We start from the raw sequence: 173,676 nt of genomic DNA, 5'->3' as shown, positions 1-173,676 counted from the left end.
TGAGACGTGGATAGTACTTAGTGTGAGGGTCGGACTATGGGGAGGGGGGGTAGCGCACAAGACCCCCCCTATATTCCGTGGAACTTTGGAACTTTTCTATTTTTCATTAAAATAAATCTTATTTTTTATTGATATATCAAGGAAAAGCCCTATAAAATCAGAGTTCAGGAACAATGGAACTTTACGGAACTTTACGGAACTTTCGGTTAAAACACCCTCGTTTCGTTGGCGGGCAGCAGTGGACACACCCCCGTAAGGGGGTGTGTCCACTGCTGGGTTCGCGTTTTGGGGCGTGTGGGCCTGCCGGGGCGCTGGTGGCGCCCTGGGGCGTGTCGCGGGGGTGTTTTCGGGGCCCGTGGTATGCTTGAACCGTCCGCCGGAGCATCGGCAGCCAGGCTTGCGACCTGGGGCTGTGGGAACGGGGCGGTGGGCTTGAAAATTCCATTCGCTTTCAGGTTCGCGTTTCAAAAGCCTGACGTGTGTCCACATCTATGTGCGTTCTATGCCATGGGTGTGCTTTTTTATGCCCTTTTTCGAGTTGTGAATATTCATGCAATATGCACGGCGTATGACGCACGGATTACTATTCTCGTCGGGTAAATAAAATTAAATTCTGGCAGATAAATATTTATTGCGTTTCTTTTTTCTCGGTGCACATGCCCTCCTGCGTGTGCTATACTCAAAGCAATCGTTCAGCCCGCCCCGAGGTTTCTTGGGAGTGGGCTGGATCTTTACGGGAGCCCGTTCGTCTGGCACATGCTCGTCCCACAAGTAGGGGCATGAGTATTTGGAATCGTATTTTCGGGTCACGTACAGATGCGGCCCCTCGCCAGTCAACCCCCATGAGCGCCGAACTTGCCGAACAGTGGCATCAGCGGCTCAACAGCCCTGTCCGCCCCGATGATGTGGACGCCGACAGTTCTTTCAACGCGTGGTGGGCATGCCCGACATGCCTGAACGTGTGGCAGGCTGTCGTATCCTCCAGGACGGAGGGGGCAGGGTGCCCGGCGTGCGAAGCCGCAGCCGACGGCAGGAGCGACCTGCGCGTTGAGTCAGATCGCAAGCAGATTGCTTTCCGTCACCATTTCCGGCTCGCCCAGCCTGGGAGATCTCTTGCCGACCTGAAGCCGGATGTCGCAGCGTTGTGGCACCCGACGAAAAACGACGAGGTGACGCCTGACATGGTAGGGCCGGGTTCCGGCCTTGTCGCCTGGTGGGCGTGCCCGAACGGCCATGAATGGCGAAGCATAGTCAATAATGAGGTGGCCCGTCAACGAGGGTGTCCGACATGTCACCCACCGTCGCGCCGTCGTACATCCGGGCTGCGCACGGCCGCGCCAGGCCAGTCACTGGCCGACCTGCACCCCGAGGTGGCAGCCCTATGGCACCCGAGAAAAAACGGTGACGCCACGCCCGACGAGGCGATGCCGGGGTCGAACTTTGCCGCATGGTGGATATGCCCGAACGGTCACGAGTGGAGGCGCCGTGTCAGAGCCCAGGTGATGAACGACTCATGCCCACTGTGTCGATACGGGAATGCTCATGGCGACGTGGATTCCGACCAGTCACTGGCCGACCTGCACCCCGAGGTTGCGGGCATATGGGATCTGAAGCATAACCGTCAGGTCACGCCGTCCACTGTTCGCTCGACATCCACCCTCAAGGTTCACTGGCGGTGCCCTGCGTGCCACCATGCCTGGGTGCGCACGGTGGCCGACCAGGTTAGGGTGGGCAGGTGCGAGCAGTGTCGCTACGGTACCGCTCGTGTCTTTCACCGCCCGAAGCAGGGTAATTCTCTGGCTGACCGGGATCACAGTGTTGCCGCCTTGTGGGATACGGTCGGTAACGGTGGCGTGGGCGCGGATAGTGTGAGCATCATGTCCGGCCTTTCCGCGTGGTGGAAGTGTCCGGATGGCCACATGTGGGAACGCAGCGTCAAAGACCAGTGCGTGTTGGGCGTGTGCCCCGAGTGTGATCCAGGGCGACTGGCACTCGTCGAGGAAGCGAAACGTGCGGGTGTGACGGCCCCGCCTGTCGGCAAATCCCTCGCAGAAACTGACCCTGATGTTGCCGCATGGTGGTGTGATGATCTGAACGGCGCGTTGAAAGCGACCATGGTGAATGCGCGGCTGTCTCGCAGCGTGTGGTGGGAGTGCCCGCGCGGCCACAGGTGGTCCGCAAGCGTGCTGAAACAGGCGAGGAACGGGTGCGCGTGTCAGGAGTGTTACTCGGAGCTGGCCCGTGAGGCGAGTGTGGCTGTTCAAGCTCCTTCAGTAGCTCAGTGGTGGGATGCGGGACTGAACGCGGTTCGCGGCATGGACGTGGAGAGTGTTCCGGCGTCATCGAAGCGCACAGCATGGTGGCGGTGTGAGCGTGGGCACCTCTTCGACGCTCCGGTCAGTGACATGGTTGCGCGGCGTGCGTGCCCAGTGTGTACGGGCGGCGGATCCCTGGACGTGGCTCGCCCCGATATAGCCGAATTGTGGGATTATCGGCGCAACAGTGGTGTGAGCGTGTCGAGCGTGAATGAGAATTCCGGTCGAGAAGTGTGGTGGAAATGCCCTGAAGGCCACGAGGTGTACCAGAGCGTGAGAAGCATGTGCCGGGCAGGGTGCTCGGAGTGTGCGCGCGTGAAGCGAGTGGAGACCGTGCTTGACGGGCGCGTGTGTGCGTTCGAGAACAGTGTGGAACATTTGCGCGGGGACGTGTCCGCCTTGTGGCATCCGAACCGCAATGGCGAAGTCCTGGCGCGTGACGTGGAACCTGACTCGCCCCTGATGGTGTGGTGGAAATGCCCCGAGGGTCATGAGTGGCGTGAAAGCGTGGCACAGTGCGTCAACCGTGGTGGGTGTGCCCGGTGTGCGCATAGCGCGGGCGGCCGCCTGTCGGAAGAATATCCGGATCTTGCCGCCGAGTGGGTGGACGACCTGAATGCGAAGAAGGCGTGGCAGGTGAAGTCGAACTCGAAGTTACAGGCTGTGTGGCGGTGCCATACATGCGGTGAAACGTTCCGTGAGAGCGTGAAGCGTCGCGTGCACGGCGTGGGGTGCCCGAACTGTGGGTAAGCGCTCGGAGCCCTGACGGTTTTTGAAAAATTGCGGTGCAGCCTTTTGTGCTGCCCGCGTTTTTTGTGCCTGCGTGGGGTGTGTTCTTGTCCCACAAGAAGGGGCATGGGTGAGTTGAATGCTGAAAAACAGGTGGCACTGGATCGTATGTTGGCGGGCGGGAATTTTTTCGTCACCGGTAAGGCGGGCACAGGCAAGACGAGGCTGATTTGCGAGTTTTTGTCCAGGCGCCCTGACGCGATGGTGGTGGCTCCGACGGGTTTGGCCGCGTTGAATGCGGGCGGTCTGACGATCCACCGGTTTTTTGGGTTGCGGGCGGATGTGACGAGCCTGGATGAGTATGATCCTGGGCGTCGCCGCTTCGTTTTTGCCCGGTTGACGACGCTGGTGGTGGACGAGGCGTCCATGATGCGTGCTGACACGTTCGACCTGGTGGAGCAGATTTTACGGCGCTACGGCCCGTTGCCGGGGTTTCCGTTTGGCGGGGTGCAGATGATCCTTGTGGGAGACGTGTTCCAGTTGCCTCCGGTCGTGGTGCGCGCCGAGGAGGAGTTTTTCACCTCCCACTACGCCTCACCGTTCTTTTTCAGTGGCCGCGCATGGGATGTGGGAGCGTTTTCGACGATCCAGCTGAGCGAGGTGTTTCGCCAGTCGGATGAGGGGTTCGTGGACGTGTTGAATCGTATGCGCGCGGGGGATGAGGCTGTGGTGGGTGAGCTGGATCCGCTGGTTGATCCTGGGTTTGTCCCGCAGGACGGTCAGGTGTGGGTGACGTTGGCGGGGCGGAACCGCAGGGTGGATTCGATTAATGAGGCGCATTTGGACATGCTCGATGGTGAGGAGCGGGCGTTTGAGGCTGTGGCGCGAGGCTGCGTGCTGCCTACTGAGATTCCGGTGGCGCGCGTGGTGAGGGTCGCGGTGGGTGCTCAGGTGATGTGCGTGGCGAATGATCCGGACGGTGAGTTTGTCAATGGGAGTGTGGGCGTGGTGCGCGCGTTTGAGGGCCGGTGGCCGGTGGTAGAGCTGGAGGATGGCAGCGTAGTGGTTGTGGGTGTGCACAGGTGGCCGGTGACGCGTCCGAAGGTGATCGATGGGCGTTTGGTGCATGAGGAGGTGGGCGCGTATTTTCAGGTGCCGTTGCGTGCGGCGTGGGCGATGACGGTGCATAAGGCGCAGGGGAAGTCGTTGTCGCGGATGGTGTTTGATCCTGGTGACCGCTTGTTTGCGCCTGGCCAGTTGTATGTGGCGTTGTCGCGGGCGAGGTCGCGGGAGGGGCTGGTGCTGCGTCGGCGTGTGGAGGCGTGCGAGGTGTTGACGGATCCGCACGTGTTGGCGTTCAGTCGGGGCTAGTCGTGATCCCTGTCGGGTTGTGTACAGCTTGAGTGCTGGTGGGGTTTCTTTTCCACGGTGTGCGGCTTGAACAGTTGCAGTGTTTTTCCACTGCTGGGCGTGGGTGTGCGCGCGCGGCCTAGTCCGTGTCCTGCCGCGTTTGGTCTGTCGGGTCGCGTGTGCATGGTGCGTGTCCCACAAGGTGGATCGTGTTAGGGCATAATCATGCGTTGTTTTCTGTTGCCGCCTGGTGTGCGGTGTCGGCCAGCCCGCTGGTGGGCGATCTGGATGTGAGCGGTGTGGCGGTGGGCGCGTTGGTGTCTGCCGGTGCGGCGTTGCTGCCGGATGTGGATCATCCGAGTGCGTCTGTTGCCCGGTCGTTGCCGCCGCTCACCGTGTGGGTGGCGCGGCTGGTGAGCGCTGTGGGTGGTGGGCATCGTGGTATCACGCATTCACTGGTGGGTGCCGTGTTGTTTGTGGCGCTGGTGGCTGTGACTCCGTGGGGTGCGTGGAGCGCCGTGGTGTGTGGTGTGAGTGTGAGCGTGGTGCCGACTGTGGTGGGCGGGGTGTGTGTGGCGCTTGCTGTGCGCGCGGTGTGGAAGAAGTCGCCTGGCCTCGTGCAGTGGGCGGTGTGCCTGGTGGGCGCCGTGGTGTGTGGAGTGTGGAGTGGCGCGTGGATGGGCGTGGCGTTGATATGCGGCTGGGTGTCGCATATTGTGGCGGATTTTGTGACGGTGGCGGGGGTTCCTCTTGTGTGGCCGCTTCGCCCCAGGCCGCTGGTTGATACGCCCCTGTGGCGCAGGTCGGGGTGTTTCGCGTTGCCGGTGTTGGGGAAGGCTGGCTCTGGTGTGGAGTATGGGGTGGTGAGTGTTCTGGTGGTCGCTGCGGTGGCGTGGCGCGCGTGGATGATGGTGGCTTAGTGTGGGGTGTCGGTTGACGCTTGGAGCGTGTTGGCGATAGATTCGGCGATGAATTTTCCTAGTTTGACTGGTACGGCGTTCCCGATCATTTGCTCAATGTTGGTGCGTGAGCCGACCCATTGGAATCCTCGTGGGAATGTTTGGATTTCTGCCCGCTCTGAAGTGGTCAGTGCGCGTGCCTGTGTGATGGGTGCTGAGTCGCCGGGGTGTCCTGGGTAGCCTTTTGAGATCGGCCTGTTGACTCCTCGAATGGTTGGTGAGGGTTCGTCGATGGAGAAGATTGCGCGACGCTGATAGCTCCGGGGTGGGTTGTAGTAGTGTTCTGTTCCCAGTCTTTGGCCGAACCAGTCTCGCACCGTTGTTGGCTTCTCGTCGGCTTGACTTGTCCAGTATTCCAGTACGCGTGTGCTTGTTTGCGGGTTGAGGGAGCCGAAGGTGATGAGTCGTTTGCGTGTTTGCGGTACTCCGTACAGGGCGGCGTTGAGCACCATTTTGGTGATGGTGTAGCCTGCTTTTTCCATGTTGGTGAGAGCCCGTTTGTAGGCGGCTGCGTGTGTTGCGCGTGCGACATTTTCCATCACGAAGAAGGATGGCATGAAGTGGGTGATGGTTGTCGCGAATTTTTCGGTCAGGTTTGCCCGGTCGCCTTCGACTCGTTTTCCTGCCGATGAGAAGTCCTGGCAGGGTGGTCCTCCGACGATTGCGGGGAATGAGCCGTCGGGGAGGCGGTGTTGTTTGAGCCGTTGGGTCGTGGCGTCCGTGTTTCCTAGGTCCAGTATTTCTGCGTGGTGATCTAGGTTGGCTGTGTAGGTGTCGACTGCGCACGGCCAGTTGTCGTAGCCTTTCAGGACGTTGAATCCGGCTAATTGGAATCCGAGTGACATTCCTCCGCAGCCTGAAAACAGGTCGATGACTGTGGGGAGTTGAGTGTTTGGTTGTGCTGTGAGGGAGCGGACGATTTCGTGTGCCCATGCGGTGCTGCCGTCAATGGTGGCCGTGTCGGCCTTGTTGTCGGCTTGTAGTGTGTGGATGGTTTCGGGGCTGACTGCGGTGAGTTGGGCGAGGTGGTGTATGTCGTATGGGTTGGTGTTGGTGGCGGGCATTGGTCGCGTCCTCCTTTGCGTCGTGTCCTTTGGCTGTGGTCACGGTTACGGCTGGAGTGTTTGTCGCATTAGTGGTGGGTGAGGGGCGGATGGTCTGCCCCAGCGTCAAGGAGTGTGTACTGTGGCCGATTTTGAGTGGGGCCAGCCCCCTGTAAACGTGGAGCCGAAGCCTGAGCCGAAGCCTGAGTCGAAGCCGGAGCCGAAGCCTGAGCCGAAGCGTGCGAAGAGGCCGTCACGTCGCAAGGGCGTGAAGGGTGATGTGGCTGGCGCTGTTGCGAAGACGATTGAGGTCATGGAGGCTGACGCGCAGGACCGCGACCTGCTGGTGGACGCGTGCGGTAAGGACGTGGCCGGTTCGATTGTGGATGTCGTGTCGGGCGAGGGTCCTGGTGATGTGTTGCGCCTGATTGTGGATGTGCATGAGATGGATCCGTTGGAGGCTGGTGTGGCTGTTGCTGCGCTGGGCGAGGTAAAGGTGCGTGAGGTGTGGCGACTGTTGCGCCGCATGGGTGTGGACCTGGTGGAGCGTCCTCCGTCGTCGTTGACGGTGGCTGCGACTCGTCTTGCCCGCCAGATTGTGGATTTGGACGAGGATCGTGCTGGCCGTGTGGAGCGTGTTGCCAGGCTGGCTGGTGCGTGATGGCTCGCTGCGTGTCGTGGGTGCCGCTGGAGGGCAGTGGGCACGGTTCGGATGATGGTCCTGGTGGCGTGTTGCGCCGGTGGGTGCCATGTCGGAATAAGGTGTCTGCTCGTGGCCAGCGGTGTTCGCGGTGCGTGCGTGAGCTTCTCGCCCATCCGGATGCGCAGGTGCGCATGTGGCTGGCTGCGGAGCCTGGCCAGGATGTGGGCGTGTTGGAGGTGTTGGCGGGTGATTTGAACCCGCAGGTTGCTGGTGCGGCGCGTAGGGCGCTGTCGGCGAGGGGGACTGGTGGCGCGTAAACGTCGGGGGCAGGCTGCGAGCCCGTGGGATGCTGACGCTCAGGTGTCGCGTGAGCGCGATTTTGTGACGGATCGTGAGGCGCGTCTGGATCGGCGTGCACGCAAGTGGCGGTGGGTGATTATCGCGTGCCTGGTGTTGATGCCGGTGTGCGTGGTGGGGTCGTTGAGCGTGTTGCAGCGTGTGGATACGGACCCGAATGCGGATGCGGTGTCGTTTGCTCAGATGAGTGCTCCTGGCCGTGATGTGGCGCAGCGCGCGGTGGACGTGTGGCTGTCGGACGTGTCGAACCCGATTCCTGGTGGCGTGGTGGCGAGCTGGGATGGTGCCCGCAAGTTGGACGTGTATGTGCCGCGTTCTGAGGAGGCGAAGCTGGAGAAGGGCGAGGTTCAGGACCGGTGGGTGCATGATTTTACGGTGCGTCGTGATGGTGGTCAGGCTCAGTCTGGCGCGCAGTCGGGTGACAGTGTGGTGCCTGTGGGCACGGATGGTCAGGTTGTGGGCGAGTTGTATCGCGTGTCGCAGCTGGTGAAGTGTAGTGGTGCGGGCGGGTGTGTGACGGTGGGGATGCCGTCGGTGGTGCCGTTGCCGGGTCAGGATGCGAGTGTGAGTGACGGGTTGGCGTCGTGGCCGTGGTCGAAGAATACGCAGGCTCCTGCCCCCGTGGTGGATGCTGTGGGCGCATGGGTGGATGCGTTTACGAGTGGGGATCCGACGAAGCTGCGCGTGCAGGTGGCGGATCCGGATTCGTCGCATGAGTTTGTGCCGTTGTCAGGCGTGGTGGCGGTGCAGTGGCAGATTGTGGAGTCGGCGTACCGGTTTGGTGCGGATGGGTTTGATCAGGCGCCGGATTCGAGTGACGAGATGATTGTGCGCGTGCGGTTGAGTGTGGATCGTGGTGTGCGTGATGAGCATGGTGACCCGGTGTTGGCTCCGATGGATATGGATGTGTTGGTGGTGGGCGCGAAGTCTGCGCCGCGCGTGGTGGCGTGGGGCGGTGTGGGCACGGGGTATGAGTTGAAGGCTTTTGAGAATGCGACGGTGAAGGGGCGTGTGCACTGATGGCTGGGGTGCGTGATTCGTCGTGGACGACGCCGGTGCGTCAGGTGTTGTCTGGTGGGCGTTTTGTGGGCGTGGATAATTCGATGTGGGTGTATCGGAAGGTTCCGCTTGCCCCGATGGTGGATGCGAAGACGAAGGGGCGTATTGATGCTGCTGCCGTGCCGTTGATGAGGTTTTTTGAGCAGTTGTCGGGGTTGGCTCAGACGTCGGGTGGTCGTCGCGCGTTGGCGAAGGGGTCGTACCGGGAGTTTCACGTGGTGGCGGTGAATGTGCCGATGCCGTTTCAGGCTCCTCGCGAGTTGGCGAACCGTGAGATGTTGGAGGCGGATTATGGGGATCGTTTCACGTTCCGTCGCGTGGTGCTGGCTGGTGTGCGCCTAGTGCCGAAGATGCGGCGGAAGGGGCAGGGCGCGTTGGCGAGCGCGGTGGAGTCACTGTCTCAGACGATTGTGCGTGGCGGGGTGCCGTTGGAGGATTACGAGTCGGATTACGAGACGGTGGATAAGGTGATGCGCCAGTGTGGGTTGGCGGATTTGGGTGTGGACGAGTTTGGGCATGATGAGGTGCAGCTTGTCCAGTCGTGGTGGAATTTTGGGCGTAGTGCGGATACTCCGATCATGGTGGAGGCGGATCATGTGCACGTGTTCCGGTCGATTGGTGCGGCGAAGGCGGCGCAGAATTTGGATCGGGATGAGTGTGAGTCGTGGGATGTGCCGGGCGCGTACCCGCTCACGTTTGTGTCGGTGTCGGAGTTTGATTTGCCGTGGGTGGAGGCGACGAGTCGGCGCGCGTTGTGGTGTACGGATTTGATGGATTCGGGTGCTCGCATGGTGTCGATGCGTGGGCTTGTGGAGCCGGTGAAGGTGACGCGTGGGGAGTTGGCTCGTGGGCGTGACCGGTTTATGCGTGACCGTGAGGAGCGTATTGCGCAGGGTCGGGCTGCGAAGGCGGATCAGGATCAGCAGATTCAGGTGCTCTCTGAGGTGGAGGCTGGGTATGCGACGGGTGGCGGGTCTCCTAGCGTGGTGGGTTTGAGTGTGGTGGCTGCTGTCGAGGGTGTGGTGCGTGATGTGGGGCGGTTTTTGTCGGATTCGGCGGTGATTTTGGGGGCGTTGCAGTTCCGTCAGCATCAGGCGTTTTTGGAGTCGATGCCGTGTAGTCCGATGCGTGCGGCTCCGCAGTTGCATGATGTTCCGGCGCAGACGGTGGCGTATAGCGGTGTGACGAATTTGTCGACGGTGGGGGATCGTGATGGCGCACTGTTGGGGTTTAGTGAGTATGACCGTCAGCCGGTGTATGTGAGCCCGTTTGCCGCGATGGTGGGGGATGCGGGTCCGGCTTTGCTGGTGGCGGGCGCGACTGGTTCCGGTAAGGAGTTGTCGTTGGACACGGTGGTGTGTACTCCTGTGGGGCCTGTGGAGTTGCGTGACGTGTGCGTGGGGACGCGCGTGCTGGGCAGGGATGGGCGCGAGTGCACGGTGACTGGCGTGTTTGACCAGGTGGGTACTGAGATGTTTGAGGTGGCGTTGGATGATGGCCAGGTTGTTCGCGCGGGCCGGTGCCATTTGTGGGTGGTGTGTGGTCTGAGTGTGAATGCGGGCGATGTGTGTGTGCGGCTGATGGAGCGTGCTGGCCGGTGCGGTGACGACCTGGTGGATGCTGAGGGCGTGTGGCGCCTGGTGCGTGGTGTGGGCCCGTGGAGGAGCGCGTGGGGCGTGGAGTCGTCGCTGCTGGCGGTGGGCGTGTCGGGTCGTGTGCGGGCGTGTGATGGTGTGCGCGCGTTGGCTGTGCGGTGTGGGCAGTGGCTGGGTGAGGGCGTGGTGGGCAGCGGTGAGCTGGTGTTGTCGACGGGTGAGATTCGTGATTTTGCTGTCGGTGGTGGGATTCGTTTGTGTGAGCCGTGCGAGTTGGATGTGAGTGTGGCTCCTGGGCCGTCGCAGCGTGTGGCCGGGTTGGGTGAGCGCGTGGAGTGTTCGAGTGTGGGTGAGGCTGAGCGTGTGGCGCGTGTGGCGCGTAGTGCGGGGTGGAAGGTGCGTGTGCGGGGCTGCGTGGTGGAGCGTCTTGCTGGGTCGCGTTTGTTGATTGTGAGCGTGGAGCCGTCGAGCAGTGAGCGGACTCGGTGTTTGAGTGTGGATAGTGTGGATCGGACGTATTTGTGTGCGGGGTTTGTGCCGACGCATAACACGATGACACTGTTGTCGCTTGCCCGCCAGTGGGCGCGGATTCCGAACAAGTCGGGCAGGGTGACGCCGGTGGTGATGGTGGATCCGAAGCAGTCGTCGGATGGTGGGTTTGAGCGGCCTGTTCGGAACCTGGGTGGTCAGGTGATGAGTTTGGATTCGCTGGTGAGTGCGGATGGCGTGTTTGATCCGGTGCGCGTGCTGGTGGACCGGTCGAGCAGGGAGCGGTTTGAGGCGACGTACAGTGAGGCTGTCGAGTTGGCGTCGGACATGATTAGCGGTATTGACCCGTGGCCGAAGGATTATCGTCAGGGTTTTGAGGTGGCGTTGTTGAAGGCGCTGCGTTTTGGTGTGGTGAATGGCGCGTCGTGTGTGGGTGAGGCGTTGCGGATGGCGGATCGTGAGAGCCCGTTGCCTGCGGGGATGGTGGGCCCGATTATGGACACGTTGGAGGCGTCTCCGCTTGCCCGCGCGGTGTTGGGGGTGGAGCCTGGGTCGGCGTCGTTGCGTACGGCGGATGGGTTGAGCCTGATTATGGTGGGGTCGACTCGTATTCCGTTGCCGGATGAGGGTGCGTGGGAGCAGTCGAGTTTGGTTCAGCGTATTGGGTCGTGGCTTCTCAAGATGATGGTGTTCGGGTCTGCGTCTGCTGTGTCGTATCGCGGTGGTGGCGTGGTGATTTTGGATGAGGCGTGGCAGTTTTTGGCGGGGCCGACGGGCGCTCAGGAGGTGCAGCGTTTGATGCGTTTGGCGCGTTCTCAACAGGTGCTTGTGGTGTTGGCGTCGCAGCGTGTGAGTGATTTTGTGGATGCGAACCTGGTGGGTGGTATTTCGCGTGGCTTGTTGTTGCCGTTGGATCGTGGGACGGGTGCGGTGGATCAGTTTGGGCGTCGTGATGATGGTCAGGCTGGGTTTGCGTTGGATTTGTTTCAGGTGGAGCGCACGGATGAGCGTTTGCGACGTATGAGTGGTGCGAGGACGGTTGAGGGGTCGGATTTGCCGAATTGGGATTCGATGCGCTCCTTGCGTGATCCTCAGTCGGGTGAGGTGGTGCGCGGCACGGTGGGGTTATATTCGGATTTGTCGGGCAGGGTGGTTCCGGCTGAGATTGTGATTCCTCCGGCGTTTTTGGCGGAGATTTCGACGAATATTTCGGATGTGCGTGCTCGTGGTGGAGCGGTGTCGATGCGCGGCGCGTAGTGGGGTGGTGTCCCACAAGGTGGGGCATGAGTGTTGAGTGCGGCGTGTGGTCGTTGGGCGAGTTGGACGAGTTTGCTGCCCGGTGTGGTGATGTGGTGGCGTTGGCGGACGGTGCGTTTCGGGCGGATGTGGTGGGCAAGGTTGCTCGCCAGTTGGGTGTGGATGCGCGGATTCGTGAGGATGTGTGTTCGCGCGCGTGGCTGGTGGTGGTGGATCGTGTGCTTGCGGGCGTGTGGGATGGGTCGCGTGGCCGTTTTTCGTCGTTTGTGTGGGGTCTTGCCCGCGCGGTGATTTCGCGTAGTGCGGTGCGTGACGAGGTGCGGTCTTCTCGTGCTGTGCCGGTGGCTGATGTGTGGGTGGATGGTGAGTATGTGCCGGTTGATATGGCGTTGGAGGTGGTGGCGTCGAATATGGATCGGTTGAATGTGTCGCGGATGCGTGGGTCGAAGCGCGTGTTGGCGAGGGCGTGCGCGTTGCGTGTGGCGTTCGGGTTGCCGGATGTGTTGAGGCCGCGTGATGAGGGTGCGCGTCGGGCGGCGTTGGGCGTGTTGGTGGGGGATGAGTGTGCGGGCCTTCGCGCGGTGCGTGCGGTGCGTGAGGGTCGCGTGTGGTGTGCGGGTGTGGAGAGCGTGTTTGCTCGGTGGGATGGTGACGCGTTGGAGGTGGTGGACGCGTTGGGTGTTCAGTGTGCGCAGGTGTTGGCTCTCAGTGGTGTGGTGGATTTGCCGGTGCCGAATGTGCGGCGGATGGGAGCGTTGGTGCGGTTGATTGTGTCGGCTGGTGATGAGTCGGCTGAGTGGGGCGTGTTGGCGGAGCGTTTGGCCGATTGGGTGGTGGCGTCTCAGTGTGGTGAGTTTTCGGGTGAGGATCGTGGCGTGTTGGTGGAGGCTGCTGGGTTTAGGGGTGCTCCGCTGGGTGGGTGCGTGCGGGATGTGGAGGATGCGTTGGTGGAGTTGTTGTGGGTGGTGGTTCCGGTGGTGCGTGAGGGTGAGTTGGTGGTGTAGGTGGGGGGCGGGTCGCGTGGTGTGCGGGCGAAGAGCGGCGCACAGGTGAGTGAGTATTCGGGGGTGGTGTTTCGGTCGCGTTTGGAGGCTCGGTGGGCGCTGTTTTTTGATTTGATGGGGTGGGATTGGGATTATGAGCCTGGGATGTATCCGGTGGGTGGGCGCATGTATATTCCTGATTTTTGGGTGGATGCGTTGGGGTGGGTGGAGGTGAAGGGTGCGCGTTTTTTGACGAAGGTGTCGGGTGCGAAGATTGCGCGTGCTGTTGGCGTGTTGCCGCGTCGGTGTGAGCCGTTTGGTCGGGCTGGCCGGTTGTTGATTGCGGGACGGTTGGAGTGTGAGCGGGAGCATTTTCGTCCGGTTCATAATGTGGTGGTGGCGGATGGTGGCGTAGCGAATGTGTTTCGTGGGGTGGTGACGGGTGGGGGTGTGGAGCTGGTGGGGGGTGCGTGGATGCGGCTTCCGTCTAGTGGCGTGTTAACTGATGAGGTGCGTCGCGCGCTGTGTGAGCCTGGTGTTGTGGAGGGCAGGAGCGAGGATCGGGTGGCGAATTGTTATATTGTGGCGTCGCGTGTGGAGGGTGTGGGTCGGAAGTTGGTGTTGCCGGATCAGGTGCGCGAGCTGGTGTCGGGCAGGTGGGCTGGCCGCCGAACACGGTAGAAAGTGTATAAACATGGAGTAGCATGTGGGTATCCCTATTAGTTTCTTTTCACAGGAGACCCACACATGCGCACCCTACGCACACTCGCCATCCCACTCGCCACCGTAATGGCAGCCACCGCCCTGACCGCCTGCTCTACCCAAAGCGCAGCCGAGTACGTGAGCGAAGAAAACGAGAAAGCTGCCGCCCAGATGAGCGGGCAACTATCCACCGCCCTCAGTGACTTTGAGGCAACCGTCGAGCACGCCCAGGCGGCCTGCGAAAAAACCCGCCCCACCCTGGAAAAAGCACTCCAAGAAGGCGACCTAGACACCCTGAAAACACTCATCGGTAAAGAAATGACACGCGAGATCGATGACTTCCCGTTCGCCGACCAGTGGGTGGGCGACCCCACCTTCACCGTCACGTGCAAAAAGCGTGGCATCGAAATGGACACCACCCTGCCCGACTTCGACCCCGTGGACGTGGGCGACCGGTCCCGCAAGGACATTTTTGGCGACACCCAGTACATCCCCACCATTGACGGTGAGCCGTACACGAGCTGGCAGCCCGACACAAAGTTGGCGACCTCGCCCCTGCTCACCGTGGTCAGTGAGGCGGAGGAGGCCCAACTGGACACCAGCGTCGAAGGCGACTCGGTAATCGTCACCAGCGGCCTCATGCAAGAATCCCTGGTTTCCCAGTCTGCCCGAGCCTTGCTTGACTATGTGCTGCGCGACTCGCGCATCCCCGCCCTGATCGGCAAGTACGAGATCGGCGGTGCCCAGAGCGTAGACGGCGACCTGGCACCATTCTTCAGCGGGTCAGCCCCCGTGTACCTGGAGGAGGACGCGTCCGCACAGCCCACCCAGGAAGTCATTGATTTTGCGCGCAGCCATGTCGAGCAGGCCGTGAAAGCTCAGGAGGCGATGGGTAACGATGACCCGAACTGCGATTACGCGTTCGCCATGGGCACGATCCCTGTGAACGGCGCGTCGACCCCCGTCTTGTGGGCGTGCGAAACCTGGCAGGACATGACGATGGATCACGTGGACATTCTCGACCTGGAACAGGTAGACCTGGACTCGTATGCCCCGGCTGAGGCGAGCAACATTCCCGCCACGATCAGCCTGGTCATTTACAAGCGCAGCGGTGAGCCCGTCCTTCAGGTTGCCAAGTACACCGACAAGGGGGCTCCTGCTGATCCATTTAAGGTGACAAAACTGGGTGTCACGCTCGAAGTCGTGGACGGCAAGCTCGTTCCGGCGGCGAAAAACTCGATCACCATCAAAGGCTGGTAAAACAAAGTTCAGCCCCCCGACCATGCGCGGCCAGGGGGCTGAACTGTCAGTGACTGTCAGTCTTCGGGGGTCAGGACGGGGGCGCCACGATTGACGTTGCCCTCATAGTTGGATTCGATGCGGTCTCCCGCGCCTTCACCTTCCAGAGCGTCAACGGCTTCTTTCGCCTTGTCCACGCCTACCTGTGCCGTGTCGAGCGCGGCCTGCGCGTCTGTTTCGGCGCTGACGGCCTGCTCGGCTGCGGCTTCGGCATTGTCGTAAGATTCCTGGGCTTCAGCTTCGAGGCGTTCGACTCGTGTGAGGAGTCCAGCCTGTTTTCCGGCTGTTTTTTCGTATGCCGCTTTGGCGTCCTGGTCGGCCTGCTGGGCAGCGTCCAGTTCGGTCTTGGCGGTTTCGGCTGCCTTTGTGGCCTGGGCTGTGTTTTCTGTTGCCGCCTCAAGAGCCTTCTTGGCGTCTTGCGCAGCCTTGACATCTTCAGGAGCGGCTTCGGGCGTGTGTTCTGTGAGCGGGTTGGTCAGTTTTGTTGTGGTGACACCCTTGATCGGATGGTAGTCTTCCGACGGTTTCAGACTCTTGTAGTCACCGTTCTTGACGTACTGGTTGTCTTTAAAGGACACTCCGTGGGTCGCGTCCGTTCCGGCCCACGAGGTGGTGTCCTGAACGTTGTAGGCGTCGGCGGGCGTGCTGGTGAAGCCTAGTCCGCGCCACACGTAAACCCATTGGCCCGTCTTGGCGTTATACCCGAGCCCTGCTGCTGCGGCGTTAATGTCCGCGTTCAGGAAGTTCCTGTTGTGACCCTTCGAGTTGGCGAGCCCATTAAAAATGTTGGCTGCAATCACGTCGGGGTCGGCGGAATCCAGGTTCTCTGTCACCTTGCCATTACTGTCTCTGCTCCAGCGTGCAGCAAGGTTTTCAACCTTCGTGTTCATCGTGTCACCGGGAAGGTCCCGTGCGACCGTGTGCTGGTTGTATTCGGCTTCAGTGACACCAATTTCGGGGTGTTTTTTGTTGAACGCGTCGTACCCGCCACCGTCGTACAGGTGTTCGAAGCGGAGGGGCCAGCCATTGCCGTCTTTCTTCTCACCTTCAACGATCCATTGGCCGAAGTCGTTGCACAGTTGGTTGTAGCGGGTCACCATTGGCAGGGGTGCGAGTCCGCCTTGGACGCGGTATTCGTTGATCTTTTCCTGGACGCGGTGAGCCAGGTACGCTTTCTTCTGGTCGAGCGTCATTTTCTGCCAGTTGAATGGCGTGGCCTTTTCGGCGGCGTCAATCACGCTCTGGGCTGCCTCATAGTTGTCACGTGCCTGTTTTTCAGTCTGGACGGCTGACCTGAGGGCTGCGCTGGCGTTGTCATAACTGGCTTGCGCCTCCTCGTACCGTGCGTGGGCTGCCTCATACGTGTCGAGTGCCTGTTTTTCGATGTCCGTGAATGTTGATCGGACGTGTTCAGTGCGCCGCTGGGCTGCCTGGAGACGAATATGGGCTTCTTTTTGTGCTGCGAGAGCCTGATTCTTAGTGGCGGTCGCAAACATGTACGCGGAGCGTGCCTCGTCTCGAACTTTGACCACTGAGATGAGGGCGGCTTCAGCCTTGGCGATCTGCTGGTCGTCCGGCTTCTCAGGGGTTGGAGTATCCGGCTTCTCAGGTGTCGGAGTATCCGGCTTCTCAGGGGTTGGAGTATCCGGCTTCTCAGGGGCTGGAGTATCCGGCTTCTCAGGGGTTGGAGTGTCCGGCTTCTCAGGGGCTGGAGTATCCGGCTTGCTGGGAGCTGGAGGGGTCACGGGGTGGGCTGGTTCAACAGGCCGAGTCGGGGTGACCTTGTGGCCGGGGGCAGACGGGCGGGCGACCGGCTTCGTGGCTTTCGCCTTCTGGCTGGGCCTGGCTTTTTGCGCGGCTACCTGACCGTTAGTGCCGTGCACAATATAGCCACCCTGCTTGCCGGGGGTTTTCGGCGCGGTAACAGTGGTGCTCTTCTTCTGTTGAGCGTTCGTGCCGGAAGGTGTCGTGGTTCCTGACTGCTGGTCATCACCGGACTGTTGGTCGGCTGACTGACTGACCGTGGTGTCAGGCGATGGAGTGTCCGTCTCGGTAGACGGGGAGGGGCCTGAACATGCTGTCATGGCAAGCAATGTGAGAAGTGAAAGGCTGGCGACTGTTTTCGCCACTGGGAGACGTTTCATTACGTGGTCATCCTGTTCTTGATGAGTTGTTGTGTCCGTTGAGGACCTGTCGCACCCCACTTGTGGGACACACAGAGCCTTCACGTGTGTTAATGCGACACACGGGCGGTTGCAGTCCCGCGTGTCTGGGAGTCTTGTCCCACAAGGAGGGGCATGAAGATGGCTGTTTTAGGCGGGACGCGCCGAACCCCTCACGTTGACCTCCAGTTCCCTCCTTTCGAGAAGGCTCGCGTGGGTGGTCGGTGGCAAACCCTGTTGGATTGGGTGAAGACCATGCCGGATCGTCACTGGGATGCGGGGTCGAAAACATGGCGTGTGTTCGCGGTGACACGCACGTTCATGGCCGACCTGGAGGCGGCAGACTTCCACGTGGACGTGACAGCTGCCGGTGGGAAAATCCGCGACCTGAGTGACGTGGCGAGTCGCGTGATGGTGCGGTCGCGTGATGGGTGGATCCGCATCTACCCGCGACTGGAGCCATACGATGACGTGAAAGAGTCGCTGCCCACGTTTTGCGCGTGGGATACTCGCCGTCACTGCTTCATGGCCAGCGAGCCGGACTGCGCACGATCCGGCCTGGTCGGTTCCAGCACCCAGACGAATTCACGCACCTACAGTACGGTCAGTGAGAGTAACGTGGCCAGGCTGGCAGCAGCACCCGACCTTATCCACGTGGAAGGTGAAGCTCGCCTGTTTGCCCCACACCGGCCCCTGTTTGGCTTCCAGGCCAGCGGCGTGCAGGCTGTCCTGGCTGGGCGCAGGCTCATAGCGGACGAACCCGGCCTGGGGAAAACAATCCAGGCGATCTGTGCGCACGCCACCGCCCGAACCCGCAGGCTCGTCGTTGTGTGCCCACCCGTTGTCGTCCCCAACTGGAAACGCGAAATTGAAGCATCCGGCTGGACCATCCCCATCACTCAGCCGTCCGACGATATGCCGACTCGCGGCGTGGTCGTCATATCCGACTCGCTTCTTGCTGCCCGCCCCCACCTGCCCGTCCAGCTTGGAGCGTGGGCAGACGGGCTGATCGTGGACGAGGCGCACCGCATGAAAAACGTTGCCGCTCAACGTACCGGCGCGGTTTTGAGTCTCGCCAGGCGTATTGACGGACTGAAAGTCGCGCTCAGCGGCACGCCCATGGTGTCCGAACCGTCCGACCTTGCCCCCATACTGGACTGCGTGGGACTGTTGGAGCCTGTGTTTGGCGGCTGGTCCGAGTTCTACTCCACCTATATGCGTCCCGATAAGTACCGTGGGTGGGTGGCGCGTAAACGACAGCTGCCTCACCTGGGTGACGTGCTCGCTTCCTCGTGTTGGGTGCGGCGCGCAAAAAAAGATGTGCTCGGCCTTCCCGACGTTGTGTTCACCACGACCACGGTGGACGTGGAGGACAAGGTGTTCCGCACCGCCCACCAGGACGTGATCCGGCAGGTGTGCGACATGCTGGAAGATGGGGACGACCCGTATTCACGCTCGTTTGAGCTGATTTCCAGGCTCCGCGTGGCGGCGGGGCGAGCGAAAGTGAAAGCGGCGTGCCACGTGATCGGTGAGCATGTGAAAGCTAACCCGCCTGTAGACGGAGTGTATGAGGATCCGCTTCTCGTGTGGGTGCATCACCGTGAGGTGGGCGATGATCTGGTTGACGAGCTGGACAAGCTGGGAGTGTCGTGGCGCATGATTCGCGGCGGGTCGACCGACTCAACGCGCATAGTGGACGAGTTCCAGTCCGGCAAGGTGGGTGTCCTGGTGGCCTCCATGGGGGCGGTCGGTGTGGGCGTGACGCTCACGAGGGGTCGCAGGTGCGTGTTCGTGGAGGCGGATTGGACTCCGGCGACCATTGACCAGGCGGTGGACAGGGTGCGTCGGATTGGGCAGAACCGCACCATGTGGGTGACCACCCTGGTGGGCAGTGGCACGTTGGATGAGCGGATCATGGAAGTGTTGGAGCATAAGCGTGAGCGGGTGGACGCTGTGGATGGTGAGAGGTCTGGTGGATCTGCGCGTGATGCGGGGGTGCTTCGCCTGCTGATTGACGGCGTGCTGGGTGAAGCGCAGCGCTGCCTGAGTAGCGGGAGCGTCCCACAAGGATGATCGTGATGAGCACCGACAGGCTTGAAGACGCGACGAGGGCTGGCAGTATTTTTGCGCGTATCCGCAAGGGCCGCTCGTTCCGCCAGGTGTATGCTCACGCCGTTTCTCGCCCGCGCGTTTTAGGTGAGTGGGAGATCAGCGAGGACGAGTGGGCGTGCGTATTGCGGTGGGCGTCCCTGCTGGATGTGGCTGCAACGTCGGTGACGATCTGTCCTGAGTGCGGGCGTTTCGCCTCCCTGAAAGGGGCTGCCCCCACGTCGTGCTCGCTCACGTTCGGCTGTTCCGGTAAGCCGGTGCGCATCAGAACGAGTTAACCCAGCTCGTCCCACAAGGAGGGGCATGAAGAGCGTAGGGCTACGGCAGGTTCCACTGAGAATCACTCCCACTGGGTCGCGCCTGGTGGTGGCAAGCGTGGGTGGAGTGCCGTTCGATTCACTGAACATTGACCACGTGCGTGCCTACAAGTGTGCGTTGAGCATGATTGGCGTGTTGGACAGGTGCAACGTGTGTGGCGTGGCGGACATCAAGGTGGCGCGCGCGTTCGAAGGCTCCACCACGTGCCGCGTCAGTGTCAGCCCTTCATCTACTGTCGTGTCCACGTCCGGCCAGATTCCCGTTCGTTTCGACGTGACGGGCGTGTCGTACGCGCTGACAGGTGAGGTGACGCGTTCGGGTGAACTGTTGGCTGGTGATGACATGGTGAGTGTGAAAGTGGATCGCGCGGGGTGCGTGGAAGGTCGTGTGCGGTCCCCGTTGGAGTTGAGGCCGCAGGCGCTCGTGGACGCGGTGGCGAACAGTGTATCGCCCGTGGTGTGGAAGATGGCGGTGGCGCGAACCCCGTTCAGTAGGGTGCGGCTGCTGCGCGCGGATTGGGGCGGGTCGCTGGAGCCGCCGGACGTCATGTCGGCCACGATGTATGACCCGGATGGGCTGGTGACGCTGCACGTGTATCACCCGGATACGGGAACGGTGTGCATAGTGGGGGCTCGTGACGGGTCGACGTGTGAGTGGTGGGCTGTGGAGCACCCGTCGACTGGCACCGCGTCGCGCGGCTTGGAGGATATTGGTGACGTGCCTGGGCTGTTTGACCGTGTGTGTTGGGAGATGTGGCCGAGGGCATGGGCTATTTCGGGCGCGTTAGACGAGGACGCGTCTGCATGAAAAAGGCGACCCGCCTCCCAGCTGAGTGACGGGCCGCCTTTGTAGTGGTCTAGTAGTTGCGCATGAAGGAGCCGATTGCTCCGCCGGTTGCGATCAGAACGATGAGGACGAGGACGATGATGATGATGCGCCATGCGAGCATTGCGCGCGCCCAGTTTTTACGTGCCAGTGAGGTTGACGCTCCGAACGCGACAACGAGAATGTAGATGAGTCCGACGACTGGGATACCGGTGAGGAGGAGTGCGAGCATCCATGCGCCGATGGAGTCAGTGGAGCTGGCTGCTGGCATGGATTGTGTCGCGTAGGGTGGGGTCTGCTGGTAGGTGGGTGTGGCGGGAGTGTTCCACTGGTCGAGCATGTTCGTGTCGCTGGATGTGGTGGCTGGGGGAGTGTTGTCAGGTGTGCGGCTCGTGTTGCCGGGTTGTACTGGTGTTGACATAGTTCTCTCCTTTGGGTCGATGAGACTTTAAGGACATTGTAACCTGTATCACTTTGTTCACCACCGACCTTCGCCCCACTATTTACTCGGGTTCTGGCTCGCTCAACTGTCGCACCACCCAGTTCACGCGTGTTTTGTCCCAGCCGCAAGGGGCTTGCCCCGGTCGTTTGATGCGTTCGTGTTCACCCCACACCCGCCCGTGGCTGACTTCCAGCGACCAGAGCTTTGGATACCAGATCAGGGGTGAAGCCCGCTCCACTTTCGTGCCGGTCAACCCAACCGTTTTCGTCTTAGCCGCACGACTTTTCGCCCTGGCCTGCTGGAACACTCCACTCTCAAGCGCGGCGGTCATGGACTGACTGCGAGTGCCGCCAGCCAGCGACCTTCGCCTTATCGCCTACTCGGGTTCTGGTTCACTCAACTTTCGTGACGGTCAACCCAACCGTGTTCGTCTTAGCCGCACGACTTTTCGCCCTGGCCTGCTGGAACACTCCACTCTCAAGCGCGGCGGTCGTGGATTGGCTTCCGGTGCCGGTCTGCTGGTGACCTGCACCAGGGTGGTGGCACGGGTTGAAGCTCGCTCCACTTTCGTGCCGGTCAACCCAACCGTGTTCGTCTTAGCCGCAACTAGGTCACCCATGAGCACTTTTCAACCACGTAAGCCCGCCGGTTCACCCCAGGGCGGTCAGTTCGACACTAAGCCACACGACCAGATGCCTCTCGACATGCACGACCGGTCGCGCTACTCGTGGCGCGCAGGCGAATACCCGTTCACGTACGGCAGCTTGATGACGACGGACTCCGATGGTGCCGTGATTGAAATTGCCCCCACAATTCAGGACGGTGCTGTCGTGGCGGATATTATTGTCCATCAAGGTAAGCACACATTCACGACGGGCAACACGGAGGATTGGCCGGACGTGGAGCGCTACATTCCACGCGACGAGTGGCCCGAAGAGGTGACCGGCAAGCCGGGGGGTCTGGAAGATCCGAGCGTTCGAGCGTTTTTGGACGAGCAGTGGGCTCAGGCCGCCATTGACGAGGCTTTCGACTATCACTACAGCGAGTATGGCGCGTGCTCGGTGGGGGATGGGCGCACCCGCACTGTAAACAGTGGGAGTCGTGTCCTGTTGGAGTTTCAGGACGGGCGGAAAGTTCCGGCTGTGGGCGTGGACGTTTCGGATCGGTTCCAGGCTCGCCGCGACGTGGAGTCGGTGGTGGACGCGTATCGGGATGTGGCGGCTCGAATGCATGGCATGAGTCGCGGGTTCATGACTGCTGACACTGAAGTAGGGAGCGTGAGCGTGTCGTGGGATCGCGGGGGCGCTGACCTGACGATGCGTAGTGACGTGACGGGCGAGTGCGTGCATGTGCGTGGCAATGGGGATCCCGAGGGGTGGATGCGTGGAATTTCCAACGCGCTCATTAAGGTTGCGAAAGAGTGGCAATAGCATACCGTGACTATCGCTTGACCAACGTTGGGTTCTCTCTACACTTCCCACTGACATACTGGTCCATCGTGTCGTAACGCTTGTGAAACAGTTGGGTTCTCTCTACACTTCCCACTGATATACTGGAACCTGCTTGCCGTCTTCTAACTTTGGAGTTGGGTTCTCTCTACACTTCCCACTGATATACTGGTGAACACCGGTTTTTCGGCGGGATACAAGCGAAAAGTGGCGGTTTAACACTCGTAAAAATGAGTGGTGAGCCGCCCTTTTTCATGCCCGTGCGGGGCTCTGATTCAAAAACTGGCGCACGATCACGCAACCCGCTTAACTCTCGTACCTCCGACTCACGCGTTTTATCCCAGCCGCACAACTTTTCGCCCTGTCCTGCTGGGGCGCTCCACTCTCAAGCGCGGCGGTCGTGGACTGGCTTCCGGTGCCGGTCTGCTGGTGACCTGCACCAGGGTGGTGGCACGGGTTGAAGCTCGCTCCACTTTCATGCTGGTCAACCCAACCGTGTCCGTTCTAGCCGCAACTAGGTCACCCATGACCACTTCTTTCCAACCCCGTAAGCCCGCCGGGAGTCCTCAAGGCGGGCAGTTTGACACGAAACCCCACGCCGCAGTCGACCTTGACCTGGATGAGGACGTCTTCCATAAGCGTTACGACACGATGGAGGAAAAACTCGAAGCCATTCGCGCCGAACTCGACACTGCCGTCAAAAACCTCGACACCGACGCCAACTGGCTCTCCTACCTCAACCAGATGCATAAGTTTCACAACTACTCGTTCAACAATCAGATGCTCATCTACATGCAACGCCCCGATGCCGAGCGGGTCGCTTCTTTTCGCACGTGGAAGGGGCTGGGGCGCTCCGTCACGAAAGGTGAGCACGGTATTCAAATCCTCTGTCCTGTTGTCGTGCGCCTGAAAGAGGATGACGGCACGCAAATGCTTGACGAGAATGGTCGCCCCGTCCTCCAGCTTGTCGGCTTTAAGACTGGCAGCGTGTTCGACGTGTCTCAGACGCATGGCAAACCCCTTTTGGAACGTGATCACGCCCAGGTGGAGGCTCCCGCCCAGCTTCGACAGAACCTCACTCGCATGATCGAGAAACGCGGATTCAAAATCGTCGTAAGAAAAGTCCTCTCCGGTGCTGACGGGTACACGTCACCACTGACACGGGAGGTTGTGATTGACGAAAGGCTCAGTGAGGCTGAGCAGGCGCGCGTCATGGCGCATGAGCTGGGACACATTGTGGCGGGCCATCTGGAACGTTTCGACGAGTACCATACGGGGCATGACGGTAACCGTGGGCAGATGGAAGTGGAGGCCGACTCCATTGCGCACGTCATTTTCCGTGCGAGCGGCGTGAATGATGAGGAGGCGACCAGGGGTCACGCTCAATACTTGTGGGGCTGGTCGAAAGTCCAGGACAGGACACCTGAAATGGTGCAGGAGTCAGCCGAACGTGTTTGTAAGAGTGTCCATGAACTGCTCGGTGATGATGAGTGGGTGGACGCCCCCGTCAAACCCTACGTGTGAGGCTGAGAGTGCCGCGCATTGACATAAGGAACCCCCAGCCTTCAGGCAGGGGCCAAGAAGACAGTTGGATGGAGAGTTTTTACCATGACGATGACAGATGAGATGCCAGTGGAACTAACCGAAGATGAGGCGATTGACGTGTGCCTGGACGATAGTGCGATTCGTCGCGAGTTCGACCAGATGGTGCGCGACTATTTGGCTGGCGGCCCGCTTCCACAAACCGCCGCTTAAACCAGCAGGTTAACCATCTGGCTTGATCCCCCCCCTTTTCACCGTCAGGCGTGGGCAGAAATCAACGGTCGGGCTGGTGGTGGAAGACCCGAACTCGGGGGCAAGACTGGCTGCTGTGTGTGCCGTGTGGCGGACGCGTTGAGGTTCGAGATCATACATGCGTCAAACTGCTGCGGCTGGTGGCGCGAGGCGCGGACTCGTCCCACAAGTAGGCGTATGACAGACACGGTACGCATGATGGTGCGCGACAGTATTACCCAGGGCGAACTGGGAGTGTTCCTCATCCGGTGCGCTCACACTCACATGAGCCTTCACCCTGACAGTGAACCGTCAGACGCCATGTCGACGGCCCTGGAAACGGTGATAGATGAATGCGCCTACGTGCGCAGCACGATCGTGGACGCTGAAGGTGATGACAATGATTGAGGACACGATCCGCGACTCGGTGCACCGGCTTGTCAGTGACGGCGAGTTCGGTACTCTCCTGATGAACGCGGCAGCCACGTTCGAGCGCACAGAAAACATCACGTTTGAAATGGGGGTGGTGCGCGCCCTGGGAGTCGTGATCGATGAGCTGAATGACCTGTTGGACACGGCCAGGCGCCTGGATGAGCAGAACGTGGGTGAGCTCGTATGATTGGCCGCAAAATTGACGCAATGCTGGATCATGGGGAGTTGGGCGCACGTGGTGAGTGTCCTGGAGGGTCGAGTGCGCATGATGCGTCGCGTGGCGGCAAGCCTGTGCGCGGCGTGGGCAAGACGAGCGTGCGAAACAGTGTCCGCAAGCACTGTCCGGGCGCGGTGTGCGAACTGGTCAACGTGCGTGATGAGCGGGGGACACTGGTGGGATGCGAAGGCGTCGTTCGTGACAAGGCAACCGGGAGAACTCTAGGGGTTCGCGTAGATCAGGGTCGTGCAACCGTGTGGGATGACGAGTCTGTGATGTTGTGCTGGGCGAGTGATGTTGGCCAGTCGGTCGCGTGGCTGATGAGCGATCCTATCGGAGAATTCGAGGCGTTGAACGACTGACGCGTTGGGTTGTTGGCTTGGTTGGTTAGGTTCTCTCTACATTTCCCACCTCATACTGGTCATGAGGCCATATAACACAGCTTTGCTGTTGGGTTCTCTCTACACTTCCCACTGATATACTGGCGCTCTCGCCTTAGAAATCGATGATCTCGTTGGGTTCTCTCTACACTTCCCACTGATATACTGGGTCAACTGGTTGACTGACCGAGTGAAACGTTGGGTTCTCTCTACACTTCCCACTGATATACTGGTGAACACCGGTTTTTCGGCGGAATGCAAGCGAAAAGTGGCGGTTTCATACTCGTAAAAGTGAGTGGTGAGCCGCCCTTTTTCATGCCCGTGCGGGGCTCCGATTCAAAAACTGGCGCACAACCACACGACCCGCTCAACTTTCGCGCCTCCGACTCACGCGTTTTATCCCAGCCGCACGACTTTCCACACTGTCCTGCTGGGGCGCTCCACTCTCAAGCGCGGCGGTCGTGGACTGGCTTCCGGTGCCGGTCAACCCAACCGTGTTCGTCTTAGCCGCACGACTTTTCGCCCTGGCCTGCTGGGACGCTCCACTCTCAAGCGCGGCGGTCATGGACTGACTGCGAGTGCCGCCAGCCAGCGACCTTCGCCTTATCGCCTACTCGGGTTCTGGCTCACTCAACTTTCGTGCTGGTCAACCCGAGCGTTTTGTTCCAGCCGCAACTGGTAGTTCCATGAGTTCTTTTCAGCCCCGCAAACCAGCCGGATCCACCCAGGGTGGCCAGTTCGACACCAAGCCCCACGCTGCGATCGACATGGGGGATGTCATCAGTGATGCCCGCCCCATCATAGCCGGACAGTGCTTTGACAATAACGAAGTCGGGAACTGGAGCTACGAGCCGTCCATCGTCCACATCTGCTCCATGCGCGACTCAAAACCCACGGGCGGGTGGGGAGGAAGCACCTTCATCGAATGCGACATGAACGGCGCGCAATGCACGCAAACCGACTTCAGTGACAGTGAAATCATCAACACGTCTCTCATGAACACCTCTTTCACGCGCGGCCAGTCGAAAAAACTGGCACTCACCAACACGCACGCTGACGGGATGAGGTTCACCAGGATGACCAGCCCCGACATGCAGTGGACCAGTGTGAAGGGCGGCTACATCACGATCCGCGGTTGCGAAATGTACGGCCTGAAAGCGCTCTCGTGCGACCTGGCTAACATGGACATCGCTGACACCATGATGGATCACGCCGGTTTTGATGACACGATTATTGCCTGCGCAACTATTCATAACGTTTCGATGCAGGACGCTGAAGTCCGTGGCGGAAGCGCGAACGCCATGAAAGTGTCCGACTCGGACATCAGCCAGTTCGCCCTCATGGACACGACGGCGTGTGACTGTACGTTCACCAACACGAACGTGCAGAACATGTACGTGAAAAACACTGACATGCGTCGTACCTCTTTTGAGGGCGAATGCCCAGCAGCGGGAGCACAGTTCATTGGCAGTGACCTGCGCGGGTCGAACATGCACGGAATGCTGTTCGAAGAAGACGATCATGCACACATTCGTGACTGCAACGTGGATGGTTTAAGGCTGCGCCGCGACCAGGAGGAGCGCTTCACATTCACGAACTGCACGGGGTACATCATTTGGAGTTAGCCGCACGGTGCGCGACCAGGCGACCAGTCCCACAAGGAGGGTCATGAGGTTTGCAAACGGGTTGAAATGGATCGTGTCGGCACTGATCGTGCTCGGCATGGCTATTTATCTCACGCATACGGGAGTGTGGCGCGACGTGTCCACGGCTCTCGGTTTCGGTAACCCTGATGCCATTGTTGACCCGCCTGTCGTGACTGCACCCAAGACGGGTGGGGCGCCCGACGTGGACTGGGATGAGGCGAAAAAGAAGGCCGAGGAGGCTGGCACCAGTATTATCACGCAGGTTCAGCAAGCCCTGGATGACGTGGACGTGAAGGGGAAAGCTCCGAAAACCGGGTATGAGCGGGACGCGTTTGGCCCCGCATGGTCGGACGTTGACCATAACGGGTGCGATACGCGTAACGATATTTTGGCGCGCGACCTGACCGGAGTGACGTTCAAGCCTGGGACGCATGACTGTGTGGTGACCAGTGGAGTGCTGGATGACCCGTACACGGGTAAGACGATCCGATTCACGCGCGGGAATAAGACGTCGAGCGCGGTGCAGATTGACCACGTGGTGGCGTTGTCGAACGCGTGGGTGTCGGGGGCGAACGCGTGGGATGATGCGAAACGGCTCCAATTTGCGAATGACCCGGTGAACCTTTTGGCTGTGGATGGTCCGGCGAACATGGCGAAAAAGGATGGGGATGCTGCCACGTGGCTCCCGTCGAACAAGTCTTTCCGCTGCGAGTATGTTTCTCGTCAAGTGGAGGTCAAAACTAAGTATGGTTTGTCGATGACGCGCGCCGAAAAACGTGCCATCGACCGCGAACTGGACAAGTGCGCAGGCTGATCGGATGCACACCGCACTGTTTGTCGCATTACGTCAAGTAGGGAAATGAGTTGGAGGCTTTATCGTGAGAAAAACTGGTTTTGGTAAAATCCTTGCGGCCTTGTTTGCCACGTCCATGGTCGGAACCATGCTCGCCAGCGTGACACCGACCGCCCAAGCAGCTCAGCAGTCGTACGCGTTCAGTACGATCCAGAAGATTTACGACGGGACAGGCCACGGTACCCCCGCTCAAACGTTCATTCAGACAAAAAACGGGTTCAGCCCGGCTGATGACACTCCCACTGATGGGGTAGTGGCAACGAATGACTTTGTGCAATACGAGGTGACCACGCAGTTTGCCGCAGGACCCGAGAGGGAAGTGGTCGTCGACTTTCAAGCCCCCGAATTTCTAACATTTTCCCGGAAGGATAATTCGAGCCTGTGCGCGTCCAACCAGTTCGTGTCCTCCCGATATACGGGAAGCAGTACGCACGGGCAGTGCACGTATTCGCTCAAGCGCGGTGTGCCGATCACTGTGAAAGTGCCGCTGACCATGAGAGGTGGAGACACTGCCGGTGTGGCGGTATCTGGTCAGTCTATGGGCGTGAAGACAGGCGACGAGCTTGCTGAAGCCCCGTCAGTGACCGTGGTGAGCGCCCCCAGCGCCGACATGGTGGTATCCACAGATACATGCAACCGCGCCATGTGCACGTCCAAAAAAGCAAGCCAAACCAAAGGCTCGGTCACCCTCACCCCCGAGGAACTAATACGAGCTGGCTCTACAAAAGGCGCCACAGCTTCCACACCGTGGTCAGGAACACTCGACACGGGCGGAATGCCGGAAGCCACATGGACACTCGACGGTAAAACACTTGAAGTTCGTGACGGGAAAGTTATTGTCCCCACCCACAAGGGGAAAGCCCGACTTGAATACTCGGTGAAATCATGGGGCGACCTCGCTGACGGAGAATCGAAAGTTTTTACCCCCCACTTCCAGTTGGATAAAAACGCGTTCGCGACTGACATATACCGCAACAACGGGGACGGGTGGCAGCCTGGAGATGGGCTTGGAGTGAAGGATTCCACCGCGAATCTGCGGGGGACAAATTCCATACAAGGCTTCGGTGTTGGAAACAACGACTATGTGAGACTGGCGGTCTACAAGCCGCTGCCACCACCACCGGGGAGAATTTTCGGCAAGGAGCTCTACCGGCCATTCGACATGTGGGAAACACTATGGGATCCCGGTAACAAAATAATGAACGACTCCCCGATACCTGTCCGAGACCGTGGCACCAGACTGGTTGCCGAGGGAACGGAATTCAACACTGTTCTTAAAGTTTACCCAACCCAGGGGACACATACCTATACGGTGACCGACCAGTGGGACCCGCGACACGTGTCAAGCCGTGGGGAATCCACCATCGACTGGGGTGGCCGGACCCCATCCGGCGTGAAGGTCGAATGGTCGCTGTCAGCCACCGGAAGGCAAGTGACATCCGGCTCAGGCGAATGGATCGAGTCCATGGAAGCCCCCAAGGGTGCCAGAGCTGTCCGCGTCACATTCACGAACGTTACCGACGAGTCTGCGAACCCACTGTCGTTCACAATGCCGCAGGTCGTCAACACGTTCACCGAACCAATACCCGCATCAATACCAGACACTGCCACAGGACTGGTAGACGGGAAGACTGATAACAGGGTAAACCAGCGGGAATTGGTCCCAGCATTGCCATCCCCCATGGGTATTGACCTTCGTGTCGAATCTAACAGGGTGAGCAAAGTGGATCCTGTCGACAGGACTGTCACGTACACTGTTGAGTCTGTCATCAAGAACCAGGCGACCGTCAAACAGCTTTTCGGTCCTTCAGTCATGAGACTGACAACAGACCCATGCCTTCTCAACATTCGCGACATTCAAGAACCGTGGACTGTTGTCGAAAAGACCGACGGAACAGGATGCGGAACGCCTAACGCGAAGCCCGGAAGTCTCGTCCTCTCGATTGATGACTCCATCCAGGTGAACTCGTTCTACCAAAACGATGGTGAAAGCGTAGGAAGACTTCCGAAAGTCCGACTGACAGGTGACGTGTCCCTGATAGCGGAAGACTCAGTGTCACTGTCAGCTACGGTCACGACGAACGGGCACCTTCTTAATGGAAAAACACACCCCCTGACAGCCAGCGGAGAACACTCCCTGGTAGTTGACCGGCTTGCCACCGTCAGCGAGTACTTACAGCCAAAGGTTAAGGAAGTCGAAGTCGGTGACTTGTTGTCGTGGGATGTCACCATTTCCGGCGCGCACGAAACAGGCGCGTACAAGACAGACACCGTGGTCGTCCTGCCAGGCAAAGGTAATGACAGTCAGTTCATGGAAACGCTTCGCCAGTCGGGCAGTACAGGCTACGACGGTCCGGTCAAGTCCAACTTTCATGGAACCTATACCCTGAAGAAAGCCAGTATAGACCGTGGCAATTCGGACGCATCGTCAACACTCATGTGCACTAACACGCCTAACCCTTCGCTTGATCCAACTGATTCGCGCACACGGTGGTCACGAACATGTGGTGGAGACACCACTGCTGTGAAAGTCCATCAAGATGGTGGAAATGGCAAAATTGGCGTGACCCGCGTCAATATCGACTTGGAGCCGGAGGGGAATAAGACTGGCGACGAGTATCTCATGTGGGTGGGTCCGGTCCATGCCACCGGCATTGACAATAACAAGGTCATGGCGTGGCCAGCCGACATCAAAGTTGTCTCCTCGTCAGTGTCCGGACACGTTTTCTGGAACGACAAAGAGGACGGATCTGGCGTTTACAGTGCGGGCGAACCTATCAGTGGTGTGACGGTTGAGCTTCTCGACAAGGATGGGGCGGTTATCGAAAAAACCACGACAGACAGCGATGGTTCTTACGAGTTCATTGAACTCCGCTCCGGCACATACGCAACGAGAATCAGCGGGTATCCGACGGACCGTGAATCTAGCAGCCGGAAGGGGATGAAAAACCCGTCTTCAATCGTGTCGTCGCCTCCACGGGCTCGCGGTGTCTTTGCATCAGACAGGTCGACAAACATTGACGTTGCCAAGAACGCGCGCATCGGTTCTATGGATTTCTCACTGTTTGCTGCCGACCCTTACGTTGACGTGAAGAAAGATCCTGCGGCGGCAGTATGTTCCGGCGGACGGCAGGAATGCAAGGTGTCGTGGAACGTCACTGTTAAAAATGATGGGAACGTTCCGTTAACTAACGGCGTGTTCTCGGACGTAACGTCCAACAACGTCTCAGGGGTCACCGTTTCAACGGGAACGAAAATTGTCGAATCCCTCGACTCCAGCGGCTTTTACTTCCGTAGAAGTGACGGAGCTATAGTCTGGCAGTCCTATGAAAGTGGAAAGACCACAGTCAAGGTCGTGACAACTGATGACGGTGTGCCGATCCACTCGATAGGAGACGTAGTGGATCCGAATAGTACGTGGATTGTCGATCACCCCAGCATTTATGTGATTTCGGGCGGGATCCCGTATCTCGTGAAGGACGGTGTAGCTGAGGTTGCTCCAGTACACCAGCTGTATGCGAAGACCGGTGCGAAGGCCGTCAAGCTTGTCAAATCCAAAATTGATAAAAGCGTGCCTGTTGTCATTTATGACAATGGGGATATTCGCCCTGTGAACGCTGTCTCGAACTCCTGGAAGATGCGGGGGCAGGAATACTGGGATGCCGATCGGAATAAGATCAGGATGAGTCTTGACAAGGGCATTGTGTACTTATCAAGCAGCGCCAACCCTAACCCTGAACCCATTAAAGACGGTAGTGGAGCGACTATTGGCGCGAACTCCTGGACCCAGGTCACGAGTATTCGCGATGGCTTCCTCACGGCAAAGAACGGGCTTGCCTACGCTCCGAATGGGGTGCTTCCTAGCGAGAAGGCTCCCCAAAAGGCTCGTGCTCGAACCATGTATTGCGGCGCGAGAAACGTGTCGAAAGCCGTGGACGAGATGATGTACATCGGCATTGACGGGAAACTCTATGTCGACATGACGGGAAATCATTTCACTCAATGTAACTTCGAGAAAGTCGGATTGTATGTCAGGGGGGAATACACCGGCCCACTGGAAGATGTGGTGGAAGTTTACCCAAGCCAGAACGTGCTGATAGCGGGCGACGGACAACTATACGGACTGTCTATGGAAGAAGCCTACAAAACCTCCCCGCAGGGTCCGAACGGCGGGCCCGCCACTTTCGTGGGATCCGAAGAGATAGATGGAGAATTCTACCTACGTGAATCGAGCGGTGTTCTATATTGGAATCTGCTACGCGGTTGGATAACAGGTCCCCCCAGGTGGTCATCAAGTTATCCTGGTATGCCCGACGATGGAAATATCGTTTCGGTATCCAAGGGAGCGAACCCCTATGACTTACACCCTTACTACTTCTACGTCACCAACAAGGGGAACGTGTACAAACTCGCACAGTCGGATGGGTATATGCGTCAGGTTGACGGTTTCGTCAATGGTATTCAGCCTATTTCCCCTTCTTCAACGGCGAGCAACGGAAAAAATACGACCCGCACATATAACGTGTCACTGTTGAAGCCTGGCGAGTCCATAACATACACGGTGAGCGGGATTGTGAACCAGACACAGTTGAACCAGGTGATCACGAACCAGGCGTTTTACACACAGACCCGCACTCCGCGTAACACACCCACTACGGCAAACACCCCCGCCTTCGACGCGAAAAACCCCACTGGGTTCGGCAAGCTCACTGGTAATAGTTCGTGTACTGCGACAGACGATTGGGTGACCCCCGGTGACCAGTGCGACCAGGTGTATGCGCAAGTGCCCAAGACAACCAGTCCTGTGGGTTCAATCACCGGAACGGTGTTCTGGGACGGCAATAAGGACGGCAGACTTTCCAGCGGTGAGAAACATATTGCGAGTTCAACGGTCACACTCATGCGGGGTAATGTTCCTGTCACCACGCAGGTGACGGACCAGAACGGGCGGTACACGTTCGACGGACTGCCTATGGGGACATACCGTGTCGTGTTTAACGCGGGTGATAATCCTGATCCTGAAAAGTCGTGGGCGTTCACCACGAGAGCACAGTCATGTTCGGCTAACGTGTCATGTGCCGACACCGCGAACGGCGCCAGCTATGACATTACGCTGACATCTTCTGCTCGTACGAAGACAGACGTGAATGCGGGCCTGGTGACGTATGATGCGGCGATCAGTGTTCATAAGGGTGTGGCGCTCAACGACACGGAGACCGACCTGGCGAAACTTTCTCAGGACGCGGTGGTCGACGACACGGACAAACCGTTCCAGACGATCGTGGTGACGAACACGGGTGAAGAACCGGTCAGCTCACTGTCGTTCAGTGACGTGCTGGAGAAGGGTCCTGCCGCTGATTATGCGGGCGCGACCACTGCTCAGTGCGCGATCGGCAACCTGAAGACGGCAGACCAGACGGCAACGTTCACGGATGCGAGTAAGACCGTGTTGAAGCCGGGTGGCACACTCACGTGCCGTATCCCCCTGGCCTTGTCCCACAAGGAAGGTCAGGACGAGCACCGCGACACGGTAACCGTGACGGGAACGTCAACTATTACGAAGACTCCGGTCAGTGATTCGTCATCGATGCGGGTGCGCCTGCGCGAATTGCCCGCCCCGATGCTCACGGTTCAGAAGGGCCGCCTGGTTGATGGCGTGTTCGAGACGAACATTCCGGCTAATGATGGGCAGGACGTGGCTGTGACCGTGCGTATCACGAACAGTGGTGGCGAAGACCTGAAGAGCGTGGACTGGTCGGATCACACGATCGTGGGTCATGACCAGGTGCGGGACTTCACGTGCCAGTGGCCTGGCGTGGAGGGCGAGTTGAAGAAGGGTGAGCACGTGGATTGCGTGGGCACGCTGACGGTGACGGCACCTTCGAAGCATGTGGATCAGGTGTTTGCCGTTGGTGTGGGCGTGACGAGCGGGAAGCTGGCGCAAGATGATGCGGAGTTCAGCGCGTATGCGAATGTGGTGTTCCCTGCTTCGGGTGCGCCCGGCTACGTGGCACTCATCATGATGGGCGTCCTGATCGGCGCAGCGTCCCTGCTGGTGGTGCGCAGAAGGTCGTGAGTTGGTTGTCGAGTAGTGGAGAGGTTGGTGGTGCGTGGCGCGGATAGTGTTTCCCGCCAGGTGTTCTGGCGGCTGCCCGTGGCGTGGCGCTGTGGGCAGACTTCAACAAGGTAAGGAGTTTTCTCGTGAAACACTTCTGGAGGAGTAAGCCTCTGGCGGTAGGTGCCGCGTGCGTGATCGCGATGACCGGCCTGGCGGGTGGTGCCGGTGGCGCAATGGCCGCTGACCACCCGAGCATTGACAAGGATACGGGTTCGCTGACGGTTCATAAACTGGCTCAGCCGAACACTCAGCCGGAGCATGGTACGGGTCTTGAGGATAAGTCCATTCAGGGTGATCCGATTGACGGGATCGAGTTTGATGTGATTCCGCTCAACGGTATCGACTTGAAGACGAACGCGGGGTGGACTGATCTGAAGGGCGCGGTGAAGGCCGTGGAGGACGGTTCCGCACTGCCCGGTACGATTACTGAGGGTACACCGGTCAAGCAGACGACAGAGTCGGACGGTATTGCCAAGTTCGCTGATCTGCCGGTTGGTGCCTACAAGGTGGAAGAAAAGCTGACCACCGAGCAGATGCAGAAGTACACGGGTGTCGCCCCGTTCGTCGTGACGATCCCGATGACGCACCCGACCGACCTGAACAAGTGGGTTTACGACGTTCACGTCTACCCGAAGAACGATGTGCGTTCGGCTAAAAAGGCCGTGAAGGATGCGGCTGCGAACTTCATGGGTTCGTCTGATGTTGTGTGGAACGTGACCACATCTATTCCTGGCGGTGAGGCGACCGACCTGTACCGCGTGACTGACCAGTTGGATCCGAAGCTGACCTACAAGAGCGCCACCGTGACTATCGGTGGAAAATCGGCAGAGCAGGCTGACTACACGGTGAAGGCTGAGGGTCAGGCTTTCACCATGGAGCTGACCGAGGCTGGTCGTGCCAAGGCTCTGGCAGCCATCAAGGCTGACAAGGCTGCGAAGGTTGTCACCACGATCGTCACCCGCGTGAATGCTGCGGGCGAGATCAACAACCAGGCAATGTTCTACCCGAATGCTGCGTCCGTGGAGAACGGTGGAACCCCGACTGATATTCCGCAGACCAAGTTCGGTGGCGTGAAGCTGCACAAGACGGGCCAGGAGAACAAGCCTCTTGAGGGTGCTGAGTTCGCGGTGTACGCGTCGTCCACCAACGATTTCAAGACCGCAACCGAGATCATTAAAGCCAAGGCTACCGACCAGGACGGTTCTGTGACGTTCGACGGCCTGCGCTACTCGAACTTCGCTGATGGCGCGGCAGTCGAGAAGGGTGCTACTGGCTACATGTACTACTGGCTGGTTGAGACCAAGGCTCCGACCGGCTACGAACTGCTCGCCGAGCCGATCCAGTTCGATGTGGCCGGACAGCTTGCTTCCGCCACTGCGATCGAAGTGAAGAACGTTCCGGCCCACGGTGGCGGGTTCCTGCCCCGTACCGGTTCGACCGGCTTCTACGTTCTGATCGTTGCCGGAATCCTGGTTGCTGCTGGTGGCGCACTTGTCGCCGCCCGCTCAGCCAGGAAAGCCGACTGACCTATATTCCCTAGCGTGGTGGGGGTGGTTCGCTTGCGCGGGCTGCCCCCACCATTGTGTTGCCGACCCGCGCGGGAGTCGCCTTGGCGTTCCAGGTGCGTGGTGTGTGTCCCACAAGGATGGGTGTGAGCGTGAAAGCAGGGCCGAGACATGTGCGGCGCGCCGCGTCCCACCGGCCCGTCATCGTGGGAATCGTGGGGATGCTGATAGGTGTGTGCCTCGCGTTCTACCCGTTTGTGGGCGGCTGGGTGGCGAGCATCGTCCAGTCTGACCAGATCGCGTCCTACTCGCAGGAGTCGACCACTGTGGGGTGGGAGAAAGTTGTGGAGGCTGCGCGCGCCTACAACGCGTCGAAAACAGTGATGCCGTCGGCTGGTGGCGGGGATGAGGAGTATCGCAGCCAACTGGTGTTTGGTGTTTCGGACGTGATGAGCCGCGTGGTGGTGCCCACCGTGGGTATTGACTTGCCGGTCTATCACGGGACGGAGGCTGGCACGTTGGAGCGGGGTGCGGGGCACTTGTTCGGCTCCGACCTTCCGGTGGGTGGGGTGGATCGCAACAGTGTGGTCACGGCTCACACGGGGTTGCGCGCGTCCCGCATGTTCGACCGGCTCAAAGACGTGAAGATTGGCGACGTTTTCTATGTGCGGACCGGCGGGTGGACGGGTGCGTACAGGGTCACGATGAAAGAGGTGAAGACTCCTGAGGAGGCGTCGCTCATGTCGCAGCGCGTGGCTGGCCGTGACCTGGTGACGCTGGTGACGTGCACGCCGTACAGTGTGAATACTCATCGCCTGGTGGTTGTGGGGGAGCGCACGTGGTTTGACGAGTCGCATGATCCGATTCCGATTGAGGGGCGTCGGGAGAGTGTGTGGCCGGTGTGGGCTGCTGGCGCGACTGTCCTGGTGGTGCTGGGTGTGGGCGTGTGGTCATGGAGACGCGTGTCCCACAAGGAGGAGCATGAGTGAACATGTGAGGTTTGTGACCGACGAGCAGGTGGAGTCTCGGATGCGTGAGATTCTGGAGCGCTTGAACATGAGCGAAGCTGAAATGTTCAGGCGGGCTGACGCGTATCTGCTGGACCGCGAGGAGCGGCACCTGTTTGACCAGTACGTAGCGTTGCAGTGGTTGGCGGGCGTGGAAGAGTGAGGACAGCTCGTCGGCCATGTTGCCGGAGGGGGTATCTGGTGCCGTCAGGGCAGCGTACCTGCCCGGCCCCGCGTACATGACGATGGTTTGTTCGCATGGTGGTGCGAGAATCAAGCACTGCGTTAAGGGGGCGGGTTCCTACCGTGGCGGTTCATGCGTGACCAGCCCATGACCAGTGCTTGACCTGTGTTTGACGCTGCGATATGGCGGCACGTTGACCTTTTCTTGACGCACGTTTACCCAGGCGTGGCTGAAGTGTTACCGGGCTTTGGCGCGCGTTTGACTGTACGGAACCCGGTTTGACTCGCGCGTGACCATCTCGTGGTGCCTACAGAATACCCAGGCCGCGCAGCACCCACCAGATCAGGCCGATACCCACGACAGTTCCCACAATGGACAGTGTGGTTCTGACTCCAGCGCCGAGCAGCTTGCCTAGCATGGACCCGATGGACGCGACGAGCGCGATCACGAACACCCACATGAGGATTTCGTTCGACCAGATCAGATCCCACACGCTCCAGAACGCGTTTGTGAGCGCCTGCCAGGATCCTTCAGCTCCGTCACGACCGTTCATCGTGCCATACTCCATTCACATTCATCCACTACCAGCGTGCCCGTGCGGGCTAGATTCTCTAGTTGCGGCTGGAGGCTGCGGTCAAGGCGGCAGGACACAAACCTGACACCATTTAGATCCTCCGCCTCACACTCGCTGTTAAGGCTGTACAAGGGGCTCGGCGTTGAACGTGCAGCCTTCCATCTGGATACGTCCGGCGGCTTCAAGGTCGGTCAGATAGTCCTCGTCGGCAATGTTGAACCTGGTGCCGGAGAACGTGGAACCATCCAGCGTGACATGTTCAAGCGTGCTGCGGGAGAAATTGCAGTAGGTGAATGAGCAGTTGGTCATGCTGGTTGTGTTCAAGTTGGCGTGGTTGAACGGCGTGTTGGTGAATGTGCAGCCGGTCATGGTGGTGTTATTCATGTTGGTGTAGTTGAAGTTTGACGCGATGAATGTGCAGTCGGTCATGGTGGTGTTGGTCAGGTCGGCGGAGTGGAGCCAGGAGTCCTCGAATACACTGCCGTTGAGGTGAGAGTCCGTGACCGTGGAGCTGATGAATTGTGTGTTCTCGAAATTACCGCCGGTGACGGTCAGGTTGTCGGCCTGGAGAGCGTGGGCGTCAACGCTAGTGAAAATACTCTTGTTCAGGGCGACGTTGGTGAGCTGGTTTTTCGTCAGGCTCGTGTGCGCGACGTAGGCGTTATTGGCGGTCAGGTTGGCGGCGGTGGAGTTGCAGATGAAACTGTCGTGGATATCGACCTTGTTGAACGTTGACCCCTCGACGTGGGTGTTGTTGGTGCTGAATTCACGGAGCTCAACTTCGGTGAGGGTGGCGTCGTGGAGATTAATGTCGCCGGTGACGTTCATGACCGACTGGTGGTTGATGTCGAGGTCGTGGTAGTGGCCGCTGATGTCCTTGTTACGGATGTCAGTGCTGGTGTTGTTTACTGGGTCGGGGAGCGTGGCGTGGGTCTTGGAATCGAACTGGCCGCCCTGGGGTGAACCGGCGGGCTTACGGGGCTGAAATGAACTCATGGGGGACTTAGTTGCGGCTGAAAGTCGCCCAGCACATTCAAGGCACAGCCCCAAAGATTTTTGTTCGCTTTCCACCCGTATGTTGCTGGTCGGGCGTGGGGTCAGCTTGAGCGCGAACACTCACCTCATCACCGCGCTTGAGTGGAGCGGCGCGAAAGTTGCGTAGGATAACGCCCGAACGGTCGCAGGTGTGTGACAGGTTACGGTTCGGGCTGTGCTGTGCGGGTTGGCGACACACCGGGGAACCATATATAGCCGTGTATCAATATGGTTGAAAGGCGTTTTTCGCAGGTGGGGGGCAAAACGGCTTAAATGGGCGGAAAACCCCTCGATTACGTTTAGTAAAAAGTCAGGTATTGCACGTAGATTGCACGAAAACGGCCTGCTTTCGGCTCGACACCAACTTTTCGTTGATATTCCGCCACAGTAATTTGTACCCCGGGTGGGATTCGAACCCACAACAAGCCGGGTTTGAGCCGACCGCCTCTGCCAATTGGGCTACCAGGGCACACGCGAACGTGCTCATCAAGGATAAGATATTTATTGATCAGACACCAATTGAAGGAATTTCAGATGAGCACAGACGAAAACAAGCCGCGAAAAGTGTTAGTAGCTGAAGACGAATCCCTGATCCGCCTTGATATTGTCGAGACGCTGACCGCAGCAGGTTTCGACGTCGTCGCAGAGGCAAGTGACGGAGAAGAGGCTGTTCGGCTGGCACTGGAGCCCGACAACGAGGATGACACTCCTGATCTGTGTGTGATGGATGTCAAGATGCCCAAAATGGATGGCATCACAGCTGCAGAAAAGATTCTGCGAGAGCTCTCCTGCGCTGTTGTCATGCTGACTGCCTTTTCACAAAAAGAACTGGTCGAACGTGCGCGCGACGCAGGAGCTATGGCGTACGTCGTGAAGCCTTTCAGCCCTGCCGACCTGATTCCCGCAGTTGAAATCGCCCTGTCCCGTCACCGTGAAATCGAGTCACTGGAAGAAGAAATCTCCGACATGTCGGAGCGTTTCGAGACGCGCAAGCGCGTAGACCGCGCCAAGGGACTCCTGATGGAAAAGATGGACATGACTGAGCCTGAGGCGTTCCGATGGATCCAGAAGACGTCCATGGATCGTCGCCTGTCCATGCGTGAGGTCGCAGACGCAGTGATCGATCAGGTGGATGACTGAGACTGCTTGAGATATGTGTATGCGGGTCTTGCACGAAGTTGCAAGACCCGCATTGTTGAGTGAGAGTCGCGCTCAATCAGTCGAGACGCTCTTCGCCGTCGACGTTGCTTTCAATGCGCTCCTTCTTGAGGTCTTCTGACACGGTCTGCGTGTCCTGAACGGTTTGCGTCTCGAGTGACACGCGCTCAACAGGCACGCTCTCCTTGGAGACAACGACACGGTCCTCATGCAGGGTCACGGAAGCAGCACCCTCGGAGATGTCCTGGCCATCCAGGCTCTTTGCCTCTTCCTCACTGATGGGGGTGCGAACCACACGTACTTCCTCGCGCTCGACGGGAACCTCGACAGTCTCGGTTTCGGTGACGACCGTCTTGCGGAGCTGAGCTTCACCAGTCGCGACGCGTTCCTTGGCAACGTTGAGCTGTTCTTCGGAACGAATGATTTCGCCTTGGTCTGCTTCGTCGTGGATCGGCTCCTGGTCAGCCAGGTGACGCGCCTCAGCGGCGCGATCCTCCTCGTGAACTTCCTCGTCGGCCACAGGCGCAACGGGGGCGGCGGCAGGAACGTCTGATTCCGGTGCAGTGCGCGGAGCCTGGTCCTCGATCGGTGCTGCACCATCGGCCAGAGAACCGACACCGTAGTGGCGGTACAGTGTGTCCTGATCCTCAGGAGTCAGGTGACCTTCATCAGCGAGGTCAGGCGCATCCTTGATGCGATCCTTTTCAAACGCGAGGTGCAGGCCTTCCTCGTCGAGGCGGTATCCACGCAGTGGGACAAGGCTGGAGCCCATGCCAAAGAGGCCGTGAGCAACTTCGATGAAATCGGGCTCACCCGTCGCATCGTTGGTAAATACCTGCTTCACGTCGCCCAGCTTGTCGCCGTTGGAGTCGAAAGCTATTGCGTTGGCAAGTTCTTCGATTGAGTGTGTGGTCATGACAATGTCCTCTCAATTGGAGTTTAGGTAGGTGTGACGTAAGTCCCTATCCCAAAAATGAGATTAACAGTGTCTGTGGCATTCGTCTCAGTGAACTCAAGAGGTGTAGACCGCGTATTTTCGTCGCCCTTGTCAGTCTCGCTCAAGACCGAGATCAGCGTCGCTTCAGCACACGATTGGAAATACGTGCGGTTCCAATGAGGCGTTCATCTCCATCGGTGATCGAGACCAGATGAACCGTTGATGAGCCACCCAGATGGGCCGCACGGGTCGTCGCCGTAATCGGCCCCTTGGTGCCTGCTCGAAGATGCGAGATGGACAGCTCCACGCCCACCACGTAGGCATCCGGGCCGCCCACACTGTAGGCGTGTGCTCCCGCCGCAAGCGATCCCGCTGTCTCAGCCAGAGCCGCCGATGCGCCGCCATGCAGAATTCCAATTCGCTGCGTATTGCCCTCAAGCGGCATTGTGATCGACGTGCAGTCAGGGCCATACTGTGTCACTTCCATGCCCATCGCGTCCATCAGCGTCCCTGGCCAATGCTGACCCACCATCGTCGGCCCATAGTCACTGTGAGATTCCTGATGGTCATCAGATTGATGTGAATGTGTGTCATTGGCATGATTCGTCTCGCTCATACCTCTAGGGTGTCATGTGTGGACGGAAAACTGCTGATTATTGATGGACATTCGATGGCCTACCGCGCGTTTTACGCGATGCGTTCGGGTAATTTCCAGACCTCGACCGGTCAGGACACCAGTGCTGTGTTCGGATTTATCCGCATGCTCACGAAGATCCTCAAGGATGAGAATCCGACACGTGTCGCTGTTGCCTTCGACGTCTCGCGTCATTCGTTCCGCACGGATAAGTACCCGGAGTACAAAGGCACTCGCGATGAGACCCCTCCTGAATTCCACGGACAGGTTGATCTGATCGACGCTTTCCTGGAAGCCATGGGTATCTGCCGTCTGCGCAAAGACAATATAGAGGCTGACGACATTCTGGCCACCCTTGCACATACTGCGTCTCAACAGGGGCTGGATGTTGTCGTGGCATCAGGTGACCGCGACGCCTTCCAGATGGCGAACGAACACGTCACGATTCTGTACCCCGGTCAGTCGATGTCGGACCTGCGTCGCATGACACCGGAAGCCATTGAGGAGAAGTACGGCGTGCCGCCTCAGCGTTACCCGGAGCTTGCCGCGCTGGTGGGGGAGACCGCCGACAATCTGCCAGGAGTGCCTGGCGTCGGCCCCAAGACCGCTGCCACGTGGATTAACAGATTCGACGGACTGGAAAATGTCCTGGCTCGCGCAGATGAGATCGGTGGCAAACGCGGAACAGATCTGCGCGCCCATATCGATGACGTGCGCCGCAACCGCTCGCTGAACCGCCTGCTCACTGACGTTGATCTGGGAATCACTCTCGATGACCTTTACCGTCGTCCCACCGAGCATTCAGAGGCGATGAGTCTGTGCGACAGCCTTGAATTCGGACCCGGCACGCGCCGCGAGATCGTCTCGGTCGCATCGATCGCACTCAACCCCTCTGCTCCGGACGCCCTCGTCAATTCCGGGGGCAGCACGGCCGACGAGGGTGGCGCGGAAGAATCACTCATCCTTGATGACGTGGAAATTATCCGAGCCGATGCGAACACGAATGTCCAGCAGGTCCTTGCAACCTTTGAGGCAGAGACGTCAGTGGGAATCTGGTGCGAAGGCGTCGCGAACCCGCCCCTGCCTGACCTGGAACATCTTGCGATCGCGAGCGGCATGAAGGTACTCCTCATTGATGCTCGAGAGGTCACCACCGAGCAGACGGCTCAGTGCACGCAATGGCTGGCGCACCTGAGACGACCCCTGATTGCCCATGACCTCAAAACACTGGTGCATATGATGCGCGCTTGGGACGTGGAGACCCTGCCGGTGACCTTCGACGTTGCATTGGGCGCCTACCTGCTGCGGCCCGAGCAGCGCTCCTACGCGATCGACGATCTGGCTGAGCAGTATCTGGGCGTGCACATCACGGCCCTGGAAGAGGAAGAATCCGGTCAGCAGACGCTGGATCTGGACGGTGAATCGGAGGAGAAACAGGCTGCGGCGCGTAGACAGATGGCGCAGCGCGCAGCCGTCCTGCCGCATGTGGCTGATGCTCTCAGGCGGGCGATGAATGATGATGAACGAACATTGCTTGACGATGTGGAACAGCCTGTCGCGCGCATGCTGGAACGCATGGAACACGTGGGGATCGCGATTGACAATGAGGAACTCGACCTGCAACGTCAGGAGCTGTCGAAAGCTGTTGAAGGTGCTGCGCAACGCGCCTATGACGCAATCGGCCACACGGTGAACCTGTCGAGCCCCAAGCAGCTCCAGCAGGTCCTGTTTGATGAACTCGATATGCCCAGGACCAAGAAGACGAAGACGGGGTACACGACGAATGCGGAAGCGCTGGAGACACTGTTCGAGAAGACGCGCCACCCGTTCCTGGAGCATTTGCTCACGCACCGCGACCGCATCAAGCTGTCCCAGATGACGCAGTCCCTGCACAGCGCGATTGCTGATGACGGCAGGATTCACACGACGTTTTCTCAGATTGCGACTGCCACGGGGCGGCTCGCCTCGTCGGAACCGAACCTGCAGAATATCCCCGCGCGCACACCCGACGGCATGCGCATCCGGCACGCGTTCGTTGCAGGGGAGGGGTGGCAGTCCCTGATGAGCGTGGACTATTCGCAGATCGAGATGCGCATCATGGCGCACCTGTCCAACGATGAAGGACTGATTGACGCCTTCAACTCGGGTGAGGATCTGCACCGCACGATGGCGTCGATGGTGTTCGACGCGCCTGTCGATCAGGTGACATCCGAGCAGCGTTCGCGCATCAAGGCGACGTCCTACGGTCTGGCCTACGGGTTGTCATCGTACGGTCTGTCTGCGCAGCTCGGAATCGGTGTGCCGGAGGCGGCGGAGCTGCGCGAACGCTACTTTGAGCGTTTCGGCGGCGTGCGTGACTACCTGGACGGCATCGTGGAGCAGGCCCAGAAGGATGGCTTTACCCAGACAATGTTCGGTCGTCGCCGCTACCTGCCCGATCTCATCTCCGACAACCGTCAGCGCCGTGAAATAGCCAAGCGTGCCGCACTGAACGCGCCGATCCAGGGATCGGCAGCCGACATCATCAAGATCGCGATGGTTGGAGTCGACAGTGCCTTGCGCGACGAGAAACTACGCTCGCGCATACTGCTGCAGATTCACGATGAATTGATTCTTGAAATAGCCGAGGGAGAAGCTGTGCACGTGGAAGAGCTGGTACGTGAGAACATGGCCTATCCTCCATTGCCGCATGGCCTGCAGACTGCTCGCGCCCCGCAATCCGATGACGATGGCGATGTGGAACCCACCGGCCAGGATGAAGCCACCGACCATACGCGCGCCGAACACCCGGTGCTGGCGCTGCGCGTGCCGCTGGATGTAGCGGTGGGGATCGGCCATTCATGGAAAGAAGCTGCTCACTAAGTGCACCAGTTGTGAGATTGGTCAAATATGTCACTGCTCACACATCTTTTCAGGAGCTGAGGGTAGATCTTTGATCCTGAACTGGTAAACTTTATCGGGTGTGTGTCAGTTGCCTTCGCGGTGACTGACGGACACACTCAATTTTGTCCATCTACTAGATCGTCCGTTTCGGAGTACATAACTACATGACCACCAGCACCGAGCAGCCGAGCATCTCTACGCCTCAGGTTGCAGTGAACGACATTGGGTCTGAAGAAGACCTGCTCGCCGCCATCGACAAGACCATCAAATACTTCAACGATGGGGACATTGTCGAGGGAACAGTCGTCAAGATTGACCACGATGAGGTCCTCCTCGACATCGGCTACAAGACCGAAGGAGTCATCCTTTCACGCGAATTATCCATCAAGCATGACGTCGATCCTGATGACGTCGTCGCGGTGGGTGATCAGATCGAAGCTTTGGTACTCCAGAAGGAAGACAAGGATGGCCGCCTGCTTCTGTCGAAGAAGCGCGCACAGTACGAACGCGCATGGGGCCAGATCGAAAAGGTCAAGGAAGAAGAAGGTGTTGTCACCGGCACTGTCATCGAGGTCGTCAAGGGCGGCCTGATCCTCGACATCGGCCTGCGCGGCTTCCTGCCCGCGTCCCTGGTTGAGATGCGTCGCGTGCGTGACCTGCAGCCCTACATCGGCCGCGAGCTTGAAGCCAAGATCATCGAGCTCGACAAGAACCGCAACAACGTGGTCCTGTCGCGCCGCGCATGGCTCGAGCAGACGCAGTCCGAGGTTCGCACCAACTTCCTCAACACCCTGCAGAAGGGACAGGTCCGCAACGGCACCGTCTCCTCGATCGTCAACTTCGGCGCATTCGTCGACCTGGGTGGCGTGGACGGCCTGGTGCACGTCTCCGAACTGTCCTGGAAGCACATCGATCACCCGTCAGAGGTTGTCGAGGTCGGCCAGGAAGTCACCGTCGAGGTCCTCGACGTCGACATGGATCGCGAACGCGTCTCCCTGTCCCTGAAGGCCACCCAGGAAGATCCGTGGCAGGCATTCGCCCGTACCCACGCAATCGGCCAGGTTGTGCCCGGCAAGGTCACCAAGCTCGTTCCGTTCGGTGCGTTTGTGCGCGTCGAGGACGGAATCGAAGGCCTTGTCCATATCTCCGAGCTCGCCCAGCGCCACGTTGAGATGCCGGAGCAGGTCGTCAAGGTCGGTGAAGAGGTCTTCGTCAAGGTCATCGATATTGACCTGGAACGTCGCCGCATCTCGCTGTCGCTTAAGCAGGCCAACGAGGGCGTCGACCCGAAATCGGAAGACTTCGATCCGTCACTGTACGGAATGGCTGCCGAATACGACGAAAACGGCAACTACAAGTACCCTGAAGGCTTCGATCCGGAAACCCAGGAATGGATGGAAGGATACGACGAGCAGCGCGAGGCCTGGGAAGCCCAGTACGCCGAAGCGCACGCCCGTTGGGAAGCCCACCGTGCCCAGGTTGCCAAGGCGCTGGAAGAAGACGCAGAGGCTGCTCCGTCAGTCGAGGAACAGGCGTCCTACTCCTCGCCGGTTGACAACTCCGGCACGTTGGCATCGGATGAGGCACTCGCCGCTCTGCGCGAGAAGCTGACGAACAACTGATGCTGATGCGGTAAGAAGCTGCACGAAAGATCCCGACTCGCCAAGCGAGTCGGGATCTTTCTATATGACAGCGACGGTGGTGCCTACTTCATGCGCACTGCGCACACCGCGAGGGAACCTGAACGTAGGCTGTCCGGAATCTGTACCGCGAGGCCGTTGCGCTCAGCCGGTGACGAATTACCGAGCCAGCGAACAGACGCATCGCTCGGGCACCCTGACGGAATCTCAACGTCGCTGCGCTGAGAAGGATCCACGAAGATGAAGAGTTCACCATCATTGCGCGTGTAGCGTTGCGAGGCTTTCCTACTGTCAGCATCGATAAAGACGCGCGTGCCGTAGATCGCCTCGCCGTTCGTCTTCAACCACTGTCCCAGGCCGCGCAGCGAGTTTTGCTGGAGCTCCGGGATCGTGCCATCGGCGCGTGGTCCGACATTGATGAGCAGATTGCCGTTCTTGGAGACAGTGTCGACGAGAAGATCAATCAGGGCTGGTGCCGACAGGGTGTTGTTCTCGTCTTCATTGGTGTTGTAGCCGAATGAATGCCCCAGACCACGTGTTGCTTCCCACGGCTCGGGGATCACTGAGTCGATGATGCTGTACTCGCGCGTCAGGTAGCCATGGTAGGGAATACCCCAACGATCGTTCACGACACCATCGGGAACAGTCGAGAAGTATTTGCGGAAAAGCGAGGCCAGAGCGTAATCCTCATTCGATTTTCCGCTGTCGGGCCATTCGATGTCGTTCCAGAGAATGTCGGGATGGAAGCGGTCAATCAGCTCGCGCAGCTGATCGGCCGCGTAGCGCGCAAATTCAGGGTCATTGCGACGGTAGACGAACAGATCTCTGTCCGATTCGATCGGCGGGAAATGCGCAACGTGCCAGTCATGGGCGCCCGAGAAGTAAACGCCGAACTTGAGTTTCGCCTCACGCGCACTGTCATGAAACTCCTGAATGATGTCGCGCTGGGGGCCTCGCTGCGCGGCTGAGAAGTTCGTGGTGTCCGTGTTCCACAGGCAGAAACCGTCGTGGTGCTTGGTTGTGGGAACGAGGTAGCGCGCACCTGCCTCAACGAAAAGGTCCACCATCGCGCGCGGATCGAACTTCTCCGCGTGCCACATGTGCGCAAAATCCTCGTAGGAGGTTCCGATTCCGTACTTCTTGTTGTGGCGAATATGCGCCGGGCTGTGCGGAATCCGCACTGTATTGGCATACCACTCGGCGTAGGAATGCATTGCGTATTCGTCATCGGGCTGTACGCCTTCTTCAGGCAGCGATGCCCAGGCGGGAACAGAGTAGAGACCCCAGTGAACGAAAATGCCGAGTTTGGCATCCTGGAACCAGTCGGGCACATCGCGTTGTGGGTAGGTTGGCTCAGGAGAGAAAACCGGGCCGGTGCGATGTTCGAAATTAATCACTATATTTCCTCTTCTAGATAGAGTCTGATTTGGTTTCTGAGAAATGGCGCACTAGGGCGTAATCGGATGCCGCTCGCGCAAGATTTAGACTACAGAGGTCAACGTGTCTCACGGTCGGCACTTGTTGAAGGGTAGAAGTATTTGAAGTGAGCTGGGAAGTAAAACCGGATTCTAGGTAGGGCCAAACTTGAGTTAATTTCCCTCCGATCAAAACTTCCGATAGGCCGAGCAATGTACAGGTCGCTCCGACAGACCGGCCGATTAGGGAGCCAACTTTCTCAACCTTTTCAAGAGCGACACGGGGTTGAGAATCGAGAAAGTCTCGAGCATCCTGCATTGAGTCGAGAGGATGTGAAGTTGTATGCGAAAGCAGCTGGATAAAGGATTCGACTCCGGCGAAAACTTGAAGACATCCGGAATTTCCGCAAGAACATGGGGGCCCTGACGGGTCGACTGAGACATGTCCGAATTCTGTGGAAGTACTTTTTTCCCCGTGAAGGAGGCGATTGTCGTGGACAATGGCGGCACCAACGCCGATGTCCAGAGAGACTAAGAGGAAGCTCTGTGGTCGTGTTGGTTCAAAGGATAAATTCCATAGTGCAAAGTTTTGTACGTCGTTAACTAGGACAAAAGAGTGACCAGTCGCTAGGGAGAGTAAACGTGCGAGAGGCCAGTTTGCTCGATGATGGACCACCGACAGGCTGACATCTTTTGCGTTCGGAGTTATCGTACCGGAAACGGAGGCTGCACCTCCGAGGCAATTGATGCCTGGAGGCAGATCTGATTCAAGAGAACTGACGGCTACTGCAATAGTGCTAGGCATCTCGTCTAGAGATGAATAGTGACAGCGAGACTCCTTCAGAATCTTTCCTGATAGTGAAGATAAGACGAGTGTTGATTCATCAACTCCGATGTCGATTCCAATCGTATATGCAGCGGCATCGTCTATCTTCAATGGCTTCTTTGGTCGGCCTCCGTTGCTCGGTGTTGGATGCATTTCCGTCAAGAACCCTGCATCTAGGAGTCTCCGTACCTGCGTCGTCGCGGTAGGTGCTGATATGCCTAACATAGGCGCAATCTCGCTCCTGCTCAGGGGGCCAACTCTCGAAAGGAGGTGGAGAATCGCGCTCTGGTTCTCAGCATCTAACTGATTCACTTGGTTATGCACCTCCACCCAGAGAGCTAGATTTCTTACTGGTAACTAGCTTAGTGTCTGACACACCGAATGCGCCAAGTTGACAGACAGGTTAATAAGGGGTCTAATTAAGTTTATCGTGCCATAAGGACGATATTGACTCGATGTGGAGGCCCTCGTGAAATCAATTCGAAAAATAGCCGCAGTAGTTGCCTCGGTCAGCCTGCTTGGATGCATGGCTGCCTGCTCCGACAACTCTGGAGCCGAAAGCGCTTCGGCGGGCGGAGATACCACTATTAACTGGACTTTTTGGAACCAAGGGGACGAGCTAAATAAAATCTGGGAAGGGTTAGCGGCCAAGGCGTCGGAAGCGGATCCGGCGGTCAAGGTGAACCTCACGCAGGCACCGTTTGCTGATTATTTCACGAAGCTACAGTCGCAGCTGGCAGGCGGAACTGCACCCTGTCTGATCTCGATGCAAAGCTTAAGACTTCCTGCCTTCAAGGATGCATTGACGCCACTTGACGACGTCATGCCTGAAGGCTACTTTTCAGACGAGCAATGGGATGCCGGCTCTCTCAAAGCATTGCAGTATGACGGTAAGCAGTACGCTATTCCTTTTGGAATGTCGACCCTGGTTATGTATTACAACGAGGATATTTTCGCCGATGCTGGCCTCCCTGTGCCCGATCCTTCATGGACCATTGAAGATTTCGAAAAGGCAGCAAAGACGATCACCGAGAAGACCGACAAACTCGCATTCGGCCAGTCGTTCTCAGATCTTCATATGTTCTCTATGCTTCACTCTTTTAACGGCGCAACGCCTGTTTCCAAAGATGGTGAGCTACAGCTGAGTACGCCAGAGATGCAAGAGGCATTTGAATGGTATTCGGGTCTATCAACAGAACAAAATGTTGCTAGCACTCCGGCAAGCAGTTCTGATGTCCCTTGGGGCGAGCAACAATTCCTAGCCGGTAACGTTGCGATGGCGGTTGATGGGACGTGGAACATTGCAGATAACGCGTCGAATGTTGAATTCAAGATTGGTACGGTGCCACTACCTGCGGGTAAGAACGGCAGTGGAACATTCTCCGCTAACTCTGGCTTCGGTATCTCGTCGTCGTGTGAAAACAAGGAAGCTGCAGCAAAGGTTCTTGAAGTCATCACTTCGGAGGAAGCTGCAATGGAGCAGGCTCAGAGGGGCTCTGCACCTGCACGTTTGAGCGCCATGGATGCGTTCTTCGAGTCGATGGCTGCATCAGTGGATACCAAGAATCCGGGCTACTCTGAACAGGCTCGAGAGACGATGGAAGCTGCATCCCAAAATGCAATTCCCTTCATCTCGACGAGTAATTGGGACGAAACGACTAAGCAGATTGCGCGCTATTTCGTGCTCTCATACTCGGGATCGACCACACCAGCAGAAGCACTTAAGACGGTCGAGGAGGCCTCTAAGTGACTCGCGCTCGCCGGTCGGAGTTGCCTGCCGCGCTCGGTTTCATGACACCGAGCGTGGTGGGACTAACTCTTTTTATCGTGTTTCCTACAGTTCTTGCTTTTGTTACGAGCCTCTTTCATTGGCCGACCTTTGGCGAGATAAGCTTTGCGGGTCTCGCAAATTACAAGGAACTCACAAACGAGCTGAGTGGATTCCTCGCTTCACTGCGTAACACGATTGTCTTCACTCTCCTGATTGTGCCTATCAACTTGATTTTGACTCTTTCAATGGCTTTTTGGATAGCCACTAGCCGTTTTGCAAAGTTCTATCGAGTAGTCTTTTTTCTACCAGTTGTGACACCTTCTGTCGCCACTGCAGTTATATGGAAGATGCTGTATCAACCAGATGGGTTCTTTTCATGGATTGCGAGCATCTTCGGCATTAAGCTTCCAAACTTGCTTGCGACGGAGTCAACTGCCCTTTTCGCTGTTCTCGCTGTCATCATATGGCAAGGATTCGGTTATAACACCTTGATTTTTTCAGCTGCTATCGACCAGTTGCCGAATGAGGTAATTGAGGCCGCCAAGGTTGATGGGGCGTCATCTATAAGACTGCTCTTCCAAATTAAGATTCCGCTCCTGACACCATCAATCTTCTTCGCTACTACCGTCACCATGATCCAAGCCTTCCAAGTTTTCAACGAGCCGTTTGTAATGACGGCGGGAGGTCCAGGTCACGCAACCTCTACAGTCGTCATGAATATCTACCAAACGGCATTCCAGAGTGGGCAGCTCGGTGAAGCCGCTGCGCCAGCCATCGTACTGTTTGGCCTTATCTTGATTGTGACTTTATTCCAGTGGTTTGGACAGAAGAAGTGGGTTCATTATGAGTGAGAAGATTTTAGTGGGCGACAGTTCAATCGCCCTGGAAAAAGGAACTATGCGTAACAATAAGCCTCTTAAGATTGGCAAGTTTCTTGCTGAATTTTGCCTTGCTTTCTTGGCGGTCTGCTATATCTTTCCGATTTTCTTCGCAATCACTTCGTCGCTAAAGCCGAAGAACGAGATCTTCTCGAAGCCACCAAGACTCTTTGGCTCTGAGGTTCGGTGGAGCAACTATATAGAAGTGTTCTCTCAGGCACCATTCGGTCGATACATTCTTAACGGCGTGATTGTTTCCGCTCTCGCGACTTTGATTGTACTGACTGTTTCGTCGCTGTCTGCCTATGCTTTCGGAATTCTCCGCTGGCGTGGCCGAGATGGCACGATGCTTCTTTATCTCTCAACGATGATGATTCCGCAGGAAGTTTTGGTTATTCCTATGTTTTTGCTTATGCAGAAATTGGGATGGATTAACACTTGGCAGGCTCTCATTTTGCCATTCGCTTTTGGTGCTTTTGGTACGTTCCTTTTGAGGCAGTTTTTCCTTAATCTGCCTTACGCCATCGTTGAGGCTTCTCGTATTGATGGATGTTCGCATTGGAAAACCTTTACAAGAATTGTTCTCCCGATGGCGAAGTCGTCTCTTGCTGTTCTGGGTGTCTGGACTTTCATCACGAACTGGAATAGTTTCCTGTGGCCATTGATTGCTATTGATGACGTCCGGAAGCTAGGTACAGTGCCGTTAGGTTTGCAGTCATTTGTCGGCGAACATGGTGCGCAATGGCACTTGATTCTGGCTGCCTCGGTAATCTCTATTCTTCCGACGCTGCTAGTCGTGATCGTGCTTCAAAGACATCTGGTCAAAGGCATCGCGACGGTTGGACTTGCGGGGCGGTAAGCGGTGGTAAAGAACATTGTCCTTTTCGTTGCAGATGATTTAGGGTACGGCGATATCACCCCTTTAGGGGCAGAGAGAATCTCTACGCCTAATCTTGAGCGCCTAGCACAGAACGGGTGGATTGCTCGAGACTGTCACGCAGCTTCCGCTGTTTGCACACCAAGTAGGTATGGAATCCTTACGGGTTCCTTCCCTTGGAGAAGCCCCTTGAAAAAGGGCGTTCTCGGTGGATCCGACCCTGCCATTATTGAGAGAACGGTTCCTACAATCGCGACCTATGCGAAGCGAGCCGGCTTCGTGACAGGAGCATTCGGTAAGTGGCACCTTGGGCTTGGGTGGCAGTCGAAGGCGGGAACCGTTAACAGCGCGTTCGAAGAAGGTTGGACTCCCGATATGCAGGGAGATGGTAGGGAGATTGATTACTCTAAGCCTTTCTTGGACGGTCCACTAGACCACGGATTTGATCGCTTTTTCGGCATCGCGGGTTCTCTGGACATGCCTCCCTACTGTTTCCTGAGTCAAGATCGAACGGTTGGGATTCCAGATCGTGAGAAAGAACCTCGGGTCACTTCTCAAAGGCCTGGACTGCAGGTCGAAGGCTGGAAGGACGATGAAGTTGACACTACGGTTACGCGTGAGGCTCTCGAATGGATTTCCGATCAGGTGTCTGCTAAGCAGGGATTCTTGGCATATGTAGCATCTGCTGCTCCCCATCGCCCCTGCGTGCCCCCCGAGTTTATTCGTGGAAAGTCGCAGGCTGGTCTGCGTGGGGATTCGGTAATGCTCGTCGACTGGATGGTGGGAAGGATTCTGGAGCTTCTGGATGAGCTGGGTGTGTTGGACGATACTCTGTTCATCTTCACGAGTGACAATGGAGCGCCGATGATTTTCCCTGAAGACGGCGATGTCGTTCACCACCGGCCGAACTCGTCATGGAGAGGCCAGAAGGCTGATGTTTTCGAGGGGGGACATAGAGTGCCGCTGATCGCATGCGGACCCGGTTCAGAAGCCTTCGAATCTGACACACCTATGAGCCTCCTTGACCTCTTACCCACACTGTGCACCTTAATGGGCCTATCAGACATATCTGAGACCGACGGAATAGATCTAGTTTCTTCGAATTCCGATGCTGAGCGTGTCATCGGAGTTTCGTCTTACGACGGCAGTTTGGTTTTGCGGAAGGGGAATTGTAAGGCAATTTGGAGTTCAGGTTCTGGAGGTTTCTCGGAGCCTGTTGGTCGTCCTGCTCAACGCGATGAAACCGGTCAGATGTATAACCTCGAGCAGGACCCGTCTGAGAGGGAAGACCTCGCTGGTTCGGAGTGGAATGAGGCTATGTTGCTGAGGAAGGAATTTGAGTCAGTGACTGGCTATGAGGACCCTGACATCATTTTCGAAGGGTAGAACGAGTGGTACGGATCTCAGACTTCAGATGATTTTAGATGGAAAGTGATGGTGAAATGACTCTTCCGCGAATAGCAATTTGTGGGCTCCACATCGAGTCCTCGACTTTTACCCCATACGTTTCAACTGAAAAGGATTTCCAGGTCAGCCGCGGTGACGAGCTGCTCGCACGTTACACGTGGATGGACGAGGACTGGGCGCGCCAGGTCGAATGGATCCCGATCCTTCACGCCCGCGCACTGCCGGGCGGCCAGGTGCTGCGCTCAGACTACGAAGCCTGGCGGCAGGAAATAGTCGACGGCTTAGCCGCCGTTGCACCTGTTGACGCAGTCTTCTTCGACATCCACGGCGCCATGACCGCCCAGGGATACGACGATACCGAGGGCGACCTGATCACAGCCGTCCGTGCAGTTGTCGGAGATAAACCCCTGATCTCGACCTCCATGGATCTGCACGGAAACGTGTCCCGAGCCCTGTTCGCAGGCTGCGATCTGCTCACCTGCTACAGGATGGCGCCGCATGAGGATGCGTTCGAATCGCGCAAGCGAGCAGCGGTGAACCTAGTGGAACGACTGGTCAGTGGCAAAGGCAGGCCGGCTAAGGCACTGGTTCACGTGCCGGTACTGCTGCCTGGTGAAAAGACATCGACACGTATTGAACCGGCCAAGTCGCTGTATGCCATGGTTCCGGAGGTTGAAAAACGTCCCGGTATTCTTGACGCGGCAATCTGGGTTGGATTCGCATGGGCGGATCAGCCACGTTGCCAGGGAGCCGTTGTGGTCACAGGTGATGACGCTGAGGACGTGAAAGCTCAGGCTCTGCGACTGGCTCAGCATTTCTGGGATGTACGCGATCAGTTCGAATTCGTTGCACCCGTGGGGACCATGAGCGAGTGCCTTGAGCACGCCCTCGACGCTCCGCGTCCGTTCTTCATTTCGGATTCCGGAGACAACCCCGGTGCTGGCGGTGCTGACGACTGCACGGCCGCGCTGTCGGAGCTCCTGGAGTGGGCACCGGTAAAGGATGAGGCGCTCAACGTTCTGTACGCATCGCTGGTTGATCCGAATGCCGTGAAGGTGGCGGATCAGGCTGATGAAGGGGCACAGGTCGATGTTGAGCTGGGCGCGCATATCGATACGCGTGAACCCGGACCGCAAAAGGTCCACGCGACAGTGCTCCGAGTAATCGATGATCCTGAGGGTGGTCGCACCTGTGCGTTGAAGATCAATAGCCTGACTGTCATTGTGACCTCTCAGCGCATGCAATACCATTCCCGCGTGCAATATGAGCGACTGGGGCTGTCGATCGATGATCCCGATGTCGTGGTAGTCAAGATCGGCTACCTGGAACCGGATCTGTACAAGGCACAGGCCGACTGGATGATGGCACTGACTCCAGGCGGAGTTGATCAGGATCTGATTCGTCTGGGACATCGCCGCATTGACCGACCGATGTTCCCATTCGATGAGGATGTGACCGACGCCAGACTGGACGTAGAGGTGTTTATCTCGTGAACACCGTGGTTGCGGGGGTTGATGTTGGCGGTACGTCCATCAAGTCATTCCTGGTGGACTCAGCTGGACACGTCACCGATGCTGTACACCTGGACACGCGTCCGGGCAACGTGGTCGAACAAGCGTGCCACGTCGCCCGGACCATCGTGGACAAGTGGCCAGAGGTCGCCGGAATCGGTGTCATCACACCTGGTGTGGTGGACGAAGAGGCCGGCGTTATCAAGTATGCGTCTAACCTCGAACTGAAGAACGTGAACCTTGCCCAGCGCATGCAGGAAGCATGCTTACGGCCGGTGCGCCTCGGACATGACGGGCGGGCAGCAGGATTGGCTGAAGGTCTCCTGGGCGCTGGCCAGGGCGCACCCACCTTCATCATGGTTCCCATCGGCACCGGCATTTCGGCAGCCATCTGCCACGGTAACCGACCGTGGGCAGGTGATGCCTTCAGCGCCGGAGAAGTTGGCCACACGCCGGTCATTCCGAATGGTGAAACATGCACGTGCGGACAGCGAGGCTGCACGGAGGTGTACGCATCAGCAAAAGCCATCGCGCGACGCTTCACGCAGAAGACCGGCAAAGAGGCAACAGCTCGCACGGTAGAGGATCTGCTGGGAATCGACCCCATTGCAGATGAGGTATGGGATACCGCCACTTACGCGCTGGCCCTGTGTTTCGCGCACCTCACCTTCGCCCTCGACCCCACCCGCTTCGTTGTCGGCGGGGGCCTGTCCAACGCCGGTGAGACGTTGCTGGAACCGGTGCGCCGTCACCTGCGTGACCTGATGGCGTGGCGAACACCTCCCGAAATTGTGACCGCCCGCCTGGGCGCAGAGGCAGGGAAGTGGGGAGCCGCGATCCTGGGTGCCCAGGCTGCGAACCGGCAGATGTGGAACGACTGGAAGATCAATGACGGTTATCGAGCTATGTGTTGAAGACACTGAGGGAGTGCAGATTGCCTCACAGATGGGCATCGACAGAGTCGAGCTGTGCGATGACCTGAGCTGCGGAGGCCTGACTCCTTCTGATCGAGTGGTGGACAGCGCGCTCAGCGTCGCACCGTCAGGCGGGATGCAGGTGCTGATCCGCCCCCGTCCCGGCACATTCGTGATGCCCTCCGGTGAGGAACGCGACATTGCCGAGGCGATGCGACGCCTGCGTGAACGCACCGACCACACCGACATACCGGTGGGTTTTGTCGTCGGTGGGCTGACCAGTGACCACGAGATCGATCAGGATGTGCTGTCACTGTGGCGCGACGCGGCCGGGGAGAGACCACTGACTTTCCACCGTGCCTTCGACACCGTGCAGGATATGGACCGAAGCCTCGACCAGCTTATTTGTGCGGGATTCGATCGAGTGCTCACCACCGGCGGTGATGCGTCTGTGGTCAACATGGAGAATATTCGCCACCTGACAGACCGCGCAGCTGGAGAGATGATCATCCTCGTGTCAGGCGGTTTACGCTCGCACAATGTCGCCTCTGTGATCCACCGCACCGGAGCGACCGAAGTGCATATGCGTGCTCCGGCACAGCAGCCAGGACGCACCGATCCTGACGAGGCGCAGCGAATCGTCGCTGTGGTTCGCGGGCAGAATTTGTAAAATCACCTCATGTTGTGGTTTTTCGTCGTCCTTTTTGGCGCCCTTGGCCTCCTGATGGTCATCCGCCCGCAGATCATCTGGAAGCTTCTGGTACGCGGCACGCAAGCATCGGAACAGCCCGCCCCCTCGCGAGCACTGATCTCTCAGCGCATCGCCGGGGTCGGGCTGATTCTCGTGGCCGTTTACCTGGGCAGCACCCTGGTCGGGTGAGCACTTAAGCTGGGTGGATCACCCACCGGACTTCCCACGGGGCCAGAGCCGCGTACTCCCAGTCATCCCCGTTGTCGTGACGACGGTTCGACAAGGTCACGTCGCCGTCGGGGACAGCGCAGGCAATGGAATGCGAGGACATATTCGCCACCGCATCGAGCACTTGGTCGCCCAGGGTGCGCCGCACCCACCACATTGATGGATCATCTGGCTCGACCAGCTCGAAGTCACCCTCGACCAGAATCGGATACTCCTTGCGCAGCGCGATCATCGCGCGGTAGAACTCGAACGTGGAGCCTGCCTGGTCAACCTGTGCCTGCGCGTTGACCGTCTCATAATTCGGGTTCACCGGCAGCCACGGTTCACCGGTCGTGAATCCGGCGTTCTCGGTCGCATCCCACTGCATCGGGGTGCGGGCATTGTCGCGGCTCATCTTCACGATCGCCGGCCACACTGCCTGAGGATCCTGGCCGTCGAGGGTGACTGACTGGCGCCACTGACCAATCGTTTCCACATCCTTGAACTGGTCGATACCGGACCACGGGTAGTTCGACATGCCGATCTCTTCGCCTTCGAACACGAACGGTGTGCCCGGGTGAGCGTGCAGCATCGCGCCCCATGCGGTGGCTGAATGGTAGCGGTGATTCTCCTCATCGCCATAGCGCGACAGGGGACGCGGCTGATCGTGGTTCGACAGGTACAGGGAGTTCCAGCCCTTTCCAGCCAGTTCCTGCGACCAGCGCGCAAGGTTGCGCTTCATGTCAGGCAAATGCAGATCGCGAATGTGGTACTTGTCCCCGTCAGCACTGTCCAGCCCCATGTGCTCGAACTGGAAGATCATATCCAACTCGCGGCGCGCCGGATCAGAGGTCAAAATCGCATCATGGGGTGTGGCACCCGGTGTCTCACCGACGGTGAAGAACACGCGGTCGGGATAGCGGTCGAACACCTCGCGGTGCATTTGCTGGATGTACTCGTGGAAGTGCGGGCCGAAAGCGGCCGATGTGATAGAGCCTTCGCCAGGCTGGTCGAATCCTTCAGGCTTGGAAATCAGGTTGATGACGTCCATGCGGAAGCCGTCAACGCCTCGGTCAAGCCACCAGCGCATCATCTCGAAGATCGCCTGGCGCAGCTGAGGGTTGTCCCAGTTCAAATCCGGCTGCTCAGGCGCAAACAGGTGCAGATAGTATTGCTGGGAGGCTTCGTGCCACGTCCATGACGGGCCGTTAAATGCCGCAGTCCAGTCGTTAGGCTCATCACCGCGGCGCTGCCCTGCCGGCACCTCGTGGGCGGTTGCTCCCGGGCGCGGGTCGCGCCAGATGTACCAGTCGCGCTTGTCTGATGCGGGGTCGAGCGCCTCCTGGAACCAGGGGTGCCGGTTGGAGGTGTGATTAACGACAAGATCCATGATCAGGCGCATGCCGTGAGAATGCAGCTGCGCGATCAGCTCATCAAGATCATCGAGGGTACCGAACATCGGATCAACATCCTGATAATCCGCAATATCGTATCCCATGTCGGCCATAGGGGAGCGGTACAGGGGAGACAGCCACACGATGTCAACACCGAGTTTCTTCAGATACGGCACCCGCGATGTAATGCCGGGAATGTCACCGATGCCGTCACCGTTGGAGTCTTGAAAAGACCGAGGATAGATCTGGTAAACAGTCGAGGACTTCCACCATTGGGGTTGATCAGCAGTATGTGTCACAGTAATCCACCTTCATCGAAGACAACTCTGGTCTTATGGCGCATGCAGGCACTCATATAGATATGAGTCTAGGACACTTGCTCCATGGGCGGGAAGCGGTAGCAGTCCGCAGCGACTACGGTGGGACGTATGAGCGGGCAACGAATCTTGCGCCAGGAACATCCTTTCGAAGTGATCGCGGAGTATTCCCCTTCAGGCGACCAGCCACACGCGATTCGTGAGCTTGCCGAGCGCATCAACGGTGGGGAACAACATGTCGTGCTGCTGGGCGCGACCGGCACCGGCAAGACGGCAACAGCCGCCTGGCTCATCGAACAGATTCAGCGTCCCGCCCTGATCATGGAGCCGAACAAGACGCTGGCCGCTCAGCTCACCGCCGAGTTCCGCGAATTCCTGCCCAGGAACGCGGTCGAATACTTCGTGTCGTACTACGACTACTACCAGCCTGAAGCATACGTGCCCCAGACAGACACCTATATTGAAAAAGACTCCTCCATTAATGACGAGGTTGAACGCCTGCGACATTCGGCAACCAACTCATTGCTGACGCGTCGGGACACGGTTGTGGTCTCATCGGTGTCCTGCATTTACGGCCTGGGCACGCCTGAAGAATACGTGGCACGTATGGTGGATTTGCAGCGAGGAATGGTCATTGACCGCGACGATTTGCTGCGCGCCTTCGTGGATATGCAGTACGTGCGCAACGACATGTCATTCACCCGCGGCACGTTCCGTGTGCGCGGGGACACCATCGAGATCATCCCGGTGTACGAGGAACTCGCCATCCGCATCGAAATGTTCGGTGATGAAATCGACCAGCTCGCCGTATTGCACCCGCTGACAGGTGACGTAATACGTGACGTTGACCAGATCTACCTGTTTCCGGCCTCTCACTATGTCGCTGGCGAAGAGCGTATGAAGCGTGCGATCAAGTCGATTGAGGATGAACTGGCCGAACGCCTCGAATGGTTCGAATCTCAGGGCAAACTTCTCGAAGCGCAGCGACTGCGCATGCGCACAACCTATGATCTGGAAATGCTCAAGGAAGTCGGCACCTGCTCGGGTGTGGAGAACTATTCACGCCATATTGACGGTCGCGGCCCCGGCACGCCGCCGCACACTCTCCTGGATTATTTCCCGGATGATTTCCTGCTCATTATCGATGAATCTCACGTCACGGTTCCGCAGATCGGTGCCATGTTCGAGGGTGACATGTCGCGTAAACGCACCCTCGTCGATCATGGTTTCCGTCTTCCCTCGGCAATGGACAACCGGCCACTGAAGTGGGATGAATTTGTTGAGCGCATCGGGCAGACCATGTATCTGTCGGCCACACCCGGCCCCTACGAGCTCGAGCGTTGCGACGGAGTTGTTGAACAGATCATTCGCCCAACTGGCCTGGTCGATCCGAAGGTGATTGTGAAGCCTACCTCGGGACAGATTGATGACCTGCTCGAAGAAGTCCGGGTGCGTGTGGAACGCAATGAACGCGTCCTCGTCACCACATTGACCAAAAAAATGGCAGAAGACCTCACCACGTATCTGGCCGAACGCTCCGTTCGCGTCGAATATCTGCACTCGGATGTCGACACGTTGCGCCGCGTGGAACTGTTGCGGGAACTGCGTCAGGGCAAGTTCGACGTCCTTGTCGGGATCAACCTGCTTCGAGAAGGCCTCGACCTGCCCGAAGTATCGCTCGTGTCCATTCTGGATGCGGACAAGGAAGGGTTCCTGCGCTCAACGCGTTCCCTCATTCAGACGATTGGCCGCGCAGCCCGTAACGTGTCGGGCGAGGTTCACATGTACGCCGACAACATCACCGATTCGATGCGTGCGGCGATTGAGGAAACCGAAAGGCGCAGAGCCAAGCAGATTGCCTATAACGAAAAACATCACATTGATCCGACACCTCTGCGCAAGAAGATCGCTGACGTGACAGACATGCTCGTACGCGAGGACATTGACACGGAATCACTGCTGGAAGGTGGGTACCGTCAGGAACGCTCCGGCAAGCCCATCGGACATGCCCGAGCCAGCGACGACGTGTTGCGCCACGCCAGGGATACCCGTGAACGACTGGGACTTCAGGCTGAAGCTGAACTGGCGCAGCTCATTGACGACCTGTCAGCGCAGATGCATGCGGCGGCAGGCGATCTTCAGTTCGAGCTGGCCGCCCGGCTGCGTGACGAGGTGGCGGATCTCAAACGTGAGCTTCGACAGATGAAGGAAGCAAACTGATTCCGGGGCGTCTGAACGCGGTAGTATGAGATCCACGAGGGGAGTAATCCTTTAACCCGGTATCGTCATCTCGGGACGCTACGTGCGCGCAGCGAACCCGGTACCGAGGCCTGTCGCAGACAGGCGGACCAGACCTCGGCTGTATCACCCCGAACACGGAAGGTTTTACGTGGACGTTCACGCGCTCGGCTGGGTCGGCCTAGGCCTCGTCGTCATTGTGCTTATTTCTATCGACATCATCGGTCATGTCCGTACACCGCACGCCCCCACCATGAAAGAGGCGGCATTGTGGACTGTGGGCTATGTTTCTCTCGCGATGCTATTCGGAATCGGGATCTGGGCGATTTATGGCGGCCAGTATGCCGGAGAGTTCTACGGCGGCTGGATCACCGAATGGTCCCTGTCGCTCGACAACTTGTTCGTCTTTGTCATCATTATGAATTCGTTTAGAGTGCCGCGAGAATATCAGCAAAAAGCGCTGCTCAGCGGCATCATCATTGCGCTCGTCATGCGCCTGATCTTCATCCTGATCGGTGCCGCACTGATTGAACGCTTCTCCTGGGTCTTCTTTATCTTCGGTGCATGGCTGCTATGGACGGCATACTCTCAGGCACGCCAGGGGACCGGCGGAGACGAGGAAGAATCCGAACAGGGTGAAAACGGGTTCATCCGCCTCGTGCGCCGCATCGTTCCCGTCACCGACGGGTATTACTCGGACCGGTTCCTCTATCGCCATGGCGGAAGGACTGCTGTGACACCGCTGCTGCTGGTGGTCCTCGCTCTGGGGTCAGCCGACCTCATGTTTGCGTTTGACTCCATTCCGGCAATCTTCGGCCTCACGAAAGAGCCGTACCTGGTCTTCGCGTGCAACGCCTTCGCCCTGCTGGGCCTGCGTCAGCTCTACTTCCTGATCGACGGACTGCTTGATCGTCTCGTGTACCTTCACTACGGCCTGGCCGTCATTCTTGGCTTCATCGGCGTGAAGCTCATTTTGCACGCCCTGCATGAGAACACGTTGCCGTTCATTAACGGTGGACAGGGCTTCGAAAGCGTCCCCGAGGTGGGCACACCGCTCTCACTTGCCGTCATCGCCGGAACGCTGATCATCACGGTGATCGCCTCGATCCTCAAGTCACGCCACTCAAACGTCCTGCGGGCACCTCAGCCGATTAATCGCAGTGCCAAGGCCGAGCAAGATGCGGCACGCTCCTCGGTGCGTGAGATCGCTGACTCCGACGAGCAGCATACTGAGCCGCGTCCGTCAGTGGACTGATGCCAGTACCCGGGCCATCCGGCCTCACGGCCGCACAAGTGGAAGAACGCACCCGTCAGGGTGAGGTCAACCATCACCATACGAAGACGTCCCGCTCGCTCGGATCAATAGCGCGAGCAAATGTTTTCACCCTGTTCAACACGATCCTTACCACCGCAATTGTTGTGGTACTGATTGTGGGGGACTGGCGGGACGCAGTGTTCGGCGGCGTGATGGTACTCAACGCCATCATCGGTATCGCGGCGGAATACCGCGCGAAGAAAACGCTCGATTCCCTGGCGATTGTCGACGCGCCGCATTCGCTGGTGTGGCGGGATGGTGAAGAGCGCGAGGTCCTGTCGGAAGACGTGGTACGCGGCGACATCATCGAGCTGCGCCTGGGGGACCAGGTTCCCGTCGATGGAATCGTGCAGACTTCCCACAGCCTCGACATTGACGAATCTTTGTTGACGGGCGAATCCGTACCGATCAGAAAAAAGCAGGGTGACCGCGTCCTGGCCGGCACCGCTGTCGTCTCAGGTGACGGCCTTATCGAAGCCACTGTTGTCGGAAACGCCGTCTATGCCCATACGCTCACAGAGCAGGTCCGCCGGTTCACGCGCACCACCTCCGAGATTCAGCAGGGCATTAACCGTGTCCTGCGGGTCATTTCGTGGCTGATTGTGCCCGTCACCGCGCTGATCGTATGGTCGCAGATCCGCCTCGATCCACTCAGTGGTGGATGGCGGCACGCACTCGTCCTGGCGGTCGCGGCAGTTGTCGGCATGATCCCGCAGGGCCTGGTTCTGCTGACCTCCATGAACTTCGCCCTCGGCGCGGCAACACTGGCACGGCGCAAAGTCCTCGTCAATGAGCTCCCCGCGGTGGAAGTCCTCGCGCGTGTGGATGCCCTTTGCGTTGACAAAACGGGAACGCTGACCACTGGCGGAGTGAGCGTCGATTCTATGATTCCCCTAGGCGCGGGTGACAGCGGTGACCGAATTGACGAGGGTGCCGCCCGCGCACTGTTGACACTCAATGCTTCCACACACAACGCAACTGCGGAAGCGATCGTTGCTCATCTGAAGGCGCAGGCACTCGAGGTGGAGCCAGCTGACCTGTCTGATAACTGGAGCGTCCCATTCAATTCGACACGCAAATGGTCGGGATTCAGTGATGGAGAGCAGGCCTGGGTGCTGGGCGCTCCGGAAATGACGGTGACTGACGCGAATGTGCTGGATCACGTCACGCGCGTTGCCGACCAGGGACTTCGCGTTGTGGTGCTCAGCTGTGCGCCGGCAGCGCCCTCGTTAATGGGGGAGGAACTGCCGCAGGGACTTCAGCCGAACACGCTGATCGTCCTGCGTGAACAGATCCGCCCCGACGCTGCTGACACAATGAAGTATTTCCGCCGGCAGGGCGTGCGGGTACGCGTGATATCAGGTGACAATCCTGCGACTGTGCAGGCTATCGCGAGCGTGGCCTCATTGCGTGAGGACCAGGCGACGATTCGCGGGATGGATGCGCGCACCCTGCCTGAGGACATGGACAGCGACGCGTTCGTGCAGGCCGTGATGGATCATGATGTGTTCGGACGTGTCACTCCGGAGCAAAAACGCGCAATGGTGCGGGCTTTGCAGTCGCGTGGGCATACTGTCGCGATGACGGGTGACGGCGTCAATGACGCACTTGCCCTGAAAGATGCCGACCTGGGAATCGCGATGGGCAGCGGTGCCCGCGCCACGAAAGCGGTGGCGCAGATCGTGCTGGTCGATGGAGCGTTTGCAGCTCTGCCAGGGGTCGTCGCTGAAGGGCGGCGCATCATGGCGAATATGGAACGTGTCTCCGCGCTCTTCCTGGCCAAGACGGTCTACGCCAGCCTCATTGCCGTCATCTGTGCCCTTGCCGCCTGGCACTACCCGTTCCTGCCCCGTCACTTCACTTACATTGATGCGCTGACCATCGGAATCCCGGCATTCTTCATCGCGCTGGGACCGAACAGGCGACGATACGTCAGCGGATATTTGAAGCGCGTGCTCGGCCTGGCCGTTCCATCAGGGTGCGTGTTGGCTGCAGCTGCGTTGACTGCGTACTGGATGGTGGGCGTAGGACAAGTGGAGGGCCAAACCGCTGCCGCGTTGTCGTTGATGTGTGGTGCACTGTGGCTCCTGTCCATTACCGCACGCCCGGTCAATTCGTGGCGCGCCGGACTGATTGCACTCATGCTGACCTGCGCTGTCGCGGGAGTATTCATCCCATTCGTCCGCAATTTCTTTGCGCTGGAGTGGCCGGCAGCGCACGACGGATGGGTGATCCTCGCGTGCGGCCTCACCGCCTGTATCCTCATCGAAGCGGCGCATCGCGCATACTCATTGCGCCACCAGCGAAAGGCTGAAACGGACGGTGCGCCACTAGACTGACAGTGCGGAGATACCACGTGAAGGAGTTGAAGATGACTGCATGGAAGCTGCCGCTGACGATCCTGGGAAACGAGGATGCTCCGGCGTTGGTGCTGGGACATTCACTGGGATCAAGCCACGACATGTGGGAGAGCGTCATCCCTTTGATTCGCGACGATTTTGATATTGTCCTCTACGACCTGCCCGGACACGGGGGAACACCGATTGCTCCGGTCGGCCGCGAACTGAAGATGACCGACGTTGTGGAAGCACTGCTTGGCGCCTTGGATGATCACGGCGTCGATACGTTTCATTGCGCCGGACTGTCACTGGGTGGCATGGTCGCCATGGCTACTGCAATCACACATCCTCAGCGGGTGCGCAGCCTCACCGTCATGAGTGCCGGGCCGATCAATGGTCAGCCTGATCAGTGGTACGACAAAGCTGGGGCTGTGCGTCGCGACGGCACAGCGAGCCTGGTGGACGCAACGTTCGAGCGCTGGTTCATGCCTGAATTTGCTTCGGGGGAGGGTGCTGACCGCGTTGAGGCGATTCGCAGGATCTTCGAAAACTGTGATGACGAGGGATACGCGCAGTGCTGCGAGGTCCTCGCCAGTACGGACATGCGCGGCGACGTTGCGAGCATCCACACTCCAACCCTCCTGATCAGCGCTGAAGAGGACGGTTCACTGAACTGGGCGGGCGCTGACGAATTGGCCCGCACCATTCGTAGTGGAGGGGCGACTGTGCAGGTGGCACGCATCCCTCAGGCGCGGCATATGAGCGCCGTTGAGAAGCCGGAGCTGGTGGCTCGGGCTCTCAAAGGGCTGGTCGACTAGAGGCAGCCGAAATCTACGAGTACGGGAACTTCGTGTCGAATTCTTCGGCCAGGCTGCCGATGGTCGGTTCCCACTGCATGATGCGCCGATCAATGATGAACCCCTGAACGTAGAACGGATCATCCTCGAGGATCTTCAGCGCCACATTGGCGGACTCTGCCTTCAAGATGATGAGGGCACCCTCATGCATCGCATCGCGGAGCCAACCTGAGGACAGCAGAACATCTTTCGCATACAGATCCCGCAGGAAACGGCGGTGCGCCGGGCGGAAATCCTGCGTCAGAGAATTCAACTTGGTGTCATACGTGTACTCAACGACATAGATACGCATAGGTCAATTATCCCAGCATTGCGATCGCGGCGCGCCTGAATGCATGAACAGATCCTGCGCACCCACCCACATGGAACAGATGTGCGAGAATCGCGCCGGAGCCGTAGGATCGAGGGGTGTCAGACCAGTTGATCGTGCGCGGAGCGCGCCAGCACAACCTCAAAAGCGTCAACCTCGAGTTACCTCGCGACGCGATGATCGTCTTTTCCGGCCTGTCCGGCTCCGGAAAGTCATCCCTCGCATTCGATACCATTTTTGCCGAGGGGCAGCGCCGCTACGTTGAATCCCTGTCGTCATATGCGCGCCAGTTCCTCGGTCAGATGGACAAACCTGACGTTGACTTCATCGAAGGCCTCTCTCCGGCAGTGTCCATCGATCAGAAATCCACCTCACGTAACCCGCGATCAACGGTGGGCACGATCACTGAAATCCACGACTACCTGCGTCTTTTGTTCGCACGGGCGGGCACTGCGCACTGTCCGACGTGTGGCGCTGAAATCACCGCCCAGACCCCGCAGCAGATCGTGGACAGTGTGCGCTCGATGGAGGAGGGCACCCGCTTCCAGGTCCTCGCACCCGTCGTGCGTGGCCGCAAGGGTGAGTACCGCGAATTACTTGACGATCTGCGCGCTGCCGGCTATTCACGCGCATTGATTGACGGTGAAGTGGTGCGTTTGGAGAACGCGCCGACCCTTGAGAAGAAGCTGAAACACACCATCGAAGTCGTCATCGACCGACTGGTGGTGCGCGACGGTATGAAGCAGCGTCTGACTGACTCGGTAGAAACAGCGCTGGGGCTGTCGGAAGGCCTGGTCGTCATTGACGTCGTGGATCTGGACGCGGACGATCCGAACAGGCGGCGCCGCTACTCTGAAAAGCGCGCCTGCCCGAACGACCATCCACTTGCACTTGAAGAAATCGAGCCTCGCACATTCTCATTCAACGCTCCTTACGGTGCATGTCCTGAATGTATGGGAATCGGCTCGCGGCTGGAAGTCGACCCTGACCTCGTCGTTCCCGACGAAGAACTGTCCCTTGAGGATGGGGCTGTCGCACCGTGGAGCCGGAACGTTAAGTACCATGTACGCTTGCTGAAATCCCTCGGTAAGGAGCTCGGCTTTTCGACCAGGACTGCGTGGAAGGAGCTGCCCAGTGAGGCGCGCCAGGCGATCCTGTACGGCAAAGACTACGAAGTGAAAGTCAAGTTCCGTAACAGGTGGGGGCGCGAGCGTTCCTACACGACTGGCTTCGAAGGCGCTGTCAACTACATCGAACGCAAGCGTGAGGAAACTGAGTCGGATCGAACGTTGGAACGCCTGGAAGCGTACATGCGTGAGGTGCCATGTCCCGTGTGTCAGGGTGCCCGCCTGAAGCCGGAAGTGCTGGCTGTGCGCATCGGTGGCCTGAACATTGCCGAGGTGTCGAACCTGTCGATTGCTGATCTCGAGCGTTTCATGAGTGAGCTCGAGCTCGACCAGCGACAGCAGTTCATTGCGCGCCCCATTTTGCAGGAAATCATCGCCCGCTTGAAGTTTCTCAACGATGTGGGGTTGACGTACCTGACATTGTCAAGGGCGGCCGGAACCCTTTCCGGTGGTGAAGCTCAGCGTATCCGGCTGGCCACCCAGATCGGGTCGGGACTGGTCGGGGTTCTCTACGTCTTGGATGAGCCATCTATTGGCCTGCATCAACGTGATAACCAGCGCCTGATCGCCACCCTGAAGCGCCTTCGCGACCTCGGCAACACGCTGATCGTTGTCGAACATGACGAAGAAACGATTGAATCGGCCGACTGGGTCGTGGACATTGGACCGGGTGCCGGAGAAAACGGCGGATGGGTCGTGTACTCCGGAAGCGTGGAGGAGTTGAAGAAGAATCGGAACTCGTTGACAGGGGAGTACCTGTCGGGGCGCCGGTCCATTGCCATTCCAACCGAACGCAGGCCGGTGGACCGCTCCCGCGTCATCACGGTGAAAGGCGCGCGTGAAAACAACCTCGATAACCTCACCGTGTCATTCCCTCTCGGAGTGTTCATCGCCGTGACGGGCGTGTCAGGATCGGGCAAATCCACGCTGGTTAACCAGATTCTGTATCGGTCCCTCGCATCCCGCCTCAATGGGGCGCGCATGGTTCCGGGACGCCACCGCGCGATCACCGGTCTGGATCACCTCGACAAAGTGATTCATGTGGACCAGTCACCCATTGGACGCACCCCGCGTTCGAACCCAGCTACCTACACCGGGGTGTGGGACCTGATTCGCCAGCTTTTCGCACAAACGCATGAAGCCAAGGTTCGCGGCTACATGCCGGGACGTTTCTCCTTCAATGTCAAGGGCGGCAGGTGCGAAGCCTGCAAGGGCGACGGCACGATTCGCATTGAAATGAACTTCCTGCCCGACGTGTATGTGCCGTGCGAGGTGTGTCACGGCAAGCGATACAACAGGGAGACACTGGAAGTCCACTACAAGGGCAAGACAGTGGCAGATGTTCTGGATATGTCCATCTCTGAAGCGGCGGAGTTCTTCCAGTCGCTGCCGCGTATCGCTCGTCATCTCAACACGCTCGTCGAGGTTGGCCTGGGGTACGTGCGGCTGGGACAGGCCGCCACGACACTGTCCGGTGGCGAAGCTCAGCGTGTAAAACTGGCGTCCGAACTGCAGCGACGCTCCTCAGGACGATCAGTGTATGTTCTGGACGAGCCGACGACGGGTCTGCATAGCGAAGACATTCGCAAGCTCTTGATGGTGTTGCAGACACTGGTTGATAAAGGCAATACGGTCATCGTGATTGAGCACAACCTGGATGTCATCAAGTGCGCGGATTGGATCATTGACATGGGCCCTGAAGGGGGATCCGGTGGTGGTCAGGTCGTGGCTGAGGGCACACCTGAAGATGTTGCCGCCGTCGACGAATCATTCACTGGTCAGTATTTAAGAAAAATTCTCGACTTCAGCGTAGAGTAGATCTATGAGTGGTGACCGGCGTATAACAGTAGGTTTGGTCGGAGCTGGCGGCATTGCGCGATCCCACATGTCAGCGTGGCGGTCACTCGGCGTTGACATCCTCGTCTATTCGAAGGAAGACGCCAACGAGCTGTGCGCGGAGTTCTCCACCGGACGCGTCGTTGCCACGCTCGAGAACCTGGTCGCACAATCCCAGGTGATCGATGTCCTGACACCAACATACGAACACGAGGAAGCTGTGCGCGCCGGTCTGGACGCCGGGCGACAGGTCATCTGTGAAAAACCGCTGGCACTGGACGCGCCGACAGCACAGCAGCTGCTTGAATTGTCACGCGCACGCGACAACGCACTGTACGTCGCGCATGTCGTGCGGTATTTCCCGGAATATGCCACCCTCCACGATGCCGTCTCCAGCGGATATATCGGCCGCCCGGCGGTAGCACGTCTGAACCGGACCGGCACGTTCCCGCAATGGGCCTCGTGGTTCGCTGACGAGGAAAAATCCGGTGGAATTGTCGATGATCTCATGATCCATGACCTTGATATTGCCCGATGGGTGCTGGGAGAGGTACGCAGCGTGTATGCAACACTGCGCCATGCCACTGCCCCCGATGGACGGCGCGTGAGCGTTGCTCAGGCGACATTGCGTCATGAGGACGAAGCGATCTCGAATGTGCGCGCGACGTGGGGGCCGGTGGGCACACCATTTCGCACTTCATTCTATGTTGCGGGAACCGACGGGTGTCTGGAGCACGATTCAACAGCTCACCCACCTCTGCAGGTCCGCAGCGACGCACCAACTGACGCATCAATGCTGCCGACCACATCAGGATCCCCGGCCGACCCCTACTACGCAGAACTGAGCGACTTCATGGAGTCCATGTCCACCGGCTCAACGCCGAGGGTGAGTGCAGAAGACGCGGTCGAAGCGCTGAAGCTGGCAGACGCGGTTCGCCTGTCAGCCCATCGCGATGCGGTAGTGGAGTTGTGAGATGAAAACCATTCGTATCGGACTGTTGTCGTTCGCACACATGCATGCCGAGGGATACGCCACAGCCCTCATGGGCATGGACGGCGTCGAATTGATGTGCACCGACCCGGATTCACACAGGGCAGGACGCCCCAGCCCTGCATGGCGCGGCAGAAAAGGAGCCCGCGCGCTCGGTGTGCCCTACGTCGACACTTGTGAGGAGTTAGAGCAATGGGGGCCGGACGCAGTGATCGTCTGCTCCGAAAATACCGAACACAGGCGCATGGTCGAATGGGCGGCTGAGCGTGGATATCGCGTCCTGTGTGAGAAACCGATCGCCACCAGTCATGACGATGCTGTCGCCATGTGGGATGCATGCCGTCAGGCAGGAGTCTTCCTGATGACCGCCTATCCGGTGCGTTTTTCAACAGCGTGCCGAGAACTCAAGACGCGAGTTGATCACGGCCAGCTGGGCGATCTGGTGGGCTTCGCTGGCTCGAATAACGGGAAAATCCCCAGTGGTGGCCGCACCTGGTTCACTGATCCGGATCAGGCCGGTGGCGGTGCCCTCGTCGACCATGTCGTCCACATCGCTGACATTCTGGACATGCTGCTCGACGGTGAACAGGCATCATCCGTGTGGGCTGCCGATAACCGGATTCTGGGCGCAGATAATCCCGACGTTCATGTGGAGACCAGCGGACTCGTCACGGTGCGCTATCCGTCAGGTCTGGTCGGCACAATTGACTGTTCATGGAGCATGCCGGAAGCGGCGCCAACATGGGGTGGCCTTACCCTCGACATTATCGGCACAAGAGGTACCGCGCGTTTCGCCCCCTTTGATGCGCGGGTGTCTGGTGCCGTCTGTGGGCAAGCCGCATGGCTGGGATACGGTGAAGATATGGATGGCGTCATGCTGCGCACGTTCACTGACGCTGTGCGCACCGGTCACACACCTCAGCCGGACGCAGCATCGGCTATCCGGTCACTGGACATCATGCTGGCAGCACAGCAATCGGCACGCAGTGGCGCGGTAGTCCACCTGAATTAGCGCCGCAGCCAGGACCGCAGTTTCCTGCTCATCGTGGACGCAGGCCTCGCGTGCGGCTGACGTGCACGCACGGTCGCATTGCGCTCGGCCAGGCCTTCCTCGTACAGGGCATCAACTTCCTGCGCGTAATCCTTCAGCACCTTCGAGCGACGAAGTTTCAACGAGGGGGTCAGGTACCCGTTCTCAACAGTAAAGACGGTGTCGACGAGGCGGAAACGACGAATCGACTCAGCTCGCGAAACAGCGCGGTTGGCGCGGTCGATGGCCCGCTGCAAAGAACGCTGGACTTCCGGCATGCGCATCGCAACCGAGGGGTCGACAACCTGCAGATTATGTGCGACCAACCAGTTGGCGAGCATATCTGAATCGAGGGTGATGAGTGCACCAATGTAGGGCCGATTATCGCCCACCACGATCACATGTCCGATCAGCGGATGTGTCTGAAGCTGTTCTTCGAGTACCTCGGGCGACACGTTCTTGCCACCGGCCGTTACCAGGAGTTCCTTGCGGCGCCCTGTAATCGACAGGTGACCATTGCGCGGGTCGATCGTTCCTAGATCGCCCGTATGGAACCAGCCGTCCTCGAACGAGTCAGCGGTCTCGTCAGGCAAGCTGTGATAGCCAGTTGAAACAGATACGCCGCGCACCAGAATTTCACCGTGCTCGGAGATTTTCATTTCATTTCCGGGAACAACACTGCCGACCGTGTTGAACGGCGTGTAATCGGCATGCTGCACGGCGATCGGGCCGGTTGTCTCGGTCAGCCCGTAGCCTTGAATCAAGGTGAGATCGAGGCCGGAGAAGAACTCAGCAAGTTCCGGCGCCAGCGGCGCGCCACCGGAAATAATCAGCTCGATATTGGGACCGAGTGCCGCCTGGATCTTGCGTAACGCCAGAGCCGTCGCGATCCCATGATTGACTTTCAGCGTCAGGGGAGTGCTGGTTTCGGAGCGCTCTGCGCGTGCATACAGGCGGGACTGTCTGGCTGACCACTGGAAGATACGCAGCTTTGTGCCCTTCCCCGCCTTTGCTGACGCCGCGCTGTAAACTTTTTCAAGGACGCGAGGCACCGCCAGCAGAATCGATGGTTTAAAGGCCTGAATATCGGGAAGCAGGTTCTTAATGTCCGGTGAGAAAGCAAGTCGCCCTCGGCCGCTCACGAAGGCATGCATGACCAGGCGCGCCAGGACGTGCGCGACCGGGAGGAACAGCAAGAGGCGTGAGTTCTCGTTGTACAGGTACTGCGGCAGGACTTGCCCCAGACCCAGCGTCGTGCCCACAAAGTTGTGATGCGTCAGCTCGACACCTTTCGGGGTGCCGGTCGTGCCCGACGTGTAGACCAGAGTGGCCAGAGAATCGCCACGTACATCGCGGAAACGCTCCTCGACCTTCTCAGGCACAATACGGCCCGCCGCGCGCGCCAGGTTACGCATTGCTCCGCGATCGAGGGAATGGATCGACTCGACGCATTCGGGGCGAACAGTTTCCACCAGATCTGCCTGCTGCACGGTTGCCGTGATGACGTGTCGGATGTGCGCGTCGGTCAAAATATGATCGATCTGTGCGGTTGAATCCGACTCGTAGATGGGCACAACTACGCCGCCAACGGTCATTACTGCCAGGTCAAGGACCAGCCAGTCAAAACTGGTGGGCGACAAGATTGCCACCCGCTCACCGGCCTCCAGACCCCACGCAAGAAAACCTCGTGCGATCACCTCGACGCGATCCAGCAGGTCAGACGCGGTGATGGGAAGCGTTGCGCCCACCGAGGAGCGATCTTCAACCACGACATCAAAGGGGAACTCGTCGGCACGCTTGCGCAGCATTGACGGAATCGTCATCAATGGATCCACCGGCTGGGTGAGGTCAGCACGATATACGGTCTGATCTCGGTCAGACATTGTGATTCCCTTTCATGTGGACAGTCATGATGGATGATGGGCGGTCATCGTCCATGTTTCGGACAAGCTTACCGCAGATGGGCAAGCACCTTACACATTGAAGTACATGTCGAACTCGGCCGGGTGCGGGTAGGCACGCATCGGCGCGATCTCGTTGGTGGTCTTGTACTCAATCCACGTGTCAATTAAATCCTGCGTAAAGACGTCGTTTTCTGTCAGGAAGTCCGAATCGGCACGCAGATGATCCAACGCCGCTTCAAGTGAGTGAGGAAGCTTGGCGATATCGGTGTACTCCTGCGGAGGCAGGTCATACAGATCTTTATCGATGGGGGCAGCAGGCTCCACACGGTTGCGAATACCATCCAGACCGGCCATCAGGCACGCCGAGAAGGACAGGTACGGGTTCGCTGCCGGGTCAGGTACGCGGTACTCGACGCGCTTGGCTTTCGGTGAGGTTCCTGAGACCGGAATGCGGATACACGCTGACCTGTTACGCGCCGAATAGACGAGGTTGACCGGCGCTTCGAAGCCCGGCATGAGTCGACGGTAGGAGTTAATCGACGGGTTCGTAAAGGCAAGCAGGGCGGGCGCGTGCTCCAACAGGCCTCCAATGAACCAGCGCGCCAGGTCGGACAGAGAACCATATCCTCGTTCGTCATAGAACAGCGGGTCGCCATCTTTCCACAGGGACAGGTGGGTGTGCATGCCAGAGCCGTTGTCACCGAAGAGCGGCTTGGGCATGAACGTGGCAGTCTTGCCGCACTCCCACGCGGAGTTGCGCACAATGTACTTGAACTTCATCATGTCGTCGGCGGCCTGACACAAAGGTGCAAAACGGTAGTTGATCTCATGCTGGCCGCCTGCACCGACCTCGTGGTGCGCCCGCTCAATGACGAGGCCCGCTTCAGCAAGATTGTGTGTCATGTGGTCACGAACATCAGCAAACATATCTATCGGGGAAACCGGCGCGTACCCGCCTTTCAGTGGCGTCTTGTAGCCCAGGTTCATGCCATCCTCGTCGCGAGCGGTGTTCCAGTAGGCGTCATCGCTGTCTAGACGGAACATGCTGTGGTGAGGCTCGACCTTGTACTGCACACTGTCGAACATGTAGAACTCGGCTTCAGCGCCGATGAAGCACGTATCGGCAATGCCGGTCGACTTCAGGTAGGCCTCAGCTTTTTGTGCCACCTGCCGCGGATCACGGGAAAACGGTTCAGAGGTGAACGGATCAACGACCGAAAAGACGACGACCAGTGTCTTGGCAGCGCGGAAGGGGTCGACATAGGCGGTGGTGATGTCGGGGACGAGCTTCATATCGGACTCGTGAATCGCGGAGAATCCGCGCACAGATGATCCGTCGAACATCAGACCGTCTGACAACGCGCCGTCGATGAACTCATTGGGAGGAACAATCATGTGCTGCTGAATGCCGAAAAGATCGCAGTAGCGTACATCGATGAATTCAATCTCTTCACGTGTGATGAAGTCGACTATTTCTTTCTCGCTGGTGAACATTCGTGTGTCCCTTCCGGGTCGATTCATGAGATCACGGCAGTCGCCATGTCTGAGTGTACTCATTTGAACGCCCGCACTCACATCGCGTCCGTCCTGCGTGGTGCCGTTCAATTGGCGCCGTCGCTGCCGGAAGCTAGGCTAAAGGAATGGCGAAGTTGGATCAGTGGCGCCCTCGGACGAGCGACATTCCCACGCAGCCGGGAGTGTACCGATTTCGTGACGACCAGGGCCGCGTCATCTATGTCGGTAAAGCGAAAAACCTTCGCAACCGGCTGACCAACTATTTTCAGGATCCTCAGGTTCTGCATCCGCGCACCCGCCACATGGTTGCAACAGCTGCCAGCGTGCAGTGGACAGTTGTGTCTAACGAGATCGAAGCGCTCTCCCTGGAATTCACGTGGATCAAGGAATTCGACCCGCGATTCAACGTGATGTATCGCGATGACAAGTCCTATCCGTACCTTGCGGTGACGATGTCAGAAAAGTTTCCGCGTGTCCACATCACGCGGCAGTCGCGCAGAAAAGGCACACGCTATTTTGGCCCCTACACGCAAGTGTGGGCGATCCGCGAAACCATCGACATGCTGCTGCGAGTTTTCCCTGTCAGAACATGTTCACCTGGTGTCTTCAAACGCTACCAGGCGCAGTGCAGGCCGTGTCTGCTGGGCGATATTGGCAAATGCTCTGCGCCGTGTGCCGGGCGCATCAGTGCCGACGCTCATCGTGAACTTGCGCAGAACCTGTGTGAGTTCATGCAGGGCAAGGCTGCGCCGGTTATTCGCTCCCTTGAGGAACAGATGAAGCAGGCTGCCGCCGAACTCGACTTTGAGAAAGCCGCCAGGCTGCGTGACGATCTGAAAGCCATGACGACGGTGCTGGAGCGTAACACGATGGTCCTGGAGGACGGAACTGACGCTGACGTATTCGCCCTGGCGTGTGATGAACTGGACGCTGCCGTGTATGTCTTCCACGTGCGGGGAGGTCGCGTACGAGGCACACGCGGCTGGGTAGTAGACCGCGTTGACGATGCGAGTGAGGCAGATCTGATGAGCGCTCTGCTCGAGCAAGTTTACGGAGACGTTCCTGCCGCCGAACAACCTTTACGAGGGCGGCCGCGCGGCCAGGCTGAAGCCCGGTCGGTCGACGATGTGGCACATACGCCCACATCAGCGCTTCCCCGGGAAGTTCTGGTGTCAGTGGAGCCTGCGGATCGCGACGCCCTGGAGAAGTGGCTCACCACGTTGCGCGGTGCGCGTGTGCGTGTGCGTGTGCCTCAGCGCGGAACCGCGGCTTCCTTGATGAAAACGGTGCAGGAAAACGCGCAGCAGTCGCTGGTTCTTCACCGCACGAAACGTGCCAGTGACCTCACCCAGCGGTCCCGGGCGCTCGAAGAACTGGCTGAGAACCTCGGCCTGGAAGCAGCACCGCTGCGTATCGAGTGCTACGACATTTCCCACACAGCCGGCCAGCAGCAGGTTGCTTCGATGGTGGTATTTGAAGATGGTGCCCCGCGTAAGTCGGACTACCGCACGTTCAATATCCGACCGCGCTCCGACGGCACACCGCCTGACGATACGGCGGCAATGACGCAGGTATTGCAGCGGCGCTTCACCCGCCTGCTGGCGGAAGAGGCCGGCATTGAAGGTGAAGACGATGATGGTGTGGAGTTCGCTACTGGACCGATCGATCCGCACACGGGACGCCCTCGTCGATTTTCCTACCGGCCGGATCTTGTGGTGGTTGACGGCGCACTGGCGCAGGTGAATGCGGCCGAAAAGGCTTTAACGGGGGTGGGGGTTGACCTGCCGGTTGTAGGACTGGCCAAACGTCTGGAGGAAGTGTGGGTGCCTGGTGATGAGTTTCCACTGATTTTGCCTCGCACCTCGGCTGCTCTGTATTTGCTGCAGTATTTGCGCGATGAATCTCACCGTTTTGCGATTACGCACCATCGGCGTCGACGCACGAAAGCACAGACGCGGTCTGTCCTGGACGGAATTGAGGGACTGGGGCCCGTACGTCAAAAAGCGTTGCTGGCTCATTTCGGCTCGGTGAAGCGCCTGCGGGCTGCCAGCGCTGAGCAGATTGAACACGTCCAGGGTATCGGACCAGCATTGGCCGCTATTATTGTGGAATCGCTTGGCACTGACCGTGAGGAGACTCGCAATGACTGAATCGACGTGGCCCGTTCCAACACCACTTCCGGCGCGGGTCTTGTTGCTGGGATCGGGGGAACTGGGGCGTGAACTGACGATTTCGCTCAAGCGCCTGGGCGCCCATGTCACTGCGGTCGATGCCTATGCGCATGCTCCCGCGATGCAGGTTGCGGATGACTATCGTGTGATCGACATGAGCGATCCGGACTCTTTGCGTGACGTGCTCAGCAGCGTGCACATTGACCTGATTGTGCCCGAACTGGAAGCAATTGCCACGCACGTGCTGGCCGAATTTGAACAGGCTGGGAGCGCACGCGTCGTTCCGAACGCGTTCGCGGTGCAGGCAACGATGGATCGCGAACGCATACGTAGCGTGGCGAGTGCTGTTCCAGGGGTGCGCACATCGAAGTTTCGCTTCGCATCCAGTGTCGACGAGGTGCGCAGCGCGCTGGAATATACGGGCGTACCGGCCTTCATTAAACCCACGATGTCCTCGTCGGGACATGGACAGTCGCGAGTTGAATCCGTTGACGAGGCTGAATCGGCGTGGACATGTGCCCAGGACGATGCGCGGGCCACCACGGGGCGCGTCATCGTTGAGGAGGGCGTGACATTCGACTGTGAAATCACTCTGCTCACCGTGCGGTGGTGGGACGACGAGGCAGGCGAGGTTCGAACCAGCGTGTGTGAACCGATCGGTCACCGGCAGGTCAGCGGTGACTACGTTGAATCGTGGCAAAGCGCCGACATTTCACCGCGTGCACGTGAGCGAGCCGAGGAGATGGCTGTTGCCGTCACCGGCGCTCTGGCAGAGCGCGGGGCGGAGCCATGTCTGGGACTGTTTGGAGTGGAGTTCTTCATTCAGGGCGACGACGTGTGGTTCTCCGAGTTGTCACCGCGCCCACATGACACCGGCATGGTGACCATGATGACGCAGGACCAATCTGAATTCGACATTCATGCTCGCGCGATCCTTGGCCTGCCCGTCGACACGACGATGCGCCGCACTGGAGCATCTGCAGTTGTGAAGGCGCCACGAGCGTTCTCCCTTGCCGGTTACGAGGGTGTCGCCCGCGCGCTACGTGACGGAGGAGATTTGAGAATCTTCTCGAAATCCGCCACGCGTGCCGGCCGCAGGCTGGCGGTGGCGCTGGCATGGGGCGACTCGGTGTCGGAAGCACGTGAACGTGCTCAGGCGATTGCGAGCGAAGTGACGGTAGTCGAACGTGATGACTCAGCACAAAATACCGATGAAGATGGCATCCTAGTTTCATGACGACAACGCACAACAGTGACGACGTGGATCCGCTGACAGTTCCTCAGGGCATTCCACTGCTAGATCGTGACACGCCTCCGCCGGAAGAAGCGGAGGAGGACACGAACGAAGTCCTCATTATCACCGGCCGTTCAGGTGCTGGCCGCTCTCAGGCTGCGCGTGCGTTAGAGGACCTCGACTGGTACGTGGTCGATAATCTGCCTCCCTCGATGCTGCCGGCACTGGTCGGCATGATGTCTCCACGCGGAGGTGCGGGCGTACACCGCCTGGCCGCCGTGGTAGATGTACGCTCAGGCGCCTTTTTCGCTGACTTGACATCCACACTGGAAAAGATGCGCGACAGCGGAATCATGTACCGCCTCATTTTCCTGGAAGCCAACGAACCGACACTGGTGCGCCGATATGAGTCGAACAGGCGGCCGCACCCTCTTCAGGGGGACGGGACACTACTGGACGGCATCACACGTGAAATGGAGTTGTTGGCACCGCTGCGCGAACACGCGGATGAAGTGATCGATACGTCCGCTATGTCAGTGCATGACCTGTCGCGACACATCCGCGACGTCATTGCAGGGGAAGGAGAGCGTCCCCTGCAGCTCACAGTTGAATCTTTCGGATTCAAGTACGGACTGCCGCTGGATGCCGACCATGTCGTGGACGTCCGCTTCCTGAAGAACCCGTACTGGGTGGGGGAGCTGCGCCACTTGACGGGGCGCGACGAACCGGTCGCACAGTATGTGCTCGATCAGCCCGGAGCTCGCGAATTTGCCGAGAATTATGTTGACCTGCTGCTGCCCATCATGGAGGGCTATGTCAGTGAGCTGAAGCCTTTCGTGACGATTGCCGTCGGGTGCACAGGTGGTCGGCACCGGTCGGTCGCGATCGCAGAACTGATCGCTCAGCGTTTCCGTAGCCACCAATTGACGGTGCGAGTCCTTCACCGCGACATAGGCAGGGACTGATTATGGCGGGATATCTGGATGCAGAAGGATGGGCACAGCGCGGTGAATCCGGCTCACGTGTCGTTGCTTTGGGGGGTGGACACGGGCTGTCCGCAACCCTGCGGGCTCTGCGACACATCACGCATCAGCTCACAGCGATCGTCACAGTAGCCGACGACGGGGGATCCTCAGGACGTCTGCGTTCTGAAACAGATCTTCTACCTCCAGGAGATCTGCGAATGGCTCTGGCCAGTTTGTGCGAGGAAACCGAATGGGGACTGACCTGGCGCGATGTGATGCAGCTGCGTCTGCGTACCAACGGGCCATTGAATGGCCATGCCCTTGGGAACCTGCTGATCTCCGGCCTGTGGCAGCTTCTGGGCGACCCCGTTGAGGGTTTGGAATGGGTCGGCCGGCTCCTGGGCGCTCAGGGCCGGGTCCTGCCGATGGCATCAGTTCCACTGGACATTGAAGCCGATATGGAAAACGAAGGCGAGCTGTACACGGTACGGGGCCAGTCACGCGTCGCCGTCGCGCCCGGACGTGTGCGCCACGTGCGCCTTATCCCTGAGGATCCGCCCGTCCCAGAGGCTGCAATGCACGCCATCCAGGAAGCTGAATGGGTCGTGCTCGGTCCAGGGTCGTGGTACACCTCGTTAATTCCGCACCTGCTGGTTTCACAGTTGCACCGGGCACTGGTCACAACAGATGCCCATAGGGCACTGGTCCTGAATCTGGCCCGCCAGCGTGGTGAAACAGACACGATGAGCGCTGCCGATCACGTGCGCGTCCTACGCGACCATGCACCTGATCTCAAGCTGGACGTTGTCATTGCCGACCCGACTGCCACGGATGATATTGATACGCTCATTCAGGCAGCGCAGGACGTGGGCGCTCGAGTCATGTTGCGCCAGGTGCGAACGGGCGACGGGAAGCCCCATCATGATCCGTTGCGTCTGGCTGCGGCTCTGCGAGATGCATTCGATGGATTCATGGGAGAGGTGGGACGATCGGAACCGTGGTTAGCATGAGCAGTTGTCATCAAGGCGCTCTACACGACACGAGGAGGCGATCATGTCTTTAACGATGGACATGAAAGAGGAGCTTGCTCACCTGGTTCCTGCACGTCAATCGACAATGGCGGCCGAGGCTGCTGTGATGCTCCGATTTGCCGGAGGTCTGCACCTCGTGTCTGGTCGAATTATCATCGAGGCTGAACTGGATTCCCCACTTGTCGCTCGACGCTTGCGAGCCTTCCTCACGTCGCTGTACGGTACGGAATCATCTGTCGTTGTCGTGTCAGGTGGTGCGCTGCGTCGCGGTGACCGATACGTGGTGCGCGTCGTCAAGGAAGCAGACGCCCTGGCACGCGTGACAGGACTGGTCGATCAACTGGGACGCCCGGTCAGAGGCTTGGCGCCGCACCTGGTCAGCGCCGGAAAAGACGAAGCAGCAGCAGGATGGCGAGGAGCCTTTCTGGCACGAGGATCCCTGCTGGAACCGGGTCGATCAACGTCGATGGAAGTGACCTGTCCCGGCCCTGAAGCGGCAATGGCCCTTGTCGGGTGTGCACGACGACTGGGAGCGACGGGGAAGTCGCGCGAAATCCGCGGAGCTGATCGGGTTGTCATCCGGGAGGCGGACTCGATTTCCACGCTCATCAATGCGATGGGTGCCGTCAAGACGTTTGAGGTGTGGAAAGAACGCCGCGAACGTCGCGAAGCGCGAGGCAGCGCCAACCGCCTGGCCAACTTTGATGATGCTAACCTTCGGCGCTCGGCTCGTGCGGCAGTAGCCGCAGGTGCCAGGGTTCGACGTGCCTTTGAGATTCTGGGCGACTCCGTGCCGCCGCATCTGCGTGAGGCGGGCGAACTGCGCATCCAATACCGCCAGGCTTCATTGGAAGAACTGGGTAAACACATTGATCCACCCTTGACTAAGGACGCCGTGGCGGGGCGCATCCGTAGACTGCTGGCAATGGCCGATAAGGCTGCACACGAGCAGGGGATACCCGACACTGAGTCTGCACTCACGCTCGAAATGTTCGATGATTAGAAGTGTCACGAACAGCCTGTTCGCTTGACGCAAACTTCTTGTAGGCCATTCGACCCTGACTAAATGGCCTATGGGGTGTACATTGAAGAGTGCTTGAACCGCAGAAGTCTGCGGGCTGGATTGTGGTACCGAGCCCTATCCGGTTGCACGAAATACGTGCCCCTTTATGGGGTACAAGCAGGAGGACTATAGTGACCATCCGCGTTGGAATCAACGGCTTCGGCCGCATCGGCCGCAACTTCTTCCGTGCCGCTCGTCAGCAGGGTGCGGATTTTGAAATCGTGGCAGTAAACGATCTGACCGATAACAAGACCCTCGCTCACTTGCTCAAGTTTGACTCCATCACGGGTCGTCTTGACGCAGAGGTGACCTACGACGAGGAGTCAATCTCCGTCGATGGAAAGAAGATTGTTGCTCTCGAAGAGCGCGATCCGGCCAACCTGCCGTGGAAGGACCTCGGCGTAGATGTCGTCGTCGAGTCCACCGGATTCTTTACAGACGGTGAGAAGGCAAAGGCCCACATCGAAGCCGGTGCCAAGAAGGTAATCATCTCCGCGCCTGGCAAGAACGTTGACGCCACATTCGTCATGGGCGTGAACAGCGACGACTACGACAACGAGAAGCACAACATCGTGTCGAACGCCTCGTGCACCACCAACTGCCTTGCCCCTCTGGCCAAGGTTCTCGATGAGGCTTTCGGAATCGATAGCGGCCTCATGGTGACCGTGCACGCCTACACCGGCGATCAGCGCATCCACGACGCACCGCACAAGGATCTGCGTCGCGCCCGCGCAGCAGCTCTGAACATCGTCCCGACCTCGACCGGTGCAGCCCGCGCCGTGTCCCTGGTTCTTCCTCAGCTGAAGGGCCGTCTGGACGGCTACGCAATGCGCGTCCCGGTTCCGACCGGCTCCGTCGTCGACCTCACCTTCATCCCGAAGAAGGAAGGCGTCACCGCCGAAGACGTGAACGCAGCATGCAAGGCAGCCTCGACCGGCGAATTTGCCGAAGCGTTCAAGTACTCCGAGGATGAACTGGTTTCGACCGACATCACCGGCGATCCCCACACCTCCATCTTCGACTCGAAGCTGACCAAGGTCATTGACAACCAGATCAAGGTTGTCTCCTGGTACGACAACGAATGGGGCTACTCCAACAGCCTCGTTCGCCTGACCTCGAAGGTCGCGGCCGCGCTCTGAGCACGACGTTAGAATGAGGAGAGGCGCCCGCATGCATATCTCTGCGTGCGGGCGCCTTTTCCATGGTGGCTTAACGAGCCGCCCCCATCGACGAATTTGACATACCCTGCACTGCACAATCAAGGGAGGTTCAATGAGGACCATAGAAACATTGGGTGACCTGCGCGGCAAGCGCGTCCTCGTCCGCTCGGACTTCAATGTCCCGATCAAGGACGGCGAAATCACCGACGACGGACGTATCCGGGCAGCTCTACCGACACTGAACAAGCTTGTTGACGAAGGAGCACGCATCCTCGTCATGGCACACATGGGTCGACCGAAAGGCGAAGTGAAGCCTGAATTCTCACTCAAGCCCGTTGCCGCACGTCTGGCAGAGCTGATCGATGCCCCCGTCAGCCTCGCAGAGGACACAACGGGCCCCTCGGCACACGAGGCGGCGGACAAGATCAAGGACGGCGAGATCGTCCTGCTGGAGAATGTTCGATTCGACCCCCGCGAAACCTCGAAGGATGACGCGGAGCGTGAAGCCTTCGCCAAGGAAATGGCTGAACTGGCCGACGCATTCGTCTCCGACGGATTCGGCGTAGTCCACCGCAAGCAGGCATCCGTATACGACATCGCCAAGCTCCTGCCCTCCGCAGCCGGCCTCCTGGTCGTCAAGGAAATTGAATCCCTGTCACGCGTGACAGGCGATCCTGAGCGTCCCTACGCCGTTGTGCTGGGAGGCTCGAAAGTCTCCGACAAGCTCGGCGTCATCGAGAACCTGCTGACCAAGGCCGATATGCTGCTCATCGGCGGTGGCATGTCGTTCACCTTCCTGGCCGCGAAAGGCTACGAGGTGGGCAAGTCCCTGCTCGAGGAAGATCAGATCGATACAGTCAAGGAATACATCGACGAGGCCGACAAGCGCGGCGTCAAGCTGGTTCTCCCAGTCGACGTCGTTGCGGCGCCCGAATTCAAGGCGGACGCGCCGGCAACGGTTGTTGACGCCGACAAGATGCCCGCCGACCAGATGGGTCTGGACATCGGACCGAAGTCCGGCGAATTGTTCGCACAGACACTGGCCGAGGCCAAGACTGTGGCGTGGAACGGCCCGATGGGCGTATTCGAGTTCGAGGCATTCGCAGAGGGCACCCGCGCCGTGGCGCAGGCACTGTCATCAGGCTCAATGTTCTCGGTGGTCGGTGGCGGCGACTCGGCAGCAGCCATTCGTCAACTCGGATTCGACGAATCCACTTTCTCTCACATTTCCACAGGCGGTGGAGCGTCCCTCGAACTCCTCGAAGGCAAGACTCTGCCCGGTATCGCAGTTCTGGAGGACTGAAACATGGCACGTACACCTTTGATGGCCGGAAACTGGAAGATGAACCTCAACCACCTTGAGGCTGTTCATTTGGTCCAGGGCCTCGCAATGGCGTTGGATGACGCGAATTTCACCTATGACGACGTTGAAGTTGTGGTCATCCCACCGTTTACCGATATCCGCTCCGTTCAGACTGTCGTTGAGGGTGACAACCTCAAGATCAAGTACGGCGCGCAGGACATCTCAACGCACGAATCCGGCGCATACACCGGTGAAGTGTCAGCTGAAATGCTCGCCAAGCTGGGTGTCAGCTATGTTGTCGTCGGCCACTCCGAACGTCGCGAATACCACGGCGAAAGCGATGCATTGGTGGGCGAGAAGGCCCGCGTTGCACTGGCAGCCGGGATGACCCCGATCATCTGCTGCGGTGAGGGCCTCGAGGTCCGCAAGGAAGGCCGTCACGTCGAGCACGTCCTGGCTCAGATCGACGGTGCACTCGATGGGATGGACGCCGAGCAGGCTGCCAAGATCGTCATTGCCTACGAGCCCATCTGGGCGATCGGCACCGGCGAGGTTGCGACACCTGAAGATGCCCAGGAGGTGTGCGGTGCGATCCGCGCACGTCTGGCAGAGCTGTACACACCGGAACTGGCTGACAGCGTCCGCGTTCTGTACGGCGGCTCCGTGAAGTCGACGAACGTTGCTGACATTATGGCTCAGCCTGATGTTGACGGCGGACTGGTCGGCGGCGCCTCTCTGAAGGCGGAGGAGTTCTCGAAGATCGCTCTGTACAAGAACGCCTGATCGGCTCGCGCCGGTCTTCTGACAGTTCGCCTGGCGCGCCCTACTCAGGACGGCCAGGCGAACTGCGGCAGAGATGTGAGGTAACGCGCCGCGCGCCCAACTGGTGTTGGACGGCCTTATACCACTACACTGCCTACTGTTATCCCCAGCATGTGAATGGAAAACCAGTGACTGCTCTGAAAATAATCCTTGTCGTACTGACCGTTTTGGCCAGCATCCTGCTTGTATTGACAGTGCTGATGCACAAAGGGCGCGGCGGCGGCCTGTCAGATATGTTCGGCGGCGGCATTTCCACCACTGCGGGATCATCAGGCGTGGCAGAACGTAACCTGAATCGCATTACCTTGGCAATTCTGATCGTGTGGGTGGTGTGCATCGTAGCCTACGCGCTCCTGACCAAGATCACGGTCGCCAGCTAAGATACGGCCTTACGCTCAAGCTTTCGGTAATCGCACGTGAGACGTGAACGTCCCACGTGCGATTTCTCTATTGACTGTGCGCGCAGTGGGCTGAGACCACGACCCGGTGATTCAGCGAACTTCCAGGCCGCGCGCCGAATCCGTATCAAGCCAGAACGTGGTTCGATCGCGTGGAAGACCGGCAATCGGTCGATCCTGCTCATGCGCGCCCAACACCAGTGCCTCCGCCAGTGCGTCAGCCTTCGAATCACCGGGCGCGACAACCCAGATATCACGGGCACTGGCAATAGTCGACATCGGCAGCGACAGCCTCAACGGCGGCATTTTCGGTGAATCGCGCACTACCAGAACAGGCGCGCCATCAGCTTCGTGCGCGCGGCCTGGGAAGAGGGAGGCAATGTGCCCATCCGGTCCCATCCCGATCAGCGCAAAGTCAAGCACCCCGTCACCGATATCTGAGCGCCACAGATCTGCATAGTCCTCAGCCGCCTGATCGAGTCCCTGACCGCGGTCGGAGGGCATGGGGCGCAGCTGAATGCCGGGCAGTTGCGCGAACAGCGCGGATACGGCCTGCTGGTCATTACGCTCGGAGTGGGTGGCCTGAACGAAGCGTTCATCGACCCACCACACTCGAATATGCGACCAGTCGGCATCGAGGTCGTCCTCGTCAGCGATGATCGAAGCGAGATCGGCGAGAACGTCGTGCACGACGCCGCCTGCGATAGCCCACTGGAAGGGACGGTCAGCGCTGTGTTCACGCGCGTCCTGCACGAGGATTGGCAACAATTCGCGCGCAACAGCGCTGGCCAGATTCTTACGGTCAGAAGCGGTGACGATACGGGGCAGGGGAGAAGAAGTCATGACTGGTCCTTGCAATCGCGACGAACGTCGTGCAGGAAATTGCCGATCACGTGCTGATACATGAGGTCAGGATCTAAGCGTCTGAGTTCTTCCATCACGCAGTCCTGAATACTGCGCCGCGGAAGATTAACCGCGACAGGATCAAGACCCGAACGCTTGACATGCGCGACAGACGAGCCGGCAGGGCGCGTTAACGAGGCTTCCTCGGCATCATCAAACGTGAAGTGCACACCCGTAATGGTTTGAGCTGTCGGATCAGTGTCGACGCGTGCAGGAATACCCATCACATCGGCAAGCCACGCTGCCACTAGATACGACGACGGATGAGTGTGGTGGCCGCGAACGGTCACAGCGGTGGGTACCGACTTGAACCCCTCGACCATTGTGGCGATCAGTGCGCGCCACAACGTGACGCCGGACCACGCCAAGTCAGTGTCCCCCGGGGTGTACACCTCGGACAGGCGCAACAGTGTATCGATGGGCGTATCGGTCTCCCGTGAATCCGAAATGCGACGCACGGCCAGTCGCCCCAGCGGATGCTCGGCAGGATTGTCTGGCGGTGTGCTGGGCCAGAACGTCACCACCGGCGTATCGGCCAGTAACAGCGGCATAACCAGGGTATCCAGATCCTGACCAGCGTCGCCGCGAGGCTCCAGGACGATGACTTCAGACGGCCCCTCGTTCTTGCCCATGCGAATCTGTGCATTGACCCGCGGGGAGCTGGAGCGTTCTGCCTGCACCGGCTCCACCACCACGATGACGCGGCAGGGATGCTCGTGAGAAGCAGCCTGCGAAATTTCAATCGCATGGTCAACGTCGATCCGGTCGTCAACCACGACGATCAGCGTCAACACGCGGCCCAGCGCCGAAGCCCCCTGTTCCTGACGAATCTGCAGAAGCTGCGAGGCGACATCGAGGGCTGATGTGTCGTTGAGGGTGATAATCACGGCAACCTCCAAGCGCGGCTGGAGCGGGCCAGCATCTGGTGAGCTGATTCAGGTCCCCATGTTCCGGGACGATACTGGTCGGGAGGGCCCTGCTGTGCCCAGAAATCCAGCACCGGATCGAGGATTTTCCACGAGGCCTCAACCTCATCCTGATCGGGGAACAGTGGCGCGGAGCCGACCAGCGCATCAAGGATGAGGCGCTCGTAGGCTTCCGGGGAATCCTCAGTGAACGCATGGCCGTAGCCAAAATCCATCGTCACGTCGCGCACTTGCATCTCTGTTGCGGGAACCTTCGCACCGAAACGAATCGTCATTCCCTCATCGGGCTGGATACGGATGACGAGGACGTTGTGCCCGGTTTCTCCCATCTCAAAGTGCTGGAACGGGACGTGCGAGGCACGTTTGAAGACAACTGCAATCTCCGTGACACGTTTGCCCAGGCGCTTGCCCGTACGCAGATAGAACGGAACACCAGCCCACCGGCGTGTATCGACGTGCAATGTCAATGCGGCATATGTTTCGGTGTGCGAATCGGCGGGAATATTGTCCTCGTCGAGATACCCCTTGACAAATTGACCGGCTTGCCAACCTGACTGGTATTGACCGCGTGCTGTTGAGGTCGCCAGATCCTCGGGCAGACGAATAGCGGACAGGACCTTCAGCTTTTCGGCCCTGAGCGCCTCAGGCGACAAGTTGATGGGCTCCTCCATCGCGGTGAGCGCCACGAGCTGAAGCAGATGGTTCTGGATGACGTCCCTGGCCGCGCCAATACCGTCGTAATAGCCGGCGCGAGTACCGATGCCGATATCCTCCGCCATCGTGATCTGCACGTGATCCACATAATGCGCATTCCACAGTGGTTCGAACATCGTGTTGGCGAAACGCATCGCCAGAATGTTCTGAACGGTTTCCTTGCCCAAATAGTGGTCGATACGGAACACGTCCTGCTCATCGAAGACGCGCGAGACGGCGTCCGACAGTTCGCGGGCAGATTCAAGGTCGTGACCGAACGGCTTCTCGATGATCACCCGGCGCCACTCACTATCCTGACGCTCGTTCAGACCGGTATTCGCCAGGTGCTGACAGACAACCGGGAACCACTTTGGGGGAATGGACAAGTAGAAAGCGTGATTGCCGCCGGTGCCGCGCGATTCATCGAGTTCACGCACCGTCTGCGCCAACTCCTCGTATGCGTCAGTGTCGTCGAATGAGCCGGACACGAAGCGCAAGCCGGATGCAAAATGCTTCCACGTTCCCTCGTCGAACCCTGTTCGAGAGTGCTGCTCAATGGAGGTGCGCACGAAATCTTCAAAATCTTCACGATCCCACTCACGTCTGCCGAATCCGGTCAGCGCGAACGCAGGGTTGAGGAGGCCGCGGTGTGCCAGGTCGTAGATAGCGGGCAGCAACTTCGTGCGCGCCAGATCGCCGGTAATGCCGAAAACGACCAGGCCGCAAGGAGGCGCAATTCGGGGCAGCCTCCGATCCCTGGAGCTTCGTATCTGCATCGTCGCGTCATCCGATGAAGGGTCCATGCACACTCCTCAATCGATCATGTGTCAGGTCACCATCGTATCGAGATCGCCGTGATTCAGCTTGTCATGCTCACGACATGATCGACGCGGGGCTTCGGCCATGTGCCGTCACCCCGCGCCGATACCTCATGTCAGCAAAAAGCAGTCTTACTTCGCTGCAGCATCCAGTGATTCGTGAGCAGCGCTCACCACTGCCTCAGCAGTGAAGCCGAACTCCTCGAACAGGCGGGCGCCATCAGCTGACTCACCGAAGTGCTCGATGCACACGGCTCGGCCTGCGTCGCCGATCCAGCGGTGCCACGGCATCGCAATGCCAGCCTCGACGGAGACGCGGGCACGCACACTGCTGGGCAGGACCGATTCCTTGTAATCCTCGTCCTGCTCGTCGAACCATTCCATGCAGGGAACCGACACGACGCGCACGCTGCGACCTTCTTCGCGCAACGTGGCAGCAGCGTCAAGGGCGATCGACACTTCAGAACCCGATGCCAGGAGGATGACATCCGGATCGCCGTCACAGCTCAGCACATAGGCGCCGCGATCCAGGCCCTCCGCAGCGGCCAGGCCGGCCTCGTCGCCGCGGGCAGGGTTTGGCAGACCCTGACGCGACAAGATGAGCGCGGCGGGGTGCTGACGTTCCAGGATCGATTTCCATGCCTGAGCCGTTTCTGCAGCATCCGCCGGGCGCACAACCGCGAGGTTCGGGATCGCGCGGCAGGCTGCCAGATGCTCGATGGGCTGGTGCGTCGGGCCGTCTTCGCCCACACCGATCGAATCGTGGGTCCACACGTAGGTCACGGGCAGATCCATGATGGACGCCAGGCGCAGCGCACCGCGCATGAAATCCGAAAAGACGAAGAATGTCGCACCGTACACGCGGGTGAGGTGATCGGCGGCAATACCGTTCATCACGGCACCCATGCCGAACTCGCGTACACCGAAGTGCAGGTTACGGCCAAACGGGTTGCCCGGGAACTTCTCAGAGGAGCGATCCTCGGGAAGGAATGACGGGTAGCCGTCCATGTAGGTGTTGTTCGATCCTGCCAGATCAGCGGAACCGCCCCACAGTTCAGGCAAAACGTCCTTGATGGCATTGAGTACCTGACCGGAGGCTGCGCGAGTGGCCAGTGCTTTGCCTTCTTCGAACACGGGCAGGGCTGATTCCCACCCATCCGGAAGACCGCCCGCCAGGACACGGTTCAGCATCGCTGCGCGTTCAGGCTGGGCCTCACGCCACGCGTTGAAACGCTCATCCCACTGCTCACGTGCCTCACGTGCGCGCTTCGCGGTGGCTTCCCGCACTGCCTTGACAGCTTCTTCATCGGCGGCAAACATCGCCTCTGGATCAAAGCCGAGCGCTTCCTTCAGGCCGCGCAGCGCTTCATCCCCCAGCTTGGATCCGTGGATCCCGCCGGTGTTCTGCTTCTTCGGAGTCGGCCAGCCGATGATGGTCCGCAGCGCAATGATGGAGGGACGGTCGGTGACCTTCTCAGCTTCATTCAGTGCATGATCCAGGGCCTGGATGTCCTCGACGTAGGAGCCGTCATCCTTGAGCCAATCAACGCGCTGGACATGCCAGCCGTAGGATTCGTAGCGCGCCAGAACGTCCTCGTTAAACGCGATATTCGTGTCGTCTTCAATTGAGATGTGGTTGTCATCGTAAATAACCGTCAGGTTGCCCAGACGCTGCGTTCCGGCCAATGAGGCGGCCTCAGACTGGACGCCTTCCTGCATGCAACCGTCACCGGCAATGACGTACACGTTGTGATCGAAGACGGATTCACCCATCGGTGTTTCCGGATCATACAGGCCGTGGCTGCGACGAGCCGACATGGCGAAACCGACGGCCGCACCGATGCCGGTACCCAGCGGTCCAGTGGTCACTTCCACGCCCCTGGTGTGCTTGAATTCGGGGTGACCGGGCGTCTTTGACTTAAACGTGCGCAGTGACTTCAGATCCTCCAGTTCCAAGTCCATACCAGCCAGATACAGCTGCACATACTGTGTCAGCGATGAATGGCCTGCTGACAGGACGAAACGGTCGCGGCCCAGCCAATGCTGGTCAGTTGGGTCAAACTTCATATGGCGCTGGTAGAGCAGATACGCGGCAGGTGCCAGCGAAATAGCGGTGCCTGGGTGGCCATTGCCCACTTTCTCCACGGCATCGGCTGCTAGCACGCGGGCAGTCGCAACTGCTCGATCATCGATTGAGTCCCACTTCAATGTCACAACATCCTCCAGAATTTCTGCGCCCCAACGTTGAGCGACGCAGGTCAGAACAACACTGATATTGGCTGCAAGATTAGTCTACGTGAATACTGCGACCCCTGACGAGGACTTTCAGCCGCGCACCTGGGCCTGATCGTCTAGCATTCACACGTGGACGCTTTGGACAGTATTGCCGAGGAGTGGCTGAGCTACCTGCAGGTGGAAAAAGGCGCATCGGTGCACACGGTGACGAATTATCGCCGGGACATCGAGGGCTATATTCAGGCCTTGCATCAGCGTGGGGTCACGGATCTGAAGGCGGTCACCCCCGACAACGTCGCAGATTATCTGTCCGCCCTGTCCCATCCTCACGGTAAAACGGCACCGAAGGCTCCCTCGTCAATTGCGCGCGCACTGGCAGCGATTCGAGGGTTTCATCGTTTCGCGATCCGTGAAAAATACGGTGCGGTCGACCCGACGCAGGATGTGCACTCACCGCAAATGGGGGAGCGCCTGCCCAAGGCTCTCAGTATTGACGAGGTGACACGCCTGCTGGATATGGCGGCGCGCGACGACTCGGCGCGCGGCATTCGAGACCATGCGCTGCTCGAAGTTCTCTACGCCACCGGGGCACGCGTGTCAGAGGCTTTGGCAATGGCTGTCGATGACATCGACCTGGATGAGGAGCTACCGGTCGTGCGCCTGTTCGGCAAGGGACGCAAGGAACGCCTGGTACCGGTGGGACACGCTGCACGTCAGGCAGTGGGCAATTATCTGGTGCGTGCTCGCCCGGAGCTTGCCTCCCGAGGACGAGGCGATTCGCATTTGTTCCTGAATTTACGAGGGCGACCCATGTCGCGCCAATCGGCGTGGGAATCGATTCAACGGGTCGCTCGTGAGGCCGGCCTGGAAGCGAAGGTATCGCCCCACACTCTGCGTCATTCCTTTGCCACGCATCTGCTGGAGGGTGGAGCGAGCGTGCGTGACGTGCAGGAACTACTCGGACATGCCAGCGTTCAGACCACGCAGATCTATACCCGGTTGACGGCGACGACGCTGCGTGAAGTGTACCGATCCGCTCATCCACGTGCCCAGCTGCGCAACTGACGCGGCACAATGAACTAGGCTAAGAGCGTGACTCATGATGATCAACCTGCATTGGTAACGGATTTGGGTGGCACCACCAACGAGGAAGAAGATTTCCCTGTTCCTGAGCCGCTCAAAGGGCACGGCCCTGCACGCATTATTGCCATGTGCAACCAGAAGGGCGGCGTCGGCAAGACCACGACGACCATCAACCTGGGTGCCGCGCTTGCTGAATACGGCAGGCGTGTGCTGATCGTCGACTTTGATCCGCAAGGTGCCGCATCGGTGGGTCTGGGCATCAATGCCCTGGAACTGGACCAGACGATTTACACGCTGCTGATGGCGTCCAAACCGGATGCACATACGGCGATCGTACCCACGGCGGTGGACAATCTTGACGTCTTGCCGGCGAATATCGACCTGTCTGCTGCGGAAGTCCAACTGGTCAACGAAGTGGCGCGCGAATCCGCTCTTGCACGTGTGCTGCGTTCGGTGGCTGATGAATACGACGTCATCCTCATTGACTGCCAGCCGTCACTGGGCCTGCTGACCGTGAACGCGTTGAGCGCTTCCCACGGCGTGATCGTGCCGGTAGAGGCTGAGTTTTTTGCCCTGCGAGGTGTGGCGCTACTGGTCGAGACCATTGAGACGGTGCGTGACCGGATCAACCCGCGGCTGAACATTGACGGAATCGTGGCCACGATGGTCGATACCCGCACGCTGCACACGCGTGAGGTTCTGGAGCGGCTCAGTGAAGCATTCGGTGACCTGGTGTTTTCGACCAGGATCCGTCGCACGGTGAAATTCCCTGACGCGTCGGTGGCGACTGAACCGATCACCACGTATGCACCAACGCATCCTGGAGCGCAAGCGTACCGCCGCCTGGCTCGAGAAGTGGTTGCTCGTGGTGGCGTCGCCTGAGATCATTGACGAAGGGACCATCGATCAATTTCGAGTCACACTGGACGTATTCGAAGGTCCCTTTGATCTGCTGCTGCAGCTGATTTCACGCAAGCGCCTCGACATTACCGAGGTCGCCTTGGCAGAAGTGACCGACGAGTTCATCGCTCACATGAGCGCATTCCCGGACCTGTCACGCACCACGGAATTCCTCGTCGTGGCGGCCACGCTGCTTAACATGAAGGCGGCACACCTTCTCCCGCGTGACGTCGATGAAACAGATGTCGACCTGGAAGATCTGGAAGCACGCGACCTGCTGTTTTCGCGCCTGCTGCAATACCGGGCATTCAAAATGGCCGCCGGTAGCATCGCTTCACGACTGGGAAATTTCGACGGGTCATACGCCCGGGACGTCGCACTGGAACCGCATTTCGCTGCACTGCTGCCTGAACTGGTGTGGACCATTAGTGCCGAAGATCTTGCGCGCCTAGCGGCCGATGCGCTCAGCAACCGCCCACCTGCTGTGCAGATCGCCCACCTGCACGACCCGGTGATCCCGGTCGCCACGCAGGTTCCGATCCTCATGAATAAACTGCGCGCCCAGCCGGTGATGACGTTCCACGCGCTCATCGCAGATGCTGAGAGCACAGCTGTCGTGGTGTCGCGGTTTCTGGCGGTCCTGGAACTTTTCCGCCGCACTATTATTGAGTTTGATCAGGCCGAAGCACTGGGCGAACTGACGGTGAAATGGAACGGAACCACATTGGACGAGGTGCCGATCGATGACTACGAGGGGGAGACGCCCTCGTCAATGGAGGAACAATGAGTGAGCCGTCCGACGCGCTGTACTGCGCACTGGAAGCGATCTTGATGGTCGCCGACGCACCCGTCAGTGCCGCTCAACTCGCTGATGCGTTAGACACTGATGAAGATGATGTGACCACCGCGCTGGAACACCTCGCCCACGAGTATGCGGGCCGAATCCCCGGCACGAGGGCGCGTGGATTCGAACTGCGCCACGCCGCTGGAGGGTGGCGCATCTATTCCTCATCTCAGTGGGCATCCATGGTGGGCCGCTTCATCGTCGGCTCCGAATCATCCAAACTCAGTCAGGCCGCATTGGAAACACTGGCGGTGGTGGCATACCGCCAGCCGGTGACGCGGGCGCGAATCTCACACATTCGAGGCGTGAATGTTGACTCGGTTGTGCGTACGCTGGTGGCACGCGGGTTGATTGAAGAAGTGGGGCTGGCGCCGTCAGGTGCCCGAATGTACGGGACAACTGACATGTTCCTGGAGCGCATGGGGATGAACTCTCTGGACGAGCTGGTGCCCTTGGCACCCTACCTGCCCGAAAGCGACGAGCTTGACGAATTGGCTCATGACATGGAGGAGACACTGTGAGAAACGATCCACACGTACAAGGTGGAATTCGGCTGCAAAAGGTCTTGTCTCAAGCAGGAATCGCCTCGCGGCGCGCTGCCGAAGAGCTGATCCGCGAGGGACGCGTGAGCGTGGACGGCCATGTAGTAACTGCGATGGGCACTCGTGTCGACCCCGGCCATCAGGTCATCCACGTAGACGGCGATCTGGTGATCACAGACGAGTCGAAACACATCGTCATGGCGCTGAACAAGCCGGTCGGCATGGTCTCAACGATGGATGACCCTGAGGGGCGTCCCTGTCTGACCGACATCATTGGAGACTACCCGGAGCGCCTCTATCACGTCGGACGCCTGGACATTGATACGTCAGGACTGTTGCTGTTGACCAATGACGGTGAGTTGGCCAACCGTTTGACACATCCGAGCTATGAGGTGCCCAAGACATACGTGGCGCGCGTCCACGGTGAGGTCAAGCCTCAGGTGCGCAAGCAGCTGCTCAAAGGAATTGAACTCGAAGACGGTCCGATTGCCGTTGACGGTTTCAGGGTTGTTGAAACCTTCGGCGACATCACGGCTGTTGAGATCCGCGTGCACGAGGGGCGCAACCGTCTGGTGCGTCGACTCATGGATGCGGTCGGCTTCCCAGTGCGCGAACTGGTACGCACCGAGTTCGGCCCTATTCGCCTCGAGCGCCTGCAACCAGGCACGACGCGCCGCGTGAAGGGGAACATGCTCGTCGGCCTGTACTCCTGCGTAGGCCTGTAATGGCAGGCGCAGTCGGGACGCATGGCCCAGTTCTGATTATTGGATCTGGTCTGTTGGGCGCCTCCCTCGGCCTGGCGTTGAGCAGGGGAGGGATCGACGTATTTCTCAGCGATGCATCTCCCACCTCTGAGCAGCTTGCCGTTGACATGGGAGCGGGCCGAGCCCTGCAGACGGTGAGGACCGTCGAGCCGCTCCTTGTCGTCGTGGCGACCCCACCTGACGTGGCAGGGGAGTGCGTGGTGCGCGCTTTGCAGGACTACCCTGAAGCCGTTGTCACGGACGTGGCGTCCGTTAAGAGCGCTGTGCAGCAGGAGGTCCTGGAGCTGGCCACATCCACAGGTGATGCCACGTTGGCAGCGCGATACGTTGGTTCGCACCCGATGGCAGGTCGTGAACGCTCCGGCGCGGGGGCGGCAGATCCCGACCTGTTTATCGGCAGGCCCTGGGTGGTGGTCGCGCACGAGGCCTCATCGAACAAGGCGATCGTCGCGGTCCGCACGTTGGCGACGGATGTTGGGGCGGTTGTTGTGCAGCTGGATGCTTCCACCCATGATCATGCAGTTGCTCTGGTGTCTCATGTGCCGCAATTGGTGTCCTCGCTGCTTGCCGCGCGCTTGGCGGACGCGCCCAGTGAAGCATTGTCCCTAGCTGGCCAGGGATTGCGTGATACGACCAGGATTGCAGCGTCGGACTCTCGGTTGTGGACCGTCATCCTGGCTGGCAACGCTGGTCCAATCACGCAGGTTTTGGATGCACTCAGTGACGATTTAAACGCCCTTCGCGAGCATCTGCATCGCGCCGCCCAAGGCGGTCCGCTGACGGGTGGATCGGTCGGTGCGGTAAACCGCGTCATGGAAGCAGGCAACCGTGGAGTCGAACGTATTCCGGGCAAGCACGGTGGCGTTCCTGTCCATTTCGCCGAGGTTGAGGTTCTGGTGCCAGATGAGCCTGGCGAGCTTGGGCACCTGTTTACGGAACTGGGGTCGATCGGCGTGAACATTGAAGACTTCACGGTTGACCATGCTGCCCGCCAGCGGGTTGGTGTGGCTCGCATCATGGTGGATCCGACGCGTGCGCGTGAGGCGGAGGTCGAGTTGGTTAAACGCGGATGGCGCATTATTGCGCATGCGAGTACAGAGTAGGAGCAGTGTGATGGGCGACCAGGACGCACCAGTTGTTACAGATTTCGATGCAGCGTTGCGTGAGGGAATTGAACGTGTCGGCGTCACGGTTGCCATCGACGGCAGCGCAGGGTCTGGAAAATCAACTGTCTCCAGACGCGTGGCGTCGCGCGTGGGCATCGGATACCTCGACACGGGTGCGATGTATCGTGCGCTCACGTGGTTCGCCCTGGAATCTGGGGTGGACCTGGCTGACCATCACGCAGTCACGGCTGCAGCAGACCAAATGCCGCTTCGTATGGACTCTGATCCACAGGATCCCCACTTCTTCATGGGGGAACGGGAGATTACCCTCGATATCCGCACGCCCCGGATCTCTGGCGTGGTGTCCCAGGTGGCAACCAATATGGAAGTGCGTCACTGGATGGCGCGTGAGCAGCGCCGCCGCATGATGGAAGCACGCGCAAACGGTCACGGTATGGTCGCTGAAGGCCGTGACATCACAACGGTGGTGTGCCCGGATGCCGATGTCAGGGTGCTGCTGAGTGCCGACCCCGAAGCACGGCTGCGCAGGCGGACACTGGAACTGTATGGTCGTGTGGATGCCGAGGCTTTGGAAGCAACGCGTGCACAGGTCCAGGGGCGCGACGCCGCGGATTCAACAGTGTCGGAGTTCATGACACCGGCGGCCGGTGTGACGCCGATCGACACCTCTGATCTGACAATTGATCAAGTGGTCGATCAGTTGGTGGAGTTGATCGACCGGGATGTGCGATCGCGCCTGAAGTGACGGGAACGCGGCGACTTTCTGCGGCGACGTTTGATCCATGGACGAGCTGGGAAGGCACGCCAGCGTTCACGGTGCACAATTGCCAACAGGCCGTCCACACCCAACAGGCCAACAGCGGTGTAGATTCCGATATACAAGATGATTTCGCCAGGACTGATGCGCTCTCCAGCTGCCATAGCGAGCAGGGAGACCAGGACGGGTTCGACGTAGGTCATCAACCCGAACACACTGTACGGCAGCATCCGCGCAGACAATGCGTACACGATCATGGCGACCACTGAGACAGCGCCGATCAGCAGAATGATCCAGATCAGTCGGGGATTTTCTCGTGGGACATTGACGCCACCGCGTGCCAGTGCGAACCATAGTGCCAGTGGAGAGGCGAGGATCATTTCCCACGTGAGCGCGGAGACACCCTCGGTATGGAAATACTTATGAACCATGAAGTACAGGGGGTATCCCAGAGCGACGATGAGAGCGACCCACCCGAGCTGCCCTGTCGAGGCGACCTGATAGATGACGGCGCATCCGGCCAGTACAGCCGCAAGAGCCGAGAGGGGACTCATGCGTTCCTTGTACACGAAACGCCCCGCCAACACCATAACGACCGGCATGAGGAAGTATCCCAGTGCCAGTTCAAGCGTCCTGCCCATTTGTGGTGCCCACCCAAAAAGCAGCATTTGCACTGCCAGCATGGGCGCGCAAAAGGCGTAGCTGAGCAGTCGGGATGGATTTTCCCGTACGGTCTGTATTTCACGAACGAGGGAGCGTCCGCGACCGGTCACGATGAAAGTGAGGATGATTCCGGGTACTGTCAGCATGATGCGCCAGCCCCACAACTGTGTGCCGCTCAATGGCGGCGTAAATTTGGCAATATACGTGAAAGCGGCGAACGTGACGGATGCCAATAAGGACACACCGATGCCAACCTTGTTCATGCCAGTGGACTCCTCAAGCCAAGACGCGCGACCATTCCCGCTATGGAGTCTAGGGACAACAGCGGCGAATTGGCAGGGCGCGCGTCGACATGTGATGTACAGATCGTTTGCGCTGGAAATATGGGGTCTATTCCAGGCGGGTATCCTCCGGATCGAGGTCTTTCACTACGCGTGCAGGTGTCCCCACTGCGACGACATTCGCCGGCAGATCTCGCGTCACAACCGAACCGGCACCAACAACTGTGTTATCGCCAATTGTCACTCCTGGACACACGATGACACCGCCTCCGAGCCAGACATTGTCGCCCAGTCGGATGGAGCGCGCGGCCTCTAGTTTGTCGCGCCGAGGAATGGGTGCCAGTGGGTGAATGGGCGTCAGGAGTTGAACGTTCGGGCCAATCTGACAGTCATCACCGATGTAGATGGCGGCAACGTCAAGGGCAACCAGATTCATATTGATGAATGTGCGGTCACCGACATGCAGGTTCTCACCATAGTCGACGCTCAGAGGCGGCCTAATGTAGGAACCTGCGCCAAACGAGCCGAGTAATTCGCACAAAATCTCACGTGCCTGCGCGTTGCCCGCAATGATCGCGAGGCGATACTGCTCAGATAGCTCAATGGCTTTCTGGGCGATTCGAGCGTTCTCCGGATCGTCGCCGATATAGAAGTCTTCATCAAGCATACGCTGGCGGTTCGTACGCGAATCGTTGGCAAAGTAATCTGGCGATGACATGAGTGGAGCCTATCGAACGGTGCGGGGCTGAACAAGACACCGCGCGATGTGATCGGCATCAAGTCGGTCAACTTGGAAAGGACTGCTTTCGTGAGCTAAAGTAGTCAGGTCGCCGTGACGGCGAACTTCGGGCTGTGGCGCAGCTTGGTAGCGCACTTGACTGGGGGTCAAGGGGTCGTGGGTTCAAATCCCGCCAGCCCGACGATTTTTCCCGGAAATTGCAGGTTTCCGGGTTTTTTTCTTGTCGTGGATTGTGCTCATACGTGCGTCAATGGGCTCCGAGCCACTAACGTGGAATAAGAGCCGCTTGGTGCGAGAATGCTTTTGATCAGTAAGGATCGGTGAACTGACCGACTGGCCTAGATCGACGAATGAGTCAGTAGCGGTTGTGGACGTCCTCGGCAAAACACACGATATCGCGCAGTTCGAGGTCTGTGCCGTCGTCGAGTACGACGTGTCCGCTCATGCGTCCGAAAACCTGGTGCTGCTCGGTGGCGACAGGGCCAACCGACATGCTCGCGCTGCGATCGATGATCGGCTCAAAGACTGTTTCGAAGCGGTGGTCGCTAGACGTGAATTGCCACGGATCGGTGTAGGAATGAGGTATCTGGAATAACACGTCATCAAGTTTGTGCGCGACGCCATCATAAAATATGACGTTTTCGCTGGCGGCCGAGGTATCGCCGAAACCATAACCGATGTTGAATCCGAAGGGAACGCCGTCGATGCGTGCATTCCCTGAACCCCAGTACCAGCGATTGTCGTAGGTCCACACCCCGCGCCCCCAGTCAAGGGTGCAAAAATCCGTCGCCGCATCGAAGTCGACGCGGCGCGAACCCCATGTTGCGCTTCCACGAACCGGCATACAGTTGACCTTCTGGTTGTAGTAGAAGGCACGGGGATCTTCAGCCCAGGGCGTGGCAATCACCAGTGAATCCATGCCCAGTTGCTCCATGGTCAGCACGCACTTGAAGTCCTCACTCTCGCTGAAGTTCTTCATGTGGCAGCGAATCTTTCGACCTGTAGAAGTCGTCTCGAAGCGTATCCGGACGCGAGAATTGACAAACTGGCTTACCCCTGCAGTGGAGGAGCGGGGAAGTTTGAGCCGTCCCATGGGCAGAGGTATCAGAACGGTTTCAGTGTGTTCACTTGGAGCAGTCAGATCCACCCACGACACCGACACCATACCGAAGTAGCCGCCGTCGCACACAGTGAAGGCAAGGGCGGTGGTATCTGTGAGCGCAATGTAGTAGTCCCATTCCTTGATGCGCCACCGGGGAGCAGTGATTGCCTGCCGGTCGTAGTCCAGCAGAGGGGAGCGTGCCCAGCCAGGTTCCCTCAACGTTCCGCCAGGCACAAGCAGCGGTCCTGGAGCGGTGATTTCATGATTGCGTGTATCGACAGGGGGAGTCATTCGTTCAGTCTATGCAGTGCGCGTCGCGCGTGCGGATAAACGAGCCTGCAAGGAGAGGCTGCCCACATCCGGAACGCTCACAATGCGTGAAGCGCGCGGCACTCATAACATGAACCTAGATTCACGTTCACCGAAATGATCACGACATGGGAGAGAAATGACACCATGCACACGGCAGCGTTAACTATTGACGAGGGCGGCCCGACCCGTTCGGATGCGCGCCTGAATCTGCAGCGCATCTTGTCAACGGCCGGTGAACAGATCAAGAAACACGGTCCAGGTGTTTCCATGAAACAGATCGCGAGGGAAGCCGGAGTGGCAGTTGGAACGCTTTACCGGCATTTCCCGACAAAAGAGGCGCTTGTCCGCGCCGTTGCAGTGCAGGCTCTGACCCATCTATGTGATCTCTTCACTGAGACTGCCAAGCGTGTCGCAGATGGTCAGGTCCGTGGGGGAGACGCCCTGTCCCATCTGCTCTCTGTGATTGTGACTGAGGCGGCCGGCAACGGCGCCAACCGGCAGGCAGTTGCCGAATATCTCCAATCTTTTTCAGATCTACGCGATCGGGAAATCGCCCACACACGTGAAAGAATTGTTCACAACCTCACTGAAATCATTGACGCCGGGCGCCGCGACCACTCGCTGCGTACCGACTTCATGGTCAAGGATTTCGGCATCCTGCTGTGCAGCGCCCCCATCGCTTTCGACCACTCCATCCGCTCGCGCTGGCTCGAATTGGTCAGCACCGGCCTGATGCCCCAGGAGGCAGACAATGCTTCAGCTCAATAACGTCACCAAGTCCTACACGACAGGCGACTTGACGCAACAGGCGCTCGACGATGTCTCAATTGAGTTCCGCGACAACGAATTTGTCGCGATCCTGGGTCCGTCGGGTTCAGGCAAGACGACGCTACTCAACATTGTCGGCGGCCTGGATCATTACGACAGTGGCTCCATCATCGTCGACGACGTTGACACTTCCACCTATTCCGACCACGACTGGGACACGTACCGCAATAACCGGATCGGCTTCGTTTTTCAAAGCTACAACCTCATCACACACCAGAGCGTGCTCGCTAACGTGGAGTTGGCGTTGACCCTGTCCGGTGTCTCCCGTTCCGATCGGCGTCAACGCGCTTTGGCAGCGCTTCGCGATGTCGGCCTCGAGGAGCACGCCCACAAACGCCCCAACCAGCTGTCAGGCGGCCAGATGCAGCGCGTGGCCATCGCCCGTGCATTGGTCAACGACCCGGAGATTGTTCTGGCTGACGAGCCGACAGGCGCCCTGGACTCGGTGACGAGCGAACAGATCATGCATCTGCTCACCGGCATTGCACAAGACCGCCTGGTGATTATGGTGACGCACAATCCCGACCTTGCTGACCGATACGCAACCCGCATCGTGACACTCAAGGACGGCACAGTATCGGACGACTCCAACCCGATTGAGGAGCATACTCGCAGTCAGATCACTCAAAGTAGCGAGAATGCGAAGACCTCGATGGGGTTCCTCACAGCTCTGGGACTGTCCTTCAACAACTTGATGACCAAGAAGGGCCGTACCCTGATGACATCCTTCGCCGGCAGTATCGGCATCATTGGGATTGCATTGATTTTGGCTCTTGCCAACGGCGTGAACAGTTATATCAAGAACGTCGAGGAAGACACGCTCTCCGTCTATCCTCTCCAGATCTTCAACCAGGGACTGAACATGTCGTCCATGCTCGAGGCGTCCGCGGAAATGTCAGAAAAATCAGACAGCGCGGACAGTGTGCAGAGTGGACACGTGGGCGAAATGCCGATGGTGACCAACATGTTCAAAACGGTTGACTCAAATGATCTGACCACGCTCAAGAGATACCTGGATTCCGATCCAGACAACCTCGATCAGTACGCCCGCTCCATCGAGTATCGCTACAACGTCAGGCCTCAGATTTTTGCGGACGATATGGAATCGGGGCCACGCCAGGTCAACCCGGACACAACTTTCGCTTCCCTCGGCATCGGCGCAGGCACCACCTCGAATGCCTTCATGAACCAGGCGATGAACACTGACGTATTCAACGAACTGGGCGACGACCTCTCCCTCATCGAGCAACAGTACGACATGGTTGCCGGTCACTGGCCAACGGAATCGAACGAGGCGCTGGCCGTCCTCACTCCCTCAGGAGAGATGAGCGACTTCGCGCTGTACGCGCTCGGACTGCGCGATCCGGAAGAACTCAAGACAATGGTGGCACAATTCGTCAACCAGGAAGACATTGATGCCCCTGATGACTCAATCGACGTCAGCTACGACGACATCATGGGTGTCGCGTTCAAGGTTGTGAATGCTGCCGACTACTACGTCTATGACGAGACGCACAAGGTGTGGACCGATAAGCGCAAGGATCAGGATTTTGTGTCCGGTCTGGTCGACAAGGGGAAGGATCTGCGAGTTGTCGGCATCGTGCAGCCCGCTGAATCAGTCACGGCCACAGCCCTGCAACCCGGCATCTACTACACGTCGAGCCTGGTCAGGGACCTGATGGACGAGGCGGCCGGCTCCGACGTGGTCGCCGCACAACTGGACCAGCAGTCAGTCAATATTCTCACGGGGCGTACCTTTGCCGATGAACAGAACAATCCGCGCAACAGCGGGGTGGATTTCAAGTCATTGATCAGCGTGGACCAGGACGCCCTGGCCGAGGCGTTCACATTTGACGAATCGCAGCTGGCAATCGATCCGTCGGCACTGAACCTGAACCTGAATATGCCGGGACTGACTATTGACCCGTCGATGCTGCCGACTCTCAGTATCGAGGACATGCTCGGATCAGTGGACATGAGCTCACTGATGGACGGTATTGACATTGAGCGCGCGATGGCCAGCGTGGACTGGCAGAACCTGGGCATGGATGCGGCTAGTGCGATCGAGCCTGAACGCTTGAACTCACTGGTCGAGCAGGTGATGACAGGCTACTTCCAGTACTGCATGGTGCATGGGCTCGACGCCAGCGACGTGGCAACGAACTTCGCCGTCTTCCTCGACTCGGAGGAGGGAAAGGCATTGCTCGCCCAGAACGAGGACAACCTGAACGGAACACAGGCCGATCTGAGCGGCGTGGCGGACTTGGCCATTGGGCAGATCAGCGAGTCGATCGGGCAACAGATGGACGAACAGATGGCAGCTCAAGGCCCGGCCCTCGCTGAGCAGATGAATGCCGCCATGAGTGCCTACATGAACGACGCCATGACGGCTGTGTCGGACCAGATTTCAGCGCAGGTGGGCTCCATCCTCGAAAATTCAATTGGCACTGCCATCTCCAACCAGATGAGCCAGCTCAGTCAGAACATGTCGGCAGCGATGGGAATTGACGAGGACGCTCTAGCTCGCGCCTTTAACTTCACCATGGATGAGAAGGAACTGAGCGAGCTGATCGCTCAAATGATGATGACCGAGCCAACCTCATACGACGCGAATCTGTCGAAGATGGGGTATGCCGATCCGGCCAGTCCCTCACGTATCGACATTTTCCCGGCGGATTTTGAATCCAAGGGTGAAATCATCACCATTCTGGATAGCTACAACGAGCAGCAACGAGCCGACGGGCATGAGGAAAAGGTCATCCACTACAGTGACCTGGTTGGCACGCTTATGTCATCGGTGACCACCATCATCAACGTGGTGAGTTACGTGCTGATCGCATTTGTGGCGATTTCACTGATTGTCTCGTCCATCATGATCGGCGTGATCACCTATATTTCGGTGCTCGAACGCAAGAAAGAGATCGGCATTCTGCGCGCCATCGGCGCATCCAAGCGGGATATTCGTCGCGTATTCAATGCGGAAACCCTGATCGTGGGTCTGGTTGCGGGCCTGCTGGGTATCGGCATCTCCGCGCTGCTGACCATACCGGCCAACCTCATTGTGGGAGCGAACTTCGGGATCTATAATGTGGCGATCCTGCCGGTGGGTGCGGCAGCGATACTGGTGGCGATCTCCATGTTCCTGACCTTCATTGCAGGCTTGATCCCGTCCTCAGCAGCCTCACGTAAGGACCCGGTCGAAGCACTCAGGAGTGAATAGCGGTCAGGACTTCGATGCACTGATCGCACTGGTCAGGCGTCATCACCAGCGGTAGGCACAGCAGGTCGCTCGGCCACTCCAGCCGGCTGCTGGCGGGGCGATCCCAATGAATTGGTCCGACAATGCCGCGCGAATACAGTGCGTTGGCCGCCTTGTCGGCGTGATTGGTGCGCACAACGAGGGGAGCGCACACGCCCTCGTTGACTACTGTGCACCCCGGTGGCAGACCCACTTCCACTCGTGTGCGCGTGCGGCGCACATCTGCACGGAGCCCGGCCATATCGACCGCTTCCAGCGCCGTCATAGCGTCCTGAGACGGCGACACCGGCGTCCACAGCTCATCTGCCAGATCCTCAACGGCTTCAAACGTTGCAACCGACGGAGTGGAAAGAAACTGTTGGCGAGCTCGCGTCAGCGCATTGTCAGCCTCGCTTCGTCGAGAGGGCTGGTCGACCTTGCCATCGACCCACGCGATCTCCGGAATCGACAGGAGCTTGCGGGCAGAAACAACCTCCATGTCAGCGGCGCACACCGAATCGCACAGCACACTGTGGGTTCTGTCTGCAACAACTCGGACACCGCGCCCGCGTGTTTCACCGAGTACATCGCTGAGCGCGCGCGAGGGCTGACAGCCGAAAGTCTCGCAGTAGAACACCACTGTTTCGTCAGCTGAGCACCTGGCAAGGGCTCGTTCAAGGTCTGCGGGATCCATCATCACCGGATCGCACGCCACCTGTTCGATGCGCATGCCTTCCAATTGCCACGGCACGATCATCGTCAGGCAGGCATAGGTCGGAACAATGACAGTACGGCGCCCCTCGCGCACCATCTGGCGTGCTATCAAAGCGATGGCCTGACGGCCCAGAGCCGTGAAAGTCCGGGGCCTACGTGGTGGAGCGGCGTGCATGGGTCGAGGTGCTAGTAAAACTCGATGGTGTTGACAACGTTGCGGAGCGGACGACCATCCAGGAAGCGCACCGCATTGTCCATGAAGAGTTCAACGATACGCTCTCCTTCATGCGCTGAGAGCGCAGCCGTGTGAGGACTGATCAGGACACGGGGATGATCCCACAGGGCAGAGTCATCCTGAAGAGGTTCGGTCTCCGTTACGTCAAGTGCAGCAAAAGCTACGCGCTGCCCATCCAGGGCATCGACGAGGGCGCCCTCGTCAATCACCGTTCCTCGACCCACATTGACCAGGATCATCCCCGGTTTCATTGACGCGAACGCGGCGGCATCAATCATATGGCGGGTGGCTGATGTGCCAGGCAGAGTGATCACCAGGCCATCGCACTGACCCAGAGCATCGTGCAGGTCATCCATCGCGATGAGCCGATCCACACCCTCGACCGGTGTGCCCGAACGCGAGGTTGCCCATACGGTTGCACCGAAAGCGTGAAGGCGGTTCGCGACGACGCGCCCGATGCCACCAGTGCCCATGATCAGAACGGTCATTTCAGATAAGTGGCGCATCGGGTAGCGGTCAGGCCAGTGGTGCGCGCGTTGATCAGAGTGCAGTCGGGGCAGATCTTTCGCGCCGGCGAGCAGGCCAAACAGTGCGAACTCAGCGAGCGTCGTGCCGTGCACACCTGCGCTGGTGGTGAAGGTGACGCGCTGGAGGTCATCTTCAGACAGGCCGGCAGCCTTGACTTGTGCGCCGCCTCCGGCTGCCATTGTGTGCACCCATCGAAGTTTCGGGTTGTGCTCGACAACCTCGCGCAGCAGGCGAGCGGAGGAATCAGGAATACCCAGAAGAATGTCAGCGTGGGTGAGCATCTGGACGTAATCGGCGTGCTCCTGGTCGGTGCGGGTGACGCTCGTGTCGCCACCCCAGTCACCGACCCAGCGCTGAGGCAGCAGCAAATGGGGGCGGTAATCCACCAGCAAGCGTGGATCGCACTGCATGAGTGGTTCAACCAGGTCAGAGGGCAGCGGCGTGGCGACCGCAATGGTCAGGGCAGAGATGCTCATATTGGACTCCATTTCTTAAGCAGGTGCGACCGTGGCCGTGTCGCCATCCATGAACTCCCATCGGCCTGAGCCATGCACACCGCCGCGTGGCACACGCATCATGCCCTGCTGGTTGGCATCGGCAACGAGCCTGCCGTTGGAGGAGAAAATCTGCATATGGGTCAGGACTCTACCGTTGCTGACATTGGTGCACGTGCCGTCAAAAAGCAGCCAGTCGTTGATATCAACATCGTGATGGAACCACATGGCGTGGTCCAGGGAAGCGGCCGACAAACCTGGAGTCATCCAGCACAATGAGGTGGCGCGCATGGCTGGTTCTAACATGACTTGGTCGACGACGTATGCCAGAAGCGCGCGGTGAATGAGCTGACTGACCTGGGAGGGGATCGGAGAGCGCGGACGCATCCAAAGCTGCTGGCGATTCGTGGGGTGAGGGTCGGGTTTGACATACAAACTGTCCTGGACATGACGAACATCGAAAGCAGCAGTCTTGCCGAGGAATCGGCCCACTGGGTGATTCATCATGCGGAAGAGCTCCAATGCTGAGTCGCAGGAATCGGGGCCGGGCACATCCGGCGCTTCAATCTCGTATGTCAGACTGGATTCAGGGCTTTGGAAGGATGCGGCGAGTGTGAGAATTTCGCGTTCAGACTGCCTGCATGTCACGGAACGCGACGAAAAGGAACGGCCATTGCGCAGACGGTTGACGTGCAGTGTAAATGGAGCTTCCGGGTCACCGCCGCGCAGAAAGTAGGCATGGAAGGAGTGGGGAAGCCGATCGTCCTGGTCAATGGTGGCCATTGACGCCAGCAACGACTGTGCGATGACTTGCCCTCCGTATACGCGCCTCACCTGCGGCAGGGAGTGAGCAGTGAAGGTGTCCTCGTGCTCGGCATCTTCGGTCAATCGCAGAATACGCAGGACAGATGCCACGGGCTCATCGGTGGTTAACGGTACGTCGATCGGTGTCGTCATAATTCTATTGTCCGTTCATGCGGCATTTTGTGCACAGCAGGTGCGCATCGTGGGCAATCTTCTACGATGGACACATGGTGCACAAAAATCGTCAGGCAGGCGTGGATCGCGAATGGACAGCTGAGACATCCTTGCCGCAACGATGCCGGGAAATACTTCTGGGGCTGGGCGGATGCGACAACGTTGTCGATCTTGAACCGTGCGCATTGAGAATCCGCGTGCAGGTCCGCGACCAAGATAGCATCGATGAACACCTACTGAGACAACCGCCGGTTATCGCGGTGGTGCGCTCAGGCGATGTCGTGCAGCTGGTCACTGGAATAGATGCGGAACGTGTGATCGGCGAACTGCGTCAACTGTGTTCATGACGTGTACGATCGGTAGCAGTACCGCTGTGGATGAGATGAGTCGGAGACCTTCATGGATCTAGCTGCACCAGCACACACCGAGATTGACCTGTTGCGCTCGGTGGCCGAAGCCAATGGAGTGGCGACGCACTTTTGGGATTGGTATGGCAACCTTGTTGACGTCGAAGCTACATCTTTGCTGAAGGTTCTCCACGCACTGGGATTGCCTCTCGATGAGGATTCCACTGTCCATGACCTTCAACGCGCCATTGAATTCACCGAGGATCAACAATGGTCCACGACCCTGCCTGACTGCACCGTTGTGCGCGAGCATTGCGCCCGCGACGTACCCGTCCACGTGCCGCACGGCTACGGGGTGACAGTCAGCTACGAACTCGAAAGTGGCGAGGGAGGACAGTGCCTCCAGCTCGACCGATGGGTGCCGCCACGTCAGATTGGCGATCAGCTGGTGGGACGTGCAACGTTCGAAATCCCAGCCTCACTGCCACTGGGATGGCACCGCCTTGTCGCAACCGTTGAGGGCGGAACAGTATATTCCGCGCCGCTGATCGTCGTTCCCGACCGAATCGATCCACCTGCGCTGAAGCAGTCCGATCAGCAGTGGGGCACCTCCGCGCAGTTCTATTCGGTGCGTTCGACCTCCTCGTGGGGTATCGGCGACACCGCAGACCTGCAGGACATCGTATCTGTCAGTGCCGCGCACGGTGCGCAGTTCGTGCTGATCAACCCTGTTCACGCGTGTGCGCCCATCTCACCATTGGAGAACTCGCCTTACCTGCCGGTGACACGCAGATGGGTGAACCCTCTGTACATTCATCCTGAATCGCTGCCGGAATATGCGCAATTGTCTGGCCGGGACCGCAACCGAGTTGATACTCTGCGCGAGGAATCCTGGGGCGCATCACACGCGGATCTGATCGACCGTGACACCTCCTGGCGGGCGAAGGTTCAGGCACTCGCAATCCTTCATGCGCAACCCATGCGCCCAGCGCGCCGCGCACAGTTCCTCCGTTTCACGAACCAAGGAGGCGATGCGCTGGCGGACTTTTCCTTGTGGTGCGCGCTCATCGAAGCGTCCGGGTCGTCTGTGGCAGGCAATCTGGAACGCGACGATCAGCCCTTGATTCCTGAAATGCTCACTGATACTGATCAGATTGAACGCGCACGAGTTGAACTGGCCGATCGCATCGACTTTTATTCATGGTGTCAGTGGGTCGCCCTCGAACAGTTGCGAGATACGCAGGCCCTGGCCACAGAACTGGGCATGAGCATCGGCATTATGGCTGACCTGGCCGTTGGCGTTCACCCGAAAGGCTCCGACGTGTGGGCCACGCCCACGTTGTTTGCACCGGGAATGACGGTGGGAGCACCCCCGGATATGTATTCTCAGCAAGGCCAGAACTGGTCGCAGCCTCCGTGGTCACCACGTGAACTGGCGCGGTGCGGGTACCGGCCTCTGCGCGACATGATTCGAACCGTGCTGTCCCACGCCGGAGCAGTGCGCATTGACCACATCATGGGATTGTTCAGACTGTGGTGGATTCCCGAGGGAGAACCAGCGTCGCATGGAACATACGTGTCCTGCGACCATGAAGCGATGGTTGGTGTGCTGTTGCTTGAAGCCCAGCGCGCCGGAGCAGTGCTGATCGGTGAGGACCTTGGCACGGTTGAACCGTGGGTGCGCGGCTACCTCAATGATCGAGGAATCCTGGGAACATCGGTGCTGTGGTTCGAAAAGGAGGACTCTGGCTGGCCGCTGCATGCGGATCAATACCGGCGCGACGTTCTTGCGACAGTGAACACTCATGATCTGCCACCCACTTCGGGATACCTTGACGGCGTGCAGACCACGCTGCGTGACCAGTTGGGCTTACTGGTCGATCCTGTTGATGTGGTGCGCGCGGGGGAGGAAATCGAGCGCGAACGCATGCTGGTGCGTCTGCGCGAATACGGATTGCTGGACTCGCCAGAGCCCAGCAAGGAAGAAATCGTGACAGCTTTGCATCGCTTCATTACGATGACACCTTCGCGTCTGGTGGGTGTGGCATTGGTGGACGCTGTGGGAGATATCCGCCCTCAGAATCTACCGGGCACCAATACGGAATACCCGAACTGGTGTGTCCCGCTGTGCGATGGTTCGGGCAGGGAAGTCAGTACTGAGCGCCTGGCATCCGACCATCACATGACTGAACTGTTCGATGTGGTCAACGAGGCGTTGCCCAAGTAGGAGCGTTCGCGTTCGTACCGTCTTTGTCTGGCAGCGAACGTGGCAGCGGAAGTCTTTCAAATGAGGGTGCGCCCTTGTATGTTAGAAGAATCACTGAGTAGAAAGGACTCCAAAATGGCAGAACAACTCGTGATCGATGCGCTCCAGCGCGCACTGGTGGACCTGACCGACCTGTCATTGCAGGCAAAGCAGTACCACTGGAATATTCAAGGCGATCGTTTCCGCGCTCTTCACCTGGCGCTCGATGAGATCGTCGATCAGGTACGTGAAGACCTCGACGAGGTTGCCGAACGTATTTCGACCCTGGGTGGTACTCCCGATGGCCGCGCCGCCACGGTTGCCAGGGACTCCGGAATCGGTGACGTGGCTGAAGGCACCATTTCGGTTGCCGACGCCTACAAGCAGATGGAAAGCAAGCTGATGGCTGCATCCGAGCGCATCAAGTCGGATCTTGAAAAGGTCGATGATGCCGATTCACTCAGTGGCGACATCCTGGTCGGTGCTGCACGCGGACTCGAAAAGCAGGCGTGGTTCCTGCGCGCCGCGATCGAGAAGTAACGTAACAGGCGCTCATCACCGCACGTTCAGGCGGGGAGAATTTCAAACAGGAAATCTCCCGCTTGGACGTGCGTTCCATATTCAGCGTGTGACCCGATCATCGCGTCCGAACTGTCCATGACAATGACGGGGGTGGTCAGGTCGAAACCACCGTCGACAAGATGCGCGGGCCTCCATGAAACAACTGGCTGAGCGGTCTCTACAGTGCTGTGGTCACCCTCGACGACCATGAATGACGAGGTGTCGGCCTTGACGGTATCGAGCCCCACGTGAACCAGAACAGCGGGGCCGTCGGCTGACCGGACGACAAATGCGTGGGGGAGAGCCTTAATGATTGTTCCCGCGATCGGACTGACCACGTCTGAGTGCCCATGCGCGGTCAAGGTATCGGGAATAATTGCCAGACCTGAGCCGACGATTTTCTCTGCGAAGACGGGGTCATTCACGTCAGATAAGGGAATCACTTGCCCAGCAAGTGGAGCAAGTACACGGGTCACTTGAGTTTCTCAATCTCCTCAACGATGCTGTCAGCCTGCGGCCCCATGACAACCTGGATGGACGTTCCCACCGACACGACACCAAAGGCGCCCGCATTCTTCAGGGCATCCTCATCCACGAGTTCTTCGTCACCAACCGAAACACGGATGCGGGTGATGCAGGCTTCGAGATCCTTGATATTGTCCCAACCGCCTAATGCTCCCAGTATTTGTTCTGCCTGGCCCATGGGGAACTCCTCTGAACGTCCTGTGTACTGATGCCCTTACTCGAAGATTAACACGCACCAGCTGTTTACGGCCGGGCAACTGGCCGCTATGCAGACAAAATGTCGGTAGGGCTCATCATGATGGAGCCCTACCGACACTCGGTCGTTCAATCCGGAAGAGGAAGGGTTAAATGTCCGCTTTCTGTGCCGCCGTCATGCGCTCAACAACCGCGACGCGTTCACGAATAATACGCGTGAGTGCGGCAGAGACATCAGGATGATCGTTCATCCACTGGCGACCGCGTTCAGCCAAGTCGAGCCCATCAACGTAGCCTGCCAAGGCGGTCGGGAACATCAATGTGACGATGTCTTCGGCCATGTGGAAGGTGAACTCTGACCAGACCTTTTCGATCGAGGCGAAATAATCGTCGACAAAGGCGGTGTAAGTATCCGGTGCAGTGTGTGCCTGAGCCCAGAAACCGGAGACCATTGCCCAGCGCGTATCGTTCGCGATTGACACGTTGTGCATGACTTCGTCCCATACGCGAGCCTTCACTTGCGGATCTGCAACCGCCGCGCGAGCCTGAGCTGCGCGCTGCCGGCCTGTCATCGTGTCATCCGCCTGCTCACGTTCGGCAATATCTGCCTCTGATGCGTGGCCAGCTCGGACCTGAGCGATAAGCAAATCCCACATCACATCGACATCGAGATCAAGGCCAGACAAGGTCTGCTCGCCTGTGTACAGAGCCTTGACAGCACCCACCTGATCGTCGGTCACTGCGTGGCGGGCCGCCGCCTGGATCAGGATCTGCTGCTGGTCACTGCCGGACGCTGCCGAACGGGCCTGCAGGAGCAGGCGGCTGCCGACCATCGCCTGCGCGTCGGCACGATCAGCAGGAGCAACATAGCTCGACACTGCGGTGGCAATGTGTGCCAACGTCAGACGGAGCATCGACATATTGTCCTCAACGGGCAGTGCAGCAAGCGCCAGGTCGATGAAAGCGCGCGCAGGCATCTTGGCATCGCGCGTCATATCCCATGCAGTAGCCAGGATCACATTGCGCAGCAGAGAATCAGCGCAGCGCGTGATATTTTCAGTGGCGAACGCAAGGGAACGATCATCGAGGCGGATCTTCGCATAAGCCAGATCGCCATCATTAATAACAATGAGGTCGGGGCGAGGCTGGCCGACGACACTGCTGACCTCGGTCAGCTCACCGTCGACATCGAGCTCCTCGTGGAAAACCTGCTCAACAGGTGTCGTTCGGTTCGAGCCGGAATCATCCTGTGCGGCAGAACGCGAATAGCCTGCCACTGCCAGGCGGTGAGGACGCAGCGAGGAACCCGGCGTGAACGGCTCTTGGCGGATTGCCAGTCGGGTCATGCGGTCCTCGTCATCTGTTTCGACGACCGTGCTCAACGTGGTGATGCCCGCTTCTTCGAGCCATACGCGGGACCAATGGTCAAGGTCGCGTCCGGATGCTGCTTCGAGTTCGCCCAAAAGGTCATCCAGCGTTGCATTGTCGTAGGAGTGCTTGGTCAAATACTCGTGCAGCCCGGCGAAGAACTCGTCACGGCCGACGTAGGAGACTAGCTGACGAAGAACGGATGCACCCTTGGCGTAAGTGATGCCATCGAAGTTCACTTCCACGTCAGCAAGGTCACGAATCTCAGCCTTGATCGGGTGGGTCGTGGGCATCTGGTCTTGACGCATACCCCAGTCTTTACGGGACATAAAGCCGGTCCAGGCGTCGGTGTATTCGGTTCCTTCTGCCAAGCAGTAGTGAGACATGAACTCAGCGAAAGACTCGTTGAGCCACAGGTCATTCCACCACTTCATGGTGACCAGATCACCGAACCACATATGAGCCAGTTCGTGCAGGATCGTATTGGCACGCTTCTCCAGGTCATCGTGGGTGGGGCGTGCACGGAAGATGTACTGATCGCGGAAGGTAATGCATCCGGCATTTTCCATCGCGCCTGCATTGTATTCGGGAACGAAAATCTGGTCGTACTTGGTGAAGGGGTAGGGGATACCGTAGTTGGCTTCATAGAATGCAAAGCCCTTGCGGGTGACGTCGATGACGCGGTCGGCGTCCAGGAATTCGCGCAACGAGGCGCGGCACCACACACCGAGCGGAATCTCGCGCCCATCACTGCTGGTCAGTGAATCAGTGACACCCTCGTACGGTCCGGCAATGATCGCCGTGATGTAGGTGGAAATACGCTGAGTTTCCTCAAAGTGATAGGTCCATTTTCCATCGCGTTCTTCCGGTGAGGGTGTGACGGAGTTGGAGAACACCTTCCACCCTTGCGGAACTGTCACGGTGAAGGTAAATGTTGCCTTGAGATCGGGCTGCTCGAAGGTTGCGAAAACTCGTCGGGCATCGGGAACTTCAAACTGCGAGTAGCAGTACGCCTTGTTATCAGCGGGGTCAACAAAGCGGTGCAGTCCCTCGCCGGTGTGCATGTACTGGCAGTCCGCGTCGACGATGAGCGTATTGGACTGACTCAGTTCCTGCAGTTCAATGCGATTGTCCTGATGTGCTCCGACTGACACGTCGCGTCCATTCAGCGTGATGGAATGGACATTGCTGGAGACCAGATCAACGAACGTTGAGGCGCCTTCAGCGGCATCAAAGGTCAAGGTGGTGCGGGAGCGGAAGTCAGTGTCACCGCACGTCAAATCCAGTTCAACGTCATAGTGGTGAACTGAGATTATGCGTGCCCGCTCAGCCGCTTCATCACGCGTGAGGTTAAGACCCGGCATTGAGTAGCCTTTCTCATGTAACTCAGGGATAGCGCAACAAGCGCATATGACACTTCTTAGTCTTTCACTAATTGGACCCAAACGCCTAAGTGAGAGGCCACAAATGGCGTCGAATGCGTAAGAGGTTACATTTCAGGGGGCTGCTACGACCAGATTTCCACCCTCTGACTCGGATCTAACCACATGCCGTCCGACTCCGTGACATCGAATGTTGTCGCAAATTCCGGAAAATTGCGAAGCACCTGGTTGCATCGAAATTCTGCCGGCGAATGAGGGTCAATAACGAGCATCTGCTGGGCGAACTCGTCGCGCGACTTGGATCGCCAGATTCGAGCCCATGAGTAGAAGAATCGCTGCGGCCCGGTCAAGCCGTCGATAACGGGCGCATCGTGAGGGCGATCGATGCCCTGGTCGCGAAGCGAAGCACACCACGCCCTCCACGCGATTGCCAGACCACCCAGATCTCCGATATTTTCACCGATGGTTAAGGCGCCGTTGACGTGTACCTCGGCGGGAGCTGCTTCTAGCTGGCGGGGGACAAGAGCCTCGTATTGTTCGATGAGGTGGTGCGTGCGCGATTCAAATTCGTTGCGATCTTCATCAGTCCACCAGTTACGCAGTGCGCCGTCTGCGTCGTAGCGCGATCCCTGGTCATCGAAACCATGTCCGATTTCGTGGCCAATGACGGCACCGATTGCACCGAAGTTCACTGCGGCATCAGCATCTGGATCAAAGAAGGGAGGCTGCAGGATAGCGGCGGGGAATACGATCTCGTTGAGTGACGGGTTGTAGTAGGCGTTCACCGTTTGAGGCGTCATAAACCATTCGTCGCGGTCCACCGGCCGTGACAGCTTGGCCCATTCATAGTCCAGTTCATATGCGTCTGCCTTGCGCACGTTGTCCACCAGTGACGCATTCTCATCAAGATCGAGACCTGAATAGTCACGCCATGTGTCGGGGTAGGCAATCTTGGGATTGAAGGTATCGAGCTTTGCCAGCGCCTTGGTGCGCGTCTCCTCGCTCATCCAGCTCAGTGTGGAAATAGACGTACGATAGGCCTCCAACAGGCGTTGGACGAGTGCTTCCATCTGTTCCTTATAGTCAGCGGGGAAGTGTCGCTGAATATACAGGCGTCCCAGGGCGTCACCCAGTGTGCCCTCCACCAGGCCCAAACCGCGCTTCCATCGCTGTCGGAGTTCTTCGGTGCCGGCAAGCGTGCGTGAGTAGAAATCGAAATTGGCCTCAACGAACTCGTGTGACAGCAGTGAAGCGTGGGCGCTGATGATCTTGCGGCTCTGCCACAGTTTGAGCGTGCGCAGGTCCTCCGATGCCCACATCGACGCCGCGGTTGCCAGATAATCGGGCTGATTGACGTTCACATTCGCAATTGATTCGAGTTGAAGGCCAACCTGTTGTGCCCAGCTTCGCCAATCGAAACCGGGATTGTCGTCAATGAGCTCCGAGGTGGTGCGATGGTTGGTTGTCTTGTGAGGATCTCGGTTTGTGACGGAATCCCAGTGGTGTGCGGCTAAGCGTGTCTCCCAGTCCATGACGTGCTGAGCGCATGAAGCAGCGTCGCCCTCGTCGTCGCCAATGTGGGCGAGGGTAAACAGGCGCTCAATGTGAGAGCAGTAGGCCTGGCGGATTGGCTCGTACTGGTCTTCGCGATAGAAGGATTCGTCCGGAAGACCCAAACCGGCCTGCTGGAAGTACAGCATGTAGCGTGAGGTGTCATCGGTGTCGGTGTTGACGTAAGGCACAAAAAACGTGGAGATGCCTCCGCGCATGAGCTGGCCGCTGAGTGTGGCGAGCTCGTCGTGGGATGTCGTGGCGGCTACCGCCTCGAGCAGTGGAATGATGGGGGAAGCGCCTTGTTTCTCAATGCTGTCCTCATCCATGAATTGGCGGTACATGATGGCGATCTTGTGAGCTTCCGGATCGTCGATGCGTCCGGCCAGCGCATCCTCAACAATTGCGCGTCCACGTTTTTCCGACAGATCGCGCAGCGTGTAGAAGGCACCATCGATGGGGCGGTCAGCTGGAATGTTGTGGTCCGCGAGCCAGGCTCCATTCACATGGCCGTAGAAGTCATCCTGCGGGCGAACGCTGGGATCGGTCAGGGACTGGTCGAGGACGTGTGCAAGAAGTTCAGTCATGTCTGACACTGTACGTGCCGACAGTGTGATGATCCAGTGGCAGAAGCTGCGGCGCCCATTAAATAAGTATATGCAATACATAACTTGTGTTCATAATGGTATTAGCTCTATACTGATTGATGTCATCACACAAGTGAGGGAGAGCATAGTGGCTCGAGCAGATTCGACGTGGATGGAACACATCATTGCCACCGTGAAGGAGCGCGTTGATGCGCGCGTTGGCGAGGTTTTTGAGGACTGTTTCGTCAACACCATCAGTTCGACAATTGAGCGTTACGACGACGGCAGCGCATTCGTTCTGACCGGTGACATTCCGGCGATGTGGTTGCGCGATTCCACATGGCAGATGATTCCGTACGTGCATTTCTCCGGTGATTACCCCGAGATTGCCGAGCTGATCGGTGGGGTGCTTCAACGTCAGTTGATGTATATCGATATGGATCCGTACGCAAACGCCTTCAATGCCGAGCCCAACGGCGCCGGCCACCATGACGATCTCACCGAGATGAGCCCGTGGATCTGGGAACGCAAGTACGAGGTTGACTCTTTGAGCGCTCCCTTGTTCCTGGCTGGTCATCTGTGGGACCGAACCCATGAGGACGCGCATCTGGGTGGCCTGGAGAAGGCTCTGGAAACAGTCGTCGATGTCTTTGCACGCGAACAACGTCACGAAACATCTGACTACCGTTTTGAACGCCCCGGCGCTCAGGTAGCGACCGAAACTCTGTCTCACGGTGGAAAAGGCGCTCCGGTGGGATACACCGGAATGACGTGGAGCGGATTCCGTCCCAGTGACGATGCGAACAGCTACGGATATAACGTTCCGGGCAATGCATTTGCTGTGGTTGTTCTGCGAACGGCGGCCAGGGTTCTTGAACAGATGAATGCTGCAACTGGCGCCACTTCAAGCCCGGTTATTTCTCGGGCTCGTGACCTTGCAGACCAGATCAGCGCCGGTATCTACGAGCACGGCGTCATTGATCATCCGCAGTGGGGGAAGGTATTTGCCTATGAAGTAGATGGTCTGGGACAGACTTTGATCATGGATGACGCCAACATGCCCAGCTTGTTGTCGCTTCCGTATATTGGCTTCCTCGAAGCGGATGATCCAATTTACCTCAACACTCGAGCCATGGTGCTCTCCGATACCAACCCGTTCTACTTCAACGGGTCGCGTGCGCAGGGAATTGGCAGCCCTCACACGCCGCACGAGTACATCTGGCCAATCGCATTGGCGGTGCAGGCACTGACAAGTACGTCAGCTCACGAAGTTGACCAGATAATCGACACTCTGATTCACACGACGGGCGGAACTGGCCTGATGCATGAATCTTTCCATAAGGATGACGATGCCCTGTTTACCCGTGAGTGGTTCTCGTGGGCAAACGCCATGTTCTGCGAGTTGGTTCTGGCCTACTGCTCGCTTACCCAGTCGAACGATATTTCGAGAAAGGAGGCAAGCAATGGATGAGGCTCAGACAACGCAGGCAACCGTTTCTGCCAAAGAAGACGCGCCGACGCGCAAGAAGAAGGACAGAGGAGCCAATCGCGATCTCAAAGCTGCTTTGGCGTTCATGGCTCCCGCAATCTGCGGTTTCAGCATTTTTGTTGTCTACCCGCTCATCAGCGCAGCCTATTTATCACTGACACGGTACAACGGAATCACCCCGCCGAAATTTGTGGGTCTGAAGAACTTTATCCGAATGTTCACCGCTGATCCGTCGTTCCTGAAGACGCTGTCGGCAACTGGATATCTGGTTCTTCTCTACGTACCCGCATCGATGGCACTCGGACTTGCGCTGGCTGTCTTTGTCAACGTCAGGCTCCCAGCCGTATCGGTGATCCGAACCATCTTGTACTTGCCGGCAGTTCTTCCCATCGTCGCCACGGTCACGCTGTGGAAATTCATCTTTGACCCGCAGGTCGGTCTGGCTAACCAGGTGCTGGGATTCTTTGGAATTCCACCAATTGCATGGCTGAGTAATGAGCACACAGCGATGCCGTCGATTGTGATCGTCATGCTGTGGGGCGTAGGGTCAACAATGATCATCCTGCTCGCAGCATTGCAGGCAGTGCCCAACGAAATCTACGAGGCAGCCAAAGTTGATGGTGCGGGACCATTCCGCATCTTCTTTTCGATCACTCTGCCGTCGATTGTCCCGATCCTGATTCTCCAGTTCGTCATGCAGATGAACGGTGCTATGCAGACCTTTGTTCAGCCGCAGATCCTCACTGGCGGTGGCCCCAGCTGGGCGACAAATACGCTCATGCTGTCGATCTACAACCATGGTTTCCCGCCGCTGGGACGAGTTCCGGAACTGGGATACGCGACCGCTCAGGTGTGGATTCTGTTCTTCCTGATCATTATCTGCCTGGCTTTCGCAGCTCGATTCACCAAAGCCTGGAGGTACGACGATGTCCAAGTCTGAGCTGGTTGAAGCACCTGAACTCGTGACAAGTGCGGCGAAGAAGCCTCGGCGCACACATTTGAAGAAGCGTCCTGGGCGTGCGGTGATGTGGTACGCATGCGCAATTGTCGCATGCTCCACGATGCTGCTTCCGCTGTTGTGGATGATCACGATCTCGCTGAAGTCGAATTCCACTGTTTTCGAAGTTCCACCTTCATTCCTCCCGGATGAATGGGTCTGGTCCAACTTCATCGAAGGCCCACGAATCATCAAGTTCCCACGCCTGTTCGTCAATACGCTGATCATTTCCCTGCTCAGCACCTTCGGCGGCGTTCTGACCTCGATGATGGCTGGCTACGCGCTGGCACGCCTGCGCTTCAAGGGCCGCAGAGTGTTCTTCTACATCTTTGTTGGTTCCATGCTGCTGCCCGGAATAGTTGGCATCATCCCCTTGTTCCAGCTGTTCAGGGACATCGGATGGTATGACACGTGGTTCCCGCTGATCGTGCCTGCATTCCTGGGTGGTAACCCACTCTTCATCTTCCTGGCTCGCCAGTACTTCCTGGCGATTCCCATGCAGATTGATGAATCTGCAAAGGTCGATGGAGCAGGACACATTCGAATCTTCTTCTCGATCATGTTGCCCATGACGAAGCCGGCGTGGATCGCAATGGTCATCATGGCCTTCCAGGGAGCATGGAACGATTACCTCAATCCACTCATCTACCTGAACTCCACTGACAAGTGGACACTGGCGCTGGGCATGTCATCATTTGTGTCCGGTTTCGCCAGTGAAGCTCCGGACTGGTCGAAGTACATGGCAACCAACCTGTTGTACATGCTTCCACCTCTTCTGATCTTCCTCTTCGCTCAGCGTTACTTCATTGAAGGCTTGAGCGCCCTCGGAAACACATCTCAAAAGTAGAAGTCCAATCACAGGAAATATGAAAGGAGTCGACGATGACAATCCGACGCACAGGACGGAGGATGGCCGCTGTCGGCACAGCCATCGCTCTTCCACTCACCATGGTTGCCTGCAGCTCAGGAGGCAGTGAATCCGGCGAAAGCGGTGAACCGCCTGCATCAGCTGAAGGCATCGTCAACTACATGACGTGGGAATCCATCGAAACCAACAACTTGTTCGACAAGATTGTGGCAGAAAAGTGGGACAACCCGGACATCACTATCAACCGTGTTGACGCGCCTTCCGGCGACTACTCGCAGAAACTCGGTTCACTGGCTCAGGCCCAGAAACTGCCCGATATCTTCTGGTGCGGTAACGATACTGAGCAGCAGTACACTCAGATGGGAATTCTGACGGACTGGACCGACAAGATTGCGTCCGACTTCAAGGAAGGCGAGCTGGGCTTCCTCGATACGTGGAAGACTCCCGAGAACGGTATTGGCGGCCTGCCCTCACTGATTAACGTCACAGGTATCTGGTACAACCAGACGCTGTTTGAAGAAAACAACGTTCCTCTGCCCACGCAGGACTGGACGTGGGATGACCTCTACTCAGCTGCGGCCACTTTGAAGGGTGCCGGCGGGTCAACCTACCCACTGCTCCTTGATGGCCTGACCAGCACGAGTGGCCCGGTCGCAATGGGACAGTATGCGATGTCAGCAGGTGGTCAACCGTTTGTTGACGATGTCAACAATCCGACGAAAGCTGTGGCCGATGACAAATTCATGGAGGGCCTCGACAAGCTGGTGAAGGCCATTGGAGACGGTCTGGTGAATCCTCCGGACTTCAACCTGGACAACTCCACCTCACTGTTTGCTGCAGGCTCGCAGCCGATGATGTCGAGCGGCCAGTGGTTGGCTCAGTCATTCGGTAACGATGCGAAGGGCTTTGAGTGGGGATGGGCGCCGCTACCCAGCCAGTCCACTCCTGCCACGTTCTACGATGCAATCGGCATGTGCACACCTCAGAGCACGGCCAACGCTGATGATACCTGGGAAGTTGCCAAGTTCCTCGAAACTGAAGTGATTCCGGAAGTTATGGCACAAACACCCGTTGCACCTCCGGCATACGAGCCCGGACGTCAGGGCTATCTGGATTCGATCAAGGATCTTGCCGGCTCGACGATCTCAGACACCCTGGAATACTCACTGGGCGTTGAGAACACCACAGGCGTTCGCCTGACAACCACGTGGGCATCGCAGGCTGGTGACCTGGCAGTACAGGTGTGGACACCGATCCTCAAGGGTGAAAAGCCAATCGAGGAAGTGTCCGAATACGTTGACGGCGTCAACCAGTTCATCGAAACTGGCGGTCAGTAAACGTCACAAGATAAGAGCCTCCGGAGTTCGCTCCGGAGGCTCTTTCTTTTTCTTTGTTTTGTGCGTGGCGCCGGTTCAATTAGATCGGACGAACAGAGTCACCCGGTACGAGAGTGGTAGGGAGCACAATCTTGTCAGCAGTTGCCCCGCTATCGATTTGCTGCAACGTCACGTCCAGGGCGCGCGCCCCGATCTCTTCTTGCTGCTGAGCAATGTGTGTCAGCTGTAGCGTGGAGCCCAGAGTTTCGAAAGGCTGCTCGTCAAAGCACACGAGCGACAGGTCGCGGGGAATGGACTTGCCGAGGTTGGCTAACGCTTCTTCAAGGAGCACCGCGATAGCGAATTCACATGCAACCGCAGATGTGACTTCAGGGTGGTTGCGAAGGAACGACCCGATACGCTTGATATCGTCCTTCCGTGTTCCTGCGTTGCCTGGCGTCGTGGACGTGATCTGATCGCATGCGAGCGATTCATCCAAAGCGACATCGTTGACGGCATGGGCAGCCACCCACCCGCGGTGACGGTCGGCATTCGAGGTCAGTGACCTGCTGGCACCAAAGAGAGCTATGTGGCGGTGCCCGGCTTCAATCAGACATGTGGTGGCCTGGATGCCGGCATTCATGTGATCCGATGTGACTGCGGCTACAGGGATCGAGTCGTAGCGTCGGTCGATGATGGTCAGCGGATATTCGGCGCTGACAAGTTTGAGTACCGATGAATCAATCATCTGCGAGCTGGATGGCAGCAGGATCAGGCCACGGGCTCCTGCGCCCAGCGCACGTTTAATCGCCTCGCGCTCTTTCTTGGTGTCGCCGCCGGTCCGCATCAACATGATGTGCGCACTGTCCTGAGCGCGGTCGAGGACACCCTCGACAATGCGGGTGCCGAATGCATCGTTGAAGCTGGTCATAATGAGAGCCACGACGGGATCTTTGGAGGCGGGGGAGACCTGCTGAGGTGATTGTGCGATGACCGTCGTGCCGACGCGCGGGCGTCGACGAACAAAGCCATCATCTCGAAGCATGCTGAGAGCGCGCCGAATCGTAATGGAGGAAACTTCGTACTTGTCGCGCAGCGCCGATTCTCGTGGAAGCGTGGAACCTATGGGAATCTCTCCGCTTTCAATTGCGGCCCGTAGATCGTCATAGACGCGTTGATACAGCACTGCTGCGCGCTCCCTTCACGAAAGGTGACAGGCCAGTGACGCGCGAAGAGCGCCGTCACCAGCCTGCCGTAATTTTGCGTTGACTAGCCCTTCTCGATCGTGATCGAGTCGATGTTGGCATAGTTCGTTGCAACGAGCCGATCAAACTTCAGCTCGACAGTATTTGTCCCGGGTACCAGCAGTACGGGGATTGACACGGTCTGCCAGTCCTGCCATCCGTCGGTGGCAGGCATCTGTGCACTGACAGCGGGGAAACCGTTGACCAGAACGGCTCGCGCAGCGTCGCCATTTCCTGCTGCATAGCGAATATTCAGGCGGTGCAGTCCGCCCCACTTCGACTGGAAGGCAACTGTGGCTGATGTGTCGACCGAGTTCCACCCGGCCAGGTAGCCGCGGCCTGTGTATTCACCATTGGCCTCAGTGTCGATGCCATCGTGGGCGCCGTTTTCGATTTCAACTGTGCCGACTTCAGGAAACGGAACGTGAGTGAAACCAGGTTGCGCTTGATGGACGATGGACACTGCAGATGCGGCGCTCACTGACGCGCGTGCTTCCGTGGTGAGCAGGGGAGCCTTGAAGGCCCAGTCTGTCCATCCGATCGAGTTCAGGCCAGTGTTTTGAGCCGCGGCCCTGGCGTTGACACTGAGGAAGTTCTCATAGGAGTCATCGCCGGTGACGTTGATGTAGTCCCGCAGGTGGCGGGTGAAAATCGCCTTGAACGCCTGGCCGTCGCCGCCCCGCTCGCCGGTGAAGATGCCGCCAATGGTCAGATTCTCGATTGCCCAGTCAAATGCTGCGCGAGCCTCGTTGAGGTATTTTTCATCATTGGTGATCTGGTACAGGCGGGTAGCCGCTCCAGCAAAAGCGCCGTTGTTGTAGGTGAAGTCCCAGGAGTTGACGACGCCGTCCTCTTTGATGTTGTCTTTCAGGTGTCCGCCGTTAAAGAAGATTTCTTCAAGGAAAGCGATCAGACGCTGTGCAGTGTCCTTGTACGCGCTGTCACCAGTGGCCATGTACAGTTCAGCTGCAATCCAGGCAGCCGTTCCATTGGTTGCAACGTTCTTCTCATTGCGGTAGGGGTTGCCGACATTGGTGTTCTTCCACCAGATGCCGCCTCCGAAATGGTCATCTTCGAACTGTGAGATGAAGTCGAAGATCGATACGGCTTCTGTCAGATATTTGTCATCACCGGTGAGTTTCCATGCGCGGAGGGCGCCCTGTGCCCACCAGCCCATGTCGTCGTTGAAATCGTTGCGTGAAAAGTCAGGGTAGAAGGCTCGCCAGCCGTCAAAGACCTGATCAATCATCTGTCGCGACTGGTCATCGCCCACCCGCTCGTAACGATCCATCACGGTGTTCCACAGCTGAGCTTCCCACCAGTAATCGGTGTACAGACCGTTCCTGGGGCCGGCATGGTGTCCGGCGTGAACGTGGTGGTCTGAATAGGTATAGAAGTACTGGGCTTCTGGATCCCAGTATTTGTCGACAAAGGCGTTCCACATTTTCGTGGCCTTGTCGGGGATTGACGGCGCAGCCTGCGTAGGCGCACTCACGCAGAAAACGGCGAGAAGCGCTGCGATAATCGGTGCCGTCAGGAAGCGGGCGATCTTGCGTATTCTCATTGTTCATCCTCGAATCAATGCGTATTTGGAGATCATGATGATTGATCGAAATATGTACAATATACAGTGACACTGATCCTGCGGCATGTCAAGGGCGTCGGCAAAATTGCCGCGTTGAGAATTAGTCGTTCAAGTGAGCGACTGTCTCGCCTTCCACCAGCGTCAACGGTAAAGATATCTTCTCTGTGGATGCACCTTCGCGAATCTGCTGGATCGTCGTTTCAACAGCCAGTCGGCCCAGTTCCTCCTGCTCCTGCTTCATATGCGTGAAGTGTGACAGCGTGTGGTCGAAACCCGCTGGACGGTGATCAAAGCAGATAATGGACTTATCCTCGGGAATACGCAGACTCATGTCGTCGAGGGTGTCACGCAGGATAAGCGCAATATTGTATTCGCACGCGACGAACGCAGTGACTTCCGGGTGCTGCTCAATAAAGGCGCGCAGCTGGACCTGATCGTCTTCCACCGACACGTTCGTGCCCGGTGTGGTCGAACGAATCTCGTGATAGGACAGTGACTGATCCAAGCTGATATGGCGCAGTGCGTGTGCCTTAACCCAGCCGGAGTGGCGATCGGCATTGGATGTAACTGTTCGCGGCGCACCGATAATGGCAACATGGCGGTGACCTGCATCAAAGAGATACTCCGTTGCAGTAATAGCGCCTGCCTCGTGGTCCGAACTCACCGCAGCCACCGGAATCGTCTGGTAATGGCGGTCAAGGATCGTTAACGGGAAATGCTCTCCGATAAGCTTGAGGACAACCGGATTGATCATCTCGGAAATGAGCGGCATCAGGATAATGCCCTGCACGCCGGCCCGGATCACTGATTGAATCGCTTCGGTTTCGCGGCCAGCCTCGCCTCGCGTCAATTTGACGATCAGATTCGCGGTCCCAAAAGACGCCTCAAATGCTCCGGTCAGAATATGCGCACCGAACGCTTCGTCGAAATTCGTGACAATCAGGCCGATCAGCGGTTCTTTCTGCCCTTCGCGAGGACGGGTTGGAGTATTCGACACGACCGTGGTCCCGATGCGAGGCTGACGCGTGATGAAGCCGTCCTCGCGCAGCATGTCCAGTGCGCGGCGAATGGTGATGGAACTGACGGAATAGTGTTCGCGCAGCTGAGCCTCGCGGGGAAGGCGTGAGCCGATCTTCAGATCACCACGGACGATGCGGTTCCGAATGTCATCGTAGACCCGTTGATATAAAGCACTCACGGAGCGTCCTATCCCGTTGATTCTAAAAAGTATTCTTATTCAGTATAGCGAGCTACAGGAAGACCCTTTGAAGGTTGGCTCTATTCTAGCTCACTGCCGCTGCGAACAGGCCATTCGCGAGGCGCAACCAACGGGACACATAGAGCGAATACCAGGGGTACGACTGCACTGATCAAAAGGGCAGCACGCAGTCCTGACCCGCCATCGTCAGGTAAAATCCGCGCGACCGGCTCGAAGAAACCGGACGAGGCTAATGTCCCTTTGGGCACACCGACGCCTTGCTCGGCAAAGAAGGAAGACCACTGCACCATCGTCAGTTCAGCAGCTCCGCCGGTCATCATCAACACCAGCGCAATGAGGAAAGCGGGCATCCCGAGTAGTGATTTCACGGGTGTGCGATCCTCATCGGCCACAGTGGGCGGCAAGGGGACACGCAGGAAGAGCAGAAGATTCACGGCAGGAATGACCGCCCACAGCAGTGGCAGCAGTGACTACTACTGCGTGCCGATAAGCGAGATGAGAGCTGTCGTACGGATCGGACGCAACCTGGGGGAGTACCGCCAGTAGCACAAGGCCGACCGTCGCTGCCGTGTGGGCGCATACCATAGGCGGCCTGTAGCCGACCTTGTCCACGATGAACATCGCGATGAAATCAATGAGCAATTGGATGCAGAAGTTAAACGATGACAGGATTCCCAGTTGTGCGACGGAAGTATCGAGCTACTCGTTAAAGATGACAAAGAGCAGGGGAGCCAGGGTGTTGATGACCGCCTAAACAACGTACCCCGTGTAACAGGCACGCACAGTGGCCCGCTCACTGACTTGACGCGATGCCATCGGACCTCGTTTCGCGTCCAGAGAGACCATAATGGAGTTATGACAACTTCACCATCTGCAGGCCGGCCCGCGCGCCGCGCAATCGTGACGGGCGCATCCAGTGGCATCGGACAGGAAACAGTTCGCCAGCTTCGTGACCGTAACTGGGAGATCATTGCTGTTGCCAGACGCGGTGACCGTCTGAAAGATCTTGCACACGAATGCGGATGCATTCCCTTCGCTGCAGACCTGGTGGATGAAGGCCAGGTTGACGCTCTGGCCAGGTTCGCTGACGAGAAAGGTGCGGTGGATGCCCTCGTCAATTGTGCTGGAGGGGCCAGAGGGGTTGAAACGATCGCTGACGCCGTTGTGGACAAGTGGCAGCACATGTTCGACATCAATGTGAAGACCACGCTGCAACTGACCCGGGCACTGCTGCCACAGATGCGTCAGCGCGGCGGCGACATCGTCTTCCTGACATCGACAGCCGCCCATGACACCTATCCCGGCGGGGGAGGATATGTGGCCGCCAAACACGCCGAACGTATCATTGCCAATACTCTGCGCATTGAATTAGTAGGCGAGCCGGTACGGATCATTGAGATCGCACCTGGCATGGTCAAAACGGAGGAATTCTCCCTGCGTCGCCTGGAGTCACAGGAAGCCGCCGATTCGGTGTACGAGGGCGTCGCGGAGCCACTGACAGCTGCTGACATTGCAGATGCGATTGTATGGACCCTGACCAGGCCCTCGCATGTCAACATCGATTCGATGATTATCCGCCCACGCGCCCAAGCCAGCAATACGCTTGTCGCCCGCGAAACAGACGGGTCGAATTAGGGCAAACGCCACATGGACGCGCATGAGCCTTGCGCCTCAAGTCGGCTACTATTGGCAGTGGCGATGATCCGACCCGGAAATTCCGGGATATCAGCGGGGAGTCTTCTGGAAGAACGAGGCTTCGGCCTTCAGTAGAACCGGACGGGTGGGCCCGACACAGCCCCAAACGAGTGGTCGCTCGGGGATCCTGATAACGGAGCGCGAGCGTCAAACGGGGTGGTACCGCGGAAGCTGGCGACGCCAGGATCCGTCCCTGTATTGCTACGCAGGAGACGAAACGAGGACCATCATGGCGCAGGGACATTACCCTCTGAACGGGAACACCCATCCAACCGGTAACCCCTCTTTCCCAGATATGGAAGAGGCGACTCTCAAGTACTGGGATGAGCACGATATTTTCGCCAAGTCCGTCAATGAGCGTGCTGCGGGCAATCGCGGCGACAATGAATTCGTCTTCTATGATGGTCCGCCCTTTGCCAACGGCCTGCCACACTACGGCCACCTGTTGACCGGCTATATCAAGGACATCGTCGGCCGCTACCAGACGATGCTGGGGCATCGCGTGGAGCGACGCTTCGGATGGGATACACACGGCCTGCCCGCCGAACTGGAAGCACAGCGCCTGCTCGGTATCGACGACGTCTCCGAAATCACCAAACCAGGCGGACTGGGCATCGAAAAGTTCAACGCTGAATGCCGATCCTCCGTCCTGCGCTACACGGATGAATGGCAGGACTACGTGACGCGCCAGGCACGCTGGGTCGACTTCGACGACGACTACAAGACTCTTGACATCACCTACATGGAATCGGTGCTGTGGGCGTTCAAGACGCTGTATGACAAGGGTTTGGCATATGAGGGATACCGCGTGCTGCCGTACTGCTGGCACGATCGCACCCCGCTGTCGAACCACGAACTGAAGATGGATGACGACGTCTATCAGGACCGCACCGACCAGTCAGTCACCGTCGGCTTACGCATGGAAAGCGGCGAGCTGGCCCTGATCTGGACAACAACCCCGTGGACACTGCCTTCCAATCTCGCCATCACTGTTGGGCCGGACATCGAATACGTTACGGTTGTTCCTCAGGAAGGCGAACTGGCGGGTGAACGCGTCATCATCGCGCATGACTTGCTGGCGTCCTACAGCAAGGAACTGGGCGAAGGTCCGACGATCGAAGCCACCTATCCTGGCTCTGAGCTGGTCGGACGGCGCTATGCACCGATTTTTGACTACTTCGATACCGATGAACGCCGCGCTGAAGGCCAGACGCCCGGACCGAACGCATGGACCATCATCGCTGGCGACTTCGTCACCACTGAGGACGGCACCGGCCTGGTGCACACAGCACCGGCATTTGGTGAAGACGACATGATCGCCTGTCAGGAAGTCGGCATCAGGCCTGTCGTCCCTGTCGATGAGGCAGGATGCTTCACCTTTGAGGTGCCCGACTACGAAGGCGTGCAGGTGTTCGACGCGAACAAACTCGTGCTGGCTCACCTGCGCGAACAATCAGGGCCCATCGCACGTCGCCCTGAAGAGGTGCGTGCGAAGATGGTGCGTCAATCCTCATTCACCCATTCCTACCCACACTGCTGGCGCTGCCGTAAACCGTTGATCTACAAGGCGGTCAGTTCATGGTTCGTCAAGGTCAGTGCTTTCCGTGACCGAATGGTGGAGCTCAACCAGCAGATCACATGGGTACCTGAGCACACCAAGGACGGGATCTTCGGAAACTGGCTGGCCGGCGCCCGCGACTGGTCCATTTCGCGTAACCGCTTCTGGGGTGCGCCGATCCCCGTGTGGGTCTCAGATAATCCGGAATACCCCCGCGTTGACGTCTACGGCTCGATTGCGGACCTCGAAGCTGATTTTGGGGTCGAGGTCACCGATCTGCACCGCCCATTCATCGACACGCTGACACGACCAAACCCCGACGACCCGACCGGCACATCCACAATGCACCGCATCAGCGATGTGTTCGACTGCTGGTTCGAGTCGGGCTCCATGCCGTACGCCCAGGTGCACTACCCGTTTGAAAACCGCGACTGGTTCGAAAGCCACTACCCGGGCGACTTTATTGTCGAGTACATCGGGCAGACCCGCGGCTGGTTCTACACACTTCATGTTCTGGCCACCGCACTGTTTGACCGGCCCGCATTCACGCACTGCGTCTCCCACGGAATCGTGCTGGGCGACGATGGCCGTAAGATGAGCAAGTCCTTGCGCAACTTCCCGGACGTCAACCGCGTCTTCGATGAGTACGGGTCCGACGCGATGCGGTGGTTCCTCATGAGCTCACCGGTTGTGCGCGGCGGCAACCTCATTGTTCACGAGGGTGGCATCCGCGACACGGTGCGCCAGATCCTGCTTCCCCTGTGGAATGCCTACCACTTCCTCGCCCTGTACGCAGGTGCGTCCGATCATGGCAATGGATATGTGGCTGAGCCGCTGGCCTTGGACGATCCGAAAGTGCTTGACGGCCTCGACGTCATGGATCGCTACCTGCTGGCACGCACCCAGTCACTGGCTGACGCTGTTCACACCGCTTTGGATGCGTACGATATCGGCACGGCGTGTTCACTGGTTCAGGATCATATGGATGTTCTGACGAACTGGTATGTGCGCACTCAGCGTCAGCGCTTCTGGGATGAAGATGCGCGCGCATGTGACACATTGTCATCAGCCCTGGTGACCCTGTGCGAGGTTACCGCCCCGTTGTTGCCCCTGCTGACCGAGGAAATCTGGCGGGCACTCACAGGTGGAGAATCGGTCCACTTGCAGGACTGGCCGACAATGCCCGAGGCAGTGCGCAACGACGAACTGGTCGCCGTGATGGATGCAGTGCGTCAGGCCGTATCAGGTGCTCACGCATTGCGCAAGACGCATAATCTGCGCGTGCGCCAGCCTCTGCGTCAGCTTTCCGTCGTCTCGGAGGCGGCGCCCTCCCTTGAACCCTTCGCTTCTCTCATTGCCAGTGAAGTGAACGTCAAGAACGTCACTTTAGTGGATCCGGATCACTCGGGTCTGAAAGTGACGACGCAACTGGCATTGAATCCTCGCGAATTCGCCCCCGAGGTCCGTAAGGTCACCTCTCAGCTTTTCGCAGCCCACAAGCAGGGGCAGTGGGAGCTGGACGAATCAGGTCAGACTGTGACGTTCCCCAACGTCGAGGTGGGCGGGCAGCCCGTTCAACTGGGCGAGGGACAGTTCTCTGTGTCGACTACCGTCGAAGCATCAGAAGGTGAGGTTGCATCCGTTCTGGCTGACGGCACAGTGGTCGTCCTCGACACGGACATCACCGCCGAACTTGCTGCCGAGGGATACGCGCGCGACGTCATCCGCATCGTACAGGACGAGCGCAAGCGAGAGGATCTGAATATTTCAGACCGCATCGACCTGGAGCTGACCGTGCCAGAGGAACACGTGGCGGATGCGGAAACGCATCGAGACATGATCGCGCACGAAACACTGTCGCTGTCCGTTTCCATCGTTCCAGGCGATACGCTGGCAGCGCACGTCAGCGTGCACGCAGATAACTGAAGGAGAACCCTGTTCCATGAGTGACCATCCCGCCTTCTTTGGCTCCGACGAGGAACCCAGCGGCATTCCTGCGGATTTGCTGCCCTACCTTGAGGCTGCAGATGAGCCATCTGAGGCAGACCGTCAGGCCGAACAGGCTCGTCAGGAAGCCGAAGAAGCGGCGGATCGGGCAGACCGGGAACGAACCGAGGCATTGCGTGCACTGGTAGAGAATTCGCTCCTGCTCGGACCCGATCCGTCGATCCTGGCTGAAATCGAATCAGATGAGGACGAGGACGGGACACCCTCGGACGAAGAAGATCACGAACGCATGCTCGACGACGCGCAGCAGGCTGCCCAGGAACGCGCGGAAGTGGCACGCATCTACGAATCAATTGTGGCGCGCGCCCCGGAACACAAAGTCCAACCCAGCCTGGAGCGCGTGCGGAGCGTGATGGATATTCTGGGCGATCCCCACACGTCTTACCCGAGCGTGCATATCACGGGCACGAACGGCAAAACGACAACTGCACGCATGATGGATGCTCTGCTGGGAGCGCTGGGCCTGCGCACGGGCCGTTTCACGTCGCCGCACCTGCTGGACGTTCGCGAACGCATCTGCCTGGACGGTGAGCCCATCTCGCACCGGGCCTTCATTGATGCCTACCACGATGTGCAGCCCTATATCGACATGGTTGACCACAGCTCGATCGAGCAGGGTGGCCCGACACTGTCGTTCTTCGAAGTTTTCACTGTCATGGCGTTGGCTGCATTCGCAGACTATCCGGTCGACGCGGCTGTGGTGGAAGTCGGTATGGGAGGCACGTGGGATTCCACCAACGTGGTGGACGGTCAGGTCGGTGTCATTATGCCGATCGACGTTGATCACCAAAAGTGGCTGGGCAAGACGGTCACGGACATTGCCCATGAAAAGGCCGGCATCATCAAACCCGGCCAGATCACTGTTGTTGCCCACCAGCGTGACGAGGTGCTCGAGATTCTGCGCGAGCGCGCCGACCAGGTGGGTGCGCGCCTCCTGGTGGAGGGCACAGACTTTGAGGTCGTGACTCGTGAAAGGGCAGTAGGCGGGCAGCTCATGTCACTGCGCACTCCGCATGCGATGTACACCGATATTTTCCTTCCCCTTCATGGCGAGCACCAGGCGCACAATGCCGCGGCCGCTTTGGCAGGTGTGGAAGCGTTCATCGGTGAGCGCGCATTGGACGCGCAGGTGGTCGAGCAGGCATTCGGTGCAGTGACATCACCGGGCAGGCTGCAGGTCGTGCGACGCTCACCCATGATCATCGTGGATGGAGCCCACAACCCGGCAGGTGCGCGTACCGTTCGCGCCGCCATCGACGATCTCGGTCTGGCTCACGTGGTCGGCGTGTTCGCGGCGATGGCGGATAAGGACGTGGACACGATGCTCGGCGAAGTTGAACCCGTGATGGACGAGCTGATCGTCACCCAGATGGATTCTGAGCGGGCGATGGAACTCGACGACGTGCAGGCCATTGCTGAGGATGTCTTCGATGATACGAGGGTGAGTCGGATTCCTGACATCGCCGAAGCAATAGCGGAAGCTGCCACCCGTGTGGAAACACGCGCTGAGCCGGGTGAAAATGTGGCCGTCATCGTGTTCGGCTCGATTGTACTGGCAGGGCAGGCCACGCAGATCGTCTCCCAGGCTAACGGCCGCTGACTTCCACGAGTGTCGCCGTTTCCGTGGTTAAAATCCATGAAGGATGGCACCATGGATGTGAGATTGATTGGTTCAAGGAGGCACTGGTGAAAAAACTGGTCAACGACGTTCATCAAGTAGTTGAGCAGGCTCTGCAAGGCTTCGGTGGTGTGTACGCCGACCTCGTCACCGTCCATACGAATCCAGCCTATGTCACTCGTGCACAGGCGAAGGATCAGGGGAAGGTTGCCATCGTCTCTGGTGGTGGGTCGGGCCACGAACCATTACATGCGGGATACGTTGGGAAAGGCATGCTGGATGCCGCTGTGCCCGGTGCCGTGTTCACGTCACCGACACCTGACCCGATCGCGCAGGCCGCATTGGCTGTCGAACGCGGAGCGGGCGTGCTGTTCATCGTCAAGAACTACACGGGCGATGTCCTCAACTTTGAAACCGCTGCCGAACTGGTGCAGATGGACGACATCGACGTTGCCACCGTTACCGTCAATGATGATGTCGCAGTGGAGGACTCGCTTTATACAGCCGGACGACGGGGCGTGGCAGGCACGGTTCTAGTGGAGAAGATCGCTGGCGCAGCAGCCGAACGCGGAGACGATCTGGACACTGTCACCCGCATCGCTCAGCACGTGATCGACAATGTCCGATCGATGGGATTGGCACTGGGGCCCTGCACCGTGCCACATGCAGGACGCCCGTCCTTTGAACTGGGTGACAACGAGATTGAACTGGGGATCGGAATCCACGGCGAACCGGGATACCGGCGCGGTCAGATGGAAACTGCGGACACGCTGACTGAGGAACTTTACGACAAGGTTCGCTCCGATCTGGCCCTCGAAGCAGGCGAATCCGTGATTGCGCTGGTCAACGGCATGGGCGGAACCCCGCTCAGCGAGCTGTACATTGTGTACCGTCACGTGGCCGAATTGCTGCAGCGTGACGGAATCAATCTGGCACGCAGCCTTGTCGGTGACTACGTGACGTCACTGGAAATGCCGGGTGTTTCGGTTACCCTATTACGGGCGGACAACGACATCGTGGAGCTTTTCGATGCTCCCGTATGCACGCCGGCCTGGAAATGACATCAGGAGCATAGATGAGTGAGACGCTAAACGAGCAGTGGATCCGCGAATGGATGATGACTGCTGTGCACACGATCGCAGACAACAGAGAATATCTGATTGACCTGGATCGACACATCGGGGATGGCGACCACGGTGAGAATATGGATCGCGGTTTCAGTGCCGTTCGCGACGCGATGGAGTCCGATGACCATGCGCACGAAGCTGCAGCGGCCCTGCTCAAAACAGTTGCGAAGACCCTGATGTCCACGGTTGGCGGAGCTGCCGGCCCACTGTATGGCACAGCGTTCCTGCGCGCATCACAGGCACTGACAGGACAGGAAATCTCCGCCCGGGACGTGGTGGCCATGTTCGACGCAGCATTGGAAGGCATCCAGGCCCGAGGCAAGGCAGAAGAAGGCGAAAAGACGATGGTCGATGCGTGGGCACCGGCCGCTCGCGCCGCTCATGATGCTGCCAAAGTGGAGCGCCCGATCTGCGAGATTCTCGAGGCCGCCGCGCGCGCTGCCGAAGAAGGCGTTGAAGCCACGATCGACATGCAGGCCACGAAGGGGCGCGCATCATATCTGGGGCCGCGCTCAGTAGGCCACCGCGATCCTGGAGCCGCCTCCTCAGCGATGATTATTCGAGCTGCGGCTAAGGGCGCAAAGTCGGTGGATAACCGATGAGCTCAAGAGTCGCCCTCGTAATCGTGTCCCACAGTGACCTCCTGGCGAGGGGCGTGCGGGAAGTAGCAGAGCAGATGGCACCCGACGTGCACATCGAATGCGCGGGGGGAATGCAGGACGGCTCGCTGGGCACCTCCTACGACAAGGTTGCCTCTGCGATTACCCGCGCACTCGGAGCAATCGAGACCGGCCATGACGGTGCAGGCGTCGTGTGTCTGACCGACATGGGCTCAGCAGATCTGACCGTGGAATCCGTCCAGGAAATGGAAGACTTCGAGGCGTTGGAACACGCGCATGCTCCACTCGTTGAAGGCACCATTGCTGCTGCGATCAGTGCGCAATCAGGCAGTAGTCGCAGTGAGGTGCGCGCCGCAGCTGAACGGGCTGGCGCTCCTGACACGCCGCGTTCTGCCGCCTCCCCGGTGGGACGCGTCGTGATTCACGAAAACGAAGACACCGCTGACCACGTTGTGACGGCAACTGCGCGAGTGGCCGACCCGGTAGGGCTCCATGCGCGTCCGGCTGCATTGTTGGCTCGCTTAGCTGGCTCATTCGATGCAGAAGTATTCGTCAACGGAGCCGATGCAGGGTCAGCGTTGGAAGTGATGGCGCTGGGAGTGCGTCAGGGTGACATTGTGCAGCTGCGTGCCACAGGACCGCAGGCACAGGAAGCAATAGATGCACTGGTCGACAAGCTCGAAGAGTGACTGCATAATAATGTAGGTCTTTTGACCTAGTGGCCGAAAGGCTGCATGAAGTGCACGATCATCTACGAGGGGGAATGCTATGTCGGCACACGAACGCACAGACGGCTCCCATGAACGCACACTGGTGCTGGTCAAGCCTGATGGATACAGGCGAGGATTGACAGGCGAAGTGCTGCGACGGATTGAATCAAAGGGATACAAGCTGGTTGGTCTGAAAGTTCAGCAAGCCTCTGAAGAATTGCTTCAGGAACATTACCATGAACACCGCCATCGCCATTTCTACCCTGCATTGATCGAATTCATGTCGTCTGGACCGCTCGTGGCTGCCGTTGTCGAAGGGACACGCGTTGTCGACGGAGTGCGCCGACTAATCGGCTCAACCGACCCGACTGACGCCGAGCCAGGAACAATCCGTGGCGACTTGGGCCGCGCGTGGGGACGCGCAACCGCGGAAAATATCGTGCACGGATCAGATTCGCCGCACTCTGCCCAACGCGAGATTGCCCTGTGGTTCCCGGAGCTTGCCGCCGATGCAATGCACGCTTAACTGCCTTTTTACGTATTCTTAAAGACGTGCACCTGAAAAATTTAACGTTACGAGGCTTTAAATCCTTTGCTTCGGCGACAACGCTGCGTTTAGAACCCGGCATCACGTGTGTAGTCGGCCCGAACGGGTCGGGCAAATCGAACGTCGTCGATGCTCTTGCCTGGGTCATGGGCGAACAAGGTGCCAAAACGTTGCGCGGTGGACAGATGGCGGACATCATCTTCGCCGGAACATCCTCGCGAGCACCGTTGGGGCGTGCTCAAGTTGATCTGACCATCGACAACACCGATCGGGCCCTGCCCATCGACTACTCAGAAGTGACGATCTCGCGCACATTGTTCCGCGGTGGGGGATCAGAGTATGCCATCAACGGCACCCCAGCGCGCCTGCTCGATGTTCAGGAACTCCTGTCCGACACGGGTATGGGCAGGCAGATGCATGTCATCGTGGGTCAGGGACAACTCGATCAGATCCTTTCGTCAACACCTGAGGAACGTCGAGGTTTCATCGAAGAAGCCGCCGGTGTTCTCAAGCATCGCCGACGTAAGGAACGCGCCCTGCGCAAGCTTGAGCAAATGGATCAGAATCTGGTGAGGGTCCTCGACCTCACGCAGGAAATCCACCGCCAGCTTGGCCCACTGGCACGCCAGGCTGCAACGGCCCGCCGTGCACAATCGATACAGGCTCGTGTTCGTGACGCAAAGGCACGCCTGATTGCAGATGAGATCGTTGACCTTCGCGACCGCCTGAATGCGCACGACGAATCCGACCAGGTGCGTACCCAGAAGACTCAGGAATTGCGTGTTCACGCGCGCGAGCTGACAGAAAGTATTCAACTTTGTGAACAGCGCGAACGCGAAGCCGATCCGCGTTTGACTGAGGCGAATACCGCTTGGCGTGACCTCACTGCGATCGGGGAGTCCTTGCGCGCAACAGTTCTGATGGCCCGCGACAAGATTGCCTCCCTCGAACGTCCACTTGATGCGCCCTCCGGTGACGATCCTGACGAACTGGACAGGCGTGCCGATGAGGCCAGTGCCGAGGACGCCGAGCTTCTGCGCACAGTAGAAGAGTGCCGACGGCGCCTGCAGGAGGCTATCAGTGCTCGTGAGGAGGCGGAGCAGCGTGATGAAGAAGCCCACGGGACGCTGTCCGGCATCACGCGCCAGATAGCGGATCGACGTGAGAAGATCGCACGTCTGACAGGCGACGTCGAATCTGCGCGCTCACGCCTCGTAGCTGCCGAAGCTGAGGAAAATCGAGCAGAAGAACTGGTGCGCGCCGCGCGCAAACGTCAGGAGGAAGCCGAGAAAGCCCTCCGAAAGACGCCTGCTCCCGATGGCGAGGGTAGCGAAGACACTGCTGCGCGCAACCACTCGCAGGCTTCCGTCAAACGCGATGAAGCCCGAAGTCAGGTTGACGCTTTGGTGGCGCGTGAGCGGGAAGCACGCGCCGAGCGAGCCAGGTGGGAGTCGCGCCGTGACACGTTGGCTGAGCAGCTCGCACCCGACGACGCAACTTCGACATTGGCAGGCCGCTCCGGTGTCCTCGGAACGGTCCCTGAAGCCTTGACCATTGAGCCGGGCTGGGAAGATGCCATTGCCGCAGCACTGTTCCCACTGGCTGATGCCGCGATCGTCGACGGAACGGCGAACGGAATAGACTGCCTGCGTCACGCCCGCGAACACCAACAAGGACAGATGCGCATGATGCGCGCCGGTGACGGCGACGGCAATAACGAGGTGGAACCGCAGCCACGTGGTCCCCTTCCGTCTGGAGCGCGCTGGGCGCTGGACGTCATCACCCACGCGCACTCGGTTTCGCGCAGCGTCACGAAGCTGCTCGAAAGCGTCGTCGTGTGCCGGGATCTCGACGAAGTGCAGGACTTGCTGGAGCATCCCGACGTTCGAACAGTGGTCACGTCCAACGGTGATGTTGTCACGGGGGAGTCACTGATCGGATCTGGCCACTCCACTTCCTCGGTGTTGAGTGTGCGCGCTCAGTACGAACAGGCCGTTGAGGGAGCGCGCCACGCCCTCGATGACGAACAGAAGGCCTCTGAACAGCTGGTTCACGCAAATAAGGTACTCGATCAGGCGATCCGCGCTGCCAACGAAGCGCTCAAAGCCTTGCGTGCCCAGGACTCGCAGCGCGCAAAGCTCGCTGAAGCATACGCGCGCGCCCAGTCGGCAGCCAAGGCTGCTCAGGCAGAGACACAAAGGTGCGAGGCGACCGCACGTAAAGTCGCCGAGCATGTTCAATGGGCACGCAGCCAGGTGGATACCGCCGACGAGCGGCTGAGCACCTCCAAAGACATGGAACCGGCTCCCGACGCTGAGCCGGCTCAACAGAGAGCAGGCGAAGCCGCGCGCATAGCCCGCGAAGCTCGCGAACATGAGACGGCCACGCGTCTGGAACTTCGCACCAATGAAGAACGGTCGAGACAAAGCGGAGGAAGGGCTCGAGCTCTCAGGCAGGCAGCAGCGCGCAGCCGTGAGGAGCGCAGCCGATACGCCCAACGTGAGGACCAGCGCCGGCGCAAGCTGCTCATTGCCCAACGCGTTGCCGAACAGGCTCAGTACGGCGTGGACGTTGCCGCTCGAATCGTTGAGCACTGGGAACACCTGCGCGCCGAAGCTGAATCACTGCGTCAGCAGTCAAGCCATGAGCGCATCGAATTGCGCGCCGCGCTCGATGCCGTCAATGCTGAAATTGCCGAGATCACCGGCCTGGCACACCAGGACGAAATCGCACGTGCACAGACCATGATGCGCTTGGAACAGGCGACCGCCCGGTCGATGGAGGAACTCAGCCTGGAAGCTGACCAGCTCATCGAAGAATTCGGCCCCCATAACCTCGTGCCGGATTTTTCAGGCGAGGGCGACCCGACTGCCTTTTCGCGCCCCGAACAGGAAAAGGCACTGGCGGCTGCTGAACGTGACCTGGCAAAACTTGGCCGCGTGAACCCACTGGCACTGGAGGAACACGAAGCACTGTCCAAGCGCCACGAATTCCTGGTTTCCCAGGTCAATGATCTGAAATCGTCGAAAGCCGATTTGCTGCATATCATTGACGACGTCGATCGCCTGGTCGAAGACGCATTCACCACCGCGTTTAACGACACGCGCGAACAGTTTGCCCACACCTTCGAGGTCCTTTTCCCCAACGGCGAGGGCAACCTGACGCTGACGGATCCAGATTCGATGCTGACAACGGGCATCGAGATCGAAGCCAGGCCGGCGGGCAAGAAGGTCAAGCGCCTGTCACTGCTGTCCGGCGGAGAACGCTCCCTGGCAGCTCTGGCATTCCTCATCGCCATCTTCAAGGCGCGTCCCTCACCGTTCTATGTCATGGACGAGGTTGAGGCCGCCCTCGACGATGTGAACCTGACGCGATTGCTCGAAATCTTCCGGGAGCTGCAGGAAGAAAGCCAGCTGATTGTTATCACCCACCAGAAACGCACGATGGAAATCGCTGATGCGCTCTACGGCGTGACGATGCGTGACGGGGTCACAACCGTCGTCTCGCAGCGCCTGGCAGATGCTTAGGAGATCACAGATAACAAATTGAGCATGTGCGGCGTTTACTGTGGCTCTCGCTGGCGTCACACATGACAATGAAGACATGTTTGGTTCTCTTGTGGTCATCGTGCTGACAACGTTGGTTGTTGTGGCTCTGGCAGGAGGCGTCCTGGCAAGCCTGGCCTTGTCACGCCGAGGCGCCCAATCATGGCAGTCTCTTTGGAAAGACCAGTCGAAACGCTGGGCTGACCCGGCGCGAACAGATGAGGACGCGGATATCGATCCTCAGCTTGTCAGCCTGGACACGATGCTCCGGAGCAATGGGCGAGACGGCTCGGCGTATGTCGATGCGACCGACCTGCCTGGATATGAACGCCTCGAGGATGCAGCAGTACGTGTCGAAGAGGCGGCCACACGCATGGAGGCTGCATCGCGGCGCGGACGCGTGCGTAAAATGCAACTCACGCATTAAATAGGCCATGATAGGACTATGAACACTTTCACCGATTTTGTGACAAGTCCGATCGGTCTGGTATGCCTGTTGGTTCTCGTTGCCCTTGTGGGCGTGGGAATCTGGTGGGGCGTACGAGGACGACAGTCCAGCCCCGAACTTGAAGAACGCCGCACACCCACTATTGAGAGCGGTCAGACCACTGCGGCTCCTGACGTTGAGACGCAACCGCGTACCGAAACCCCTGAATCCGTTCCCTCCCGCATGCAGCGTCTGCGCGGACGCCTCGCGCAGTCTGGCGCTATCGGACATGCGCTCCTTTCAGTTCTCTCGCGCGCGCAGCTCAACGCGGCAGACTGGGAAGAGATCGAAGATTCACTTCTGATGGCCGACCTGGGATTGCCGGCCACCGAAGAACTCATGGAGCGGCTGCGCACCCGCGTCAAGGTTGAGGGACATTCAGATGCCGAGTCAGCCCGCACGATTGTACGCGAAGAGCTTCTGGCACTGGTCGACCCGACTATGGATCGTTCCCTGCATTGCGAGCCGCACATTGATGAAAACGGCACCAAGGTCAGTGCGTCTGTGCTGGTGATCGGCGTCAATGGAACAGGTAAGACGACGACGATTGGCAAACTGGCCCGGTTGCTTGTTGCACAGGACAAGACAGTCCTGCTCGGTGCTGCTGATACATTCCGCGCCGCAGCGGCTGACCAGCTGGAGACGTGGGGCAACCGCGTGGGGGTTGACGTGGTCCGATCCGACCGTGAAGGCGCCGATCCCGCATCCGTCGCTTTTGATGCCGTACACCGCGGTGTCGACGACGGCGTTGACGTCGTGATTGTGGACACGGCGGGCCGACTGCAGAACAAGTCAGGTCTGATGGATGAGCTCGGGAAAGTCAAGCGCGTCATGGAACGTGTCAGTCCCGTTGACGAGGTCCTCCTGGTCCTCGATGCGACGACCGGCCAAAACGGTATGCGCCAGGCGGAAATTTTCGCAGAAGTGGCTGGAGTGACAGGAATCGTCCTGACGAAGCTGGATGGCACCGCAAAGGGCGGAATCGTGGTGTCGGTCCAAAGGGAACTCGGAGTTCCTGTCAAGCTGGTGGGGCTGGGAGAGGGCGTCGACGATCTGGCGCCCTTCGATGCCGAGTCATTCATTCAGGCAATTGTGGGACAGCCTGCCACGTAAGCACACGGCGCCGTGGGTGCGCTAGTGTAAGACCATTGCGTCCACATCGGAGAAGGAAGGGATCCAGTGTTCTCCAACCTGTCAGATCGTCTCACTGAATCGTTCAAACAACTTCGCGGGCACGGTATTCTCAGCGAATCTGACGTTGATGAAACAGTCAGTCAGATCCGACGCGCCCTGATTGACGCTGACGTTGCCCTTCCTGTCGTCCGCGAATTTACCGCCGCAGTGCGTGAACGCGCTTACGGAGCGACCCGCTCACAGGGTCTGAACCCCAGTCAGCAGGTTGTGCGTATCGTGCGCGACCAGCTGGTCGAAACCCTCGGCGGCGAAACGCGTGAACTCCACTTCGCTGACCGGGGGCCGACCGTGTTCATGCTGGCCGGCCTTCAGGGTGCCGGTAAGACAACCCTTGCCGGCAAGCTCGGCAAGTGGCTGACGGAAGAAGGCAAGAAGGTCATGCTGATTGCATCGGACCTTCAGCGCCCAAATGCCGTCCAGCAGCTGCAAGTTCTGGGCGAGCGTGCCGGAGTCAAGGTCTGGGCTCCGGAGCCGGGGAACGGAGTCGGTGATCCTGTCTACGTGGCGCGAACCGGCGTCAACTACGCCATCAACAATGGTTTCGACGTGGCAATCGTCGATACCGCTGGGCGCCTCGGTGTTGACCGGGAAATGATGGATCAGGCAATCGCGATTCGTGACGCCGTCAATCCGCACGAAATCATGTTCGTCCTGGACGCAATGGTTGGCCAGGATGCCGTGCAGACATCGACCGCGTTCAGGGATGGCGTCGGCTTTACCGGTGTCGTCTTGTCGAAACTTGACGGCGATGCCCGAGGCGGCGCTGCGCTGTCCGTACGCGGCGTGACCGGTGCGCCGATCCTCTTTGCCTCAACGGGCGAAGGCCTTGACGATTTTGAACGATTCCACGCAGACCGCATGGCCGGCCGAATTCTTGATATGGGTGACGTTCTGACCCTGATCGAGCAGGCCGAAAAGAAGATGGATCAGGAGGAAGCCGAGAAGGTCGCTGAGAAGGCCATGAGTGGCCAGCTCACCCTCGAAGACTTCCTCAACCAGCTCCAGCAGGTCCGCAAACTCGGATCCATGCGCAAGGTTCTGGGAATGATTCCGGGAATGGCGCAGATGAAGGACCAGCTCGCCAACTTCGATGAGTCAGAAGTCAACCGTGTCGAAGCAATCGTCCGTTCCATGACGCCCGCCGAACGCAACGACGTCAAGATTCTCAACGGATCGCGCCGTGCCCGTATTGCCCGCGGTTCAGGTACCACGGTGACGGAAGTCAACGCACTGGTCAAGCGCTTCGAAGCAGCCCGCGAGATGATGGGTCAAATGGGCGCTGCCGGCGGCTTCCCCGGAATGGGGAATATGCCGGGACATGGTGGCCGCGCCAAACAGCGTGAAGATGCACGCCGTGCCAAGGCTCAGCGTGCGCGCGTAAAGAAGAAGGCGCGTTCAGGAAACCCAGCTAAGCGTCGCCAGCAGGAACTCGAAGCAATGCTTCCAGCCAGTGAACGCAGGAACAATGCGTCCTCGTCGGGTAGCGCATTCGGCATTGGTCAGGGCCAGGGCGCTGCCCAGCGCCCCTCTATGGACCAACTCCCCGAGGATATTCAGCGCATGCTCAACGGATTCTGACGGATATCATGCGCCTGACAGGAACAGCTCTGTGGCGTCCCTCCTCAGACGGGTCGCAGCCCGCCGCATGGACGCAAGGCTCCTGGTCGATTTGTGACGGCAGAATCTCCACGGCCGCGCAGCCTCCGGCCGCGGATGAAGAGGAACTGATCGGGTGGATCATTCCCGGCCTCGTTGACGTGCATTGTCACATTGGCCTGGGTCCTCACGGTCCTGTCGATCAGGAAACACAGATTCGGCAGGCTCAAGCAGACCGTGACAGCGGAGTTTTGCTCATGCGTGACTGCGGCAGTCCTGTCGATACGTCGCATATTCAACACGATCCCACATTGCCGCACTTGATCCGCTGCGGCACACACCTGTCACGCCCTAAACGCTACATTCGTGGCATTTCGCGCGAACTGGCCACGCCCTCGCAACTGCCTGAAGCGGTCGCACAGGAAGCGGCCCGCTCGGATGGATGGGTCAAAATCGTGGGGGACTGGATCGACCGCAGTGAAGGATCAGAATCGGATCTGCGCCCCCTGTGGCCAGGTGAGGTCCTGCGTGACGCAGTTGCCGCCGCGCACGAATCTGGCGCGCGCCTGACCGCTCACACGTTTTCTCACGCAGCAATCGATGATCTGCTGGCAGCCGGCGTCGACGGAATCGAACACGGTTCCGGTATGGACGATGATCAGCTCAGTGAGGCCAGACGGCAAGGTGTTGTCATCACACCCACGCTCTGCCAAATCGAACTCTTCGAATCCTTCGCGCAGGCTGCCGACGGCAAGTTCGCGCGCTACGCGCAGACCATGCGCACGCTTTACGAGGGACGACACGACCATTATGAGCGCCTCTTCGATTCAGGAGTCCACCTGCTTCCCGGAACAGATGCCGGCGGCTACCAGGATCACGGATCCCTTCCAGCAGAACTTGCCCGATGGCACACGGCAGGCATGCCGCCAGCCAAGATTCTCGACATCGCGACCTGGCAGGCTCGCGACGCCCTCGGCTATCCCAGTCTGTACGATGGCGCGCCAGCTGACTGCGTGGTCTACGAGGCTGATCCTCGTGCAGACATTACCGAACTGTCACGACCGGTCGCCGTCATCTTGGGCGGGACGCGCGTCGCCTGAGCGCCGGCTGTCAGCCTGGTGAAGAAGCTCCTGGAGGACGGGGGCCTCCATCGAGCCGACCCACGCTGCCACGCCTGGACGCACTCCGTCGGGAAGATCAGTGCCCATCGGGGCATTCACGACGTTCCCGCCTGCCACCTTGACCATGTGGATACCGGCTGCCACATCCCACGGCTTCATCGTCCCGGCCAGCATTGCACCAGCCCTTCCAGACGCGACCATCGCCAGGTCGAGGGCTGCGGCACCTGGCCGACGAACAGCCTGATATGTTGACGCTAGGCGAGTGTATTCTTCAGCTGAACCGGCAGGATCGTTAATGAATGAATGCAGTGACGGGTGATATGACAGCACGACCGCGTCTCGCTCGCTCGTGGGACCCTGGGCGTGAATGTCGATGTCTTCCCCGTCAGTGCGCAGCCACGCATGAGTGAGATCAGCGAGGAACAGGTGATCCATGATCGGAGCATTGATTGCTCCAGCAACGACTGCGCCGTCCAGCTCAGCAGCGATTGACGTGTTGAAATAAGGCATTCCGGCTGCGAAATTCGCCGTCCCGTCGATGGGGTCGACGATCCACCTGACGCGCTCAGCCAGCGACATACAGCGGCGCCTGGCACCCTGAACCAGGGGGGATGTGGGAAATTCGAAGTCCTCGGTGAACTCCTCGGTCGGCCCGTCGAATTTTCGGGGCAGGGTGCGTTCACCAGTTTCCTCACCCAGTACGCGTGAGCCCGGAACAAAATAGCCCAGGAGAACATGCAGCGCAGATTCCACGCGCTTGTCATGTACAGTGACCGGATCGTGGTGGTCAGCTTTGAAGTCAACGGATTCAACGTGGCTGACAGCGCGCCGCAGATAGCTGGCCACGGCGCGCGCTGCAGCCCCCGCCAGGATCGCCAGGTCGTGAGCAATGCGCTCATCATCATTCGTGACGTCACCATGTGTGCTCATAAGGCTATTGTGGTGTTTCACCCACTGAATTTCCACTTCTCGTGAGCCCTCGTCGTGATCGATCACACGCCAGGAAACAGAGGATGAGAGGAACAAGATCTGGGAATTGAGACCGATGCGTGGCACAATGGAGTGCTGTACCCGGTCGAGGGTTGGTCCCTCTCACCACTCGAGACTGTGTCCAGGATCTATCGTGACATCGTGTTTCCCACCGATACCATGTGCGATCCAACCCGAGTTAGAAACAGGAGTGACCACACAAGTGGCAGTTCGTATTCGTTTGAAGCGCATTGGTAGGATCCATGCGCCCTTCTACCGCGTCGTTGTCGTTGACCAGCGTAAGAAGCGCGATGGTCAGGTCATTGAAGAGGTCGGCATCTATGATCCGACCCGCGACCCCTCTATCATTAAGATCGACTCCGAGCGCGCGCAGTACTGGCTTTCAGTGGGTGCGCAGCCCTCGAACACGGTGCGTAACCTGCTCGTGCTGACCGGTGACATTGCCAAGTTCAACGGCAAGAAGGACGCCGTCTCGCGCGTCAAGGTCGCTGAGACCGATCAGTCAGCAGAAGCCGAAAAGGCCATTAAGGCCGCTGAGGAAGATGCTGAAAAGCGTAAGGCCAAGGTTGCAGCTGAAAAGGAAAAGGCCGAGGCTGAAGCCAAGGCTCAGGCCTCGGCTGAAGCAGCCGAGGCAGCCGAAGCTAAAACCGACGCCCCAGCCGAAGAATCCGCAGAAGAACCGGCTGCCGAGGCAGCCGAGGCTCCAGCTGAGGAAAAGGACGCTGAGTAATGCTGGCCGATGCCTTGGAACACCTTGTCAGCGGAATTGTCGACAATCCTGACGATGTGCGTGTCACGCGGCGGTCGATCCGGCGCGGGCAGCTGCTGGAAGTTCGGGTTAACCCGGATGATCTGGGTCGCGTGATCGGCCGGTCGGGTCGCACCGCACGCGCACTGCGCGCCGTGATGAACGGCCTGTCGACTCGCGGCTCCGTCAGGGTTGACGTGATTGATACTGACCAGGAGTAACAGCGCCAAGGCTGTATATGGCATAGGTGTGGGGTCCGCTCAACATGAGCCGGACCCCACAATACCGTGAGGAGCAAAGATGCAGCTCAGAGCGGCAGTGGTGGGGACGGCCCACGGCCTGAAGGGCGAAGTGTACGTGACAGTCACGACGGACCGGCCCCAGGCGCTGGCTCCCGGCACCACTGTGCACACCTCTCACAGCGAATACAGCACTTTGACGATGCGATCTTTGCGTGCACACAAAGACCGCGTCCTGGCGGGCTTCGAAGAAATTTCCACCCGCGAACAGGCTGAGGACCTGCGCGGCACGGAATTAATGGTGGATGCCCTCGATGAGGATGACGCGTGGTATCCCCACCAGCTCACCGGACTGGAAGCCGTCACTTTGCTGGGCGAACACCTGGGAACAGTCACCGGTATGCAGCCCGGAGCTGCGCAAGATCTCATCATTGTCGATGCCGATGGCCGGGAAGTACTGGTGCCATTTGTCAGCGCCCTGGTACCGGAAGTCAACGTCGACGAGGGAACCATGACGATTGATCCGATCCCGGGTCTGTTCGACGATAACTACGACATGGACGGAGAATAGCGGCGTGCGAATTGATCTGCTCACCATCTTCCCGCACTACTTTGACGTCCTGGACCTGTCCCTTCTGGGCAAGGCCCAGGACGCGGGTCTACTCGACATTCACACCCATGATCTGCGTCAATGGACAACGGATCGTCATCGCACTGTCGATGACGCGCCGTACGGCGGGGGAGCAGGAATGGTGATGCGGCCCGACGTGTGGGGCCGCGGCATCGACCAGGTTCTGAGTGTCGACCTGGCTGATTCCCACTCTGACTCCGCCCGAAGAGTCCTCGCGATTCCGACCCCGTCCGGCACGCCGCTGGATCAGCGCCGTGTGGAAAAACTTGCCGAAGTCGACCAGATCATCCTTGCCTGCGGACGATATGAAGGTATCGATCAACGCGTTGCCGACTTCTACCGCGAGCAGGAAGTGGAAGTCCTCGAATACTCCATCGGCGACTACATCCTCAATGGCGGCGAGGCCGCAGCACTCGTCCTGATCGAATCCGTGTCACGACTGCTCGAGGGTGTCCTCGGCAATCCTGAATCTCTTGACGAAGAATCCTATGGGCCCGATGGTCTGATCGAATATCCTGTGTATACCAGGCCCAGATCGTGGCGCGGCATTGACGTGCCCGACGTGCTCACCAGCGGCAACCACGCCGAGATTGACCGGTGGCGCCGTGATCGATCACTGGTCAGAACTGCTCACCGTCGGCCCGACCTCATTGATCGGCTCGATGCACAATGCCTGTCAACCCGCGACAAGGAAGTGCTGGCCGGTGCCGGCACGATCATCACCCCCAGGCGACGCGATGTCATGATACGGCTGGCGCGTGAAGGGGAAGCAGAGGCTCTTTCTGAGCTTGCAGCCAACACGTTCCCACTGGCATGTCCGGACTACGTCAGTCAGGACGATATTGCAGCCTTCATTGGGGAAAGCCTGTCTCCCAGCGAATTTGAACGCATGCTCGCGTCCCCGTCCGTCTACCGGATCCTGGTCGCGCAGTTGCGCGGTGCTTCATCGGAGCTGATCGGCTACACCCTGACTATTCTGTCCGGGCCCGACGGAATGCCTACCCAGATGGTGCGGCCTGGGAAGCTTGAGCTAGGGGCGGCATATCTGTCCAAATGCTACGTGAGAGAATTCTGGCAGGGGTCAGGTGTGGCCGGAGCGATGATCGAGCGTGCGGTCGCAGATGTGGAAGCTCAGGGGCGCAACTCACAGATTGCCCTGGGAACCTCGATCGCCAATAAACGCGCGCAGACGTTCTACAAGCGTCATGGTTTCTCAGTTGCCGGCAGGCGCACGTTCATGGTGGGGGAGAAAGCCAATATCGATGACGTATTCGTGCGTAACATCACGCCGCGATCACGCCACGAATAGCTCACAGGACTTGGGAAGCACCCGATTCTTGTGGCACACTAGAACGTCAGATCAGCTGGGCGTAGCCTGCCGCGGGGGGAGCGCCAGAAAGCACGATCTGCTCAAGAATTGCGGACCAAGATCCGCCGTATAAACGGGACTGACCTGCGGCAGAAACGTTGAGGAGTAAAAATGCAGAAACTGGATGCTGTTGATGCACCGTCATTGCGCGATAACATTCCGGTTTTCCGTGCTGGAGACTCGGTGAAGGTTCACGTACGAGTCGTTGAAGGTAACCGTAGCCGTATTCAGGTCTTCCAGGGGATCGTTATTGCACGCCGTGGTCACGGCGTGTCCGAGACGTTCACCGTCCGAAAGATCTCATTCGGTGTCGGCGTTGAGCGTACCTTCCCGATCCACACGCCTACCATTGACCACATTGAGGTCACTTCCCGCGGTAATGTGCGCCGCGCGAAGCTGTACTACCTGCGTGATCGTCATGGCAAGGCGGCGCGTGTGCGCGAGCACCGCGAGTTCACTGAGTGAACGAGACTCACGAGCGCCCGGTACCTCCACGGTACCGGGCCTCAGTTTCAGAGGAAGTCAACGCGTGAACTACCAACCGATCCAGCACAGGAAGCGCTACCACGACTCCGACCAGGATGACTCTTTGCAGAAGAAGTCAAGCGGTTTCTCATGGTTGAAAGAGTGCGTCATCATCGTGGTGGGTGCACTCGTCCTGTCCACCGTCATTCGCGCTTTTATTTTCCAGATGTTCTGGATTCCCTCGCCCTCGATGCGTTCCACGCTCGTCGAAAATGACCGCATCGTCGTCTCACGAATTTCGGCCTTCCGAGGCGATATCGAGCGCGGTGACGTGATCGTGTTCAACGATGCAAAAGGATGGCTTCCTCGCGCAGAATCAGAAGGTGCAGGGAGAATCCTGCGTTCGGTGGGAGAATTTATCGGCATCCTCCCAGCCAACGGCGAACAGACGCTGGTCAAGCGCGTCATCGGAGTAGGCGGAGACCGTGTCCAATGCTGTACCGCGAACGGCGCACTCACCGTCAATGGCCAGGAGATCACCGAACCGTACATTCCTGCAGGCGAACCAGCATCGCGTATGGAATTCGACGTCACCGTCCCCGAAGGATCAGTGTGGGTGATGGGGGACAATCGCCCGAATTCCGCTGACTCACGTTTCCATATGAACCCGCTCGAGAACGCATTCATTGACACTGACGAGATCGTCGGCCGCGCAACGATGGTGCTGTGGCCCCTCGGTCACTGGAGCTGGCTAGGCGATCGTGATGTTTTCTCAGCCGTCAAAGATTCGTGATGCGTCAGCTTCGCCGCTTTGCCACACGTGACGTCGAGTGCGAATTGCTGCAGTCGTATCCCACCGTTTTAGGTGTGGACGAAGTGGGACGCGGCGCAATTGCTGGTCCCGTTGCCGTGGGAGTCGCCCTCGTGACTGAAAAATCGGGACCTGCTCCTGTTGGACTTGCAGACTCAAAGATGCTCTCTGCGCGCGCTCGAGAAGAGCTCGTTGACCCTATTCACCAGTGGGTCGCCGCCTCGGCAGTCGGCATGGCCAGCCCCGCAGAAATTGACGAGGGTGGCATCATCGGCGCTTTAAGATTGGCAGCATCGCGGGCGATTGAAGCGGTGAGAGGGGATGGAGCCACTATCGGGGTGACGTTACTTGATGGTGTTCATAACTGGCTCGCTGCAGATCTTCTCGGTGTTTCTCCCGTCGGCACTGACGTTTCCATCATGACGCGCGTGCATGGAGATGCAGAATGTGCAGTCATTGCCGCTGCGTCCGTTCTGGCGAAGGTGGAGCGAGACAGATTGATGTGCTCGTTGGAGGATCCAGGATACGACTGGATTCACAACAAAGGGTACGCGTCGCGCACCCATATTGACGCCCTGAGCCGCATGGGTGCGTGTGACCAGCATCGGCGTTCGTGGAAACTTCCCGGCGTGGAGCCCAGCACGAATTTGACGAACAGGGCATGATGATACCGTGAGCGCAGATGATCTGGAAGGCTACGAGAATAGCCTCGAACTTGACCTGTTTCGTGAGTACCGCGACGTGATCGGACTGTTTTCGTACGTGGTGGAAACCGAGCGACGCTTCTATCTGTGCAACAAGGTTGATGTGCAGGCCCGACCGATGGGCGGCGACGTTTTCTTCGAGCTCACGTTGACTGATGCATGGGTGTGGGACATTTACCGCTCTTCTCGCTTCGTGAAGTCAGTGCGGGTCATTACGTATAAGGATGTCAACGTCGAAGAGCTGTCGAAGCCTGAGCTTGACATTCCGTAGGTCCTACGACCTGTTCAAATAGCTCTATCCACAGGATTTTTCCCGGAAGAGATCCTTCCACAGATGCCGTGTGTACAGGCATCGCATCCACAGATACTGAAGCCGCGATAGCCACTGACTCGACCTCGTTGGCATGGTTGCACTATGACAGCAACCGACGAACGCATCGACTGGCGAGGCACACTGGGCCGCGCCGGAGAAGACTGCGCTTCCCGCGTCGTACAGGAGTGTGGATACGAGGTCCTCGCACGTAACTGGAGAAACGGGACTCGCGGCGAGATTGACCTCATTGCGCGTAGCGGCACGAGGATGACCACCTTTATTGAAGTGAAAACGCGTATTGGTGACAGGTTCGGCAGTGGCCTCGAAGCCGTGACACACGTTAAGTTCACGCGCATCGCGCAGGCAGCGGCCGCATGGTGCGCGGCCAACCGGCCGGAAGCGCCGATCAGATTTGATGTGGTCTCAATCGAGGTCAGCCCCAGCCGGGCAGCATGCTTGAGTCGCGCACTTGAGAGCGGCCACGGCGCTCAATGGCTGCGTCGCAATGCGGATATCACCTGGTGTCAGGGCATTCAGCTATGAGTGGGCAGACGGCCTCGATCCGCACGATTGCGTTGATCGGCATGGATGGTCACATAGTCAATGTGGAGACATCTGTCGCGAACGGTGTGGTCTCATTTACTCTGGTCGGTTTACCGGACGCGTCTTTGCGTGAATCCAAGGACCGTGTGCGCTCCGCACTCAGTGCCTGCGGGCTGGGCCTTCCCAACCAGCGCGTCACCGTCAACCTGTCACCGGCCGGCCTACCCAAGTCAGGATCAGGGTTTGATTTGGCGATCGCACTGTCTGTTCTGCTGGCCAGTGGACAGATCCCGCCCGACGCTGTGGTGGACACGCTTTTCTTGGGCGAACTGGGTCTGGATGGGTCGCTGCGGCCTCCGCCTGGCCTTCTCGCAGCTGTCATAGGTGCTGCACGAGGCGGCACCACCGATATCGTGGTCCCAGCAGCAAGTGTCGCTCAGGCGGCGCTGGTGCCGGGTGTATCCGTCCACGGCTACGAGCATCTGGCGGATTTAGTCGAATCTGTTGGCGGCATTGCCCAGCGCAGCGGAAGCGTAGGCTTCTCCCATCCTTCCGAGGGCGAGTGCGATCACTACAGTTCCAGCGCGCAGTGTCCGTCCTTACTTGATTTGAGCGATGTACGAGGCCAGTCTTATGCCCGGACAGGCCTTGAGATCGCCGCAGCAGGGGGACACCACATCATGTTGATAGGGGAGCCAGGAGCCGGAAAGACCATGCTTGCGCGCGCGTTGCCGACCATCCTGCCACCTTTGGATACTGACACATCACTCACGACGACCGCGCTGCACTGTCTGGCGCAGGCGTGGAGCGCAGAGCACGGACTGATCACTCAGCCTCCGATCGAAGCTCCACACCACTCGGCATCGATGCCGGCCCTCGTGGGTGGGGGACAATCAGTGGGGCGACCAGGCGCCATCTCCCTTGCACATGGGGGAGTGCTGTTTCTTGATGAAGCTGCTGAGTTTGCCCCCTCAGTGATGGATGCCTTACGTGAACCGTTGGAAAACGGTGTGATGACGATTCACCGCTCGCGCGCAACCGTCACGTTCCCGGCATCTTTTCAGCTCGTCTTGGCGACCAACCCGTGCCCCTGTGGTAACCGGAACTCCAAGCATGCTCGATGCACATGTACCTCCATGCAGCAGCGCCGCTACTTGTCGCGCCTGTCTGGACCGCTTCTTGATCGTGTCGACATTCAATTGAATGTGTCCAGACCTACCGCGGGAGACTTCGCGATGGATACGGGGGAGACTTCGGCATGCGTTCGCGAGCGTGTGGAGGAGGCCCGCCAGCGACAACGCCGCCGCTTCGAGGGGACACCCTGGAGACTCAACCGAGAAGTTCCTGGCTCCGTCCTGCGGCGGGATTTCATGCCCGACGAGGCAATCGCATGCGCAATGTCGCGCGCAGTGGATTGCGGCTCACTGTCAATGCGCGGCGCGGACAAAGTCCTGCGAGTGGCATGGACGATCGCTGATCTGGCAGGTCACAACCATCCCACCATGAATGACTTCACGATGGCGTATTCACTTCGAACAGGAGAAGATTATGACGATCCCCCTACTGCCCGATGAGCATCATATTGCTGCCTGGTGGTCCAGTGTGATCGAACCGGGTGACGTGTACGCCCATGCGCTTCGCCTCGCTCTGGGCGATGATGAGGCGATCGCCTGGGTGTGTGCAGACACGCCGGGCAGCTTGCCACTTGCACTTGAGCGAACTGCGCAGGGAATTCCTCGGGATTGGGAGACTGTCTGGAAGCGCTGGCATCCACGAGCCGTGGTCGCCGACCCGGCCGGGGACCTTGAATGGATTGAACGCGTCGGTGGTCAGCTGCTGATTCCGAGCGATAGCAAATGGCCTGAGGCTTTGAACGACTTGGAACACGAGCGGCCGGTGTGCCTATGGGTGCGAGGCCACCTGCTCGATCGCCCTACCGTCGCCATTGTCGGATCACGAGCCTGCACCCGGGTTGGTGAGAAGACTGCTGCCGACATGGGATACGAGCTGGCGTCCAAAGGTATGTGCGTGGTGTCCGGAGGCGCGTTCGGCATTGACATCGCAGCACATAGGGGAGCACTCGCCTCGCCTCCGGGCCCCACTATTGCCGTGATGGCTGGCGGACTCGAACGGCCGTATCCCGTAGCACACCGTCAACTTTTTGACGAGATAGTCAGCCATGAGGCGGGTGCGCTGATGAGTGAGGTACCGCCACGGTGGCGCCCTGCACGCTGGCGTTTTCTCACGCGTAACCGCGTTATCGCGGCGTTGGCACAAGCGACCATCGTCGTTGAAGCCGATCAACGATCCGGAGCGCTGGCAACAGCGCGGCGCGCCATGGAGCTGGGACGGCACGTCGGAGCTATTCCAGGCCCTGTTACATCAGCAATGTCACGAGGCTGCCATCGGTTGATTCGTGAGGGCGGCACGCTGATCCGCGACAGCGCAGATGTTATTGAGATGGTCAGCACCCTTGACCTGAACATCGGAAACACAGAACCGCTCTTCGACCAGCCTCAATCACCCGACCACGGCATCGACGCCCTGCCTTGCCACCAGCGCAGAGTGTGGGAAGCGCTGCCCAGGCGCGCCGCTTCCAGCGTGGATGCCATAACCGTCACGGCAGGGATGAGCATAGAGGATGTGATGAGCGCATTGGGCGCTCTCGAGCTTGCAGGGCTCGCAGCGCACACACACGGTCGGTGGAAGCGCACCGCGTAAAATAGGCGCGTGAGTGATGCTAGGACACAACCGGTACGGGAGCTCATCGACGTGTGGATTGATGAGCTCGCGCACTCGCGTGGCCTGTCAGCCAACACTGCGCGCGCCTATCGAACTGACCTGAATGAGTTTGCAGATTTTCTGGACCAGCGCATCGCAAACGGCATCACACTGGACCAGGCAGTGACCACCAGCTCGATTCGTCAGTGGCTCGCCCACATGGCCAATGATGGGATGAGTCGGGCGACCCTGGCTCGACGCATCGCCTCCATCCGCGGATTCACCAGCTGGGCGCACCATCACGGGCATCTGAGCGCAGACCCCGCCCTTCTCGTCACCGCACCTTCGCGTGACCAGCGCCTACCACATGTCCTCGACATTCAGGCGGCGCGCGCACTCATGGACTATGCACGTCAGGAAGCGCGCGACGGCGATCCGGTCCATATCCGTGACTGGGCAATGGTGGAAACCCTCTATTCGACCGGCATACGCGTCTCCGAGCTATGCGGTTTGGATCTGGGGTCCTTCGCATTCGACCGGCAATGCCTGAGAGTACTCGGCAAGGGCAACAAGGAACGCGTTGTTCCCCTGGGCGATCCGGCAGCTCAGGCACTGCATATGTGGTTGGACCGTGGTCGCGTCGCCCTCGTCGATGCGCGCGTGACAACGAACGCCGCATTTTTGGGTGAGCACGGCAAACGTATCGACCCGCGTGTTGTTCGAGCTCGCCTGCATCGACTGGCAGCCAGGGCAGGTGTGCGGGACGTCGCGCCGCACGCGTTGCGCCACAGCGCCGCCACGCATCTTCTTGAAGGCGGCGCCGACCTGCGCGTTGTTCAGGAAATCCTGGGGCACTCATCATTGCAGACCACGCAGCGCTACACGCATGTCGATGCTGCGCGTCTGTCGGCGATCTACCGTCAGGCACATCCGCGTGCGTGACCCCTAGCGTCACTCCCACGGCTTCAAGACAATCGGTCCAACGAGGAATCTGAGCGGGTCATGGTAGGTCCGGGGGCCAGACTTCACGCCCCAATGCAAAGCGCCGGGGGAGTGGCCACTGGCAACATGGCCGATCACATCACCCTTGCGAACCTCATCGCCGGGCGTTACCGTGGCTTCAACCGGCTCGAACGTTGAACGCACCGATCCGTGCGACACAGAGACCACCGGCCGATCGACAATGACGCCTGCCACCACAACTGTGCCGTCCGCTGGCGCGTAAACCGGTGAGCCGACCAGCACATCCAGATCGACCCCTCGATGTCCCGGCAGCCAATTGTGCTTTAGGTCGTCGAAAGCGCGTGCGACCGGCACAGGATCTCCACTGGGCCATAACCACGGCTCGCGCGCATCGCTCAGTGGCTGCGCTGCACCCGCCCATGCGGCGACCGATACGGATAGCGCCCCTGCGAGCATGCATAGCACCCGACCCGCGCTTTGACCTCTTACTCTCATGCCGACACTGTCACCTACCTGTGCTTTGCACGCAATCGCTTGCCGCGCTCCTGTGGACACGTTGACGCGACGCATCTACCTGTGGACACGTTTTGAAACGGACGTTTAGGGACGGGCTTCACAGTTCCGGAAGGTGGAGATGCCCACCACGTGGACTACAATGTGGGGAGCGTCCGCATCAGCGGGCGACTTCGCGTGTCATTTCCGCACTCGAGTTTTCACACGAAAATTGACGAGGGTGGGGCGCGGATGCCACGGTCCCTACGGGGCGGCATCCGGTCATGGCACCAGGGTCGGCATAATGCCGATAACAACCGAGAACCGGTACGCATCTGCGTGCCCCGACCTGCGCATTGCGCAGAAAGGACGATCATGGCAGTCGTCACCATGCGCCAGCTGTTGGAATCTGGCGTTCACTTTGGCCATCAGACCCGTCGCTGGAACCCGAAGATGAAGCGCTTCATCCTCACGGAACGCAACGGCATCTACATCATTGACCTTCAGCAGACAATCGCTGACATCGACATTGCATACGACTTCGTGAAGGAAACCGTTGCTCATGGAGGCAACATTTTGTTCGTCGGCACGAAGAAGCAGGGCCAGGAAGCTATTGCAGAGCAGGCCTCACGTGTTGGCATGCCGTATGTCAACCACCGTTGGCTCGGCGGTATGCTGACCAACTTCTCCACCGTTTCCAAGCGCCTGCAGCGTCTGAAGGAACTCGAGCAGATCGATTTCGAGGATGTCGCATCCTCCGGACACACCAAGCGCGAGCTGCTCATGATGAGCCGCGAAAAGGACAAGCTTGCCCGTACCCTTGGTGGTATCCGCGACATGTCCTCCCTGCCGTCAGCGCTGTGGATCGTTGATCCCACGAAGGAGCACCTGGCAGTGGCAGAGGCTCAGAAGCTCAACATCCCGATCGTTGCCATCCTCGACACCAACGCTGATCCTGACGAGGTCGACTACCGCATCCCCGGTAACGATGATGCGATCCGCGCCGTGTCCCTGCTGACCCGCGTAATTGCTGATGCAGCAGCCGAAGGCCTCCTCGCACGCAACTCGCGCCGCCAGAAGGATGCTGAAGCTGACGACAGCACCGAGGGCGAACAGTCCGAACCGCTGGCAGAATGGGAACGCGAGCTGCTTGAGGGCAACAAGCCTGCTGAAGAAGCAACCAAGGACAAGGCTGAAGAAAAGGCCGACGACAAGGCTGAAGAAAAGGCCGAAAAAGCCGCACCCGCGTCAGAAGAAGCATCCGAGAAAGAAACCTCAGCTGACGCTCAGTGAGAGCTTCAGCAGACCACTACACTTTTTGCGAAAGGACTGACAGCAATGGCGAATTTCACCGCTGCTGACGTCAAGGCTCTGCGTGAACAGACCGGCGCAGGCATGATGGACGTCAAGAAGGCACTGACCGAAGCTGACGGCGACCAGGCCAAAGCTCTTGAAATCATCCGACTCAAGGGCCTCAAGTCCCTGTCCAAGCGCGAAGACCGTGTTGCCTCGGCTGGACTGCTTGTCGGCACCGTTGTCGATGACAAGGCCGGCATCCTGGTTGAGGTCAACTCTGAGACCGACTTCGTTGCCAAGAACCAGAAGTTCATTGACTTCGCCCATTCGGTTCTCGAATCGGCAGTCAACTCCGGCGCAGCCACCCTCGAGGATCTTTTGGCTGCTTCCCATGAGGAAGGAACCGTGCAGGATGCGCTCAACACGATGGGCGCCGTGATCGGCGAAAAGCTTGAGATTCGCCGTATCGTCCGTCTCGAAGGCGAACTGGTCACCCTGTACCTGCACCAGACCAGCCCTGACCTACCTGCGCAGGTCGGCGTTCTCGTCTCCACTGACGAAGCTGGCCGCGAGATTGCACACGACGTTGCTATGCACATCGCTGCCTACCAGCCGACGTACCTTGACCGCGACCACGTTCCGGCCGATGTACTGGCACAGGAGCGCTCGACTCTCGAGAAGATCACGCTGCAGGAAGGCAAGCCTGAGAACATCGTTCCCAAGATCGTTGAAGGCCGCCTGAACGCATACTTCAAGGACAACTGCCTGGTTGACCAGGAGTACGCTCGTGACCCCTCCAAGACCGTTGGACAGGTTCTCAAGGAAGCCGGCGCAACTCTGACCGACTTCGTTCGTCTCCACGTCGGAGCCTAAACAGTAGCCATGATGGCCCCGCCCACACGGACGGGGCCATCATCACAATAAGGAGAGTGCATGGCGATGTCTCAGCGCCGAGTATTACTGAAACTGTCAGGAGAAGCATTCGGCGGTGGCAAAGTAGGTCTCGACCCTACCGTCGTCAGACAGATTGCCGAACAGGTCGCGCAGGCAGTTCACCAGGGCATCCAGGTCGCCATTGTGGTGGGCGGGGGCAACTTCTTCCGAGGTGCCGAATTGTCACGCTCTGGACTGGACCGTGCACGCGCCGACTATATGGGGATGCTCGGTACTGTCATGAATGCCCTGGCATTGCAAGACTTCATCGAACAGGCTGGCGTCGCCAGTCGTGTGCAGACCGCCATCTCCATGCAACAGGTCGCTGAGCCCTATATTCCGCTGCGCGCCATTCGTCACATGGAAAAGGGCCGCGTGGTCGTCTTCGGTGCTGGTGCCGGAATGCCGTACTTTTCGACCGACACTGTCTCCGCTCAGCGCGCACTGGAAACCCACTGCGACGAACTGCTCGTCGCGAAGAATGGGGTCGACGGTGTTTACGATGACGACCCGCGTTCCAATCCGAATGCCCGTCGCTTCGATTTTCTGACATACTCGGATGCACTGGCTCGCGGCTTGAAAGTTGTAGATGCTGCCGCATTTGCTCTGAGTCGTGACAACGGACTGACCATGCGCGTGTTTGGAATGTCCGAACCAGGAAACATCACTAAGGCACTGATGGGCGAATCAATCGGTACGCTAGTGACTGCAACACCTTCAGATGACGAGGAGTAAACGTGATTGATGATGTTCTGCTCGAAGCAGAAGACAAAATGGACAGCGCCATCGAAGTGGCGAAGGAAGACTTCGGCAATATTCGCACTGGACGCGCCAACGTCGGCATGTTCCAGCAGATCATGGTGGACTATTACGGCGCACCCACACCGATGCAACAGCTGGCCTCGTTTCAGATTCCCGAGGCGCGCACCGTCCTGATCTCTCCTTATGATCGCAATTCGACCGCAGAGATCATGCGCGCTATCCGCGAATCTGACCTGGGTGTCAACCCCTCGGACGACGGCAACGTCATCCGTGTGGTGCTGCCATCGCTCACCGAGGAGCGTCGCCGCGACTATGTCAAGCAGGCTAAGACCAAGGCTGAAGAAGCTCGCGTGTCCGTGCGCGCTGTGCGACGCAAGGCCATGGATCAGCTCAACAAGATGAAGAAAGACGGAGACGCTGGGGAAGACGAGATCGAACGCGCGGAAAAGTCTTTGGAAAACACGACCCGCGAACACGTCAGCCAGATCGACGAGCTTCTCGAATCGAAGGAAAGCGAACTGCTGACGATCTGATGGCACACGCCTCGACACGCACCATCATCACACAGGTTTTTCGTCCAGGGCCCACCCAGGATCACAAACCTCTGTCAGTGTCCGGACGCGCCGGACGTAACCTTCCAGCTGCGATCGCGACGGCAATCGTCCTCATCACGATTGTCGGCGTAGCTGTCGCTATTGGCCGGTGGGCCGTCACCGCAGTCGTATGCGTGATGTCCTTGGTCGCCATCTGGGAACTGGCCGCTGCTGTGCGCCGTGACGGCATTATCGTCCCGACTGCACCCCTGTATGTCGGTGCTGTTGCGATGATCGTCTGCGCCCGCCAGGGCGGGATTGGAGTAAGCGCCGGAATTCTGGCTCTGACTGTTGCCATCGCCAGCGCATGGCGTCTGCTCGACCCCGACGGTGACCGCCCGCACGGACGAGACCTCGTCTACACGGCTTTTATCGCCGTATACGTACCGTTCTTTGCCTCATTCGTTGCCACAATGATCTCGGGTCAGTCTTGGCGCTGGGTTCTGGTGATGTACCTGGCGGTGACCTGCTCGAACGATCTGGGCGGCTGGGCCTGCGGTGTTCTCGTCGGCCGTCACCCGATGGCTCCGCGCATCTCTCCCAAGAAGTCGTGGGAAGGTTTTATTGGTTCGGTCGCCATGTGTATGGCTGTGGCAGCGTGTTTCATTGTGCCTCTCGGCGGACGCTGGTGGTGGGGTCTGGTTGTGGGTCCGCTCATTGCTGTGGCTGCCACCGTGGGTGATCTGACCGAATCCATGCTCAAACGCGACGTGGGACTGAAGGATATGTCGGGTATCCTGCCAGGCCACGGCGGAATGATGGATCGCCTCGATTCAGTGCTGATGTGCGCCCCGGTCTTCACGTTCATTGTCAGCTATGCATTGCCGGGGACACTGCTATGAGCACCCGAGAAGTACGCCCCACCGATCAGGCACCGGAAGGCGCGACGCATCCTGATGCCAAGCCGGTCCTGTCTTTCACCGCGCGCCGTCGCGGCAAGGCGCCGCGTCACCTCGTTGACCTGGACCTTGCTGAACGTAAGGAAGCTGTGGCAGCGGTTGGTATTCCTGCGTTCAGAGCCGATCAGCTGTCGCGCCACTATTTTGAGCACATGCTCGGTGACACTGCGCAGATGACGGATCTTCCTGCATCACTGCGTCCGAAGCTGGGGGAGGAACTCTTCCCGAAGCTCCTGACGGAAGTCACAGCGCAGCACGCTGACAAGGGCCAGACGATTAAGACTCTGTGGGAGCTTTTCGACGGCGCCCGCGTCGAATCGGTTCTCATGCGCTACCCTCACCGCACGACGCTGTGCCTGTCTTCTCAGGCCGGCTGCGGGATGGCGTGCCCGTTCTGCGCGACCGGGCAGATGGGGCTGACACGCAACCTATCCACCGGTGAGATGGTCGAACAGGTGCGCGTCGCCCGCTTGGCATGTGCCCGAGGCGACATTGGTGATGGGCCGACACACCTGACTAACGTCGTTTTCATGGGGATGGGGGAGCCGCTTGCCAACTGGCGTCACCTGGTGGGCACGCTGCACCGACTCGTGCGCGATGTGCCTAAGGGATTCGGCATGTCCGCCCGTAACATCACCGTCTCAACTGTCGGCCTGGTTCCTGCGATCGACAAGCTGTCAGGCTTGGGAATCCCGGTGACACTGGCAGTGTCCCTGCATGCACCCGACGATGACCTGCGCGATGACCTCATTCCGATTAATTCACGCTGGAAGGTCGGTGAACTCCTGGATGCTGCGAGGCGGTATTTCATGGCGACCGGCAGGCGCGTGTCAATCGAATACGCGTTGATTCGCGATATGAACGATCAGCCGTGGCGCGCGCAGCTCCTCGCTGATGAGCTCAATAAACGAGGGCGCACGTGGGCCCATGTCAATCCCATTCCGCTTAACCCCACGCCCGGGTCCATCTGGACGGCATCGACACAATCCGCCCAAAATGAATTTGTTGACACGTTACGTCGTGCAGGGATTTCGACCACGATACGTGATACACGTGGATCCGACATTGATGGGGCGTGTGGTCAACTCGCAACCGCCGTCGAGAAGGTAAGCTCATCTCGTAAGAAGCGGCCCGTCCCGGTTCACATCGAACGCAGGAGTGAGAATGAGTGACTCTTTTCCGAAAGTGAGTGTCTTCAAGCGCGGTTACGACCCGAAGCTCGTTGACGAATTCTTCACCGAAGCGCGCAGTGCTTACGAGGGCGGTGTTCCTGCAGAACAATTCAGCGCCGAGCAAGTCCGCCAGGCGACCTTCCTGCTCAAACGCGGCGGATACGCGTGTGAAGCAGTGGATGCTGCGATGAGCCGTCTGGAAGATGCGTTCATTCAGCGTGACCGTGCCGACCATATTGCCGTCAACGGCGAATCCGCTTGGTATGAACGCGTGGCAGACCGTGCAACGACTCTGTACCCCCGCATGCTTCGCCCACGAGGGGAGCGCTTCTCCCATCCTGCATCCGGCCGAGGCTACAACGCACAGGAAGTGGACGATCTTCTGGACCGCTTGGCTGACTATTTCGATGACCGCGGTGAAGTCACTGTCGAGGACGTACGCCTGGCAACGTTCCGTGATGCAAAAGGCACGAAGGCCTATTCTGAAGGGCCTGTGGATGCCTACCTGGGGCGCGCCGTTGAGATCCTCCTCGCTGTCAACTGATGCACACCGATCCTTTTGTGCGCGATGTCGTAATCCTCGGGTCCACCGGGTCGATCGGCACGCAGGCCCTTGATGTCATCGAACGCCACGAAGAGGCGTTCCGGGTGCGCGCGCTGGCAGCAGGTGGCAGCAACATTGACCTGTTCGCCCGTCAAATCAGGTATTTTCGCCCCGAACGCGTCGCCCTCGCCCAGCCCGTAGCACACCAGCTTGCCGCTGCCTTGGACGAGATGGGTACTGCGCGTCCAGACATTGCCGAGGGCGCCGACGCCGTCGCACAGCTTGCCGGAGCTTACCCCAAGGCCACAGTCCTCAACGGGATCACAGGCCAAGCCGGCCTGGAATCCACACTGGCCGCGCTGACCGCCGGATCCACGTTGGCACTGGCTAACAAAGAGTCCCTCGTTGTCGGTGGCTCCCTCGTCCGGAAAGCAATGCAGCGCCCCGGGCAGATCATTCCCGTCGACTCGGAGCATTGCGCGATCGCACAGGCCCTCAGCTCGGGGATCCATGAGAAGGGTCTGACGGCGCCGCGAGTGACCGGCCGAAGCGAAGTTGCCGAACTGGTGCTCACCGCCTCAGGAGGCCCATTCCGCGGGCGCACCCGCGCTGAACTGGCACACGTCACCGCGCAGCAGGCTCTGGCTCACCCGACGTGGGCAATGGGGCCGGTGGTGACGATTAACTCATCAACCTTGATGAACAAGGGGCTGGAGCTGATTGAGGCGCATCTGCTTTTCGATATAGCGCCTGAAAGCATTATTCCCGTCGTTCACCCACAGTCGATCGTGCACTCGATGGTGACGTGGCGTGATGGCGCCACCATTGCTCAGGCCAGTCCGCCTGATATGCGCCTGCCGATCGGCTGGGCACTGTCGTACCCGGAAAGGCTAGGCGACATCGCCCAGCCGCTGACGTGGTCAGCATCGCAGTCGTGGACCTTTGAACCCGTTGATTCTGATAAGTTCCCCGCCCTTGACCTGGCTCGCCAGGCCGTGGCCGCTTCACCGACGCACCCGGCCGTATTAAACGCCGCCAATGAAGTCATGGTCGATGCATTCTTGCACGGCCAGGTGCGGTGGCTCGACATTGTGGACACTGTAGGGGCTGTCCTTGACGCACACGAGGGCGTCAGCGATCCAACACTGGATGATATCCATGAGGCCGAACGGTGGGCTGCTGACCGTGCCCGTGCCGTAGCGGGTCTGGGATCTGAACGAGGGGACCACTAGTGGCGGGAGCCGTTGGCATTATCGTCGTCATCATTGGGCTTCTGCTCTCGGTTGCCTTGCACGAGATCGGTCACATGGTGCCAGCCAAACGCTTTGGAGCTGCCGTCAGTGAGTATTCCGTTGGTTTCGGGCCGGTAATCGCTCAACGCACCTGGCACGGTACGCGCTACGTGATTCGGTGGATTCTGCTGGGAGGCTACGTGCGCATCCTGGGCATGCTGGCTCCCGCGCGTTCCGGCACACGCACGCACCGCGGCTCGAAGCTTACTTTGGCCGAACAGGCACGTCGCCAGTCCGCCGAGGAAATGATTGACGAGGGTGCAACCGGCATTCCGTTTTATCAGCTGTCCGTGCCGCAGAAGATCACCGTCATGATGGGCGGACCGGTTATGAACCTGCTGATCAGTGCTGTTCTGACGGCAGTGGGACTGATCGGAATTGGCATTCCGACCGCATCCCTGGCACTGGCGGACGCGCCACAGACCATCACGATGCGCGACGGGGAAGAATTCCCCGGCCCTGCCTATCAGGCCGGCATCCGCGCAGGCGACACGGTGCGTTCCTGGGGTGACACGTCGGTTCACCAGTGGGATGATCTGGTCGACGCGATCGCGCACACAGGATCTGAACCCACCGCCGTGACAATTGAACGCGACGGCGTGGAGCAGACGATGACCGTGACGGCCCACCAGGTGTCTGATGGCTCGTATATCACCGGAATTGTTGCCGGGGTGGAGCGACGCTCAGCTCAGGTTTCAACCGTGGGCAGTGTGTGGGCACAGATGGGTATCGGCACAGCGGCAATTGTGGTCAAGCTCCCTGTGGCAGTGTGGAATGTCGTGGAGTCGCTTTTCACGGGCAAGGACCGTGGCGAGGACTCTGTCATGTCTGTTGTGGGGGTGGGTCGCGTCGCGGCTGAAGTCTCCTCCAGCGCAGCGCACGACGCACAATCAGGTGGAACGGATTTTGCCGGTGCTGCCGGAACGCTGCTGATGCTGCTTGCTTCACTGAATATGGCGTTGTTCGTGTTCAATCTGATTCCGCTGCTACCGCTGGACGGCGGCCACATCGCAGGCGCCCTGTTCGAGGGGACCCGTCGCATGTGGGCGCGCCTTCGCAATCGTCCAGATCCCGGACCGGTTGATACGGCGCGTATGTTGCCGGTGACCTACGCTGTGATGCTGATTCTGGTGGTTATGACGATTGTGCTGGTGATTGCCGACATTGTTGTCCCTGTCACGTTGCCCCTGTGAGATCGTCGTTAATCGCTGCCAACTGCCATGCTTCGGGAGATAATGAGCCCATGAGCCAGCCAATTGCATTGGGAATGCCCTCCACTGCGGATGTGGGATTTCCTCGGAAGAAGACTCGTCGCATCCACGTAGGGTCAGTCCCTGTGGGGGGCGGCGCGCCGATTTCTGTTCAGTCCATGACCACCACGAAGACGCATGACATCGGGGCGACACTTCAGCAGATCGCGGAGCTGACTGCAGCTGGGTGCGACATTGTGCGTGTGGCATGTCCGACTGATAAGGACGCTGCTGCACTCAAAGTAATCGCGCAGCAATCCACCATCCCTGTTATTGCGGACATCCATTTCCAGCCCAAGTACGTGTTCGCGGCGATCGAGGCGGGATGTGGGGCAGTACGTGTCAATCCAGGCAATATTCGTCGGTTCGACGATCAGATCGAGGCCATCACTCAGGCTGCTACAGAACACGGGACCTCGATCCGCATCGGTGTCAACGCCGGCTCGCTGGACAAACGTATGTATGAAAAGTTCGGCGGCCCAACCGCTGAAGCTTTGGCTGAATCAGCTGTCTGGGAAGCCTCGCTGTTTGAACAATACGACTTCCACGACTTCAAGATTTCTGTCAAGCACCACGATCCTGTCACGATGATCCGTGCCTATGAGCTCTTGTCCGAACGAGGGGACTGGCCGCTCCACTTGGGTGTCACGGAAGCTGGACCGGCCTTCCAGGGCACCATCAAGTCGGCTACCGCCTTTGGCGCCCTGTTGCGTGAGGGCATCGGTGACACGATCCGCGTGTCCTTGTCGGCACCGCCCGTCGAGGAAGTCAAGGTTGGCATTCAGATTCTGCAGTCAATGGGGCTGCGCGAGCGCACACTGGAAATCGTGTCATGCCCGTCATGCGGCCGCGCGCAGGTCGATGTGTATTCCCTGGCCAACAGTGTGACTGAGGGGCTGAAGGATTTGACGGTTCCCCTGCGCGTCGCCGTCATGGGATGCGTCGTGAACGGACCAGGTGAAGCACGCGAAGCCGACTTGGGTGTGGCATCCGGCAACGGGAAAGGCAAGATCTTCATCAAGGGTGAAGTGGTCGAAACAGTGCCGGAAGATCAGATTGTTGAAACACTGATTCGCCGCGCAAACCTGCTCGCCGAAGAAATGGGCCTTGAAGAAGGCGACGGTCACGTCGAGGTCATCCCTGCCGGAGCACGGTGATCACCGTGAGGTGCGCGTCGAGCGGGGATATTGTGTACCGTTGAAAGATAGCCTGGAAGTGCGGAAGGGAGCGGCTCGTGGGTAGTAATCGCCTGGGTCGAACCGTGACAGGTTATGCGCTCTTGGTGCCCAGTTTGATCGGTGTGCTCGTTTTCCTTCTGGCACCCATCGGCATTGTGATCTGGCTGAGCTTTCAGCGCTGGGATTTGATCGCACCGCGCCAATTCGTCGGATTCGACAACTGGGTATCTGTCCTTACCGGACCTGACCTGGTGAACTCCCTGATCGTCACTGCACTCCTGGTGCTGTTAGTAATTCCCATTCAGACACTCCTCGGCCTGCTGATGGCTGCTCTCATGGTGAAAGGACTACCAGGCTCGGGAGTGTTCCGCGTTATCTACGTCATCCCGTGGGTGTGTGCGCCACTGGCTCTGGGCATCGTGTGGAAGTGGATTTTTGCCCCCACCGGCGGTGCCCTGAACGCACTGATCGGCACCCGGGTCGAATGGCTGACCGATCCGACGTTAGCCCTGCCAGCAGTCGCATTCGTATCCATCTGGTCCCAGGTCGGCTACGTCGCCCTGTTTTTTATGGCCGGTCTGGCAGCGATCCCAGAAGACATCATTGAGGCAGCGCGCGTCGATGGAGCATCCGACACGCGCATCTTCTGGTCAATCAAGGTGCCCCTCATCCGCCCGACGATGTTCTTCGTACTGGTTACGTCCACCATTTCCGTCTTCCAAATGTTCGACCAGATTTTCGCGCTGACCGAGGGCGGCCCGGCCAAGCGGACAGAGGTACTGTCCTACCGGATCTACAACCTGGCGTTCACGAATTTTGATCTGGGCAGAGCGTCGGTGACGGCGTTGGTTCTCTTCGTCATCCTGGTGGCAATCACGCTGATTCAGAATCGCTACTTTTCCCGGAGGATGACCTATGAGTACTCCTAGGAAGCGTGGCGTTGCCGCGGTGTGGACGAACACCCTTGTCTACGCAATCTTGGTCATCGGTGCGCTTCTGGTTCTGGCACCGTTCGCGTTGTCTGTCATGACGTCGTTGAAGACACCAAGGCAGTTCGCTACCTCGTCGCCTCTTGAACCTCCCGCACCGCCGACTCTGGACAACTTCACGAACCTGTTTGCAGGTGGAACGAAGGTCGACTTCAGCCGCGCCTTCGGCGTGACGTTCGCCGTCGTGATAGTTGTCCTTGTGGGCCAACTTCTTTTTTCCATCATGGCCGCCTATGCTTTCGCGCGTATCAGTTTTCCTGGTCGTGACGCCGTCTTCTGGGTGTATCTGGCTACGCTCATGGTGCCGCAGGTCGTCACGATCGTTCCGCTGTATCTGATGATGGCGCAAAGTGGGCTGCGCAATACGTTCTGGGCATTGGTGCTGCCGTATGTCTTCGGCTCCCCGTATGCGATCTTCCTGCTTCGTGAGTATTTCCGCTCCATTCCTCAGGACCTGATCGACGCAGCGCGCCTCGATGGTGCTGGAACTATCCGAGTATTGACTCGGATTGTCGTGCCTATGTCCCGCCCGATTATCGCAACTCTTGCGTTGATCACGGTAGTGACGCACTGGAACAACTTCATGTGGCCGTTGATTGTGACAACCGGCCAGGACTGGGCAGTGATCACCGTGGCGACCTCGAGCCTGCAGTCCCAATACACCAATAACTGGACGCTGGTCATGGCTGCCACCACGATTGCAATGGCACCGTTGATCCTCATATTTGCGCTCTTCAATCGTCGTATTGTCGATTCCATTGCGATCACGAGCTTTAAGTAGACCCCACCACAACACGAAAGGATGAAGCGATGACACATCTGCGAAAGCCGCTTCTTGCAGGAGTTCTGGGCATGGCATTGGCTCTGGCTGCCTGCAGCTCAGGAGGATCCGGTCAAAGCGGCGAAAGCGGGGGGACCGCTTCGAATTCAGGAGCTGCCACCACTGTGACCTTGAGGCTGTGGGACGAGGGGGCCGCCGGCGCCTACGAAGAATCACTCGCTGCATTTCACGACCAGAATCCTGACATAGCTGTGGAGATATCCGTCGTCCCGTGGAGCGACTACTTCACCAAGTTGCGCACGGATATCGCTGCCGGCTCGATGGATGACCTGTTCTGGATTAACAACTCGTCCTACACGTCCTACGCCAAGAGCGGCAACATGGTCAATATCGACGAGGCATTGGGCGCCGAAGCGCGCGACCAGTGGGATGCCAATGTTGTCAAGGCCTTCACCCTCGATGACACACTGTGGGGCGTGCCGCAGCTGTCGGATGCTGGAATTGCGCTGTACTACAACAAGACTCTCCTCGATGAAGCTGGCGTGACACCGGACGACCTCGCCAATGCGAAATGGTCACCGCAGGGCGGCGACGACACGCTGATCGACTTGCTCAAGAAGCTCACGAAGGATAACAGCGGCAACACTGCTGACTCAGCTGACTTCAACGCAGATTCGATCAGCCAGTACGGCTACAACGCGGCTCAGGATCTCCAGGCAATCATGCTGCCCTTTATTGGCTCCAACGGCGGCACGTTCCAGAACGGTGACCAATTCACCTTCTCTGACGCCAGGACCACACAGGCCATGCAGTACGTTGTCGACCTGATTACCAAGGAACACGTGGCTCCCTCGGCAGCCGATACGAACATGGACGGAGAATTCACTCGTAACCAGTTCCTCCAGGGCAACATGGCGATCTTCCAGTCCGGCCTGTACAACTTGGCCACCATTGCGGAAAGTGCCGATTTTGAGTGGGGGACAGCGCTTCTGCCGGAGGGTCCCGCAGGCCGTGTCTCTGTCACCAACGGCATCGTCGTTGCGGGCAACGCGAAGAGTGAGAACCCCGAGGCTGTTGCCGAGGTTCTGGAGTGGCTCGGTTCCCAGGAAGGCAACGAATATATCGGAAAGAACGGCACGAATCTGCCTGCGGTCACAGCGGCGCAGCAGGTCTACTTCGATTTCTGGAAGGACAAGGGGATCGACATTCAACCGTTCTTCGACGTTGTCGCCGATGGTGCGCCCACCATTGATCCGCCTGTAGGCGACAACTTCACGGCCGCGTCAGCCGCGTACACCGAAGTCCTTAACGAGGTCTTTCAGGGACGCGTTCCCGTCGCTGAGGGTATGAAGACAGCGGACGAGAAGGCGAACGCCGCCATGAACGGCGAATAAGACGTCTACCGCTTGCGCGGCCGTGAGGCAGTCGGTGCCTTACGGCCGCGTTTCAGTTGCGCCCCACCATTGGTTGATGCCTGAATCCACCGCATGCACGTCGATGGCCTGCAGTTCCTCGTCGCTGAAGTCAGTGGCATCGAGTGCTCCGAGAGAATTCGACAATTGCTCCACGCTGGAAGCTCCGACCAATGCGGTGGTCACGGTGCGCGCTCCCTGATCTCGCAGCACCCACGCGATAGCCATTTGAGCCAGATCCTGTCCACGCTCATGAGCTATATCGTTGAGGGCGCGAATGTGATCGAGCGTCTCATCGGTGAAGAATTCGCGCGAAACTTTACCCACGCCGAGCCGTGAATTCTCAGGAATGCCGTCCAGGTACTTGTCGGTGAGCATTCCCTGCGCCAGAGGAGAAAACGCGATGACGCCCATCTTCTGTTCAGCGGCAGTATCCAGCAGCGAGGGCTCGCCTTCTTCAACCCATCTGTTCAGCATCGAATACGACGGCTGATGAATCACGAGGGGAACGCCGAGTTCACGCATGATCGACTGCGCCTGAATGGTTGCGTGCGCGCTGTAGGACGAAATCCCGACGTAGCGTGCTTTGCCCGATGCCACAGCATCACGCAGCGCCATCATCGATTCTTCCAGGCGCGTTTCACCTTCAGGACGATGGTGGTAGAAGATGTCCACGTAATCGAGCCCCATACGGGTCAATGACTCATCCAGAGATGACAACAAGTAGTTGCGGGAGCCGCCCTGGCCATAGGGACCTTCCCACATCTCCCATCCCGCTTTCGTTGAAATGACGAGCTCGTGGCGATGTGCCCGCAAATCCTTCGCGAAGATCCTCCCGAAGTTCTCTTCCGTGCTCCCCGCTGGCGGACCGTAGTTATTGGCTATGTCGAAATGGTAAATACCGTGATCGAATGCGAAGCGAATAATGTCACGCTGTGTCTGGAACGGGCGGTCGTCACCGAAGTTGTGCCACAGTCCCAGTGCAATGCGAGGGAGCTGCAAACCTGAGTCCGCGCAACGCGCGGTCGGCATGGTCGAATAACGGTCCGTCGAAGGCAGCCAGGGAGTACCGGTTGGAAGAAAATTCATCATGGTTCTATTGTCTCGCGCTGCTGGTCGCCTCGCGTGGATTCCGACATCTCAGGGACAGGATCTGACAGGAAGCGCAGTGGTGAACTAATCTGGAAGACGTGCTGAAAACTATGTCATCTTTCTTTGTCCGCACGTTGCGTGAAGATCCCGCCGACGCGGAAGTCACCTCTCATAAGCTCCTGGTGCGCGCTGGTTACATTCGACGTGCCGCACCCGGTATCTACACGTGGCTCCCGTTGGGCCTGCGAGTGGTGCGCAAGGTGGAGCAGGTTGTGCGTGAGGAAATGGACAGGATCGGTGCGCAGGAAGTGCTGTTCCCAGCTCTGCTTCCAGCCGACCCGTACAAGCAGTCCCACCGCTGGGAGGAATACGGCCCTACGCTCTTCAAGCTGCGTGACCGCAAAGAGGGGGACTATCTGCTTGCCCCCACTCACGAAGAGATGTTTACCCTGCTGGTCAAGGATATGTACTCCTCGTACAAAGATCTTCCCGTCACGCTGTACCAGATTCAGACCAAGTACCGTGACGAGGCTCGTCCTCGCGCCGGTCTGATCCGCGGACGCGAATTTATCATGAAAGATGCGTACTCTTTCGACCTTGACGATGACGGGCTGGATGCCTCCTACGACCTGGAACGTTCGGCATACGAAGCGATCTTCAAACGTCTGGACCTTGAATACGTCATCTGTTCGGCAATGTCCGGCGCAATGGGCGGATCACGCTCTGAAGAGTTCCTGCATCCGTGCACGATTGGCGAAGATACATTTGTGCGCTCTGCAGGTGGGTATGCGGCCAACGCGGAAGCTGTCAAGACACCGGCACCGGACCCGCTGCCAATCGAAGGTCAGCGCCAGGCAGTTGTCTATCCGACGCCGGATTCCACGACGATCGACGCGCTCGTGACGTTCGCGAACGACGAGCATCCGCGTGAGGATCGCCTGTGGGAAGCATCCGACACATTGAAGAACGTGGTAGTGGCGTTGACGCATCCTGACGACACGCGTGAAGTCGTGGTGATCGGTGTGCCAGGTGACCGAGAAGTCGATATGAAGCGCCTAGAGGCCGCTGTTTCACCGGCGCGCGTAGAGATCGCGACCGGCGAGGATCTGGCGCAGCATCCGGAGCTGGTCGCCGGTTACATCGGCCCTGACGTCCTGGGCCCCAATGCACGGGGCATTGAACACCCTGTGCGCTACCTGCTCGATCCGCGCATCGTGGATGGCACCTCGTGGATCACAGGCGCCAATGAGGTCGAACGGCACGTCTTTGGCCTTGTCAAGGGGCGTGACTTTACTGCAGATGGCTGGATCGAAGCGGCCGAGGTACGCGAGGGCGACCCCGCACCTGACGGCTCCGGTCCGTTGCACCTGGAACGCGGCATCGAAATCGGCCATATTTTCCAGTTGGGACGCAAGTACGCCGAGGCGTTGGGCCTGACCGTTCTGGATGAGAACGGCAAATCCCGCATCGTCACGATGGGCTCCTACGGTATCGGCGTGTCTCGCGTGATGGCGGCCTTGGCTGAATCGACCAGCGATGAGAAGGGCTTGTCATGGCCCGCACACATCGCACCCTTCGATGTTCATGTCCTCGCCACGGGCAAGGGCGAGGAGATCTTCACGACGGCGCGCGATTTGGCCACTCAGTTGGATGCTGCAGGTCTCGATGTGCTCTACGATGACCGTCCGAAGATGTCGGCAGGTGTCAAGTTTGCTGACAGTGAGTTGATCGGCATTCCGATCACCCTCGTCGTTGGGCGTGGCCTGACTGACGGTGTCGTGGAAATCCGTACGAGAGCGACAGGTGAGCGCCATGAAGTTCCCGTGGACGAAGCGCTCATGCGTGTCAGTGAACTTCATCAAGACCTAATGAATCAGGGGCAATAATGGCAATTCGTGACATTCGCATAATCGGAGATCCCATCCTGCGTACGCCGTGTGAGGAGATCACGACGATTGATGACCACGTGAAGATGCTGGTCGAAGATTTGCTTGAGGGCGTTGATATGGAGGGGCGTGCGGGTCTCGCGGCCAACCAGATCGGCGTTGGTCTGCGTGCGTTCTCGTGGAACATCGATGGGGAAGTGGGCTACATCCTGAACCCCCGGATCGTCGAGTTGTCCAAGGACGAATATCAGGATGGCGATGAGGGTTGTCTGTCAGTTCCTGACTTGTTCTTCCCAACTGAGCGTGCCTGGTATGCCCGTGCCGAGGGGATTGACCTGGATGGCAAGCCGGTTGTCGTCGAAGGCGAGGAGCTGATGGGTCGGTGTATTCAACACGAATGCGACCACCTGGACGGCAAGATTTACATTGATCGCCTTGACCGCAAGAACCGTAAGGAAGCGATGCGCGCGATCCGCAAGATGGGTCTGTAGCTGATGCGTGAGCACGGTGACGCACTCTGCCTCAATCACGCCTTCTGGCAGGAGCAGGCATCACGTCACGCTCAGTCACCGTTTTACGACGTTGACACTCTGGTGAACGATCGCGCGAAGATTCCTGAGGCGATACGCTTGGATCGACCGTACCTGGAGGGCGCTGGCATCGAGGGCGGCGACGTCATCCACCTTCAATGCCATATCGGCACCGACACTGTGGGACTGGCACGCTTGGGGGCGCACCGTCTGGTTGGCCTTGATTTTTCCGAAGAATCCCTGGAGATTGCACGCGGCATTGCCGACCGAGCAGGCCTCCACATCGACTACGTGTGCTCGGATGTTTTGTCTGCCCATGAGGCGGTAGAGGAACGCTTCGACATTGTGTACACCTCGGAGGGTGCCCTTGCATGGGTGCCTGACATACGCCGGTGGGCTCATGTTGTCGCTTCCTTGCTGAAACCAGGCGGCACGCTGGTTGTACGTGACGTGCACCCTCTTGTGGGAACATTGAAGGACCCGGTGCAATGTGACGCCCTCGAACTTCATTTCCCGTACTTTGAAACCCGTGAGGGAATCACATGGGACGACGACTCAAGCGAAGCCGACTACGCAGGCTCTTCTGTGACCCCAGGCAAGAACGCGACGGTGGAGTGGAACCACTCACTTGGGCAGATTGTCAATGCGCTCAGTGACGAGGGCGTCTTTGTTAAACGCCTTGACGAGATTGATGAGTTATTCTTCCCGATGTCGCCCGATATGAAACGGTGCGGACCCAGCAGCTGGAAGCTACCGGAATCCGCACCGACATGTGCCCTTCCTCTGTCATTCAGAATCGTGGCAACTGCAGATCTCACATCGTGTTGACGATCAGACCGATGTGCGTGTAGAAGTTCAGGCATCCGAATAGGCCGATTGCAACGCCGCATGCCAGCCACAGCCACATGACAGCGTTAAGAATGCCGCCTCCACGCGATTCAGATGTGCCTTCTTTATCAGCGCGGAACACGCCGATTGGGAACAGGACGCAGCCCAAACCGATGACAAAGAAGAACAGTGACATGAAGATCGCTTCGAACCACGGCCACTGTGCAAACCAACCGGAAATGGGCTCCTGCGGGGGAGCGGTGAAGAGTCGGTACATCACGCCGGCGAAGGCGATGCCCCACAGTCCCAATCCCAGTCCGCCGGCGAAAATCGACAGCGGCTTTGCGGCGTGGAGCAGTTCGCTCAGAGCCTTCTGTGAACGGGCAATGTGGTCACGCTGCTTCCAGAGATAGAAGCACGCGAACAGCAAGAGTGATCCAAAGCCCAGGCAGGTTTCACCGAAGATCACATTGTCGTAGGCGAAACCGCCAGCGGCCAGCGGCCACGTCGTCGTCATGTGGAAGCCGGTGGTTGTCAAGATCAAGCCAAGAGCACCGAACGCCATGGCGTATCCGTCGACCCGCACGGCAGTCTTGCCGGAGTTCGAGCGAACTTCCCTGAAGAACATCGCAAGCCCGATGAGCGCTGCACCGGCTGCGACTGCCATTAGCGTGTTGTAGGTCGGCATGCTCGGCCAATCGATCATGCCGGGGCTTTCGACACCTCTGAAAAAGTCGTCCATCTATTCTTTTCTTTCCTCGACCCATGTCTCCACACAAAATGGAGCCGCGCCGTCTGCGCAGTGGGGACACTACGATGCTAACAGGCTTTCACGGCGTGGCACTGGAATAGTCGGCGTAGACGCGTCATAATGGGTGTAACGCCACGAATCAGCGTGTCTGTTTCCGGTTGAGAACGTAGGGGAAGACGATTCTCACGCGAAATGGAGGTCACGATGAGTAGGTCTTACACCCGTGGTGTACTTTTCGTGCACTCAACTCCGCCAGCGCTGTGTCCACACATCGAGTGGGCCGTTGGAACAGCGCTCGGACAGGAAGTGCACCTGCAGTGGACTGATCAGGATGCTGCACCCGGGATGGTACGCTCCGAATTCTCATGGATAGGCCAGACCGGGTCAGGCGCCCGCCTCGCGTCGGCACTTCGCGGCTGGGAACACCTGCGATACGAAGTCACCGAGGAAGCCACCGCGACCACTGACGGTGGCCGCTGGTCTCACACGCCGTCACTGGGCATCTTCCACGCCCAAATGGACACGGCAGGCAACGTTGTCGTGCCGGAAGGAAGGATTCGCGCAGCCCTCGACGAATCACATTCCCCGACAGAGATGATCGACAAACTCAATCTTGCGCTCGGACAGGCGTGGGATGATGAGCTCGAACCATTCCGCTATGCCGGTGCCGGAGCTCCGGTGCGCTGGCTCAACCGCGTGGGGTAAGACATGGGATCGATCGGCGACCAGCTTGGCATCGACTTGACCGAACTCCTCGACATGGACGAACCGCCTCAGAGCGATCAGGAGGACAACGATACGGTCGGTGAAGCCGTCATGAACGCACTGCTGGAAGAAACCTCCATCGAACCAGACCGGATGCGCGCAGACCTGACACTCGAAGGTGACCTCGACCTGGACACCCTCGGACGCTACTCTGTGATCAGCCAAATCGAGCACGAACTCGGCATCACCTTGATCGACCGGGACGTGGATGCACTCACAACGGTCGAGGACCTGCTCAACCTAGCTCGCTCGACGTCCTGAACCGCACACGAGCCCTCCCGAACCCGATAGGCTGGATATGAGGAGGATCGGACATGACGATCAACGGCACGTTGACGCCCACCGCGCGGCGCGTCACGATTCCAACATGGGTGTGCAAAGTCGTCATGGCAATCACAGGCCTGATCATGGCGGCGTTCGTCTTCATCCACATGGTCGGCAACGTCAAGATCCTGACCGATCCTGCTCAGATGGATCACTATGCGCAGTGGCTGCGCACGATCGGTGAACCGGCTCTTCCGTATGGGTCCGTTTTGTGGATCCTGCGCGTGATCTTACTGTCGTGTGTTCTGCTGCATATCTGTGGCGCACTCATCTTGTGGCGCCGCGGCGCGTTGACCCACACGCCCGGTGTGCGCAGGCTGAAGCATCGCGGCTGGGCTGCAAAGCTCATGCTTCCGACCGGACTTGTCCTCATTGCCTTTATCGTGATCCATATCCTTGACCTCACCATTGGCACAGTGGTCGAATCGGCCGCTTTCCGCCATCCCGACTCACGTTTCTACGCCGCTGCCAATGTGGTGGCATCGATGAGCAGGCCTGTCATGTTCGCGGCATATGTCATCGCCCTTATTGCGATAGGCCTTCACCTCAGCCACGGCATTGAGCGAGCCTGGCAGGATCTCGGTGGGCGCTCACCACGTATCGGCACCGTTGTGCGCATCGCTGGCTATGCGATCGCTTTGGCAGTTGTGATCGGAGACCTCACCGTCATCGCCGCTTCGCACATGGGAGCGATCAGCGCCGCCCTCGCACTTCCGCTCGCTGCCGGACGCACGCATCTGCGCATTGACGAGGGCGCCCCTGTTGACGCCCATGAACCTGAAGTCGAACCCGAACGCATGTGGGACGAATTTGTCTCCCACGCGCGCCTCGTCTCACCCGGGAACAGGCGTACATTCAGGGTGGTTGTTGTGGGGACCGGTCTGGCGGGCGCCAGTGCCGCAGCGGCTCTGGCTGAACTGGGCTTTGGGGTAGATGCGATCACAACTCTGGATACGCCGCGACGCTCCCATTCAGTGGCAGCTCAAGGCGGTATCAATGCGGCGCGGGCACGACGAGTCGACTCGGACAGCGTGCAGCGGTTCGTCACCGACACGATTAAGGGCGGTGATTTCCGCGCCAGAGAGTCCGAAGTATGGAGACTGGGTATTGAATCGGCGCGCGTCATCGACCACATGAACGCGCTGGGTGTGCCGTTCGCCCGAGAATATGGCGGATCGTTATCCACACGATCATTTGGCGGCGTGCAGGTTTCGCGAACGTACTACTCGCGAGGGCAGACGGGCCAGCAACTTCAGGTGGCAGCGTCCTCGTCCCTCATGCGTCAGGTGGCTGCAGGCCGCGTGACGTTATGGGTGCGCCACGAAATGCTCGACGTCGTCGTTGCTGACGGCCGGGCCGCCGGTGTGATCACGCGTGACATGATCACCGGACGCACCCGCTTCCATCCCGCACACGCAGTTGTGATTGCCACAGGCGGATACGGCAACGTCTACTACTATTCGACGCTGGCAAAGAACTGCTCGACAACAGGCATATGGCGAGCTCACCGTGCCGGCGCCGCCCTCGCTTCACCGAGCATGATCCAGTTCCACCCCACCGCATTACCTGTCTCATTCCCGTGGCAATCCAAGACCACGCTCATGAGCGAATCTCTGCGTAACGACGGACGCATCTGGGTGCCACGGAGCCCTGGCGATGACCGAGACCCGAACGCCATTCCCGAAGAGGAACGCGACTACTACCTGGAGCGCAAGTACCCCGCGTTTGGAAACCTCACGCCTCGCGACATTGCCTCTCGTGCTGCGCGCGAGCAGATCGAATCGGGGCATGGGGTCGGTCCCGAACGAAACAGCGTGTACCTGGATTTTAGGGACGCACTGGAGCGGGTGGGCCGACGCGTCATCGCTGAGCGCTACGGCAACCTCCTTGACATGTACCTCGATGCAACAGGGGAGGACCCCTACACTCGCCCCATGCGCATCGCTCCCGGCGCGCATTTCACAATGGGTGGCTTGTGGGTCGACTTCCGCCTCATGACCACCATCCCGGGACTGTTTGCAGCCGGCGAGGCGAACGCGGCCTACCACGGGGCCAACCGTCTGGGAGCCAATTCCTTGCTTGCCGCCTGCGTCGATGGTGCTTTCACAATCCCGCGCACAGTACCCGACTATTTGGCAGGCATTTTAGGCCAGGAGTTGCTCTCCGTCGATGATTTCCGCGTGATCGCTGCCCGTGAGAGGGTCGAATCGCGACTGCAGGGCCTGCTCGACATCGATGGAGCTACTCCGACGGACACTTTTGCCCGCAAGTTGGGCGATATCATGTACCAGGGGTGCGGCGTTGTGCGCAGTAAGGAGAGCCTGGAGGCTGCGCTCAGCGACATCGACGCACTCCAACAGCACATGGGTGCCGACCTGCGTGTCAGTGGCGAGACAGGACACTTCAACACCGACTTGGTTGCAGCTGCCAGGCTTCAGGACAGCATTCAGATGGCCACACTCATGTGTGTGGACGCGTGGCATCGCGAGGAATCCTGCGGCGCGCACTTCAGAAGTGAATACCAGACGGAGCAGGGGGAGGCGCAGCGCCGCGACGACCAGTGGATGAACGTATCCGCCTGGACCACTGACGGGTGGCATGACCTGGAGACAGATGGCGCAGCTCCCTTGGCAATTACCTGCACTCACCACGCCGAAGAGCTGACGTTTACTACCGTCCCCCTGGCAACGAGGAACTACCAATGAAACTGATCGTCGACGTGTGGCGGCAGAAAGCCCCGGAAGCTGTCGGAACATTCCACTCCTACGAACTGGACGGGTGCGATGAACGCATGTCGATTCTGGAGCTCCTCGATCACCTCAATCGCAACCTGAGTTCCCGCGGCGTCGAGCCGGTTGCGTTTGATTCGGATTGCCGCGAAGGAATCTGCGGTGCATGCGGCATTCAAGTTGATGGAAGGCCCCACGGATTCAGTGAGAATCTGCCGGCTTGCATGCAGAGGGTCGGCGCTCATGCCGATGGTACGCATGTGTGCCTGGAACCGTTGCGATCGGGCGCCTTTCCAGTGATCCGTGACCTTGTGGTAGATCGCAGTGTCCTCGACCGGATCACGATGGCGGGAGGATTTGCTTCCGTTGATACCGGTCTGGCTCCTGACGCGGACGCGATTCCGATTCGTCATCAAGATGCCGAAGGTGCACTTGACCTGGCCGCGTGTATCGGCTGCGGCGCGTGTGTTGCGGCGTGTCCGAACGGCTCAGCCGCGTTGTATGCGGGTGCACGGATGGGTCACCTGGCAGCGTTGAACATTCCGGGGTTGGAGCGGGCAGAGCGTGCCCGGCGCATGAATGAGGCGATGGATCAGTACTTTGGCTCGTGTTCTGGCTACGGCGAATGCATCAGAGTGTGTCCTGCGAATATTCCTTTCGACGTTGTTGCCGTTGCCTCACATGAACGTCTCAGGGCATTATGGTCGAGGTGGCCTCAGCCTCGCTAAAGCACCACTACTATAGACATTGAGATGAGATGCCCGACGATGGGCTGACATGAACGGAGGATATTGTG

149 protein-coding genes and 2 tRNA genes (1 of these 151 running past the window's edge) are annotated in these 173,676 nt (G+C 58.8%); 114 read left to right on the top strand and 37 right to left on the bottom strand.

Translation table 11 applies throughout. From position 1 onward, the window contains the following. Nucleotides 1–779: 779 nt before the first annotated feature. The 3 genes from AC1EJZ_RS06420 to AC1EJZ_RS06410 all read left to right on the top strand — a co-directional run bounded on the left by AC1EJZ_RS06420 (nucleotide 780) and on the right by AC1EJZ_RS06410 (nucleotide 5,314). On the top strand, nucleotides 780–3,065 hold the full coding sequence (locus tag AC1EJZ_RS06420; RefSeq protein ID WP_480294285.1) for a zinc-ribbon domain-containing protein: 2,286 nt from the start codon (nucleotides 780–782) through the stop codon (nucleotides 3,063–3,065). A 105-nt stretch (nucleotides 3,066–3,170) separates the two neighbouring features. Further along, nucleotides 3,171–4,415, top strand: a complete 1,245-nt coding sequence (locus AC1EJZ_RS06415) for an ATP-dependent DNA helicase (RefSeq protein WP_480294284.1) — start codon at nucleotides 3,171–3,173, stop codon at nucleotides 4,413–4,415. 188 nt (nucleotides 4,416–4,603) lie between these two features. Then, a complete protein-coding gene (locus tag AC1EJZ_RS06410; RefSeq protein ID WP_480294282.1) occupies nucleotides 4,604–5,314 on the top strand; it encodes a metal-dependent hydrolase in 711 nt (236 codons plus the stop codon). Here the strand turns inward: AC1EJZ_RS06410 and AC1EJZ_RS06405 are convergent. Continuing rightward, entirely contained in the window at nucleotides 5,311–6,417 is a 1,107-nt protein-coding gene (locus AC1EJZ_RS06405) for a DNA cytosine methyltransferase (protein WP_480294280.1), read from the bottom strand. The two genes, AC1EJZ_RS06410 and AC1EJZ_RS06405, sit on opposite strands and share 4 nt — an antisense overlap. 121 nt (nucleotides 6,418–6,538) lie before the next feature. Here AC1EJZ_RS06405 and AC1EJZ_RS06400 point away from each other — a divergent pair, with 121 nt between their 5' ends. From AC1EJZ_RS06400 to AC1EJZ_RS06370, 7 genes are all read left to right on the top strand, one after another. Then, nucleotides 6,539–7,057 (top strand): hypothetical protein, encoded by a 519-nt coding sequence (locus AC1EJZ_RS06400; protein WP_480294278.1) that lies wholly within the window; start codon nucleotides 6,539–6,541, stop codon nucleotides 7,055–7,057. 134 nt (nucleotides 7,058–7,191) lie between these two features. After that, nucleotides 7,192–7,356 carry a hypothetical protein gene (locus AC1EJZ_RS06395; RefSeq protein WP_193599960.1) on the top strand — a complete coding sequence of 55 codons (165 nt, stop codon included), beginning with the start codon at nucleotides 7,192–7,194 and terminating at the stop codon, nucleotides 7,354–7,356. Continuing rightward, nucleotides 7,346–8,416: a hypothetical protein gene (locus AC1EJZ_RS06390; protein ID WP_480294275.1), complete on the top strand. Its 1,071-nt coding sequence runs from the start codon at nucleotides 7,346–7,348 to the stop codon at nucleotides 8,414–8,416. Before AC1EJZ_RS06395 ends, AC1EJZ_RS06390 begins: the two co-directional genes overlap by 11 nt. Then, nucleotides 8,416–11,796, top strand: a complete 3,381-nt coding sequence (locus AC1EJZ_RS06385; RefSeq protein WP_480294274.1) for an ATP-binding protein — start codon at nucleotides 8,416–8,418, stop codon at nucleotides 11,794–11,796. Before AC1EJZ_RS06390 ends, AC1EJZ_RS06385 begins: the two co-directional genes overlap by 1 nt. A gap of 26 nt (nucleotides 11,797–11,822) precedes the next feature. Then, a complete protein-coding gene (locus AC1EJZ_RS06380) occupies nucleotides 11,823–12,800 on the top strand; it encodes a hypothetical protein (RefSeq protein WP_480294272.1) in 978 nt (325 codons plus the stop codon). Between the two features lie 45 nt (nucleotides 12,801–12,845). After that, entirely contained in the window at nucleotides 12,846–13,460 is a 615-nt protein-coding gene (locus AC1EJZ_RS06375) for a PDDEXK family nuclease (protein WP_193599961.1), read from the top strand. 66 nt (nucleotides 13,461–13,526) lie between these two features. Further along, complete coding sequence (locus tag AC1EJZ_RS06370) at nucleotides 13,527–14,741, top strand: hypothetical protein (protein ID WP_480294270.1); 1,215 nt, start codon at nucleotides 13,527–13,529, stop codon at nucleotides 14,739–14,741. A 56-nt stretch (nucleotides 14,742–14,797) separates the two neighbouring features. Here the strand turns inward: AC1EJZ_RS06370 and AC1EJZ_RS06365 are convergent, their stop codons facing one another. After that, a complete protein-coding gene (locus AC1EJZ_RS06365) occupies nucleotides 14,798–16,924 on the bottom strand; it encodes a hypothetical protein (protein WP_480294268.1) in 2,127 nt (708 codons plus the stop codon). Between the two features lie 153 nt (nucleotides 16,925–17,077). On the opposite strand from AC1EJZ_RS06365, the gene AC1EJZ_RS06360 reads away from it, so the two are divergent. From AC1EJZ_RS06360 to AC1EJZ_RS06350, 3 genes are read left to right on the top strand one after another with little or no spacing between them, the layout of a single operon-like run. Beyond that, a complete protein-coding gene (locus AC1EJZ_RS06360; RefSeq protein ID WP_480294266.1) occupies nucleotides 17,078–19,015 on the top strand; it encodes a DEAD/DEAH box helicase in 1,938 nt (645 codons plus the stop codon). Between the two features lie 5 nt (nucleotides 19,016–19,020). Then, nucleotides 19,021–19,329, top strand: a complete 309-nt coding sequence (locus tag AC1EJZ_RS06355; protein WP_141757383.1) for a BTB/POZ domain-containing protein — start codon at nucleotides 19,021–19,023, stop codon at nucleotides 19,327–19,329. Nucleotides 19,330–19,354: 25 nt separating this feature from the next. Next, the gene (locus AC1EJZ_RS06350; RefSeq protein WP_480294265.1) at nucleotides 19,355–20,176 is read left to right on the top strand and encodes a hypothetical protein; all 822 of its coding nucleotides are present in this window, start codon (nucleotides 19,355–19,357) and stop codon (nucleotides 20,174–20,176) included. A 49-nt stretch (nucleotides 20,177–20,225) separates the two neighbouring features. On the opposite strand, the gene AC1EJZ_RS06345 is transcribed toward AC1EJZ_RS06350, so the two are convergent. Both AC1EJZ_RS06345 and AC1EJZ_RS06340 read right to left on the bottom strand, forming a co-directional pair. After that, complete coding sequence (locus AC1EJZ_RS06345; protein ID WP_480294264.1) at nucleotides 20,226–20,615, bottom strand: hypothetical protein; 390 nt, start codon at nucleotides 20,613–20,615, stop codon at nucleotides 20,226–20,228. Between the two features lie 82 nt (nucleotides 20,616–20,697). Further along, nucleotides 20,698–20,967 (bottom strand): hypothetical protein, encoded by a 270-nt coding sequence (locus AC1EJZ_RS06340; protein ID WP_480294263.1) that lies wholly within the window; start codon nucleotides 20,965–20,967, stop codon nucleotides 20,698–20,700. A 286-nt stretch (nucleotides 20,968–21,253) separates the two neighbouring features. On the opposite strand from AC1EJZ_RS06340, the gene AC1EJZ_RS06335 reads away from it, so the two are divergent. The 12 genes from AC1EJZ_RS06335 to AC1EJZ_RS06280 all read left to right on the top strand — a co-directional run bounded on the left by AC1EJZ_RS06335 (nucleotide 21,254) and on the right by AC1EJZ_RS06280 (nucleotide 36,178). Then, nucleotides 21,254–22,066 carry a hypothetical protein gene (locus tag AC1EJZ_RS06335; protein ID WP_480294261.1) on the top strand — a complete coding sequence of 271 codons (813 nt, stop codon included), beginning with the start codon at nucleotides 21,254–21,256 and terminating at the stop codon, nucleotides 22,064–22,066. Nucleotides 22,067–22,609: 543 nt separating this feature from the next. Beyond that, nucleotides 22,610–23,608 carry an ArdC-like ssDNA-binding domain-containing protein gene (locus tag AC1EJZ_RS06330; protein WP_480294260.1) on the top strand — a complete coding sequence of 333 codons (999 nt, stop codon included), beginning with the start codon at nucleotides 22,610–22,612 and terminating at the stop codon, nucleotides 23,606–23,608. 84 nt (nucleotides 23,609–23,692) lie between these two features. Then, nucleotides 23,693–23,839 carry a hypothetical protein gene (locus tag AC1EJZ_RS06325; RefSeq protein WP_480294258.1) on the top strand — a complete coding sequence of 49 codons (147 nt, stop codon included), beginning with the start codon at nucleotides 23,693–23,695 and terminating at the stop codon, nucleotides 23,837–23,839. Between the two features lie 216 nt (nucleotides 23,840–24,055). Next, entirely contained in the window at nucleotides 24,056–24,265 is a 210-nt protein-coding gene (locus tag AC1EJZ_RS06320) for a hypothetical protein (RefSeq protein WP_480294257.1), read from the top strand. After that, complete coding sequence (locus AC1EJZ_RS06315; protein WP_193600036.1) at nucleotides 24,252–24,476, top strand: hypothetical protein; 225 nt, start codon at nucleotides 24,252–24,254, stop codon at nucleotides 24,474–24,476. The genes AC1EJZ_RS06320 and AC1EJZ_RS06315 overlap by 14 nt, the downstream gene beginning before the upstream one ends. Beyond that, entirely contained in the window at nucleotides 24,473–24,868 is a 396-nt protein-coding gene (locus AC1EJZ_RS06310; protein WP_480294254.1) for a hypothetical protein, read from the top strand. Before AC1EJZ_RS06315 ends, AC1EJZ_RS06310 begins: the two co-directional genes overlap by 4 nt. Nucleotides 24,869–25,572: 704 nt before the next feature. Next, nucleotides 25,573–26,511 (top strand): pentapeptide repeat-containing protein, encoded by a 939-nt coding sequence (locus AC1EJZ_RS06305; protein ID WP_480294252.1) that lies wholly within the window; start codon nucleotides 25,573–25,575, stop codon nucleotides 26,509–26,511. A gap of 43 nt (nucleotides 26,512–26,554) precedes the next feature. Then, nucleotides 26,555–27,346: an HNH endonuclease family protein gene (locus AC1EJZ_RS06300; RefSeq protein WP_227469352.1), complete on the top strand. Its 792-nt coding sequence runs from the start codon at nucleotides 26,555–26,557 to the stop codon at nucleotides 27,344–27,346. Between the two features lie 64 nt (nucleotides 27,347–27,410). Next, nucleotides 27,411–33,461, top strand: coding sequence for an SdrD B-like domain-containing protein (locus AC1EJZ_RS06295; protein ID WP_480294250.1), 6,051 nt, complete (start codon nucleotides 27,411–27,413; stop codon nucleotides 33,459–33,461). Between the two features lie 125 nt (nucleotides 33,462–33,586). Next, a complete protein-coding gene (locus AC1EJZ_RS06290; RefSeq protein WP_480294248.1) occupies nucleotides 33,587–35,029 on the top strand; it encodes a SpaH/EbpB family LPXTG-anchored major pilin in 1,443 nt (480 codons plus the stop codon). Between the two features lie 125 nt (nucleotides 35,030–35,154). Then, entirely contained in the window at nucleotides 35,155–35,997 is an 843-nt protein-coding gene (locus AC1EJZ_RS06285) for a class C sortase (protein WP_480294246.1), read from the top strand. Continuing rightward, nucleotides 35,990–36,178, top strand: a complete 189-nt coding sequence (locus tag AC1EJZ_RS06280) for a hypothetical protein (RefSeq protein WP_480294244.1) — start codon at nucleotides 35,990–35,992, stop codon at nucleotides 36,176–36,178. The genes AC1EJZ_RS06285 and AC1EJZ_RS06280 overlap by 8 nt, the downstream gene beginning before the upstream one ends. 328 nt (nucleotides 36,179–36,506) lie before the next feature. On the opposite strand, the gene AC1EJZ_RS06275 is transcribed toward AC1EJZ_RS06280, so the two are convergent. From AC1EJZ_RS06275 to AC1EJZ_RS06265, 3 genes are all read right to left on the bottom strand, one after another. Continuing rightward, nucleotides 36,507–36,752, bottom strand: coding sequence for a hypothetical protein (locus tag AC1EJZ_RS06275; RefSeq protein WP_141757394.1), 246 nt, complete (start codon nucleotides 36,750–36,752; stop codon nucleotides 36,507–36,509). A 138-nt stretch (nucleotides 36,753–36,890) separates the two neighbouring features. Next, nucleotides 36,891–37,769, bottom strand: coding sequence for a pentapeptide repeat-containing protein (locus AC1EJZ_RS06270; protein ID WP_480294242.1), 879 nt, complete (start codon nucleotides 37,767–37,769; stop codon nucleotides 36,891–36,893). A 434-nt stretch (nucleotides 37,770–38,203) separates the two neighbouring features. Then, nucleotides 38,204–38,277 (bottom strand) — tRNA-Leu (locus AC1EJZ_RS06265). 65 nt (nucleotides 38,278–38,342) lie between these two features. Between AC1EJZ_RS06265 and AC1EJZ_RS06260 the strand changes: the two genes are divergently transcribed. Further along, nucleotides 38,343–38,948 carry an ANTAR domain-containing response regulator gene (locus tag AC1EJZ_RS06260; protein WP_058236643.1) on the top strand — a complete coding sequence of 202 codons (606 nt, stop codon included), beginning with the start codon at nucleotides 38,343–38,345 and terminating at the stop codon, nucleotides 38,946–38,948. 76 nt (nucleotides 38,949–39,024) lie between these two features. Here the strand turns inward: AC1EJZ_RS06260 and AC1EJZ_RS06255 are convergent, their stop codons facing one another. Next, complete coding sequence (locus tag AC1EJZ_RS06255) at nucleotides 39,025–39,882, bottom strand: YsnF/AvaK domain-containing protein (protein WP_480294241.1); 858 nt, start codon at nucleotides 39,880–39,882, stop codon at nucleotides 39,025–39,027. Nucleotides 39,883–40,036: 154 nt separating this feature from the next. Beyond that, the gene (locus AC1EJZ_RS06250; RefSeq protein WP_227469353.1) at nucleotides 40,037–40,519 is read right to left on the bottom strand and encodes a PaaI family thioesterase; all 483 of its coding nucleotides are present in this window, start codon (nucleotides 40,517–40,519) and stop codon (nucleotides 40,037–40,039) included. Nucleotides 40,520–40,537: 18 nt separating this feature from the next. Between AC1EJZ_RS06250 and polA the strand changes: the two genes are divergently transcribed. Both polA and rpsA read left to right on the top strand, forming a co-directional pair. Further along, nucleotides 40,538–43,399: a DNA polymerase I gene (gene polA / locus AC1EJZ_RS06245; protein ID WP_480294238.1), complete on the top strand. Its 2,862-nt coding sequence runs from the start codon at nucleotides 40,538–40,540 to the stop codon at nucleotides 43,397–43,399. Between the two features lie 185 nt (nucleotides 43,400–43,584). Beyond that, on the top strand, nucleotides 43,585–45,042 hold the full coding sequence (rpsA, locus tag AC1EJZ_RS06240; protein WP_058236645.1) for a 30S ribosomal protein S1: 1,458 nt from the start codon (nucleotides 43,585–43,587) through the stop codon (nucleotides 45,040–45,042). Between the two features lie 83 nt (nucleotides 45,043–45,125). Here rpsA and AC1EJZ_RS06235 read toward each other — a convergent pair whose 3' ends face one another. Beyond that, complete coding sequence (locus AC1EJZ_RS06235) at nucleotides 45,126–46,457, bottom strand: alpha-L-fucosidase (RefSeq protein WP_058236646.1); 1,332 nt, start codon at nucleotides 46,455–46,457, stop codon at nucleotides 45,126–45,128. Nucleotides 46,458–46,470: 13 nt separating this feature from the next. Then, the gene (locus AC1EJZ_RS06230) at nucleotides 46,471–47,613 is read right to left on the bottom strand and encodes an ROK family transcriptional regulator (protein ID WP_480294236.1); all 1,143 of its coding nucleotides are present in this window, start codon (nucleotides 47,611–47,613) and stop codon (nucleotides 46,471–46,473) included. A 157-nt stretch (nucleotides 47,614–47,770) separates the two neighbouring features. Here AC1EJZ_RS06230 and AC1EJZ_RS06225 point away from each other — a divergent pair, with 157 nt between their 5' ends. From AC1EJZ_RS06225 to AC1EJZ_RS06190, 8 genes are read left to right on the top strand one after another with little or no spacing between them, the layout of a single operon-like run. Next, nucleotides 47,771–49,051, top strand: coding sequence for an ABC transporter substrate-binding protein (locus AC1EJZ_RS06225; RefSeq protein ID WP_480294234.1), 1,281 nt, complete (start codon nucleotides 47,771–47,773; stop codon nucleotides 49,049–49,051). Further along, on the top strand, nucleotides 49,048–49,923 hold the full coding sequence (locus tag AC1EJZ_RS06220; RefSeq protein WP_285014118.1) for a carbohydrate ABC transporter permease: 876 nt from the start codon (nucleotides 49,048–49,050) through the stop codon (nucleotides 49,921–49,923). The genes AC1EJZ_RS06225 and AC1EJZ_RS06220 overlap by 4 nt, the downstream gene beginning before the upstream one ends. Further along, nucleotides 49,916–50,809 carry a carbohydrate ABC transporter permease gene (locus AC1EJZ_RS06215; RefSeq protein ID WP_285014117.1) on the top strand — a complete coding sequence of 298 codons (894 nt, stop codon included), beginning with the start codon at nucleotides 49,916–49,918 and terminating at the stop codon, nucleotides 50,807–50,809. Before AC1EJZ_RS06220 ends, AC1EJZ_RS06215 begins: the two co-directional genes overlap by 8 nt. A gap of 3 nt (nucleotides 50,810–50,812) precedes the next feature. Beyond that, nucleotides 50,813–52,213 carry a sulfatase family protein gene (locus tag AC1EJZ_RS06210; protein ID WP_480294232.1) on the top strand — a complete coding sequence of 467 codons (1,401 nt, stop codon included), beginning with the start codon at nucleotides 50,813–50,815 and terminating at the stop codon, nucleotides 52,211–52,213. Between the two features lie 56 nt (nucleotides 52,214–52,269). Next, on the top strand, nucleotides 52,270–53,727 hold the full coding sequence (locus AC1EJZ_RS06205) for a M81 family metallopeptidase (RefSeq protein WP_480294293.1): 1,458 nt from the start codon (nucleotides 52,270–52,272) through the stop codon (nucleotides 53,725–53,727). Further along, the gene (locus AC1EJZ_RS06200) at nucleotides 53,724–54,659 is read left to right on the top strand and encodes an ROK family protein (protein ID WP_092648562.1); all 936 of its coding nucleotides are present in this window, start codon (nucleotides 53,724–53,726) and stop codon (nucleotides 54,657–54,659) included. The genes AC1EJZ_RS06205 and AC1EJZ_RS06200 overlap by 4 nt, the downstream gene beginning before the upstream one ends. After that, nucleotides 54,634–55,329 (top strand): copper homeostasis protein CutC, encoded by a 696-nt coding sequence (locus AC1EJZ_RS06195; protein WP_480294229.1) that lies wholly within the window; start codon nucleotides 54,634–54,636, stop codon nucleotides 55,327–55,329. Before AC1EJZ_RS06200 ends, AC1EJZ_RS06195 begins: the two co-directional genes overlap by 26 nt. Before the next feature lie 9 nt (nucleotides 55,330–55,338). After that, complete coding sequence (locus AC1EJZ_RS06190) at nucleotides 55,339–55,539, top strand: DUF6199 family natural product biosynthesis protein (RefSeq protein ID WP_058236654.1); 201 nt, start codon at nucleotides 55,339–55,341, stop codon at nucleotides 55,537–55,539. 4 nt (nucleotides 55,540–55,543) lie between these two features. Here AC1EJZ_RS06190 and AC1EJZ_RS06185 read toward each other — a convergent pair whose 3' ends face one another. Further along, on the bottom strand, nucleotides 55,544–57,250 hold the full coding sequence (locus tag AC1EJZ_RS06185) for an alpha-glucosidase (RefSeq protein WP_480294228.1): 1,707 nt from the start codon (nucleotides 57,248–57,250) through the stop codon (nucleotides 55,544–55,546). 129 nt (nucleotides 57,251–57,379) lie between these two features. Between AC1EJZ_RS06185 and uvrB the strand changes: the two genes are divergently transcribed. The 4 genes from uvrB (at nucleotide 57,380) to AC1EJZ_RS06165 (ending at nucleotide 63,978) form a co-directional block, all read left to right on the top strand. Next, nucleotides 57,380–59,488 carry an excinuclease ABC subunit UvrB gene (gene uvrB, locus AC1EJZ_RS06180; RefSeq protein WP_480294226.1) on the top strand — a complete coding sequence of 703 codons (2,109 nt, stop codon included), beginning with the start codon at nucleotides 57,380–57,382 and terminating at the stop codon, nucleotides 59,486–59,488. Between the two features lie 169 nt (nucleotides 59,489–59,657). After that, a complete protein-coding gene (locus AC1EJZ_RS06175; protein WP_480294224.1) occupies nucleotides 59,658–60,761 on the top strand; it encodes a TerC family protein in 1,104 nt (367 codons plus the stop codon). Beyond that, on the top strand, nucleotides 60,761–63,160 hold the full coding sequence (locus AC1EJZ_RS06170; protein ID WP_480294223.1) for an HAD-IC family P-type ATPase: 2,400 nt from the start codon (nucleotides 60,761–60,763) through the stop codon (nucleotides 63,158–63,160). The genes AC1EJZ_RS06175 and AC1EJZ_RS06170 overlap by 1 nt, the downstream gene beginning before the upstream one ends. Before the next feature lie 32 nt (nucleotides 63,161–63,192). Further along, nucleotides 63,193–63,978, top strand: a complete 786-nt coding sequence (locus tag AC1EJZ_RS06165; RefSeq protein WP_092648568.1) for an alpha/beta fold hydrolase — start codon at nucleotides 63,193–63,195, stop codon at nucleotides 63,976–63,978. Nucleotides 63,979–63,991: 13 nt separating this feature from the next. Here the strand turns inward: AC1EJZ_RS06165 and AC1EJZ_RS06160 are convergent, their stop codons facing one another. Continuing rightward, nucleotides 63,992–64,309, bottom strand: a complete 318-nt coding sequence (locus AC1EJZ_RS06160) for a YciI family protein (RefSeq protein ID WP_058236659.1) — start codon at nucleotides 64,307–64,309, stop codon at nucleotides 63,992–63,994. Between the two features lie 116 nt (nucleotides 64,310–64,425). Here AC1EJZ_RS06160 and uvrA point away from each other — a divergent pair, with 116 nt between their 5' ends. The 3 genes from uvrA to AC1EJZ_RS06145 are packed head-to-tail and all read left to right on the top strand — an operon-like array spanning nucleotide 64,426 to nucleotide 69,293. Further along, on the top strand, nucleotides 64,426–67,272 hold the full coding sequence (uvrA, locus tag AC1EJZ_RS06155; protein ID WP_058236660.1) for an excinuclease ABC subunit UvrA: 2,847 nt from the start codon (nucleotides 64,426–64,428) through the stop codon (nucleotides 67,270–67,272). A 4-nt stretch (nucleotides 67,273–67,276) separates the two neighbouring features. Continuing rightward, nucleotides 67,277–68,263: a Gfo/Idh/MocA family protein gene (locus AC1EJZ_RS06150; protein WP_480294221.1), complete on the top strand. Its 987-nt coding sequence runs from the start codon at nucleotides 67,277–67,279 to the stop codon at nucleotides 68,261–68,263. A gap of 1 nt (nucleotide 68,264) precedes the next feature. After that, on the top strand, nucleotides 68,265–69,293 hold the full coding sequence (locus tag AC1EJZ_RS06145; RefSeq protein ID WP_480294219.1) for a Gfo/Idh/MocA family protein: 1,029 nt from the start codon (nucleotides 68,265–68,267) through the stop codon (nucleotides 69,291–69,293). Here AC1EJZ_RS06145 and AC1EJZ_RS06140 read toward each other — a convergent pair. Beyond that, complete coding sequence (locus AC1EJZ_RS06140; protein WP_480294292.1) at nucleotides 69,290–71,134, bottom strand: AMP-dependent synthetase/ligase; 1,845 nt, start codon at nucleotides 71,132–71,134, stop codon at nucleotides 69,290–69,292. The two genes, AC1EJZ_RS06145 and AC1EJZ_RS06140, sit on opposite strands and share 4 nt — an antisense overlap. 150 nt (nucleotides 71,135–71,284) lie before the next feature. Continuing rightward, complete coding sequence (gene glnA, locus AC1EJZ_RS06135; RefSeq protein WP_480294217.1) at nucleotides 71,285–72,709, bottom strand: type I glutamate--ammonia ligase; 1,425 nt, start codon at nucleotides 72,707–72,709, stop codon at nucleotides 71,285–71,287. Nucleotides 72,710–72,855: 146 nt separating this feature from the next. On the opposite strand from glnA, the gene uvrC reads away from it, so the two are divergent. The 9 genes from uvrC (at nucleotide 72,856) to secG (ending at nucleotide 82,859) form a co-directional block, all read left to right on the top strand. Further along, nucleotides 72,856–74,880, top strand: a complete 2,025-nt coding sequence (uvrC, locus tag AC1EJZ_RS06130; RefSeq protein WP_480294215.1) for an excinuclease ABC subunit UvrC — start codon at nucleotides 72,856–72,858, stop codon at nucleotides 74,878–74,880. Then, nucleotides 74,873–76,138, top strand: a complete 1,266-nt coding sequence (gene purT, locus AC1EJZ_RS06125) for a formate-dependent phosphoribosylglycinamide formyltransferase (protein WP_480294214.1) — start codon at nucleotides 74,873–74,875, stop codon at nucleotides 76,136–76,138. Before uvrC ends, purT begins: the two co-directional genes overlap by 8 nt. After that, on the top strand, nucleotides 76,135–77,100 hold the full coding sequence (gene rapZ / locus AC1EJZ_RS06120; RefSeq protein ID WP_058236666.1) for an RNase adapter RapZ: 966 nt from the start codon (nucleotides 76,135–76,137) through the stop codon (nucleotides 77,098–77,100). The genes purT and rapZ overlap by 4 nt, the downstream gene beginning before the upstream one ends. Nucleotides 77,101–77,102: 2 nt before the next feature. Further along, on the top strand, nucleotides 77,103–78,110 hold the full coding sequence (locus tag AC1EJZ_RS06115) for a gluconeogenesis factor YvcK family protein (protein WP_070727155.1): 1,008 nt from the start codon (nucleotides 77,103–77,105) through the stop codon (nucleotides 78,108–78,110). Nucleotides 78,111–78,153: 43 nt separating this feature from the next. Next, nucleotides 78,154–79,134, top strand: a complete 981-nt coding sequence (whiA, locus tag AC1EJZ_RS06110; protein ID WP_058236668.1) for a DNA-binding protein WhiA — start codon at nucleotides 78,154–78,156, stop codon at nucleotides 79,132–79,134. A 191-nt stretch (nucleotides 79,135–79,325) separates the two neighbouring features. Beyond that, the gene (gene gap, locus AC1EJZ_RS06105; protein WP_058236669.1) at nucleotides 79,326–80,333 is read left to right on the top strand and encodes a type I glyceraldehyde-3-phosphate dehydrogenase; all 1,008 of its coding nucleotides are present in this window, start codon (nucleotides 79,326–79,328) and stop codon (nucleotides 80,331–80,333) included. Between the two features lie 133 nt (nucleotides 80,334–80,466). Then, nucleotides 80,467–81,657: a phosphoglycerate kinase gene (locus AC1EJZ_RS06100; RefSeq protein ID WP_480294212.1), complete on the top strand. Its 1,191-nt coding sequence runs from the start codon at nucleotides 80,467–80,469 to the stop codon at nucleotides 81,655–81,657. 3 nt (nucleotides 81,658–81,660) lie between these two features. After that, entirely contained in the window at nucleotides 81,661–82,440 is a 780-nt protein-coding gene (gene tpiA, locus AC1EJZ_RS06095; protein ID WP_058236671.1) for a triose-phosphate isomerase, read from the top strand. 167 nt (nucleotides 82,441–82,607) lie between these two features. Then, on the top strand, nucleotides 82,608–82,859 hold the full coding sequence (gene secG, locus AC1EJZ_RS06090) for a preprotein translocase subunit SecG (RefSeq protein ID WP_058236672.1): 252 nt from the start codon (nucleotides 82,608–82,610) through the stop codon (nucleotides 82,857–82,859). A gap of 111 nt (nucleotides 82,860–82,970) precedes the next feature. On the opposite strand, the gene pgl is transcribed toward secG, so the two are convergent. From pgl to tkt, 4 genes are all read right to left on the bottom strand, one after another. Continuing rightward, nucleotides 82,971–83,720, bottom strand: coding sequence for a 6-phosphogluconolactonase (gene pgl, locus AC1EJZ_RS06085; protein ID WP_070727158.1), 750 nt, complete (start codon nucleotides 83,718–83,720; stop codon nucleotides 82,971–82,973). Next, entirely contained in the window at nucleotides 83,717–84,667 is a 951-nt protein-coding gene (locus AC1EJZ_RS06080) for a glucose-6-phosphate dehydrogenase assembly protein OpcA (RefSeq protein WP_480294210.1), read from the bottom strand. The genes pgl and AC1EJZ_RS06080 overlap by 4 nt, the downstream gene beginning before the upstream one ends. Beyond that, complete coding sequence (gene zwf, locus AC1EJZ_RS06075) at nucleotides 84,664–86,202, bottom strand: glucose-6-phosphate dehydrogenase (RefSeq protein WP_480294208.1); 1,539 nt, start codon at nucleotides 86,200–86,202, stop codon at nucleotides 84,664–84,666. Before zwf ends, AC1EJZ_RS06080 begins: the two co-directional genes overlap by 4 nt. Before the next feature lie 147 nt (nucleotides 86,203–86,349). Continuing rightward, entirely contained in the window at nucleotides 86,350–88,431 is a 2,082-nt protein-coding gene (tkt, locus tag AC1EJZ_RS06070) for a transketolase (RefSeq protein WP_480294206.1), read from the bottom strand. 150 nt (nucleotides 88,432–88,581) lie between these two features. On the opposite strand from tkt, the gene xerD reads away from it, so the two are divergent. The 7 genes from xerD to cmk are packed head-to-tail and all read left to right on the top strand — an operon-like array spanning nucleotide 88,582 to nucleotide 94,457. Further along, on the top strand, nucleotides 88,582–89,517 hold the full coding sequence (gene xerD, locus AC1EJZ_RS06065) for a site-specific tyrosine recombinase XerD (protein WP_480294204.1): 936 nt from the start codon (nucleotides 88,582–88,584) through the stop codon (nucleotides 89,515–89,517). A gap of 27 nt (nucleotides 89,518–89,544) precedes the next feature. Next, nucleotides 89,545–90,417, top strand: a complete 873-nt coding sequence (locus AC1EJZ_RS06060; protein WP_193600039.1) for a ParA family protein — start codon at nucleotides 89,545–89,547, stop codon at nucleotides 90,415–90,417. Next, nucleotides 90,401–91,222 (top strand): segregation and condensation protein A, encoded by an 822-nt coding sequence (locus AC1EJZ_RS06055; RefSeq protein WP_257525459.1) that lies wholly within the window; start codon nucleotides 90,401–90,403, stop codon nucleotides 91,220–91,222. Before AC1EJZ_RS06060 ends, AC1EJZ_RS06055 begins: the two co-directional genes overlap by 17 nt. After that, nucleotides 91,219–91,800 (top strand): SMC-Scp complex subunit ScpB, encoded by a 582-nt coding sequence (scpB, locus tag AC1EJZ_RS06050; RefSeq protein ID WP_058236676.1) that lies wholly within the window; start codon nucleotides 91,219–91,221, stop codon nucleotides 91,798–91,800. Before AC1EJZ_RS06055 ends, scpB begins: the two co-directional genes overlap by 4 nt. After that, a complete protein-coding gene (locus tag AC1EJZ_RS06045; protein WP_058236677.1) occupies nucleotides 91,797–92,546 on the top strand; it encodes a pseudouridine synthase in 750 nt (249 codons plus the stop codon). Before scpB ends, AC1EJZ_RS06045 begins: the two co-directional genes overlap by 4 nt. Beyond that, nucleotides 92,546–93,688, top strand: a complete 1,143-nt coding sequence (locus AC1EJZ_RS06040; protein ID WP_480294202.1) for a prephenate dehydrogenase — start codon at nucleotides 92,546–92,548, stop codon at nucleotides 93,686–93,688. Before AC1EJZ_RS06045 ends, AC1EJZ_RS06040 begins: the two co-directional genes overlap by 1 nt. Nucleotides 93,689–93,698: 10 nt before the next feature. After that, the gene (gene cmk / locus AC1EJZ_RS06035) at nucleotides 93,699–94,457 is read left to right on the top strand and encodes a (d)CMP kinase (protein WP_092648580.1); all 759 of its coding nucleotides are present in this window, start codon (nucleotides 93,699–93,701) and stop codon (nucleotides 94,455–94,457) included. Here cmk and rarD read toward each other — a convergent pair. Both rarD and AC1EJZ_RS06025 read right to left on the bottom strand, forming a co-directional pair. Then, complete coding sequence (rarD, locus tag AC1EJZ_RS06030; RefSeq protein WP_092648581.1) at nucleotides 94,409–95,395, bottom strand: EamA family transporter RarD; 987 nt, start codon at nucleotides 95,393–95,395, stop codon at nucleotides 94,409–94,411. The genes cmk and rarD overlap by 49 nt on opposite strands. A 127-nt stretch (nucleotides 95,396–95,522) precedes the next feature. After that, nucleotides 95,523–96,131 carry a sugar O-acetyltransferase gene (locus tag AC1EJZ_RS06025; RefSeq protein ID WP_092648582.1) on the bottom strand — a complete coding sequence of 203 codons (609 nt, stop codon included), beginning with the start codon at nucleotides 96,129–96,131 and terminating at the stop codon, nucleotides 95,523–95,525. 128 nt (nucleotides 96,132–96,259) lie between these two features. On the opposite strand from AC1EJZ_RS06025, the gene AC1EJZ_RS06020 reads away from it, so the two are divergent. Next, nucleotides 96,260–96,333 (top strand) — tRNA-Pro (locus AC1EJZ_RS06020). 174 nt (nucleotides 96,334–96,507) lie between these two features. On the opposite strand, the gene AC1EJZ_RS06015 is transcribed toward AC1EJZ_RS06020, so the two are convergent. Then, a complete protein-coding gene (locus AC1EJZ_RS06015; protein ID WP_070727163.1) occupies nucleotides 96,508–97,545 on the bottom strand; it encodes a DUF2804 domain-containing protein in 1,038 nt (345 codons plus the stop codon). Nucleotides 97,546–97,680: 135 nt separating this feature from the next. Between AC1EJZ_RS06015 and AC1EJZ_RS06010 the strand changes: the two genes are divergently transcribed. Further along, complete coding sequence (locus AC1EJZ_RS06010; protein ID WP_070727167.1) at nucleotides 97,681–98,334, top strand: TetR/AcrR family transcriptional regulator; 654 nt, start codon at nucleotides 97,681–97,683, stop codon at nucleotides 98,332–98,334. Continuing rightward, complete coding sequence (locus tag AC1EJZ_RS06005; protein ID WP_480294200.1) at nucleotides 98,318–101,614, top strand: ABC transporter ATP-binding protein/permease; 3,297 nt, start codon at nucleotides 98,318–98,320, stop codon at nucleotides 101,612–101,614. Before AC1EJZ_RS06010 ends, AC1EJZ_RS06005 begins: the two co-directional genes overlap by 17 nt. Here AC1EJZ_RS06005 and AC1EJZ_RS06000 read toward each other — a convergent pair. The 3 genes from AC1EJZ_RS06000 to AC1EJZ_RS05990 are packed head-to-tail and all read right to left on the bottom strand — an operon-like array spanning nucleotide 101,601 to nucleotide 104,560. After that, complete coding sequence (locus AC1EJZ_RS06000; RefSeq protein WP_480294197.1) at nucleotides 101,601–102,521, bottom strand: hypothetical protein; 921 nt, start codon at nucleotides 102,519–102,521, stop codon at nucleotides 101,601–101,603. The genes AC1EJZ_RS06005 and AC1EJZ_RS06000 overlap by 14 nt on opposite strands. A gap of 11 nt (nucleotides 102,522–102,532) precedes the next feature. After that, a complete protein-coding gene (locus AC1EJZ_RS05995) occupies nucleotides 102,533–103,585 on the bottom strand; it encodes a D-2-hydroxyacid dehydrogenase (RefSeq protein WP_480294195.1) in 1,053 nt (350 codons plus the stop codon). Nucleotides 103,586–103,600: 15 nt separating this feature from the next. After that, a complete protein-coding gene (locus AC1EJZ_RS05990) occupies nucleotides 103,601–104,560 on the bottom strand; it encodes an acyl-CoA thioesterase (protein WP_480294193.1) in 960 nt (319 codons plus the stop codon). 74 nt (nucleotides 104,561–104,634) lie between these two features. On the opposite strand from AC1EJZ_RS05990, the gene AC1EJZ_RS05985 reads away from it, so the two are divergent. From AC1EJZ_RS05985 to AC1EJZ_RS05975, 3 genes are all read left to right on the top strand, one after another. Continuing rightward, complete coding sequence (locus AC1EJZ_RS05985; protein ID WP_480294191.1) at nucleotides 104,635–104,928, top strand: PTS sugar transporter subunit IIB; 294 nt, start codon at nucleotides 104,635–104,637, stop codon at nucleotides 104,926–104,928. 52 nt (nucleotides 104,929–104,980) lie between these two features. After that, a complete protein-coding gene (gene malQ, locus AC1EJZ_RS05980) occupies nucleotides 104,981–107,155 on the top strand; it encodes a 4-alpha-glucanotransferase (protein WP_480294189.1) in 2,175 nt (724 codons plus the stop codon). 114 nt (nucleotides 107,156–107,269) lie between these two features. Continuing rightward, entirely contained in the window at nucleotides 107,270–107,713 is a 444-nt protein-coding gene (locus tag AC1EJZ_RS05975) for a Dps family protein (protein ID WP_058236689.1), read from the top strand. 26 nt (nucleotides 107,714–107,739) lie between these two features. Here AC1EJZ_RS05975 and AC1EJZ_RS05970 read toward each other — a convergent pair whose 3' ends face one another. The 4 genes from AC1EJZ_RS05970 to AC1EJZ_RS05955 all read right to left on the bottom strand — a co-directional run bounded on the left by AC1EJZ_RS05970 (nucleotide 107,740) and on the right by AC1EJZ_RS05955 (nucleotide 113,342). Next, a complete protein-coding gene (locus AC1EJZ_RS05970; protein WP_058236690.1) occupies nucleotides 107,740–108,210 on the bottom strand; it encodes a PTS sugar transporter subunit IIA in 471 nt (156 codons plus the stop codon). Next, the gene (locus AC1EJZ_RS05965; protein ID WP_058236691.1) at nucleotides 108,207–108,437 is read right to left on the bottom strand and encodes a PTS sugar transporter subunit IIB; all 231 of its coding nucleotides are present in this window, start codon (nucleotides 108,435–108,437) and stop codon (nucleotides 108,207–108,209) included. Before AC1EJZ_RS05965 ends, AC1EJZ_RS05970 begins: the two co-directional genes overlap by 4 nt. Nucleotides 108,438–108,603: 166 nt before the next feature. Then, nucleotides 108,604–111,186 (bottom strand): aminopeptidase N, encoded by a 2,583-nt coding sequence (gene pepN / locus AC1EJZ_RS05960; protein WP_480294187.1) that lies wholly within the window; start codon nucleotides 111,184–111,186, stop codon nucleotides 108,604–108,606. Between the two features lie 143 nt (nucleotides 111,187–111,329). Continuing rightward, nucleotides 111,330–113,342 (bottom strand): M13 family metallopeptidase, encoded by a 2,013-nt coding sequence (locus tag AC1EJZ_RS05955; protein ID WP_480294186.1) that lies wholly within the window; start codon nucleotides 113,340–113,342, stop codon nucleotides 111,330–111,332. 148 nt (nucleotides 113,343–113,490) lie between these two features. Here AC1EJZ_RS05955 and AC1EJZ_RS05950 point away from each other — a divergent pair, with 148 nt between their 5' ends. The 4 genes from AC1EJZ_RS05950 to AC1EJZ_RS05935 are packed head-to-tail and all read left to right on the top strand — an operon-like array spanning nucleotide 113,491 to nucleotide 118,033. Next, the gene (locus AC1EJZ_RS05950; protein WP_257525463.1) at nucleotides 113,491–114,813 is read left to right on the top strand and encodes a glycoside hydrolase family 125 protein; all 1,323 of its coding nucleotides are present in this window, start codon (nucleotides 113,491–113,493) and stop codon (nucleotides 114,811–114,813) included. Then, nucleotides 114,806–115,771 carry a carbohydrate ABC transporter permease gene (locus AC1EJZ_RS05945; protein ID WP_082628517.1) on the top strand — a complete coding sequence of 322 codons (966 nt, stop codon included), beginning with the start codon at nucleotides 114,806–114,808 and terminating at the stop codon, nucleotides 115,769–115,771. Before AC1EJZ_RS05950 ends, AC1EJZ_RS05945 begins: the two co-directional genes overlap by 8 nt. Beyond that, nucleotides 115,758–116,675 carry a carbohydrate ABC transporter permease gene (locus AC1EJZ_RS05940; RefSeq protein ID WP_480294185.1) on the top strand — a complete coding sequence of 306 codons (918 nt, stop codon included), beginning with the start codon at nucleotides 115,758–115,760 and terminating at the stop codon, nucleotides 116,673–116,675. Before AC1EJZ_RS05945 ends, AC1EJZ_RS05940 begins: the two co-directional genes overlap by 14 nt. A 35-nt stretch (nucleotides 116,676–116,710) precedes the next feature. Beyond that, on the top strand, nucleotides 116,711–118,033 hold the full coding sequence (locus AC1EJZ_RS05935; protein WP_480294184.1) for an ABC transporter substrate-binding protein: 1,323 nt from the start codon (nucleotides 116,711–116,713) through the stop codon (nucleotides 118,031–118,033). A gap of 79 nt (nucleotides 118,034–118,112) precedes the next feature. Here AC1EJZ_RS05935 and AC1EJZ_RS05930 read toward each other — a convergent pair whose 3' ends face one another. The 4 genes from AC1EJZ_RS05930 to AC1EJZ_RS05915 form a co-directional block, all read right to left on the bottom strand. Beyond that, nucleotides 118,113–119,198 carry a LacI family DNA-binding transcriptional regulator gene (locus AC1EJZ_RS05930; RefSeq protein ID WP_480294183.1) on the bottom strand — a complete coding sequence of 362 codons (1,086 nt, stop codon included), beginning with the start codon at nucleotides 119,196–119,198 and terminating at the stop codon, nucleotides 118,113–118,115. Nucleotides 119,199–119,281: 83 nt separating this feature from the next. Beyond that, a complete protein-coding gene (locus AC1EJZ_RS05925) occupies nucleotides 119,282–120,820 on the bottom strand; it encodes a glycoside hydrolase family 76 protein (protein ID WP_058236696.1) in 1,539 nt (512 codons plus the stop codon). 121 nt (nucleotides 120,821–120,941) lie between these two features. Beyond that, nucleotides 120,942–122,039, bottom strand: coding sequence for a GntR family transcriptional regulator (locus AC1EJZ_RS05920; protein ID WP_058236697.1), 1,098 nt, complete (start codon nucleotides 122,037–122,039; stop codon nucleotides 120,942–120,944). An 80-nt stretch (nucleotides 122,040–122,119) separates the two neighbouring features. Then, on the bottom strand, nucleotides 122,120–122,428 hold the full coding sequence (locus AC1EJZ_RS05915; RefSeq protein ID WP_154955698.1) for a hypothetical protein: 309 nt from the start codon (nucleotides 122,426–122,428) through the stop codon (nucleotides 122,120–122,122). 487 nt (nucleotides 122,429–122,915) lie between these two features. Between AC1EJZ_RS05915 and AC1EJZ_RS05910 the strand changes: the two genes are divergently transcribed. The 12 genes from AC1EJZ_RS05910 (at nucleotide 122,916) to AC1EJZ_RS05855 (ending at nucleotide 139,864) form a co-directional block, all read left to right on the top strand. Further along, on the top strand, nucleotides 122,916–123,695 hold the full coding sequence (locus tag AC1EJZ_RS05910) for an SDR family oxidoreductase (protein ID WP_058236699.1): 780 nt from the start codon (nucleotides 122,916–122,918) through the stop codon (nucleotides 123,693–123,695). Nucleotides 123,696–123,984: 289 nt separating this feature from the next. Beyond that, a complete protein-coding gene (gene ileS / locus AC1EJZ_RS05905; protein WP_480294181.1) occupies nucleotides 123,985–127,239 on the top strand; it encodes an isoleucine--tRNA ligase in 3,255 nt (1,084 codons plus the stop codon). Nucleotides 127,240–127,255: 16 nt separating this feature from the next. After that, entirely contained in the window at nucleotides 127,256–128,920 is a 1,665-nt protein-coding gene (locus tag AC1EJZ_RS05900) for a glutamate ligase domain-containing protein (RefSeq protein ID WP_058236701.1), read from the top strand. 86 nt (nucleotides 128,921–129,006) lie between these two features. After that, nucleotides 129,007–129,999, top strand: a complete 993-nt coding sequence (gene dhaK, locus AC1EJZ_RS05895; RefSeq protein ID WP_058236903.1) for a dihydroxyacetone kinase subunit DhaK — start codon at nucleotides 129,007–129,009, stop codon at nucleotides 129,997–129,999. Nucleotides 130,000–130,013: 14 nt separating this feature from the next. Continuing rightward, nucleotides 130,014–130,667: a dihydroxyacetone kinase subunit DhaL gene (dhaL, locus tag AC1EJZ_RS05890; RefSeq protein ID WP_058236702.1), complete on the top strand. Its 654-nt coding sequence runs from the start codon at nucleotides 130,014–130,016 to the stop codon at nucleotides 130,665–130,667. Next, nucleotides 130,664–131,374 carry a dihydroxyacetone kinase phosphoryl donor subunit DhaM gene (dhaM, locus tag AC1EJZ_RS05885; protein ID WP_058236703.1) on the top strand — a complete coding sequence of 237 codons (711 nt, stop codon included), beginning with the start codon at nucleotides 130,664–130,666 and terminating at the stop codon, nucleotides 131,372–131,374. The genes dhaL and dhaM overlap by 4 nt, the downstream gene beginning before the upstream one ends. Before the next feature lie 79 nt (nucleotides 131,375–131,453). Beyond that, nucleotides 131,454–131,921 carry a nucleoside-diphosphate kinase gene (gene ndk, locus AC1EJZ_RS05880; protein ID WP_480294179.1) on the top strand — a complete coding sequence of 156 codons (468 nt, stop codon included), beginning with the start codon at nucleotides 131,454–131,456 and terminating at the stop codon, nucleotides 131,919–131,921. Nucleotides 131,922–131,947: 26 nt separating this feature from the next. After that, nucleotides 131,948–135,469 (top strand): chromosome segregation protein SMC, encoded by a 3,522-nt coding sequence (smc, locus tag AC1EJZ_RS05875; RefSeq protein ID WP_058236705.1) that lies wholly within the window; start codon nucleotides 131,948–131,950, stop codon nucleotides 135,467–135,469. A 76-nt stretch (nucleotides 135,470–135,545) separates the two neighbouring features. Then, the gene (locus tag AC1EJZ_RS05870) at nucleotides 135,546–135,914 is read left to right on the top strand and encodes a hypothetical protein (protein ID WP_070727205.1); all 369 of its coding nucleotides are present in this window, start codon (nucleotides 135,546–135,548) and stop codon (nucleotides 135,912–135,914) included. An 18-nt stretch (nucleotides 135,915–135,932) separates the two neighbouring features. Beyond that, complete coding sequence (ftsY, locus tag AC1EJZ_RS05865; RefSeq protein ID WP_058236707.1) at nucleotides 135,933–137,087, top strand: signal recognition particle-docking protein FtsY; 1,155 nt, start codon at nucleotides 135,933–135,935, stop codon at nucleotides 137,085–137,087. 66 nt (nucleotides 137,088–137,153) lie between these two features. Further along, the gene (ffh, locus tag AC1EJZ_RS05860; protein WP_058236708.1) at nucleotides 137,154–138,746 is read left to right on the top strand and encodes a signal recognition particle protein; all 1,593 of its coding nucleotides are present in this window, start codon (nucleotides 137,154–137,156) and stop codon (nucleotides 138,744–138,746) included. 8 nt (nucleotides 138,747–138,754) lie between these two features. Beyond that, nucleotides 138,755–139,864, top strand: coding sequence for an amidohydrolase family protein (locus AC1EJZ_RS05855; protein ID WP_058236709.1), 1,110 nt, complete (start codon nucleotides 138,755–138,757; stop codon nucleotides 139,862–139,864). Here the strand turns inward: AC1EJZ_RS05855 and AC1EJZ_RS05850 are convergent. Next, on the bottom strand, nucleotides 139,820–140,815 hold the full coding sequence (locus tag AC1EJZ_RS05850; RefSeq protein ID WP_092649102.1) for an inositol monophosphatase family protein: 996 nt from the start codon (nucleotides 140,813–140,815) through the stop codon (nucleotides 139,820–139,822). The genes AC1EJZ_RS05855 and AC1EJZ_RS05850 overlap by 45 nt on opposite strands. Before the next feature lie 262 nt (nucleotides 140,816–141,077). On the opposite strand from AC1EJZ_RS05850, the gene rpsP reads away from it, so the two are divergent. From rpsP to AC1EJZ_RS05790, 12 genes are all read left to right on the top strand, one after another. Beyond that, entirely contained in the window at nucleotides 141,078–141,605 is a 528-nt protein-coding gene (rpsP, locus tag AC1EJZ_RS05845; protein WP_058236711.1) for a 30S ribosomal protein S16, read from the top strand. Further along, complete coding sequence (locus AC1EJZ_RS05840) at nucleotides 141,605–141,844, top strand: RNA-binding protein (protein WP_058236712.1); 240 nt, start codon at nucleotides 141,605–141,607, stop codon at nucleotides 141,842–141,844. Before rpsP ends, AC1EJZ_RS05840 begins: the two co-directional genes overlap by 1 nt. A 79-nt stretch (nucleotides 141,845–141,923) precedes the next feature. Further along, the gene (gene rimM, locus AC1EJZ_RS05835; protein WP_058236713.1) at nucleotides 141,924–142,433 is read left to right on the top strand and encodes a ribosome maturation factor RimM; all 510 of its coding nucleotides are present in this window, start codon (nucleotides 141,924–141,926) and stop codon (nucleotides 142,431–142,433) included. Nucleotides 142,434–142,437: 4 nt separating this feature from the next. Further along, nucleotides 142,438–143,802 (top strand): tRNA (guanosine(37)-N1)-methyltransferase TrmD, encoded by a 1,365-nt coding sequence (gene trmD / locus AC1EJZ_RS05830; protein WP_058236714.1) that lies wholly within the window; start codon nucleotides 142,438–142,440, stop codon nucleotides 143,800–143,802. Nucleotides 143,803–143,973: 171 nt separating this feature from the next. Further along, a complete protein-coding gene (gene rplS, locus AC1EJZ_RS05825; protein WP_058236715.1) occupies nucleotides 143,974–144,327 on the top strand; it encodes a 50S ribosomal protein L19 in 354 nt (117 codons plus the stop codon). 64 nt (nucleotides 144,328–144,391) lie between these two features. Continuing rightward, on the top strand, nucleotides 144,392–145,120 hold the full coding sequence (gene lepB / locus AC1EJZ_RS05820; RefSeq protein ID WP_257525464.1) for a signal peptidase I: 729 nt from the start codon (nucleotides 144,392–144,394) through the stop codon (nucleotides 145,118–145,120). Further along, on the top strand, nucleotides 145,120–145,803 hold the full coding sequence (locus tag AC1EJZ_RS05815; protein ID WP_058236716.1) for a ribonuclease HII: 684 nt from the start codon (nucleotides 145,120–145,122) through the stop codon (nucleotides 145,801–145,803). The genes lepB and AC1EJZ_RS05815 overlap by 1 nt, the downstream gene beginning before the upstream one ends. Before the next feature lie 7 nt (nucleotides 145,804–145,810). Next, complete coding sequence (locus tag AC1EJZ_RS05810; protein ID WP_058236717.1) at nucleotides 145,811–146,113, top strand: DUF2469 domain-containing protein; 303 nt, start codon at nucleotides 145,811–145,813, stop codon at nucleotides 146,111–146,113. 144 nt (nucleotides 146,114–146,257) lie between these two features. Beyond that, nucleotides 146,258–146,698 (top strand): YraN family protein, encoded by a 441-nt coding sequence (locus AC1EJZ_RS05805; protein WP_074026163.1) that lies wholly within the window; start codon nucleotides 146,258–146,260, stop codon nucleotides 146,696–146,698. Further along, entirely contained in the window at nucleotides 146,695–148,272 is a 1,578-nt protein-coding gene (locus AC1EJZ_RS05800; RefSeq protein WP_058236718.1) for a YifB family Mg chelatase-like AAA ATPase, read from the top strand. The genes AC1EJZ_RS05805 and AC1EJZ_RS05800 overlap by 4 nt, the downstream gene beginning before the upstream one ends. Continuing rightward, nucleotides 148,247–149,419 (top strand): DNA-processing protein DprA, encoded by a 1,173-nt coding sequence (gene dprA / locus AC1EJZ_RS05795; protein WP_058236719.1) that lies wholly within the window; start codon nucleotides 148,247–148,249, stop codon nucleotides 149,417–149,419. Before AC1EJZ_RS05800 ends, dprA begins: the two co-directional genes overlap by 26 nt. A 9-nt stretch (nucleotides 149,420–149,428) precedes the next feature. Next, nucleotides 149,429–150,361: a tyrosine recombinase XerC gene (locus tag AC1EJZ_RS05790; protein WP_480294178.1), complete on the top strand. Its 933-nt coding sequence runs from the start codon at nucleotides 149,429–149,431 to the stop codon at nucleotides 150,359–150,361. 9 nt (nucleotides 150,362–150,370) lie between these two features. On the opposite strand, the gene AC1EJZ_RS05785 is transcribed toward AC1EJZ_RS05790, so the two are convergent. Further along, nucleotides 150,371–150,877, bottom strand: a complete 507-nt coding sequence (locus AC1EJZ_RS05785; protein WP_074026184.1) for a M23 family metallopeptidase — start codon at nucleotides 150,875–150,877, stop codon at nucleotides 150,371–150,373. Nucleotides 150,878–151,249: 372 nt separating this feature from the next. On the opposite strand from AC1EJZ_RS05785, the gene rpsB reads away from it, so the two are divergent. The 13 genes from rpsB to AC1EJZ_RS05720 all read left to right on the top strand — a co-directional run bounded on the left by rpsB (nucleotide 151,250) and on the right by AC1EJZ_RS05720 (nucleotide 163,957). Next, complete coding sequence (gene rpsB / locus AC1EJZ_RS05780) at nucleotides 151,250–152,167, top strand: 30S ribosomal protein S2 (RefSeq protein ID WP_058236721.1); 918 nt, start codon at nucleotides 151,250–151,252, stop codon at nucleotides 152,165–152,167. A gap of 45 nt (nucleotides 152,168–152,212) precedes the next feature. Beyond that, the gene (gene tsf / locus AC1EJZ_RS05775) at nucleotides 152,213–153,043 is read left to right on the top strand and encodes a translation elongation factor Ts (protein WP_058236722.1); all 831 of its coding nucleotides are present in this window, start codon (nucleotides 152,213–152,215) and stop codon (nucleotides 153,041–153,043) included. Nucleotides 153,044–153,103: 60 nt separating this feature from the next. Continuing rightward, nucleotides 153,104–153,838 carry a UMP kinase gene (gene pyrH, locus AC1EJZ_RS05770; protein WP_371935764.1) on the top strand — a complete coding sequence of 245 codons (735 nt, stop codon included), beginning with the start codon at nucleotides 153,104–153,106 and terminating at the stop codon, nucleotides 153,836–153,838. A gap of 2 nt (nucleotides 153,839–153,840) precedes the next feature. After that, nucleotides 153,841–154,398 (top strand): ribosome recycling factor, encoded by a 558-nt coding sequence (gene frr, locus AC1EJZ_RS05765; protein WP_058236723.1) that lies wholly within the window; start codon nucleotides 153,841–153,843, stop codon nucleotides 154,396–154,398. Further along, nucleotides 154,398–155,300, top strand: coding sequence for a phosphatidate cytidylyltransferase (locus tag AC1EJZ_RS05760; protein ID WP_058236724.1), 903 nt, complete (start codon nucleotides 154,398–154,400; stop codon nucleotides 155,298–155,300). The genes frr and AC1EJZ_RS05760 overlap by 1 nt, the downstream gene beginning before the upstream one ends. After that, entirely contained in the window at nucleotides 155,297–156,529 is a 1,233-nt protein-coding gene (gene rlmN, locus AC1EJZ_RS05755; RefSeq protein ID WP_058236725.1) for a dual-specificity RNA methyltransferase RlmN, read from the top strand. The genes AC1EJZ_RS05760 and rlmN overlap by 4 nt, the downstream gene beginning before the upstream one ends. Then, complete coding sequence (locus AC1EJZ_RS05750; protein ID WP_058236726.1) at nucleotides 156,522–157,073, top strand: DivIVA domain-containing protein; 552 nt, start codon at nucleotides 156,522–156,524, stop codon at nucleotides 157,071–157,073. The genes rlmN and AC1EJZ_RS05750 overlap by 8 nt, the downstream gene beginning before the upstream one ends. Beyond that, nucleotides 157,073–158,305 carry a 1-deoxy-D-xylulose-5-phosphate reductoisomerase gene (gene dxr, locus AC1EJZ_RS05745; protein WP_480294177.1) on the top strand — a complete coding sequence of 411 codons (1,233 nt, stop codon included), beginning with the start codon at nucleotides 157,073–157,075 and terminating at the stop codon, nucleotides 158,303–158,305. Before AC1EJZ_RS05750 ends, dxr begins: the two co-directional genes overlap by 1 nt. Further along, entirely contained in the window at nucleotides 158,305–159,558 is a 1,254-nt protein-coding gene (locus AC1EJZ_RS05740; RefSeq protein ID WP_480294176.1) for a M50 family metallopeptidase, read from the top strand. The genes dxr and AC1EJZ_RS05740 overlap by 1 nt, the downstream gene beginning before the upstream one ends. A 50-nt stretch (nucleotides 159,559–159,608) precedes the next feature. Beyond that, nucleotides 159,609–160,772, top strand: coding sequence for a flavodoxin-dependent (E)-4-hydroxy-3-methylbut-2-enyl-diphosphate synthase (gene ispG, locus AC1EJZ_RS05735; RefSeq protein WP_070727237.1), 1,164 nt, complete (start codon nucleotides 159,609–159,611; stop codon nucleotides 160,770–160,772). Between the two features lie 77 nt (nucleotides 160,773–160,849). Further along, nucleotides 160,850–161,722, top strand: coding sequence for a carbohydrate ABC transporter permease (locus tag AC1EJZ_RS05730; RefSeq protein ID WP_480294175.1), 873 nt, complete (start codon nucleotides 160,850–160,852; stop codon nucleotides 161,720–161,722). After that, on the top strand, nucleotides 161,709–162,563 hold the full coding sequence (locus tag AC1EJZ_RS05725) for a carbohydrate ABC transporter permease (protein WP_070727240.1): 855 nt from the start codon (nucleotides 161,709–161,711) through the stop codon (nucleotides 162,561–162,563). Before AC1EJZ_RS05730 ends, AC1EJZ_RS05725 begins: the two co-directional genes overlap by 14 nt. Before the next feature lie 29 nt (nucleotides 162,564–162,592). Continuing rightward, complete coding sequence (locus AC1EJZ_RS05720) at nucleotides 162,593–163,957, top strand: ABC transporter substrate-binding protein (protein WP_480294174.1); 1,365 nt, start codon at nucleotides 162,593–162,595, stop codon at nucleotides 163,955–163,957. A gap of 39 nt (nucleotides 163,958–163,996) precedes the next feature. Here AC1EJZ_RS05720 and AC1EJZ_RS05715 read toward each other — a convergent pair whose 3' ends face one another. Beyond that, complete coding sequence (locus AC1EJZ_RS05715; RefSeq protein ID WP_058236731.1) at nucleotides 163,997–165,067, bottom strand: aldo/keto reductase; 1,071 nt, start codon at nucleotides 165,065–165,067, stop codon at nucleotides 163,997–163,999. 110 nt (nucleotides 165,068–165,177) lie between these two features. On the opposite strand from AC1EJZ_RS05715, the gene AC1EJZ_RS05710 reads away from it, so the two are divergent. From AC1EJZ_RS05710 to AC1EJZ_RS05700, 3 genes are read left to right on the top strand one after another with little or no spacing between them, the layout of a single operon-like run. Then, a complete protein-coding gene (locus tag AC1EJZ_RS05710) occupies nucleotides 165,178–166,953 on the top strand; it encodes a proline--tRNA ligase (protein ID WP_480294291.1) in 1,776 nt (591 codons plus the stop codon). Beyond that, the gene (def, locus tag AC1EJZ_RS05705) at nucleotides 166,953–167,444 is read left to right on the top strand and encodes a peptide deformylase (RefSeq protein ID WP_070727246.1); all 492 of its coding nucleotides are present in this window, start codon (nucleotides 166,953–166,955) and stop codon (nucleotides 167,442–167,444) included. The genes AC1EJZ_RS05710 and def overlap by 1 nt, the downstream gene beginning before the upstream one ends. Before the next feature lie 3 nt (nucleotides 167,445–167,447). Then, nucleotides 167,448–168,311, top strand: coding sequence for a class I SAM-dependent methyltransferase (locus tag AC1EJZ_RS05700; RefSeq protein ID WP_285014065.1), 864 nt, complete (start codon nucleotides 167,448–167,450; stop codon nucleotides 168,309–168,311). Here the strand turns inward: AC1EJZ_RS05700 and AC1EJZ_RS05695 are convergent. Beyond that, nucleotides 168,298–168,999 carry a DUF981 family protein gene (locus tag AC1EJZ_RS05695; RefSeq protein WP_480294290.1) on the bottom strand — a complete coding sequence of 234 codons (702 nt, stop codon included), beginning with the start codon at nucleotides 168,997–168,999 and terminating at the stop codon, nucleotides 168,298–168,300. The two genes, AC1EJZ_RS05700 and AC1EJZ_RS05695, sit on opposite strands and share 14 nt — an antisense overlap. A gap of 267 nt (nucleotides 169,000–169,266) precedes the next feature. On the opposite strand from AC1EJZ_RS05695, the gene AC1EJZ_RS05690 reads away from it, so the two are divergent. The 5 genes from AC1EJZ_RS05690 to aspA all read left to right on the top strand — a co-directional run. Continuing rightward, entirely contained in the window at nucleotides 169,267–169,767 is a 501-nt protein-coding gene (locus tag AC1EJZ_RS05690; RefSeq protein ID WP_092648603.1) for a DUF3145 domain-containing protein, read from the top strand. Between the two features lie 3 nt (nucleotides 169,768–169,770). Then, nucleotides 169,771–170,088: an acyl carrier protein gene (locus AC1EJZ_RS05685; protein ID WP_058236737.1), complete on the top strand. Its 318-nt coding sequence runs from the start codon at nucleotides 169,771–169,773 to the stop codon at nucleotides 170,086–170,088. A gap of 53 nt (nucleotides 170,089–170,141) precedes the next feature. After that, nucleotides 170,142–172,856 (top strand): fumarate reductase/succinate dehydrogenase flavoprotein subunit, encoded by a 2,715-nt coding sequence (locus tag AC1EJZ_RS05680; protein ID WP_480294172.1) that lies wholly within the window; start codon nucleotides 170,142–170,144, stop codon nucleotides 172,854–172,856. Next, the gene (locus AC1EJZ_RS05675; protein ID WP_480294170.1) at nucleotides 172,853–173,608 is read left to right on the top strand and encodes a succinate dehydrogenase/fumarate reductase iron-sulfur subunit; all 756 of its coding nucleotides are present in this window, start codon (nucleotides 172,853–172,855) and stop codon (nucleotides 173,606–173,608) included. Before AC1EJZ_RS05680 ends, AC1EJZ_RS05675 begins: the two co-directional genes overlap by 4 nt. A gap of 62 nt (nucleotides 173,609–173,670) precedes the next feature. Then, a protein-coding gene (gene aspA, locus AC1EJZ_RS05670) for an aspartate ammonia-lyase (RefSeq protein ID WP_227469364.1) crosses the window boundary here: on the top strand, nucleotides 173,671–173,676 show its 5' end (the start). The gene runs 1,452 nt beyond the window's last position; only the first 6 of its 1,458 coding nucleotides appear in the window; the start codon lies at nucleotides 173,671–173,673; its stop codon lies beyond the right edge, outside the window.

This window comes from Pauljensenia sp. C0170B5, assembly GCF_056590195.1.
This window is presented reverse-complemented; position numbering and strand designations above follow the sequence as displayed.

Bases quoted from the DNA above. Each gene is read 5' to 3' on its own strand.
- AC1EJZ_RS06420 (WP_480294285.1), top strand. From the start codon at position 780: ATGAGTATTTGGAATCGTATTTTCGGGTCACGTACAGATGCGGCCCCT.
- AC1EJZ_RS06415 (WP_480294284.1), top strand. From the start codon at position 3,171: ATGGGTGAGTTGAATGCTGAAAAACAGGTGGCACTGGATCGTATGTTG.
- AC1EJZ_RS06405 (WP_480294280.1), bottom strand. From the start codon at position 6,417: ATGCCCGCCACCAACACCAACCCATACGACATACACCACCTCGCCCAA.
- AC1EJZ_RS06385 (WP_480294274.1), top strand. From the start codon at position 8,416: ATGGCTGGGGTGCGTGATTCGTCGTGGACGACGCCGGTGCGTCAGGTG.
- AC1EJZ_RS06380 (WP_480294272.1), top strand. From the start codon at position 11,823: ATGAGTGTTGAGTGCGGCGTGTGGTCGTTGGGCGAGTTGGACGAGTTT.
- AC1EJZ_RS06370 (WP_480294270.1), top strand. From the start codon at position 13,527: ATGCGCACCCTACGCACACTCGCCATCCCACTCGCCACCGTAATGGCA.
- AC1EJZ_RS06365 (WP_480294268.1), bottom strand. From the start codon at position 16,924: ATGAAACGTCTCCCAGTGGCGAAAACAGTCGCCAGCCTTTCACTTCTC.
- AC1EJZ_RS06360 (WP_480294266.1), top strand. From the start codon at position 17,078: ATGAAGATGGCTGTTTTAGGCGGGACGCGCCGAACCCCTCACGTTGAC.
- AC1EJZ_RS06355 (WP_141757383.1), top strand. From the start codon at position 19,021: ATGAGCACCGACAGGCTTGAAGACGCGACGAGGGCTGGCAGTATTTTT.
- AC1EJZ_RS06350 (WP_480294265.1), top strand. From the start codon at position 19,355: ATGAAGAGCGTAGGGCTACGGCAGGTTCCACTGAGAATCACTCCCACT.
- AC1EJZ_RS06345 (WP_480294264.1), bottom strand. From the start codon at position 20,615: ATGTCAACACCAGTACAACCCGGCAACACGAGCCGCACACCTGACAAC.
- AC1EJZ_RS06340 (WP_480294263.1), bottom strand. From the start codon at position 20,967: ATGACCGCCGCGCTTGAGAGTGGAGTGTTCCAGCAGGCCAGGGCGAAA.
- AC1EJZ_RS06335 (WP_480294261.1), top strand. From the start codon at position 21,254: ATGAGCACTTTTCAACCACGTAAGCCCGCCGGTTCACCCCAGGGCGGT.
- AC1EJZ_RS06330 (WP_480294260.1), top strand. From the start codon at position 22,610: ATGACCACTTCTTTCCAACCCCGTAAGCCCGCCGGGAGTCCTCAAGGC.
- AC1EJZ_RS06325 (WP_480294258.1), top strand. From the start codon at position 23,693: ATGACGATGACAGATGAGATGCCAGTGGAACTAACCGAAGATGAGGCG.
- AC1EJZ_RS06320 (WP_480294257.1), top strand. From the start codon at position 24,056: ATGACAGACACGGTACGCATGATGGTGCGCGACAGTATTACCCAGGGC.
- AC1EJZ_RS06315 (WP_193600036.1), top strand. From the start codon at position 24,252: ATGACAATGATTGAGGACACGATCCGCGACTCGGTGCACCGGCTTGTC.
- AC1EJZ_RS06310 (WP_480294254.1), top strand. From the start codon at position 24,473: ATGATTGGCCGCAAAATTGACGCAATGCTGGATCATGGGGAGTTGGGC.
- AC1EJZ_RS06305 (WP_480294252.1), top strand. From the start codon at position 25,573: ATGAGTTCTTTTCAGCCCCGCAAACCAGCCGGATCCACCCAGGGTGGC.
- AC1EJZ_RS06300 (WP_227469352.1), top strand. From the start codon at position 26,555: ATGAGGTTTGCAAACGGGTTGAAATGGATCGTGTCGGCACTGATCGTG.
- AC1EJZ_RS06280 (WP_480294244.1), top strand. From the start codon at position 35,990: ATGAGTGAACATGTGAGGTTTGTGACCGACGAGCAGGTGGAGTCTCGG.
- AC1EJZ_RS06275 (WP_141757394.1), bottom strand. From the start codon at position 36,752: ATGAACGGTCGTGACGGAGCTGAAGGATCCTGGCAGGCGCTCACAAAC.
- AC1EJZ_RS06270 (WP_480294242.1), bottom strand. From the start codon at position 37,769: ATGAGTTCATTTCAGCCCCGTAAGCCCGCCGGTTCACCCCAGGGCGGC.
- AC1EJZ_RS06260 (WP_058236643.1), top strand. From the start codon at position 38,343: ATGAGCACAGACGAAAACAAGCCGCGAAAAGTGTTAGTAGCTGAAGAC.
- AC1EJZ_RS06255 (WP_480294241.1), bottom strand. From the start codon at position 39,882: ATGACCACACACTCAATCGAAGAACTTGCCAACGCAATAGCTTTCGAC.
- AC1EJZ_RS06250 (WP_227469353.1), bottom strand. From the start codon at position 40,519: ATGAGCGAGACGAATCATGCCAATGACACACATTCACATCAATCTGAT.
- rpsA (WP_058236645.1), top strand. From the start codon at position 43,585: ATGACCACCAGCACCGAGCAGCCGAGCATCTCTACGCCTCAGGTTGCA.
- AC1EJZ_RS06215 (WP_285014117.1), top strand. From the start codon at position 49,916: ATGAGTGAGAAGATTTTAGTGGGCGACAGTTCAATCGCCCTGGAAAAA.
- AC1EJZ_RS06205 (WP_480294293.1), top strand. From the start codon at position 52,270: ATGACTCTTCCGCGAATAGCAATTTGTGGGCTCCACATCGAGTCCTCG.
- AC1EJZ_RS06195 (WP_480294229.1), top strand. From the start codon at position 54,634: ATGACGGTTATCGAGCTATGTGTTGAAGACACTGAGGGAGTGCAGATT.
- AC1EJZ_RS06190 (WP_058236654.1), top strand. From the start codon at position 55,339: ATGTTGTGGTTTTTCGTCGTCCTTTTTGGCGCCCTTGGCCTCCTGATG.
- uvrB (WP_480294226.1), top strand. From the start codon at position 57,380: ATGAGCGGGCAACGAATCTTGCGCCAGGAACATCCTTTCGAAGTGATC.
- AC1EJZ_RS06170 (WP_480294223.1), top strand. From the start codon at position 60,761: ATGCCAGTACCCGGGCCATCCGGCCTCACGGCCGCACAAGTGGAAGAA.
- AC1EJZ_RS06165 (WP_092648568.1), top strand. From the start codon at position 63,193: ATGACTGCATGGAAGCTGCCGCTGACGATCCTGGGAAACGAGGATGCT.
- AC1EJZ_RS06160 (WP_058236659.1), bottom strand. From the start codon at position 64,309: ATGCGTATCTATGTCGTTGAGTACACGTATGACACCAAGTTGAATTCT.
- AC1EJZ_RS06150 (WP_480294221.1), top strand. From the start codon at position 67,277: ATGAGTGGTGACCGGCGTATAACAGTAGGTTTGGTCGGAGCTGGCGGC.
- AC1EJZ_RS06145 (WP_480294219.1), top strand. From the start codon at position 68,265: ATGAAAACCATTCGTATCGGACTGTTGTCGTTCGCACACATGCATGCC.
- AC1EJZ_RS06140 (WP_480294292.1), bottom strand. From the start codon at position 71,134: ATGACGATTCCGTCAATGCTGCGCAAGCGTGCCGACGAGTTCCCCTTT.
- glnA (WP_480294217.1), bottom strand. From the start codon at position 72,709: ATGTTCACCAGCGAGAAAGAAATAGTCGACTTCATCACACGTGAAGAG.
- uvrC (WP_480294215.1), top strand. From the start codon at position 72,856: ATGGCGAAGTTGGATCAGTGGCGCCCTCGGACGAGCGACATTCCCACG.
- purT (WP_480294214.1), top strand. From the start codon at position 74,873: ATGACTGAATCGACGTGGCCCGTTCCAACACCACTTCCGGCGCGGGTC.
- rapZ (WP_058236666.1), top strand. From the start codon at position 76,135: ATGACGACAACGCACAACAGTGACGACGTGGATCCGCTGACAGTTCCT.
- AC1EJZ_RS06115 (WP_070727155.1), top strand. From the start codon at position 77,103: ATGGCGGGATATCTGGATGCAGAAGGATGGGCACAGCGCGGTGAATCC.
- whiA (WP_058236668.1), top strand. From the start codon at position 78,154: ATGTCTTTAACGATGGACATGAAAGAGGAGCTTGCTCACCTGGTTCCT.
- AC1EJZ_RS06100 (WP_480294212.1), top strand. From the start codon at position 80,467: ATGAGGACCATAGAAACATTGGGTGACCTGCGCGGCAAGCGCGTCCTC.
- tpiA (WP_058236671.1), top strand. From the start codon at position 81,661: ATGGCACGTACACCTTTGATGGCCGGAAACTGGAAGATGAACCTCAAC.
- pgl (WP_070727158.1), bottom strand. From the start codon at position 83,720: ATGACTTCTTCTCCCCTGCCCCGTATCGTCACCGCTTCTGACCGTAAG.
- zwf (WP_480294208.1), bottom strand. From the start codon at position 86,202: ATGGACCCTTCATCGGATGACGCGACGATGCAGATACGAAGCTCCAGG.
- scpB (WP_058236676.1), top strand. From the start codon at position 91,219: ATGAGTGAGCCGTCCGACGCGCTGTACTGCGCACTGGAAGCGATCTTG.
- AC1EJZ_RS06040 (WP_480294202.1), top strand. From the start codon at position 92,546: ATGGCAGGCGCAGTCGGGACGCATGGCCCAGTTCTGATTATTGGATCT.
- cmk (WP_092648580.1), top strand. From the start codon at position 93,699: ATGGGCGACCAGGACGCACCAGTTGTTACAGATTTCGATGCAGCGTTG.
- rarD (WP_092648581.1), bottom strand. From the start codon at position 95,395: ATGAACAAGGTTGGCATCGGTGTGTCCTTATTGGCATCCGTCACGTTC.
- AC1EJZ_RS06025 (WP_092648582.1), bottom strand. From the start codon at position 96,131: ATGTCATCGCCAGATTACTTTGCCAACGATTCGCGTACGAACCGCCAG.
- AC1EJZ_RS06015 (WP_070727163.1), bottom strand. From the start codon at position 97,545: ATGACTCCCCCTGTCGATACACGCAATCATGAAATCACCGCTCCAGGA.
- AC1EJZ_RS06010 (WP_070727167.1), top strand. From the start codon at position 97,681: ATGATCACGACATGGGAGAGAAATGACACCATGCACACGGCAGCGTTA.
- AC1EJZ_RS06005 (WP_480294200.1), top strand. From the start codon at position 98,318: ATGCTTCAGCTCAATAACGTCACCAAGTCCTACACGACAGGCGACTTG.
- AC1EJZ_RS06000 (WP_480294197.1), bottom strand. From the start codon at position 102,521: ATGCACGCCGCTCCACCACGTAGGCCCCGGACTTTCACGGCTCTGGGC.
- AC1EJZ_RS05995 (WP_480294195.1), bottom strand. From the start codon at position 103,585: ATGAGCATCTCTGCCCTGACCATTGCGGTCGCCACGCCGCTGCCCTCT.
- AC1EJZ_RS05990 (WP_480294193.1), bottom strand. From the start codon at position 104,560: ATGACGACACCGATCGACGTACCGTTAACCACCGATGAGCCCGTGGCA.
- AC1EJZ_RS05985 (WP_480294191.1), top strand. From the start codon at position 104,635: ATGGTGCACAAAAATCGTCAGGCAGGCGTGGATCGCGAATGGACAGCT.
- malQ (WP_480294189.1), top strand. From the start codon at position 104,981: ATGGATCTAGCTGCACCAGCACACACCGAGATTGACCTGTTGCGCTCG.
- AC1EJZ_RS05975 (WP_058236689.1), top strand. From the start codon at position 107,270: ATGGCAGAACAACTCGTGATCGATGCGCTCCAGCGCGCACTGGTGGAC.
- AC1EJZ_RS05965 (WP_058236691.1), bottom strand. From the start codon at position 108,437: ATGGGCCAGGCAGAACAAATACTGGGAGCATTAGGCGGTTGGGACAAT.
- pepN (WP_480294187.1), bottom strand. From the start codon at position 111,186: ATGCCGGGTCTTAACCTCACGCGTGATGAAGCGGCTGAGCGGGCACGC.
- AC1EJZ_RS05955 (WP_480294186.1), bottom strand. From the start codon at position 113,342: ATGACTGAACTTCTTGCACACGTCCTCGACCAGTCCCTGACCGATCCC.
- AC1EJZ_RS05945 (WP_082628517.1), top strand. From the start codon at position 114,806: ATGGATGAGGCTCAGACAACGCAGGCAACCGTTTCTGCCAAAGAAGAC.
- AC1EJZ_RS05940 (WP_480294185.1), top strand. From the start codon at position 115,758: ATGTCCAAGTCTGAGCTGGTTGAAGCACCTGAACTCGTGACAAGTGCG.
- AC1EJZ_RS05935 (WP_480294184.1), top strand. From the start codon at position 116,711: ATGACAATCCGACGCACAGGACGGAGGATGGCCGCTGTCGGCACAGCC.
- AC1EJZ_RS05925 (WP_058236696.1), bottom strand. From the start codon at position 120,820: ATGAGAATACGCAAGATCGCCCGCTTCCTGACGGCACCGATTATCGCA.
- AC1EJZ_RS05910 (WP_058236699.1), top strand. From the start codon at position 122,916: ATGACAACTTCACCATCTGCAGGCCGGCCCGCGCGCCGCGCAATCGTG.
- ileS (WP_480294181.1), top strand. From the start codon at position 123,985: ATGGCGCAGGGACATTACCCTCTGAACGGGAACACCCATCCAACCGGT.
- AC1EJZ_RS05900 (WP_058236701.1), top strand. From the start codon at position 127,256: ATGAGTGACCATCCCGCCTTCTTTGGCTCCGACGAGGAACCCAGCGGC.
- dhaL (WP_058236702.1), top strand. From the start codon at position 130,014: ATGAGTGAGACGCTAAACGAGCAGTGGATCCGCGAATGGATGATGACT.
- dhaM (WP_058236703.1), top strand. From the start codon at position 130,664: ATGAGCTCAAGAGTCGCCCTCGTAATCGTGTCCCACAGTGACCTCCTG.
- ndk (WP_480294179.1), top strand. From the start codon at position 131,454: ATGTCGGCACACGAACGCACAGACGGCTCCCATGAACGCACACTGGTG.
- AC1EJZ_RS05870 (WP_070727205.1), top strand. From the start codon at position 135,546: ATGTTTGGTTCTCTTGTGGTCATCGTGCTGACAACGTTGGTTGTTGTG.
- ftsY (WP_058236707.1), top strand. From the start codon at position 135,933: ATGAACACTTTCACCGATTTTGTGACAAGTCCGATCGGTCTGGTATGC.
- AC1EJZ_RS05855 (WP_058236709.1), top strand. From the start codon at position 138,755: ATGCGCCTGACAGGAACAGCTCTGTGGCGTCCCTCCTCAGACGGGTCG.
- AC1EJZ_RS05850 (WP_092649102.1), bottom strand. From the start codon at position 140,815: ATGAGCACACATGGTGACGTCACGAATGATGATGAGCGCATTGCTCAC.
- AC1EJZ_RS05840 (WP_058236712.1), top strand. From the start codon at position 141,605: ATGCTGGCCGATGCCTTGGAACACCTTGTCAGCGGAATTGTCGACAAT.
- rimM (WP_058236713.1), top strand. From the start codon at position 141,924: ATGCAGCTCAGAGCGGCAGTGGTGGGGACGGCCCACGGCCTGAAGGGC.
- rplS (WP_058236715.1), top strand. From the start codon at position 143,974: ATGCAGAAACTGGATGCTGTTGATGCACCGTCATTGCGCGATAACATT.
- AC1EJZ_RS05815 (WP_058236716.1), top strand. From the start codon at position 145,120: ATGCGTCAGCTTCGCCGCTTTGCCACACGTGACGTCGAGTGCGAATTG.
- AC1EJZ_RS05805 (WP_074026163.1), top strand. From the start codon at position 146,258: ATGACAGCAACCGACGAACGCATCGACTGGCGAGGCACACTGGGCCGC.
- AC1EJZ_RS05800 (WP_058236718.1), top strand. From the start codon at position 146,695: ATGAGTGGGCAGACGGCCTCGATCCGCACGATTGCGTTGATCGGCATG.
- dprA (WP_058236719.1), top strand. From the start codon at position 148,247: ATGACGATCCCCCTACTGCCCGATGAGCATCATATTGCTGCCTGGTGG.
- AC1EJZ_RS05785 (WP_074026184.1), bottom strand. From the start codon at position 150,877: ATGAGAGTAAGAGGTCAAAGCGCGGGTCGGGTGCTATGCATGCTCGCA.
- rpsB (WP_058236721.1), top strand. From the start codon at position 151,250: ATGGCAGTCGTCACCATGCGCCAGCTGTTGGAATCTGGCGTTCACTTT.
- tsf (WP_058236722.1), top strand. From the start codon at position 152,213: ATGGCGAATTTCACCGCTGCTGACGTCAAGGCTCTGCGTGAACAGACC.
- pyrH (WP_371935764.1), top strand. From the start codon at position 153,104: ATGGCGATGTCTCAGCGCCGAGTATTACTGAAACTGTCAGGAGAAGCA.
- AC1EJZ_RS05760 (WP_058236724.1), top strand. From the start codon at position 154,398: ATGGCACACGCCTCGACACGCACCATCATCACACAGGTTTTTCGTCCA.
- rlmN (WP_058236725.1), top strand. From the start codon at position 155,297: ATGAGCACCCGAGAAGTACGCCCCACCGATCAGGCACCGGAAGGCGCG.
- AC1EJZ_RS05750 (WP_058236726.1), top strand. From the start codon at position 156,522: ATGAGTGACTCTTTTCCGAAAGTGAGTGTCTTCAAGCGCGGTTACGAC.
- dxr (WP_480294177.1), top strand. From the start codon at position 157,073: ATGCACACCGATCCTTTTGTGCGCGATGTCGTAATCCTCGGGTCCACC.
- ispG (WP_070727237.1), top strand. From the start codon at position 159,609: ATGAGCCAGCCAATTGCATTGGGAATGCCCTCCACTGCGGATGTGGGA.
- AC1EJZ_RS05725 (WP_070727240.1), top strand. From the start codon at position 161,709: ATGAGTACTCCTAGGAAGCGTGGCGTTGCCGCGGTGTGGACGAACACC.
- AC1EJZ_RS05720 (WP_480294174.1), top strand. From the start codon at position 162,593: ATGACACATCTGCGAAAGCCGCTTCTTGCAGGAGTTCTGGGCATGGCA.
- AC1EJZ_RS05715 (WP_058236731.1), bottom strand. From the start codon at position 165,067: ATGATGAATTTTCTTCCAACCGGTACTCCCTGGCTGCCTTCGACGGAC.
- AC1EJZ_RS05710 (WP_480294291.1), top strand. From the start codon at position 165,178: ATGTCATCTTTCTTTGTCCGCACGTTGCGTGAAGATCCCGCCGACGCG.
- def (WP_070727246.1), top strand. From the start codon at position 166,953: ATGGCAATTCGTGACATTCGCATAATCGGAGATCCCATCCTGCGTACG.
- AC1EJZ_RS05700 (WP_285014065.1), top strand. From the start codon at position 167,448: ATGCGTGAGCACGGTGACGCACTCTGCCTCAATCACGCCTTCTGGCAG.
- AC1EJZ_RS05695 (WP_480294290.1), bottom strand. From the start codon at position 168,999: ATGCCGACCTACAACACGCTAATGGCAGTCGCAGCCGGTGCAGCGCTC.
- AC1EJZ_RS05690 (WP_092648603.1), top strand. From the start codon at position 169,267: ATGAGTAGGTCTTACACCCGTGGTGTACTTTTCGTGCACTCAACTCCG.
- AC1EJZ_RS05685 (WP_058236737.1), top strand. From the start codon at position 169,771: ATGGGATCGATCGGCGACCAGCTTGGCATCGACTTGACCGAACTCCTC.
- AC1EJZ_RS05680 (WP_480294172.1), top strand. From the start codon at position 170,142: ATGACGATCAACGGCACGTTGACGCCCACCGCGCGGCGCGTCACGATT.
- AC1EJZ_RS05675 (WP_480294170.1), top strand. From the start codon at position 172,853: ATGAAACTGATCGTCGACGTGTGGCGGCAGAAAGCCCCGGAAGCTGTC.